Origin of the sequence: Kingella denitrificans ATCC 33394 (assembly GCF_000190695.1) — a bacterium.
In the GTDB taxonomy this organism is placed as follows: Bacteria; Pseudomonadota; Gammaproteobacteria; order Burkholderiales; family Neisseriaceae; genus Kingella_A; species Kingella_A denitrificans.
On the sequence record NZ_GL870929.1, the window covers coordinates 208,853 to 434,731 of the forward strand.

At 55.6% G+C, this 225,879-nt stretch carries 218 protein-coding genes, 4 tRNA genes and 2 pseudogenes (1 of these 224 running past the window's edge); 97 read left to right on the forward strand and 127 right to left on the reverse strand.

What is annotated here, in order from left to right; all coding sequences use genetic code 11:
- The first annotated feature begins 15 nt into the window (after positions 1–15).
- Positions 16–2,265 carry a TonB-dependent siderophore receptor gene (locus tag HMPREF9098_RS01010; RefSeq protein ID WP_040564139.1) on the forward strand — a complete coding sequence of 750 codons (2,250 nt, stop codon included), beginning with the start codon at positions 16–18 and terminating at the stop codon, positions 2,263–2,265.
- Positions 2,266–2,500: 235 nt separating this feature from the next.
- The gene (locus HMPREF9098_RS01015; protein WP_003781100.1) at positions 2,501–4,246 is read left to right on the forward strand and encodes an ABC transporter ATP-binding protein/permease; all 1,746 of its coding nucleotides are present in this window, start codon (positions 2,501–2,503) and stop codon (positions 4,244–4,246) included.
- A 92-nt stretch (positions 4,247–4,338) separates the two neighbouring features.
- On the opposite strand, the gene HMPREF9098_RS01020 is transcribed toward HMPREF9098_RS01015, so the two are convergent.
- The 6 genes from HMPREF9098_RS01020 to era form a co-directional block, all read right to left on the reverse strand.
- Positions 4,339–6,006, reverse strand: coding sequence for an electron transfer flavoprotein-ubiquinone oxidoreductase (locus HMPREF9098_RS01020; RefSeq protein ID WP_040564140.1), 1,668 nt, complete (start codon positions 6,004–6,006; stop codon positions 4,339–4,341).
- A 150-nt stretch (positions 6,007–6,156) separates the two neighbouring features.
- Positions 6,157–6,534 (reverse strand): SirB2 family protein, encoded by a 378-nt coding sequence (locus HMPREF9098_RS01025; protein WP_003781102.1) that lies wholly within the window; start codon positions 6,532–6,534, stop codon positions 6,157–6,159.
- Between the two features lie 36 nt (positions 6,535–6,570).
- Positions 6,571–7,776, reverse strand: coding sequence for an NAD(P)/FAD-dependent oxidoreductase (locus HMPREF9098_RS01030; protein ID WP_003781103.1), 1,206 nt, complete (start codon positions 7,774–7,776; stop codon positions 6,571–6,573).
- 133 nt (positions 7,777–7,909) lie between these two features.
- Complete coding sequence (gene mnmM / locus HMPREF9098_RS01035) at positions 7,910–8,509, reverse strand: tRNA 5-(aminomethyl)-2-thiouridylate-methyltransferase MnmM (protein WP_050781210.1); 600 nt, start codon at positions 8,507–8,509, stop codon at positions 7,910–7,912.
- Between the two features lie 74 nt (positions 8,510–8,583).
- A complete protein-coding gene (locus tag HMPREF9098_RS01040) occupies positions 8,584–8,901 on the reverse strand; it encodes a DUF4298 domain-containing protein (protein WP_003781105.1) in 318 nt (105 codons plus the stop codon).
- 2 nt (positions 8,902–8,903) lie between these two features.
- Positions 8,904–9,830 (reverse strand): GTPase Era, encoded by a 927-nt coding sequence (era, locus tag HMPREF9098_RS01045; RefSeq protein ID WP_003781106.1) that lies wholly within the window; start codon positions 9,828–9,830, stop codon positions 8,904–8,906.
- Between the two features lie 146 nt (positions 9,831–9,976).
- Between era and HMPREF9098_RS01050 the strand changes: the two genes are divergently transcribed.
- Positions 9,977–10,453 carry an FxsA family protein gene (locus HMPREF9098_RS01050; protein WP_040564141.1) on the forward strand — a complete coding sequence of 159 codons (477 nt, stop codon included), beginning with the start codon at positions 9,977–9,979 and terminating at the stop codon, positions 10,451–10,453.
- 240 nt (positions 10,454–10,693) lie between these two features.
- Here HMPREF9098_RS01050 and HMPREF9098_RS01055 read toward each other — a convergent pair whose 3' ends face one another.
- Both HMPREF9098_RS01055 and HMPREF9098_RS01060 read right to left on the reverse strand, forming a co-directional pair.
- The gene (locus tag HMPREF9098_RS01055; RefSeq protein ID WP_003781109.1) at positions 10,694–11,887 is read right to left on the reverse strand and encodes a hypothetical protein; all 1,194 of its coding nucleotides are present in this window, start codon (positions 11,885–11,887) and stop codon (positions 10,694–10,696) included.
- Positions 11,884–12,810 carry an ABC transporter ATP-binding protein gene (locus HMPREF9098_RS01060; RefSeq protein WP_040564142.1) on the reverse strand — a complete coding sequence of 309 codons (927 nt, stop codon included), beginning with the start codon at positions 12,808–12,810 and terminating at the stop codon, positions 11,884–11,886. Before HMPREF9098_RS01060 ends, HMPREF9098_RS01055 begins: the two co-directional genes overlap by 4 nt.
- 389 nt (positions 12,811–13,199) lie before the next feature.
- Between HMPREF9098_RS01060 and HMPREF9098_RS01065 the strand changes: the two genes are divergently transcribed.
- The 7 genes from HMPREF9098_RS01065 to HMPREF9098_RS11275 all read left to right on the forward strand — a co-directional run bounded on the left by HMPREF9098_RS01065 (position 13,200) and on the right by HMPREF9098_RS11275 (position 19,548).
- Entirely contained in the window at positions 13,200–17,042 is a 3,843-nt protein-coding gene (locus HMPREF9098_RS01065) for a DUF3683 domain-containing protein (RefSeq protein ID WP_003781115.1), read from the forward strand.
- A 130-nt stretch (positions 17,043–17,172) separates the two neighbouring features.
- Positions 17,173–17,505, forward strand: a complete 333-nt coding sequence (locus HMPREF9098_RS01070) for a hypothetical protein (RefSeq protein WP_003781119.1) — start codon at positions 17,173–17,175, stop codon at positions 17,503–17,505.
- 74 nt (positions 17,506–17,579) lie between these two features.
- Positions 17,580–17,816: a DUF1653 domain-containing protein gene (locus HMPREF9098_RS01075; protein WP_003781121.1), complete on the forward strand. Its 237-nt coding sequence runs from the start codon at positions 17,580–17,582 to the stop codon at positions 17,814–17,816.
- Positions 17,817–18,002: 186 nt separating this feature from the next.
- Entirely contained in the window at positions 18,003–18,410 is a 408-nt protein-coding gene (locus HMPREF9098_RS01080) for a hypothetical protein (protein WP_147285364.1), read from the forward strand.
- Between the two features lie 3 nt (positions 18,411–18,413).
- On the forward strand, positions 18,414–18,860 hold the full coding sequence (locus tag HMPREF9098_RS01085; protein WP_003781127.1) for a hypothetical protein: 447 nt from the start codon (positions 18,414–18,416) through the stop codon (positions 18,858–18,860).
- Between the two features lie 86 nt (positions 18,861–18,946).
- Entirely contained in the window at positions 18,947–19,126 is a 180-nt protein-coding gene (locus HMPREF9098_RS11600; protein WP_147285363.1) for a hypothetical protein, read from the forward strand.
- A 47-nt stretch (positions 19,127–19,173) separates the two neighbouring features.
- Positions 19,174–19,548 (forward strand): hypothetical protein, encoded by a 375-nt coding sequence (locus tag HMPREF9098_RS11275; protein ID WP_081457143.1) that lies wholly within the window; start codon positions 19,174–19,176, stop codon positions 19,546–19,548.
- 330 nt (positions 19,549–19,878) lie between these two features.
- On the opposite strand, the gene HMPREF9098_RS01100 is transcribed toward HMPREF9098_RS11275, so the two are convergent.
- Positions 19,879–19,954, reverse strand: a tRNA-Ile gene (locus HMPREF9098_RS01100).
- Positions 19,955–20,116: 162 nt separating this feature from the next.
- Here HMPREF9098_RS01100 and HMPREF9098_RS01105 point away from each other — a divergent pair.
- The 3 genes from HMPREF9098_RS01105 (at position 20,117) to HMPREF9098_RS01115 (ending at position 23,876) form a co-directional block, all read left to right on the forward strand.
- Positions 20,117–21,337, forward strand: a complete 1,221-nt coding sequence (locus HMPREF9098_RS01105) for an aspartate kinase (protein WP_040564144.1) — start codon at positions 20,117–20,119, stop codon at positions 21,335–21,337.
- A 107-nt stretch (positions 21,338–21,444) separates the two neighbouring features.
- Positions 21,445–23,430 carry a DNA topoisomerase IV subunit B gene (locus HMPREF9098_RS01110; protein WP_003781135.1) on the forward strand — a complete coding sequence of 662 codons (1,986 nt, stop codon included), beginning with the start codon at positions 21,445–21,447 and terminating at the stop codon, positions 23,428–23,430.
- A gap of 26 nt (positions 23,431–23,456) precedes the next feature.
- Complete coding sequence (locus tag HMPREF9098_RS01115; protein WP_003781137.1) at positions 23,457–23,876, forward strand: YqaA family protein; 420 nt, start codon at positions 23,457–23,459, stop codon at positions 23,874–23,876.
- 310 nt (positions 23,877–24,186) lie between these two features.
- Here the strand turns inward: HMPREF9098_RS01115 and trxB are convergent, their stop codons facing one another.
- Complete coding sequence (trxB, locus tag HMPREF9098_RS01120; protein ID WP_003781139.1) at positions 24,187–25,137, reverse strand: thioredoxin-disulfide reductase; 951 nt, start codon at positions 25,135–25,137, stop codon at positions 24,187–24,189.
- A gap of 207 nt (positions 25,138–25,344) precedes the next feature.
- On the opposite strand from trxB, the gene rpsF reads away from it, so the two are divergent.
- The 5 genes from rpsF to pip all read left to right on the forward strand — a co-directional run bounded on the left by rpsF (position 25,345) and on the right by pip (position 27,743).
- A complete protein-coding gene (gene rpsF, locus HMPREF9098_RS01125) occupies positions 25,345–25,719 on the forward strand; it encodes a 30S ribosomal protein S6 (RefSeq protein WP_040564145.1) in 375 nt (124 codons plus the stop codon).
- A gap of 3 nt (positions 25,720–25,722) precedes the next feature.
- Positions 25,723–26,019, forward strand: a complete 297-nt coding sequence (priB, locus tag HMPREF9098_RS01130; RefSeq protein WP_040564146.1) for a primosomal replication protein N — start codon at positions 25,723–25,725, stop codon at positions 26,017–26,019.
- A gap of 5 nt (positions 26,020–26,024) precedes the next feature.
- Positions 26,025–26,255 (forward strand): 30S ribosomal protein S18, encoded by a 231-nt coding sequence (gene rpsR, locus HMPREF9098_RS01135; RefSeq protein ID WP_002641495.1) that lies wholly within the window; start codon positions 26,025–26,027, stop codon positions 26,253–26,255.
- Between the two features lie 16 nt (positions 26,256–26,271).
- Positions 26,272–26,727, forward strand: coding sequence for a 50S ribosomal protein L9 (gene rplI, locus HMPREF9098_RS01140; RefSeq protein WP_003781142.1), 456 nt, complete (start codon positions 26,272–26,274; stop codon positions 26,725–26,727).
- A gap of 71 nt (positions 26,728–26,798) precedes the next feature.
- Positions 26,799–27,743, forward strand: coding sequence for a prolyl aminopeptidase (gene pip, locus HMPREF9098_RS01145; RefSeq protein ID WP_003781143.1), 945 nt, complete (start codon positions 26,799–26,801; stop codon positions 27,741–27,743).
- Positions 27,744–27,813: 70 nt separating this feature from the next.
- On the opposite strand, the gene HMPREF9098_RS01150 is transcribed toward pip, so the two are convergent.
- Positions 27,814–28,692, reverse strand: coding sequence for a c-type cytochrome (locus tag HMPREF9098_RS01150; RefSeq protein ID WP_003781146.1), 879 nt, complete (start codon positions 28,690–28,692; stop codon positions 27,814–27,816).
- Positions 28,693–28,921: 229 nt separating this feature from the next.
- On the opposite strand from HMPREF9098_RS01150, the gene HMPREF9098_RS01155 reads away from it, so the two are divergent.
- Positions 28,922–28,997: transfer RNA gene (locus HMPREF9098_RS01155), tRNA-Arg, on the forward strand.
- A gap of 229 nt (positions 28,998–29,226) precedes the next feature.
- On the opposite strand, the gene scpC is transcribed toward HMPREF9098_RS01155, so the two are convergent.
- Complete coding sequence (gene scpC / locus HMPREF9098_RS01160) at positions 29,227–30,747, reverse strand: succinyl-CoA:acetate CoA-transferase ScpC (protein WP_003781152.1); 1,521 nt, start codon at positions 30,745–30,747, stop codon at positions 29,227–29,229.
- A 329-nt stretch (positions 30,748–31,076) separates the two neighbouring features.
- On the opposite strand from scpC, the gene rep reads away from it, so the two are divergent.
- The 4 genes from rep (at position 31,077) to HMPREF9098_RS01180 (ending at position 34,991) form a co-directional block, all read left to right on the forward strand.
- On the forward strand, positions 31,077–33,074 hold the full coding sequence (gene rep / locus HMPREF9098_RS01165) for a DNA helicase Rep (RefSeq protein WP_040564147.1): 1,998 nt from the start codon (positions 31,077–31,079) through the stop codon (positions 33,072–33,074).
- A 3-nt stretch (positions 33,075–33,077) separates the two neighbouring features.
- Positions 33,078–33,803, forward strand: coding sequence for an AzlC family ABC transporter permease (locus HMPREF9098_RS01170; protein WP_003781159.1), 726 nt, complete (start codon positions 33,078–33,080; stop codon positions 33,801–33,803).
- Positions 33,796–34,104: an AzlD family protein gene (locus HMPREF9098_RS01175; RefSeq protein ID WP_003781161.1), complete on the forward strand. Its 309-nt coding sequence runs from the start codon at positions 33,796–33,798 to the stop codon at positions 34,102–34,104. Before HMPREF9098_RS01170 ends, HMPREF9098_RS01175 begins: the two co-directional genes overlap by 8 nt.
- Positions 34,105–34,217: 113 nt before the next feature.
- Complete coding sequence (locus HMPREF9098_RS01180; protein ID WP_003781164.1) at positions 34,218–34,991, forward strand: exodeoxyribonuclease III; 774 nt, start codon at positions 34,218–34,220, stop codon at positions 34,989–34,991.
- Positions 34,992–35,075: 84 nt separating this feature from the next.
- Here HMPREF9098_RS01180 and aceF read toward each other — a convergent pair whose 3' ends face one another.
- Positions 35,076–36,713: a dihydrolipoyllysine-residue acetyltransferase gene (aceF, locus tag HMPREF9098_RS01185; RefSeq protein WP_040564148.1), complete on the reverse strand. Its 1,638-nt coding sequence runs from the start codon at positions 36,711–36,713 to the stop codon at positions 35,076–35,078.
- Between the two features lie 84 nt (positions 36,714–36,797).
- Entirely contained in the window at positions 36,798–39,491 is a 2,694-nt protein-coding gene (gene aceE / locus HMPREF9098_RS01190; RefSeq protein ID WP_003781167.1) for a pyruvate dehydrogenase (acetyl-transferring), homodimeric type, read from the reverse strand.
- Positions 39,492–39,749: 258 nt separating this feature from the next.
- On the opposite strand from aceE, the gene HMPREF9098_RS01195 reads away from it, so the two are divergent.
- Positions 39,750–41,204, forward strand: coding sequence for a TrkH family potassium uptake protein (locus HMPREF9098_RS01195; RefSeq protein ID WP_040564149.1), 1,455 nt, complete (start codon positions 39,750–39,752; stop codon positions 41,202–41,204).
- Positions 41,205–41,286: 82 nt separating this feature from the next.
- Here the strand turns inward: HMPREF9098_RS01195 and HMPREF9098_RS01200 are convergent, their stop codons facing one another.
- Together HMPREF9098_RS01200 and HMPREF9098_RS11280 are read right to left on the reverse strand one after the other, a co-directional pair.
- Complete coding sequence (locus HMPREF9098_RS01200; protein WP_003781170.1) at positions 41,287–41,763, reverse strand: copper chaperone PCu(A)C; 477 nt, start codon at positions 41,761–41,763, stop codon at positions 41,287–41,289.
- A 182-nt stretch (positions 41,764–41,945) separates the two neighbouring features.
- The gene (locus HMPREF9098_RS11280; protein WP_003781171.1) at positions 41,946–42,830 is read right to left on the reverse strand and encodes a flavin prenyltransferase UbiX; all 885 of its coding nucleotides are present in this window, start codon (positions 42,828–42,830) and stop codon (positions 41,946–41,948) included.
- A gap of 207 nt (positions 42,831–43,037) precedes the next feature.
- Here HMPREF9098_RS11280 and HMPREF9098_RS01210 point away from each other — a divergent pair, with 207 nt between their 5' ends.
- Complete coding sequence (locus HMPREF9098_RS01210; protein ID WP_003781172.1) at positions 43,038–43,589, forward strand: YqgE/AlgH family protein; 552 nt, start codon at positions 43,038–43,040, stop codon at positions 43,587–43,589.
- Positions 43,582–44,061 carry a Holliday junction resolvase RuvX gene (ruvX, locus tag HMPREF9098_RS01215; RefSeq protein WP_003781173.1) on the forward strand — a complete coding sequence of 160 codons (480 nt, stop codon included), beginning with the start codon at positions 43,582–43,584 and terminating at the stop codon, positions 44,059–44,061. The genes HMPREF9098_RS01210 and ruvX overlap by 8 nt, the downstream gene beginning before the upstream one ends.
- Here ruvX and HMPREF9098_RS11115 read toward each other — a convergent pair.
- Positions 44,058–44,537: a type IV pilin protein gene (locus HMPREF9098_RS11115; protein ID WP_003781174.1), complete on the reverse strand. Its 480-nt coding sequence runs from the start codon at positions 44,535–44,537 to the stop codon at positions 44,058–44,060. The genes ruvX and HMPREF9098_RS11115 overlap by 4 nt on opposite strands.
- Positions 44,538–45,011: 474 nt before the next feature.
- Between HMPREF9098_RS11115 and ilvB the strand changes: the two genes are divergently transcribed.
- The 6 genes from ilvB to HMPREF9098_RS01250 all read left to right on the forward strand — a co-directional run bounded on the left by ilvB (position 45,012) and on the right by HMPREF9098_RS01250 (position 52,327).
- On the forward strand, positions 45,012–46,796 hold the full coding sequence (gene ilvB, locus HMPREF9098_RS01225) for a biosynthetic-type acetolactate synthase large subunit (protein WP_003781177.1): 1,785 nt from the start codon (positions 45,012–45,014) through the stop codon (positions 46,794–46,796).
- Positions 46,793–47,284, forward strand: a complete 492-nt coding sequence (gene ilvN, locus HMPREF9098_RS01230) for an acetolactate synthase small subunit (protein WP_003781178.1) — start codon at positions 46,793–46,795, stop codon at positions 47,282–47,284. Before ilvB ends, ilvN begins: the two co-directional genes overlap by 4 nt.
- A gap of 228 nt (positions 47,285–47,512) precedes the next feature.
- Positions 47,513–49,483: a transglutaminase TgpA family protein gene (locus tag HMPREF9098_RS01235; protein ID WP_050781260.1), complete on the forward strand. Its 1,971-nt coding sequence runs from the start codon at positions 47,513–47,515 to the stop codon at positions 49,481–49,483.
- 111 nt (positions 49,484–49,594) lie between these two features.
- Positions 49,595–50,455 (forward strand): phosphoribosylaminoimidazolesuccinocarboxamide synthase, encoded by an 861-nt coding sequence (locus tag HMPREF9098_RS01240; RefSeq protein WP_040564564.1) that lies wholly within the window; start codon positions 49,595–49,597, stop codon positions 50,453–50,455.
- A gap of 201 nt (positions 50,456–50,656) precedes the next feature.
- Positions 50,657–51,640 (forward strand): ribose-phosphate pyrophosphokinase, encoded by a 984-nt coding sequence (locus HMPREF9098_RS01245; RefSeq protein WP_198489565.1) that lies wholly within the window; start codon positions 50,657–50,659, stop codon positions 51,638–51,640.
- Between the two features lie 120 nt (positions 51,641–51,760).
- A complete protein-coding gene (locus tag HMPREF9098_RS01250; RefSeq protein ID WP_040564150.1) occupies positions 51,761–52,327 on the forward strand; it encodes a 50S ribosomal protein L25/general stress protein Ctc in 567 nt (188 codons plus the stop codon).
- Positions 52,328–52,541: 214 nt separating this feature from the next.
- Here HMPREF9098_RS01250 and HMPREF9098_RS01255 read toward each other — a convergent pair whose 3' ends face one another.
- The 8 genes from HMPREF9098_RS01255 to HMPREF9098_RS01290 all read right to left on the reverse strand — a co-directional run bounded on the left by HMPREF9098_RS01255 (position 52,542) and on the right by HMPREF9098_RS01290 (position 58,405).
- Positions 52,542–54,275, reverse strand: coding sequence for a flotillin family protein (locus tag HMPREF9098_RS01255; RefSeq protein WP_003781186.1), 1,734 nt, complete (start codon positions 54,273–54,275; stop codon positions 52,542–52,544).
- A 151-nt stretch (positions 54,276–54,426) separates the two neighbouring features.
- A complete protein-coding gene (locus HMPREF9098_RS01260) occupies positions 54,427–55,110 on the reverse strand; it encodes an OB-fold-containig protein (protein ID WP_003781187.1) in 684 nt (227 codons plus the stop codon).
- 59 nt (positions 55,111–55,169) lie between these two features.
- Entirely contained in the window at positions 55,170–55,676 is a 507-nt protein-coding gene (locus HMPREF9098_RS01265) for a tetratricopeptide repeat protein (RefSeq protein ID WP_003781188.1), read from the reverse strand.
- Positions 55,677–55,732: 56 nt separating this feature from the next.
- Positions 55,733–56,032 (reverse strand): hypothetical protein, encoded by a 300-nt coding sequence (locus HMPREF9098_RS01270; RefSeq protein WP_003781189.1) that lies wholly within the window; start codon positions 56,030–56,032, stop codon positions 55,733–55,735.
- Positions 56,033–56,104: 72 nt separating this feature from the next.
- Positions 56,105–56,494, reverse strand: a complete 390-nt coding sequence (locus tag HMPREF9098_RS01275) for a PM1805 family lipoprotein (protein WP_257004550.1) — start codon at positions 56,492–56,494, stop codon at positions 56,105–56,107.
- A 146-nt stretch (positions 56,495–56,640) separates the two neighbouring features.
- Positions 56,641–57,123 carry a PM1805 family lipoprotein gene (locus HMPREF9098_RS01280; RefSeq protein WP_003781191.1) on the reverse strand — a complete coding sequence of 161 codons (483 nt, stop codon included), beginning with the start codon at positions 57,121–57,123 and terminating at the stop codon, positions 56,641–56,643.
- Between the two features lie 46 nt (positions 57,124–57,169).
- The gene (locus HMPREF9098_RS01285) at positions 57,170–57,844 is read right to left on the reverse strand and encodes a PspA/IM30 family protein (protein WP_003781192.1); all 675 of its coding nucleotides are present in this window, start codon (positions 57,842–57,844) and stop codon (positions 57,170–57,172) included.
- A 60-nt stretch (positions 57,845–57,904) separates the two neighbouring features.
- On the reverse strand, positions 57,905–58,405 hold the full coding sequence (locus HMPREF9098_RS01290) for a hypothetical protein (RefSeq protein WP_003781194.1): 501 nt from the start codon (positions 58,403–58,405) through the stop codon (positions 57,905–57,907).
- A 282-nt stretch (positions 58,406–58,687) separates the two neighbouring features.
- On the opposite strand from HMPREF9098_RS01290, the gene rfbD reads away from it, so the two are divergent.
- The 7 genes from rfbD to HMPREF9098_RS01325 all read left to right on the forward strand — a co-directional run bounded on the left by rfbD (position 58,688) and on the right by HMPREF9098_RS01325 (position 66,611).
- The gene (gene rfbD / locus HMPREF9098_RS01295; RefSeq protein WP_040564151.1) at positions 58,688–59,551 is read left to right on the forward strand and encodes a dTDP-4-dehydrorhamnose reductase; all 864 of its coding nucleotides are present in this window, start codon (positions 58,688–58,690) and stop codon (positions 59,549–59,551) included.
- Between the two features lie 112 nt (positions 59,552–59,663).
- Positions 59,664–60,662 (forward strand): UDP-N-acetylglucosamine 4,6-dehydratase (inverting), encoded by a 999-nt coding sequence (gene pseB / locus HMPREF9098_RS01300; protein WP_003781200.1) that lies wholly within the window; start codon positions 59,664–59,666, stop codon positions 60,660–60,662.
- A 68-nt stretch (positions 60,663–60,730) separates the two neighbouring features.
- Positions 60,731–61,627, forward strand: a complete 897-nt coding sequence (locus HMPREF9098_RS01305) for a DUF5984 family protein (protein WP_040564152.1) — start codon at positions 60,731–60,733, stop codon at positions 61,625–61,627.
- 685 nt (positions 61,628–62,312) lie between these two features.
- The gene (locus HMPREF9098_RS01310) at positions 62,313–62,687 is read left to right on the forward strand and encodes a hypothetical protein (protein WP_003781204.1); all 375 of its coding nucleotides are present in this window, start codon (positions 62,313–62,315) and stop codon (positions 62,685–62,687) included.
- 275 nt (positions 62,688–62,962) lie between these two features.
- Positions 62,963–64,825: an NAD(P)-binding protein gene (locus HMPREF9098_RS01315; RefSeq protein WP_003781206.1), complete on the forward strand. Its 1,863-nt coding sequence runs from the start codon at positions 62,963–62,965 to the stop codon at positions 64,823–64,825.
- A gap of 165 nt (positions 64,826–64,990) precedes the next feature.
- Complete coding sequence (locus tag HMPREF9098_RS01320; RefSeq protein ID WP_003781211.1) at positions 64,991–65,737, forward strand: hypothetical protein; 747 nt, start codon at positions 64,991–64,993, stop codon at positions 65,735–65,737.
- 16 nt (positions 65,738–65,753) lie between these two features.
- Positions 65,754–66,611, forward strand: coding sequence for a DUF5984 family protein (locus HMPREF9098_RS01325; RefSeq protein ID WP_003781213.1), 858 nt, complete (start codon positions 65,754–65,756; stop codon positions 66,609–66,611).
- A gap of 85 nt (positions 66,612–66,696) precedes the next feature.
- On the opposite strand, the gene HMPREF9098_RS01330 is transcribed toward HMPREF9098_RS01325, so the two are convergent.
- The 6 genes from HMPREF9098_RS01330 to HMPREF9098_RS01360 all read right to left on the reverse strand — a co-directional run bounded on the left by HMPREF9098_RS01330 (position 66,697) and on the right by HMPREF9098_RS01360 (position 72,308).
- Positions 66,697–66,772 (reverse strand) — tRNA-Lys (locus tag HMPREF9098_RS01330).
- 46 nt (positions 66,773–66,818) lie between these two features.
- Positions 66,819–67,397: a hypothetical protein gene (locus HMPREF9098_RS01335; RefSeq protein ID WP_147285362.1), complete on the reverse strand. Its 579-nt coding sequence runs from the start codon at positions 67,395–67,397 to the stop codon at positions 66,819–66,821.
- Between the two features lie 18 nt (positions 67,398–67,415).
- A complete protein-coding gene (locus HMPREF9098_RS01340; protein WP_003781217.1) occupies positions 67,416–68,057 on the reverse strand; it encodes a BON domain-containing protein in 642 nt (213 codons plus the stop codon).
- Positions 68,058–68,240: 183 nt separating this feature from the next.
- Complete coding sequence (dinG, locus tag HMPREF9098_RS01350; protein ID WP_040564154.1) at positions 68,241–70,379, reverse strand: ATP-dependent DNA helicase DinG; 2,139 nt, start codon at positions 70,377–70,379, stop codon at positions 68,241–68,243.
- Positions 70,380–70,486: 107 nt separating this feature from the next.
- Positions 70,487–70,978: a transcription elongation factor GreB gene (greB, locus tag HMPREF9098_RS01355; protein WP_003781223.1), complete on the reverse strand. Its 492-nt coding sequence runs from the start codon at positions 70,976–70,978 to the stop codon at positions 70,487–70,489.
- A gap of 181 nt (positions 70,979–71,159) precedes the next feature.
- Complete coding sequence (locus HMPREF9098_RS01360; protein ID WP_050781261.1) at positions 71,160–72,308, reverse strand: M14 family metallopeptidase; 1,149 nt, start codon at positions 72,306–72,308, stop codon at positions 71,160–71,162.
- A 192-nt stretch (positions 72,309–72,500) separates the two neighbouring features.
- On the opposite strand from HMPREF9098_RS01360, the gene efeU reads away from it, so the two are divergent.
- The 5 genes from efeU (at position 72,501) to HMPREF9098_RS01380 (ending at position 76,931) form a co-directional block, all read left to right on the forward strand.
- Entirely contained in the window at positions 72,501–73,349 is an 849-nt protein-coding gene (efeU, locus tag HMPREF9098_RS01365) for an iron uptake transporter permease EfeU (protein WP_003781228.1), read from the forward strand.
- A gap of 26 nt (positions 73,350–73,375) precedes the next feature.
- Positions 73,376–74,569: an iron uptake system protein EfeO gene (efeO, locus tag HMPREF9098_RS01370; protein WP_003781229.1), complete on the forward strand. Its 1,194-nt coding sequence runs from the start codon at positions 73,376–73,378 to the stop codon at positions 74,567–74,569.
- A 109-nt stretch (positions 74,570–74,678) separates the two neighbouring features.
- The gene (gene efeB / locus HMPREF9098_RS01375) at positions 74,679–75,971 is read left to right on the forward strand and encodes an iron uptake transporter deferrochelatase/peroxidase subunit (RefSeq protein ID WP_003781230.1); all 1,293 of its coding nucleotides are present in this window, start codon (positions 74,679–74,681) and stop codon (positions 75,969–75,971) included.
- Positions 75,972–76,281: 310 nt separating this feature from the next.
- Positions 76,282–76,548 (forward strand): hypothetical protein, encoded by a 267-nt coding sequence (locus tag HMPREF9098_RS11605; protein WP_147285407.1) that lies wholly within the window; start codon positions 76,282–76,284, stop codon positions 76,546–76,548.
- A gap of 89 nt (positions 76,549–76,637) precedes the next feature.
- Positions 76,638–76,931 carry a hypothetical protein gene (locus HMPREF9098_RS01380; protein ID WP_003781232.1) on the forward strand — a complete coding sequence of 98 codons (294 nt, stop codon included), beginning with the start codon at positions 76,638–76,640 and terminating at the stop codon, positions 76,929–76,931.
- Between the two features lie 211 nt (positions 76,932–77,142).
- Here the strand turns inward: HMPREF9098_RS01380 and yccS are convergent, their stop codons facing one another.
- From yccS to HMPREF9098_RS01435, 11 genes are all read right to left on the reverse strand, one after another.
- Positions 77,143–79,317, reverse strand: coding sequence for a YccS family putative transporter (gene yccS / locus HMPREF9098_RS01385; RefSeq protein WP_040564155.1), 2,175 nt, complete (start codon positions 79,315–79,317; stop codon positions 77,143–77,145).
- Positions 79,318–79,339: 22 nt separating this feature from the next.
- Positions 79,340–80,104 (reverse strand): hydroxyacylglutathione hydrolase, encoded by a 765-nt coding sequence (gloB, locus tag HMPREF9098_RS01390; protein WP_003781234.1) that lies wholly within the window; start codon positions 80,102–80,104, stop codon positions 79,340–79,342.
- Positions 80,101–80,637: an NUDIX hydrolase gene (locus HMPREF9098_RS01395; protein WP_003781236.1), complete on the reverse strand. Its 537-nt coding sequence runs from the start codon at positions 80,635–80,637 to the stop codon at positions 80,101–80,103. The genes gloB and HMPREF9098_RS01395 overlap by 4 nt, the downstream gene beginning before the upstream one ends.
- An 18-nt stretch (positions 80,638–80,655) precedes the next feature.
- Positions 80,656–81,555 carry a tRNA glutamyl-Q(34) synthetase GluQRS gene (gluQRS, locus tag HMPREF9098_RS01400; RefSeq protein ID WP_003781238.1) on the reverse strand — a complete coding sequence of 300 codons (900 nt, stop codon included), beginning with the start codon at positions 81,553–81,555 and terminating at the stop codon, positions 80,656–80,658.
- Positions 81,552–82,892, reverse strand: coding sequence for a phosphate regulon sensor histidine kinase PhoR (gene phoR, locus HMPREF9098_RS01405; protein WP_003781240.1), 1,341 nt, complete (start codon positions 82,890–82,892; stop codon positions 81,552–81,554). The genes gluQRS and phoR overlap by 4 nt, the downstream gene beginning before the upstream one ends.
- Before the next feature lie 11 nt (positions 82,893–82,903).
- The gene (locus HMPREF9098_RS01410) at positions 82,904–83,593 is read right to left on the reverse strand and encodes a winged helix-turn-helix domain-containing protein (protein WP_003781242.1); all 690 of its coding nucleotides are present in this window, start codon (positions 83,591–83,593) and stop codon (positions 82,904–82,906) included.
- Complete coding sequence (locus HMPREF9098_RS01415; protein ID WP_172460041.1) at positions 83,586–84,458, reverse strand: lipid A biosynthesis lauroyl acyltransferase; 873 nt, start codon at positions 84,456–84,458, stop codon at positions 83,586–83,588. Before HMPREF9098_RS01415 ends, HMPREF9098_RS01410 begins: the two co-directional genes overlap by 8 nt.
- Before the next feature lie 7 nt (positions 84,459–84,465).
- Positions 84,466–84,984: a hypothetical protein gene (locus HMPREF9098_RS01420; protein WP_003781245.1), complete on the reverse strand. Its 519-nt coding sequence runs from the start codon at positions 84,982–84,984 to the stop codon at positions 84,466–84,468.
- A gap of 8 nt (positions 84,985–84,992) precedes the next feature.
- Entirely contained in the window at positions 84,993–85,778 is a 786-nt protein-coding gene (trpC, locus tag HMPREF9098_RS01425) for an indole-3-glycerol phosphate synthase TrpC (RefSeq protein ID WP_003781247.1), read from the reverse strand.
- A 72-nt stretch (positions 85,779–85,850) separates the two neighbouring features.
- Positions 85,851–86,897: a lysozyme inhibitor LprI family protein gene (locus HMPREF9098_RS01430; protein ID WP_003781250.1), complete on the reverse strand. Its 1,047-nt coding sequence runs from the start codon at positions 86,895–86,897 to the stop codon at positions 85,851–85,853.
- Positions 86,898–86,981: 84 nt separating this feature from the next.
- Entirely contained in the window at positions 86,982–87,887 is a 906-nt protein-coding gene (locus HMPREF9098_RS01435; protein WP_003781252.1) for a LysO family transporter, read from the reverse strand.
- A gap of 172 nt (positions 87,888–88,059) precedes the next feature.
- On the opposite strand from HMPREF9098_RS01435, the gene pyrG reads away from it, so the two are divergent.
- A complete protein-coding gene (pyrG, locus tag HMPREF9098_RS01440) occupies positions 88,060–89,685 on the forward strand; it encodes a CTP synthase (protein WP_040564156.1) in 1,626 nt (541 codons plus the stop codon).
- A 131-nt stretch (positions 89,686–89,816) separates the two neighbouring features.
- Here the strand turns inward: pyrG and HMPREF9098_RS01445 are convergent, their stop codons facing one another.
- The 18 genes and pseudogenes from HMPREF9098_RS01445 to HMPREF9098_RS01530 form a co-directional block, all read right to left on the reverse strand.
- Positions 89,817–91,247, reverse strand: coding sequence for a DHA2 family efflux MFS transporter permease subunit (locus HMPREF9098_RS01445; RefSeq protein WP_003781256.1), 1,431 nt, complete (start codon positions 91,245–91,247; stop codon positions 89,817–89,819).
- Positions 91,248–91,358: 111 nt separating this feature from the next.
- A complete protein-coding gene (locus HMPREF9098_RS12170; RefSeq protein WP_003781259.1) occupies positions 91,359–91,826 on the reverse strand; it encodes a hypothetical protein in 468 nt (155 codons plus the stop codon).
- A 259-nt stretch (positions 91,827–92,085) separates the two neighbouring features.
- Positions 92,086–92,337, reverse strand: a complete 252-nt coding sequence (locus HMPREF9098_RS01455) for a hypothetical protein (protein ID WP_147285406.1) — start codon at positions 92,335–92,337, stop codon at positions 92,086–92,088.
- 57 nt (positions 92,338–92,394) lie between these two features.
- The gene (locus HMPREF9098_RS12065) at positions 92,395–92,685 is read right to left on the reverse strand and encodes a hypothetical protein (protein ID WP_003781267.1); all 291 of its coding nucleotides are present in this window, start codon (positions 92,683–92,685) and stop codon (positions 92,395–92,397) included.
- Positions 92,686–92,733: 48 nt separating this feature from the next.
- Positions 92,734–93,459, reverse strand: a complete 726-nt coding sequence (locus tag HMPREF9098_RS01465) for a hypothetical protein (protein WP_003781269.1) — start codon at positions 93,457–93,459, stop codon at positions 92,734–92,736.
- 54 nt (positions 93,460–93,513) lie between these two features.
- Positions 93,514–94,872 (reverse strand): PFL family protein, encoded by a 1,359-nt coding sequence (locus HMPREF9098_RS01470; RefSeq protein ID WP_003781271.1) that lies wholly within the window; start codon positions 94,870–94,872, stop codon positions 93,514–93,516.
- 65 nt (positions 94,873–94,937) lie between these two features.
- Entirely contained in the window at positions 94,938–95,645 is a 708-nt protein-coding gene (locus HMPREF9098_RS01475; RefSeq protein ID WP_003781273.1) for a hypothetical protein, read from the reverse strand.
- 49 nt (positions 95,646–95,694) lie between these two features.
- Positions 95,695–96,687: an ADP-ribosylglycohydrolase family protein gene (locus HMPREF9098_RS01480; RefSeq protein WP_003781275.1), complete on the reverse strand. Its 993-nt coding sequence runs from the start codon at positions 96,685–96,687 to the stop codon at positions 95,695–95,697.
- Between the two features lie 15 nt (positions 96,688–96,702).
- The gene (locus HMPREF9098_RS01485) at positions 96,703–97,221 is read right to left on the reverse strand and encodes a hypothetical protein (RefSeq protein WP_003781276.1); all 519 of its coding nucleotides are present in this window, start codon (positions 97,219–97,221) and stop codon (positions 96,703–96,705) included.
- Between the two features lie 52 nt (positions 97,222–97,273).
- On the reverse strand, positions 97,274–98,095 hold the full coding sequence (locus HMPREF9098_RS01490) for an NMB0938 family lipoprotein (RefSeq protein WP_040564157.1): 822 nt from the start codon (positions 98,093–98,095) through the stop codon (positions 97,274–97,276).
- 68 nt (positions 98,096–98,163) lie between these two features.
- Positions 98,164–98,436 (reverse strand): ACT domain-containing protein, encoded by a 273-nt coding sequence (locus tag HMPREF9098_RS01495; protein ID WP_003781279.1) that lies wholly within the window; start codon positions 98,434–98,436, stop codon positions 98,164–98,166.
- Between the two features lie 66 nt (positions 98,437–98,502).
- A complete protein-coding gene (hemW, locus tag HMPREF9098_RS01500; protein ID WP_003781281.1) occupies positions 98,503–99,720 on the reverse strand; it encodes a radical SAM family heme chaperone HemW in 1,218 nt (405 codons plus the stop codon).
- A complete protein-coding gene (locus HMPREF9098_RS01505) occupies positions 99,717–100,253 on the reverse strand; it encodes a DNA-3-methyladenine glycosylase I (protein WP_003781282.1) in 537 nt (178 codons plus the stop codon). The genes hemW and HMPREF9098_RS01505 overlap by 4 nt, the downstream gene beginning before the upstream one ends.
- The gene (locus HMPREF9098_RS01510) at positions 100,250–101,065 is read right to left on the reverse strand and encodes an RNA methyltransferase (RefSeq protein WP_003781284.1); all 816 of its coding nucleotides are present in this window, start codon (positions 101,063–101,065) and stop codon (positions 100,250–100,252) included. The genes HMPREF9098_RS01505 and HMPREF9098_RS01510 overlap by 4 nt, the downstream gene beginning before the upstream one ends.
- Before the next feature lie 108 nt (positions 101,066–101,173).
- Complete coding sequence (locus tag HMPREF9098_RS01515; RefSeq protein WP_003781286.1) at positions 101,174–102,112, reverse strand: RsiV family protein; 939 nt, start codon at positions 102,110–102,112, stop codon at positions 101,174–101,176.
- Between the two features lie 119 nt (positions 102,113–102,231).
- Positions 102,232–102,369 (reverse strand): annotated as a pseudogene (locus tag HMPREF9098_RS01520) (TolC family protein); the annotation flags it as partial.
- A gap of 180 nt (positions 102,370–102,549) precedes the next feature.
- The gene (locus tag HMPREF9098_RS01525; protein WP_003781289.1) at positions 102,550–104,202 is read right to left on the reverse strand and encodes a phosphoethanolamine transferase; all 1,653 of its coding nucleotides are present in this window, start codon (positions 104,200–104,202) and stop codon (positions 102,550–102,552) included.
- Between the two features lie 126 nt (positions 104,203–104,328).
- Complete coding sequence (locus tag HMPREF9098_RS01530) at positions 104,329–105,336, reverse strand: adenosine deaminase (RefSeq protein WP_040564158.1); 1,008 nt, start codon at positions 105,334–105,336, stop codon at positions 104,329–104,331.
- Between the two features lie 185 nt (positions 105,337–105,521).
- Here HMPREF9098_RS01530 and HMPREF9098_RS01535 point away from each other — a divergent pair, with 185 nt between their 5' ends.
- On the forward strand, positions 105,522–106,079 hold the full coding sequence (locus tag HMPREF9098_RS01535; protein ID WP_003781291.1) for a CAP domain-containing protein: 558 nt from the start codon (positions 105,522–105,524) through the stop codon (positions 106,077–106,079).
- Positions 106,080–106,222: 143 nt separating this feature from the next.
- Here the strand turns inward: HMPREF9098_RS01535 and HMPREF9098_RS01540 are convergent, their stop codons facing one another.
- The 18 genes from HMPREF9098_RS01540 to HMPREF9098_RS01630 all read right to left on the reverse strand — a co-directional run bounded on the left by HMPREF9098_RS01540 (position 106,223) and on the right by HMPREF9098_RS01630 (position 125,151).
- Positions 106,223–107,632 carry a leucyl aminopeptidase gene (locus HMPREF9098_RS01540; protein ID WP_040564159.1) on the reverse strand — a complete coding sequence of 470 codons (1,410 nt, stop codon included), beginning with the start codon at positions 107,630–107,632 and terminating at the stop codon, positions 106,223–106,225.
- A gap of 101 nt (positions 107,633–107,733) precedes the next feature.
- A complete protein-coding gene (locus HMPREF9098_RS01545) occupies positions 107,734–108,492 on the reverse strand; it encodes an iron ABC transporter ATP-binding protein (protein ID WP_003781295.1) in 759 nt (252 codons plus the stop codon).
- 35 nt (positions 108,493–108,527) lie between these two features.
- Complete coding sequence (locus tag HMPREF9098_RS01550) at positions 108,528–108,986, reverse strand: hypothetical protein (RefSeq protein ID WP_003781296.1); 459 nt, start codon at positions 108,984–108,986, stop codon at positions 108,528–108,530.
- Between the two features lie 60 nt (positions 108,987–109,046).
- Positions 109,047–109,874, reverse strand: a complete 828-nt coding sequence (locus HMPREF9098_RS01555; protein ID WP_003781298.1) for a DUF1963 domain-containing protein — start codon at positions 109,872–109,874, stop codon at positions 109,047–109,049.
- A 370-nt stretch (positions 109,875–110,244) separates the two neighbouring features.
- Positions 110,245–111,198 carry an iron chelate uptake ABC transporter family permease subunit gene (locus HMPREF9098_RS01565; RefSeq protein ID WP_003781302.1) on the reverse strand — a complete coding sequence of 318 codons (954 nt, stop codon included), beginning with the start codon at positions 111,196–111,198 and terminating at the stop codon, positions 110,245–110,247.
- Between the two features lie 175 nt (positions 111,199–111,373).
- Entirely contained in the window at positions 111,374–111,760 is a 387-nt protein-coding gene (locus HMPREF9098_RS01570; protein WP_003781303.1) for an MAPEG family protein, read from the reverse strand.
- A gap of 324 nt (positions 111,761–112,084) precedes the next feature.
- Entirely contained in the window at positions 112,085–112,693 is a 609-nt protein-coding gene (locus HMPREF9098_RS01575; RefSeq protein ID WP_003781304.1) for a nitroreductase family protein, read from the reverse strand.
- Positions 112,694–112,827: 134 nt separating this feature from the next.
- A complete protein-coding gene (locus HMPREF9098_RS01580) occupies positions 112,828–113,790 on the reverse strand; it encodes an ABC transporter permease (RefSeq protein WP_003781307.1) in 963 nt (320 codons plus the stop codon).
- A 77-nt stretch (positions 113,791–113,867) separates the two neighbouring features.
- Complete coding sequence (locus HMPREF9098_RS01585) at positions 113,868–114,812, reverse strand: hypothetical protein (RefSeq protein WP_003781308.1); 945 nt, start codon at positions 114,810–114,812, stop codon at positions 113,868–113,870.
- A gap of 178 nt (positions 114,813–114,990) precedes the next feature.
- Entirely contained in the window at positions 114,991–115,650 is a 660-nt protein-coding gene (locus HMPREF9098_RS01590) for a hypothetical protein (RefSeq protein ID WP_003781309.1), read from the reverse strand.
- Positions 115,651–115,785: 135 nt separating this feature from the next.
- Entirely contained in the window at positions 115,786–116,790 is a 1,005-nt protein-coding gene (locus HMPREF9098_RS01595) for a siderophore ABC transporter substrate-binding protein (RefSeq protein ID WP_003781310.1), read from the reverse strand.
- A gap of 39 nt (positions 116,791–116,829) precedes the next feature.
- Entirely contained in the window at positions 116,830–117,768 is a 939-nt protein-coding gene (locus HMPREF9098_RS01600; protein ID WP_003781311.1) for an alpha/beta hydrolase, read from the reverse strand.
- 5 nt (positions 117,769–117,773) lie between these two features.
- Positions 117,774–119,951 (reverse strand): FepA family TonB-dependent siderophore receptor, encoded by a 2,178-nt coding sequence (locus tag HMPREF9098_RS01605; RefSeq protein ID WP_003781312.1) that lies wholly within the window; start codon positions 119,949–119,951, stop codon positions 117,774–117,776.
- 46 nt (positions 119,952–119,997) lie between these two features.
- The gene (locus HMPREF9098_RS01610; protein ID WP_040564161.1) at positions 119,998–122,082 is read right to left on the reverse strand and encodes a TonB-dependent siderophore receptor; all 2,085 of its coding nucleotides are present in this window, start codon (positions 122,080–122,082) and stop codon (positions 119,998–120,000) included.
- A 275-nt stretch (positions 122,083–122,357) separates the two neighbouring features.
- Positions 122,358–123,128: a sulfite exporter TauE/SafE family protein gene (locus HMPREF9098_RS01615; RefSeq protein WP_040564581.1), complete on the reverse strand. Its 771-nt coding sequence runs from the start codon at positions 123,126–123,128 to the stop codon at positions 122,358–122,360.
- 57 nt (positions 123,129–123,185) lie between these two features.
- Positions 123,186–123,872: a hypothetical protein gene (locus HMPREF9098_RS01620; protein WP_003781318.1), complete on the reverse strand. Its 687-nt coding sequence runs from the start codon at positions 123,870–123,872 to the stop codon at positions 123,186–123,188.
- 206 nt (positions 123,873–124,078) lie between these two features.
- Positions 124,079–124,774, reverse strand: a complete 696-nt coding sequence (locus tag HMPREF9098_RS01625; protein ID WP_003781320.1) for a histidine phosphatase family protein — start codon at positions 124,772–124,774, stop codon at positions 124,079–124,081.
- Complete coding sequence (locus HMPREF9098_RS01630) at positions 124,771–125,151, reverse strand: winged helix-turn-helix transcriptional regulator (RefSeq protein ID WP_003781322.1); 381 nt, start codon at positions 125,149–125,151, stop codon at positions 124,771–124,773. The genes HMPREF9098_RS01625 and HMPREF9098_RS01630 overlap by 4 nt, the downstream gene beginning before the upstream one ends.
- 86 nt (positions 125,152–125,237) lie before the next feature.
- On the opposite strand from HMPREF9098_RS01630, the gene HMPREF9098_RS01635 reads away from it, so the two are divergent.
- Positions 125,238–125,789 carry an NAD(P)H-dependent oxidoreductase gene (locus HMPREF9098_RS01635; protein ID WP_003781324.1) on the forward strand — a complete coding sequence of 184 codons (552 nt, stop codon included), beginning with the start codon at positions 125,238–125,240 and terminating at the stop codon, positions 125,787–125,789.
- 102 nt (positions 125,790–125,891) lie between these two features.
- On the opposite strand, the gene HMPREF9098_RS01640 is transcribed toward HMPREF9098_RS01635, so the two are convergent.
- From HMPREF9098_RS01640 to HMPREF9098_RS01665, 6 genes are all read right to left on the reverse strand, one after another.
- A complete protein-coding gene (locus HMPREF9098_RS01640; protein WP_040564162.1) occupies positions 125,892–126,206 on the reverse strand; it encodes a hypothetical protein in 315 nt (104 codons plus the stop codon).
- A 177-nt stretch (positions 126,207–126,383) separates the two neighbouring features.
- The gene (locus tag HMPREF9098_RS01645) at positions 126,384–127,085 is read right to left on the reverse strand and encodes a hypothetical protein (protein WP_003781329.1); all 702 of its coding nucleotides are present in this window, start codon (positions 127,083–127,085) and stop codon (positions 126,384–126,386) included.
- A 270-nt stretch (positions 127,086–127,355) separates the two neighbouring features.
- The gene (locus HMPREF9098_RS01650; protein ID WP_003781331.1) at positions 127,356–127,808 is read right to left on the reverse strand and encodes a hypothetical protein; all 453 of its coding nucleotides are present in this window, start codon (positions 127,806–127,808) and stop codon (positions 127,356–127,358) included.
- 95 nt (positions 127,809–127,903) lie between these two features.
- On the reverse strand, positions 127,904–130,306 hold the full coding sequence (gene gyrB / locus HMPREF9098_RS01655) for a DNA topoisomerase (ATP-hydrolyzing) subunit B (RefSeq protein ID WP_003781332.1): 2,403 nt from the start codon (positions 130,304–130,306) through the stop codon (positions 127,904–127,906).
- 70 nt (positions 130,307–130,376) lie between these two features.
- Positions 130,377–130,742, reverse strand: coding sequence for a hypothetical protein (locus tag HMPREF9098_RS01660; RefSeq protein ID WP_040564163.1), 366 nt, complete (start codon positions 130,740–130,742; stop codon positions 130,377–130,379).
- A 170-nt stretch (positions 130,743–130,912) separates the two neighbouring features.
- Positions 130,913–131,341, reverse strand: a complete 429-nt coding sequence (locus HMPREF9098_RS01665; protein WP_040564164.1) for a hypothetical protein — start codon at positions 131,339–131,341, stop codon at positions 130,913–130,915.
- 310 nt (positions 131,342–131,651) lie between these two features.
- Between HMPREF9098_RS01665 and trpD the strand changes: the two genes are divergently transcribed.
- Complete coding sequence (gene trpD / locus HMPREF9098_RS01670) at positions 131,652–132,677, forward strand: anthranilate phosphoribosyltransferase (protein ID WP_040564588.1); 1,026 nt, start codon at positions 131,652–131,654, stop codon at positions 132,675–132,677.
- Between the two features lie 76 nt (positions 132,678–132,753).
- Here trpD and HMPREF9098_RS01675 read toward each other — a convergent pair whose 3' ends face one another.
- The 6 genes and pseudogenes from HMPREF9098_RS01675 to HMPREF9098_RS01700 all read right to left on the reverse strand — a co-directional run bounded on the left by HMPREF9098_RS01675 (position 132,754) and on the right by HMPREF9098_RS01700 (position 137,889).
- Positions 132,754–133,620, reverse strand: a complete 867-nt coding sequence (locus tag HMPREF9098_RS01675) for a ParB/RepB/Spo0J family partition protein (protein WP_040564165.1) — start codon at positions 133,618–133,620, stop codon at positions 132,754–132,756.
- A 16-nt stretch (positions 133,621–133,636) separates the two neighbouring features.
- Positions 133,637–134,491 (reverse strand): RnfABCDGE type electron transport complex subunit B, encoded by an 855-nt coding sequence (locus HMPREF9098_RS01680; protein ID WP_003781344.1) that lies wholly within the window; start codon positions 134,489–134,491, stop codon positions 133,637–133,639.
- Positions 134,492–134,518: 27 nt separating this feature from the next.
- On the reverse strand, positions 134,519–135,622 hold the full coding sequence (locus HMPREF9098_RS01685; protein ID WP_003781346.1) for an anhydro-N-acetylmuramic acid kinase: 1,104 nt from the start codon (positions 135,620–135,622) through the stop codon (positions 134,519–134,521).
- Positions 135,623–135,685: 63 nt separating this feature from the next.
- Positions 135,686–136,303 (reverse strand): annotated as a pseudogene (tehB, locus tag HMPREF9098_RS01690) (tellurite resistance methyltransferase TehB); the annotation flags it as partial.
- Between the two features lie 48 nt (positions 136,304–136,351).
- Positions 136,352–136,738 (reverse strand): deaminase RidA, encoded by a 387-nt coding sequence (ridA, locus tag HMPREF9098_RS01695; protein ID WP_040564167.1) that lies wholly within the window; start codon positions 136,736–136,738, stop codon positions 136,352–136,354.
- A 125-nt stretch (positions 136,739–136,863) separates the two neighbouring features.
- The gene (locus HMPREF9098_RS01700) at positions 136,864–137,889 is read right to left on the reverse strand and encodes a quinone-dependent dihydroorotate dehydrogenase (RefSeq protein ID WP_040564590.1); all 1,026 of its coding nucleotides are present in this window, start codon (positions 137,887–137,889) and stop codon (positions 136,864–136,866) included.
- A gap of 172 nt (positions 137,890–138,061) precedes the next feature.
- Here HMPREF9098_RS01700 and glnD point away from each other — a divergent pair, with 172 nt between their 5' ends.
- The 13 genes from glnD to nrdA all read left to right on the forward strand — a co-directional run bounded on the left by glnD (position 138,062) and on the right by nrdA (position 150,615).
- Positions 138,062–140,596, forward strand: coding sequence for a [protein-PII] uridylyltransferase (gene glnD, locus HMPREF9098_RS01705; RefSeq protein ID WP_040564168.1), 2,535 nt, complete (start codon positions 138,062–138,064; stop codon positions 140,594–140,596).
- 32 nt (positions 140,597–140,628) lie between these two features.
- Positions 140,629–141,693 (forward strand): uroporphyrinogen decarboxylase, encoded by a 1,065-nt coding sequence (gene hemE, locus HMPREF9098_RS01710; protein ID WP_003781355.1) that lies wholly within the window; start codon positions 140,629–140,631, stop codon positions 141,691–141,693.
- A gap of 75 nt (positions 141,694–141,768) precedes the next feature.
- Positions 141,769–142,056: a hypothetical protein gene (locus HMPREF9098_RS01715; RefSeq protein WP_003781357.1), complete on the forward strand. Its 288-nt coding sequence runs from the start codon at positions 141,769–141,771 to the stop codon at positions 142,054–142,056.
- A gap of 22 nt (positions 142,057–142,078) precedes the next feature.
- Positions 142,079–142,318, forward strand: a complete 240-nt coding sequence (locus HMPREF9098_RS01720; RefSeq protein ID WP_003781358.1) for a sulfurtransferase TusA family protein — start codon at positions 142,079–142,081, stop codon at positions 142,316–142,318.
- A gap of 19 nt (positions 142,319–142,337) precedes the next feature.
- The gene (pyrC, locus tag HMPREF9098_RS01725; RefSeq protein ID WP_003781360.1) at positions 142,338–143,384 is read left to right on the forward strand and encodes a dihydroorotase; all 1,047 of its coding nucleotides are present in this window, start codon (positions 142,338–142,340) and stop codon (positions 143,382–143,384) included.
- 68 nt (positions 143,385–143,452) lie between these two features.
- Complete coding sequence (locus tag HMPREF9098_RS01730) at positions 143,453–143,695, forward strand: Fis family transcriptional regulator (protein WP_040564169.1); 243 nt, start codon at positions 143,453–143,455, stop codon at positions 143,693–143,695.
- 151 nt (positions 143,696–143,846) lie between these two features.
- Positions 143,847–145,427, forward strand: coding sequence for a bifunctional phosphoribosylaminoimidazolecarboxamide formyltransferase/IMP cyclohydrolase (purH, locus tag HMPREF9098_RS01735; protein WP_040564170.1), 1,581 nt, complete (start codon positions 143,847–143,849; stop codon positions 145,425–145,427).
- Positions 145,428–145,675: 248 nt separating this feature from the next.
- A complete protein-coding gene (gene pagP, locus HMPREF9098_RS01740; RefSeq protein WP_003781368.1) occupies positions 145,676–146,341 on the forward strand; it encodes a lipid IV(A) palmitoyltransferase PagP in 666 nt (221 codons plus the stop codon).
- 72 nt (positions 146,342–146,413) lie between these two features.
- On the forward strand, positions 146,414–147,013 hold the full coding sequence (locus HMPREF9098_RS01745; RefSeq protein WP_003781370.1) for a hypothetical protein: 600 nt from the start codon (positions 146,414–146,416) through the stop codon (positions 147,011–147,013).
- Positions 147,013–147,696, forward strand: a complete 684-nt coding sequence (locus tag HMPREF9098_RS01750) for a M48 family metallopeptidase (protein WP_003781372.1) — start codon at positions 147,013–147,015, stop codon at positions 147,694–147,696. Before HMPREF9098_RS01745 ends, HMPREF9098_RS01750 begins: the two co-directional genes overlap by 1 nt.
- A 2-nt stretch (positions 147,697–147,698) precedes the next feature.
- Positions 147,699–147,935 (forward strand): RNA-binding S4 domain-containing protein, encoded by a 237-nt coding sequence (locus tag HMPREF9098_RS01755; protein ID WP_003781373.1) that lies wholly within the window; start codon positions 147,699–147,701, stop codon positions 147,933–147,935.
- Entirely contained in the window at positions 147,913–148,080 is a 168-nt protein-coding gene (locus HMPREF9098_RS11290) for an oxidoreductase-like domain-containing protein (protein ID WP_003781376.1), read from the forward strand. Before HMPREF9098_RS01755 ends, HMPREF9098_RS11290 begins: the two co-directional genes overlap by 23 nt.
- A 258-nt stretch (positions 148,081–148,338) precedes the next feature.
- Positions 148,339–150,615, forward strand: a complete 2,277-nt coding sequence (nrdA, locus tag HMPREF9098_RS01760; RefSeq protein WP_003781378.1) for a class 1a ribonucleoside-diphosphate reductase subunit alpha — start codon at positions 148,339–148,341, stop codon at positions 150,613–150,615.
- Positions 150,616–150,698: 83 nt separating this feature from the next.
- Here the strand turns inward: nrdA and HMPREF9098_RS01765 are convergent, their stop codons facing one another.
- The 8 genes from HMPREF9098_RS01765 to panB form a co-directional block, all read right to left on the reverse strand.
- Positions 150,699–151,238 (reverse strand): hypothetical protein, encoded by a 540-nt coding sequence (locus HMPREF9098_RS01765; protein WP_003781379.1) that lies wholly within the window; start codon positions 151,236–151,238, stop codon positions 150,699–150,701.
- Positions 151,239–151,248: 10 nt separating this feature from the next.
- A complete protein-coding gene (locus tag HMPREF9098_RS01770) occupies positions 151,249–153,183 on the reverse strand; it encodes an ABC-F family ATP-binding cassette domain-containing protein (protein ID WP_040564593.1) in 1,935 nt (644 codons plus the stop codon).
- Between the two features lie 68 nt (positions 153,184–153,251).
- Complete coding sequence (hfq, locus tag HMPREF9098_RS01775; protein WP_003781382.1) at positions 153,252–153,551, reverse strand: RNA chaperone Hfq; 300 nt, start codon at positions 153,549–153,551, stop codon at positions 153,252–153,254.
- A 156-nt stretch (positions 153,552–153,707) separates the two neighbouring features.
- A complete protein-coding gene (locus HMPREF9098_RS11295) occupies positions 153,708–156,131 on the reverse strand; it encodes a FimV/HubP family polar landmark protein (protein ID WP_003781384.1) in 2,424 nt (807 codons plus the stop codon).
- A 240-nt stretch (positions 156,132–156,371) separates the two neighbouring features.
- Positions 156,372–157,715: an NCS2 family permease gene (locus tag HMPREF9098_RS01785; protein ID WP_003781386.1), complete on the reverse strand. Its 1,344-nt coding sequence runs from the start codon at positions 157,713–157,715 to the stop codon at positions 156,372–156,374.
- 226 nt (positions 157,716–157,941) lie between these two features.
- The gene (locus HMPREF9098_RS01790) at positions 157,942–158,550 is read right to left on the reverse strand and encodes an FmdE family protein (protein WP_003781388.1); all 609 of its coding nucleotides are present in this window, start codon (positions 158,548–158,550) and stop codon (positions 157,942–157,944) included.
- 78 nt (positions 158,551–158,628) lie between these two features.
- On the reverse strand, positions 158,629–159,375 hold the full coding sequence (gene rlmB, locus HMPREF9098_RS01795; RefSeq protein WP_003781389.1) for a 23S rRNA (guanosine(2251)-2'-O)-methyltransferase RlmB: 747 nt from the start codon (positions 159,373–159,375) through the stop codon (positions 158,629–158,631).
- Positions 159,376–159,401: 26 nt separating this feature from the next.
- Positions 159,402–160,193 (reverse strand): 3-methyl-2-oxobutanoate hydroxymethyltransferase, encoded by a 792-nt coding sequence (gene panB / locus HMPREF9098_RS01800; protein WP_003781390.1) that lies wholly within the window; start codon positions 160,191–160,193, stop codon positions 159,402–159,404.
- 127 nt (positions 160,194–160,320) lie between these two features.
- On the opposite strand from panB, the gene HMPREF9098_RS11610 reads away from it, so the two are divergent.
- On the forward strand, positions 160,321–160,464 hold the full coding sequence (locus HMPREF9098_RS11610; RefSeq protein WP_155803267.1) for a hypothetical protein: 144 nt from the start codon (positions 160,321–160,323) through the stop codon (positions 160,462–160,464).
- Between the two features lie 9 nt (positions 160,465–160,473).
- Here HMPREF9098_RS11610 and HMPREF9098_RS01805 read toward each other — a convergent pair whose 3' ends face one another.
- A complete protein-coding gene (locus tag HMPREF9098_RS01805; protein ID WP_003781395.1) occupies positions 160,474–161,328 on the reverse strand; it encodes a DUF4198 domain-containing protein in 855 nt (284 codons plus the stop codon).
- Between the two features lie 195 nt (positions 161,329–161,523).
- On the opposite strand from HMPREF9098_RS01805, the gene HMPREF9098_RS01810 reads away from it, so the two are divergent.
- Positions 161,524–163,956, forward strand: coding sequence for a DNA translocase FtsK (locus HMPREF9098_RS01810; protein ID WP_115324925.1), 2,433 nt, complete (start codon positions 161,524–161,526; stop codon positions 163,954–163,956).
- An 87-nt stretch (positions 163,957–164,043) separates the two neighbouring features.
- On the opposite strand, the gene HMPREF9098_RS01815 is transcribed toward HMPREF9098_RS01810, so the two are convergent.
- From HMPREF9098_RS01815 to mutL, 8 genes are all read right to left on the reverse strand, one after another.
- Positions 164,044–165,558, reverse strand: coding sequence for a polyamine aminopropyltransferase (locus tag HMPREF9098_RS01815; protein ID WP_003781400.1), 1,515 nt, complete (start codon positions 165,556–165,558; stop codon positions 164,044–164,046).
- 76 nt (positions 165,559–165,634) lie between these two features.
- A complete protein-coding gene (ilvC, locus tag HMPREF9098_RS01820) occupies positions 165,635–166,648 on the reverse strand; it encodes a ketol-acid reductoisomerase (RefSeq protein WP_040564171.1) in 1,014 nt (337 codons plus the stop codon).
- Positions 166,649–166,813: 165 nt separating this feature from the next.
- Positions 166,814–167,491 carry a ribulose-phosphate 3-epimerase gene (gene rpe, locus HMPREF9098_RS01825; RefSeq protein WP_003781402.1) on the reverse strand — a complete coding sequence of 226 codons (678 nt, stop codon included), beginning with the start codon at positions 167,489–167,491 and terminating at the stop codon, positions 166,814–166,816.
- 21 nt (positions 167,492–167,512) lie between these two features.
- The gene (gene tsaB, locus HMPREF9098_RS01830) at positions 167,513–168,205 is read right to left on the reverse strand and encodes a tRNA (adenosine(37)-N6)-threonylcarbamoyltransferase complex dimerization subunit type 1 TsaB (protein ID WP_003781403.1); all 693 of its coding nucleotides are present in this window, start codon (positions 168,203–168,205) and stop codon (positions 167,513–167,515) included.
- Positions 168,206–168,207: 2 nt separating this feature from the next.
- Positions 168,208–168,774 (reverse strand): CNP1-like family protein, encoded by a 567-nt coding sequence (locus HMPREF9098_RS01835; protein ID WP_003781404.1) that lies wholly within the window; start codon positions 168,772–168,774, stop codon positions 168,208–168,210.
- A gap of 95 nt (positions 168,775–168,869) precedes the next feature.
- A complete protein-coding gene (gene adk / locus HMPREF9098_RS01840; protein ID WP_003781405.1) occupies positions 168,870–169,517 on the reverse strand; it encodes an adenylate kinase in 648 nt (215 codons plus the stop codon).
- 111 nt (positions 169,518–169,628) lie between these two features.
- A complete protein-coding gene (locus HMPREF9098_RS01845; protein ID WP_003781408.1) occupies positions 169,629–170,597 on the reverse strand; it encodes a KpsF/GutQ family sugar-phosphate isomerase in 969 nt (322 codons plus the stop codon).
- Between the two features lie 146 nt (positions 170,598–170,743).
- The gene (gene mutL / locus HMPREF9098_RS01850; RefSeq protein ID WP_003781410.1) at positions 170,744–172,615 is read right to left on the reverse strand and encodes a DNA mismatch repair endonuclease MutL; all 1,872 of its coding nucleotides are present in this window, start codon (positions 172,613–172,615) and stop codon (positions 170,744–170,746) included.
- A 236-nt stretch (positions 172,616–172,851) separates the two neighbouring features.
- On the opposite strand from mutL, the gene pyrB reads away from it, so the two are divergent.
- From pyrB to trpS, 7 genes are all read left to right on the forward strand, one after another.
- Complete coding sequence (pyrB, locus tag HMPREF9098_RS01855; RefSeq protein WP_003781424.1) at positions 172,852–173,772, forward strand: aspartate carbamoyltransferase; 921 nt, start codon at positions 172,852–172,854, stop codon at positions 173,770–173,772.
- Positions 173,773–173,825: 53 nt separating this feature from the next.
- A complete protein-coding gene (locus tag HMPREF9098_RS12055) occupies positions 173,826–175,157 on the forward strand; it encodes a LamG domain-containing protein (protein WP_003781426.1) in 1,332 nt (443 codons plus the stop codon).
- 63 nt (positions 175,158–175,220) lie between these two features.
- The gene (locus tag HMPREF9098_RS01865) at positions 175,221–175,748 is read left to right on the forward strand and encodes a hypothetical protein (protein ID WP_003781429.1); all 528 of its coding nucleotides are present in this window, start codon (positions 175,221–175,223) and stop codon (positions 175,746–175,748) included.
- A 60-nt stretch (positions 175,749–175,808) separates the two neighbouring features.
- Positions 175,809–176,267, forward strand: coding sequence for an aspartate carbamoyltransferase regulatory subunit (gene pyrI / locus HMPREF9098_RS01870; RefSeq protein WP_003781430.1), 459 nt, complete (start codon positions 175,809–175,811; stop codon positions 176,265–176,267).
- Positions 176,268–176,369: 102 nt separating this feature from the next.
- A complete protein-coding gene (hslO, locus tag HMPREF9098_RS01875; RefSeq protein WP_040564172.1) occupies positions 176,370–177,263 on the forward strand; it encodes an Hsp33 family molecular chaperone HslO in 894 nt (297 codons plus the stop codon).
- A 378-nt stretch (positions 177,264–177,641) separates the two neighbouring features.
- Positions 177,642–179,096, forward strand: coding sequence for a peptide MFS transporter (locus tag HMPREF9098_RS01880; protein ID WP_003781434.1), 1,455 nt, complete (start codon positions 177,642–177,644; stop codon positions 179,094–179,096).
- An 11-nt stretch (positions 179,097–179,107) separates the two neighbouring features.
- Positions 179,108–180,121: a tryptophan--tRNA ligase gene (trpS, locus tag HMPREF9098_RS01885; RefSeq protein WP_003781437.1), complete on the forward strand. Its 1,014-nt coding sequence runs from the start codon at positions 179,108–179,110 to the stop codon at positions 180,119–180,121.
- Positions 180,122–180,518: 397 nt separating this feature from the next.
- Here the strand turns inward: trpS and HMPREF9098_RS01890 are convergent.
- A tRNA-Leu gene (locus HMPREF9098_RS01890) sits at positions 180,519–180,605 on the reverse strand.
- Positions 180,606–180,693: 88 nt separating this feature from the next.
- Between HMPREF9098_RS01890 and rnr the strand changes: the two genes are divergently transcribed.
- Positions 180,694–183,138, forward strand: a complete 2,445-nt coding sequence (gene rnr / locus HMPREF9098_RS01895; protein WP_003781445.1) for a ribonuclease R — start codon at positions 180,694–180,696, stop codon at positions 183,136–183,138.
- A 236-nt stretch (positions 183,139–183,374) separates the two neighbouring features.
- Here rnr and ccsB read toward each other — a convergent pair whose 3' ends face one another.
- The 7 genes from ccsB to minC form a co-directional block, all read right to left on the reverse strand.
- Positions 183,375–184,577 (reverse strand): c-type cytochrome biogenesis protein CcsB, encoded by a 1,203-nt coding sequence (gene ccsB, locus HMPREF9098_RS01900; protein ID WP_003781450.1) that lies wholly within the window; start codon positions 184,575–184,577, stop codon positions 183,375–183,377.
- A 19-nt stretch (positions 184,578–184,596) separates the two neighbouring features.
- Positions 184,597–186,630: a cytochrome c biogenesis protein ResB gene (locus HMPREF9098_RS01905; protein WP_050781217.1), complete on the reverse strand. Its 2,034-nt coding sequence runs from the start codon at positions 186,628–186,630 to the stop codon at positions 184,597–184,599.
- 51 nt (positions 186,631–186,681) lie between these two features.
- A complete protein-coding gene (locus HMPREF9098_RS01910; protein WP_003781453.1) occupies positions 186,682–187,158 on the reverse strand; it encodes a Fur family transcriptional regulator in 477 nt (158 codons plus the stop codon).
- A gap of 38 nt (positions 187,159–187,196) precedes the next feature.
- Complete coding sequence (locus HMPREF9098_RS01915; RefSeq protein WP_003781454.1) at positions 187,197–188,117, reverse strand: LysR substrate-binding domain-containing protein; 921 nt, start codon at positions 188,115–188,117, stop codon at positions 187,197–187,199.
- Positions 188,114–188,422: a cell division topological specificity factor MinE gene (gene minE / locus HMPREF9098_RS01920; RefSeq protein WP_003781455.1), complete on the reverse strand. Its 309-nt coding sequence runs from the start codon at positions 188,420–188,422 to the stop codon at positions 188,114–188,116. The genes HMPREF9098_RS01915 and minE overlap by 4 nt, the downstream gene beginning before the upstream one ends.
- On the reverse strand, positions 188,422–189,234 hold the full coding sequence (minD, locus tag HMPREF9098_RS01925) for a septum site-determining protein MinD (protein WP_040564173.1): 813 nt from the start codon (positions 189,232–189,234) through the stop codon (positions 188,422–188,424). The genes minE and minD overlap by 1 nt, the downstream gene beginning before the upstream one ends.
- Positions 189,235–189,338: 104 nt before the next feature.
- On the reverse strand, positions 189,339–190,196 hold the full coding sequence (gene minC / locus HMPREF9098_RS01930; protein WP_003781457.1) for a septum site-determining protein MinC: 858 nt from the start codon (positions 190,194–190,196) through the stop codon (positions 189,339–189,341).
- A 186-nt stretch (positions 190,197–190,382) separates the two neighbouring features.
- On the opposite strand from minC, the gene HMPREF9098_RS01935 reads away from it, so the two are divergent.
- Together HMPREF9098_RS01935 and dapC are read left to right on the forward strand one after the other, a co-directional pair.
- A complete protein-coding gene (locus tag HMPREF9098_RS01935; RefSeq protein WP_003781465.1) occupies positions 190,383–191,531 on the forward strand; it encodes an extracellular solute-binding protein in 1,149 nt (382 codons plus the stop codon).
- Positions 191,532–191,677: 146 nt separating this feature from the next.
- Complete coding sequence (gene dapC, locus HMPREF9098_RS01940; RefSeq protein WP_040564174.1) at positions 191,678–192,859, forward strand: succinyldiaminopimelate transaminase; 1,182 nt, start codon at positions 191,678–191,680, stop codon at positions 192,857–192,859.
- Here dapC and HMPREF9098_RS11615 read toward each other — a convergent pair.
- Entirely contained in the window at positions 192,837–193,097 is a 261-nt protein-coding gene (locus HMPREF9098_RS11615) for a hypothetical protein (protein WP_003781467.1), read from the reverse strand. The two genes, dapC and HMPREF9098_RS11615, sit on opposite strands and share 23 nt — an antisense overlap.
- 3 nt (positions 193,098–193,100) lie before the next feature.
- The gene (gene yjgA / locus HMPREF9098_RS01945; protein WP_040564175.1) at positions 193,101–193,625 is read right to left on the reverse strand and encodes a ribosome biogenesis factor YjgA; all 525 of its coding nucleotides are present in this window, start codon (positions 193,623–193,625) and stop codon (positions 193,101–193,103) included.
- Positions 193,626–193,749: 124 nt separating this feature from the next.
- On the opposite strand from yjgA, the gene pmbA reads away from it, so the two are divergent.
- From pmbA to HMPREF9098_RS01975, 6 genes are all read left to right on the forward strand, one after another.
- Entirely contained in the window at positions 193,750–195,099 is a 1,350-nt protein-coding gene (pmbA, locus tag HMPREF9098_RS01950) for a metalloprotease PmbA (protein WP_003781469.1), read from the forward strand.
- Entirely contained in the window at positions 195,096–195,434 is a 339-nt protein-coding gene (locus HMPREF9098_RS01955; RefSeq protein WP_003781470.1) for a hypothetical protein, read from the forward strand. The genes pmbA and HMPREF9098_RS01955 overlap by 4 nt, the downstream gene beginning before the upstream one ends.
- A gap of 95 nt (positions 195,435–195,529) precedes the next feature.
- A complete protein-coding gene (locus HMPREF9098_RS01960; RefSeq protein ID WP_040564177.1) occupies positions 195,530–197,059 on the forward strand; it encodes a helicase HerA-like domain-containing protein in 1,530 nt (509 codons plus the stop codon).
- Positions 197,060–197,117: 58 nt separating this feature from the next.
- A complete protein-coding gene (locus HMPREF9098_RS01965) occupies positions 197,118–197,615 on the forward strand; it encodes a hypothetical protein (RefSeq protein WP_003781472.1) in 498 nt (165 codons plus the stop codon).
- Entirely contained in the window at positions 197,593–197,913 is a 321-nt protein-coding gene (gene yfaE, locus HMPREF9098_RS01970) for a class I ribonucleotide reductase maintenance protein YfaE (protein ID WP_003781473.1), read from the forward strand. The genes HMPREF9098_RS01965 and yfaE overlap by 23 nt, the downstream gene beginning before the upstream one ends.
- A gap of 82 nt (positions 197,914–197,995) precedes the next feature.
- Positions 197,996–198,775 (forward strand): ferredoxin--NADP reductase, encoded by a 780-nt coding sequence (locus HMPREF9098_RS01975; RefSeq protein WP_040564179.1) that lies wholly within the window; start codon positions 197,996–197,998, stop codon positions 198,773–198,775.
- Positions 198,776–198,962: 187 nt separating this feature from the next.
- Here HMPREF9098_RS01975 and HMPREF9098_RS01980 read toward each other — a convergent pair whose 3' ends face one another.
- Complete coding sequence (locus HMPREF9098_RS01980) at positions 198,963–200,465, reverse strand: surface lipoprotein assembly modifier (protein ID WP_040564180.1); 1,503 nt, start codon at positions 200,463–200,465, stop codon at positions 198,963–198,965.
- Positions 200,466–200,643: 178 nt separating this feature from the next.
- On the opposite strand from HMPREF9098_RS01980, the gene HMPREF9098_RS01985 reads away from it, so the two are divergent.
- The 4 genes from HMPREF9098_RS01985 (at position 200,644) to HMPREF9098_RS02000 (ending at position 208,365) form a co-directional block, all read left to right on the forward strand.
- Positions 200,644–201,666: a HupA family protein gene (locus HMPREF9098_RS01985; protein WP_003781483.1), complete on the forward strand. Its 1,023-nt coding sequence runs from the start codon at positions 200,644–200,646 to the stop codon at positions 201,664–201,666.
- Between the two features lie 151 nt (positions 201,667–201,817).
- Entirely contained in the window at positions 201,818–204,232 is a 2,415-nt protein-coding gene (locus HMPREF9098_RS01990; protein WP_040564598.1) for a TonB-dependent hemoglobin/transferrin/lactoferrin family receptor, read from the forward strand.
- A gap of 185 nt (positions 204,233–204,417) precedes the next feature.
- Positions 204,418–206,820 (forward strand): transferrin-binding protein-like solute binding protein, encoded by a 2,403-nt coding sequence (locus HMPREF9098_RS11905; protein ID WP_003781489.1) that lies wholly within the window; start codon positions 204,418–204,420, stop codon positions 206,818–206,820.
- Between the two features lie 117 nt (positions 206,821–206,937).
- Positions 206,938–208,365, forward strand: coding sequence for a surface lipoprotein assembly modifier (locus HMPREF9098_RS02000; protein ID WP_003781490.1), 1,428 nt, complete (start codon positions 206,938–206,940; stop codon positions 208,363–208,365).
- A gap of 76 nt (positions 208,366–208,441) precedes the next feature.
- Here HMPREF9098_RS02000 and HMPREF9098_RS02005 read toward each other — a convergent pair whose 3' ends face one another.
- Positions 208,442–208,777, reverse strand: a complete 336-nt coding sequence (locus HMPREF9098_RS02005; protein WP_115324923.1) for a phosphate transporter — start codon at positions 208,775–208,777, stop codon at positions 208,442–208,444.
- Positions 208,778–209,068: 291 nt separating this feature from the next.
- On the opposite strand from HMPREF9098_RS02005, the gene queA reads away from it, so the two are divergent.
- The 5 genes from queA to HMPREF9098_RS02030 all read left to right on the forward strand — a co-directional run bounded on the left by queA (position 209,069) and on the right by HMPREF9098_RS02030 (position 213,783).
- On the forward strand, positions 209,069–210,091 hold the full coding sequence (gene queA / locus HMPREF9098_RS02010; RefSeq protein WP_003781492.1) for a tRNA preQ1(34) S-adenosylmethionine ribosyltransferase-isomerase QueA: 1,023 nt from the start codon (positions 209,069–209,071) through the stop codon (positions 210,089–210,091).
- 155 nt (positions 210,092–210,246) lie between these two features.
- Positions 210,247–210,585: a P-II family nitrogen regulator gene (locus HMPREF9098_RS02015; RefSeq protein WP_003781495.1), complete on the forward strand. Its 339-nt coding sequence runs from the start codon at positions 210,247–210,249 to the stop codon at positions 210,583–210,585.
- A 19-nt stretch (positions 210,586–210,604) separates the two neighbouring features.
- Positions 210,605–211,213, forward strand: coding sequence for a guanylate kinase (gene gmk, locus HMPREF9098_RS02020; protein ID WP_003781496.1), 609 nt, complete (start codon positions 210,605–210,607; stop codon positions 211,211–211,213).
- 104 nt (positions 211,214–211,317) lie between these two features.
- Positions 211,318–211,524, forward strand: coding sequence for a DNA-directed RNA polymerase subunit omega (gene rpoZ, locus HMPREF9098_RS02025; protein ID WP_003781499.1), 207 nt, complete (start codon positions 211,318–211,320; stop codon positions 211,522–211,524).
- 90 nt (positions 211,525–211,614) lie between these two features.
- Positions 211,615–213,783 carry a RelA/SpoT family protein gene (locus HMPREF9098_RS02030; RefSeq protein WP_040564182.1) on the forward strand — a complete coding sequence of 723 codons (2,169 nt, stop codon included), beginning with the start codon at positions 211,615–211,617 and terminating at the stop codon, positions 213,781–213,783.
- A 72-nt stretch (positions 213,784–213,855) separates the two neighbouring features.
- Here HMPREF9098_RS02030 and HMPREF9098_RS02035 read toward each other — a convergent pair whose 3' ends face one another.
- From HMPREF9098_RS02035 to HMPREF9098_RS02045, 3 genes are all read right to left on the reverse strand, one after another.
- Positions 213,856–214,461 (reverse strand): imm11 family protein, encoded by a 606-nt coding sequence (locus tag HMPREF9098_RS02035; RefSeq protein ID WP_003781501.1) that lies wholly within the window; start codon positions 214,459–214,461, stop codon positions 213,856–213,858.
- A gap of 136 nt (positions 214,462–214,597) precedes the next feature.
- Entirely contained in the window at positions 214,598–215,491 is an 894-nt protein-coding gene (asd, locus tag HMPREF9098_RS02040) for an archaetidylserine decarboxylase (RefSeq protein ID WP_003781503.1), read from the reverse strand.
- Between the two features lie 18 nt (positions 215,492–215,509).
- Positions 215,510–216,064, reverse strand: a complete 555-nt coding sequence (locus tag HMPREF9098_RS02045; RefSeq protein ID WP_003781504.1) for a tetratricopeptide repeat protein — start codon at positions 216,062–216,064, stop codon at positions 215,510–215,512.
- An 89-nt stretch (positions 216,065–216,153) separates the two neighbouring features.
- Between HMPREF9098_RS02045 and trmA the strand changes: the two genes are divergently transcribed.
- From trmA to HMPREF9098_RS02070, 5 genes are all read left to right on the forward strand, one after another.
- Complete coding sequence (gene trmA / locus HMPREF9098_RS02050; RefSeq protein ID WP_040564183.1) at positions 216,154–217,254, forward strand: tRNA (uridine(54)-C5)-methyltransferase TrmA; 1,101 nt, start codon at positions 216,154–216,156, stop codon at positions 217,252–217,254.
- 90 nt (positions 217,255–217,344) lie between these two features.
- The gene (locus HMPREF9098_RS02055; RefSeq protein WP_003781508.1) at positions 217,345–217,560 is read left to right on the forward strand and encodes a DUF4177 domain-containing protein; all 216 of its coding nucleotides are present in this window, start codon (positions 217,345–217,347) and stop codon (positions 217,558–217,560) included.
- Positions 217,553–217,777 carry a hypothetical protein gene (locus HMPREF9098_RS02060; RefSeq protein WP_003781511.1) on the forward strand — a complete coding sequence of 75 codons (225 nt, stop codon included), beginning with the start codon at positions 217,553–217,555 and terminating at the stop codon, positions 217,775–217,777. The genes HMPREF9098_RS02055 and HMPREF9098_RS02060 overlap by 8 nt, the downstream gene beginning before the upstream one ends.
- A 9-nt stretch (positions 217,778–217,786) precedes the next feature.
- Positions 217,787–218,416 carry a Smr/MutS family protein gene (locus HMPREF9098_RS02065; protein WP_003781513.1) on the forward strand — a complete coding sequence of 210 codons (630 nt, stop codon included), beginning with the start codon at positions 217,787–217,789 and terminating at the stop codon, positions 218,414–218,416.
- A 131-nt stretch (positions 218,417–218,547) separates the two neighbouring features.
- On the forward strand, positions 218,548–219,306 hold the full coding sequence (locus tag HMPREF9098_RS02070) for a class I SAM-dependent methyltransferase (protein ID WP_003781514.1): 759 nt from the start codon (positions 218,548–218,550) through the stop codon (positions 219,304–219,306).
- A gap of 108 nt (positions 219,307–219,414) precedes the next feature.
- Here HMPREF9098_RS02070 and HMPREF9098_RS02075 read toward each other — a convergent pair whose 3' ends face one another.
- The 5 genes from HMPREF9098_RS02075 to HMPREF9098_RS02095 all read right to left on the reverse strand — a co-directional run bounded on the left by HMPREF9098_RS02075 (position 219,415) and on the right by HMPREF9098_RS02095 (position 222,287).
- Positions 219,415–219,954: a hypothetical protein gene (locus HMPREF9098_RS02075; RefSeq protein ID WP_003781516.1), complete on the reverse strand. Its 540-nt coding sequence runs from the start codon at positions 219,952–219,954 to the stop codon at positions 219,415–219,417.
- A gap of 61 nt (positions 219,955–220,015) precedes the next feature.
- On the reverse strand, positions 220,016–220,528 hold the full coding sequence (locus HMPREF9098_RS02080) for a hypothetical protein (RefSeq protein ID WP_040564185.1): 513 nt from the start codon (positions 220,526–220,528) through the stop codon (positions 220,016–220,018).
- 71 nt (positions 220,529–220,599) lie between these two features.
- Entirely contained in the window at positions 220,600–221,106 is a 507-nt protein-coding gene (locus HMPREF9098_RS02085; protein WP_003781518.1) for a hypothetical protein, read from the reverse strand.
- Positions 221,087–221,296, reverse strand: coding sequence for a helix-turn-helix transcriptional regulator (locus tag HMPREF9098_RS02090; RefSeq protein WP_040564601.1), 210 nt, complete (start codon positions 221,294–221,296; stop codon positions 221,087–221,089). Before HMPREF9098_RS02090 ends, HMPREF9098_RS02085 begins: the two co-directional genes overlap by 20 nt.
- A 163-nt stretch (positions 221,297–221,459) precedes the next feature.
- Positions 221,460–222,287 carry an NUDIX domain-containing protein gene (locus tag HMPREF9098_RS02095; RefSeq protein ID WP_003781521.1) on the reverse strand — a complete coding sequence of 276 codons (828 nt, stop codon included), beginning with the start codon at positions 222,285–222,287 and terminating at the stop codon, positions 221,460–221,462.
- 203 nt (positions 222,288–222,490) lie between these two features.
- On the opposite strand from HMPREF9098_RS02095, the gene HMPREF9098_RS02100 reads away from it, so the two are divergent.
- The 4 genes from HMPREF9098_RS02100 to HMPREF9098_RS02115 all read left to right on the forward strand — a co-directional run.
- Positions 222,491–223,387: a recombination-associated protein RdgC gene (locus HMPREF9098_RS02100; RefSeq protein ID WP_040564604.1), complete on the forward strand. Its 897-nt coding sequence runs from the start codon at positions 222,491–222,493 to the stop codon at positions 223,385–223,387.
- 67 nt (positions 223,388–223,454) lie between these two features.
- Positions 223,455–224,294 (forward strand): hypothetical protein, encoded by an 840-nt coding sequence (locus HMPREF9098_RS02105; protein ID WP_003781524.1) that lies wholly within the window; start codon positions 223,455–223,457, stop codon positions 224,292–224,294.
- Positions 224,295–224,397: 103 nt separating this feature from the next.
- A complete protein-coding gene (locus tag HMPREF9098_RS02110; RefSeq protein ID WP_003781527.1) occupies positions 224,398–225,630 on the forward strand; it encodes a DUF711 family protein in 1,233 nt (410 codons plus the stop codon).
- Between the two features lie 178 nt (positions 225,631–225,808).
- Positions 225,809–225,879: the start of a hypothetical protein gene (locus HMPREF9098_RS02115; protein WP_155803269.1), read on the forward strand. Its footprint extends 346 nt past the window's final position; 71 of the gene's 417 nt are visible here — the first part of the coding sequence; its start codon is at positions 225,809–225,811; the stop codon falls past the right edge of the window.

Here is a 225,879-nt window from a genome sequence, read left to right on the forward strand (position 1 = left end):
CTCAAGGAGTACATGATGCCCCACATGAAAAAACCTGCATTCCGAATGTGCACGATGGTATTGATTTTGGCGGCCGTGCCGCAGGGCGCATGGGCGGACGACGGCGGTGATTCGCAGTCATTGCCAAATGTCAGCGTAACCGCGCCCAAGCGTTTGCGGGCGGACAAGTCTTATACGGTGGACGAAATGTCGTCCGCCGCGGGCATGAAACTTGCGCCCAAGGACACGCCGCAGTCGGTGAGCGTGGTTACGCGCAAGGCGATGGACGACAGGGGGCTGACTTCGCTGGAAGACGCGGTGAAGACGGCCACGGGCATCAATGTGTACCGCCAAGGCTATCAAACGCGTTACCAATCGCGCGGGTTCGATATTGCGCAGATTAGTGAAAACGGCGCACATTCCACCATCTGCACCATGTGCGGCAACAATCCGCACGACCAGCGCCAGCTAATGGACATGGCGTTGTATGACCGCGTTGAAATCGTGCGCGGTGCGACCGGTTTGATGAAGGGGCAGAGCGAACCGGGCGGCAGCATCAATGCCATCCTGAAAAAGCCGACCAGTACGCCGCAGACCACGTTTGACGTGCTGGCGGACCGCTGGGGCAGAATCCGCGGCTCGGCGGACGTATCGGGCATATTGAGCGCGGCACATCAGGTGCGCGGGCGTGCCGTGGCCGTGTTGGAACGCACCGAAGGTTTCAGGCAGCATGACAAGGGCTATAACGGCCTGCTGTATGGCGTGGTGGACAAATCTTTCGGCGAAGACGGGCAGACTAAAATCACCGCCGGCGCGTATATCCAGCGCACGAAAGACCAGCCTGCACTGTTCGGACTACCTGCCGCCGCGGATGGTTCGGATTTGCGCCTGCCGCGCAACCGCTATTTGGGCGCGGACTGGAACAAAACGTCTTACCGAAAATTCAGCGCATTTACCGAGCTGGAACACCGTTTCAACGACGATTGGAAGCTGTCCGCCACTGCTGTTTACACACAGAACAAATCGCACATCGAATACGGCTATGTGCCGTTCCGCAGCAATGTTTCCGCAGCGGGCACCGTGTCGGACGGCTGGCTGGGGCGCAGCGACCGCTACAACCACCAATGGACGTTCAAAGCCGATTTGGAAGGCAAATATCCGCTGTTCGGGCGCAAACACGAGCTTTATGTGGGGCTGAACCACAGCCGCGAACGCTTCAACAATTTGTGGCGCGGCAGCAGGCTGAACGGCACATACAATATTTTGTTGTGGAACGGCAGCGAACTGGCGCGCCCCGACGACTGGAACAACGGCACGATTAAAGAAATCCGCCAAACCACCGTTACCACAAAAACCGCCACCGCCGCCACCCGCTTCAACATCACCGACCGGCTGCACCTGCTCGGCGGCGTAGGTTACACCTATTGGAAGGAAAATCAATACCTGTCGTGGATGGGCACGCCGCACAGCGTCAGAAGGAAAGGGCGCGCCGTGCCTTATGGCGCGGTCACGTTCGATTTGACGCCGACCCAGTCGCTGTATGCCAGCTACACCAGCATTTTCAAATATACAGGCGAACGCTACGACATAGACGGCCAAGCCTTGAAACCCACACAGGGGCGCAGTTATGAACTGGGTTGGAAAGGCGCGTGGAACGGCGGCAAACTCAACAGCGAAGTGGTGCTGTTCCAAACCGACAAGGAAAACGAACCGATGGACACTTGGCTGGCGCGCAACCCCAACGGTAGCGTTGTGCCGTGGAACAGCCGTTCGTCCGGCGCAAAAGCCGTGTACGAACCCGTGCGCCTGCAAAGCCGCGGAATCGATTTGGAATTGTCGGGTAGCCTGAACGACAACTGGGAAGCCAGCGCGGGCTATACCTATAACCGCCGCAAATACACCGCCACCGCCGACCGCCGCGCCAATCCCGCCATCCGCGCCGGCATGGATTTCAGCCAGCACACGCCCAAGCACATGCTGCGGCTCTATACGTCTTACCGCCTGCCGTTTGACGGCCGCAAATGGACGCTGGGCGGCGGAGTTACCGTGCAGAGCAAATCTTCGCCGATTACCGTGGGCGGGCAAAAGCAGTATTTGGGTGGTTATGCCGTGTGGAACGCCTCGCTGCATTACCAATCGAACGACCGCCTGAAAATCGGCCTGCTCGTCAATAACCTGACCGACAAACGCTATTACGAAGGCTACGGAAACCGCGGCACCAACAAGGGCCATTTCTACGGCGAGCCGCGCAACGTGCTGTTCACGCTGCAATGGAAAATGAAATAGCCGTTATCCTATCGGATGGGCAAAAAGCAGCCTGCACACGGAAAACCTTATGTGCAGGCTGCTTTGGCACACCGTTCAGGCAGCCTGCACAATGGTATAGTGGATGAAAATGGCAATGATACGGCGGTGGCTCGCCGCCTTGCCTCATTTTTATTTTAATCCACTATAAATTCCCCCGCCGCGCCATCCTTGATGCGGATACCGCCGTATCCCAACTCCATCTTGTCAAAATCACATGAAAACCCTCAAATCCTTTTACCGCCTCGCCCGCCCGTTCTGGTTCGTCCGCAGCCAGTGGCGCGAGTGGCTCATCCTTGCCGCCGTGCTCGGCTTCACCTTTGCCATCATCCGCATCAGCGTGCTGATTGCCGAGTGGGACAAACGTTTTTATGACGCGCTGGCGGCGTTCAACGGCACGGCCATGCCCGCGCTGATTGCCGAATATTTGGGCTATATGGCGCTGATGGTCGGCTGCATCGTCTGCGGCGACTGGCTGCAAAAGAAGCTGATGTTCCGCTGGCGCAGCCACCTTACCGCCCAATTCGAGCAGCGCTGGCTGGCAGAAGGCAGCCATTACCGCCTGCAACTGGCCGCCGAACCCGACAATCCCGACCAGCGCATTGCCGAAGACATCTATCTGCTGGCCGACAAAAGCCTTTCCCTGTTCCGCCATTTCATCAACAACATCACCAAACTCGCGGCGTTTGTCGGCGTGCTGTGGGGGCTGTCGGGCGTGCAGCAGTTCACCCTGTTCGGGCAGCAGTTCACCGTGCGCGGCTATCTGGTGTGGGTGGCGCTGGGCTATTCCGCGCTGGCCACCGTGGCCGCCCACTTAGTCGGACGCAAACTCAAAAATCTGAACATCGAGCGGCAGCACCGCGAAGCGGATTACCGCGCCACCCTGCTGCGCGTGCGCGACCACGCCGAACAAATCGCCTTTTACCGTGGCGAGAACGCCGAAAGCCGCAGGCTGCGCACCCGTTTTTCCCGCATTAGCGATAACTGGCGGCGGCTGATTTCGCGCGAATTCAAGCAGGAAACCTTGTGGGCGGTGTATGTCCGCATCAGCATCTTCATCCCCATCGTCGCCACGCTGCCCATGTATCTGGCGCACACGCTCACGTTCGGCGACATGATGCAGACCCGCACCTCGTTTGCCCGCGTGCAGGACAGCTTCGGCTGGTTTACCGATGTGTACCGCCGCCTGATGGAGTGGGCCGCCACCGTGGAACGCCTGTCCGGCTTTCAGGCTGCCCTAGATGAAACTTTGGACGAAACGGAACGCACAAAGCAGCCTGCACCTGAAGAAACCGCGTTTTCAGGCAGCCTAGAAGAGCCCGAAGCCGCACAAAAGCAGCCTGCACCCGCCGGCAACCTTATCCGCGCCGAAGGCATCAGCGTCGCCACCGCGCAGGGGCGCATCCTGCTGCAAAACCTCGATTTCCAAGCCCAAGGCAGCGAATGGCTGCTGTTTGACGGGCGCAGCGGCATCGGCAAATCCACCCTCATGCGCGTGTTTGCAGGGCTTTGGCCGTATTACCAGGGGCGCTATATCCTCAACGCGCGCCGCAGCCTGTTCCTGCCGCAACGCCCCTACCTGCCGTATGCTAGCCTGCGCGAAAGCCTGTGCTATCCCAATCCGCCGCAGCCTGACGATGCCCAACTCGCCGCCGTGTTGGAACAGGTCGGACTACCCCTGCCCGCAGGCGGCTTGGACGGCAAATGCGAATGGGCAAGCCTGCTTTCGGGCGGCGAACAGCAGCGGCTCAGCATCGCCCGCGCCCTGTTGGCCCGCCCCGACGTGCTGTTTTTGGACGAGGCCACCAACCAGCTGGACGACGAAACCGCCGCCGCCCTGATGTCCCTGCTGCGCCGCGAGCTGCCAGATACCCTGTGCATCGCCGTCAGCCACCAGGCCGCCGTCAAAGCCCTGTTCACGCGCCGCCTGCCGCTGGATGAGGCGGTGCCGCAGGAAGATTGAAACAGCGGCACATCTTTATTGCCGACAAAAAACCAAAAGCAGCCTGCACCCCGAAATGGAAGTGCAGGCTGCTTTTGAATGGCGCGGACGGGTTACATGGCGCTGTAATTCGGCCCGCCGCCACCTTCGGGGCAGGTCCATGTGATGTTTTGCGCCGGGTCTTTAATGTCGCAGGTTTTGCAGTGCAGGCAGTTGGCCGCGTTGATTTGCAGGCGGGGCTTTCCGCCGCTTTGCTGCACGATTTCATACACGCCGGCAGGGCAGTAGCGCGTTTCGGGGCTGGCGTATTGCGCGTAATTCAGGTCAATCGCCAGCGCAGGGTCGCGCAGTTGCAGGTGTGCAGGCTGGTTTTCTTCGTGCGATACGCCCGCCAGAAACACGCTGCTCAAACGGTCGAACGTGATTTTGCCGTCGGGTTTCGGATACTCGATGGGCGTATATTCTTTGGCGGGATGCAGGCTGCCTGCGTCCGTGCCGTGGTGGGCAATCGTCCAAGGCATCCGCCCTTTGAACACGTATTGCTCCAAGCCGGTATACATCATGGCAGGAATCAGCCCCCATTTGAACGCGGGGCGGATGTTGCGGATGGCGTGTAATTCTTGATACAGCCAGCTTTGCTCGAACAGGCCTTGATAACGCGCCGCCGTTTTGCCGTGTGCAGGCTGCTTTTCGGTGTCGCTTTCCAGCAGGGGGAACACGGCTTCCGCTGCCAGCATGGCGGATTTCATGGCGGTGTGGCTGCCTTTGATGCGCGCCACGTTCAAAAAGCCCGCGCAGTCGCCCACCAGCACGCCGCCGGCAAACGCCAATTTCGGCAGGCATTGCAAGCCACCTTCCACCAATGCGCGCGCACCGTAAGCAATGCGGCGGCCGCCTTCCAGCATGGGGCGGATGGCAGGGTGCAGCTTCAAGCGTTGGAATTCTTCAAACGGCGACAGGTAAGGATTTTGGTAATCCAGCCCCACCACCAAACCCAGGGCGATTTGGTTGTCGTCCAGATGGTAAACAAAAGAGCCGCCGTAGGTTTTGCTGTCCAGCGGATAGCCCACGGTGTGAATCACCAGTCCGGGCTGGCATTGTTCGGGCGGCACTTCCCAGATTTCCTTGATGCCCAAGCCGTAGGTTTGTGGCTGTGCGGCCTTGTCCAGATGGAACCGTTCAATCACCTGCTTGGTCAATGAGCCGCGCGCGCCTTCGGCAAAAATGGTCTGCTGCGCCCAAAGCTCCATGCCGGGCTGGAAAGCGTCCGTCGGTTCGCCGTCTTTGCCCACGCCCATATTGCCGGTGGCCACGCCTTTCACGCTGCCGTCGGGGTGATACAGGATTTCGCTGGCGGCAAAGCCTGCATAAATTTCCACGCCCAAATTTTCCGCCTGTTCCGCCAGCCATTTGCAGAGCAGGCCCAGGCTGATGATGTAGTTGCCTTCGTTGTGGAAGCTGGGCGGCACAATCGGCATGCGGTAGGATTTCTGCCCGGTCAGGAACAGGATGCGGTCTTCGGTCACGCTGCGCGTCAGCGGCGCGCCCAATGCTTTCCAGTCGGGCAAGAGTTCGTTGAGCGCGCGCGGGTCGATGACGGCGCCCGATAAAATGTGCGCGCCCACTTCGCTGCCTTTTTCCAAAACGCAAACGCTGATTTCGCGCTGCTGCTGCGCGGCCAGTTGTTTCAGGCGGATGGCGGCCGACAATCCGGCAATGCCCGCGCCCACAATCACTACGTCAAACGCCATGCTGTCGCGTTCAAATTCGGTGGTGTTCATGATGTCCTTTTGCTTTGTTTTATTGGAGTGCAGGCTGCTTTGAAAGTGTCCCAAAGCAGCCTGCACGGTTATAAATGATTGGTTTGAATAATGTTCATACGGCAGATGAGAAATGCGATTTTAGCATTTTCCGCCAGCCGTGTCGCCCGCTTAAAGCGGTTTGAAGTAGGCCAGGTAGGCAATGCAGGCGATACAGGCAAGGCTCACGGCATACAGCGCGAACCATTGCACCGAGCGCGGGCGGCTGCGCAGGCAAATCACGCCCAATATAATATACACCAGCACCAAGCCCAGCTTCACCCCCAGCCATTTGCTTGCCCCGAACGGCTGCCAATGCCCGATTTGCATTAGCATCATGCCGGAAAATAGCAGCAGGGTGTCGTTGATGTGCGGCACAAAACGCAATGCGGAAGGCAGCGGCTTTTCAGGCTTCATCGTGCGCAGCCAAAAACGCAGGTTGAACAGGATAAAGGTCATTGTGATAAAAAATAGATGGCTATGCTTGATGCCGAGATACATGCTTTCCAAAGTGGTCTCCAAGAAGGTTTCGGACGGGGCGGTAGTTTAAATCAAACCGGCGTGAACGTCACGGATAAATGGATTTTCGGTATCCCAGGCATAGCCCGCAAAAACGGAGCACAGGGCTTCGCGCAGTTCGGGCGAGGGTTTGTTGCTGAACACCAGCTCTTGGAACGAGCCGTCATACCAGCTGTCGATGCAGTTGCGCAGCGTATTGACCCCGTATGCATGCGCTTCGGCATAATCTTTCTGCCAATCCACTTTTTCGCCGCGCAACTGGCGGGTAACGGCTTGGCAGGCGAGTTTGGACGAATAAATGGCGGTGGTCACGCCCGAAGAGAAAACGGGGTCCAAAAAACCGGCAGCATTGCCGAGCAGGGCGAAATTATCGCCATACATTTGCTTTACACCCGAATCGTAGCGAGAGAAGAACAGGAACGGGGCATCATTTTCCCACTGCGCGTTTTGCAGGATGCGTGCGAAAAACGGAATTTCCATCACAAATTTCTTCATGACTTTGGAGGCGGCGCGGTCGTCTTGGAAATAATGCGATTCGCCCACCACGCCCACCGAAGCGCGACCGTTGGCAAACGGAATCAGCCATGCCCAGATATCGGGGAATTCGGGGTGGATGGCGGTGGTGGATTTATAGCGGTCGTATAACGGGTCGGTGATATTGTCGTTGATATGGGTGCAATACACGTTGCGATGCGTCAGCCCCGTTTCGATTTCCCAGCCCAGCAGGCGCGGCAGCAGGCGGAAATAACCGCTGGCATCCAGCACGAAACGCGCATTCAGCCGGTATTCGGATTTGTCTTCGCGCTGAATGGTCAGCGATACAGGCATTTCGTTGGGGTTGAAATCCAACACCGATTGCCCGAAACGGATATCCGCCCCTTTTTTAATCACTTCTTCTGCAAGGATTTGGTCGAATTGGGCGCGGTCCACCTGCAAGGCAACGCTGCTGCGGTGTTTGTATTGGTAGCGGAAATCGAAATGCGTTTGGCGTTCGCCATAGGTAAAGACAACGCCGTTTTTGGGCTGGAAGCCTGCCATGGCCACGGGCGTGAGCAAATCGGCTTCCGACAGGATATCCATTGCAAAAGGCAGCAGGCTCTCGCCGATAACATAACGGGGAAAATGCTGTTTTTCGATAATGCAGACGCTGAAACCCTGCTGCAATAAAAGTGCTGCCGCCACGGTTCCTGAAGGGCCTGCGCCCACAATAACAACATCAAAGAAATCGCTCATAGTTGCCTTTTGAATAGATGGATATGGGTGTAGAAACAAAAAGAAAATAACTAAAATTTACGAGACTATACTATATCATGAAAAAGCATAAAGAAATTTACGCGAAACAAATATCTGCGCGGGTTTTAGGTGCTTATTCGTTAGATTTTCCGTCTATCTCCATTGTCTGTAAGGCAAATTTTTTTTCTACTGCCACGACGAACGGTGCGGCGTTCAAACGGTTGACGTGTCCGTAACGCAACACACTGAACCGGCGTGCCGGCAGCGCGGCAAAATAATCCAGCAGCGCGGCTTTTTCTGCCTTGCCGGCTTCGTGCCCGTGATACACCACTGCTATCAGCAAACCGTCCTTGTCCAACAAATTCAAAGCAGCCTGCACCGCCGCCACGCTGGTTTCGGGCAGGGTGGTGATGTTTTTGTCGCCGTGCGGTAGGTAGCCGAAGTTGAACACGGCGGCGCGCAAGGGTTGGCGGATGTATTGGGCGGCGTGCTGGTGTCCGTCCTGAATCAGGGTAACGCGCGGCAGCAGGCCGTGTTCCGCCAAACGCGCACGGGTGGCTTCAATGGCAGCGGCTTGAATGTCGAAGGCAAACACGCGGCCGGTTTCGCCCACGCATTGCGCCAGCAACAGGGTATCGTGCCCGTTGCCCGCCGTGCCGTCCATCACGCAGTCGCCTTCGCGGATGTGCACACGCAACAGGCTGTGGGCGAAGGGGATGATATCTGCCAGCATGTTCAACCTGCCTCTTGTTGTTTCAAAATATACGTTTCCGTCATCAACGCCTCCTGCCAAAAGCAGCATGCACGTTATCCTGCCGCTTCCAAAGCCGCCACGGATTGTTTCAAACGCGCCAGCAGCACGCGGCGGAAATCGGTGTATGCGTCCCAAACCGCGTCTTGGTTCATCACGCTCAAATTGCCGCCGGTGGTCAAATCGACAGGCGCGCCGTTTTCAATGGCATCGTGCAGTTCCAAAAACTCGTTTTGCGCGAACGCCGTCAGTTTGCCGACCAGCATTGCCGCCTGCTCGAAGCGTGCCAAATCGGCCTCCAATTCGGGCAGCAGCGCGCACCATTCGTCGTATGTTTCTTGCGCGGCATTTACACGCTGTTGCAGATGGCCCATGATTACAACCCCAGCTCGTTCAAAAAGCGCACGTCGTCCGCCCAGCCGGACTTCACTTTCACCCACACTTTCAAAAACACTTTGCAGTCAAAGAGTTTTTCCATGTCCAGCCGCGCTTCGGTGGAGATTTTTTTCAGTTTCTCGCCGCCGCGCCCAATCACAATCGGCTTCTGGTTTTCTTTGTCCACCAGCACGGCAATGTAAATATGGAACATGCCGTTTTCTTCTTTGAACTGTTCCACTTCCACGTTCATTGCATACGGCAGCTCTTCGCCCAAATAGCGGAACAGTTTTTCGCGCACGATTTCCATCGCCAGGAAGCGGCTGGATTTGTCGGTTACCATGTCTTCGGGATACATGGGCACGCTTTCGGGCAGAAAGGGCTTTAAGGTTTCCAGAAGGTTGGCAATCCGCAGGCCGTGCTTCGCGCTCACCACTTCCGCCGCCGCAAAATCAAATTCTTGGCGCACTTGGTCAATAAACGCATTCAGGGCGTGTTTGTCTTTTGCTTTGTCTTTGTCGATTTTATTGACCACCAGCACCACGGGGATTTTGTTCGGCAGCTGCTTCAACACCGTGCGGTCGGCTTCGGTAAAACGCATGGCTTCCACTACGAACGCCACTGCGTCCACGCCGCTCATCGCTTCGGTCACATTCAGGTTCAGGCGGTCATTGAGCGCGTTGCGGTGGTCGGTTTGAAAGCCGGGCGTGTCCACAAACACAAACTGCGCCGTGTCGTCCGTGTAAATGCCGGTGACTTTGTGCCGCGTGGTCTGCGCCTTTTTGCTGGTAATGCTGATTTTCTGCCCGATCAAATGGTTCATCAGCGTGGATTTGCCCACGTTCGGCCGGCCGACAATGGCAATGAAGCCGCAGCGGTATCCGTCTGCAGCCTGCTGTTCGTTGGCCAAAAATTCTGCTACGTTCATATGGCGCGTTCTTTCCGGTTGTTTGATAATGCGATTATACTGGTTTACGGTTTTTTACGCTTGCCTTCTGCGGACGGTGCTTGTTTTTGGGCGTATTCAGCCTTATTTTCGAAAAATCAGAGGAATGTGTTATCAAGGATGGGAAAATGCAGTTGATTGGGATTTTTTTGCTGGCGGGCGCGGTGCTGGAGGTTTTGTCGATTGTGCTGATGGTCAAGTGGATTGGCGGCATGCTGACTTTTGCGTTGATGGTGCTGAGTTTTATTTTGGGCTCGTATTTAATCGGCCGCAATGCCGGCGTGTCGAAGGTGATGCTGGCAGGTGCGCTGCTGCGCGGGCACGGGCGCATGTCGTTGTACCAAATGCTTTGGCCGGTGCGGATTCCGGTGGCGGGCGGCTTGCTGATGATTCCGGGGTTTTTGTCCAGCGTGTTGGCGTTGCTTTTGTTGCTGCCGTTGAAGGGTGGCAAGGCGCAGGAGCCGCAGGGCGCGTCGCCGTTTTTCACGCAGCGCCAAGCCGCGCGGGACGATGATGTGATTGAAGGGGAATTTGTGGTGCGCTCGGACGGCGGCAAGCGCCATCAGCATCAGGATTTGCTGAATCCGCCGCAGGACAAACCGTGATGTCGGGCGACCAATAAAAAGCAGCCTGCACTTTGAAAAAAGAGGTGCAGGCTGCTTTTTTGTGTGTCGAATGGGGAAACGAATCGGCGGCGGGCTGGGTTTGCATGCGGCATTTCATGTGTGCTGTTGTGTATGCGCGAATCATGCGTTTGATGGTTGGCTGGTTGGGCGGTTCATAAAAAGCAGCCTGCACCCGTAAAATGAAGGTGCAGGCTGCTTTTTTGCGGTTTGCCCGCCCGTTTACCGCATAAAAAATGCAATGTAATACAGTATATGCAGCAGGGCATTGGCGCACAGGGCAATGGTAATGCTGTTGAAGCGGAGCTGCTTGCTGCAGCAAACGGTCACCACGCACCACAAAACCAGCAGGTTCACCAACAGCGTTATGGCGAGGATTGTGCTGATCAGGCTGCTGAACACCAAGGCCAACGGCAGCAAAAATATCCATGACGGCAGATGGTTGAACGCGCGGCGGAAATCGCCTTGCGACAGGGCTTGCAGGCCGGTTTGGAAGGTGGACGGGCGATTGTCTTGGCAGAGGATGGACAACGCGGCGGTGGACGCGTAGGAAAAGGCCAGTTGCAGGCAGGTGAGCGGCCACGGCATGGCAAGCATCTGGCTGGCATAGGTGAAGGGGAGCAGCAGGCTGCACAGCAGGAAAATGTGTTTGGACGGGCGTAAATGCAAGCGTTGCGCCATGGCGGCATTCACGGCAATGCTCATCAGAATCGCCGGCCAAATGCTGGAAAATGCCGCTTCCACGACAGATGATGGCGTCATCATGAAATTGACAAAGCTGTTTGTGAAATCGGCAGAATCGAATTTCTCCCGAATATCACTGAGTGCGCCCAGCAAATGCGGCTGCATAATCGCGGCATTGATGATCAGCAGGACGATTTGGGTGCCGTTGCCCGACCATTGCTGCAAGCCGCGTTTGAATTGCAGGCTGTTGGTTAGAAACAGGCACAGCAGCGTCCAGACGGACAAAGGCAGCATGGCAAACGTCATCATGGTTATATCGTTTTTGGGCAAGGCGATCATGTAAGCGGCAATCAGGCACAGCCACGAGCAGGCAAACACCACCCAGCCCAGCACGGGGGCGGCAATCAGGCGCGAATAGGCCATTTGCCAAGGCGACAGGGACGACATACGCAACTGGTCGAACATATTGGACGAAATATCCCGTTTCAGGCTGCGGCTGATTAAAATCAGGCAGGCAAGAACCGAAAATGATAAACCGGAGACACCTAAGATAGCCAGATATTCCGCCAGATGAATACTGTCGATTCTCATGGCGGTGCCGGTTTTCATTAAGATAAACAGGCCGAAGACCAGGATGACGCTGGCGATCAGACCCCAGTTCAGGTTCAGCCACAACAGGCGTTGGAATTCGGCATTCACAAAGATTTTCGGAATTCGGACGGACGATTTCATTGGGCATTCTCCCGATGGATGTTCAAACTGTTTTGGTAATTTTCCAGCAATGTGGTGCGCACCACGGATACCGAGCTCAATGTCAGGCCTGCACGCACAATATCGGACAACAAGGCGGCGCGCATTTCATCGGAGTGGGGCAGGGTAACGGTGAACACGTCGCCTTGCTGCGAGGCAGCCTGCACATTCGGCAGCGACCGCAACCGTGCCAACGCGTCTTGCGGCGGCTGCAACAAATGGATTTTCAGCGTTTGTTCGTTTTGGTTTTCCGTGTGGATTGCCTGATGCGCCTTAATCCTGCCGCGCTGCATCACCAGCATGTGCGTACAATATTCGTCCAGCTCCGACAGAATGTGGCTGGACACCAGAATCGTCATGCCTTCCGATTTCAGGCGCAGCAGCAGTTGCGACAATTCGTACCGCGCTTCAGGGTCGAGCCCGCTGGCCGGTTCGTCCAGCAGCAGGAATTGAGGGCGGTGAATAATCACCTGCCCGATGCCGACACGCTGTTTCTGCCCGCGCGAAAGTGATTTGATGTGGTCGTATAGCTTGTGCTCCAATCCCAAAAGCTGCACGGTGTCCACTACCGCGCTTTCCAGTTCGTTATCAGGCACGCCGCGCGCTTTGGCGGCATAGGTCATATACTGAATCACGGTCAAATCGTCGGACAGGCCGAAGATGTCGGGCAGGTAGCCCAGTTGCGCGAAGCTGGCGCGCGGGTCTTCCAAAATCGGGCGGCCGTTGAGCAGAATCTCGCCGTCCGAAGGCACTTCCAATCCCGCCAAACAGCGCATCAGCGTGGATTTGCCCACGCCGTTCGGGCCAATCAGGCCGGTAATGCTGCCGCGCGTCAGATGAAGGTCGATGTCGTGCAGGACGTGCTGCCTGCCGTAATAAAAATTAAGCTGATGTACTTGAATCATGCCGTTCTCCGTGTAGTGGGGCAGGGGCATTGTAAAGGATTCGGCACGGCAGAGAAAGCGCAGGCGTGCAGGTGTTGCAGGTGGTTGACACAAATCGGCGGCTGATGGCAAAAGCAGCCTGCACCTTTATACAGAATTGAAAGTGCAGGCTGCTTTTGAACAGGGCAGTGGTTAGAATCGCCCGCCGTTATCCGAAACCGGCAAAGCAGCCTGCACGTGTTTATCGGTGCAGGCTGCTTTGTTTGCAGATAATTCAACTTTAACCGTTAAAATTTTCACGGCAGGAACAGCGAAAATACCCTAAAATAAACGCCATATTACTCAAAGGCCGGCCGCCTGCCGTGCGGATTGCGCCCAATATAAAACCAACGCAAAACACAGGAACGCCCATGACCGCCACCACCCACACGCCCACCCAACGCCTGCGCGAAATCCCATACAACTACACTTCCTATTCCGACCGCGAAATCGTCATCCGCCTTTTGGGCGGGGCGGCTTGGGAAACGCTGGAAACCCTGCGCGCGCAGCGCAAAACGGGGCGTTCGGCGCGGATGCTGTTTGAAGTGTTGGGCGACATTTGGGCAGTGGTGCGCAACCCGTATCTGACGGACGATTTGCTGGAACACGGCAAGCGCCGCGCCGCGCTGGTGGAGGCCATGCGCCACCGCCTGAACGAAATCAACAAACGCCGCGACGAAAACGCCGACGTGCTGCGGCTGGTGCAGGCTGCCGAAAGCGCGGTGAACCGTTTTGAAGACAGCTTTGCGGCCACCAAGCTCAAACGCAGCCAAATCTTGGCACGGCTCTCGAAAATCACCCAAAAACACAACATTATGTTTGACGGGCTGGCGCGCGTTACCCACGTGACCGATGCCACCGACTGGCGCGTGGAATATCCGTTCGTGGTGGTGAATCCCGACACGGAAGCCGAAATCGCGCCGCTGGTGCGCGCCTTAATCGAGCTGGATTTGACGATTATCCCGCGTGGCGGCGGCACGGGCTACACGGGCGGCGCGGTGCCGTTGGATGCGATGAGTGCCGTCATCAACACGGAAAAACTGGACCGGCACGGCGGCGTGCAGGCTGCTTCGCTGGCGGGGCTGGACGGCGAACACCCCGTCATCGTGTGCGGTGCGGGCGTGGTAACGCGGCGGGTGGAAGAAGCGGCACACGCGGCGGGGCTGGTGTTTGCCGTGGACCCCACTTCGGCGGACGCATCCTGCATTGGCGGCAACGTGGCGATGAACGCGGGCGGCAAAAAAGCCGTGCTGTGGGGCACGACGCTGGACAATCTGGCGTGGTGGAAAATGGTCAATCCGCAGGGCGAATGGATTAAGGTGGAGCGCGTGCGCCACAATTTCGGCAAAATCCACGACGAAGAAACCGCCGTGTTCCATGTCCACACGCTGCACGACGACGGCGAAACGGTGCTGAAAACCGAAACGCTGGAAATTGCAGGCTGCAAATTCCGCAAAGTCGGATTGGGCAAGGACGTTACCGACAAATTCTTGAGTGGCCTGCCCGGCGTGCAGAAAGAAGGCACGGACGGCATCATCACCAGTGCCGCGTTCGTGCTACACAAAATGCCCAAATACACGCGCACCGTGTGCCTGGAATTTTTCGGCACGGTGGCCAACGCCACGCCATCCATCGTGGAAATCCGCGATTTCATGCAGTCGCATGCATCGGTGAAACTGGCCGGCTTGGAGCATTTGGACTGGCGGTACGTCCGCGCCGTGGGCTATGCCACCAAGGCCGCCGGCAAAGGCCGCCCGAAAATGGTGCTGATTGCCGACGTGGTGTCGGACGACGAAGCACAGGTGCAGGCTGCTTCGGAGCACATCTGCGAACTGGCGCGCGCCCGCGACGGCGAAGGCTTTATTGCCGCATCGCCCGAACAGCGCAAAACCTTTTGGCTCGACCGCGCCCGCACCGCCGCCATCGCCAAGCACACCAACGCCTTCAAAATCAATGAAGACGTGGTGATTCCGCTGGAACGCTTGGGCGAATATTCGGACGGCATTGAGCGCATCAATATTGAGCTGTCGATTCAAAACAAACTCAAACTCTGTACCGCACTGGCGGACTATCTTTCAGGCAGCCTGCCGGTGGACAAAATGGACACCGACCTGCCTGCCGCCGAGCTTTTGGGGGAGCGCGCCAAACACGCGCTCGCCCATGTTGCCGCCGTGCAGGAGCGCTGGGAATGGCTGCTGAACAATTTGGACGCGCCGCTGACCGAATACCAAACACGATACGGCAAAACCGCCCATGCCGCCCCCGAAGCCGACCCGCAGCAGAGCTGCTTCATTGCCTTCCGCGATTTCAGGCTGCGCGTGTCCGTGAAGCAGGACGTGATGCAGCCGCTGGCGGAGATTTTTTCCGGTAAGGCGGACACCAAAATCATGGCGGGCTTGGGCAAAATCCACGCCCAAACCGTGCGCGGCCGCGTATTCGTCGCGCTGCACATGCACGCGGGCGACGGCAACGTTCACACCAACATCCCCGTGAATTCGGACGATTACGAAATGCTGCAAACCGCGCATCAGGCCGTGGCGCGGATTATGCGGATTGCCCGCAGCCTGAACGGCGTGATTTCGGGTGAACACGGCATCGGCATCACCAAATTGGAGTTTCTGACCGATGAAGAAATGCAGCCGTTTTGGGACTACAAAGCCAAAATCGACCCGCAAAGCCGTTTCAACCGCCACAAACTCATGCGCGGTGCCGATTTGCGCCATGCCTACACGCCGTCTTTCGAGCTGCTCGGCTTCGAAAGCCTGATTATGGAGCAGTCGCACTTGGGCAAAATTACCGAAGCCGTGAAAGACTGCCTGCGCTGCGGCAAATGCAAACCCGTGTGCAGCACCCACGTTCCGCGCGCCAACCTGCTGTATTCGCCGCGTAACAAGATTCTGGGCGTGGGGCTGCTGGCCGAAGCGTTTTTATACGAAGAACAAACGCGGCGCGGCGTATCGCTGAAACATTTTGACGAATTGGGCAGCATTGCCGAACACTGCACCGTGTGCCACCGCTGCGTGAAGCCGTGCCCCGTGAATATCGATTTCGGCGATGTGAGCGTGGACATCAACAATTTCCTGCGCGAAACGGGACACAAACGCTTCAACCCGATGGTGTCCGCCGGCATGGCATTTTTGAACGCCAAAAATCCCACGCTGGTCAAAACCCTGAGGGCAGGCGTGGTAACCGCAGGCTTTAAAGCGCAAACCATTGCCTATGATTTGGGCAGGCAGTTCCATATCGGCGCAGGCAGGCAGAAGCGCGCGCCCAAGGCCACCACGCAAAAACCGGCCATCAAAGAGCAGGTGATCCATTTCATCAACCGCCCCCTGCCGCGCAATGTGCCGCTGAAAACCGCGCGTTCGCTGCTGGGCTTGGACGGCGACGGCAGCACCGTGCCCATCATCCGTAATCCCGCATTGCCCGAAGATGCGGAAGCCGTGTTCTACTTCCCCGGCTGCGGCTCGGAAAAACTGTTTTCGCAAGTGGGGCTGGCCACACAGGCGATGCTGTACCACGCAGGCGTGCAGACCGTGCTGCCCCCAGGCTACCTTTGCTGCGGCTACCCGCAATCGGCCCACGGCGACCAGCCCAAAGCCGACAGCATGGTGACTGAAAACCGCGTGCTGTTCCACCGCATGGCCAATACTTTGAATTATCTAGATATTAAAACCGTGGTCGTGTCTTGCGGAACGTGTTACGACGCGCTGGCGGAATACCGTTTTGAAGACATATTCCCCGGCTGCCGCATTATCGATATTCACGAATATCTGCTGGAAAAAAACATTAAATTGCAAGGCGTTCAGGGGCAGCAGTATCTGTATCACAACCCGTGCCACACGCCCATCAAAACCATGGACGGTGCCAAATTGGCCAGCGAACTCATCGGCCAAAACGTGCCGTTGAGCGACCGCTGTTGCGGCGAAAGCGGTATGTTTGCCGTCAAACGCCCCGACATTGCCACGCAGGTGAAATTCCGCAAGCAGGAAGAAATCGAGAAAAACTTGGCGCAGCTGCCGCAGGGCGAACCCGTGAAAATGCTCACTTCCTGCCCCGCGTGCTTGCAAGGCTTGAGCCGTTATGCCGAAGACAACAACCTTCCGGCAGACTATATCGTGATTGAGATGGCCAAGCGTATTTTGGGCGAAAACTGGCTGGACGAATTCGTGGGCAAAGCGAAAAACGGCGGCATTGAGAAAGTGCTGCTGTGAAGCAAGTGCAGGCTGCTTTTGAAGGCGTGGGAGCAGTTTTCAGGCAGCCTGCAACACGTTTGCACGGAAGGACGCAGCATTGCCCGACCGAATCGGCGTGCGGGAAACAGAGTATTGAAGAGAGAATGCAATGAAACGGTTTTTTATCCGACAAATCCTGCCGCCCGTGCTGATTCAGTTAAGTATTATTGCCGTGCTGGCCTATTATGAAGGCAAAAATTTCGTCCCTTTCGTGGCGCCCGATGAATTCGGTGCCGATTTCTTGTCGGTATTCGTCTTAATCCCGACCGTGTTGCTGACATGGCTATGGCAGGCGGTGGCAGCGGTGTGTTACCTGATGCAGGCACCCAAACCGCGGGGCAAATCGGCGGTGTTGCTGATTGCCTGGCTGTTGGCTTACCCTGTCGTGCTGATGGCGGCCGTGATTTTGGCATGGTGGGTTTTCCTATCCTTGTTTCGTTAAATTTCAGAAAAGCAGCCTGCATATCAACCGTTGGCAGGGTGCAGGCTGCTTTCTTCCACCCATAAAGGAGCGTTATGACACACAATACCGACAATCCAACCATCGTGCGCGGCATTTACCGCCATTACAAAGGCAATCTGTACGAAGTGCTGGACATCGCCACCCATTCGGAAACCGAGCAGAAAATGGTCGTGTACCGCGCGTTATACGGCGAATTCGGGCTATGGGTGCGGCCGCTGGCCATGTTTGCCGAAAACGTGGCAACGGAAGAGTGCAGCCGCCCGCGCTTTTGTCTGGAAAAAGCATTTTAAGCGCAAAAAAGCAGCCTGCACTTGGATTTTCCCGTGTGCAGGCTGCTTTTGAATGTTTATGTATATGGTTCGGGGTGTATCGATTTGGCGAAACCCAATGCGGAATTTAAGGGAAAGATATTCAATCGCAAAATAGGATAATTTATGTGGTATGAGTTAAATTCACAAAACGATATTGATAACTTTATGAAAGAAACCGCCGGATTTCATGATTCCTGCATTGTGGAATTGAACTATAAAAGTGGAAACTTTGTAGAAGAAAGCGGGGCTATGTACTTGGCAACAGAACCTTATATGTACATTACTTTTCACAGCCAAATGGCAGAATTTCCTGCGTTTGAAATGGAATTGGGTATGCTGGACAGATTTTCGATGATTTTTGATTTGAAATATACATTGGAAATTTATGATGTCTTATTTGAAAAACGCGATGACGGTTTTTATTGGTACAGCAATGAAAATGGACGCTATCATATTGAAAACGGGCATGAAAACGTGAACTACTGGTTTCGCTGCCAAACCATCCGCTGGCGAGAAATCCCATTGACCAATCAATCTGATGGAAGCAGTACCAATGGCAAGAAAGGAAAATAACCTATGTTTATTGAATTTGGTATGCAATGCGGTTTTAAAACCGATAAACGGTTTGAACAATATCATACTTTATTAAATAAAATTTTTAATAGTGATAAAAATAAACCATGCATCCATTTTAAAACCCTGCATGAATTTTCTATTATGTTTAGAGTAGCAGGGGGAGAGATTGATTTTGATGGTGGAGAGGGGCCGGAATTTTTGAAAAAAGCACGTAATCGCCCCGTTTACACCATAGATTTGGTCATTTCCGAAAAAAAATGGCCTGAAAAAACCGAAACCGAACTGCGCGAATATGTCGCACAAGGCGTTCGGGACTGCTTTGCCTTGTTACGGGACAAAGCAGTTAAAGCCGGCGAAGTCAAAGATGTGGCAAAGCTGGATACCGATTTTGAACAAGGTATGGCACAGTTTTCTACCCTGCCTTTGCCGGAACTGCCAAAATATTGACCAAACAAGCGAAGCAAAAGCAGCCTGCACATAAATCAAAATGAAAGTGCAGGCTGCAATAACAATAGCGGAAAGTGTTAAGGATTGTGGAGTATATCGGTGGAAGCAGCGGGTTTTACTTACTTTATTTGGATGAAATGGGAAAAGAGCAAACGGATACTTTTCATGATAGGCTGGAACAGGTGTTTAATCAGGCGGATTTTGAATTTAATATCAAGAAAAGCAAGTGGGAAAAATTTGCGGAAAGTGGACAAGGAAGTGTGTAGGATGCTCTAATGACCGTATTTATTGATGATGTGGAGGCAATTCAATAATGATCAAACAGAGTGCTTTTCATCCTTATCCAAGTGAAATGCTGCCGACTGGGTTTATATATCCCGAACGTTATTTAAAATTGGCGCAATCTACCCGTAGCATTCAATATGATGAAGAATATATGTTTCCTTGGTGGTTTGTAGATTATGGTACGGAAGGTGCCATGTTGTCTTATGAATTGCGTCATTCACAAATTCCGAACCGTAATTTAATCCCCTTTGCTCAAAATGGCGCTTGGAAAGCTTATTTTGATGGCGATAGCAGGGTAGGCAATCCAAAGGTAATCGTAATAGACTTGGATAACTTGCCTTTTCATATGGTTATCAATCATTTTGATGATTGGCTTTTGCTGGCGGAACAGGATTATTGGTAATGCGTTTGCTATTGGCTCGTCTATGGATTTGTAAAAGGTAGATGTCGGTGACAAAAGCAGCCTGCACATGAATCAAAACGAAAGTGCAGGCTGCTTTTGGTTGTATCGATAGGTAAGCTGGCGGGTATTGGGATTTATCTCGCTGATTGTGTTGGAAGAAAAGTGGGTGGTTGGGAAAGCGTCAAGCCCGTGGCGCGGTATGCCCATCTGTCGTCCAAGCATTCATTGGAACATGCGAATATTTTGGACACAAATTGGACGCAGTTAAAAGAGAAGATAGGAAATACATAAAAGAAAACCGTCTAAACGTTTATTTAGACGGAGAAAATCTGGTGGGTCGGGTGGGTTTCGAACCCACGACCAAGGGATTATGAGTCCCCTGCTCTAACCCCTGAGCTACCAACCCCAACAAAAGACTGTGGATTATAGATAAGAACGCAGCATTCGTCAAACGCCTGCCAATCGGCACGGCAAAGGGCGCATTAAGTTGCCCACGCGCCAGCGGCGGATGTGCTATAATCCGCGCGTTTTATTGTTCAACGGTCTTACACTAACACAGGAAATCATCATGGCGTTGATTGTACAAAAATACGGCGGTACTTCGGTCGGTTCAGCAGAGCGTATTAAAAATGTGGCCAACCGCGTGGCCAAAGCACGCGCAGAAGGGCACGACGTGGTTGTCGTGGTGTCGGCAATGAGCGGCGAGACCAACCGCTTGGTGGCATTGGCACACGAAATGCAGGAATTCCCAGACCCGCGCGAATTGGACGTGGTGCTGGCAACGGGCGAGCAGGTGACCATCGGCCTTTTGGCAATGGCACTGAAAAATATCGGCGTGGATGCCAAAAGCTACACCGGCTGGCAGGTGGCGGTGAAAACCGACACGGCGCACACCAAAGCGCGGATTGAAGAAATCGACAACGATAAAATGATGGCCGATTTGAAAGCGGGCAAAGTGGTGATTGTGGCCGGTTTCCAAGGCGTTACCGCCAACGGCGACATTTCCACTTTGGGACGCGGCGGTTCCGATACGTCGGCGGTTGCGCTGGCGGCGGCTCTGAAAGCGGACGAATGCCAGATTTATACCGATGTGGACGGCGTGTACACGACCGACCCGCGCGTCGTGCCGGAAGCCAAACGCATGAACAGCATCACTTTTGAAGAAATGCTGGAATTGGCGAGCTTGGGCAGCAAGGTGCTGCAAATCCGTTCGGTGGAATTTGCCGGCAAATATAAAGTGCGTTTGCGCGTCTTAAGCAGCCTGCAAGAGGGCGGCGATGGAACTTTGATTACTTTTGAGGAAGATGGAAATATGGAAAAAGCGGTTGTTTCAGGAATTGCATTCGACAAAAACCAAGCGCGTATCAATGTGCGCGGCGTGCCGGACAAACCGGGCATTGCGTTCCAAATTTTGGGTGCGGTGGCCGATGCGAACGTTGATGTGGATATGATTATCCAAAACGTGGGCAGCGCGGGCACGACCGACTTTTCATTCACCGTGCCGCGCGGCGACTGCAAGCCGACTTTGGAACTGCTGAACAGCCTGAAAGACAGCTTGGGCGCGACCGAAGTGAGCGGCGACGATTCGGTGTGCAAAGTTTCCATCGTAGGCTTGGGCATGCGTTCGCACGTAGGCGTGGCATCGAAAATGTTCCGCGCATTGGCGGCGGAAAACATCAATATTCAGATGATTTCCACTTCCGAAATCAAAGTATCCGTGTTGATTGACGAAAAATACATGGAATTGGCAACGCGCGTGTTGCATAAAGAATTCGGTTTGGACAAATAAACCCTTGTTGCACCGCCAATACGAGTGCAGGCTGCTTTCCGTACGCAAAAAGCAGCCTGCACTGCTTTTTTGTTACAATCTGCCTTCTTTTTGATAATGTTTTAGCCATGAAGCCAGCCGCAGCTTATTCAGAATCCAGCATCCAAGTCCTTAAAGGCCTAGACCCGGTCAAAGAACGGCCGGGCATGTACACCCGAACCGACAGCCCCACCCATATCTGCCAGGAAGTCATCGACAACGCGGCAGACGAGGCATTGGGCGGTTTCGCCACGCGGATTGACGTGGAAATCCATGCGGACGGCTCGCTTTCCGTGCGCGACAACGGGCGCGGCATTCCCACCGGCCTGCACCCCGTGGAGCAGATTCCCGTGGTGGAACTCGTGTTTACGCAGCTTCATGCCGGCGGTAAGTTCGACAAAAAATCGGGCGGTGGCGCGTATGCCTTTTCGGGCGGCCTACACGGCGTGGGCGTGTCTGTGACCAACGCGCTCTCTTCTCGGCTGGAAGTAACCGTGAAGCGCGACGGGCAGGTTTCCCGCATCGTGTTTGCGGATGGTTATGTGGTCGAGCCGCTGGCGCAAATCGGCAAATGCGCCGTGCGCGACACCGGCACAGAAGTGCGCGTTTATCCGAACCCGAAATATTTTGAAAGCCCCACCTACAGCATTCCCGAACTGGAACGCCTGCTGCGCGCCAAAGCCGTGCTGCTGCAAGGCGTTACCGTGTCGCTCACGCGCCATGTCAAAGGGCAGCCTGCACATCCCGTTACCCAAACCTGGCATTATCCGCAAGGCCTGCAAAGCTATCTGGCGGATTTGCTGGAAAACGCGCAGGAAGCCGTGCCCGTGTTCGCCGCCGAAAACTATATTTCCGGCAGCCACGATGATTTCCGCGCGGGCGAAGGCGCAGCGTTTGCGCTCACTTGGCTGGAAGAGGGCAGCTGCGCCAATGAAAGCTATGTCAATCTGATTCCCACGCCCTTGGGCGGCACGCACGAAGCGGGCTTGAAGCAGGCTGCATTTAATGCAGTGAACAACTTCATCGCCCACCACAACCTGTTGCCGCGCGGCGTGAAAATCAACAGCGACGACGTGTTCTCCCGCGCCGCCTTCGTGCTCTCCGCCCGCGTGCTCGACCCGCAGTTCCAAGGGCAGACCAAAGACAAGCTCACCAACCGCGACGCGCTCAAACTCGTGTCCGCCGTGTGCAGCGACCCTTTGGAACTGTGGCTCAACCAAAATACCGAAATTGGCAAAAAAATTGCGGATTTGGCGATTAAGCAGGCGCAGGCGCGGATGCGTTCCGTAAAAAAAATCGAGAAGAAAAAAGGCAGCGGAGTGGCGGTGCTGCCCGGCAAACTGACCGACTGCGAAAGCGAAGACATCCGCGAAAACGAACTGTTCTTGGTGGAAGGCGACAGCGCGGGCGGCTCGGCCAAACTGGCGCGCGACAAGAGTTACCAGGCCATCCTGCCCCTGCGCGGCAAAGTGCTCAATAGCTTTGAAGTGCACCGCGACCAGCTTTTCGGCAATGCCGAAATCCACGATATTTCCGTCGCTATCGGCGTAGACCCGCACGGCGCAAACGACGATGTGGATTTGGGCGGCCTGCGCTACGGCAAAATCGCCATTCTGTCGGATGCGGACGTGGACGGCTCGCACATCCAAGTGCTGCTGCTCACGCTGTTTTACCGCCATTTCCCCAAACTCGTCGCCAACGGGCATATTTATGTCGCCCAGCCGCCGCTGTTCCGCGTCGATGTGAACGCGCAGGGCAAATCCAAGCCCGCCCGCAAGTTTTACGCGCTGGACGAAGCCGAACTCAACGCCATCCTCGAACGCCTGAAACAGGAAAACGTGCGTGAAACGGCGTATTCCATCAGCCGCTTCAAAGGCTTGGGCGAAATGAACCCCGACCAGCTCAAAGACACCACGCTGTATCCCGACACGCGCAGGCTGCTTCAAGTGCGCATTCCCGAACACATGGCGGGCGACACCGAAAACGTGTTCCTGAAACTGATGGGCAAAGGCGAAGCCGCCGCCCGCCGCGCGTGGATGGAAGCGGAAGGCGACAAGGCAGATTTGGATGTTTAGGCCGATACGGCGCAACGGCGGTTGAAATGGGCGACACCGTATCCTTATCCGCGCTCTTCGTTTCCGCCTTCACGTCCGCCACGCTGCTGCCCGGCACTTCCGATGCGGTTTTGGTGGCCGTGCTGTGGCGCAATCCCGCGTTGGCATGGCAGGCGCTGGCAGTGGCAACGCTGGGCAACAGTTTGGGCGGCATGCTCTCGTATGGGCTCGGCAGGCTGCTGCCCGAAAAAATCCGCCACCGCTTCTCCGAAAAAACCGTGCAATATTGCCGGCGTTGGGGCGCGCCCGTATTGCTGCTGTCGTGGCTGCCGCTGCTGGGCGACGCGCTGCCGTTTGCCGCCGGCTGGCTGCGTCTGAATTGGCGGCAAAGCCTGTGCTTTCTGATTCTGGGAAAATTTTTACGCTATCTGGCGCTGATGTGGATAACGCTGGCTGCGGCGGGTTGATGTGTTGCGCCCATAAAGTGCAGGCTGCTTTTGGAACTGAAAAAGCAGCCTGCACCTGTTTGCAGCCAGCATCAAAATAGGGCCATACTGAACGGGTGCATGGCGTTGCGCCGCCATACCCACGCTGCCGATGCTTGCCCGCAGCACTGGTTTCAGCCCATCAAAAAAGCAGCCTGCACGTTACAAATATAGCGGATTAAAATAAAAATGGTACAAGGCGAGCCAACGCCGTGGCATTGCGATTTTAATTCGCTATAAAAATGCAGGCTGCTTTTTCATCGTCCAAAAGCAGCCTGCACTCATTTTGTCGTTACCGTTCCAAACTATCCAGCCAGCGTTCCGCGTCCAAAGCCGCTTGGCAGCCGCTGGCCGCGCTGGTAATTGCTTGGCGGTACACATGGTCTTTCACGTCGCCGGCCGCCCACACGCCTTCAATATTGGTGGCGCCGACATTGCCGTCGTTGCCGCCGCGCGTCATCAAGTAGCCCGTGCTGTCCATATCCAGCTGGCCTTTGAACAGCGCCGTATTCGGTTGGTGGCCGATGGCGATAAACACGCCGCTCACCGCAATTTCCGACAACTGGCCGTCATTCGCGCGCAGGCGCACGCCCGTGACACCCGCGTCGTTGCCCAGAATTTCATCGACTTGCGCGTTGGTTTTCAGCACGATTTTGCCTTCTTCCACACGCTTCATCAGTTTTTCCACCATGATTTTTTCCGCGCGGAACGTGTCGCGGCGGTGAATCAGCGTAACCGTTTTGGCGATATTGGCCAGATACAGCGCTTCTTCCACCGCCGTATTGCCGCCGCCCACCACGGCCACATCCTGTCCCTTATAGAAAAAGCCGTCGCAAGTCGCGCATGCCGACACGCCGCGCCCCGCAAATTGCTCTTCGCTGGGCAGCCCCAAATATTTGGCCGACGCGCCCGTGGCGACAATCAGTGCATCGCAAGTGTATTCACCCATGTCGCCTTTGAGCGTGAACGGGCGGTTCTGCAAATCGGCCGTGTGGATTTGGTCGAACACGATTTCCGTGCCGAAACGTTCGGCGTGTTTCAGGAAATGTTCCATCAATTCAGGGCCCTGAACGCCGTCGGCGAAAGCAGGGTAATTGTCCACTTCGGTGGTGGTCATCAGCTGGCCGCCTTGCGCCATGCCGGTAATGATGACGGGGCGCAGATTCGCCCGTGCCGCATAAACCGCCGCGGAATAACCGGCAGGCCCGGAGCCCAAAATAATCAGAGAATGGTGCTGTGCCATAAAATATCCTTGTTAAATGCGAAAATCGAACACAAATTGTACCGACTTTGCCGTGCAGCGTAAAATGCAAAAGTGCAGGCTGCTTTTGACAGCGCAGAAAAACGCTTGCTTTTCAAGCGAAGATTGGTTAGAATGACGCGTTTTGCAACCTTGCTGTCCGCACCGCATGGCGGATGGCTGTTTTTAACCAACCGTAAGGGAGATAACATGCGTCATTACGAAATCGTGTTTATCGTGCATCCTGACCAAAGCGAGCAAGTGAACGCAATGGTGGAGCGCTACAAAACCATGATTACCGAAGCCGGTGGCAAAATCCACCGTTTGGAAGACTGGGGCCGCCGCCAGTTGGCTTACCCAATCAACAAAATCCACAAAGCGCACTATGTGCTGATGAACATTGAAGCAACACCTGCAACCGTTGAAGAATTGGAAACAGGCTTCCGCTTTAATGATGCGATTCTGCGCCACCTGACCATTCAGATGAAAGCAGCGGTTACCGAAGCATCACCAATGATGCGCGAGGAAAAATCCAAAAGCCTGATCGCAGGTGAAACCGCAAACGAAGATAGTGCCGAAGCATAATCATTGGAAAACCAATTTGTATTGACCGCCGTTTTGCATAAAGTTGGCACTGTCCGATACAGTCCGTCAGGCGTACCCATATTGGACGTTGTGTTGCAACACAGCAGCCGACAGCAGGAAAACGGAATTTGGCATCAGGTAAAATTTGAATTGCCTGCCAAAATTATTGGTCAAAATGCTCAAGCATGGCAGCAAAAAGCGGGTGAAACCGTTACAGTTCGCGGGTTTTTAACACAAAAAAGCATGCGACAGTTTTCCCCAATGCTGCACATTCAACATATTACAGAATATAAAGGTTAAACGACATGGCTCGTCAAACATTTAAACGCCGTAAATTCTGCCGCTTCACGGCAGAGAAAATCCAAGAAGTGGATTACAAACAAGTCGATTTGCTGAAAGATTTCATCACTGAAAACGGCAAAATCATCCCCGCTCGCATTACAGGCACCAAAGCGCATTACCAACGCCAACTGGCTGTTGCCGTGAAACGTGCGCGCTTTTTGGCATTGCTGCCTTATACTGACCAACACAAATAATTAGGAGTACAACATTATGCAAATTATCTTGTTGGAACGTGTTGCTGGTTTGGGCAACTTGGGCGATGTGGTTACTGTGAAAAACGGTTACGCACGCAATTTTCTGATTCCTACTGCGAAAGCAAAACGCGCAACTGAAGCTAACTTGAAAGAGTTTGAAGAGCGTCGCGCAGAATTGGAAGCGAAACAGGCCGCAGTATTGGCAGATGCGCAAGCACGCCAAGCCAAATTGGACGGTCAAACCATCACAATTTCGCAAAAAGCAGGTGTGGACGGCCGTTTGTTCGGTTCTGTTACCAATGCTGATATCGCAGATGCCATTAAAGCGAACGGTATCGAAGTGGTAAAAGCTAATGTGCGCTTGCCGGAAGGTCCGTTCAAAGCAGTTGGCGAATACACAGTTGAAGTGGCATTGCATGCTGATGCGGTTGCTACAATTACTGTTGTCGTTGCTGCTGCAGCGGCACAATAATGATGATATAAATATGCAGGCTGCCTGATGTTGATCGGGCGGCCTTTTTTGTGTTTGTGGGAGGAATATTCATGTATCAAATTCAAGAACCTTATCAATCCGGTCATTTGGCTGTTTCGCCAATCCATCAGATTTATTATGAAGTTTCAGGCAATCCGCAAGGCAAACCGGTGATTTTCCTGCACGGTGGCCCGGGAGGCGGTTGCAGTCCGCTGCATCGCGGTTTTTTCAATCCGGAGCGTTACCAAATCGTGTTGATTGACCAGCGCGGAGCAGGCCGCTCGTTGCCTTACGCGTGTATTGAGGAGAATACCACGTGGGATTTGGTGGATGATATCGAGCGTATTCGGGAATTTCTGGGGATTGAGCAATGGTTGGTATTTGGCGGCTCTTGGGGCAGTACTCTCGCATTGGCGTATGCGCAAACCTATCCTCATCGTGTGACTGAACTGATTTTGCGCGGCATTTTCTTGGGGCGGCAGCAGGAATACGACTGGATTTGCCGTTTTGGTGCGAATGCCGTTTTCCCCGAATATTGGCCCGAATTTCAAGATTTTGTTCCCGAAGGGCAGCGTCATGATTTGGTTGCTGCGTATCGCCATTTAATGCGACCGGACAATCCGAATCGGGAAGAAATGCTGGCTGCAGCATCGGCTTGGGCCAAGTGGGAGAGCCATATCATTCATTTGGCGCATAATCAGGAAGCAGTGGATGAATATAATGATGGCGAAGCGGCTTTGGCGATTGCGCGGATAGAAAATCATTATTTCACCCATCGTTGTTGGCTGGATAATGAGCGCGCGCTGCTGCAAAACATGGACAAAATACGCCATATTCCGACCATTATCGTGCAAGGCCGCTATGATATGTGTACGCCGGTGCAGGCTGCTTTTGATTTGAAGCAGGCATTCCCTGAAGCTGAGTTGCGGATTGTTCAGGCAGGGCATTCTGCATTTGAACCTGCCATTGCCCAAGCATTGCTGGATGCGACCGAGCAGTTTTCCGAATCGGCATAGTGCAGGCTGCTTTTAATAGACGAAAAAACAGCATCTTGATTATTTCAAGATGCTGTTTTGTTTGGTCGGACTAGCCGCCGGATTGTTGAACCATGTAGCGGACAACGTCTTTGATTTCATCGTCGCTCAAAGAAGAACCGCCTTTAGGTGGCATCACGCCGCCTTTCGGATTGGTCAGGCCTTCAATCGCGTGTTTGAACAGGGTTTCTTCGCCTTGTTTGATGCGCGGCGCCCAGTCTTCACGGTTGGTTACTTTGGGTGCGAACGGAATGGCGGCGGTGGCTCCGTGGCAGGCTGCACAAGATTTCTCAAACAGCTCTTTGCCGCGACCGTTTGCTGCTGCCGTATCTGCAGGTTTGCTGTCGCCACCCGCCGCAGAAGCACTTGCCGCAGTTCCTGAAGCGGCAGCAGCACCAGAAGCCGCTGCGCCAGAGGCAGCCGCAGCATTATTGCCGGCAGTGCCGGATTCGTCAAAATGGGCACCGGATTGGTTGGCCATATAGGCAACGGCGCGCGCCACTTCTTCATCAGTCAGAGTTTGGTCGCCGCCTTTGGCCGGCATCACGCCGCCATCTGCGCCGCTGAAACCTTTGACTGCGTGCTCAACCAGCACATTTACACCTTGTGCGATGCGCGCTGCCCATTGGTCATTGTGCGTGATTTTAGGTGCAAAGGCGATGGTGCTGTCGGCTGCGTGACATTGTACGCAGACTTTGTCGAAAACCTGTTTGCCGGTGCGTTGGCCGGGCTCGGTGCCGTCGCCTTCAACCAAGCGTCCGCTGGGCATAATGCGTGTTTCGGTGGCGCTGGACGTGTCGTCGGAAACATCGCTGTAATAGCCGCTGCCGGCCAGCTTAACCAGTAAAAACAATACGGCCAATACGATGACGACACCGCCGATAACGGTGGTCAAAGCAGAACCTTTTGTGTTCTTTTTAAATAATTTCATTGAGTTGCCTCGTCAGATTTGATAGTGGTGAGAAGAGGTGTATTGTCGCTTGTTAAAATATTCTAACAATAATTTGCGTGATTATACTGAATTTGCGTAGGCTTTCCAAGTTGATAAGTTTGGTTTGTATCAAATATTTGTGCCGTGCGGAATTCGCTTTTGCGGTGCAGGCTGCTTTTTTTAGTTTGCGAAAAGCCATTTTTGCTGTATGCTTACGCCTTTCGCACTTGTACCCGTAGCTCAGTTGGAAGAGTGTCGGTTTCCGAAGCCGAAGGTCGCTGGTTCGAACCCAGTCGGGTGCGCCAAGTTTTCTTTGATTGTCAATCGATTATCTGTGCGGTGATATTCATCTGGTGCAGATATTCCTAAAAACAGCCTGAAACGTGTTTGATACGTTTCGGGCTTTTTTGATGAATAAGGGTAAAACGATGTGCAGGCTGCTTTTAAACGGTCCGCACGGCATCGAAAAAGCAGTCTGCACTTCTTGATATGGAATGTGCAGGCTGCTTTTTCAGTGGGGTGATATTGGCGGGATTATTTCACTCGCATATCGCCGGTTTCCACGAAGCGTTGGTGCCAAGACAAGGCTTCGTTCAGCAAATGCGGCGTGTGCAGGCCGCCCGCTTTTTCTGCGCGGTCGAAATAGTCGTGCAGTTGGTCGCGGTAATCAGGGTGCGCGCAGTTGTCGATGATGAGGCGTGCGCGTTGGCGGGGCGATTTGCCGCGCAGGTCGGCCATGCCTTGCTCGGTAACGATGAACATCACGTCGTGTTCGGTGTGGTCGTGGTGCGATACCATCGGCACAATGCAGGAAATCGCGCCGTCTTTCGCCACGGAAGGCGATACGAAGAACGAGAAGAAGGCATTGCGCGTGAAGTCGCCCGAACCGCCGATGCCGTTCATCATTTTGGTGCCCATGATGTGCGTTGAATTCACGTTGCCGTACAGGTCGGCTTCAATCATGGCGTTCATGCCGATCACGCCCAAGCGGCGGATGACTTCGGGGCTGTTGGTAAACTCCATCGGCCGCAGCACAATTTTGTCGCGCAAAAAGTCGATGTTGTCGTTAAAGCGTTGCAGCGCGTCGGGGCTGAACGACAGGGCGGTGGCCGAAGCGCATTTCATTTTGCCGGCAATAATCAAATCCAGCATGCCGTCTTGCAGCACTTCCGTGTAGCCCAGCAAATCGTCGAACGGCGAATCCATCAGGCCGGCCAGCACGGCATTGGCCACGTTGCCCACGCCGGATTGCAGCGGCAGCAGGTTTTTCGGCAGGCGGCCGGCTTTTACTTCGTGGCTGAAGAAATCGATAATTTGCGCGGCAATGCGTTTGGACATTTCGTCCGGTTCGGCAAATTTGCTGTTGCGGTCGCCGGCATCCGTGAAGACGATGGCGACGATTTTGTCCAAATCGCAGTCGATATAAGGTACGCCGATGCGGTCGAACGGATGGAGGATGTTGATGGGTTTGCGGAACGGAGGCGTGCCGATGTCGGCTTGGACATCGTGCATGCCGTTCAGTTTGATATTTTGCGCCAGGTTGATTTCAATGATGATTTTTTGGGCAACTTTAACTGCTTCGTTGGCGTGTCCGATGCCCATTGCAGGAATGATTTTTCCGTCTTCTGTAATGGCGCTGGCTTCGATGATGGCGAAATCGAATTGGCCGTAAAAACCTTGGCGCATTTGTTGCTCGACATGCGACAGGTGCATATCCTGATAGGCGATGTTGCCGGCGTTGATGTTATTGCGCAGGGTGGGGTCGGATTGGAAGGGGCTGCGGAAGCGGATGGCGTTGGCGGCGGCCAATACGCCGTCGCATTCGGGCGCGGTGGAGGCACCGGTGATGACGCCGACGCTGAACGGCCGTCCGGCGGCGTGTTCAACTTTGGCTCTTTCAGCAATGGCGGTGGGCAGTGCTTTGGGGTAGCCTGCGCCGGTGAAGCCGGATACGGCCAATGTCATGCCGTCGCAGATGAATTCGGCCGCCTGTTCGGCGGTCATGATTTTACTGTGTAAACCTGCGTGCAAAATGCGTTCGGCAGCTTGTGTCATGGGTATTCTCCTGTTTGCAAATCGGGACGTTGGTGGGGGTGAACCTTCAAAGATTTTTGCGGTCGGGCTGTTATTCGGTATTGCGAAACCGACAAATTGCAATATAACGTAAAGAAATTTGTTTGTATAGATTTTTCACGGCGGTTAGCGGGGTGCAGGCTGCTTTTGGAACGGCGGCCGCATAAAATACGCCGATAAAACAAACGCCAAAACGGGCATGAGCATGCTTCGGATTTTTTGATAACGCCGATTGTGTTTGCTGAAGGATAATTTTGCTACAATTTGCGGCGCAAAAGCAGCCTGCACATCGTCAAGACACGGAAAAGATTATGAAACTGAATCCACCGCAGCAAGAGGCGGTCGAATATTTGGGCGGGCCGCTGTTTGTCCTTGCGGGGGCGGGCAGCGGCAAAACGCGTGTGATTATCGAAAAAATCGTCCACATGATTACGCGCTGCGGCTATAAGCCTTACCATATTGCCGCCATCACGTTCACCAACAAGGCCGCCAACGAAATGCAGGAGCGCATTGCCCACCGCCTGGGCAAGGAGCAGACGCGCGGGCTGACCATTTCCACCTTCCATTCGCTGGGCATGCGGATTTTGCGCGAAGATGCGCCATCGGTGGGCTATAAACGCAATTTTTCGGTGCTGGACGCTTCGGATAGCCAGAAAATCCTGACGGAGATTTTGGGCAGCTCGGGGCGAGAGCCAGTGTTTAAGGCGCAGCACCAGATTTCGTTGTGGAAAAACCGCTTGCAGACGCCGGAAGATGCCGTGCAGGCTGCTTCCGACGATTGGGAACGGCAAACCGCGCAGGTTTATGCTGCTTATCAGGAAACCCTGCTGCATTATCAAGCCGTGGATTTTGACGACTTAATCCGCCTGCCTGTGCTGCTGTTGCAGGAGCACAGCGACATCCGCCTGAAATGGCAGCAGCGGCTGCGTTACCTGCTGGTGGACGAATGCCAAGACACCAACGCCTGCCAATACGCGCTGCTGCGCTGTTTGGCCGGATTGGAAGGGCAGTTCACGGCGGTGGGCGACGACGACCAAAGCATTTATGCCTGGCGCGGCGCGAACATGGAAAACCTGCGCCGCCTGCAAGAGGATTATCCGCAGCTCAAAATGATTAAGCTGGAACAGAATTACCGTTCCACCGCGCGGATTTTGCGAATTGCCAACCAAATGATCACCAACAATCCGAAACTGTTCCCCAAAACCCTGTGGTCGCAGCTGGGGGAAGGCAATCCCGTGCGCATTGTGGTGTGCGACGACGAACAGCGCGAAGCGGAATATGTCGCCCAGCAGATTTACCAGCAAAAACGCATTCACGGCGCGAAATATGCCGATTTTGCCGTGCTCTACCGCAGCAACCACCAGGCGCGGATTTTCGAGCAGGCACTGCGCGCCGCCCATATCGCCTACACGATTTCGGGCGGGCAGAGTTTTTACGACAAAGCCGAAATCAAAGACGTACTGGCGTATATGCGCGTGCTGGCGAACCCGAACGACGACCCGGCCTTTTTGCGCGCGGCCACCACGCCCAAACGCGGCATCGGTGATACCACGCTGGGCAAATTGAACGATTATGCCAAGCAGCACGAATGCAGCCTGTTTGAGGCCGCAGGCAGCCTGCACGCGCTGACCGCATTGTCCGGCAAAAGCCGCGAATCGTTGCAGCAGTTTATGGCGCTGCTGCACGATTACGGCCGCCGCGCGCAGGAAGACGATGCGGGCGCGACGATTCAGGATTTGCTCAAAGACATCGATTACGAAAACCACCTGCTGGCCATGAGCGACAACAACAGCAAAATGGCGGAAAACCGCTGGCGCAACGTGCAGGAATTGTGCGACTGGCTGGCACGCAAAGGCGAAGAGGGCGAGCGCAGCTTGGTGGATTTGACGCAGACCATCGCGCTGATGACGCTCTTGGAAGGGCGCAACGGCGAGGAAATCGATGCAGTGAAACTGTCCACACTGCATGCGTCCAAAGGTTTGGAATATCCGTTTGTCTATTTGGTCGGTTGCGAGGAAGGCATCCTGCCGCACGCCGACAGCGTGGAAGAGGGCGGTTTGGAAGAAGAGCGGCGGTTGATGTATGTGGGGATTACGCGCGCCAAGCAGGAGCTGACGCTGACGTATTGCCGCAAACGCAAACGCATGGGCAACTGGCAATTCCCCGAACCGAGCCGTTTCATTGGCGAAATGCCGCAGCAGGAATTGGCCTTTTTCGGGCGAAAAGGCGACAACACGCGCGTGGGGCAGGAAGAGGGCTTGCAATATACGCAGAATTTGTTGGCCATGCTGCAAAAGAAAAAAACATGAAAGATGAAAATGCGACATTTTTTGACACATACCGAATTTAAGCGCGGCCTTCGGGAATCGCTGCCGATAATATTGGGAGCCGTGCCGTTTGCGTTGATTTTGGGCGCACAGGCGCGGCAGAAAGGCATGAGCGCTCTGGAAACGGTGATGATGGGGCTGAATTTCGCCGGCGGTTCGGAGTTTGCCGCCGTGAATTTGTGGACTTCGCCGCTGCCCGTGCTGCTGATTATCGCCACCACGGCCATGATTAACAGCCGCCATATCCTGATGGGGGCAGCCATGGCGCCGCTGCTGCGCCACCTGCCGTTGCGCAAAGTGCTGCCGGCCTTGTTCATGATGACGGATGAAAGCTGGGCGATGGGCATTGCCGACAGCCAAAAACACGCCCAAAAGCAGCCTGCACGTCTCAATTACGAATATTACATGGGCACGGCGGCATCGCTGTATGCCGTGTGGGTGTGCTTCGGCTTTTTGGGCGCATCGCTGGCACCCATGCTGGGCGATGTGGGACGCTTCGGATTTGGCATGGCGTTTCCGGCGGTGTTCCTGGTGCTGCTGCGCGGCATGTGGCGCGGTTGGTTTGCGGCGCGCCCGTGGCTGGTCAGCCTGTTGGCGGCAGCCTGCACTTATCTGGCGGCACCGAACACGGGCTGGTACGTTGTCGTCGGCTCGCTGGCAGGGCTGGTTTATGCCTATTTCGCCCCGGCCAAAGGAGCGGCGCATGATTAGTTGGGCATCTTTCCTCACGATTATCGGCATGCTCTGCGTTACCTACAGCACGCGCCTAATCGGCTATTTCGCCCTGCGCAACCGCACGTTAAGCCCGCGCGCCAAGCAGATGATGGAAGCCGCGCCGGGTTGCGTCCTCATTTCCGTGATTGCGCCGTATTTCGTATCGCACAAACCACACGAGCTGTTTGCTTTGGCGGTGGCGCTGCTGATGGCCGCCCGCTTTTCCATGCTGACGACGGTGCTGGCGGCAGTGGCGGCTTCGGGTATTGGCGGCTGGCTGTTGCAGTTGCTCGGATAAAGTGCAGGCTGCTTTCAAAACGATGAAAAAGCAGCCTGCACATTATCTTTTCTGCTTCGGGCCAAAAGCCATTACAATACCGTCCTTTTGATTTAACCCACAAAGGCAGCAACATGCGAATTATCTCGGCAAATGTGAACGGCATCCGTTCGGCCTATAAAAAAGGCTTTTTGGACTACATGGCGCAATCCGGCGCAGATATTGTCTGCGTGCAGGAATTGAAGGCGCAGGAAGCCGATTTGGCGGACGATATGAAAAACCCGCACGGCATGCATGGCGTGTGGCATTGCGCCCAAAAACGCGGTTACAGCGGCGTGGCCATTTACAGCAAACGCACGCCCGATGCGGTGCACATCGGATTGGGGCTGGAGCAATTCGATCAGGAAGGCCGCTTTGTCCGTGCTGATTTCGGCAATTTGAGTGTGATTTCGCTGTATCTGCCCAGCGGCACCAGCGCGGAAGAGCGCCAAGCCTACAAATACAAATTTTTGGATGCGTTTTACCCAATCTTGGCGGAGCTGAAAGCCAGCGGGCGCGACGTGGTGGTGTGCGGCGACTGGAACATCGCGCACCAGAATATCGATATCAAAAACTGGAAGGGCAATCAGAAAAATTCAGGCTTTTTGCCCGAAGAGCGCGCATGGATCGGCAAGGTCATCGGAGAACTCGGCTGGGTGGACGCTTGGCGGACGCTGTATCCCGAAGTGGCGGGCTATACATGGTGGAGCAACCGCGGCCAAGCGTATGCCAAAGATGTCGGTTGGCGGATTGATTACCAAATGGTAACGCCGCAGTTGGCACAGGCCATGCAGTCGGCGCATGTGTATAAAGACGTGAAATTCTCCGACCACGCACCGCTGGTGGTGGATTATGCGTATGATTTATAACTATTTTATTTGAATTCGGCACGTTAAAAAGCAGCCTGCACTCGTGAAAACAAAGTGCAGGCTGCTTTTATAATGCTCAGCGGATTACAAAGACACGCGGCGGAAGTCTTTGAGCAAGTTCGCCAAGAACACGGTGAAGCGCATACCAGCCGCGCCGTCAATCACGCGGTGGTCGAACGACAAGCTCAATGGGCACATCAAGCGTGGCTCAAACGCGCTGCCGTTCCAAACCGGTTTGATTTGCGATTTGCACACGCCCAAAATAGCCACTTCCGGTGCATTCACAATCGGCGTGAAGCCGGTGCCGCCAATGCCGCCCAAGCTGGAAATGGTGAAGCATGCGCCTTGCATTTCCTGCGGTTTCAATTTGCCTTCGCGTGCTTTTTTGCTCAACTCGGTCAATTCTTGGCTGATTTCTTTCAAGCCTTTTTTGTCCACGTCTTTAATCACAGGAACGACCAAACCGTTTGGCGTGTCTGCCGCAAAGCCGATGTTGTAGTATTTTTTCAATACCAGGTTGTCGCCGTCCAAAGACGCATTGAATTCGGGGAAGGCTTTCAGCGCGCTCACAGACGCTTTGATGATGAAGGCCAGCGGCGATACTTTCACGCCTGCTTTTTCCCATTCTTTGTTCAACACTTTGCGGAATTCTTCCAGCTCGGTCATGTCGGCATCTTCGTGCACGGTAACGTGCGGAATCACCACCCAGTTGCGCGACAGGTTTTGGCCGGAGATTTTTTTGATGCGCGACAGTTCTTTGACTTCGATTTCGCCGAACTTGCTGAAATCCACTTTCGGCCATGGCAGCAAGTCCAAGCCGCCGCCCAACGATGCGCCTGCGGAGGCAGAAGAAGCGGTTGCGCCGCCGTTTTGCATCACGCCTTTTACAAAAGATTTCACGTCTTCGGCCGTGATGCGGCCTTTTTGGCCGGAACCTTTCACCAAGCTCAAATCCACGCCCAGTTCACGCGCCAATTTGCGGGTGGACGGACCTGCGTGTGCCTTAGCGAAGCCTTCTTCGTTGATAGTGCCGTATGCTGCGGCCACACCGGAGGCAACAGGTGTTTGGGCAGTCGGTGCGGGTGCGGCAGGAGCAGCCTGCACAGGGGCAGGGGCAGGAGCGGCAGCTTGTGGTGCCGGAGCAGGAGCAGCCGCAGCGCCGGAACTGGCCACTTCAATAATCAGTGCGCCTTCGGACACTTTGTCGCCCACTTTGATGTGTACGGCGGTAACCGTACCGGCAGCGGTGCTGGGCACGTCCATTGTGGCTTTATCGGTTTCCAGAGTAATCAGTGTGTCGTCCACGGCCACGGTGTCGCCCACTTTCACTTCTACGGCAATCACATCAACATTTTCGTGGCCGCCAATATCGGGCACAACAACTTTTTCCACACCGCCCGCAGCAGCAGGAGCAGCCTGCACGGGTGCAGGAGCCGCAGCGGCAGAAGCCGTTTCCGCAGCAGGTGCAGTAGCAGCGGCAGCACCGGCCACTTCCACCAGCGCAATCACATCGCCTTCGGAAACTTTGCCGCCCACTTGTACTTTCACTTCTTTCACCACGCCGGCCGCATCTGCAGGTACGTCCATGGTGGCTTTATCGGTTTCCAAGGTAATCAGGGTGTCGTCCAGCGCGATGGTGTCGCCGGCTTTGACTTCCACGGCAATAATATCTACATTTTCGTGTCCGCCGATATCGGGGACTTTGATTTCAACTGTACTCATAGTAATCGGATTCTTTTTCTTTCTGTATTTTGGGAAGGTGCAGGCTGCTTTTTCAGCAGTACAAAGCAGCCTGCACATTGTGCATTAGCGTTTCCAGCTAGGGGCAACTTCGGTTTGAACGCCGTATTTCTCGATGGCTTTCTGTACCACGTCTTTGCCCACTTTGCCCTGTTTGGCCAAAGCATCCAGCGCGGCCACAGCCACATGGTAGCGGTCTACTTCGAAGAAGCTGCGCAGGTTGGCGCGGCTGTCGGAGCGGCCGAAACCGTCGGTGCCGAGTACCACATAGTCGCCGTTTTCTTTAGGAATGTAGGCGCGGATGCGGTCGGCAAAGCTGCGGATGTAGTCGGTAGCGGCGACAACCGGGCCGGCATGGCCTTGCAGCTGCTGGGTAACGAAAGGCAGTTTTTGCTCGGCAGCCGGATGCAGGCGGTTCCAACGGTCGGTTTCGATGGCTTCGCGGTGCAGCAGGTTGAATGAAGGGCAAGACCAAATGTCGGCTTCCACGCCGAAATCGTTTTTCAGCAAATCGGCAGCGTGGATCACTTCTTGCAGGATGGTGCCGGAGCCCATCAACTGAACGCGTTTGTCGCCTTTGCCGCCTTCGCGGAACAAGTACATGCCTTTGAGGATTTCCTGCTCAATGCCTTTGCGTTGGGGCATGGCTGGGTGGGCGTAGTTTTCGTTCATCAGGGTGATGTAGAAGAATACGTCCTCATTATTCATATACATGCGTTCCAAACCGTTGTGTACGATTACAGCCACTTCGTATTGGAAGGTGGGGTCGTAGCTGACGCAGTTCGGAATCAGGTCGGCTTGCAGCTGGCTATGGCCGTCTTCGTGTTGCAGGCCTTCGCCGTTCAGGGTAGTGCGGCCTGCGGTGCCGCCCAAAAGGAAGCCGCGTGCGTGCATATCGCCGGCAGCCCAAGCCAAATCGCCGACACGTTGGAAACCGAACATGGAGTAGTAAATGTAGAACGGAATCATTGCATAGCGGTTGTTGGCATAAGAGGTTGCCACGGCAATCCAGTCTGCCATTGCGCCGGGTTCGTTAATGCCTTCTTGCAGAATTTGACCGTCAACGGATTCTTTATAGAACATCAGTTGGTCTTTGTCTTGCGGGGTGTATTGCTGGCCTTTCGGGTTCCAAATGCCGTATTGGCGGAACATGCCTTCCATACCGAAGGTACGGCTTTCATCAGGAACAATCGGCACGATACGGCGACCGATTTGTTTGTCTTTCAACAATGCAGCCAAAATGCGTACGAAAGCCATGGTGGTGGAGAATTCGCGCTCGCCGCTGGATTGCAGCTGAGCATCGAAGGTTTCCAGAGCCGGAATCGGCAGGGCTTCATTGTTTGGATGGCGTGCAGGCAGGTAGCCGCCCAAAGCATTGCGGCGTTCGCGCAGGTATTGCATTTCCGGGCTGTCTTCGGCAAAGCGGAAGTAGGGCAGGTCACCACTGTCGATTTGCTCGTCGGTTACCTGAATACCGAAGCGGTCGCGGAATTGTTTGAGCGACTTCACGTCCATTTTTTTGGCTTGGTGGGCAACGTTTTGGCCCTCGCCGGACTGACCCATGCCATAACCTTTGATGGTTTTGGCCAAGATTACAGTTGGGCGGCCGTCGGCGTTGTTTACGGCTTCATAATAAGCAGCATAAACTTTGTGCGGGTCGTGACCGCCGCGGTTTAAGGCCCAGATTTCGTCGTCCGACATATCGGCCACGAGGGCTTTCAGTTCAGGTGTGTTGAAGAAGTGTTCGCGAACGTATGCACCGTCTTTGGATTTGAAAGTTTGGTAGTCGCCGTCCAAGCATTCTTCCATGCGTTGTTTCAGGGCGTTGTTGGTGTCGCGTGCCAAGAGGCCGTCCCAGCGGCTGCCCCAAATCACTTTCAACACATTCCAGCCTGCACCGCGGAAATTGCCTTCCAATTCTTGGATGATTTTGCCGTTACCGCGTACCGGACCGTCCAAACGCTGCAGGTTGCAGTTGATTACAAAGATTAGGTTGTCCAAGCCTTCGCGGGCAGCCAGCGCAATGGCGCCTTGGCTTTCCGGCTCGTCCATCTCGCCGTCGCCGCAGAAGCACCATACTTTGCGGCCTTTGGTTTTGGCCAGGCCACGAGATTCCAAGTATTTCAGGAAGCGCGCTTGGTAGATCGCCATCAGCGGGCCCAAGCCCATGGATACGGTAGGGAACTGCCAGAAATCAGGCAGCAGGTGAGGGTGCGGGTAAGACGGCAAGCCGTTGCCACCAACTTCTTGGCGGAAATTGTTCAGCTGGTCTTCGCTCAGGCGGCCTTCCACAAAGGCGCGTGCATAAACGCCGGGTGCGGAGTGACCTTGAATATAAATCAAGTCGCCTTCTTCGCCGGTAGCTTCATTTTTGGCGCGCCAGAAATGGTTGAAACCCACGTCATAGAGAGTAGCGGAAGATGCGAAAGAGGCAATGTGGCCGCCCAATTCCAAATCTTTTTTACCGGCGCGGATCACCATGGCGGCAGCATTCCAGCGGATGGCGGAACGGATGCGGTGTTCCAATTCGTGGTTGCCGGGCGATTTTTGCTCTTTACCTACGGGAATGGTGTTCAGATAAGCAGTCGTTGCGGCAAACGGCAGGTGCACGCCGCGGCGGCGGGTGTATTTCACCAAGTTTTCAAGGATGAAATGGGCACGCTCGGGGCCTTCGTTTTTCAATACCGAACTTAATGCGTCCAACCACTCTTGTGTTTCAATAGGGTCTGCATCATTAACAGAATTGTAGGTTTGGGACATAAGTCTTCCTTCTCTCATATGGGTTAAAAACAGCCGTCGCATTAAATGTGAAGCAGGCGACTCAAACAGCATAACAGCGGAATTGTAGCTACAAATACCGCGAATAGCAAATTTTGCCACGCTTTATCCCCGCCCGACGAATTGGGTTTGCGGTATGTTCGGGGAATGTGGCAAAATCCGCCCTTGACTTGATTGGTTTTGAAAGTGCAGGCTGCTTTTGACGAAGCGCATAAAGCAGCCTGCACTTTGTGCTGGATTATGCAGAAAATTATTCCCACCATCCATATTCTTTCCAAGCTGGGGCTGTTCTTTGCCTTCATGCTGTTTTTCCCCAGCGCGATGTCGTATGTGCACGATGACGGTGCTTTTTGGGTGTTCAGCAGTACGGGCGAGATTACGGTTTTGCTGTCGTCGCTGGTTTGGTTTCTGACGCGCAAATACAACCGTGAACTGCGCCCGCGCGACGGTTTCGCGCTGGTGACCATGCTGTGGCTCGGATTTGCCGCCATTGCTTCCATGCCGCTGTATTTTTATTTTGAAGAATTATCGTTTACCGATGCCTTTTTTGAGGCGATGAGCGGGCTGACCACCACGGGTGCAACGGTGATAAGGGGGCTGGACAATATCCCGCCCTCGCTGAATTTCTGGCGGCACATGCTCAACTGGCTGGGCGGCATGGGGATTATCGTGCTGGCCGTGGCCGTGTTGCCCATGCTGGGTGTGGGGGGCACGCAGCTTTTCAAAGCGGAAATCCCTGGCATAGAAAAAGACAACAAAATGGCACCGCGCATTTCGCAAACGGCCAAACGGCTGTGGCTGCTGTATTTGGTGGCGACGGGGCTGGTTTTTATCGCGCTGTACGAAGCCGGAATGACGTGGTTTGATGCGCTGTGCCACGCCATGTCCACCTTTTCGTTGGGCGGCTTTTCCACGCACGACGACAGTATCGCTTATTTTGATTCGCCTTTGATTGAATGGGTGATTATTTTGGCAACGATTGCTGGCGGCATCAATTTTGCCAACCATTTTGCCGCATTGCGCCAAAAAAGCCTGCGCCATTATTGGCAGGACGAAGAAGTCCGCATCATGCTGCTGCTGTTGGTCGGCAGTATTTGGGCGGCCAGCCTGTATCTGTATTTCAAAGGTTTTTATAGCTTGGACGACGCATTCCGTTATGTGAGCTTCAATTATGTGTCGATTGGTTTGGCCAGCGGTTTTTCCAATGCGGATTTCGGCGCGTGGCCGCTGATTGTGTCGCTGTGGATGTTTTTTCTGTCGAATATTTTGGCCAATACGGGTTCGATGGGCGGCGGTATCAAATTGGCGCGTGCCATTGCGTTGGCGAAATTCACGTTGCGCGAAACGATTCTGTTGCAACACCCGAATGCTGTGTTTACGGTGAAAGTGAACGGTCGCAGCCTGAACGAACGTTTGGCTATGGCGATTATGGCGTTTATTTTCGTTTATTTTATGACGGTGGTCGTGTTCACGTTTATGCTGATGATGGCGCAACTGGACTTTATGACGGCATTGACGGCGGTGGTTGCCTGCATTACCAATGCCGGGCCGGGTTTGGGTTCCGTGGGGCCGGCGCATAATTATGCGGAATTGTCCGCCGTGCAGAAATGGCTGCTGACCAGCGTTATGCTGTTGGGGCGCTTGGAAATTTTCACGGTGTTTATTCTGTTCACGCCGGGTTATTGGAAAAAATAAGCCGCAAAATAAAGTGCAGGCTGCTTTGAACGTGTCAAAAGCAGCCTGCACTTTGTTTGGCAACTGATATTACATACTAAAATTAGTGTTGGTGAGGTTGCGCACCGTGGTCGTGACCGCCGTGATTATGGGACATTTCACGCACGGTAACGGTAACGGTTTGCGGTTTGCCGTTTTGGAATTTCAGGGTTACTGGGAATTTGTCGCCCACGCGCAATGGTTTCGCCAAACCGAATACCATCACATGGTAACCGCCGCGTTTCAGCTCTTGGGTTTGGCCAGCTGGCAAAGGAATACCGCCTTGCACTTCGCGCATTTTCATCACGCCGTTTTCATTCACGTGCGTATGCAGCTCGGTGGTTTGCGCCACGTTTTTGTTAACGGAGGCACCAACCAATTTGTTGTCTTGTGCATCAGTGTTGGTCAAGCTCACAAAAATACCGCCTTGCGTCATGTTAGGCAGGGTAGGGTAAGCATAAGCCTCGCCAGCTTTGATACCTTCTGCAAATGCGGCTTGACACATCAGAACGGCTGCCATTACTGCGAATGTTTTTTTCATGATAACTTCCTTTGTATAGGTAAAGTAGAAAGAAAATGCAGTTTCCTGCGGTTTTGATTATAAACCAAACGGCGCTGCTTGCAAGCTGTCCGAGAGAATTAGGGCTTGCTTGTAGGCAATAGGCTCAAAAGCCAGGTGATAAAGCGCACCAGCAAAGCCACCAATTCATACAGCCCTTCCATTTATCCGCCCCATTGGGGCATGAGTTGGTGCGGCAGGCGCAGTTGGTCCAAAATGCGGGCGACGACAAAGTCCACCATATCGTCCACCGATTGCGGTTTGTTGTAGAAACCGGCGGCGGGCGGCAGAATGGTGCAGCCCAGTTGCGCCAGTTTCAATAAATTTTCCAAATGCAAAGCGGAAAGCGGTGCTTCGCGCGGCACCAGAATTAAGGGGCGGCGCTCTTTAATGGCGACATCGGCAGCGCGTTCGAGTAAGGTGTCTGCCGTGCCGTGCGCAATCGCGGCAATGCTGCCCATGCTGGCGGGGCAGACAATCATCGCATCTGCCGTGGCGTTGCCCGACGCGATGGGTGCAAACCATTCCTGGCTGCCGAAAACGTGCAGCTGTTCCGGTTTGCACTGGAATTTTTGGCACAAGGTTTCGCGGGCAGCCTGCGGCGATGAGGGCAGGGCGAAATCTAACTCCTGCTGCGCCACAACCTGTGCAGCCTGCGAATACACCAAATAAACGGTGTGCCCCATGCCCAGCAGCACTTCCAGCAGGCGCATGCCGTAAGGCATTCCCGATGCGCCCGTCCAGGCCAGGGTAATGGTGTGCAGGCCGCTTTTTTCATTGGATGCCGATGCAAAATTGGTTTTCGGTGTGCTGTGGTGCTCTTGGCTCAACCAGCCTTCGGGTTTGTTCATGCCGGCTTCCAATTTGCGCGCCATTGCATTACCGATGCCCATGGTTTGGCCGTTCGGTTTCTCTTTTTGCGCGTTAATCTGATAAAAATACACCGGTTTCTTATAGCCGCATAAATGGGCGAGTTTGCTGATGTTGCCCGCTTCTTTGATGAGCTGGCGGAAGTTGGCCAAACGAATGGCCTGTATTTCTTTTTTCATATTTTGCTTTCGTCAATGGTTGGGAATAATATTTGGAATATTAAAGGCTGATAATAACACATTACCGAATCATATCACAATGTTAATATGGCGGTTTATTGTTTTGCGGTGTAATGATATGGTGCGTTAATATTGGCTTCGGTCTTGTAAAATACGGCAAATGCGCCATATTGGGTACGTTAAGTTTGATTTTGGAAATGAGTAGCCATGAATTTAAGCCATCATTTTTTGCTTGCCATGCCTTCGCTGGACAACGATTCGGTTTTCCATCAAAGCGTGGTGTATCTTTGCGAACATGGCGAATCGGGCGCGCTGGGGCTGATTGTTAATAAGCCTTCGCCGGTGAATATGGAAATTGTGTTTGCGGCCATCGGTAAGCCGACGCCGGAGAAATTGCAGGGGCAGTTTGTGATGATGGGCGGCCCTGTCCAGCCGGAACGCGGTTTTGTGCTGCACACGCCGACGGGCGAATGGGAAAGCAGCCTGCACATCAATGATTCGCTGGCATTGACCACATCGCGCGATATTATTGACGGCTTGGCGAAGGATGAGGCGATTGACGCGGCGATTTTGACGATTGGCTGTTCGCAGTGGTCGGCCGGGCAGTTGGAACGCGAACTGGCGCAAAATGCTTGGCTGGTGGCGCCTGCGGACATGGGGATTTTGTTCGACACGCCGATTGAGGAACGCTATAACGCCGCGTTGGGCAAATTGGGCGTGGATGCGGCGCATTTGATGGGGGAGGGCGGCAATGCTTGAAATACCGAAGCAGGGGTGTTGCTTGGCGTTTGATTTCGGCAAGGTGCGCATTGGCGTGGCACAGGGCGAAAGCAGCCTGCACATTGCCCATCCGATATGTACGGTGTCCGGTGCGGGCAACGATGAAAAATTTGCCAAAATCGCCCAACTGATAAAAGAATGGCAGCCTGAATACCTGGTGGTGGGGCTGCCCACGCATATTGACGGCACGGAACACGAAATGACCCGTTTGGCGCGCCAATTCGGGCGCAGGCTGCACGGGCGGTTCGGCAAACCCGTTTATTGGGTAGACGAACGCCTGTCGTCCGTATATGCCGAAGAATTGCTGCGCGAAGCCGCCGTGTTCGGCAAAAAGCAAAAGCCCGTGCTCGACCAAGTGGCGGCACAGGCGATTTTGCATTATTTTTTTGATAACGGCGCTGCGGAATATTTCAACGGGCGCGAAGCAGCCTGCACTTCCCCCAATGCTTAACTTAACGGTCTGCAGCCGGTGTTGCTGTTTGTGGTAGATGGTTTCTTGGTTTGCGCTTCTTGAACGGCCGTATTCAAGCCGCTTTCCGAGCAGCGGGAGAAAGTGGCTGTGATGGAGTCGTAGTAAATATTCATCGGCACGCTGGCCAATACGCTGTCGCTGAAAACGCCGGATTTCGGTTTTGCGGTCAGATAGTAGCTGCTGTCGTTAATGTTGTGGAACTCCAAATCGTAATATTCGTTGGTAATGTCGTTGATGTTGGCGGTGCTGAACTGCGGTTTTTGCGCGTATTGGCGTTCCAGCGAATGAATGGCATCCAGCATGGAGGCGCGTGCGTTTTCAATGCGGGTGTTCTGCACATAAGTCGCAAAGCTCGGGTAAGCGATAATCGCCAAAATGGCCAAAAGAGCAATGCTGACCATTAGTTCTATAAGTGTGAAACCGCGTGCAGTCGTTTTTTTGGTAAATTGATTCATTTGTGTGGAGCCTGTACAAAATTTAGTGATATTGCCCATGCAAGCAATTTTAATGCTAACGTGGGCGGGCAGCTCGAATTATACGCGATTGGCGGCTGGGCGGCGAATAAAGTTGTCATTGGAATTCTCATTTTAATCAACGATGAATCAAAGTGCAGGCTGCTTTTTGCCCCTTCAAAAGCAGCCTGCACTTTATTATCGGATCGTCTCCCCAATCACCCTCGATTCATCATACATCAACAAATCATCACAAAATTTAACAAAATACTTGCCAGCCACTGCCTTTTTGCGCTATCTTTTCATTTCCTTTTTCCTTACACAAACCCAGCGTCAAATTCGACCTAACACGGTTTATTGTTATCACGTCCGTGCAATGCGCGTACCCTAAATCGCCGCTTGCATTGGCAGCATAACCATTGCATCGATAAAGTGGCCGTCTTATCTCGTTTTTCGCGCTCACGAAAAGAGGTTGTCATGCAAATTTCAGGCGCACAAATTCTCGTGCACAGTCTTAAAGCGGAAAACGTGGAATACGTTTTCGGTTATCCCGGCGGCGCAGTATTGGAAATCTACGACGCCATTTACCAACTTCATAAATTCGAACATATTTTGGCCCGCCACGAGCAGGCTGCCGTCCATGCGGCCGATGCGTATGCCCGCGTCAGCGGCAAAGTCGGCGTGGCGCTGGTCACTTCCGGCCCCGGTGCAACCAATGCGATTACCGGCATTGCCACGGCATATAGCGATTCGATTCCGCTGGTGGTGATTTCCGGACAGGTCGGCTCGCCGATGATTGGCAGCGACGCGTTCCAAGAAATTGATATGGTGGGTATTTCCCGTCCGTGCGTGAAGCACAATTTTTTGGTTACCAAAGTGGAAGATTTGGCGCCGACCATCAAAAAAGCCTTCCAAATCGCACGCACAGGCCGCCCGGGCCCCGTGGTGGTCGATATTGCTAAAGATGTGACACAAACCAATGCCAAATTCAGCTACCCGCAGGAAGACGTTTTCATCCGCTCTTACCAGCCTGTGGTGAACGGCCATGTGGGGCAAATCAAAAAAGCCGTGCAAATGCTGGCGGCGGCGAAACGTCCTTTGGTGTATTTCGGCGGCGGCGTAACGCTGGGCAATGCGTCCGAAGAACTGATTGAATTTGTGAAAACGCTGAACATTCCCTGCACCAGCACGCTGATGGGCTTGGGCGCGTTCCCGGCCGGCCGGCAGCAGTATTTGGGCATGCTCGGCATGCACGGCACATACGAAGCCAATCTGGCCATGCACAACGCCGATGTGATTGTCGCCGTTGGTGCGCGTTTTGACGACCGCGTGATTTCCGTTCCCGCCAAATTTGCCGAACAGCCGCGCAAAATCATCCATATCGATATCGACCCGTCCAGCATTGCCAAGCGCGTGAAAGTGGACGTGCCGATTGTGGGCGACGTGAAAAACGTTTTAAAAGAAATGCTGAATGTGTGGCAGAAACAAGAGTTGTCGTTTAATGCTGAGCAGTTGTCGAAATGGTGGAAAAACATTGAATATTGGCGCAGCAAAAACTGCCTGCAACTGCCCGAAACCGAAGACGACGAGCTGATTTTGCCGCAATACGTCATCCAAAAACTGGCGGAACTGACCAATAACGATGCAATTATCACGTCCGATGTGGGACAGCACCAAATGTTTGCCGCGCAGTATTATCCGTTCCAGCGGCCGCGCCAGTGGCTCAATTCGGGCGGTTTGGGCACGATGGGTGTCGGCCTGCCTTATGCGATGGGCGCGTATCTTGCCGACCCGAGCAAAGACGTTTGCTGTATCACAGGCGAAGGCTCGATACAGATGAACATTCAGGAATTGAGCACCTGCTTCCAGTATAAGCTGCCGGTGAAAATCATCTGCTTGAACAATGGCTATTTGGGCATGGTGCGCCAGTGGCAGGAGCTGTATTACAGCAACCGTGAATCGGAAACCTATTTCGATTCGCTGCCGGATTTTGTGAAATTGGCCGAATCGTACGGGCACGTCGGTATCCGCGTCACCAAGAAATCGGAAGTGGAAGGTGCGCTGCGCCAAGCCTTGGCGATGAAAGACCGTTTGGTGTTCTTGGATTTCGTTACCGACAAAAAACAAAACGTGTTCCCGATGGTGGGCAACGGCAAGGGATTGGACGAAATGGTTTTGCCCATGCATATGCGCGAAACCAAAGCCGATTCCGATGTGAATAATGTCAAAGACCGCCAATACGATACAAGGAGTGTGCCATGAGACGCATTTTGTCTGTTTTGATGGAAAACGAATCCGGCGCCATGAGCCGTGTCGTGGGCTTGTTTTCGGCGCGCGGCTACAATATCGACAGCCTGTCGGTTGCGCCGACCGAAGACGCCACTTTGTCGCGCATGACGATTGTGACTCATGCTTCGTCGGACGTGATTGAGCAAATTACCAAGCAGCTCAATAAGCTGGTGGAAGTGGTGAAGGTGGTGGATTTGAGCGAAAGCCGCTATGTCGAGCGGGAGCTGATGTTGGTCAAAGTCCGCGCTTTGGGCAAAGACCGCGACGAGTTGTTGCGCTTGACTGAGATTTACCGCGGCCAGGTCATTGATGTGAATGAAAAAAGCTATACCATCGAAGTAACCGGCACCACCGGCAAGCTGGATAGCTTTTTGGAAAATATCGCCAAAGGGACGATTTTGGAAACGGTGCGCACCGGCGCGGCAGGTATTGGCCGCGGTGAACGGATCCTGCGTATTTGACCCTGAATTCCCTGCCGATTGATGTGCAGGCTGCTTTTGAACACCGGAAAAAGCAGCCTGCACATTTTATAGTGGATTAAAATAAAAATGAGACAAGGCGGCGAGCCGCAAGGTGTACAGGTAGTACGTCAAGGCGAGCCAACACCGTATCATTGCAATTTTAATCCACTATATCGAAGGTTTATCCAAGCGCATTAGCATTTGATTGTTGTGTTGCAGGCCGTTGTTTTGTTGATTGCCCACCCCAGATTTTTGAACCAGCCCCCGCGTTTCGCCACCATGATGTTTGCCCTGGCATCTTTGGTGGCTGTGTCGTTGCCGTTGCTGTGGCAGCTGCCGATGGGGGTGAACATGATTTTCGGCGCGTTCATGCTGCTGCGTATCGCTTTGCTGTATAAAGGCGTTCGCAGCCTGAAAACGTGGCAGAACGGCGTGTTGCTGCTGGGCGTGTTTTTGTTGGTCATGCAGCAGCTCGGGACGATTTTCGGCTTGCAGGGCGGCGTGTCTTTCCTGTTGCTGCTGGCATTACTAAAAAGCTACGAAGGCCGCACCCGCCGCGATTGGCAAATCATGGTCGTGGTGATGATGTTTTTGCTGACCGGCGCCATTTTATTTGACGAAGGCCTGTTCACCGGCCTGTGGACGCTGCTCTGCCTGATTTTGATGGCGTGCACCTTGGCCTTGTGCAACGAAGTGGCCGGCCGAGACGCATTGCGGCACAGCCTGACGGCTTTCGGCCTGACCTTGCTGCCGATGGTAGTGCTATTTGTCGCCATGCCGCGCAGCAGTACGCCGTTCGGCGGTTTGCCGCAACATGCCGCCGAAGCCACCACGGGTATGTCCGACCGCATGAAGCCTGGCAGCATCGGCGAATTGGTGCTGAGCAACCAGCCGGTGTTCACGGCCACATTTGCCAACGGCGTTATGCCGCGCCCGCAGGATTTGTATTGGCGCGTGATGGTGTTGGGGCTGTATAACGGCAACGAATGGCAGGTGTTGCCCGATGCGCCCGATAATGCGCAGGCTGCATTGGACAAACAAGTCCGTTACGAAGTCCTGATGGAAGACGACAAAGGGCGGATTCCCGCGTTGGATTATGCCAATATGCCAGAATTGCGCGGTTTCGTGATTCAGGGCGGCAATGCCGTGCGCGTGCTCAGCCGCCAGGGCGTGCGCCGCTTCACACTCACTTCGTCTTTGAGCGACGAGCTGCCACACCAACTCACGCCGCAGGAAATCCGGTTTTACACGCTGCTGCCCCAAAATACCAATCTGAAAACACACACATTGGCCAAAGAGCTGTACCAGCAAAGCGGCGGCGATACGCTGGCCTTTGTGCAGGCTGCTTATCAATATTTCCAAAAACAAAAATTTACCTACACGCTCAAGCCGCCCGTGTTGGGCACGGAAAACGCCACCGACCGCTTTTTGTTTGAAAGCCGCCAGGGTTTTTGCGAACACTATGCCGATGCGTTCGTCACCCTGATGCGGGCGGCCGGCGTACCCGCACGCGTGGTGGTGGGCTATCAGGGCGGCGAATACGATGCGGATGACAATTTTTGGCAAATCCGCAGCAAAGATGCGCACGCATGGGCGGAAGTCTGGCTGGCTGACCGCCAAGTCTGGAAGCGCATCGACCCGACCGGCGCCGTGTCTGCCGCACGGATTGACAACGGCGTGGGCGGCGCATTGGCGGACGAAGTGGGCGAATTGGTGCAGAACACCGGCTTTTTCACCCAACTCACCGACCGCGGCCGTTTTTACTGGCAGCAATGGGTGGTGAATTACGACACCGACCGGCAGCAAAACCTGTTCGGTTGGCTGGGTTTGGGGCGCGTCCGCGTTGCCAGTGTTTTGGCGCTGCTGCTTTTGGGCGGTGCGCTGGCCGCCGTTCCCTTGTGGCTTTGGTGGCGGAAATCGAAGCGGCAGGCCGTCGTGTCGCCGATGGCGCAGGGCTTTTCGCTGCTCAAAAGCGCATTGCTGGGCGATGGCTTTACTGATTTACCGTCTGTTGCCCCGTTTGAATTGTGCCAATATTTGTCAGAAAACGGACAATTATCGCCGGATGTGGATGCGCTGCTTCGCGAATACGTCCGCCTGAATTACCGCCAAGCGCAAGTTTCCCGCCAAGAAGCGCTGCAATGGTACGCCAAAGCCAAGCGGCTGGCGCGCAAGTACAGCCGCCGAAAACCGCAGTAAACAAATCCACCGCCTGTTTTTTGGCATCAAAAAGCAGCCTGCACTTGAAAAGGCTGCTGCGCAGGCTGCTTTTTATCGACTCAACCGATTGTTTTATATGGAAGCATGATGATGAATACACTTTCTCTCAAAAAAATCTATTCGGGCAAGGTGCGCGATTTGTACGAAATCGACAGCAAAACCATGCTGATTGTCGCCACCGACCGATTGTCGGCATTTGATGTGATTTTGGACGAGCCCATTGTCGGGAAAGGCGAAATCTTGACGCAGATTTCCAATTTCTGGTTCGGCAAACTGGCGCACATCATGCCCAACCATTTTACGGGGCAAACCGTGTTCGACGTGCTGCCCGAAGCCGAAGCCCAAGCGGTTGCCCGCCGCGCGGTGGTGGCGAAACGGCTCACGCCTGTGAAAATCGAAGCGGTGGTGCGCGGCTATTTGAGCGGCAGCGGCTGGAAGGAATATCAAAAAAGCGGCACGGTCTGCAGCATCCAACTGCCGGCCGGCCTGCGCGAGGCGGAGCAACTGCCTGAAGTAATTTTCACGCCGTCCACCAAAGCCGAGGTGGGCGACCACGACGAAAATATTTCGTTTGAACGCTGTGCCGAGATAATTGGCAAAGAACGCGCCGAAGAAGTCCGCGCCAAAGCGATACAGCTTTATACCGAAGCGGCGGCATACGCCAAAACGCGCGGCATTATCATTGCTGATACCAAATTTGAATTCGGCCTGGACGAAAACGGCGTTTTAACCCTGATGGACGAAGTGCTCACGCCCGACAGCAGCCGCTTCTGGGCGGTGGAGAGCTACCAAGTCGGCACCAATCCGCCGTCGTTCGACAAACAGTTCGTGCGCGACTGGCTGGAGCAGAGCGGTTGGAACAAGCAGCCGCCCGCCCCCAAAGTGCCCGAAGACGTATTGGCCAAAACCGTGGCCAAATATCGTGAAGCCTTAAACGTATTGACGCGCTGAATGCAAAAGCAGCCTGCACTTCCATATCGGCAAAGTGCAGGCTGCTTTCGCCACAAAACCGTGTAAAATCCGCGCAGGCACTTTAACGCAAAATTACAATCGCGTATAATCCCGCCATCGCAAATAGGATTAACCCTCCAATATAAAGGGGCACCTATGTTCAACACTTTCAAAAAACCCCACAATCCGGCAGGTGAAGAAATGGCTTTCGACAGCTTAATGGTATTTACAGGTAACGCCAACCCTGAAATGGCGCATCGTGTTGCCAAGCATTTGGATAACAATTTGGGCAACGCATCGGTGAAAAAATTCTCCGACGGCGAAATTGCCATCGAATTACTGGAAAACGTGCGCGGCCGCGACGTGTTCATCCTCCAGTCCACTTGCGCGCCCACCAACGACAACCTGATGGAAATCCTCACCATGGCCGATGCCCTGAAACGCGCCTCCGCCGGACGGATTACCGCCGCCATTCCCTATTTCGGCTATGCGCGCCAAGACCGCCGTCCGCGTTCCGCCCGCGTACCGATTTCCGCCAAACTGGTGGCCAATATGCTCGAAGCCGCAGGCATTGACCGCGTATTGACGGTGGACTTGCACGCTGACCAAATCCAAGGCTTCTTCAACGTGCCCGTGGACAATATTTACGCCACGCCCATCCTGACCCACGACATCATGCAGCAACGCATCGACAACCTGATGGTGGTGAGCCCCGACATCGGCGGCGTGGTGCGCGCGCGCGCCGTGGCGAAAATGCTCAACGTGGATTTGGCGATTATCGACAAACGCCGCCCCAAAGCCAATGTGGCCGAAGTGATGAACATCATCGGCGACGTGCAAGGCAAAACCTGCCTACTGATTGACGACATGATCGACACGGCCAACACCTTATGCAAAGCCGCTTCTGCACTGAAAGAGCGCGGTGCGGAGCGCGTTTTGGCCTATGCCACGCACGCCGTGTTCTCAGGCGGCGCGGTGGAGCGCCTAAACGAATCGGACATCGACCAAGTGGTGATTACCGACACGATTCCGCTGTCGGATGCGGCCAAAAACAGCCCGCGCATCCGCCAAGTGTCCATTGCCGGTCTACTGGCGGAAACGATTAGACGTATTTCTAATGAAGAATCAGTGTCTTACTTGTTTAACGAAGATTTAATCCAACCCAACGCGTTATTTTTGTTGTAGAATACGCGGTTCGTGAATTTCAGGCCGTCTGACTACGGTTCGGATGGCCTGTCGTTTTGCCGCAGAGTTGGTCGCAGCTCGGCAGCGGCATATTTTTAACTTTAACATCAAGGAATGAACATGACTGTTATTCAAGCAACTCTCCGTTCTGCACAAGGTACTGGTGCGAGCCGCCGCCTGCGCAATGAAAACAAAGTGCCTGCCGTAGTGTACGGCTTGGGCGAAAGCAAAGCGATTGCCGTTGACCACAAAGAAATGTATTTCGCGCTGCAAAAAGAAGCGTTCTTCACGCAAGTGCTGAAATTGAGCATTGACGGCAAAGAGCAAGACGTGATTGTGCGTGATTATCAAATGCACCCTGTGAAACGCCAAGTAACACACATCGACTTCCAAGCGATTGATGTGAACCAACCTGTTCGCATGAAACTGCCTGTTCACATTGTAAATGCAGAAAAATCGCACGCGGTGAAACTGCAAAGCGGCCGCGTATCTTTGCTGATGACTGTGGTGGATGTTTTGGTGAATCCGAAAAATATTCCTGCCGCATTGGAACTGGACTGCGAAAAAGTGGTGGCGGGCGACATCCTGCACCTGTCCGACATTACTTATCCCGAAGGCGTGCAAAGCATTGCTTTGAAACGCAACAGCAATTTGGCTGTCGCTACGGTAACCGGTAAAAAACGTTAATCCGCGCGTTCGATAAAAGCAGCCTGCACCGGATGTTTTCGGGTGCAGGCTGCTTTTTTTGCATTTGAACGATGGGTAAATGGGCAAGGGTAGGGCGTTTCAATCTGTTTGCGCCGCATCGGTATTTATGCTAATCCGTCATAGAAAAGCAGCCTGCACTTCGTTTTCAGAAAGTGCAGGCTGCTTTTGGCACAAATGCCATCGGGCTATCGGTTTAATCTGCCGAACTGTTCGGATGGCTGTCTTTCACCGGTTGCACCAAGCCTTGCGTCAGGCCGTTGATGTCCGCGCCGTTCAGGCCGATTTCTTTGAGCAGGTTGTCCACCAGCGGCGCTTGGCTGCGGTAACGCAATGCGCTGTTCACCATTTGGTCGGCCAAATTACCTTGCGCTGCGGCTCCTTGTTCCGTGTGCAGGCTGCTTTGCGCGCTTTGTCCCACGCTGCTCAAACCATCGACGTGCAGGATTTTAATGCCGTCAATCTGCTCGATGGGGCGCACGCTTTCGCGGATGATTTCGGGCAGGTGGCGCAGCAGGGCCATGCGGATTTGCATTTCGATTTGTTCCGCGCTCAATACGTTGGCGGCTTCGTTCACCGCGCGAGAACCTTCGGCATCCACGCGGTATTGCTGCTCTTGCGCTTGTGCCAGCAGGATTTTCGCATCCGCCTCACCCTGTGCGTGCATACGGCTTTGCGCGGCTTCGGCTTCTGCGGCAATACGCAGGGCTTCGGCGCGGTCGATGGCGGCTTGTTTTTCGGCTTCGGCGGCCACGGTCAGCGCAATCGCTTCTTTTTGCGCGGCTTCCTGCGCGGCAATCAGTTCCACCGCTTTGGCACGTTCGGCGCGCTCGGTTTCGCGCACGGTAATCACGCTTTCTTCTTCGCGCACGGCGGCGGCGCGCGCTTTGTCAGCTTCGGCCTTGGCTTCGGATTCAGCACGGGATTTTTCCGCCACAGCAATCGCGCGGTCTTGTTCCGCCAATTCAATCGCTTTGCGGCGTTCCACTTCGGCCTGCTCCACCGCCTGCGCTTTGCGGATGTCTTCGTTTTTAATGTCGCGCTCGGCGGCAATGCGTTTCAAATCCACTTCGCGTTCGGCGGCAATTTTGGCTTCTTCGGCTTCGCGTTTTTTGGCGGCTTCCTGCTCGGCAATGCTGGCTTCTTGTTCGGCACGGCGCAGGGCGATTTCGCGCTCTTGGTCCAGCTTCGCATATTCTTCCTCGCGCAGGATTTGCAGGCGGCTGCGCTCGGTTTCCAGATTTTTGCTGCGGATGGCCAAATCGGTGTCCTGCTCGATGTCATTGCGTTTTTTGCGGCGCACTTCAATGGTTTCGGTCAAACGGGTCAGGCCTTCCGCGTCGAAGGCGTTTTGCGGGTTGAAGAATTCAAATGCCGTTTGGTCCAGGCCGGTCAGCGACACGGTTTCCAGCTCCAAGCCGTTTTTATACAAATCTTCGGATACGACTTGCTGCACTTTTTGCACGAAATCCACCCGTTTTTCATGCAGCTCTTCCATGGCCATTTCGGCGGCGACGGCACGCAGGCTGTCCACAAATTTGCCTTCCACCAATTCTTTCAACTGCGCGGGCGACATGGTTTTCATACCCAGCGTTTGCGCGGCGGTGGCGATGCTTTCGGAAGTGGGTTTCACGCGCACATAAAATTCGGCCGTCACGTCCACGCGCATGCGGTCGCGCGTAATCAGGGCTTGGTTGGCTTCGCGGCGCACTTCCAGCCGCAGCGTGTTCATGTTCACGGGGATGATTTCATGCAGCACGGGCAATACCAGCGCACCGCCGTTCATAATCACTTTTTCGCCGCCCCAGCCGGTGCGCACGAACGATACTTCTTTGCTGGCACGGCGGTACAGGCGCGTTAAAATCAGGCCGATGACAAACAGGGCGATGAGTGCAATGCCTGCCAAGATTAAAATTTCAACCAGTCCCATGGTTTTCCTTTCTGTTGAAAAAATAGAACAAAATCAAGTGCCGTTGAATGCGGCGGGGTCAGTCGGATTCGCGCTGTGCGAATGGTGGTGATTCTGAAGCAGCCTGCATCAACGGCATTGGCGCGATGGGGTGCAGGCTGCTTTTGGGGTGTTACGATTCGTCTTCCTGCAAATGGGGGTTGGAGTTGGCAATCATCAGGAAGCGGCCTTGCCGTTCTGCCACCAGCAGGACGTGGCTGCCCTGCGTCAGTATTGCGCCACCGTCTGCGCATGCCATGACATAATGCGTTTGCCCGAATGCGTCTTTCACGCGGACTTGCGCGGCGTGCTCTGCGTCGGCATTGCCCAGCACGATAATGCCTACGCGGCCGACCAAATCGGCGGAACGTTGCGCGCTGGTTTCGTCTTTGGGCAGCCAGCGGTATAAGCCGGCGGCCAGCACGCGTACCACGGGCAGCGACAGCAGCCAAACGCCGATGGCGGCGAGCCACATGGGCAGCGCATAACCCAAAATGCCGTACAAAGCAGCCTGCACCCCGTAGCCCAGCGTACCGAATACCGACAGGAACACCACCAGCCATATCAGCACGGGCAGCCTGCCCAAATACAGCCAGCTTAAAAAGCGCAGAAACGTGCCTGCGGAATCCAAGTCCATGGCCACATCGGGCGAATGTACATCGCCCAGTTCGCCCAGCGAGTCGGGCAGGAAGCTGTTGAGCCAGTCGCTGGACGCGCCTATCATCCACAAGGCGCATTCCACCAGGCCCAGCAGCAACATCATGGCCAGCGCGACGCCGAAAATCAGTGTTTCAGGGGTGTTGATGATTTGCCACATAGTTTGTCCTTGTTATCCGGTGCCCGTTGCCGGTCAAAATAAGGTTTTCATGCCTATCTTTATGATTGCCGGGCCAAATTTTCTTTACACATGCGCACATTGTCTTCTGCTTCGGGGCTGGGCAATTTTTTGGCGGCGGCTTCGAAATAGGCACAGGCGCGTTCCAAATCGTGCGGCACGGTTTTGCCTTCGGCATAGAGCACCGCCGCGTTGTTCATGGCTTTGGCGTTGCCTTGCTGTGCGGCGCGTTCGTACCACACCAAAGCCTGGGCTTCGATGCCGTTGCGGTGCAGAATCCGCCCCACGGCGTATTGTGCGTCGGCGTTGCCGTCTTGCGCCTGTTTCATCAGGGTGGGGTCGATTTTCGGCTGCTCGGGTTCGCGTTTGCCCAAAGCGGCGATATTCGGCAGGTCGATATCAATGCCGTCTTTCATCATTGCCAGCGTGCCTGCCAGCCCCAGCAAGATTACGCCGATGCCCAGCAGCCAATATAGCGCGGCGTTGGATGATTTTTGTTGGGATTGCTGCCAGCGTTCGGCGGGGGATTTGTAATCGTCCGTTTTCATTGCGTTTCCTTGAAGCAGCCTGCATTTTGGTGTGCAGGCTGCTTTTGTTGCGGGGATTAAGCATGGGCGAATAACGCAAAGCCAAGCCATGATGCGATTGCGGGCAATAAAATGATTTTCCAGGAGGCATCGTATCTTCCGACCAGCAGGATTTTGAGCAGGAATACGATAGAGTAAACGGCCGCCATCACTGTCCAAAACATCATTGCTATGCCCCAAAACTGCAAAGTATGCGTCATGGGTTTGGGCGACTTTGCCACCCATAAGTGCGATAGGACGATACTGACCCAACTGCCTGCCAAGATGGCGATGTATCTGAATTTTTCGGGCGTTGACAAATTGTTTCGGTCCATCATGAGTTATCCTCTTGAATGTGTGATTTTTATGGGTACATTCGGCGGATGAACAGTGCAGGCTGCTTTTTGCCGTTATTTATTATCCAGCTTGATGCCTTCGCGCCTTGCGGCGGCTATAAACTTATTTTGTCCTTGCAGGAACTGCTGCTGGCCTTCCAGTGCTAATCGGCTTGCCGCCTCCTGAGCCTGACTGTCTTTGGCCGGTGCCGCGATGGCTTGCTTGGCACCACGGACGAGTTTATCTATACCTTGCGAAAAATCGTCGCGGATGCTGCGGCCTTCGTCGGTTTTCAGCGACAGCGCGTTCAAACCGGCCGGTACTTTTTCGAAATATTGCGTCATCTCGCCCAAAGTGGCCTTAACTTCTGCTTCACTTTTTGCCTGCCGCAATCGCTGTTGATACTCTTGATTTTTTTCGGACGTGTAACCTGTTTCGACCAACACTTTGGCGATGGCCTGCAAATCAGATTTGGCAGGATTGCCGCAGGCAGCCAGCAGCATAACGCCGGCCAATACCAATACTGCATTACGGAACCATTGACGGATATTTTTCATGATATTTCTCACAATAACCAAATGTTTGAAAAGGTGCAGACTGCTTTTTGCCGTTATTTATTGTTCAGCTTGATGCCTTCGCGCCCTGCGGCGACCATGAATTTGTTCTGCCCTTGCAAAAGCTGCTGTTGTCCTTCCAGCGCCAGTTTTTGCGCTTCCATCATGGCGGCGGTGTCTTTCGGCGACAGGGTCAGTGCCTGCTTGGTGGCGCGGATGACTTTATCCATGCCTTGCGACAAATCGTCGCGGATACCGCGGCCTTCATCGGTTTTCATCGACAGCGCGTTCAAACCGGCGGGCACTTTTTCAAAGTATTGCAGCATTTCGCCCACAATCGCCTTGCTTTCGGCTTCGGATTTGGCTTGTTGCAAACGCAGTTGGTATTCCTGGTTTTTTTGCGGGCTGTAACCTGTGTCGACCATCACTTTGGCGATGGCCTGCAAATCGGCTTTGGCGGAATTGCCGCAGGCAGCCAGCAGCATAACGCCGGCCAGTACCAATACTGCGTTGCGGAACCATTGACGGATATTTTTCATAAATATTTCTCCAAATAAACAATTGTTTGAAAAGTGCAGGCTGCTTTCAAGGCTTGGCTTTCAAAGCCGCCAAACGCGCTGCAATCTGTGCTTCGCGCCCCAGGTCGGACAATTCCTGCAATGCCGCGGCCTGTGCCGCATCGGGTGAAGCAATGCCGATGCCACCTTGACGCTGCAAAACACGGTTGAATTGTACGCCGTTTTGTTCTGCTGCGCGTTCCAGTTGTGCCATTTTGTTGCTGTCCGCGCCACTACCCGAAGTTGCACCGCCAATGCTGGCTTGTGCGCGTTTCCAGTCGTCCAAAGCAGCCTGCATTTCGCGTTTTTTCGCCAACAGCGCCGCCACAAACGCATCCAGTTCGCGCTCTTGGCTGCTGCAATCGGCCAGGCTTTGCTCCAACACGGGCAGCCGTGCTTCAATGTCCAGTTGCTCGGCAATGCCGGCTTTCGCCAAGTCTTCGCGTCCCGCGTCCAAAGCGGTGGCAATCTGGTCGGCCAGTTGTTCGTGGCGGTTGTTTTCATCGGCCAGTTTTTTGGTCGCCAAATGTTTTTGCGCCAGCACTTTGCCCAATTCTGTGCGCACTTCGTCAATCGTGCGCTCCAATTCGCGGATGTTTTCTTGCATCACTGCTTCGGGCATGCAGTCTTCCGCTTTGTCCAACATGGCGTGAAAGCCGCCGCTGACCAAACGCGCCACGCGCCGTGCCAAAGATTCGCTCATAATTTGCTCCTTAATGGGTTGAATATTGAAATGAAAAAGCAGCCTGCACTTTCCAATGCGTTATTCGGGCTGCCGTGCCTGCTGCACAATCGCGGCCAGTTTCAGCGTGTTGTCCAAATGCTGCAAAACGCCGTCGTCGTATGCCGCGCCTTTGCCCACAATCGCCAGTTGCAGCACGGCATCCATCAGCCGCACAATCCGCCACAGATTTTTTTCTTCATATTCGCGTAGCTGCTGGATATCGGGCGATTCGGGCAAATCGGTGGCCAGCGTCGCCATCATGTCGGGCAGCAGTTCGAACAACCGCGTGAGAATGGCGGAATGCACGCCCAACTCTTTTTCCGCATGGAGGACGCGGTGTTTGGCCGGCTGAATCAAACGCTCCATTTCGTCCAGCGCAAACGAATAATCGCGCACGGTTTCATGCGACATCCGCGCCTGTTTGAGCAATTCGCGGATTTTTTCGGACGGCGTGCTCGCCCCTTCAATGGACAGTTGCGCAATGAAATCCGCTTCTTCTTGGTCGATACGCACGCTTAAAGGAATACGGTTTGCAGACATATTGAGTTACCTTTGAAATTATTTGTATGCAAATATACATAAAACGAATTCAATGCGCAATATTTTAAATGCAATAAATCTTTAATTAATTGTTTTATCTGTTTTAAATTTGCATACAAATGATGACGCTCTGTATGCATCGTCGGCAAAACCCGTTGTGCAGGCTGCAAATTTCCCACGCAAAACAGGGCGGCGCTGCTATAATTGGCCTCTTTTTATGGCGATTGCCCATACCGCCGTTTTGCGGATACGGGCAATGCCGACAGACACAGAGAGTACATTATGCGGATTTTATTGACAGGTGCGAACGGGCAGGTTGGCCGCTGTATCAAGCAGCAAAAGTCCGAGCATTGGGAAATGATTGCCGCCGATTCCAACACACTGGACATCACCAGTGCGGCGGCCGTGAACAATATGGTGCAGAATTTCGAGCCGGATGTAATTATTAACGCGGCGGGCTACACCAATTTGGAAGCGGCGGAATGCCATAAAGAACAAGTGTTTGCCGTGAATGCGGAAGGCCCGCGGATTTTGGCGGAAACGGCTGCGCGCGCAGGCATCCGCTTCATCCACATTTCCAGCGATTATGTGTTTGACGGGCAAAAGCGCATGCCGTACACCGAAAACGATTATGCCAACCCGCTTTCGACCTATGCCAAATCCAAACTGGCGGGCGAACTGCTGGCACTGTCGGCCAATCCGGACAGCATTATCGTGCGTTCTTCGTGGGTGTTTTCCGAATTCGACAACCACTGCAACAATTTTGTGAAGCGCGTGCTGTTGCAGGCTGCTTCGGGCGAAGTGAAAACGCTGTCCGACAAAATCGGCTGTCCGACTTATGCCGGCGATTTAGCGCGTATTATGGTGGATTTGGCGCAATGCCGCCAAGCACCGCGCGGCATTTACCATTACTGCGGCGACAAAGCCGTGAACCGCTTGGAATTTGCACAGGCGGTGGTCCGTGCCCTGCCGGACGGCGGCCATGTGGCCGTGCGCGAAGTGCCGGCCGCTGAAAATGCAGAACGCACGCCGCGTCCGCCGTATTCGGTTTTGTCGTGCGAAAAAATCCGCGCGCTGGGCTATGAAGCCTCCGATTGGCAAAGCGCGCTGAAACGCATCGTGCCCGAATTGGCGCGGCAGATTTAACCTTGACTGCGGCCGGCTCGGCTATCCGCTTTGGGTAGAAAGCAGCCTGCACTTGTGAAAACTGCAAAGTGCAGGCTGCTTTTTCGTATTGATTTTATTGACACAGACGATTATGTTAAACAACTCCACTATCCTCGTAACCGGCGGCACTGGCTCGTTCGGCAACACCTTCGTGCCCATGACCCTGGCCAAATACAATCCCAAAAAAATCATCATCTTCTCGCGCGACGAAATGAAACAGTGGGAAATGGCGAAAAAATTTCAGGGCGACAAACGCGTGCGCTTCTTCATCGGCGACGTGCGCGACAAAGACCGCCTGTACCGCGCGCTTGACGGCGTGGATTACGTCGTCCATGCCGCCGCCACCAAAATCGTCCCCACCGCCGAATACAACCCGTTCGAGTGCGTGAAAACCAACATCAACGGCGCAATGAACCTGATTGACGCCTGCATCGACAAAGGCGTGAAGCGCGTCGTCGCCCTGTCCACCGACAAAGCCAGCAGCCCCGTCAATTTATACGGCGCCACCAAGCTCGCCAGCGACAAACTCTTCGTGGCTGGTAACGCCTATTCCGGCGAACACGGCTGCCGCTTCGCCGTGGTGCGCTACGGCAACGTGATGGGCTCGCGCGGCTCGGTCATCCCGTTTTTCCTCACCCAGCGCGCACGCGGCACACTGCCGATTACCGACCCGCGCATGACCCGCTTCATGATTTCGCTGGAACAGGGCGTAGAGCTCGTGTGGCACGCATTTGACGACATGGTGGGCGGAGAAATTTATGTGAAAAAAATACCGTCCATGAACATTTGCGATTTGGCCGCCGCCGTTGCCCCCGAATGCGCGCAGGAAACTGTCGGCATCCGCCCCGGCGAAAAACTGCACGAGCAAATGATTGGCGCGGAAGACTCGTTCCACACCTACGAATACCCCGAACACTTCAAAATCCTGCCCGCCATCAACGGCTGGGACGAAACGCCCGAGCGCATCAAAAACGGCGTGAAAGTGCCCGAAGGCTTCGTGTATGCCAGCGACAACAACACAGAATGGATGACGCGCGAGGAATTGCAGGCGTGGATTGAGGCGAACAAAGAGAAAATCGGCGCGATTTGAGTGCTGTTATGAAGGTGCAGGCTGCTTTGAAATGGTTTTCAGGCAGCCTTAATAACGACGGAACACCCATGCCTTTATTCGATTTCACACTTAAAAATATTGAACAGGCCTTAGCGTTTAATGACGCCAGCCCGTACTGGTTTTGGCTTACAGACGGCAGCTACAACATTTGCATCAATGGCAAACGCCTGCTGTCCTATAATCCGGACTGCTTAACGGCAGAAGAACGTGCACAAGTCGAGCAACATGCCGCCGCAAACGGATTGCCCGCCCACGAACCCGACTATTACATCGTACGGCTGTATGAAGACCTGCTATCTGAAGCCTTGCCTTACACTTGGCACAATGTGGGCGAACTCGCCCATCAATGCTTACTCAATCCCACCGTTGATGATTTGGCAGGGGAAGCACGCTGGAACAGTGTGATCTTAGATGAAGATAATGACCTGTTAGCCAAGTGCCTGTTCCCAAATGGCTATTTGGGCAGCGGCTATATGCTTATGCCGGAATTTCGTGTGTGGCGTTATGCCGATGAAATTTATATTTATTGGAATGGCAACCGCACGAACGAGAATGGTATCCCGTTCTTTCAGCATACAGGCGAAGCCATTTTCGTGATCAGCTTTGATGGTTTTATACACGAAGTACGCGATTTCCATCGCCGCCTGATGGCCGCTATGGCAGAACGTATCCGCCAAATCCAAACAGATTTCCCTAACTTTTATCCTGTTGTACGCCCCATAGTCCATCAAGACGGCACACCGGCCGGAGAAACTGTTTATGACCTTGCCGGCCTGCTAGCCGAACACAAAGAACGCGAACAGGAGTTCAATCAGGCATTGCAGAAGAAATGGCCAATCCATCCGGATTTTGAGCAAGCCAATTTGCGTGCGGGTATCAACCTGCGCCAACTGCTGGCAGATCATCCCCATCCGATTGATATTATCCGTATCACAAGCTTTTAAATTATCTAGACTATTCAGGCTACCTGAAAGCACAGTTTCAACGCCGTTAAAAAAAGTGCAGGCTGCTTTTTAACGGCTTCAAAACCCTAAAAAAGCAGCCTGAAAATTAAAAAAGCACACCCGCCAATACCGTCCGAAACAAAGCACAACAGCATTAAAGGTGCAGGCTGCCTTTAATGTTCCCGCATCCATCTCCCCACTTTCGCGTTCGCGAAAAAAACAGTAGCCTATACTGCCCCAGCAACAATAGAATCATCGAATTCAACGACACAAAATACTAATACGACACCATAGGTAACCTTATCTACTGCGAACTACCCGACGGGGAAAGCTAACTGTTCGACTACGACACCGAAAACCAACTTGTCAGTATCAAGCTATACAAACCCGACGGCGAAGTACAGCAATGGCAATACGCCTATGACCCCTTCGGCGGAAGGCTCTTCAAAGAAAGGATAGACAGATGATAAAGGATGGGCGATTGCACATGTAGATTTTAAACCTCATCATGATTAAGTGACAGGACATGCCCATGTATTTAAGCAACCTGGCAAGCCAAGCAGCGGACATGGTGCTAGTAATTCTGACTCCGTATTACACCCTAATAACGTTCTAGCCGAATGGAAAAAACTTCCCTCTGATGTAATACCTCATACTCTCATAGGGTATAGATAGGAGTATTAATATGAACATTAATTCTATTTTTAATAATTTTAGTAATTTTGAGGATTCTATAATTAGAAATATTAAAATTGAATATGCCGAGGATGGAAGCAAGAATTTTTCTATTTTAGTTTATTCGCAATACATGTGGGAAAAATATAATAATTTATGGAAAGAAGTTGAAATTATTATTAAAGATGTGGTTACATACAGAGTACATGAACCGCTTCAAACAACCGCCCAAGTAATATCTAATGGAATACATGTAATTTTTTTTAATGAATTAATTTACTTAGAGTTTGGTGATTTTGCAGATCCACCGCAATCTTTTGAAGAAGCTATGTCCTCAAATACATTTGTAATAGGAAAATCAATTAGCTGCATAGTTAATGAGTAAAGTAGGTTGGGCTGATAAACCCAACGTTTTTCAGGTAGCACTTATCAGACTAATTGAAAAAAGTGCAGGCTGCTTTTTTTAGGCTTTGAAGCCGTTAAAAAACAGCCTATACATTAAAAAAGCACACCCGCCAAGACCGCCCAAAGCGCGGCAAAACAGTATTAAAGGCGCAGGCCGCCTTTAATGTTCCCGCTTTCGTTTCCCTATTTTCGCGTCCGCGAAAAACCAGCCTGCACCCCCTCCAACCCATTCATTCAACAAAAAGGAACCCCGCCATGTCCGAACTCACCCGCCGCCGATTTTTAGGCACCGCCGCCGCACTGGCCGGCACAACCGCTTTGGGCGGCTACCGCCTGATTTCCCCCGCGCGCGCCGCCGAGATTGCCGCCACCGCCACGCTGTATCCGCCGTCGCTCACCGGCCTGCGCGGCGACCACGACAGTTCCCGTGCCGCACCGCACAGCGTCGCCCTGCGCGGCCGCAAAATCACCATGCCCGAGCAGGCGCGCGAAAGCTACGATTTGGTGGTGGTCGGCTCCGGCATCAGCGGCCTGACCGCAGCCTATGCCTACCGCAAAGCGCGTCCGCAGGCCAAAATCATGATTGTGGACAATCATGATGATTTCGGCGGGCACGCTAAGCGCAACGAATTCACGGTGGACGGCAAAACGCTGATTACCTATGGCGGCAGCGAAAACCTAGATTCGCCCGAAGGCACGTTTTCGCCCAAAGTCAAACGGCTGGTGAAGGAAATCGGCATCGACTACAAAAAATTCGCACAGTATTTTCAGCGGGACTTGTACCGCAAAACATGGGGGCTGAAACAGGGCGTGTTCTTCGGTAAAGACACATTCGGCGAGGCCAAAGTCGTGGCGGGGCAGCCTGAAACGGGCAAAGCCTCCGCCCACGCCGTGATTGGGCAGTTCCCGCTGTCCGATGCGGAAAAGGCCGCGCTGACTGGGCTATACGTTTCGCCGCCCGATTACCTGAAAGGCAAAAGCCGCCGCCAACGCAGCGAATATGCCGCCACTACCAGCTATTACGACTTCCTGCGCGACACTGCCAAGCTGCCTGAAAAATGCCTGGCCTATCTGCAAAACATCAGCTCGGACTACTGGGGGCACGACATCCGTGCCGTGTCCGTGGCCGAAGCGTGGGCAAACGGCTATCCCGGCCTGCAAAACTGCAGGCTGCCTGCGGCAAAAAACGAGCATGACGAACCCTATATCTACCACTTCCCCGACGGCAACGCCTCCGTGGCACGCCTGCTGGTGCGCCGTCTGATACCTGATGCGTTGGACAGACGGCGGCTGCGTATGGACATGGAAAACATAGTGCTGGCCAAAACCGACTATGCCGCACTGGACAAACCCGACAGCCACATCAAAATCCGCCTGAACACCACCGCGCTGCTGCTGGAAAACCAGCCGGACGGCAGCGTGGCCGTGGCGCTGCAAGGCAAAAACGATAGCGACCTTTACCGCGTTTCCGCCCGCAAATGTATTTACGCAGGCCACGCCGCACTGGCGCAGCGCATCGTGCCGCAAATGCCGCAAACGCAGCAGGACGCCATGCGGACCAACGTGAAAGTGCCGATGGTCTATACCAAAGTTGCCCTGAAAAACGCCCGCGCGTTCCAGAAACTCGGCGTGTACCACATTTACGCACCGAACCAGCCTTATTGCGAACTTTGGCTGGACTATCCCGTGAAAATGGGCGGCTACACGCCCGCGCAAACGCCCGACGAGCCGATTGTGCTGCACTGTGTCCGCATCGCCACCGCACAAGACGGCAAAACCGCACGCGACAAATACCGTGCCGGACGGCAGGCGCTGGCGGCACAAGACGAAAACGCATTGCGCGGCGAAATTCTGACGCAGCTGCGCGAACTGTTTGCGCTGGCCGGCGAAAATGCGGACGACATCGTGGCCGACCTGACCATCAACCGCTGGGCGCACGGATACAGCTACGAACGGGTCGGTCTGTTCGACAGCGAAGCCGCCGAGCGCAGCACCACGCGCCAAATGCAGCGCGCCGTGGGCAACATCTTCATGGCCAACAGCGACGTGGCCTGGCAGCCGTATCTGCAACACGCCATGGAACAGGGGCTGCGCGCAGCGGAAGAGGCGTTGAAGTAAAAGAAAGATGTGCAGGCTGCCTTCTTCTCACATGCGTCCCGCATACGCAAGAGCACCGAATCCGATACCGACAATCCCAACTCTGTACCCATTCAATCCGCTTTAGGTGCAGGCTGCCTGAAATCTAAAAAGCAGCCTGCACCTTAATCCAACGAAAGAATACGCATGAAACCGAATCCACCGGCTGCACTGGTTGCCTGCCTGCAACGGCACAAAATCCCCGCCGGATACATTGCCGCCCTGCAAGGCTTCGTTCCTAGAGACGGCTTCCAATTTCACCCCGCTGATTCAGACTGGCAAAACAGCAAGGATTATTTTGACGAATGCCAGCCGCCGTTGCCCGTTGCCCCGCTGTTGCAGGATGGGGAAAGCAACGAATGGTTTGTGTACCTTACCGCACCTTTGGCGGGCATGGTCGGGCATTTTCAGCATGATGCCCCCGATTTAGTGCCCACCTTTGCTGATATACCGAACCTGATGGCCGCCGTGGCCGCACACCCCGAAGCGCAGGACGGCTACGACCTTTTGCACGTCAGCCGTGCCGGACAGTTTCCCGCTGTCGAACCGCCGTTGGATACCGCCGTGCGCCAAGCCGCCATGCGGCAGCTACAGGAACAGGCAGAGCAGGGCGATGATGAAGAAATCCGCCAACGGCTGCACCTTGCCTGGTTCAACCTTGTCGCCGAAAAAGAAGCCGTCCAATGGCTGCTGCCCTATTTGGACGATAGAGATATGTATGTGCAGGAACGCGCCATAGAACTGGTCGGCAGACACAACTGCCGCGCCGCCCGCGAAAAACTGCAAATGCTGCAAACTACCGCGCTCCCCAACGGGCAAACCGCCGCCAAGCGCGTGCTGGCAGAATGGCGCAAACAGAAATTGGGTGGCGGTAGTTCTTCCTCGCCTGCTTAAAAACTGAAAGAAAATCATGCCCCTATTCGACTTCACCCTCAGAAATACCACGCAGACCCTTGCTGCTAACAGCCCATGTTGGTATTGGCTGACGGACGGCAGCTACAACATTTGTATCAACGGCAAACGCCTGTTGTCCTACAATCCCGCAATCTCAACCGCAAACGAACGCGCGCAGTGGAAACAGCAGGCGGCGGCAGGCGGTCTGCACGCATACGAACCCGAATATTATGTCGTGCGCCTGTATGAAGACGTGCTGGCTGAAGCCCTGCCGTACACATGGAACAATGTAAGCGAAATGCAGCACCAATGTCTGCTCAATCCCACGGTTTACCGGATGGTTTCGGAAGAATGTGACGACAGGTTATTGTTTCACGAAGATAAAAGCCTTTACGACAAATGCCACCCATATTGCGGCCAATTCGGCAGCGGCTATATGATGCTGCCCGAATTCCGCCTGTGGCGTTATGCCGATGAAATCTATATTTATTGGAACGGCAACGGAAAAAACCCGCACGGAATATCTTGGTTTCAGCACACGGGCGAAGCCGTTTTCGTGATGGATGCCGGCGCATTCTTGCGTGAAGTGGAGGATTTTCACCACCGCCTGATGAACGCGATGGCAGAGCATATTGGCCAGGTTCAAGACTATTGCATCCGCCATCCCGATATACCCGCCGCCGTAATATTCGATTATGCCTTTGTGGCCGCCGACCACGAACGGCGCAGACAGAGTTTGGATAAGGCTTTACGGCGCAAACAGTCCGCCAATCCGGATTTTGAGCGGGATAACCTGAATGCGGGCATCCATCTGCGCCAACTGCTGGCAGAGTATCCGCATGCGGTGGAAATTGTCCGTGTCGTTGATTTTTGATGTGCGGATACGTCCTAGGTTTTATCAAACACAAAAAAGCAGCCTGCACTTTTAAGATGCAGGCTGCTTTTGCATGAACAAACTTTGGTGGGTCGTGAGCGATTCGAACGCTCGACCAACGGATTAAAAGTCCGCTGCTCTACCGACTGAGCTAACGACCCGAAAGCGCGCATTATAGGGCAATGCCAGAATAAATGCAAGCCTTATTTAAAACAAATAGTCGGTCGCGTCGTTCGATTCGCGGGCAGGGCGCTGGCGTTCGCGTCTTGGCGGGGTATTTTCCGGCTTCAAGGGGCGCTCGGCGGCTTGGTTGGTCGGTGCAATCACGCGTTCTTGGCGCGGCTGCGGGGAAAGATTGGTCGGTTTCAGCTCAACTGCCTGTGTTTCCGCCGGTTCGACAGGTTTTTCGGCAGTGGCGGCCGGTTTGCGCGGCGTATGGCGGCGCGGTGTGGTTTCCACGGGCTGCGGTGTTTCGTCCATTGTGGTTTGCGCTTCGGAAGCAGCCTGCACCACCCGTGCGGGCGGCATTTGCGCGGCCGGGGCGGAAGCGCCTTGTTGTGCGGTTTTGCCATTGGGCAGCATCAGTTCGGGGTTGGATGCGGCAGCATTTTGGTCGCGCTGGTAGCTGGCGGCGGTGGTTTCCGGCGTGCTGATGACCTGTTGGTACATCATATACATGAGGCCTGCCACGGCAAATGTGCCCAAGCACAGCAGGGTCATGAGAATGTTGCCGAAGGTGATTTTTCCCAAGGCGGCGGCTTTGAATCGGCGGTTTGCGTTTAACATGAACATTTCGGAATCGGTTTATTGGACGGTGGTTTGCACGGCAGGTTGCACTGGGGCAGGCTGCTGTGCCGGTTGGTAATCTTCAAACAGGGTAACGATTTGCTGCACGCCTGCGGTGGTGCGGACGCGCTCGACCACGGCGGCTTGCTGTTCGGGGGTCAGCATGCCCATCAGGTAGGTGATGTTGTTGAAGGTAACGACTTTGATATGCCCTGCATACACGCCCGGAACGTTAATCACGCGGCTGCGGACTTTGGAAGTAATCCAAGTGTCGCGGTTGATGTCGGATATAGTGCGTTGCACGGGCGATACGGTAATGTAGTTATACACGCGTTCTTGATTGGTTTCGGAGCGCGCGGCCTGTTCGGCAAGGGCTTTGTCGTTTTCGTTGTCGGCCTGGCCCACCAGCAGGATTTTGCGGTTGTAGCTGATGATGGAGAGCGTGGTGTTGGATTGCGGATTGGCTTGTTTAATCGCCGTCATCGCGTTATTTTTCACGCGCAGTTCCATGATTTGGTCGTCGGTTTGCGCGCCTGTGCTGCGGCGGTCAGCGATGGAGCTTGCCCCCACTGCGCCCAGCCCCAAAACACCCAATGCCATACAGCCGTTCAGCGCGGCGGTCGCCATGGATACCAGCAGGATTTTTTTGAAGTGCGTCATGGGAATTGTCTTTCTGTTGGGGGAAAAGCGGCATTTTATCGTGTTTTATGCCAATCCGAAAGCCTTGCGCGCCAAAAGCAGCCTGCACATGGCGGGGAAACAGATTTCCGTGTCAATGTGCAGGCTGCCTTTTTATTCTTCCGAAAGCAGCCTGCACGTTAAATTTCCGTGTGCAGGCTGCTTTCAGCCAATCCGTTTGAACGGCGGCAGCCCTGCCAGCAGCTGCTGCCCGTAGCGTTGCGTCTGAATGCGGTTGTCCAAAATCGTGATGCGGCCGTAATCCTGCTCGGTGCGGATTAAGCGCCCCACCGCCTGCACCAGCTTGATGGCGGCTTCCGGCACGGTAATCTCCATAAACGGATTGCCGCCGCGCTGCTTAATCCAGTTGCTCTGGGTTTTCTCGATGGGGTTGTCGGGCATGGAAAACGGCAGCTTGGCAATGATGACGTGCACGCAGGCATTGCCCGGCAAATCCAAGCCCTCGGCAAAGCTGTCCAGCCCGAAAATAATGCTCGGCCTGCCGGCGGCAATGGCATCGTGGTGCTGCTGCAACAGCCTGCTTTTCGACTGTTCGCCCTGAATCAGCAGCAGCGGCAGATAGGCTGCTGGCAGGCGCAGGGCGACTTCCTGCATTTGTTTGCGCGAACTGAACAGTACCAGCGTGCCAATCGGTTCGCTGTCGCTAATCAGGCGCGGCAGCCATTCGGCGATTTCCGCTGTGTGCGCGGCGCTGTCTTTCGGACTGGCGGACATGGGCGGCAGATAAAGCTCGCCCTGTGCGGTGAAATCGAACGGGCTTTGCAGTGCCAGCGTGCTGGTTTCCGGCAGCCAGTTCAACCCCGTTTGGCGCAACAGCAGGTTGAAATTGCCCAAACTTTGCAAGGTGGCGGAAGTGAGCACCACGCCTGCCGCACGCCGCCAAAAACGGTTGGCAAGCTGCTGCGCGCTGCTGATGGGGCTGGCGTGGAACTGCCAATCGGTTTTGTTGTCGGTCAGGCGGCGGCTGATCCATTTGGCCAGCGGCTCTTCCTGTTCGCTTTGGCGCGTGGTGGACATCAGCTGCCACAAATCGGCAATTTCTTCGCCGCGCCCCACAAACAAGCCGAAATCCGCAGCGGTACGGTCGATTTGCACGCTGTTTTGGTCTTTGTCGCGGCGGGCGGCGGAAAGGGCGTCGCGCAGGCTGTATAAATGCTTCAACAGACTTTGCGCGGAAATGTGGCAGTTGTGCACCAGCGCGGTCAGTTCTTCGGGAATTTCGCCGTTATCCCACAGCCAAACGCTTTCATGGGTACTGTCGGCTTCTTGGAAACTGGGTTCGTCCTGCAAATGGAACTGCCATTCGTTCATGCAGTCGAGCAGGGCGGCAGCGGCTTCGTCGGCTAAGTTGGCCAATTCTGCTTTGTCGCACAACATGGCGATTTTGGCGGTTTGTGCGGGCAGTTTTTCCAGCGTCCACATGGCTTGCAGCCACGAATGTTCCGCCGCCAGCTGGTTCAGGGCTTTTTTGGAAAGGTGGTGCGCTTCGTCAATGCAGTAGAAACTGTGTTCGGGCGGCGGCAGGATGACACCGCCGCCCATGCCGATATCGACCATCAGCAAATCGTGGTTGCACACCACCACGTCCACCGTGTCCAGCGTGTCGCGCGCAAGGAAGAACGGGCATTCGGGGCGGTTCGGGCAGGCGGATTTCAGGCAGCTGTGCGGGTCGTTGGCCACTTTTTTCCACAATGAATCGTCGATTTTTTCTTGCCATGTGTCGCGGTCGCCGTCGAATTGGCGGCGGGAAAAGCGGTCGGCCATCTGGTGCAGCGTGTCGAGTTCTTCTTTTTTCGGTTTGCTGTCCCACAACAGTGCAGGCTGCTCGAAACCCGTCAGGCTTTGCTGCGCGTGGGTTTGCGTGAGTTGGTAGAGTTTGTAGGGGCAAAGGTAGCGGCCGCGCCCTTTGGCAATGGCAAAGCTCAGCTCCAAGCCGCTTTTTTCCACCACGAACGGCAAATCGCGCCCCACCAGCTGCTCTTGCAGGGCAACGGTGGCGCTGGACACAATCAGCCGTTTGCCGCGCGTTTGCGCCATGATGCCGCCGGCCAGCAGGTACGCCAGGCTTTTGCCCACGCCGGTGGGACCTTCAATCACGACAATGCTTTCGCCTTCGCGCTTTGGGGCTTCTTCGCCTTCTTTTTGCGTTTTGGTGCGGGAAAAGGCATTGGCGATGGCGGCAATCATTTCGCGCTGCGCAGTGCGCGGGCGGAAGTTCGGCAGGTTTTCGGAAAGGGCGCGGTAATGGTCGCGGATGGCGTTTTTTTCGAGTTCGGTGAGCATGGCGGATGGGGTGCAGGCTGCTTTTGGGGAGGTTTGTATCTGCAAAAAGCAGCCTGCACGTTGGAAAAGGTAGAAACAGGTGGAATTTTTGCAGGATAAGGGTTGCGTTAATCGATGGCGGTGTATTCGACCGCGAGGATTTCAATCGTTTCCGTGCCTTCGGGCGTGTTCAGGCGGACGATGTCGCCGTCGCACGCTTTGATGAGGGCGCGTGCCAGCGGCGATTTCCACGAAATTTTGCCTTTTGCCGAATCGATTTCGTCTTCGCCGACAATGCGGACGACCTGTTCGCTGCCGTCGCCGCGTTCCAATGTGACCGTGGCGGCGAAGAAGACTTGGTCGGTGGCTTCGCGCGTTTCGGGATCGACCACGCAGGCGTTGGCCAGCCGCTGGGTCAGGAAGCGGATACGGCGGTCGATTTCGCGCATGCGGCGTTTGCCGTACAGATAATCGCCGTTTTCGCTGCGGTCGCCGTTGCCGGCGGCCCAGTTCACCACTTGCACGATTTCGGGGCGTTCTTTGTGGACGAGTTGGTAGAGTTCGTCTTGCAGGCGGCGGTGGCCGGCGGGGGTAAGGTAATTTTTCGGTGTGTCGGTCATGATGTGCCGTGAAATGTTTGAAAATATAGTGGATTAAAATAAAAATGAGACAAGGCGGCGAGCCGCAAGGCGTACAAGTCAACGCCGTATCATTGCGATTTTAATTCACTATACAAAATGGATGAAGTGCAGGCTGCTTTTCCTGCCGACTGAAAAGCAGCCTGCACTTTATGGTGCGGGGCTATGCCGCGGTTTTTTCGCGGTGCAGCGTGCGGCAGACGGAGAGCAGGGCGGTGAGCATGCTTTCGCCCAGCCGCAGCGAGCGCTGCCCGTTCCAGCCGAAATCGTCGTCGGGCAGGTTGTCGTTGTCTTTGAACGGCATTTCCAGTGTGTAGGCCAGGCAGCGGAAGGTGTTGCCGACATAGTTGGTGGCCAGCGACAAATCGGCCTGGCCGGGCGCGTCTTTCACATAACCGTGCGTGTCTTGGAAATCGGGCGATGCAGCCTGCAATGCGGCTTTGAACTGTGTTTCAAGCTGTGCGGTGCGTTCGCTGTAATGCGGCACGCCTTCGGTGCCGGCCACGAAAATATAGGGGATGGATTCGTCGCCGTGGATGTCGAGGAAGATGTCCACGCCGGTTTCGTGCATTTTTTCGCGCACGAAATAGACTTCGGGGCTGTGTTCTGGCGTGGGCGAGAGCCATTCGCGGTTCAGGTTCGCGCCGGCGGCATTGGTGCGCAGGTTGCCCAAAAACGCGCCGTCCGGATTCATGTTGGGCACGAGGTAAAACGTGGCTTTGTCCAGCAGGCTGCGCGCGGTCGGGTCTTGATAATCCAGCAGGCGCGACAAAAAGCCTTCCATAAACCATTCGGCCATGGTTTCGCCGGGGTGCTGGCGGGCGATGACCCAGATTTTTAAATCGCTGTCCACTTGGTTGCCGATGGTGAGCAGGTTGATGTCGCGCCCCTGCACGGTGCTGCCCAAATCGTCGATTTGGCACAGGCCGCTGCCTTGCGCTTCGCCCAGCAGGTTCAGGTGCTGTTCGTGCGAATAAGGCTCGAAATACGCGTAATAAATGCTGTTCGACAACGGCGTGTGTGTGATGACGAGTTCGCCGTTTTCATAATGCGTGGGCACGCGGAACCAGTTTTGGCGGTCGTATGAGGCGACGGCCTGATAGTTGTCCCAGCCTTCGGGATAGGCGGATTCGTGCGCGTCTTCAATGTGCATGCGGCAGGGCGTGTAGGCTGCACCTTGCAGGCGGAAGTAAAACCATTGTTTGAAATGCGAGGCGTTGTCGGGGTGCAGCGCCAGGCGGATGTGTTCGGGATTAGCCAAATCGCGCACGATAATCGAGCCGGCATCAAATTGGGTGGAGATTTTCATGATTCTGTGTCTCTGTTGGCGGAAATACGCGTGCGTATTATAAGCGAATTGGGCGGGTTTGGGTGCAGGCTGCTTTTGGGTGCGGGGCGGCACGGCAGCCTGCAATGCGTCATTCATAAATAAAAATAATTTGCGTTTTTTTACAGAGTAAAGGATAATTTAACCAATTATTCATTATGGATTTTGGACGTATTTATGTGGGTTGCATTGTTTATCACATTGCGCGAAGGCATTGAGGCGGCGCTGATTGTCGGCATCGTGGCCGGATTTTTGCGCCAATCGGGTTATTCTCATTTAATGCCGAAAGTGTGGCTGGGCGTGATTTTGGCCGCGCTGCTGTGCGTTGGCGCGGGTTATGCCATTCACCGCACCACCGGCGAAATTCCGCAGAAGCAGCAGGAATTCGTGGTCGGCGCATTGGGCTTGGTGGCCGTGGGCATGCTGACCTACATGATTTTATGGATGCAGAAAGCCGCCAAATCCATCAAAAGCAGCCTGCAACAGTCGGTGCAAAGCGCGCTGAACAAAGGCGGAGGGCAAGGCTGGGCGCTGGTGCTGATGGCGTTTCTGGCCGTTATCCGCGAAGGCTTGGAAACCGTGTTTTTCCTGATTGCCGTGTTCGAGCAAAGCCCGAATCCGCGCATGCCCATCGGTGCGGTGGCGGGTTTGGTGTTGGCCGTTATCATCGGTTTTTTGGTGTACCAAGGCGGCGTCCGTATCAATTTGGGGCGGTTTTTCCGCATCACCGGCATTTTCCTGATTTTTGTTGCCGCCGGTTTGTTTGCCGGAGCGTTCCGCGCATTGCACGAGGCAGGGGTTTGGAATTTGTGGCAGGTCAATCCGCTGGACTGGCAGTCTTCCATGCCGCTGGACTGGTCGGGCACGCTGCATGAAGACAGCCCTTTGGGCGTGCTGCTCGGCGGCTTCTTCGGCTACACAGACCACCCTGTCCTGTCGGATTTCATCCTGTATTTTGCCTATTTAATCCCCGTTTTGTTTTTATTCTTGCGCCAAGGCGGTAACAAGGCGCAAGCTTCCCGTTAATCATTCGATACAAAGGAAATCATTTCATGAAAACCATTGCATTAAGCACTATCGCCCTTTCAACATTGTTGGCGCTGACCGCCTGCCAGCCGCCCGCCGCAGACAAACCGGCCGCGCCTGAAGCATCGGCTTCCGGTGCGGCATCGGGTGCCGCCGCAGCATCGGGCGCGGCGGCAGGCGGAGCCGTGCAAATCGCCGTGAACGACAAAGCCTGCGAACCGATGGAACTGACCGTGCCGAGCGGACAAGTGGAATTCCAAATCCAAAACAACAGCACGCGCAAACTGGAATGGGAGATTTTGGACGGCGTGATGGTGGTGGACGAACGTGAAAACATCGCCCCCGGCCTGCGCGACAAAATGACGGTAACGCTGCTGCCGGGCGAATATGCCATGACCTGCGGCCTTTTGAACAACCCACACGGCAAACTGACCGTGACCGACAGCGGCTTTAAATCCGCAGGCGGCGAGGCGGATATGCTGAAACTGGCCGAGCCTTTGGCGGCATACAAAAAATACGTTCAGGCGGAAGCTGCGGAACTGGTTCGCAAAACCAACGAATTTGTGGCGGCAGTGAAAGCGGGTAAACAAGACGAGGCCAAAGCCATGTTCGCCGACGTGCGTTCGCATTACGAACGTATCGAGCCGATTGCCGAATTGTTTAACGAACTCGACCCGGCCATCGATGCGCGCGAAGACGATTTCAAAAACGGCCCGAAAGACGAACTGTTCACCGGCTTCCACCGCTTGGAATACGCGCTGTGGGTTGAAAAATCGGTGGACAATGTGGGTGCCGTTGCCGACCGTTTGAAAGCCGACGTGGAAAAACTGAAAGCGGAAATCGACGTGCTGAACTTCCCACCCAGCAAAGTGGTGGGCGGCGCGGCCGTGCTGGTTGAAGAAGTGGCCGGCAGCAAAATCAGCGGCGAGGAAGACCGCTACAGCCACACCGATTTGAGCGATTTCCAAGCGAATATGGACGGCGCACAGAAGATTGTCGATTTGTTCCGTCCGCTGATTGCCGAGAAAAACAAGGCGCTGCTGGACAAAATCGACACCAATATGAAGCAGGTGCATGAAGTGCTGGCGAAATACCGCGACGGCAAAGGCTTCCAAACCTACGACAAGCTGAGCGAAACCGACCGCAAAGCCTTGCAGGCGCCGATTAACGCGCTGGCGGAAGATTTGGCGAAACTGCGCGGCACATTGGGCTTGAACTGACGGTGAAAGCAGCCTGCACTCGGACGACACGGGTTTTCCGGAGTGCAGGCTGCTTTTCCTATTGCCCCGCCTGCACGGGACAACCCCATATCCAAATAAGGAGAACACAATGAGCCATTCCCACGAATCCATCAACACATCCCGCCGCCGCTTCATGCAGGCTGCCTCGTTATCAGGTGCGGCTGTTGCCGTCGGTGCGCTGACGGCTTGCGGTAAAACCGGGTTGCCCGACCAAAAGCAGCCTGCATCTGCCGATAGCGGCGCTTGCGGCGAAGGGCACAGCAGCAAAAGTTATCCGTGCTACGGTACCCATCAGGCTGGTATTGTCGAGCCGCACCAAAGCTTCGGCATCACCTGTGCTTTCGATTTGACCGCGCGCGACCGCTCGCAACTGGGCAACTATTTCCGCATATTGACCGAGCGCATCGAATTTCTCACGCAGGGCGGCGAACTGAAAGACGGCGACCGCAGCCTGCCGCCCGCCGGCAGCGGTATTTTGGGCAAAACCGTGCCGCCCGACGGGCTTACCGTTACCGTGTCCGTGGGCAGCAGCCTGTTCGACCAACGCTTCGGACTGGCAGCGCAGAAACCCAAACATTTGCAGGAAATGCGCGATTTCCCCAACGACAAATTGCAGGCTGCATGGTGTGACGGCGACGTCAGCATCCAATTTTGCGCCTTTTCGCCCGAAACCTGCCAAAACGCCCTGCGCGACATCATCAAGCACACCAGCGCATTTGCTGTGCCGCGCTGGAGCATTGACGGCTTTCTGCCCAAAACCGAACCCAATACCGCCGCGCGCAACCTGTTCGGCTTCCGCGACGGCACCGGCAATCCCGACGTTTCCGACCCCAAAATCGCCGACCAAGTTTTGTGGACGGGCGTGGCCGAAAACAGCCGCGACGAACCCGCGTGGACCAAAAACGGCAGCTACCAAGCCATCCGCCTGATTCGCCATTTTGTCGAATTTTGGGACAGGACGCCCCTGCAAGAACAGGAAGCCATCTTCGGGCGCGACAAATATTCCGGCGCGCCGCTGGGCATGAAGAACGAACATGACCAGCCCGATTACGCCAAAGACCCAGACGGCAAAGCCGTGCCCAAAGACAGCCACATGCGGCTGGCGAACCCGCGCGACGGCGAATTCATGAAAAAACACCTGCTGTACCGCCGCCCTTTCGATTATTCGCGGGGACTGGCCAAAAACGGGCAGTTGGACGTGGGGCTGGTGTTTATCTGCTATCAGGCCAATTTGACCGACGGCTTCATCTTCGTGCAAAACCTGCTGAATCTGGAACCGCTGGAAGAATACATCAGCCCCTTCGGCGGCGGTTATTTCTTCACGCTGCCGGGTGTGCAGAAAGGCGGTTTTCTGGCACAGGAGCTGCTGAATATCGCATAGCGTGAATAAAACATGGCCAAAAAGCAGCCTGCACTTGGTTTTTCAATGTGCAGGCTGCTTTTCTATTGGTTTATTGGATTGATTTAAAGAAGGTAATTTAAAATGAAGCGGCATGGTGGGCTGTCGTTTTTCACTCACTGATTGATGAAGTGTGTCCGAATACGGGGATATAATGGAAGGTAGGAAGGAACATAAAGGTATTCTTTTTTGTCTTAATCAAAAAGGCATGGGACTCAATATCAATTGCCACACAATATTGATTGGTATTTGAAGAATGGATATTTAAGAAAACTTGATTGGGAGATTTTGAATGACTAGATCTGAATTAATAGAGAAATTGAATCTTCTACAAATACCACAAAATTGTTACTCTTTTGATAATATTAAAATGGGAGAATGTTTTTCTGTGGTAAAGGAAAATGGAAGATGGGTAATTTATTATGCAGAACGTAATATTCCGGAAAAAATGAATAGTTTTGATTTGGAAACTGACGCTTATGATTATCTATTTAAAACCATATGTCATGGATACGATATTTCATCAAATCGGACAATACTTCAAAGGGTTGGCCGATAACAATGGCGACGGCCGAATGATTTGTTTTTGATGGATGGAACTAAATGTTCCAAAATTGGCCTTATCAATCCAGATAAAGGAATTTTTAAATGATAGACAATGCCTATTTTTGCCATTTGTTTCAAAGGGCATTATTGTTCAATATTCCAAAGGTTGTAGATTTAATTTCTTTTAAAATTGGCGAGAATAATTTAATTAAAATATTTATTTTTTCCAAAAGAAAGTTAAACGAGGAAGAGCAGGGTTATATTTTCAGTGCAATTTCAGAATTAGAAGGCGATTTTACTGAGGAAATCATCTTGGATTTAGGGTTTGTTGTGGTAGAAACAATACCGAGTGATTTGGCGCCATACGGGAGTGTTGTATTCGCTTTTGTTGAATAAATGGTGTTCGCACAATCGTTAATGTTGATAACGTATCCTATAGCTGAAAGCAGCCTGCACATACTCTTATAAGGTGCAGGCTGCTTTGAATGTGATAGAAGCCTATTCTTCTTTTATCGGGTTGGTATCGCATTTTGTGCATTCAGTGTGGGACATAACGGACTTACTTTTGCGCAGGTAACGTAGTAGTGGGCTCGGAAGTTTTGGCGCATCATGCCGTTGCTTCGGCTGTGGACGGATGCAGGGCCTGGTAACACGGTTGCAGCAAATCCGCCAGCATCACCAGCTGCTGCCACAATACTTGGCTTTGCGTATCGCAGTCTGCTTTTTGGCGCAGGTTTTCCAAGCGGCTTTGCAAATCTTTCCATTCGCGTTCGAATTCTTCTTCCTGCCACGAGGCGACGTGCTGCAATATCCGTGCAGCCTGCTCTGCGGCGGGGTAAAACTGCGCCAGAAATTCTTGCGCCTGCGGCGTGTCCTGTTGGATTTTGTTGCGGTATGCGCCCAGAGCGGAAATGTAGCTGATGATGGAATAGTTGATTTTCAGCAGCTGGAAGCCGTCGGCCAGGCGGCTGCCGTGTTTTTCCGGCTCGCCCGACATATCGGACAAGGTGCTGGACAGGGCGGCGGCTTTGTCGTGGCTGACGCGGCGCGCAACGCGGTATTGCACGTTGTCGCTGATGCCGTCGTGCAGTTCGTGCAGCACGGCGGTCAGGTAGCCCGCGTTACTGCTGATGGCGGCAGCTGCGGTTTTGTCCAGCGACAGGTATTTCCAGTCCGGCCACAGGAAATACACGGCGCAGCCTGCAATCAGGCAGCCGGAAAGCGTATCCAGCACGCGCGGAATGAAAAATCCGGTCACGTCCATACCCATGATGGAAAAGCCCATAATGGCCTGAATGGTAATGAAAAAAGTGGAAAAACTGTGTTTGTTGGTGCGGAACAGGAAAAACAGGGTAACGCTGACGGCGGCAATGGCCAGTTTGGTTTCCAGATTCAGGTTGAAGGTGGGCAGGGCGGAGCCGACCAGCACGCCGGCCACAGTGCCCAAAATGCGCTGAATCAGGCGTTTTTTGGTAGCGGAATAGTTGGGCTGGCAAACGAAGACGGCGGTGAGCAAAATCCAGTAGCCCAAGCTTAAATCGTTGTCCTGAATGTGTTCTTTGGCGATGAGCTCAATCAGCAGGCAGCAGCTGGAGGCAATCAGCGCCATGCGCACGGCGTGGCGGAACACGGGGGAGTGCAGGCTGCTTTGGCTTTTCATGCTGCGCCATGCGCCTTTGAAGCCGCCGCTTTCTGCCGACTGGATGCGCGTGTTGTCGTTGTTTTCCAAATTTTCCAGCGTGGGGTTGCCCAAGTGCGCAAGCTGCATGCTGACGTGGGTAATGTTGTCCAGCAGGCGCTGGATGCGGTAGGGCGCGATGCTGTGCTCGCTGCTGTGTTGCGCGTAATAGGCGAGCGATTGGTCGGCGGCTTGGGTGGCGCGTTCCAGCTTGGGCGGGATTCGGTATTCGGTATTTTTGCGCAGGCATTCTGCAAATTCGCGGCAGGCGCGGGCTTGCAGACGCAGCAGGCGGCGCAGGCGGAAAATCAGGTCGCTGTGCTTCATCTGCTCGGCAAAGGCTTGGTAATGCACGTGGCTGGAACTGATGCGTTCGTGAATGTCTTGTGCGGTGAAATAATAACGCAGCATTTTGGCGGTGCGCGGATGACGGTGCTGGCCGCGCATCCGGTAAAACAGGGCGCTACGGGTGTGGTTGAATGCTTCGATGACGCGTGTGTTGCTCATGGCCAGCGCGATTTGCCGCTCTTCCAGATGTTCGACTTCGTCGGGGTCGAAAAATTCGGCTTTGGCTTCCAGATAGGCGGCCAGCGCGGTGTAGGAATTGGCCATGCTGTCTTGCACGGGGCGGTGCGGAAAGAGGATGTGGGTGAGCAGTGCGGCGCCGCTATACAACAGCGTGCCGCACAGAATCAGCAGGCTGTTCATATACAGCGGCGCCTTCGGGTCGTGCGTGAGCGTGGTATAGACGGCAACGGCGAGTGTGCCGAAGGCGATGGTGCGAAAGCGCGTTCCGGCGGCGCCCAAAAAGGTAAACACGAAGGCGAGCAGCGTGAAGGTGAGCGTTATCCCGATCGGGTGCTGGAAGGTGAGCTGGACCGACAGCGAGGAGATGGTGAAGGCGATAATGGTGAAGCAGAGGTTTTTGAGTTTGCCGGTCAGCCCGTTGTCCAAATCCACCAGGCCGCCGGCGATAATGCCCAGAAATAGCGGCGAAAAATACGTGCTCCAGTGGTAGGCATACACAATGATGCAGGCAATGCTGCTGCTGAGCAAAACGGGAAGGCTGTTGATGAATTTGGTGTTAATCGGCGGCGTTTTCATGGTGCAGGCTGCTTTTGGTGTGTCAGGCAAAGGTGTTTTTCAATTCGCGCAGGGCAACGAACACGGCTTCATCGCTCGTCAATGCGCGGCCGCACAGGGCTTCGGCGCGTTGGCGGACTTGGGGCAGGTGTGCGCGCAAAAACGGGTTGATGCGTTTTTCGTGTGCCAAAGAAACGGGCAGGGTGGGGGTGCAGGCTGCTTTTTCGGCTGCGGCGGCAATATCGGGATTGTCCGGCTCAATGTATTGCGCGAAATGCAGGTTGGCGGCAGTGTATTCGTGCGCCGGATAAAGCAGCGTGTCGTCCGCCAGCGTTTGGATGCGCTGAAAACTTTGAAACAGCCATTCGGCGCGGCTGTGCGGGAAAATGCGGCCGCAGCCTGCGGAAAACAGCGTGTCGCCGCAAAAGAAATGGCTGCGGCGGCCGTCGTGCAGCAGATAGCAGAGGTGTTCGGCCGTGTGCCCCGCCGTGTGCCAGGCTTCGGCGCGGAAGCCCTGCCAATCCATCGGGCTGCCGTCTTGTACGATCTCATTGGCAAGGGCGATGTTGTCCGCACCAAACACGCGGCAGTCCGGATAATGCCGTTGGAGTTCGGCAATGCCGCCGATGTGGTCACCGTGCTGGTGGGTTACCCAAATCTGCGTGGGCGAAAGGTGGTGCGCGCGCAGATAGTCCAGCACGGGTTCTGCTTCGCCCGGGTCGATGAGCAATGCGTGTCGGCCGTGCCGCACCAGCCAGACGTAATTGTCGCTCAGCGCGGGGATGGCGGTGATATCCAGCGTGTTCATACGGACTCCATCAGCCAATATTGCAGCGCCAGCAGGGTTTTGGCATCGCAAATGTCGCCCGATTGGATGGCTTGGCGGACTTGGTCGCGCGTCCAAAGTTCGGTTTCGACAAATTCGTCTTGGTCGGGGTGCAGGCTGCTTGTGGGCGTGATGTTCACGGCGCGGTACAGGTGGAGGATTTCATCGCAGAAGCCGGGCGCTGAATAAAACGCGAAGATTTTTTCCATGCATTCGGCGGTGTAAGGCGTTTCTTCGCCCAGTTCGCGCAGGGCGCATTGCGCAGGGTCTTCGCCCGCGTCCAGTTTGCCGGCGGGGATTTCCAGCAGCGCGCGTCCTGCGGCGTGGCGCCATTGGCGTACCAGCACGACTTTGTCGTCGTCGGTCACGGCCAAAATGCAGGCTGCACCGGGGTGGCGCACTACGATGCGCGCGTGTTCGTTGCCGTTGGGCAGGCGGATTTGGTCGCGGTCGATGCGCAGGAAGCTGTTGTGTTCGATGGGGGTGGTGCTGATGAGGGTTTCGGTCAATTCCATAGTGTTTTCTCAGATGGGTTATTCGGTTTCGGTGCAGACGGCTTCGGGCGGCACGCGGTCAATCCGCCAGTATTGCGCCGCCCATGCCAGTAAGTCGCGCGGTTTGTCCACGTCGGGCGCATCGGGCAGCCCCAGATAATGCAGCACTTGGCGCAGCAGGGCTTCGCGGCGGTGCATATCCAGCGGTTCGGCACGGGTCTGCTTGCTCCATTTCTGCCCGTGGCGGTTGGTGAGCAGGGGCAGGTGGGCATAATGCGGCGTGGGCAGGTGCAGGCTGCTTTGCAGGTAAATTTGGCGCGGCGTGGAAACCAGTAAATCCTGCCCGCGCACGATGTGGGTGATGCCTTGTTCGCCGTCGTCCACCACCACGGCAAGCTGGTAGGCCCAAAAGCCATCGGCGCGCAATAGCACGAAATCGCCGATGTCCTGCGCCAGATTCTGCCCGTAAGTGCCCACAATCCGGTCGTGGAAGGCAACGGTTTCATCGGGCACGCGCATCCGCCATGCGGCGCGGTCGGCAAACGGCGAAAGTGCAGGCTGCTTTTTGCGGGCGCATGTTCCGTCGTACACAAACCCGTCTGCGCCTAAACGTGCGGCGGCGTGCCAATCTTTGCGGCTGCAAGTGCAGGGATAGGCCAATCCGCGCGCCACCAAGTCGTCCAATGCGGCGCGATACAGCGCGTGGCGGCGGCTTTGGTACACCACTTCGCCGTCCCATTCGAAACCGAACTGCTCCAATGTGTTCAGGATGTGGCCGGCCGCCCCGGGCATTTCGCGCGGCGGGTCGAGGTCTTCCATGCGCACCAGCCATCGGCCGCCGTGGGCGCGCGCATCGGCATACGAAGCGGCGGCGGTGAGCAGGGAGCCGATGTGCAGCAGGCCGGTGGGGCTGGGGGCGAAACGTCCGACATAATTCATGGCAAATCCGGGGCAATGGTGGGGATTTGGGCGGTAAATTGGCTGCCGCGGTGCAGGCTGCTTTCAATGTGCAGGCTGGCCTGATGGTTGGCCAATGCGTGTTTGGCGATGGCCAGCCCCAACCCTGTGCCGCCGTTTTCGCGGCTGCGGCCAGCATCGACACGGTAAAAGCGGTCGGTCAGATACGGCAGGTGTTCGGTGGCAATGCCTTTGCCTTCGTCACGCACGCTGAATTCGGCCAGCGGCATTTTGTAGGGGTTCGGATTGTCCACCTGCCGCAGGGTGATGTGGACGGCGCACGGCTCGGGATTGTGGCGCACCGCGTTAAACGCCAGATTGGACAATGCCTGATACAGCTCGCTTTCGCGCCCCGCCACCCAAATATCGGGCGCGATATCCGCCGCCACCGTGTGCCGTCCGGCGGACAAGTGCCGCGTGTCCTGCACGATTTGTTCGGCCATGCGGCTCAAGTTGCAGGCTGCTTTCGGCGCGTTTTGCTGCTGCGGGTCTTCCAATGTGGTCAGCGTCATCAAATCGTCCACTAAATGGCGCATCCGCGCGCAGTCGTGCTGCATTAGGCGGACGAACTGCTGCTGTTGTTCGGGCGGCAAGTTCGGGTGTTCGGCCAGCGTTTCCAGAAAGCCGTGAATCACGGTCAGCGGCGTGCGCAGTTCGTGCGATACATTGGCGACAAAAGCCGTGCGCGAGGCTTGTAGTTGCTCGGCGCGGCTGATGTCTTCGCTGATGATGAGTTCGGTGTTGCGCGTGAAGCCGATGCGGATGAGGCGCAGGTGGCGCAGCAGGCCGTTGTCCTGCCGCAGCGAAAAGCGCATTTCCTGCGGCGAACCGTCGGAAGCAGCCTGCAAAAAGGCGCGGCAGTCGGGGTGTTGGATGTGTTTGTGCAGTGGGCTGCCCAGCACGTGTTCGGGCGAAAAGGAAAAGTGTTGCGCCGCCAAATGGTTGAACCAGTCGATTTTCCCGTTTTTGTTTAACAGGACGATGCCTTCGGGCATGGATTCTGCGGCGGACTGAAAACGCTGCACGGTGCGGTGCAGGCGGCGGCGTTTGCGGTGGTGCAGGCGTTCGCGCTGGATAATGCGGTAAAACAGCCGCCCCCACAAATCATACGGCGGCGGTGCAGGCTGCTCTTGGTCGATGTTGCGTTCCAGCGTCCTGCCGAACTGCGCCATGCGGTAAAAATGGCACAGCAGCCACACAGTGCAGCCCAGCGCCCAAGCATACAACGCGCCCTGCGTGCCGCCCCAGGCGTATGCCGCGCAGCAAAACAGGATGTGGAGCAGGCCGAAGAGCGAAATGTGCAGGAACAGCGGCGACATGGCAACCTCGGTTACGGTGCGGGCGCGGAGAAACGGTAGCCGCTGCCGCGCACGGTTTGGATGTAGTCGGAAAGCCCTGCGGATTCCAGCAGGCGGCGCAAACGCCCGATTTGCGTGTCCACCGTGCGCTCTTCAACGCACGCATCTTCTCCCCACACATGGTCGAGCAGCTGGCGGCGGCTGAATACGCGTTCGGGGTGCGTCATCAAAAAGTGCAGCAATTTAAATTCGCTGCTACTGCATTCGATATTCGCCCCGTCCGCCGTGACGCGCTGGGTTTCCGGATTCAGTTGCAGCCTGCCGGCCGAACGCCACGCATTGCCCGACGGCGCACGCCGCAACCGCGCATGAATACGCGCCACCAGTTCACGCGGCGAAAAAGGCTTGGTCAGGTAATCGTCCGCGCCCTGTGCAAAGCCCAGTTCTTTGTCCGCATCTTCGCTGCGTGCGGTGAGCAGGATAATCGGCAGGGCGGCAGTGGCGGTTTGGCGGCGCAGTTCGGCAATCCACGACACGCCGTCGCAATCGGGCAGCATCCAGTCCAGCACCATCAAATCGGGCAGGCGGGCGCGCAGGATGTCGGAAGCAGCCTGCACGTTTTGCGCGCAGCACACGTCAAAGCCGGCTTCTTGCAGGTTGAATGCAATCAGCGTTTGAATCGGCAGTTCGTCTTCCACCACCAAAATCCGTGCTTTATCCATAAACCGGCGGTTCTCCTTCCGGCCGCGTTTTGAAGCGCTTGTGCAGCCAATAATATTGTGCAGGCTGCTCGCGGACGCGTTCGGCAATAAAATCGTTCATGCGCTGGGTATCGGCTGCCGCATCATCGCTGGGGAAATGTTGCCATTCGGGATAAAACCGCAGCACCACGCTGCCGTCTTTCTGGCGCGTGGGAATGGCGGGGATGACTTTGGCGCCCGTCATTTTGGCAATGCGCGACAAGCCCGTAATCGTGGCTGCCGGCACGCCCATAAAGTCGGCGAAAATCGAATCTTTCGCGCCGAAATCTTGGTCGGGCAGATACAGGAACGGGGCGGGCTGATGGCGGATTTGTTTGATAATCGCCCGCAAACCTTCGGTGCGCATCACCAGGAACACGTTGTTGTAACGATGCCGCCCGTGCAGCACCTGCGCGTCCAATGCCGCATTTTTCTGCCGCGAATACACGCTGATGAGCGGCACGTCCTGATTGAGCGCATACACCGCCGCTTCAAATGCGGTGAAATGCGGATACAGCAGAATGACTTTGTCGCCGCGGGCCAACGCATCGTCCAAAATATGCTTGTCCTGATAGCGGACGCGGCGGTGCAGGCTGCTTGCGCTGCCATACCAATAATGGCCGTATTCCAGCACCAGCAGGCACATGTGGTAGAAATGTTCGTGCAGGATGCGGCGCCGTTGTGCTTCCGTCAGCTCCGGAAAGCACAGTTGCAGGTTGCGCAGGCCGATTTTGCGGCGCGGCGCCACCAGCCAATAGCACAACCAGCCGAGTATGCGCGCCAAAAAGCGGATAACGCCGTGCGGCAGGCAGGCCAATAGGCGGAGAATCAAAAAAGCGAATTTCATCATAAGGTTATTGGCAGGAAAGATGGGGTGCCAACTGGTCGAAACTTTGGTTGAGGGCGATGCAGGCTGCTTGGTCGGGCTGCTGGCGCAGGGCTTCCAGACGCGCGTCCTGATTTTGACGGCGCAGCTCTTCGGCATCTTCGCCTTGCTGCGCGAAGCAGGCATCCACGCGGCGGTAATACCGTTCGCATTCGGCCGGCAGCGGCGGCAGTTTGGCGATTTCGGACGCGCTCAAAGGCGTATCCAGCGGCATGGGCACGGTGTGCGTGTGCGGGAATGCATTGCCGGGTGCGGGCAGCGGGTCGGGCGATGCGGCTTCGGACGCGCTGGTGTGCAGAATATCGGCCTGGCTGGCGGCATTGAGCACTTCGGCGGCAATGCGGTTGGCGGCGGCGCTGGCGGCAGGTGTGGAAGCCTGCGCCGGTTGGGAGGCCCGGTCAGAATCGGAAGAGGGCGAACAAGCCGCCAGAAGCAGGACAAAGCAGCCTGCACTTACCCGGCGGCAGAGATGGTAAATATCGTTCATGGTCAATGTCAGAACAGTTGGCGGACGGCGGCTTCAATATCGGGCGCGCGCATAAACGTCTCGCCAATCAAAAAGCTGTTCACACCGTGCTGCTGCATGAAGCGGATGTCGTCTTTGCCGGTAATGCCGCTTTCGGTAATCACCAGCGCATCGTCCGACAAATACGGCAGCAGGCGGATGGTTTGCTGCAAATCCACTTCGAACGTGCGCAAGTTGCGGTTGTTCACGCCGCGCAAAGGCGTGGCGAGCGGCGCGCAGCGTTCGGCTTCGGCTTCATCGTGCAGTTCCAGCAGAACCGCCATGCCCAAATCGTGCGCCACCTGTTCCAAATGGCGCAATTCTGCATCGTCCAGCGCGGCGGCAATCAGCAAAATCGCATCCGCACCCCAGGCGCGCGCCTGATAGATTTGGTATTCGTCCAGCATGAAATCTTTGCGCAACACGGGCAGCGACACGGCTTCCCGCGCTTGGCGCAGATAATCGGGCGAGCCTTGGAAATAAGGTTCGTCCGTCAGCACGGACAGGCAGGCCGCACCGGCGTTTTCATAGGCAACAGCATGGGCGGCGGGCTGGAAATCTGCGCGAATCAGGCCTTTGGAAGGGCTGGCTTTTTTGATTTCGGCAATGATGGCCGGCTGGTTTTGCACATGCTTGCGGCGCAGCGCGGCAACGAAATCGCGCACGGCAGGGGCTTGTCGCGCCAGCTTCTGCATGTGCGCCAAATCCACGGCGGCTTTTTGCGCGGCGATTTCTTCGCGCTTGGTGGCAAGGATTTTCCGGAGGATGTCGGTCATGGCGGGCTTTCTAAATGTGCAGGCTGCTTTTTGAATTCACGAAAGCAGCCTGCACCCAATAAAAACAACAAATTACTCGATACTGAAACCTTTCAGATACTGTACGCGCTCGCGTGTCAGGCGTGTGTCGCACTGCATCCGCAGATATTGGCTTTCCACCGCAGAATTACCTTTGGCGGCCGCGTTGCCGCACGATGTGGCTTTGCGGCGTTCCCAGTCGCGCTGCTCGTCCACCAAGTCTTGCTGGATGGTCGGGTCGATGTTGCGCCATGCGCTGCGGATTGAATCGTTCGCCTGATTGTGCGCGTCAATCGCAGCGTTCAAATCTTGGCGGCTGATGCGCGATTTACTGTTGCTGTTGTCGGGCGGTGTGAGTTTTTGCGGCGCGGCAGGCGGTGTGTCGCTGTCGCTGCTGTTTTCGTCTGTGTTTTCGCTGATGGTGGGCACTTCGACCGGCTCTGCCTTTGTCGCAGGTTCGGACGCGGCCTCGGGTTTGGGCGGATTCAGCACCAGTTTCAGTGCTTGGTCGCGCGACAAGGTTTTGCCGTCAATCTCCAATTTGCCTTTCACGAAAGCCGGCAGCAGCACGTCAGTCAGAATCTGCGCCACTTGGGACAAGGTTTGGCTGTTGCCGCTGATATTGTCGCCGTTGGCCGTGAAGTTGAACGGTATGGTCAGCGTTTCGCCGTTAAACTGGATATTGCTGCCGACCAGTTTTTGGGCAATGCTGTCGGCCGGTTTGCCGCTTTGCAGCAGCGGTGCGTAATGTTCGGCCTGCTCCAGCAGGGTTTTGGGGATGCTGATGCTGATTTTGGCTTGGCAGCCGGAAGATGTTGCGCCCGATTCGGTCAGGCTGATGCCGATTTGTTTGTCCAAATCCGCCAGTTTCTGCGCGTCGATGTATTCGCCGTTGCCGCTTCTCAAGGCTTGTTGCTGTGCCGTGGCAAGCGCTTGTTTGAATTGGGTTTGTATGGCGGTGGTGTAGGCCGGGTTTTGGCACGCAGCGGCATTGGCTGCGGAAGCGGCAGAGGCGGCTGCGTTGTCGTTTTTGTCGGAATGCGAGCAGGCGGCCAGCGCGAAGCTGCTGATAACGGCCAAAGAAACAAGAGTTTTTTTCATATTTAAGGTGTTTTGGGAACAGTCAAAGAGTGCTTATCATAGCAAAAACTCGGGCGCGGGTATAGCCGAATTTCTGCGCCGGCGTTATCGCCAAGACGAGAAAAACACCATGAGCAGCGGCGAGGCGATATTGGTGATGAAGCCGAAGCTGATGGCAATCGGGACGATGCGTATACCGCCCGAATGTTGGAGCACGGGCAGGGTGAAATCCATGCTGGTTGCCCCGCCCGCACCCACGGCGGCACTGGGCGAGCGGCGCATGAGCAGCGGAATGGTTACGAGGGCGAAAAATTCGCGGCACAAATCGTTCAGCAGGGCGATACTGCCCCAAGTGGCGCCATAGGCCTGCGTCATGACGATGCCGGAGAGCGAATACCAGCCGTAGCCCGATGCCATGGCCATGCCTTGCATTAAGGAAACGTCAGGCAGCAGCAGGGCGAAAAAGCAGCCTGCACACAGACAGGACAGGATGAACAGGACGGCAATCTGGATGCCGCGCGGATTGAGCAGGATTTGGCGCAGGGTAATGCCGTTGCTGCGCACTTGCAGACCCACCACCAGCATGAGCAGCATCAGCACGTATGTGCTCCATTGCGTGGGCGGCAAATAATGTTTGGGCAGCGCAATGCCGTATGCAATGCCCGCCGCCACAATCAGCAACTGCTTGAAGCTGCCGCTTGTGCCCGAAGTGGTGCAGGCTGCTTTTGGCAGTGCCAACGGAAAAGGCAGCCTGCGGTCGAACAGCATCAATACTGCAAGGTTGCAGGCCATGGTCAGCGCGAACAGCAGCAGGCTGTAGAACAGGATATCGTCCAGTTGCCCAACCAGGTTGTCCACTTGCGACAGCCCAATGCCGATGAGCCACAAAATGGCATACACCAAGCCGTCCAGCGCCTTATCCAGCAGGCGCAGGGCGGTTTTGGGCAGGCGTATGGCAAAGCCCAGCAGCATGGGCGATAAAATCATGGCGACGGAGAGCAGGTTTTCCATAGTCAATGCACGCAAGGCAAAGGGTAAAACCCCGATTCTGCCATACGGCGGCGCTTGGTTTCAAGCAGCCTGCACCGGCGCAAAGGGTGCAGGCTGCTTTTGTCGGTTTACACAGGTTTGCATTTGCCGCAAATTGCGTTAAAATCACGCATTCCATTTCAGGTAAATGATCATGACAAAATTTATTTTCGTAACCGGCGGCGTTGTCTCCTCACTTGGTAAAGGCATTGCCGCCGCTTCCATTGCCGCCATCCTCGAATCGCGCGGTCTGAACGTGACCATGCTCAAACTCGACCCGTATATCAACGTGGACCCCGGCACGATGAGCCCGTTCCAGCACGGCGAAGTGTTTGTGACCGACGACGGCGCGGAAACCGATTTGGATTTGGGCCACTACGAACGCTTCATTAACGCCACTATGACGCGCAAAAACAGTTTCAGCGCGGGGCAGGTATATGAAAACGTGATTGCCAAAGAGCGCCGCGGCGACTATCTGGGCGGCACGGTGCAGGTGATTCCGCACATCACCGACGAAATCAAACGCCGCATTCACGAAGGCGCGGCGGGTTACGACGTGGCGATTGTGGAAATCGGCGGCACGGTGGGCGACATCGAATCGCTGCCGTTTCTGGAAGCCATCCGCCAAATGCGTAGCCAGCTCGGCCGCACCAACACCCTGTTCGCCCATTTGAGCTATGTGCCCTACATTGCCGCGGCGGGCGAAATCAAAACCAAGCCCACGCAGCACACCGTGAAGGAAATGCTGAGCATCGGCCTGCAGCCCGATATTTTGATTTGCCGCATGGACCGCATCCTGCCGGAGGACGAACGCCGCAAAATCGCCCTGTTCTGCAACGTGGAAGAGCGCGCCATCGTGGGCAGCTATGATGTGGACAGCATTTACGAATGCCCCGAAATGCTGCACAACCAAGGCATCGACACGATTATCTGCGAGCAGCTGCAACTGAACGTGAAGCAGGCCGACTTAACCGAGTGGAAAAAAATCGTCCACGCGATTCAAAACCCCAAACACGTCGCCAGAATTGCGATGGTGGGCAAATATGTCGATTTGACCGAGTCTTACAAATCGCTCACCGAAGCGCTGAAACACGCGGGCATCCACACGCAGACCGATGTGCAGATTACCTATATCGACAGCGAAAACATTGAAAAAGACGGTGCAGGCTGCCTGAAAGACTTTGACGCGGTGCTGGTGCCCGGCGGCTTCGGTTCGCGCGGCGTGGAAGGCAAAATCAAGGCGGCGCAGTTTGCCCGCGAAAACGGCATTCCCTATTTGGGCATTTGCCTGGGCATGCAGATTGCGCTGATTGAATACGCGCGCCATGTGGCCGGGCTGGAAGGCGCGAATTCCACCGAGTTCGATTTGAAATCGCCGCACCCCGTGGTCGCCCTGATTGACGAATGGCAGACGGAAGACGGCAGCGTGGAAACGCGCGACGAAAATGCCGATTTGGGCGGCACCATGCGGCTGGGCGCGCAGGAAGTGGCGTTGAAACCCGGCAGCCTCGCCGCCAAAATCTACGGCGCAACGCAAATCCGCGAACGCCACCGCCACCGTTACGAAGTGAACAACCATTATGTGCCGCAGCTTGAAGCGGCCGGCCTAGTCATCGGTGGCGTGTCGTCAGGACGCGAGCGGCTGGTGGAAACGATTGAAATCCCGAACCATCCGTGGTTCTTCGCCTGCCAGTTCCATCCGGAATTCACGTCCAATCCGCGCAGAGGGCATAAATTGTTTGAAGCGTTTGTGAAAGCGGCGCTGGCGCATAAACAGTAATTCGGATATTGAAAAAGCAGCCTGCACTTTGTTTTTAGAGTGCAGGCTGCTTTGGTTCTGGGATAATCCATTTGATTTATAAGAATAAAAAACAGCCTGCACATTTGCCAACCGCGTGCAGGCTGCTTTTATCATTCTGCCGAATGCGCGCGCAGCTTTGTGGCAAAAAACACCATCAGCCCGCCCAGCAGCAGTGCGCTGCCCATCGCCAGATGGATGCCGTCCAGCATCGCCTGCTGCGGCGTGGCGGCGGAGGATAATTTTTCGCCGATTTGGGTGGTGCCGACAAAAAACGCCGCGCCCACCGCGCCCGCAATCGGGTTCAGCGTGGTGATGATGGCGGCACCGTGCGCATTCAGACGTTTGGGCAGCGCGTTCAGTCCGTGCGTTTCTCCGGTAATCGCGGCGGAGACGGACACCGCCATCAAAGCGAACATGGCCGATAACACGACGGTCTGCGTATCCGTTCGCAAGAATGCCCACAAAATAGCCAGCGCGCCCACCATAAGGCACGAAGCCGGCAGCACGACAAAACGCCCGCCTTTTTTATCCAGCAGCCTGCCGAAAAGCGGCGCAGCAATGGCTTGGGCAATGCTGGCCGGCATCAGAATCAGCCCCGTGACCGTGCCGGTGAGCAGCAGAACCTGCTGGGTGTACATGGGCATGAGCAGTTCCAAGCCCAAAAACAGGAACGAGGCGGCGGACAGAATCATCACGCTGTAACGGAATTGGGCGTATTGGAACGCGCGCAGGTTCAAAAGCGGCGTGGCGATGCGGAATTGGCGGCGGACAAACCAAGCGGTCAGCCCCAGCGATGCGGCAAGCAGGGCGGCGAATGCAGGCAGCGGCATCGTGGCGAAATTGCTGCACGCATACACCAGCATGCCCAGTCCGAGCACGGACAATACGGCCGACAAAATATCGATTTTCGGGCGCGTGACGGTGGTTAGGTTCACATTTAAGAATTTCATCACCAGCAGCATGGCGGCTAGCATGAATGGAATGGTGAGGCCGAACAGGAAACGCCAGTGGGTGTGGTCAATGATGATGCCCGACAGCGTGGGCCCCAGCGCAGGGGCGACGGTAAACATTATGGTAATCACGCCCATGGCCGTGCCGCGTTTTTGCGGCGGGTAAATCGCCATAACGCCGTTGAACAGCAGGGGGACGAAGAACGCGGCCGAAACCGCCTGCACCATGCGCCCCGCAATCAGCAGCGTAAACATGGGCGCAAACGCGCAAATCAACGAGCCCAGCAGGAAGGTGGCCTGCGTGAGCAGCAGCATTTTTTTGGTGGGCAGCCATTGAATCAGGTTGGCGGTGATGGGGGTGAACGCGCCCATCACCAGCAAAAAGCCCGTGGTCAGCCACTGCACGGTGGTTTTGTCCACACCGAAATCCTTCATGATGGGCGTGAGCGCGACATTGAGCAGCGTGTCGTTCAAATAGCCGAAAAACGCGCCGATAAACAGGGTGGCAATAATGGTTTTGGCGGGGAATTGCGGGTTGTCGGAGAAATATTCGTGTTGGGTGTCGGTGGGTTCGGTAGATGTGCTATGCATAATTATTACGATAAAACAATAATATACGTAATATTATAACGTGCAGGCTGCTTTTAGGTCAAACTCAAAAGCAGCCTGCACGTTTAATTCAAAAGGATAAGGCGGGCGGGTTTAATTGCCGTTGCGGCGTTGGCTGGCTGCCTTGCCGCTTGCTTCCACATTGCACACCACGTTAGCCGCCACTTTGGACACGCCGCGCAGACGGTTGAACGGCACGGGCGTGCCTTGGGTATTGGCTTGCGGATTGGCTTCGCGTACGGTTTTGTTGGCGCATTGCACGGTATAGAACTTGGTGGAACGATCGCCGTTGCGCAGATATTCGGCCAATGTTTTGCCCGGAACCACGGCAAATCCTGGCGCACCTCGGAATACGCTGACCACATGAATGGACGCGATTTTTCCTTCGCGCGCGCCGCCATCGATGAAGATATAGGCTTGGTCGGCATCTTCGGCAGGTGTGCCGTACAGCGAATAGCCGTCAATGCTTTCCAGCGATTGTAAATCGGCAAAGCTCGGGTCTTTGGCGAATGCCGCGGGTGCCAATACGGCCAATGCGAGCAGTAACAGGTTTTTTTTCATTACGTTTCCTTTAAGTTGGAATGCCGCTTATGAACGGCAGGGGTTGCACGGCAAACGCCGCATTGCGCATCAGCTTCGCTTCCGTTGGGGCATGGGTTTGCCTTACACAGGAAGCCGGCCGATTTGCGGTAATCTTCGCGCAGCAGGGCGCGGTTTGTTGGAAGCTGAACATGCCCGATGGCCGGTAGGTTTAAGGGACGTATCGTTTGATAGTGATTTCTACGCGGCGGCCTTTGCGCTGGAACGAGGTTGCGCGGGTTTATTCTACGATGGCAATGTCGGGCGACGGGAGTTTCACGGAAAGCTCGACCAGATAGGCTTCGCTTTTGCCATCGCTGTCGCCATCATACAGCCTTTTGCTGCGGTGAGGGAGGTTACAAGCAGCCTGCACATCGGCAAAATGCCAGATTTCAATTTTGTCATTGTACACGGCTTCCGAATGTGCGCCAAATCTCGGCGCGTGCGCCACCGCAGGCATTTCATGCGCCGAATTTAGGTTTAGGGATTGCACGGTTTTGGCCAGTTGGGTGGGTGCAGGCTGCTTTTCGGATATTGCCGTATTCCGTTTTCATTTCGTTTGGAACAGCCGGCCTGCAATTTGATTCACGGCATTTTGCAGCTTTGCCGCCTCATCCGCCGTCCAGTTTTCACTGCTGCTGATGTCCTGTCCATAAACAAAATCGCATTTGAAGCGGAAGGATTTTTGTACGGGCAGGAACACAAAGCAGAAAATATCGGCTTCGGGCGCGAAAACTTGTTCCTGCAGCACAAATTCAGGCGCATTCTGGAGCGCGGCGGCAAGGGCAAGGCAGCGTTCGGCATCGTCGCCCGCAAGTTTGCAATAAAACAGGTCGTGCATTTTTTACCCCGTACCGTGTAGGCTGCCTGAAAACATCGGGCGGCTTTTTTATGCCGTTTTTTGCGGCAGGCCCGATTGCAGGAAATCCGCCGTTTCGCGGTAAAACGCCAGCACGGCCTGCGCGTTTTGCCGTTCCGTTTCTTCGGCGCAGAGCTGTATGGCGGTTTCGTCTATCAGCGCGCGCAGGGGGCGGCGTTTGGTAGGGTTGCCCCTGTCCAGTACGAAATACAGGATGCCGCCGTCCTGCACCAGCCTGCGGCACGCATCGGCGATATGGCTGTTGAAAAACAGTTTTTGCAGCAGTTCGGTGCGTTGTTTGTCGTTTTGCGGCGGGCGGGCGGCTTTGGGCAGCAGCACGGTTTTGTTGCACACGGTGGACTGCGGTTGCGCCAGCGCGTATGCGGGCAGGTAAAACATCATCGACATGGCTTTCAGGATGTCGTCAAAATGTTCTTCGGCCTCTTCATCGCCCTGTTGCAGGCTGCCGGGCAGGAGGCAGGCGCGGAACACGCAGTACCATTCGCTTTGGCCTACGGGCAAATCCAGCCCCAAATCCAAATAGAAATGGCCGCGCCACCGCTCCACAAAACCCCACGCTGCGCGGTTGGCGCGCACGCGCGGCAGATGCAGGTAGGGATTGCGGCAAATCCGCAGGTAAAGGCGGATCAGGCAGGCAATGTTGCCGTAATAGGCGGGATTGAGCTTCGGGATGCGTTTGGTGCGGGCTGCTTTCTGCACTTGCGGGGAGAGGCGCGGCGGGCGTTTGGGTTTCATGATTTTGGTTTGGGTAGCGGTTGCAGGCCGTCTGAAAAAGCAGCCTGCACCCCGTCAGTTCTTCATCGACTGCACCGGCGCGGGAATCCTTCCGCCGCGGTTCACGAATACTTCGCAGCTTCCTTCCTTCACGGGCATAATCGGCGCGTAGCCCAAAAGGCCGCCGAAGTCCACGCTTTCGCCCACGCCTTTGCCGGTAACGGGGATGATGCGCACGGCGGTGGTTTTGCTGTTAATCATGCCGATGGCGGCTTCGTCGGCGATGATGCCGGCAATGGTGGCGGCGGACGTGTCGCCCGGCACGGCCACCATGTCCAGACCCACGGAGCACACGGCGGTCATAGCTTCCAGCTTGTCCAGCGTCAGGATGCCGCTTTCCGCCGCCGCAATCATGCCTTCGTCTTCCGACACGGGGATGAACGCGCCGCTCAGCCCGCCCACAGCGGAAGAAGCCATCATGCCACCTTTTTTCACCGCGTCGTTCAGCAGCGCGAGTGCGGCAGTGGTGCCGTGCGTGCCGCAGATGGTCAGGCCCATGGCTTCCAGAATGCGGGCAACGGAATCGCCGACGGCGGGCGTGGGCGCGAGCGACAAATCCAAAATGCCGAACGGGATGCCCAGTATTTTGGCCGCTTCCTGCCCGATGAGTTCGCCCACACGCGTGATTTTAAACGCGGTTTTCTTCACGATTTCGGCGATTTCGGTCAGGTTTCGGCTGTCGCAGTCTTTCAAGGCAGCCTGCACCACGCCGGGGCCGGACACGCCCACGTTGATAATCGCGTCCGCCTCGCCCGAGCCGTGGAACGCGCCCGCCATGAAGGGGTTGTCTTCCACCGCGTTGCAGAACACGACGATTTTGGCGCAGCCGAAGCCTTCGGGCGTGATGTCGGCGGTGCGTTTTATCGTGTCGGCGGCGAGTTTCACCGCGTCCATGTTGATGCCCGCGCGCGTGCTGCCGATGTTGATGGAGCTGCACACGATGTCGGTGGTTTTCATGGCTTCGGGAATGCTGTTAATCAGCACGCGGTCGGCGGGCGACATGCCCTTCTGCACCAGCGCGGAAAAGCCGCCGATAAACGATACGCCGATGGCTTTTGCCGCCTTGTCCAGCGTCTGCGCGATGGAAACGTAGCTATCCGCGCCCGTGGCCGCCGCGATTTGGGCGATGGGCGTTACGGAAATGCGCTGATTCACAATCGGCACGCCGTATTTGGCGGAAAGATGCTGCGCGGTGGCGACTAGGTCTTTGCCGATTCGGGTGATTTTGTTGTAGATGTTTTGGTTGAGCGTGTCGATGTTTGGCGAAATGCAGTCGTGCAGGTCGATGCCGATGGTGATGGTGCGCACGTCGAAATTTTGGTCGGACACCATGCGGATGGTTTCTAGGATTTCGTTGGAATGGATTTGGGACATTTTGGGGTTTCCTTGTCTATATATTTGTTGGTTGTCGGGGTGCAGGCTGCTTTGTATGCAGCGCCTTATTCAAATTCGCTAATGCTCCATTTGTCATTAGACGGTAAGTTGGTCAATAGTCCCAGCGGGATATAAAAATGGTAGTCTACCAAATAGTATCCGGTGGACACGAGCCAATTGGGGTTCTCGGCGTTCATACAGCGGATTTCCTTTGCCGTTCCCTGGATATTTTTGTGCAAGGTGCGGGCGGGGATTTCGCGCGCGATGGCGCACGAATACCGAACGTAGTTTTGGTTTTCGTCAGATTCGGGTTGAGCCATATCGTTTTGCTTGCCGCGTTCGCTTATGGTGGTCTTGGTACTGCTGCTATAGCCGAATTGAGTGCCTGCCGGTGCGGTCTGCCACAAGGTGTCTTGCGAATATCCTTTTAATTTACGGCGAAATACCCATTTGGGATCGGAATATTCGATATCCATATCCTCCCACAAACCCAAAAAGCCCAACGAAACGCGTTGGCTTTCTCCATCGTTCAGGCGGATAGAAAAAATATTGGGGGTGTCGGTGGGGCGGATAATCAGGGTCTTGCTTTGCTGGCTTTCCGGGGATCCGCCGAACAGGGTAATTTTGCCGACTGTCCGTTTGGGCGGCTCAATCTGATACGGCGCAACCAAACGGCGGAGGTTGTCGTCCAACTGCGGCATTGCGACATTATCCTGCGCCCACGAAAGCAACGCGGCGGAAAGCAGAATGATGGAAATGATGTGTTTTTTCATGGTTTACTTTCGTGGCACAGAATGTAAAAAATGTTTCAGGCAGCCTGCATCAATACGGCGGCAGCAAACGCCGGAATCCGTGCGCCAATATAACGGGCATCATCAGCAGATTGCGGGCGAAGGTTACCATGCCGCCGAAACGCCGCGCTTTTTGCGGTCGGCCGCTTTGGCAGGCTTCGTCTGCCTGTTTGGCCAAAGCGGCGAAGAAGTCTGGCGTGAGCAGGGGCTCGCACCATGTTCCCGATACGGCGGCAAACAGGTTTTTGCCGTACCGCACGCCGACAATGCCGCCGAAGATAGCCGCCGTGGTGTCGGTGTCGCCACCCTGTCGTATCAGGCTGTCCAAGCCTTCGGCCGGGCGGTCGCGGTAGGCCTGCCATGTTTGGAATACGGCAGGGACGGTGTGGTACATATAGCCTGTGATGCCACGTTTGGGGTCGGGGGCGTAGGTTTGCAGGCCGTCTGAAAATTCGTTGTCGCCGATTTGCTGCAATACGGCGGCGGTGATGGCTTTAGTTGTCCAGTCGGGATGGCGGGTTTCGTACCACGCGAGCAGGGCGACGGCAAGTGCGCCACGATAGGCTTTCGGGTCGGTATGGGTCAGTTCGGTGCTGATTTTGACCAGCCGACACAGTCCGTCCAAATCGTCGCACAGTACGCCCAACACGGATGCGCGCATGGCGGGGCCGTTGCCTGCCGAATATACACCCGTGCGCCCCAGCCCCAGCCACATTTTTAAACAGCTTCGCAGCGTTGCCAGACCGATTCCGGCGGGCAGGCGGGCAAACCACCATTTCAGACGGCCGCGTAGGCTGCGGCGGAAAATTTCCGGGTCGCCCGCGCCGTCTATCCATGCTTGGGCAGCCATCACGGCGTGTTCGGTGTCGTCCGAAACCATGCCGCCGTGCAGCAGGGGTATTAGGGCGTAGCGGCGAGGCACGAAGCGTTTGCCGATACGGCGTGGGGAAAGCCCTTCGTAGGGCAGCCCGTAGGCATCGCCCGCCGCCGTGCCGAGCAGGCTGCCTGAAAGCGGATGGGTCATAGAATTTCTCTCGTTTTACGGCTTATTTTGGTGTGCAGGCTGCTTTTCCCTGCTCAACCGCCGCCGCGATATCAGCCATCTGACAAGCACAAACACGGGAAATGACAGCAAAAACGCCAAAAATCCGTGCCCCACGCTCCATACTTTGAACGACACGGGAATCACTTTATTGTCGGCGGCGATTCGGTAGCGTGCGGTCATAAAAGCATTGGCATCCAATCGGTTGCTGGCGTAAAACAGCTCGAACGTGTCGGGCGGCAGGCGGGTCAGTTGCAGGTAGATGCCTTCGCGGTCGCGCAACACGGTGTCTTCGCGCACCAAGGTTTCGCTGCTTTTCCATCGGTTTAACTGGCGCGGTTCGATTTCGCCTTGCGCGTTGCGGACGGCCACGGCAAACAGCGAGCTGATTTCGTCGCCTTCGGCATACTGCTGCGCCGGGCGGTGGCGTATACCCCAGCCCAACGCCATAAAAATGGCCAACCATAGGGCAAAATTTAGGACAAGGCTAATCAGCCGTCGGCACAGGGGTATCATGGCGTAACTCCTTCTTTTCAGGCGGCCCAATTAAATTAAATGTGCAGGCTGCTTAAGGATGGCTGCCGCGCAGCACATCTCTTTGTTTTTCATAAACATGGATATAATCGATTTTGCCGGTGGCGCCGTCATAATGGATTTCGACAAACGGCAGGTCGGGGTCGTTGCGGCTGTTGTGGCGGTAGAAGCGGTTTTCGGCGGGAGCGCGTTCACCGTATTGGCGGAAAAATTCCGGCAAATCATCAATATGGTTGAATCCTTTTCCAAATCCGCCGTATTGCGCTTTATGCTCGCTGTTCGGGTTGATGGAAAAATAACGGCCTGCGCGCGGCTCTTTGTTTGTGCCGTCCGTGCGCCATGTGCCGCTGCCGATGCTGACGGTGCTTTGCGGGCGCATGTTCCGCATTTCGTTTTCAACACGCTTGGCCGTGGCGGCATCCAACGTGCGTTTGCCCGTCATGACCTTTTCCATTTCACGGCTCACCTTGTCCGTATAATCCGGGTCGTTCGGATTCAGTTCGGGGAACATAATGGCGTGGATATCAGGCACGGGATTGATTTGCCACGCTTGCTCCAATTCTTTCGGGCTGTATGCAAACAGGCAGGGGCTGTCCAGATTTTCCGTGATTTGGCGCATTAGGTCTTCCATATCGGCAGCGGGGCGGAGATTGGTGCATTTCCCATTTGGCGCAAAGGTTTGCACTTTGCGGTCGGGAAGGGCGATGGGTGCAGGCTGCTTTGTTGCGGTATCGTTTTTCGTCGAAGCCGACGGTGGCGATGCGGCAGCGCCGTTGCTTTCTTCGTGCGAGCAGCCAAGCAGAAGCAGCAACGCTGCGGACGATATACCGAGCATGCCCCATTCCATTATTTTCATACAATCCTTTTTTTTCAATACGTTCAAAGCAGCCTGCACTTTGAATACCCAGGTGCAGGCTGCTTTTTTCAGATTCGGTGCATCGCGTTAAAGATTTCTTCGTTCTGAATGCGGATTTCCAAAGCCAGGTTTTGGCTTTCTTTGGCGAACAGCTCGGCCAGTTCGGTAGGCGTTTTGGTGCATTTGGCGGTATCGACCAAAATAATCATAGTGAAAAATTCGCCCATCAGCTGCTGGCTGATGTTCAGGATATTGATTTGGTGTTCGGCCAAAATTTTGGATACGTCGAAGACGATGCCGACGCGGTCTTTGCCGATAACGGAGATAACGGATTGGGTCATTCGGTGTCCTTTCGGGCGGATAAAAACGGGGAATTATAGTTCAGCGGGCGCGAATCTGCCACTCATTCAGCGGCTGTTGCTTGGGATGATGCGGATTTCCCTGCCGCGCAAACCGACAGGCACGTCCAAAAACAGTTCCAGCAAATCGTTCAGGAAACGCCTGCCCAATTCGGTGGGGCGCAGCACGTTTGGGGCGTGGTCCAGCAGGCCTTTTTGCCGCGCTTTGGCCAGCACGGGCTCGATTTGGGCCAGGGAAATACCGGTGCGTTCGGCAAACAGCGCGGCCGGCACGCCGCCGGTCAGGCGCAGGGCGTTCATCATAAATTCAAACGGCAAATCGTTTGGGGCAACGGTTTTGTGGTCGATGGCAGCCTGCACGTTGCCCTGCATGGCGGCCAGATATGCTTCGGGATGGCGTTTGCGCACGGTGCGCTCAATGCGGTCGTGGTGCGAGATTTTACCGTGCGCGCCCGCGCCGATGCCGATGTAGTCGCCGAACTGCCAGTAATTCAAATTGTGCCGTGCGCGGCTTTCGGGCGTGCGGGCGAAGGCGCTGGTTTCATAGCGCTCGAATCCGGCGTGCTGCAAGGCGGAATGCACCGTGTCTTCAATATCTTGTGCGGTATCGTCTTCGGGCAGGCCTTTGGGTGGCGTGTGGCCGAAGGGCGTGTTCGGCTCCAAGGTAAGCTGGTAGGCGCTGATGTGCTGCACGCCGAACGACAAAGCAGCCTGCACATCGGCCAGCGCGTCTGCGGCATTTTGCTGCGGCAGGGCATACATCAAATCAATATTGACGCGCTCGAAAATGCGGCAGGCTTTTTCGATGGCGGTGCGGGCTTCGTCTGCCGAGTGGATGCGCCCCAGCGCGGCGAGCTTGCGGTCGTCGAAACTCTGCACGCCGATGGACAGGCGGTTGATGCCTGCGCTGCGGAAGCCTTGGAATTTGTCGTGGTCGAACGTGCCGGGATTGGCTTCCAGCGTGATTTCGGCTTCGGGGTTCAGTTTGACCAAGGCGCGGATGCCGCTGAGCAGCCGGTCGATGGCCGATACGGAAAACACGCTGGGCGTGCCGCCGCCGATAAATATGGTTTCGATGCCGCGCCCCCAAAAATGGGGCAGTTCGTGCTGCAAGTCGGTGAGCAGGGCTTGGACGTATGCGTCTTCGTCCAGCGTGGTTTTGATGGTGTGCGAATTAAAGTCGCAATACGGACATTTTTGCAGGCACCAGGGGATGTGGACGTATAAAGACAGCGGGGGCAGTGCGGTGAGCTGGGTCGGGTTCATGATGGGGAATGGCGGTGGGTGGCGTGCGGGCAGTCGGGGTCGTGGGCATTAGGCAGGTAGCCTGTGCTGAGCAGGAATTCGCCCACGATTTCGTTGCCCATGAATTTGAAATGCCGCTTGAACAGGGAAACCCATTCGCTGCGGCTGCGCGGGTGGTGCTGTTCCAGCCATTGGTGGAAGCTGCCGTATTGTTGTTGCAGCTGTAGGATTTGCCGTGCGTTGAAAATAGCAGCCTGCACTTTCAGGCGGTTGCGGATAATGCCGCTGTCGGCCAGCAGCCGCGCCACATCGTGTTCGCTAAATGCGGCCACGGCGGCAATGTTAAATCCTGCGTAGGCTTTGCGGAAGGCTTCGCGTTTGTGCAGCATCATGGTCCAGTTCAGCCCGGCCTGGTTGATTTCCAGCACCAGCCGTTCGAAGAGTGCGTTGTCGTCGGTTAAGGGGTGGCCGTATTCGCGTTCGTGATAGGCTTTGTTGGGGTTGTCCGTATCGTCGGGCAGGCTGTTGCACAGTTGGCAGTAGGTTTGACTCATTGGGGCGGATTTGTTTTTTGGGTTTTTTGCTGCACCATATTGAAGAAGCCGCGCAGGATGTCGATGTCTTCGGTGGTGGTGTCGGCGCGTGAAAACAGGGAATGCAGGCGGCGCACCATGCGCTCTTGGTTGCGCTTGCGGAAAAAGTCGAGCTGTTCCATGGCCTGTTCCATGTGCCGCACCATGCCGGCCACTTGGTCGGCGGTGGCCAGGTTGCGTTCGGGTATCAGGTAGCTCATGTCTTGGTGGGTTTGGCTGAACAGTTCGTAACACACCACTTGCACGGCCTGCGCCAGATTGAGCGAGAAATAATCGGGGTTGCCGGAAATGGTCATCAGGCGGTTGCAGTGCTGCACTTCGTCAATGCTCAGGCCGAAGGTTTCGTTGCCGAACACCAGCGCCACGCTTTGTCTGGCTTGGGCGGCTGCTAGCAGGCTGGGGGTGAGTTCGCGCGGGGTTTGCAGCGGCGAGGTGAGCTCGCGGCGGCGGCTGGTGAGGGCGCAGCTCAACACGGTGCCGGTCAATGCTTCGGGCAGGCTGCCCACAATCACGGCGTTTTCCAATACGTCGGCCGCACCGGAGGCGAGCGTGAAGCTTTCTTCGGGTAGGCAAAAATGTGCAGGCTGCTTTGGGTCGAACGCGGGCGGGTTCGGCGTCATCGGCGTTTGCATGAGGTTGGGCGCTACCAAATACAGGCGGCTCAACCCCATGGTTTTCATGGCGCGGGCGGCGGCACCGATATTGGCCGGATGGCTGGTGCGGCTCAATACGATGCGGATATTGGCAAGATAGGGCGGAACGGTCGAGATCATGATGTGTGCGTTAAAAAGGGAAGCGGTTATTATAGTGAAATTCGCGGCGAAAAGCAGCCTGCACCGTGTTTTTCAACGTGCAGGCTGCTTTTCGGGCTTGGGAACGCGTTAAGGCAGGTATTCCGGCCGCAAGATGCCTTTCAATTCGTCCGGTGTCACCGTCAGCTTCACCACGCCTGCGGCAAACGGGGCAATTTCGTACGGGCTGTAATGGAACGCCAGGCCGTCCGCCGTCAGTTCGAAGCTGTCGGTCAGTTCGGCTTTTTTGCTGAAGGTTTCTTTGTGTTGGCGAATCAGCGCAGCACCGTTGTTGCCGTCGTATTCCTGATTGTCGGCCAGAATAAATTCGTCATAACGCTTTTGCAGCAGCGCGTCCAAAGCCGCCAATTTGCCTTCTGCTACGATATCGGCGATGTTCAACACGCGGCGTTTTTTCAAATCTACCGTGACGTATGATTCGGCATAATTATTGTGCGCGCCGCCGCTGTAACTGTCGTGGATCAGGCGGAACGTGGCCAGCCGGCCGCGCTGGTATTGGAAGCTGAAGTCGGTGTTGTCGTACAGCTCGTTAATCGCCGATTTTTCTGCGGCATAGTCTTTCAGTTCGTTTGCCGATTCGGCCACATTGTGGTCGATGAGTTTTCGCAACGCGGCATCGGATTTCACTGCAGGCTGCCCTTCGGCGGAGAAATCTTCATATAACCGCTGTTTCAGCAGCACATCCAGCCATGCGATGCCGGTTTGGGGCAGGCGGATGTTGGATTTGGCGCAATAGGTCGGGTGGCCTTGCACGCATTGGGTTTTGTCGTACAGCACCACGCTGGCCGTGCCGACCACGGGAATGCCCGATGCTTGCGGCGCAGAAGCAGCCTGCACATCCGATGCGGCAACAGGCACGGAAGCAGCTGCCGATGTGCCGGCGGAAGAAGCTGAAGCAGGGGCAGAGGCTGCCTTGCCGGCAGGCGTGTCGGCGTATTGGCTGTTGCCCGACGGCTGGCAGGCGGAAAGCAAAACGGCAATGGCGGTGAGGACGGGTAATTTGTTCATGGCGGCAGGCCTTTCTGTTGAACGGGAATGATGGGCAGATTATAACAGCGGCGGTTGGAACGTGCAGGCTGCTTTTCGGACTTTGCAATCTTTTTGTTCAGTGCAGGATCTCTTTAATTTTATTCCGCAAATACCGTTTCCAAACCCAATCCGCTCTCTTTCACCAAGCGCAAATAAGCCAGCATGAATTTATACCGTGCTTGAGCTGGTTTCTGTTCTGCTTGGGCGACTTCCTGCCGGTTGCGAATGCCGTATTCAACCCAATCGGTTCTTTCTATACAAAATAAGTAATTCTTTGAGTATCCTATCTTCAGATATTTCATATTTTATAGGCGGCATATCTGATTGCCTTATTCGCCTATACAGAAATCCAAAGCACAAAAAATGCGCGAACCGAAATCCGCGCACGTTTAAATTACCCAAAAGCAGCCTGCACTTTATTTAGGCGATGAATTGGGTGTCCGGCATGCTGCCAAAACGTCCAACTGCGCCTGATAAGGCTTCACGCTGTCGTGGCGCACATCGGCCAAACTCAATGCAGTGTGGAAGAAATTGTCTTGCGAATAGGGCTGCCCTGCGTTTTTGCGGACACAGGCCATGTCCAGCGACGAATGTTTCAGCCATGCGGGCGAGAACCACATTATCATCGGGATGGACGTTTGCTCTTTCGGCGCAATGGCATACGGCGTTCCGTGCAGATAAATGCCGTTTTCACCCAAGCTTTCGCCGTGGTCGGACATATAGAGCAGCGAGCTGCGCCATTCCGGGTGTTGCTCCAGCCGTGCAATGAGCTGGTCGAGGAACTGGTCGACATACACAACGCCGTTGTCATAAGTATTGACCAACTGTTCGTTGCTGCAACGGTTGATTTCTTTTGTGTCGCACGTCGGCGTGAAGCGGCGTTCTTTGTCGGTATAGCGCTCAAAATAGGTCGGGCCGTGGTTGCCGATGGTGTGTAGCACAATCACCGTATCTTTCTTGATGTTTTGCAACAGCTTGTCCAATTCGGGCAGCATAATGTTGTCCAAACACTCGCCGTCGGTGCAGTATTCGGGCAGGTTCAGCTTCACCATATCCGCCACGCTGCTGATATTCTGGCACACGCCTTTGCAGTCGCTGTTGTTTTCCAGCCAGTGAATGTCCGCCCCGGCGGTTTGCAGGATGTCCAACAGGTTATCCTGCCGTTTGGCGCGGACTTCGTCATACGTTTCGCGTGTCAGGCTGGAGAACATGCAGGGCACGGAAAGCGCTGTGGCCGTGCCGCAACTTTGCACGTTCGGGAAATTCACCAAGGCATCGCCTTTAGCAATCCTTTCGGCCAGCTTGGGCGTGGTTTGGTGCGCGTAGCCGTTCAAGCCCCAGTTTTTCGCGCGCGTGGTTTCGCCCACCACCAAAATGGTCACGTTCGGTTCGGAAGCGGAATGCGCCAACTGCGCGCCTTGCCCCAGCGCCAGATACGGCATATTTTCACGGCGTATCTGTTTGATTTTACTGGCCACCGCGCCAATCGCATTGCTGGGCAGAATCATGTGTTTCAGGCTGTTGTGATTGCGGAAAAACGAAGCGTAATCCTGATAAAACAGCGCGGCAATCAACAAAATCACCAGCACGGAAACCAGCATGGAGGCAAGGCGGGACAGCAGTTCTTTCCACCATGTGCGGTACACGATTTTGGTGCGAAGATACAGAAATACCGGCACGATGCCGAGGAAAAACAGCCAGGCAATGTACGACGGGCTGAACATGCGCATGGTTTCAGCCGGCGTGGTCTGTAACACGTTGTCCAGCATGTCGCGGTTGAAATACACGTCAAAAAACAGGCTGTTATAGCTGATAGCCACGCCGATGAGCAGGATGAGCGGCATCAGGATTTTGTGCGCCAGCGGCAGCATCAGCAAATGAAACAGCAGGTTGCAGGCGCACAGCAGGAACAGCGGCACGGTATAAATAAAATAATCGTGAAAGGTGCCGATGGGCTGATAGAGCTGGAAGACTTTCAGGATAATCGGAAGATTGAGCACGAAGGCGAACAAAGCAGCCTGCAGGAACACCACCCGGTTGGCCGATGCTTGGAAGCGGGGTAACAACATATTTCACTATGCCAAAAAAGCGGCGATTATAGCACGCCGATTGCCTTTCTGTGGGGGATGAATATTGTTAAAAAGCAGCCTGCACGTTGTTTTTTAGAGTGCAGGCTGCTTTTGGTATGCGCGAATTTATTCCGCCGTTATTGCGTCAATGCGTTCGCACCATTTTTGTCGGGTTTCGTTGTCCAAAAACGCGGCTTGAAAACTGTTTTTGCAGAGCTGCGCGATTTCCGCCGTGCTCAAAGCGAACGTTTGCTGCAAGGCGGTAAAGTTGTCGTTCACATAGCCGCCGAAATAGGCCGGGTCGTCCGAATTGACGGTAACCAACACGCCGCGTTGCAGCAGGCGGTGCAGGTTGTGCTGCGCCAAATCGTCCACCACTTTCAGCTTCAAATTGCTCAACGGGCACACGGTGAGCGGCATTTGCTCGGCAATAATCCGCTGCATCAGCGCTTCGTCTTCTTCGGCGCGCACACCGTGGTCGATACGAGAAACATGCAGCAAATCAAGTGCTTCATGCACATAATCGGGCGAGCCTTCTTCGCCGGCATGGGCCACGGTCAAAAAGCCGTGTTTCCGCGCTTCGGCAAACACGCGCGCAAATTTAGACGGCGGATTGCCCACTTCGCTGGAATCCAGCCCCACACCGATGATGTGCTCGCGGAACGGCAATGCCTGCGCCAGCGTGGCAAAGGCTTCCTCTTCCGACAAATGGCGCAGGAAACACGTAATCAGCGCGGTGCTCATGCCCCATTCCTGCCGCGCCGTGTCGCAGGCACGCCGAATGCCGCCTATCACCGTGTCAAACGCCACGCCGCGCGCCGTGTGGGTTTGCGGGTCGAAGAAGATTTCGCTGTGCACCACGTTGTCTTCACGGCATTTTTGCAGATAGGCATAGGTCAAATCGAAAAAATCCTGCTCGTGCCGCAACACCGCCGCACCCGCATAATAAATATCCAAAAAAGATTGCAGGTTGTGAAATTGGTAGGCGGCGCGCACTTCTTCCACGCTTTGATAAGGAATGGCAATGTGATTGCGTTGCGCGATTTGAAACATCAGTTCGGGCTCGAACGTGCCTTCAATGTGCAGGTGAAGTTCGGCTTTGGGCAAACGGGAAACGGCTTGAATCGGGGTCATGGCGTATTGGCTAATTTTGTTAAGAAGGGTAAAATTAAAGGCGATTAATATGAAGAATGGGTAAGGGAAACGGGCGGCCTGCATGAAATATACCACAAAAAACCGCCCACCCGCCGCTTTATCCGAAGTGCAGGCTGCTTTGGGAGGCGGAATCCGGATAAAGCAACAATTTGGAAATCACCACCATGAAAATAAAAGAAAAATTGCCCTGCCTGCTGGCAGCATTCCTGTTGGGCGTGTGCGCGTGCGCGTCCGCCGGTGGGAAGGACGGGCTGACGGACGAAGAGCGCGATATGCTGGCCTTGATTAACGATGCGCGCGCACAAGAGCACTATTGCGGCGACGAATATATGCCCGCCGTGCCACCGCTGCATTGGAATGCCAAGTTGGCGCGGTCGGCGCAAAATCATGCAGCCGATATGGCGGAAAAACATTATTTCAGTCACAACGGTTTGGACGGGAAAACGCCAGCCGAAAGAGTGAAGGCGGCTGGATACACAGGCTGGGGTGGCTGGGAAAACATTTTTGTCGGCTATCGGGGCGAATCGGACGCGGCGTTGGCAATGGAAACCTGGATGAACAGCCCCGGGCATTGCAAAAACCTGATGAATCCGGAAATTACCGAAGTCGGCATGGCATCCGCGCTCAGCCACGCGCGCGACAACCCGAATTACTGGGTACAGAATTTCGGTATGGATTTACAGACGTTCCGCCGCGAAAAACCGGGCTATATTCTGCCGTGAGCCATTGAGCCGCCCGTGGCGGAATGAAGCGTAAGCAGACGGTTTGCATGGCGTATCGCCGCCATACCCACTCTTTGGCCGCTGTTCCAAAAAAGCAGCCTGCACTTTGAAAAACGAAGTGCAGGCTGCTTTTATGCATTGCATTACGCTGCTTGGTTGGCCAAATATTGCAGCAGCAGCGGAATCGGACGGCCGGTGGCACCTTTGTCTTTGCCGGATTTCCAGGCGGTGCCGGCAATGTCCAAATGTGCCCATTTGTAGTTTTGCGCGAAGTGGGCAAGGAAGGTGCCGGCGGTAATCGTGCCGGCGGGGCGGCCGCCGATGTTTTGCAGGTCGGCGAAATTGGATTTGAGCTGTTCTTTGTATTCGGGGAACAGCGGCAGTTGCCATGCTTTGTCGTTGCTTTCGCGTGAGGCGGCGAGCAGTGCATCCACCAAATCCTGGTCGTTGCCCATCAGGCCGCTAGTCAGGTGGCCCAATGCGATAATGCATGCGCCGGTGAGCGTGGCCACGTCAATCACGGCTTTGGGCTTGAAGTTTTGTTCCACATAAGTCAGCGCGTCGCACAGCACCAGGCGGCCTTCGGCATCGGTGTTCAGGTTTTCGATGGTGGTGCCGTTCATGGCGCGCACCACGTCGCCGGGTTTGGCCGCGCCCGCATCGGGCATGTTTTCGCAAGTGGCCACCACCACGGCCAGGTTAATCGGCAGCTTGGCTTTCACGGCGGCGATAAATGTGCCGATCACGGTGGCCGCGCCGCACATGTCGTATTTCATTTCGTCCATGCCTTCGCCGGGTTTCAGCGAAATGCCGCCGCTGTCGAACGTGAGCCCTTTGCCCACCAGTACGATGGGGTCGGCCGATTTGTCCGCCGCGCCGAAATATTGGAGTTCCAACAGTTTGGGTTCTTCCTTGCTGCCTTTGGCCACGCCCCAGAAGGAGGGCATGTTGTCGCGGATGTAGTCGCCGCCGAGGATTTTTGCGGCCGCGCCCAGTTGCTGCGCTTCTTTGGCGGCGGTTTCGGCCAGATAGGTCGGCGTGCAGACGTTGGAGCCGGTGTTGGCCAAATCTTTGCACAGGTTCATGCCGTATAACAAGGCTTCGGCGCGGTTTAAGGCAGCCTGCACGCTGCCGGCGTGTTCTGTATGCACAAAAGCAGCCTGTACCAACTTGGTGGGTTTCGCTTCGGATTTAAAGCGGTCGAAACGGTACACCGCTTCGCCCAAAGCGGCGGCCAAGGCGGCGGCCACGCGCGGTGCGTTTTCGGCGCAAAACGGATTCAAATCAACAGATAATGCAGACTGCTTCTGCGCCCATGCGGCTGCTTCTTTTGCCGCTTTTTGCAGTGTTTCCACAGACAAATCGTCCAAACGCAGCAGTGCAACATGGTGCAGGCTGCCTGCAACGGGCAATGCGGCGGCGGCAAACGATTGGCCGTCTTCCAACGATTGGAACAGCAGCTTGGCGGTTTCGTCTTTCAGTTGTGCGGCTTCGGTGCAGACAAATAATTGCGCGGCTTCGGCGTGCGCGGCGGTGGCGGTGGAAAACTGCATGGTGTGTCCTTTCAGAATAGGGTTCGGGGAAACGTGCGTATCATAACGCAAAACAGCGGGCGCGTCAGGCAGCAGGCGGTGTGCAGGCTGCTTTCTTGCGGCTAAAAATGATGCACAATCAGCTTTTTCCCTTTGTAATCCAGCACGTCCACATCCATATCGAACAGCGTCTTGATGTTTTGCGCCGTGAAGACTTCGTCTGGACTGCCGGCCAACTTCACTTCGCCGCGCTGCATGGCGACGACGTGGTCGGCATAGGCGGCGGCCATGTTGATGTCGTGCAGCACAACCACGGTGGTGCGGTTGTGGCGGTGCGTCAGTTCGCGCAAAAGTTGCATGAGCTGGCGGGCGTAATACATGTCCAGATTGTTGAGCGGCTCGTCCAGCAGCACGTATTCGGTGGACTGGCAGAACACCATGGCAATCAGGGCGCGCTGGCGTTGTCCGCCGGAAAGTTCGGTGAGGTAGCGGTGGGCGATGGGTTCGAGCTGGAATTGGACGACGGCCTGTTCCACAATGGCTTTGTCTTCGTCTTTCGGGCGGCCCTGATGGTAGGGGTAGCGGCCGAACATGAGCAGGTCGCGCACGGAGATGCGGCTGTGGATGCTGTTTTCCTGCGTGAGGATGGAGAGGATTTTGGCGGCTTCAGCGGTGGGAGTGGCGGCTAGGTCACGGCCGTTGTAGGCAATGCTGCCGGACTGGACGGGTTGCAGCCGCGCCATTAGCGAGAGCAGGGTGGATTTGCCCGCGCCGTTCGCACCGATGAGGGCGGTGATGCCGTTTTGGGGGATGTCGAGCGTGATGTTGTTGAGTATGGGATGGCCGTTGATTTGGTGGGAAATGTTTTGGATTTGTATCATGTTGTGCTTTCTTGGTTTTTTAGGGTGCAGGCTGCTTATGCGGCAAATTCGAAACGTACGTTTTCAAACAGGGCGAAGGCGTGCGGATTCAGCGCGTGCAGGGCGACTTCTACGGCGGGTTCGCGCAGTTGCGGCCAGTTGCCGCTCCACACGCAGGCCGCCTGCACTTTCGCGCCGTTTCGGACGAGGCGGCGGACAACGTCCAGCAGGTATAGTGTTTCGCGCTGTTCTTGTGCGGTTTCTTCCCCGTTTTTTTCAGGCTGCCTGAAACCGCCGTTGTCCCAAAACGGGTGGCTGCCGTCATAAGGGTCGCCGTAAAAGTCGAAGCAGCAGGCGCAGCCTTCCTTGTTGCCTGCCACGTCGTATACATACGGGTAGGGCAGGTTGGCGGCGCGGGTTTCATCAGGTTCTGCCAGCCGGAACAGCACGCCTTGGCCGTCGTGGCGGGTAAGGTCGGTCGGGCTGTCGGTGGCAAGGAGGACGGTGAAACACATGGGGATTCCTGTTTTGGCGGGATTTTCGGGGTGCAGGCTGCTTTATCGGGCTGCCCCGTTTCAATAAAAATCGTAATACAGTGCCCATTCGCCGTTGTCGGGATTGCGGGAGAACAGCAGGCTGCCGTTGTCTATCACATTGAAACAGGCTTTTTCATCGCTAGAAATCTGGAAGACAAACTCAAAATTGCCGTCGCCCATCAGCAGGCGGCCGCCTTGGTTGCGGCAAATGCCCGATTGGCAGAAGGAAGGATAACCGCCGAATTTGTGGCGGTAGTCGTGTTCATCCCCTATGTCGGTGTAGTAATCCAAATGATCCGCATCGTGGGATTCGCCATAATCGCCTTCCAAATCACAGATTTCGTCTTCCAAATCCGCATCCAGCCCGCCGCCGTCCCAAATGGGGAAATCCTGTTCCACCGGCACGGGTTTGAGCGGGAAGGGCTTGGGCGAACCGTCGGGCGCAGCGGGGTAGTCGTAACGGACGAGTTCGTCATCGGCGGTATATTCCCGAATCAACCAGCCCTTGCCCTGGCGCCCTACATATTCCCTAAATATCATATCCCCGCGTTTCACTTCCACTTTGTCCATCTCGGGAATTTCTTCCGCCATAAATACCGTCAGCCAGGTTACATGCCGTAACTGTTCGGGTACATGGGGCAAATCGGGCAGGTAGAACTGCGCTAGCGGATAGAGCGGTTTGCCGTCATTGTCCGTAACCGGTTTTTCCATCTCTTCCGGCTTGCACAAAAACACGCGGCCTATCCAGTTTTCGCGCTCGCTTTCTGTCGGCCGGAAGCCGCCGGTTTCAAACGCCGTGCAGGGGCGGGCGATTTTCTGCCGCAATTCTTGGATTTTTGCGCCGATGGTGGGATTTTTTTCAATCATTTTCTAATTATGTTCGTTAAAACAATGGGTCAGCTGCGTATTTTGCCAATGGCAGATCGGGGTGCAGGCTGCTTTTCGGGCTGTCTGAAATTTTGCTTGCGGCGCGGCTGGTTGCTGCGGATTCGGCAGTTGGCGGCAACGGGCGGATGCGGCGGATGTCGGCCGGAACCTTTGCAAAATACCGCCTTCGGCACATTTCTCCGCGCTGTGCTTCCCGAGTGCCGGAAAATATTTCCCCCGTTATCCACACCTTGCCGCGATGCCGCCGCTTCGGATTATGCCCGAATCCGGCTTTGGCCAAGGTTTCGGGCTGCCTGAAACCTTGTTTTGCAGGTGCAGGCTGCTTTTTCAGGCAGCCCGTCCGTTGCCGTCAAACCGCCCGCTTTTTCAGCACCAGCCACAAAAACACCAGCCCGCCGGCAAATTCCACCACCACGCTCAGCACGGCCTTCATGCCCAGCAGGTGTTCGAACACCGCCTGCCCGCCAATCAGCATGACGGCGGAAACGAGAAACACCATCGGCAGGCGCACGGCATGGTGCAGGCTGCCTGAAAAGTGGTTGGCCAGCGCGCAGACGAGCAGCCCGAAAAAGCTGACGATGCCGACCGTGGCGGTGGCGGTGGCGACCAAAAGCGCAATCCACGCCAAAATCCACAGCGTGTGGCGCGGGTAGCTGATGCCGAGGTTGGTCACCTGGTCGCGCCCGAGCAGGTGCACGTCCAGCCGGTGCCGTTCGCGCCACAGCACGGGCACGCTGACGAGGGCAATCGCGCCGCCGAAGCCGAGCAGCTTGGTATTGACGGTGTTGAAGCTGGCGAACATAGCAGTTTGGGCGACGGCGTATTCTTCGGGGTCGATCATGCGCTGCAACAGGGAGGACAGGCTGCGGAAGAGCACGCCGAATATCACGCCGATGAGAATCATGCGCGCCAAATCACGCCCGCCCTGCCGCAGCAGCAGGCTGAACAGCAGCAGCGAGCCGCCGAGCATGGCAGTCAGTTCCAGCGTGAATTTGCCGTATAGCGGGAGCTGGGTGTAGCCCGTGCTGCCGAGCGCGAACACGAGCAGGGTTTGCAGGAAGACATAAAGCGCGTCGAAGCCGAGCACGGACGGGGTGAGGATGGGGTTGTTGGTGAGCGTTTGGAACAGCAGGGTGGACACGCCCACGGAATAGGCAACGAGCAGCAGGGCGGCCAGTTTTGCGCCGCGCAGGGGGAGGATGTAGCCCCATTCGCCCTGCGGCGCGTTCCAGGTGAGGAACAGGGCGCAGGAGAGCAGGAGCAGGGCGGTGAGGGCGAGGAGGGTTTTGCGGTCTTGGGTCATGGGGTTGGTCGAATTTGGGTTTTGGTTTTTGTTGTGGATAGGGTTTCAGGTAGCCTTTGAGGGAGAGATAGACGGAAAATCCTGCTAACTACTCTGTCCTATTGGGGTGGCAATTCACAATGGTTTGAAGTATTTCGCCATCGCCAAGGTTGGAAGTATGAGAATTCGAGCAAACTTAACAAGCGGCGATAAACAGCGCAATGATACACATCAGGCAGCCGTACCAGATATTGGAGCGCAAGGTGGCCTTATCCTGTGCGTATGCCCAAATATAGGCGGTACGCAGCAGCAGGAACAGGGCGGACAGGATATTGATAGTGCTTTGTGCTGCTTCGCCTGTGACGTGGGCGATAATGACGGCGGCGGCATAAAGCGGCAGCATTTCGTAGCCGTTCTGTTCTGCGGCAAAAAGCCGTGCTGCTTTGCCGGATGCCTGCGATCTGTGGCTGCGGGGTTCGTGGTTGGCTTCGGCATCAAGCAGACGGGCGGATTTCTTGGCCAAGAGGGAACACAGACTGTTGATTAGGGCGAAGATGAGTATGCTGAAATATGCGAAGGTCATTGGGTTTTCCTGATTATTTTGGTTGCTTGGGCGGATATGTATGCCAGTTCTATCTGATTGCGAGAAGGGTTTATGGTTTCAGGCTGTTTTTTTAGGGAATGGGACAACAGCCCCAGCCATCGTTAGCATCATCTAACGGTCTTTGTGGAATATCCGGTTACAGTTTGCTGACTGCTCTCAGCTGTGAGATTCTGGTATGGTGCAGGCTGCTTTTCAGAAACTACGTTTCGACTACGCCGGAATCTCGTTTTTACCTCATAAAAACCGTTTTTTCAAAAATCCCGCTTTTAGGCAGACCGAGCCGCTGTTTAATTCAGTGAAATCTCACAGCCCGCAAATCCGCAGGCGCGGCTCGGTGGGGGCGTATTCGCGTTCGGCGGCGGGTGCGGCAATGCCGCCGAACACCATTTGGCTGCGCAGCCGCCAGTGGACGGGAACCTGCCACGTTTGGGCGACGGCTTCGTCAATCAGCGGGTTGTAATGCTGGATGTTCGCGCTGATTCGGGCGGCGGCGAAGGTGGTCCAAATCGCGTACTGCATCATGGCGAATTCTTTGTCGGCGGACACGGGGAAGGTGTCGGCGTAAAGCGGCATGCGCTGCTGCAAGTCTGAAACCACGTCCGTGTCCTGATAAAACAGAATGCTGCCTGCGGCGGCGCGGAAGGCGGCAAGTTTGGGCGCGGTCTGTTGGGCGAAAATTTCGGGCGGCGCGGCGTCTTGCAGCACGTCGGCGGCGATGTCCCACAGTTTTTCGTGTTCCGCACCGAACAGGACGAGCAGGCGGACGGAGTGGGAATTGAACGGCGATGGGCTGTATTTCAGCGCGTGGCGGACGATGGCGGCGATTTCTTCGGGCGGCAGGGGCAGGTTGCGGTCGAGCGCGTACACGGAACGGCGCGCTTCGGCGTTCTGCATAATGGTTTGGTGGTTCATCGGGTCTCCTTGGCGGATAACTGGCTACCTGAAAAGGCGCAGGCTGCTTTCGGGGCGGCGGCAATCCGTTTGTTGTTTGTTCTGCAAACGGGGGAAGGCTTGTCGGGCTGCCTGAAAAGCAGCCTGCACCTGCCCTAGCGTGCAGGCTGCCGCATCAGCAGCCCTAAAAACAGCACCGTCCCCAGCACGCCGAACACGGTGGATACGGGGATTTCAAACGGGAACACAATCACGCGGCCGACGATGTCGCACAGTAGCACCAAAGCCGCGCCCAGCAGTGCCACGGCGGGCAGGCCGGCACGGAGTTTGTCGCCCAGAAGCAGGCTGACGATGTTGGGCACTACCAGCCCGATAAACGGGATGTTGCCCACGGTCACCAGCACCAGCGAGGTAATCAGCGCCACCATCACCAGCCCCGCCCACAGCACGGTGCGGGGGTTGATGCCCAAGTTCACCGCCGCCGATTCGCCCAGCCCCACAATCGTGAGCTGGTCGGCAATGGCATAGGCGGTGGCAGCCAGTATGCCGGTGAGCCACAAGAGTTCGTATCGCCCCTGCAGCACGCCGGAAAAATCGCCGCTCTGCCAGAAGCTGATGAGCTGCATCATATCGGCTTCGTAGGCGATGAAGGTATAGACGGCTTCAATCACGCCGCCGTAAATAATGCCGACTAGCGGCACGAGCAGCTGCGCGGTGGGCGGCAGCCTGCGGACGAGCATCATAAACAGCAGCATGCCCAGCAGCGCGGCCACGGCGGCGACGGACATTTTTGCCAACAGCGGCGCGGCGGGCAGCAGCAGCGCCATCAGCAGCAGCGCCAAGGTCGCGCTCTGGCTTGCGCCCACCATGGAAGGTTCGACAAAGCGGTTTTTCAGCAGAATCTGCATAATCATGCCGGCCACGCCCATGGATGCGCCGGTGAGCACAATGGCAAACGTGCGCGGCAGGCGGCTGGTGATCATGACTTGGGTGCTGTCGTTCAGGCTGCCTGAAAAAAGCTTCGCCCAAGAGAATTCCGCCACGCCGACGGATAGGCTGACGGCGAACAGGACGAGGGTGAGGACGACGGTTATCAGGGTAAGAGGTTTGGCGGTCATGGGTCGGTGTGTTTGTGGGTGGGTTGTCGGGGGTGCAGGCTGCTTTTAGCGCATTCGGGCGGCCTGAAAATATTGGGCTATCCGTCATGGCTTGCCCAGTAAACGCCGTTTTCGGGCAGGGGCGGCAGCGGATAATTTTGCGGCGCAACTTCCAGGATTTCGCGCCCGTGTCCCTGCGCCGCCCAGCGGTTCAGCAAGTCTTGTACATCGTCCGGACAGCGGGCGGCAATACCGAAGCTGCGCTCGGGCTGCCACGATTCGGGCGCGGAGGGGCTGTGTTCGTGTTCGTGCGGCGTGTTGCCGTAACTGCAACGCAGGCAGATGAAGCGGATGCTGCGCGTCCAGTCTTCGGCGAAGGTGTCGGTGTCCAACGACAGTTCGGATAATGCGGCAGCGTCGGCTTCTTCGGGGCAGCGGACGAATACGGCGTAGGTATCGTGCGGCGACTGCTGCCAGCGTTCCAGCGCGTTGAAGACGGACACTTCGCCGCCGAGTCCGTCCGGACGCGTGCCGGTGGGCGCCCCGTCGTGCAGGACAATGTCGCCAAAACGGTAGCCGCTTTCGGGCAGGGGGACGTTGGTAATTCGGGCGCGGCAGGGGTCTATCCGCCGCGCGTACACGCATTCGCCGTCTTCCCATGCGTTGAGCCGCAGCACGGCCGTGCCGAAATTGGCGCAGATTTCTTCTTCGCCTTCGGGTATTCCGATGCCGCAGGCTGCCCATAAGCGGCGCGCGGCGGGCCAGTCGTGCAGGGCGGTGGCGGCAATGGCGGCGTTCCAATGGGCGGCTTCGTCGAATTCGGCGGAACGTTCGATGGCGCGTTGGTTGGCTCGGAGCGATGTTGCCCAATCCCTGCGGTATTTGGCGGCCAGCCCGAGCATATAGTGGTATGCGCCGTATTCAGGGCAGGCTTTGGCGAGTTTGGCAAACAGTTCGGCGGCGGTTTTCAGGTTGCCCGAATCAAAGGCCTGATAGGCTTGTTTGTAGCGTTTTTTGAGCTGTCGGCGGGTTGGGAAAGGCATGGGTTCGGTTTCTGCGGTTTTATCGGTATAGGTTTTCGGTTTATGGGTAAAAGAGCAATAAGCTGGGAACGGCTTGGGTGCAGGCTGCTTTTTGTGCTGTCAGGCAGCCTGCATCTTTGCCGCTTTTTGCAGAGCCCTCAAATTCGGCTTCGCAGAAACCCCGTTTTCAGGCGCGGCATCATTGCGAAGGCGGCGAACCCGCATATCCGTGCCGCAGCACATACAGCAAGTAAACGGTAAACAGCAAAGCCATCCAAAAAGACGGAATCAGCACGGGGTACAGCGCGGCGGCGGACGGGGAAACGGCCTTGATTATTCTGCCCAACAGCACGCCCGTCAGCGGGCCGAGCAGGGCAAAGGCGCGCGGGAACACGGTTTTTCCCGCCACCACGGCAAACAGCCATACGCTGACCGCCAGCACGCCCGCCAGAAACAGTGCACCGAAAATGTTTTTAAACGACTGGTATTGCGCCAGCAAAACGCCCACGGCTTCCCGTTCCGCACCCGATAGCGAGGCGTGATACGCGGCGGCACGGGCAAAATAAAAATAGCTGCTGTGCATATAAATGCACACGGTGCTGAACAAAAACACCAGCAGCAGGCACAGCCACGGCCGGCGCAGGCCTTTGTTGAGCACATACACGCCGCCCGACACCAAGGGGAAAAGGAACAGGGCAAACGTGGCCGCTTCCACACGCCACGGTGCGAGATGCGCCATATTCTGCCAGAAGCCGTCGTCGAACATGGTGCGGATGTCAATGGTCAAATCCGCCAGCCACACCAGCCAAATGGCGGCGATGGCGGCATAGGCGGCCAGTTTGGTGTTTTTCTCGGACATGGCGGTGCTCCGTTCGGGTGAAACAGAATCGGCAATGGATGGCGGATGAAATAGGCAGCGTGGACGGCTTCAAAACAGTCTTGCAGGCTGCCTGAACGCGAAATCAAAAGCAGCCTGCACTTTGTTTCCGGCCTGTTATTTCGCTTTGGCCAGCGCTTCCGTTACCTGTTTCAATGCAGTCTGCAACTGGCGTGCGCCGCCGGCGGCCAGATAGGTGCCGCTGTCCAGATACACCACCTGTCCTTTTTTCCACGCGGTGGTTTCGGCCACCAGCGGGTTGTTCAGCACGTCTTTGGCGGCCTGGCCTTCTTCGCCGATGGCCGCGCTGCGGTCAAGCACGAACAGCCAGTCGGGGTTTTTCTCTTTCAGGTATTCGAACGATACGGGCATGCCGTGCGAGCCTTCCTTCATCTGCGCGTCCACGGGCGTGATGCCGATGCCTTGGTGAATCCAGCCGCCCAGCCGCGAAGTGGGGCTTTGGGCGGAAAGTTTGCCCGCGTTCACGATAATCACCAAGCCCGTGCCTTTGCCCTGCGCGGCGGCTTTGGCGGCGGACAGTGCGGCGTCGATGTCGGCTTTCAGCTTGTCGGCTTCGGCCTGTTTGCCGAAGATTTGCGCGTAGGCGTCAATGCGCTCTTTCGCGCTGGCAATCAGGTTTTTGGTGTCCGCCGTCATTTCAATCGTGGGGGCGATTTCATTGAGCTGGTGGATGGCTTTGTTGGTGCGGCTGCCAGTAATGATGAGCTGCGGTTTGAAGGTGTTGAGCGCTTCGTAGTTCGGCTCGAACAGCGTGCCGACGTGCTGTGCTTTTTCCACGGCGGGTTTCAGGTAGCCCAGGTTGGTGTCGTCCACCGTCGCGCCCACGTTCACGCCCAATGCAGTGAGCGTGTCCAGCGCGCCAAAGTCGTACACGGCCACGCGCTCGGGATTTTTAGGCACGGGAAACTCGCCGCGCGCCGTCTGTACTTTGACCACTTCGCCTTGGATGTCGGTGTGCGGTTTCAGTGGCGTTTGGTCGGCCTGCGGTTTTTCGGCGGACGCGGCGGAGGCGGTTGCAGGCTGCTTTGCCTGTTCGCCGTTCGGGTTGCACGCGGTGAGCGCGGCCAGAATCAGCAGGACGGGGAGTTTGGTTTTTGTCATGAGATTTTCTTTCTTGATTAAAGTTGAAGGGATAAGGGTTTACGGTTCGGCGGCCAGCGCGAGGGCTGTCTGAAACGATAGTTTCATGATGCTGCCGTGCGTTTCGGCGGGGTATTCTTCGTAAACAGCGGACACATTGGGCAGCGCGTCCAAGCGGGAAGCAAGGCGGCGCAGGCGTTCGGGGTCGGGCGGCGGCATTTTGCCCTGCAATGCGCCGGGCAGCGCGCCGCCGCTTTTGTGCAGCCAGATTTTCCGCGTGCCGTGTCCGAGTCGGGCATCCAATCCGTCCGCATCGGGCAGGCCGCTGCCGTCGCGCAGCCACAGGGACGGGTCGGCGGCGACATAGCGGTTAAACGACTGCGGCGCGTGCAGGAAGGCATACAGCACAAACAGCCCGCCGTAGGAATGCCCCCACAACGTCTGCCGCTGCGTATCCAGCATCGGCGCGGCTTCGGCGGCCAGCGGGCGGATTTTGCCGGTGAGCAGCCTGAAAAAGCCCAACGCGCCGCCGTTGCAGAGCGCGGGGTCAATCGGGTCGTGCAGGCAGGTTTGGCCGGACACGGGTGGGGTGTAGTCCCACGCGCGTTGGGCGCGGTCGATGCGCAGGCTGCTGTCGGGCGCGACCAGCACGAGGACGACGGGATTTTTCCGCAAACGGGCAAAGGCCGCGTCGTCCAAAAACGCAACGGCGGCGTTGCCGTCCAAGGCGTACAGCACGGGGAAGCCGCCTTCGGGTGCAGGCTGCTGCGGTATGCCGATATAGACGCGGTAACGCCGTCTGCCGTCTTCGGAAAGCAGCCTGCGTGTTACAAAACGGTAGCCGCTGTCGGGTTTGTCCAGCGCGGACAAATCGGCCTGCTGAGGCTGGTTGCCGCGCGGTGCGGGTGCGGTAGGGGCAGCGTTGTCGGCCGATGCGCAGGCGGGCAGGCCGAACAGCAGGGTAAGGAACAGGGTTCGGATTAGGGGTGCAGGCTGCATTTTTATCAGAAGGAGACTTTCAGGCTGCCGTAAAACGCGCGGCCGTGTTCGTTGTAAACGTTCGCGCCCCTGCCGGAGCGGTAGATTTGTTTGTCAAACAGGTTGCTGATGCCCAAGCGCACATTGACGCGGCTGTTCCAGTTGTAGCCCGCGTTGATGCCCCACAGGCCGTAGCTGCCCAGTTGGGTGGAATCCAGCCCGTCTTCAACCGGCCGTTCGTGGCGGACGATGACCACGCCGCGCGGCTTGGTGCGGCCGTAGTGCGTGAAGGTCAGGTTGGCGTCCCATTTTTCGTTCGGCGTCCAGTTCAGGGTGCTGTTGAGCGTGTATTTCGGAATCAGCGACAACGGGTTGCCGTCCGCGTCTTCCGATTTCTGCATATAGGTGAAATTGTTGCTCCATTTCAGCGTGCGGTGCAGCGGAACGGTGATGTTGCCCTCGAAGCCGGACACGGTGGCGGTGGGGCTGTTTTCCCATTGCAGGACGTTGGTGTTGGGCGCGACGGTGCCGATGAGCGTGCGGCCGATGATAATTTTGTTGCGGTAGGCGTTGTGGAAATACGCCATGCTGGCCGACCAGCCGTCTTTCGCAAATTCAAAGCCCAGCTCTTTGTTGAGTGCGGTTTCGGGTTTCAGATTGGTGTTGCCTAAATAATAGCACGAGCCGGTGGTGGGGAAGCCGGGCACAATCGGGCAGCCTTTGCCGCGCGTGGCAATCAGGTAGCTCGGGTGCGTCTGGTACAGGCTGGGGGCTTTGTAGGCGCGCGCGATGCCGCCCTTGATGCGCCAGTTCGCGCCGATGCCCTGCTCGAAGTTCAGGCCGCCGCTCACGTTGCCGCCGGAAATGCTGCTGTGGTCGTAACGCAGGAAGGGAATCAGGTGGGTTTGCTCCCGCGCCGTCCAGTGGTCTTCGGCAAAGACCGCCCAGCGGTTTTCCGCCATGTGGCTGTCGTCCGTCCTGCGGCCGGGTATCGGGTTACCCGTGCCGCGCCCGGTGTAGCTCATGGTGTAAGGGTCGTCCAGCGAGCTGCGCCCCAGTTCCGCACCTGCGGTCAGGACATGGCTGCCCGCCGCGTTGAACGGAATGTGGAATTCGGTGCTCAGGCGCGTGTTTTTCAGGCGGCTGTCGGTGAATTGGTCGCTGCTGTAGCTGCCTTCGGGCCCACCCGCCATGTTGTCGGGGAAGCGGCTGTTTTTGGTTTCGTCATAACTGAGCCAGGTTTTGTTCTCACCCCAGCCGAAGGTGCCGTTGTAGGTCAGCGAATAGGCGCGGCGATACAGGCGCGAGGTTTCTTCCACGCCGTTACGCAGCAGTTGCGCCGTAATGCCGGTATTGTTGCTGTTGAGCGTGTCGCCGTTGTAAATATTGCCCTGACGGCTGAAACTGCCGTCCAGCGTTAGGCTGTGTTCGGGCGAAATGCTCCAGTGCAGCCTGCCTGCAATGTCGCGGTTGCGCACGCCTTCCACGCCTGCGGCCAAACCCCTGCCGTCCACACCGGCGTTGATGTCGTTGGCATCGGCTTCGGTTTTATTGATGTTGCCGTAGAGGCGGAAAGAAAGCCTGTCTTTGACAATCGGGCCGCTCAAAACGAATCCGATGCGCTGCGTTGCGCCTTCGCGGCTGTCTTGCGGCTGGTTGGTGTAGTAGGTGACCGAACCGCTGAAATCGTTGGTGATTTTTTTGGTAACGATATTGACCACGCCGCCCATTGCGCCCGAGCCGTAACGCGCCGCCGCCGGGCCGCGGATGACGCTGATGCTTTCCACCGCTTCCACGGGTACCCAGTTGCTGTCGCCGCGCGTGTTGCGTTCGCCGCGCATGCCCATGCGTTCCGCATTGCGCGAGGTAACGGGTTTGCCGTCAATCAGAATCAGCGTGTTTTCGGGGCCCATGCCGCGGATGTCGATTTGCCGCTTGTTGCCGCGCTGGCCGGTAGCGGCATTGCCGGTCAGGTTCACGCCAGGCATGGTGCGGATGAGCTCGGACAAATCGTTGGCGGCGGGGCGTTTTTCAATATCCGCGCGGTTGATGCGCGACACGCCAAGCTGCTGCTGCAATTTGCGTTCGGCGGTCACGTAAACGGTTTCCAGTTCTTCGGAAGAAGGCGCTGTGCCGTCTGCCTGAGCATGCAGGCTGCATAGCGCAAGGGGGATGAGCGATAGTTTGAATATTTTAGGCGGCATATCGATTTCCTAATTTCTGTGTGTGTTCAGGCAGCCTGCACTTCGTTTAGAACGTGTAGTTCATCGAGAAGCGGTATTGGCGGCCTTCGCCTGGGAATTGTCCGCGTTGGGCGTGGGGGTAATACAGCTTGTTCGTCAGATTGTCGATGCCGAAGTTCACGTTCATTTTGTCGTTACGCAGCGGTTTCCAGTTGAGCGAAACATCGGTCACGCCGTAGCCTGCTTTGCCAGTGGCCGGAGTGGGCACGATACCGCCGTTGACAACGAAATAGTTATCCGCCGCTTTCACACGTTCCACTTGGCGGTGCTGGATGCCGATTTCGAGATTGGGGTTCTCAAAGCGGTAGGCGAGCGATGCCGTCCATGTGCGGCCGATGGCAGATGCGTATTCGGGATTGGAGCTCAGGTTGTCGCCGTAAAAACGGGGTTTCGCATGCGCCACGCCCAAGCGTGCGGTGAAGCCGCCTTGACGGTAGCCCACCGACAATTCGTAGCCTCGGTTTTTAATGCGGCCGGCGTTGATGATTTCCTGATAGCAGTTCGCAGAAGGACCGGTGCTTGGGCAGATGTGGTTGTTGCGGCCGTTGCTCGTGCCCAGCGCGTTGCTGATGTTTTGCCAGAAATAGCTGCCTTCCACGTTAAATCCGTTGCGCTCGAAGTTGAAGCCGATTTCGGTATTGCGCGCGCGTTCGGCTTTGGTATGGTCGCCAATCGACACAATGCCCCGTGCGCCGTGCGACATGATGGCATCCTGCATGCGCGGACTGCGGGTGGCATAGTTATGCAGCGCGCGGAAGCTCAATTCCGGTGTGGCTTGGTAAATCACGTTCAAGCTCGGATTCACTGCGCCGCTGCTGCGTGTTTTGCCGTCCATCGCTTTGAAGCGGAAATGGTCGTAGCGCAGGCCGCCGGTCAAGGTGATTTTATCGCCGATATTGGCAATGGCTTCGGTATAAATGCCAATATCCTGTTTGGTTTGATAACCGATAGGCGCGCGCCATTGTTGGAACAGTTGGTTCGGACGGATTTTCTGATGGCGGTAGTTCAGGCCGTATTTCAACAAAATATTGTCGGTAATCTGGCTGTCCAAATTAATATTCGCGCCGGTGGTGATGATTTTGGTGTTGGTCGGACCCGTGTTGCGCGTTCCGCCGGCATAGCCGTTGCCTGAATCATCGGCAGACCAGCGGTTGTGCACCAAGCGGTACACATTGGCATTGGCCGATTGGACGAAGCCCAGATTTTTCCCCGTCCATTCCAAATTGGTGTTGTCCACGCTCATTTTGCGTGCCGCCGGTGCTTGACGCGCCAGAGTCAAACGTCCGCCGCCGGATTCCGGCAGGAATTCTTCGCGCACCAGACGGTCGCCTTTATGTTGTTGGTGCAAATGGCTCAATGTGATGCGGTGGTCGTCGAAAGTCGCGCCGATTTTGGCCAGATAGCTGGCTTTGTTCAATGCGCTGTACGGCACGGTTCTTGCGCCGTCCAACGGATTGCGGTAGCCGCTGCCGCCTTTGTAGGCATGGTCTTTGGTATAGCTTCCGGCCAACAGGTAATCAAACTGACCCGCTTTGCCAAACAGCGACAGGCCGAGGTTGTGGCCGTCATTGGTCGTGTAGCCGGCGTTCACTTTGGCACCGAAATTCGGATTGCTGCTGTTTTTCAACAAATCGGCGGCATCCAGTGTTTTGGCGATAATCGCGCCATTGGTCTGCCCGATACCGGCTGATGCGCTGCCCGCGCCTTTTTGCACAGCGACGATTTTCACCATGGACGGGTCGAGCATATGGCGGCCTTGGTGGTAGTGGATTTGGCTGTCTGTGTAGGCATTGTCCACTTTCACGTCGATCGAGTTTTGCCCCATGCCGCGGATATACAGGAACGAAGACGTGCCGTTACCGCCACCGAAGCTGATGGACGATTCCTGTTTCAGCACATCGCGCAGTTTGGTATTGGCCGTTTCGTCCATTTTACGGGCGGTGACACGGCGGGTGGTCGAATCGCCACGCACATAAACGCGCTGCAACTCTTGGGATTCCTGCGGCTGCGGCGCGTTTTCTGCATGTGCCATGGCGCTGGCCAATGAAAAAGCAATGATGCTCAATGCGAAACTGGGTTGTTTGATGTGCATAAAATCTCTCCAATAAACATAAATAAAAACGGTTATCATTGATAATTATTTCAGAAATTAACATTTGTTGTCTAGTGTAAAATCTCTTACTTTCATAAATATATAATTTTTATAAATATTTATGATGGCCGTTTTATCTGTTTATTGGGTTTGTAAAGTGCAGGCTGCTTTTTAAAGGCGCAAAAAAATGCGCGAACCGAAATCCGCGCACGTTTAAATGGCCCAAAAGCAGGCTGCACTTTGAATTTGCCGAAAGTGCAGGCTGCTTTTGGGCATCAGCGCCATAAATCCCAAGCGAATTTGCCGATGGTCAGGCACAGCAGCAGCATGAATCCGTAACGTAGGAATTTTGTTCCGCCGCGTATAGCCAAGCGCGCGCCGAGCACGCCGCCGCATAAATTCGCCAGTGCCAGCGGCACCGCCCATGCCCACACGACATGGTCTTGCGGGATGAAAAACGCCAGCGCGGCAAGGTTGGTGGTGGAATTGATGACTTTGGCGGATGCGTTTGCGGTCAGGAAATCGTAACCGTAAAAACGGACGAACACGAAGGCCAGCAGGCTGCCTGTGCCCGGCCCGAAGATGCCGTCGTAAAACCCGATGAGCGCGCCGAAAAGCAAGCCCCATAAGGTTTCACGGCGCGTCAACTTTTCGGTGCGCACCGCCTGCCCCAAGTCTTTTTTCAAAAAAGTATAAAGGCACATGGCCACCATGATGACCAACATCGCCGGTTTCATGTAATGCACGGGGAAATATGCCACGGCATTCGCGCCCAAATACGAAGCGGCAAATGCCAGAGCAGCGGCGGGCAGCAGCATTTTCCACGGCACGGGGATTCGGCGCAGATATTGCCCCGTTGCGGTCAGCGTGCCGCAGCAGGAAGCGAATTTGTTGATGCCCATCACCGAAGCCACAGGCGTGGAAGCGGGCAGCAGGTTGAACAGGCCGGGGATTTGCAGCAGCCCGCCGCCGCCCACCGCCGCGTCCATCAATCCGGCGGCAAAACCGATAAAGAGCAGATAATAAAAAAATGAATCGGACAACATGGTTTCCATTCCTCGTTAATCGGCCAATGCGGCGGGGGTGCAGGCTGCTTTTTGCGCTTATTCCAGCCAAGCCAAATATTGCGCCTGTGTCAAAACTTTCGGCGCGGCGTTTTTTTCTTCCAACAGCGGTGCGGTATAGAGCAAATCCGTGCCGCGCCACGCATAAAAATCGATTTCGCCGTCATAATCGTCCCAGAAATTCGGGATATATTCATAGAGCGCATCGGTCATGCGCGGCGGGGCGGACATGGGGTTGCTAAAATCTGCCAGCAGCAGGGCATAAGGCGCAGCCCAATAACAGCCGCCCACCGCCAGCATATCGTTGGCGGGATTGTAATGCGCTTCCGTCCAGATAAACGTTTCCGTTCCGTCCAGCGCGGCGCGCGGCAGATACTGCATGATTTCCCCTGTGGCAAAGTCCAGCACGCTGTATCCGTACAAATCCTGGCGGAACAATAAATAAGCCCTGCCGTTGCGGTGGGCGATGTATTGGTAAAACGCAGCGGAATCGTCCAGCGACTGCCATTGCGCCACCGTGCCGCCTTCCGAATCGCACAGCCGGCACAGGCTGCCGCTCAAATTACGCCCGTCCGCTTCGCCGGCGTAGCTGTCGATGTGCAGCGTATGTTGCGTGGGGAACGTGAGCACCTGCCGTCTGGTGCGGTTCTGCGGCGAAAACAGCGGCTGCGCGGCATGCTGGATGGCGCGGTATTCAGGGGATTGGGCAGCGTTGGTGCGGGGCATATTCGAGTTTTCCGTATGGATTGTTTAATCGTTAGATTTCAAGCAGCCTGCACTTCACCTGACACAAAACAGTCCGTAGCAACAAAAAGCGCAAGCGGGCAGGCTGCATGGCGTATCGCCGCCATACCCACTCTCAACCGCTGCCCGAACCGAAAGCAGCCTGCACTTTGAATGTGGCGAATGTGCAGGCTGCTTTGCGTGCGGCATCAAAATTCCGTAGCGTTTTCAGGCAGGCAGCGCAAGGATTCCGCCGCCGTTTCCGTGCCGTCCAGCCGCCACACGGATGCGTTGGCAACGTGCAGGCTGCTTTGGAAGGCGCGGAATGCCGCCATGTCCGCCCCCGTTTCGGCGTAGTTGCCCGAAAGCCACCATGCCAAAAGCGCAATCCAGATGCCGTGCCCGAATAGCAGGCTGCCGTGCGGCAATGACGGCCATGCGCGGTGCAGGAAGTCCGATACGCGGCCGTCAAATTCGGCAAAAGTGTCCGCACCGCCGCCTGCGCGGAAATGCGGGTCGGCGCGCTGCCAGTAGGCTTCCGCCAACGGTTTGCGGGCGGATGCGTCCAAGCCTTGTACGGCGGCGAAGGGTAGGTAGGAAAATTCGTTCAGGCAGGGCAGGATTTCGGGGCGGATGCCGTGTCGGGCGCAATAGGGCGCGGCAGTTTCGTGCGTGCGGCGCATGTTGGAAACGAAGACGCGGCGGTTTGCAGGCAGCCTGCACGCGAGTTCGGCGGCTTGTTGTGCGCCTTTGGCGGAGAGCGAGATTTCGCGGTCGGGCAGGCTGGTGCCGCCTGCATTGGCGGCGGATTGGGCGTGGCGGATAAGGTAGAGGGTTTTCATGTGGGCGGCTTCCTTGGGCTGTGCGGTTTCGGGGTGCAGGCTGCTTTTGGTTGCTGTCGTCAAACCGCGTCCGCCTGCACAAAGCTGCCGTGTTCCAAAACGGCGCGGTTGCCCCATTCCGTCAATGCCGCCAGCACCGGCAGAAAGCTGCGCCCGAAATCGGTCAGCCCATATTCTGTTTTCAGCGGCGGCCTGCTGCCGAACACTGTGCGCGCCAGCAATCCGTCCTGCTCCAACTGTTTCAATACACGGCTCAATACCGCTTCGGTAATGCCCGAAAGGCAGGCGTGCAGTTCGCCGAAGCGTTTTGCGCCGTTTTGCAGATGATACAGCACCACCGCCTTCCATTTTCCGCCCACCAAATCCATGGCCACGCTCAAAGGGCAGGGATAGGTTTTTCCGCCGAAACCGAAATAATCGCTGCGGCATTCTGTCTTCATTGTTCCACCTATTCAAAAGGATAGTTATTGATTCGGCCGCATGCGCCGCCTAAAATCGCCGTTTTATTGCCGATAAAGGAAAACGCATGGCACTCGTCATTCTTGCACACCCCGATTTCCAACATTCCGTTGCCAACCGCGCCGTGGTGAACTGCCTGCAAAACAGCGGTTTAAACATCGAAATCCGCGACATCGCCACCCTGTATCCCGATTACCGGATTGATGCCGCCGCCGAACAGCAGGCTCTGCTGCGCCACGAAACCGTCGTGTTCCAATATCCGCTGTATTGGTACAACATGCCCGCCATTTTAAAGCAATATTTCGACAACGTATTGACTTATGGCTTTGCCTACGGCACGGGTGGCGACCGCCTGAAAGGCAAAAATTTCGTGCCCAGTATCACCGTCGGCGCACCGGAACGGGATTACCGCGCGGACGGCGAAGCGCATTTCCGCGTGTTGGAATTGTGCAAACCTTTGGAGCAGACCGCGTATTACACCCAAATGCGCTATATCGACCCATTTTATTTTCACGGCACTTCTCCCGCGCTGTACGGCAGGGAGGAAATTGTGCGGCGAGCGGAGGAGAATACGGAACGGCTGGTGGCATTGCTGCTCAGTTTGGACAAACAGGCGTGATGATTCCACCGTTTGAAACCTGCAACCGAAAAAGCAGCCTGCACCCTGTTCGAGAGAAAGTGCAGGCTGCTTTTTCAGGCTGTCTGAATGAGGGGCGTAGCGCTAACCCGCCGCCAATATTCTTTCGCCGATGAGCGCGTCCAGCTCAAACCATGCGTCTTCCAGTTCCGCCACAATGCTTCGGTCTTGATGATTCGGGTCGTGCTTTAAATTGAGGTGCCAAATCCACACCAGTTTGGGGATTTCGTACAGCGAGGACGCCAGCCTTTTGTCGATGGTTTTCCGGCGGCGGGTGCGGGTTTCGATTTCCTGCAACAAGGCGATGAGTGCGGCGTATTCGGCGGCGTTGAAGGTCAGGTTCTGGCGGACATCGTCAATAAAGCGGTTGTTTTCCAAGCGGGTGATAAGGTTGTTCATATTTATTTCCATTCAGTACAGGCTGCCTGAAAACCTGTTCCCTCATTCCCGTCAATATAGTGGATTAAGATAAAAACGATACAAAGCTGCGGACCGCAAGGTGTACAGGCAGTTTGATGGCTTCAGGCTGCCCGAGATAATACGCAGGTGGCAAAGTTTCTATTTTGCCTGCCAGGATTAATCAATATCGGCGGCATCGTCATCGCCGTTGGAAGTAGGGCGGGCAGATGGAGGAAGTAGGTCGTAAAGCAGCAGTTCGTGCGGCACGGTGGTTTGGTCGCTGCCGGAAAAAACGAGCTGGTTGTCGCTGTAACCCTTTTCTATGCCAAAGGTGGCAACCAGTTTGCGGCCGGAGAGCTGCGGAATAATGTCGTTAAATGTAAATTCCACCGTGTTGCCTTGTTGGGTGGCAGATTTCAGGAATGGGAAGTGCTCCGTGGCCGGCAAAGATAATTTGATTTGACCGGGCTTGGCGGCATCGGCGCCATCTAGGTTTGTATGCTCATGGATATGGTAGAACAGCCTGGCCTGACGGCCTCTAATAATATAGTTGATGCAGGCTTGGTCGGCCGTGCTGAGAAGCTCGGCATAGACTGGGTCGTCCGTGTCTGCTCCTGCAGCCTGCAAATTGGCGCGAATGCCAAAACGGCAGCGTTCGGCGATATATTGGTCGCCGGGGTGGGCTTTATCGAATTCCTCTTGTCGCTGGGAGGATAATTCCACTCGGCGATAAAACTCCTTAAAACTGTATCCCGAACCGGATTGAGGGCTGGCATGGGCGGGGCGGTTGGCGCGAGGTCGATGATGCGGTGCGGCTTGAACGGTTAGGGGCGTAGCAGCCAGCAAAGAGGCCAGTAAAATAATATATCGGTATTGCATGATTTGTTCCTGAATTAAGTTAGGAAGAAGCTGCCTGAAAATATGGATGCCAATGTTTTTCAGTCAGCCCGGATAAAACGCTCATCCCGTCAAGTCTATCTTCCAAGAGTTTGCCGTAACGATACAAGGCTGGCCAACACCATAGCATGGCGGTTTTAATCTGCTATAAAAAGCAGCCTGCACCCCAAAAATCCGAGTGCAGGCTGCCATCGGCCCGAAATTTATCATTTCGGCAAACCGATGTGCGTGCCTGTGGTGCTGCTTTCTGCCTTATTTCTGCCCGCCGTTGTCGAAATCTTTGTAAAAATCCCAAGACTCCGAGAAATCTTCACGCGGAATGACCGACAAATCGGCACGGTACAGGCTGCGGGTGATTCGGCTGCACGCGACGGTCTTGAATTGCCTATCGTGTCGGCCGACCACATAGCTATGCAGAATCCCCGTGGGCAACGCAGCAGAGGGCGATTTGTGATCCGTGATTTGATACATATTGTCGGCGCGGTCTTTGTTTTGCACCAACAGGCTGATGGTCGCTGGAGTATGGCTTTGTATTGCCGATGCGGCGGCAGTATCCGACAATTTTTGACCGTTGCGGGAAAGCACCAGCCGGTTGCCGTTAAGGTTCAGTTCGTAGCGGTCTTTGCCTGCTTGGCAAGAAAACAGGGTTTCGGCGGCGGCCGTTTGGCAACACAGCAGGGCGATGCAGATAAGCAGGGATTTCATGGGGTTGTCCTTTTCAAAAACAGGAGGGAGACAATATGCAGGCAGCCTGCACCCCGAAAAATCCGAGTGCAGGCTGCCCTTATCACGCCCACGCGTTACGCATCGATATTCTGCGCCACAAGCGCGTTGGTTTCGATGAAGGCGCGGCGCGGTTCCACTTCGTCGCCCATCAGGGTGACAAAGGTTTCGTCTGCGGCAATCGCGTCTTCAATCCGCACTTTCAACAGGCGGCGCACGGCGGGGTCCATGGTGGTTTCCCAAAGCTGTTCGGGGTTCATCTCGCCCAAGCCTTTGTAGCGCTGGATGGTCATGCCTTTTTGCGCGGATTGCAGCAGGCTGTCCAAAGCTTCTTCAAACGTGGCGACGCGCTGCGGTTCGCCTTCGCCTTTGTAAAGCGCCGCACCGTCTTTGCCGATAAGGCCGCGCTGCTGTTCGGCGGTTTTCCGCAGCACTTGATAGGCTTTGCTGTCCACGAATTTCTGGTCGAGGTAGGACACCATCACGTTACCGTGCAGTTGGCGCGTGATTTTGACGAAGTGTCCGCCGTCGTGTCCAGCGACATATTCCAACGCGACTTCTTGGTTGTGCAGGCTGCCTGAAAGCGCGGCAACGGCGGCTTTGGCGTTCGCTTCGCTGTCCAGGCTAATCGGTTCGATATCAATCAGAGCGCGCAGCACGGCGGCATCAATCACGCGGCTTTCTTCGGCAATGGTGTTGCGCGCGTAAAGGAATTGTTTTGCCAGTTTCAGCAGTTCCGCGCCTTCAATGGTGCGGCTGCCTGAAACAATTTTGGCTTTGTCCACCGCCAGGCCGAGCAGAAATTCGTCTTTTTCCTGTTCGTCTTTCAGGTAGCGTTCCTGTTTGCCGGCTTTGGCTTTATACAGCGGCGGCTGGGCGATATAGATGTAGCCGCGTTCCACCAGTTCGGGCATTTGGCGGTAGAAGAAGGTGAGCAGCAAGGTGCGGATGTGCGCGCCGTCCACGTCGGCATCGGTCATGATGATGATGCGGTGGTAGCGCAGTTTTTCCAGATTGAACTCTTCCTTGCCGATGGACGTGCCCAGCGCGGTAATCAGCGTGGCGACTTCCTGACTGGCCAGCATGCGCTCGAAGCGGGCGCGCTCCACGTTCAAAATCTTGCCTTTCAGCGGCAGGATGGCTTGGAATTTGCGGTCGCGGCCTTGTTTGGCCGAGCCGCCGGCAGAATCGCCCTCCACCAGATAAAGTTCGGATAACGCAGGGTCTTTTTCTTGGCAGTCGGCCAGTTTGCCCGGCAGGCCCAAGCCGTCCATCACGCCTTTGCGGCGCGTGAGTTCGCGGGCTTTGCGGGCGGCTTCGCGGGCGCGGGCGGCTTCCACGATTTTGCCGCAGATGATTTTGGCATCTTGCGGATTTTCTTCCAAAAAGTCGTGCAGGGCTTGGCTCAACACTTCGTTCACCACCGGCGCGATTTCGCTGGAAACCAGCTTGTCTTTGGTTTGGGAAGAGAATTTCGGATCGGGCAGCTTCACGGACAGCACGCAGGTCAGGCCTTCGCGCATATCGTCGCCCGAAGTGTCGATTTTGGCTTTTTTGGCGATTTCGTTCGCTTCGATATATTGGTTAATCGTGCGCGTCATCGCGGCGCGCAGGGCGGTGAGGTGCGTGCCGCCGTCGCGTTGCGGAATATTGTTGGTGAAGCACTGCACGGATTCCTGATAGCTGTCGTTCCACTGCATGGCGCATTCCACGGTCATGCCGTCTTTTTCGCCGATGGTATAGAACACTTTTTCATGCAGCGGTTTTTTGCTGCCGGTGATGTAGTTCACAAAGCCGACCACGCCGCCCGATTCGGCAAAGTTTTCGTGCTTGCCGTCGCGTTTGTCGAACAGTTCGATTTTCACGCCGTTATTCAAGAACGACAATTCGCGGATGCGCTTGGCGAGCGTTTCAAATTTGTACTGCACCAGCCCGAAGGTGTCTTCGCTGGCGAGGAACTGCACGCGCGTGCCGTGTTTGTCGGGGCTGCATTCGCCCACCACTTTCAGCGGCTCGACCGTTTCGCCGCGTTTGAATTCGACGAAATGCTCTTTGCCTTCGCGCCAAATGGTGAGTTTCAGCCAGTCGGAAAGCGCGTTCACCACGCTCACGCCCACGCCGTGCAGGCCACCGGAGACTTTGTAGCTGTTGTTGTCGAATTTGCCGCCCGCGTGCAGGATGGTCATGATGACTTCGGCGGCGGAGCGGCCTTCTTTGGGGTGGATGCCGGTGGGGATGCCGCGCCCGTTGTCTTCGATGGTGATGGATTCATCGGCGTTGATGCACACGGTGATGTTGTCGCAATGGCCGGCCAGCGCTTCGTCAATCGCGTTGTCCAGCACTTCGAACACCATGTGGTGCAGGCCGGAGCCGTCTTGCGTGTCGCCGATGTACATGCCGGGGCGTTTGCGCACGGCCTCCAATCCTTCGAGGACTTGGATGCTGTCGGCGCCGTATTCTTGTTGAGTGGGTTCTGTCATGGTTGTTTTGCTGTGATGAGAATGAGTTGGGGACTATCTGAAAACTTGGTTTCAACGAAATTGCAACAGATTACTTGTCTATATTTGCCCAAGGTTGCCCTTGATACAGAATACAGTTTTGATCTTTCACGGTAACGGCGTTCAGATGCAGCAGGCAGTCGTATAGGCATTTGGCTTCGACTTGCGTTAAGCCGTCTGCCAGCTCTTCGCGCACGTCGATGCAAACGGGCGTGGACAACAGACGCCCCGTCAATTTTCTTGGCGGAGTATAGATTTTTTTGTCGGCGGCTAGTTTTAAGGCTGCCTGTAAGTCGTTCACAAAATGATGAAAAGATGCAACGATGATACGGCTGTTGCTGAATGTGCCGCGATGCTCCACCGCGATGCCGTTGTGTTCGATGGTGATTTGATTGGTGCGAATTTGCAAAGTAATCACGATGTTGTATGCTCCCTGCAACGGGCTGTATGGAAATATGGCGCGTTAGTGCGGCAATAAGTGTCGTCAATCATAAAAACGCCGAATTATACCATAAATTCAAGCCAGTCGATGGCGGCAAACAGGTGCAGGCTGCCTGCATGCCGAAAATCATCTATCGAGCTATACGTTCAGTATATTTCCACACTGGTGCTATTCGTTCCGTGCATTTCCACATAACCGTCGCGCAGGCGGAAGCGGTAAACAGATTCGCCGTCTTTTTCGCTAATCAGCACGGTAACTTGGTCGGGTGCGAGGGTGTACACGATTTCCCGCAAACCGTATTCGTATTCTATGTCCGTGGGCTTCACGGTTCTGCTGCGGGCAGGCAGCTTGGGCAGCAGGGCTTTGGGGCCGTCCACCTGCACCATCCAGTTGCGCCAATCCACATAAGCGGCATTGAGCGTGGTGTGCGGATAGCGGCAGACATGATGGCTATGCACGTTCCAACGGCTTCGGTATTCGGGTGGGGTGTATTCGCTGCACGTCGGTTCGGCTTGAGCGGATAGCGAGATGCCCAGCATCAACGCGGCAAGCGGCAGCAGGATTTTGGTACGCATATCATTTTCCTTGGCGGCTTTATCAGATGGTGCAGGCTGCCTGTTCTGATGCGGCTTCCACATCATCGCCCGCCAATCATAAAAACGTTGAATTTTACCATAAATTCAAATCAGCCGATGGCGGTGAACGAATAGGTGCAGGCTGCTTTCGAATAGTACCGACCATATCCACTGCAAAACACGAAAGCAGCCTGCACGCAGGTTGGGTGCGCGCTTTTATTCGACTATAATATCGGCCGATATGGGCAAGCCATGGCGCGCCAAAAGCAGCCTGCACTTTTTTATTGTTCAAAACACAAAAGGAATCATCATGATAACACCGCAACAAGCCCTCCTACGGCTGATTGACAACAACGAATTGTTCTACGATGAAATGCAGGATTTGATGCGCCAAATCATGCGCGGCGAAGTGCTGCCCGAACAGATTGCCGGCATTTTGGTCGGCCTGCGCATTAAAGTGGAAACCGTGTCGGAAATTGCCGCCGCCGCCAGCGTGATGCGCGAATTTGCCGTGAAAGTGCCCGTGGCGCCGCTGCCGCATTTGGTAGACATTGTCGGCACGGGCGGCGACGGTGCGAAAACCTTCAATATTTCCACCACGTCCATGTTTGTGGCGGCCGCCGCAGGGGCGCAGGTGGCGAAACACGGCGGGCGTTCCGTGTCCTCGTCCAGCGGCGCGGCCGATGTGTTGGAACAGCTGGGCGCGTCGCTGAATCCGTCGCCCGAAGCCATTGCGCGGCAAATTGCCGAATGCGGCGTCGGCTTTATGTTTGCCCAGCACCACCACACCGCCATGCGCCACGTCGCCCCTGTGCGCAAGGCATTGGGATTCCGCACGATTTTCAATATTTTGGGCCCGATGACTAATCCCGCCGGCGCGAAAAACCAACTGATTGGCGTGTTCCACCGCGATTTGTGCGGCATTTTGTCGCGCGTGTTGCAGCAGCTTGGTTCGGAGCACGCGCTGGTGGTGCACGGCAGCGACGGATTGGATGAAATCACGGTTACGGGCAGCACGCGCGTGGCCGAATTGCAGCACGGCGAAATCCGCGAATACGACATTTTCCCAGAAGATTTCGGCCTGCCGGTCTATGCCGATTTGAACGATTTGAAAGTGGACGATACGGCGCAGTCGATGGCGCTGATGAACGCGGTGCTGGAAAACCGTGCACCCGATGCCGCCCGTGACATTGTGCTGCTGAACGCGGCTGCCGGCCTCTATGCGGCCAATGTCTGCGGCAATTTGATCGAGGGCGTGGCACTGGCCAGAGAAGCGCTGCAAAGCGGCCGCGCCAAAGCCAAGCAAACACAATGGCTGGCGATGAACCCTGCGTGATTCCGATACAAAAAGCAGCCTGCACTTTGGAATACCATTTCCGAAAGTGCAGGCTGCTTTTTCATTTGCCGCGCGTTTATTCGTCCAATTCAATGTCCAGCCGCTTCATCAGCGCGGCGAACGTGTCGGCAGAATCAAAATGCAGCACGATTTTGCCTTTTTTGCGGTCGCGCGTTTTAATTTCCGCGCTCACGCCCAAAGCTTCGGTCAAAGTTTCCGCCAAGCGTGCGACATCCGGGTCGATTTTGGCGGTGGGCTTCACGTTTTTGCCTTGTTGCGTCAGCTGGCTGCGGCGTTCGGTTTCGCGCACCGACCAGCCGTTTTTCACCGCTTTTTGCGCCAAATCCAGCTGCTCGTTCACCGGCAGGTTGATGAGTGCGCGCGCGTGTCCCATTTCCAAATGGCGCTGGAACAGCAATTCCTGCACCGGCTCGGGCAGTTTCAGCAGGCGCAGGCTGTTGGAAATGGCACTGCGGCTGCGCCCCACGGCTTCGGCAACGGTTTCGTGGGTCAGTTCGAATTCATCAATCAAACGGCGCAGGCCTTGCGCTTCTTCAATCGGATTCAGGTTTTCGCGCTGGATGTTTTCAATCAGCCCCATCGCCATCACGGTTTTGTCGTTGGCCTGCTTCACCACGGCGGGCAATTCGGTCAGTCCGGCCAGTTGTGCCGCGCGCCAACGCCGCTCACCCGCGATGAGTTCGTAGCTGTCCAAGCCGTATTCGCGCACGATGACGGGCTGGATGATGCCTTGCGCTTTAATGGATTCCGCCAATTCGTACAGCGCTTCGTCCTGCATTTGCACGCGCGCCTGGTAGCGGCCGGTTTGGATTTTCTGAATCGGGATTTGGCGCAGCTGGTCGCCGCTGCCCACATCGACATGGCTGCTGCCCATCAGGGCGTCGAGCCCGCGTTTCAAGCCGGTTTTGTTTTTTGAAGTCATGTATTTCTCGTTGAATTTAAATGGATTTGGATTCATTTTGCGCTTCCTGCTCGGCTTTGTGGCGTTGCAGCCAGGCAATGGCGGCGGCTTTCTGTTCGCCGCTGCCGTGCTGGGCATCGTGCATATGGCGGCGATAGGTGGCTTTTTCCTGCGCCTGCCGCACTTGCTCGCGGCGGAATTCTTCGCGGTTGCTGGGCACGACGCGCTGGTTTTGCTGCGCTTGCGCGCGCGCCATGGCTTGGGCGATGAGCGCGGCAGGGTTCAAAGCAGCCTGCACGTTGGTTTTCTGTGCATCGGCTTTTTGCGTGTCGGCTTTAATTTGCGCGGCGCGTTCGGCCTGCTGTCGTTTGCGTTCGGCGGCTTCGCGCGCCTGCCGTGCCTGCCGGTTGTCATAGCGGGCTTTGGCGTGTGCGGCGGCGGCAAAACGCTCGCTGCTTCGGTCGTCCGCCAAATCATGAGCGGCGGGAAGGTGGGCGTGCGCGCTGGGCAGCAAATCGATGCAATCGACGGGGCAGGGCGGCACACAGAGGCCGCAGCCGGTGCATTCGTCTGCCAACACGGTGTGCATGAGCTTGGACGCGCCCATAATCGCATCGACCGGACAGGCGCGGATGCAGGCGGTGCAGCCGATGCAGACGGCTTCGTCAATGTACGCCACCACATTTTGGTGCGGCGGTGCGGCATGTTCGACCGGGCGGTGCAGCAGTCGGGATAAGTCGTGCAGCACTGCTTCGCCGCCGGGCTTGCACAGGTGGATGTCGGCGTGTTCTTCGGCAAGGGCTTGCGCATAGGGCAGGCAGCCTGCATAGCCGCATTCGCGGCATTGGGTTTGCGGCAGTAATCGGTTGATGTGGTCGGTCAGGGTCGGCATGGCGGTGGGTAGGATGGGTTACGCGGTTCAGGCAAAGCAGCCTGCACCTAAAATCAGCGGTCGGTTGGCGCCGGTGGCATGGTGCGGATTGCCCGGCATTTGCAGGCACCAGCACGCGGCAAGCCAGCCGAACGCGGCGGCCTCCACCCATTGCGGGTCGAGCTGCAATTCGGCGGTGCTGCGCCATTGCATGCCGTGCGGTGCGAGCTGTTGTTGCAGGCTGCCCATCAGGGTCGGATTGGCAATGCCGCCGCCGCACACATACACCATTTGCGCATCGGAAGCAGCCTGCACCAAGGCATCGGCAATGGTTTTGCTGCTGAATTCCACCAGCGTGCGCGCCACGTCGTGCGGCGATTCATTGCCCTGCAACTGCGCGAGCAGCCAGTCGAGCGAAAACAGTTCGCGACCGGTGGATTTGGGATACGGCCGGGCAAAATAAGGGTGGTGGCACCATTGCGCCAGCAAATCGGGCAACACTTGCCCCTGCGCGGCCAACCGCCCATCTTTATCGTAAGGCTGCGACCAAACGTGCTGCGTCCAAGCGTCCATCAGCATATTGCCCGCGCCGGTATCGAAGCCGAACGGTGGACGGTCGGGCGGCAGCACGCTGATATTGGCAATGCCGCCGATGTTCAGCACGGCAACGGTTTTTCCGGGCTGCGCGAACACAGCTTGGTGGAACGCTGGCACCAGCGGCGCACCTTGCCCGCCGGCGGCCAAATCGCGGCTGCGGAAATCGCCCACCGTGAAAATGCCCGTTTTCTCTGCCAACAGCGGCAGGTTGGCCAGTTGGATGCTGTATCCGTGTTCGGGGGCGTGGCGCACGGTTTGGCCGTGGCAGCCGACGGCGCGGATGTGTGCAGGCTGCATTTGCGTTTCGCGCAGCAGTTTTTGCACCACTTCGGCATATAGGCACGACAATTCCTGCGCCAGCATTTGGCTGCGGTGCAGTTCGTTTTGCCCCGCCGGCTGCAATGCCAGCAAACGCTGTTTCAAATCATCGGGATACGGCAGGAAGGCATGGGCTTCGGCGGCGTGCCAGCGGCTGCCGTGCATGGCGACGAGGACGGCGTCTACTCCGTCCATGCTGGTGCCGGACATCAGGCCGATATAATATTGCGGTTGCATAAAAACAAAAGAAGGGTTCGGGTGGGAGATGGGCGGCGCACGGCCGAAAAAGCAGCCTGCACCTTATGCCGCAGGCTTTTTCGCCAGCATGGTCACGAATTTGAGCTGGACAGGGTTGCCTGCCGCGTCGCGCGCGTGCATGGAGCCGATTTCTTCGCGGTAATCCAGCATTTCCCAGCCGGCGTAATAATCGCGCAATTCGTTTTCCTTAAAGGTGAACGAGAAGGGCATGTGGCAGGGGAAATCAGCGGTGTCCATGGCGGAGACGATGAGGTTGCAGCCGCCTGCTTCGGTGTGCGCTTGCATATCGGCAATGATGGCGGGGACGCGGTCGCGCTGCAAAAACATGAACACGACGGTGGCGACCATCAGGCCGTATTCGCCTTCGATGGCGGCTTGGTTCATGTCGTACACCTGCGTTTGCACGGGCAGGTTTTCGTGCGCCGCCAGTTGCGCCAGCTGCTGCACGCCGCCGGGATTGTAGTCCGCAGCGGTAACATCAAAGCCGTTCAGCGCCAGATACAGGGCGTTGCGTCCTTGTCCGCAGCCCAAATCCAATGCGCGGCAGGGGGCGATGCCGAATTTCTCCACGGCTTCGACAACGGCGGAATGTGTGGGGGTCATGCCGTATTTTTCGGCGAAATAATGGGATTTTTGTGTCATGAATTTCTTCTCGATACTCAATCAGGGCGCAGGAAAAAGCAGCCTGCACCCCGTTTAATCAAATACTTAATCAGCCAACACCATCACGGCTTCGGCTTCCACCAGCGCATCGCGGGGCAGGGCGGCCACACCCACGGCGGCACGGGCGGGGAACGGCTGGGCAAAATATTGGCCCATCACTTCGTTGAACACGGCGAAGTTGGACAAATCGGTCAGGTAGGCATTGATTTTCACGATGTCGTTCAAGCTGCCGCCTGCCGCTTCGCACACGGCTTTCAGGTTTTTGAAGACTTGGTGCGCCTGCTCGGCAAACTGGTCGGACACCAGCGCCATGGTTTTCGGGTCGAGCGGAATCTGGCCGCTCAGATACACCGTGTTGCCCGCGCGGACGGCTTGGCTGTATGCGCCGATGGCGGCAGGGGCGTTGTCGCTATGAATGATGTTTTTGCTCATGGGGTTATCCTTTCGGGACGTGGTGGGAAAAAGCAGCCTGCACCCTAGTTTGTTGCTCGGGGCAGGTTGCCGCGCTTGAAATAGTGAAGTGCAGGCTGCTTTCGAATGCCGCAGCCCGCGCGTAATCAGTGGTTCGATAAACCGGCGGCGCGGATATGCTGCAAACATTCCTCCACCAGCTTCGGCCCGCGGTACACCATGCCGCTGTACAACTGCACCGCCTGCGCGCCGAGCTGCATTTTCCGCACCGCGTCCGCACCGCTCAAAATGCCGCCCGCGCCGATAACGGGGATTTTGCCGTTCAGGGTTTCCGCCAGCGCCTGCAACACGCGGTTGCTCGGCTCGCGCACGGGCGCACCGCTCAATCCGCCGGCTTCCTGCGCCAAAGGGTGCGCGCCCAAAGACGATTTGTCGATGGTCGTGTTGGTGGCGATGATGCCGTCAATCTGCGTTTGTTCCGCCACATGGGCAATATCGGCGATTTGCGCCTCGTCCAAATCCGGCGCGATTTTCACCGCCAGCGGCACATAGCGGCAGTGTTCCGTGTGCAGGCTGCTTTGACGGTTTTTCAGCGTTTCCAGCAGGCGGCTCAATTCGTCCCCGCCTTGCAGCGCGCGCAGGTTTTTGGTGTTCGGCGATGAAATGTTGATGGTGATATACGATGCGAACGGATAGGCCTTTTCCAGCCCGATTAAATAATCGTCCGCCGCGTTTTCCATCGGCGTATCGGCGTTTTTGCCGATGTTGATGCCCAGCACACCGCGGTATTTGGCGCGCTGCACGTTGGCAATCAGGCGGTCGATGCCGTCGTTGTTGAAGCCCATGCGGTTAATCACGGCAAAATGCTCCGGCACGCGGAACAGGCGCGGCTTCGGATTGCCGCTTTGCGGGCGCGGCGTGACCGTGCCGATTTCGATGAAGCCGAAACCCAAGGCCGCCAAGCCGTCGATATATTCGCCGTTTTTGTCCAAACCCGCCGCCAAACCCACGGGATTGGGCAGGTGCAGCCCCATCAGCGTGGTGGGCGACGTGCGCGGATTCACGTTCGGCAGCAGGCCGATGCGTTCGGCGCAGGCCAGGCTTTTCAGCGTCAGGCCGTGCGCGGTTTCGGGGGCTAATTTGAAAATCAACGGGCGGAACAAATCGTACATCATGAAAGGCAGCCTGCAAAAAAAGGCTTATTTTAAACGATATAGTGCGTTTGTGGCAGATAGTCGGGTAAAATTTCGGCTCGGCGCACGCTGCTGCCGCAATGCCGCCGCACAATGCAGGCTGCTTTTGCGTCCGCCCGCACTCCCCGAACCTTCCCGAAAGGACACGCCCATGACCCCGCTCGAAACCTTCCAATCGCAGAAATGGCAAGCCATCGAAGCCTATCAGGCGCAGCGCAATCCGCTGGCGTTTTTTCAGGCGCACACGCAGGCGGCGGACACTTGGATTGCTTCCGTGTGGGCGGCGCATTTTGCCGATGCCGGACTGTGCCTGCTGGCCATCGGCGGCTACGGGCGCGGCGAGCTTTACCCGTATTCCGATGTGGATTTGGCGATGGTGGCGGCAGACGAGCCGGATGCGGCGGTGCAGGAAAACATCGCCCGATTCGTGCAGGCGTTGTGGGACGGCGCACTGAAACCGGCGGTGAAGACAGGCAGCCTGCAACAGCTGCTGCAAGCGGCCGACGAAGATTTGACGGCGGACACGGCGTTTCTGGAAGCGCGTTTTCTCTGCGGCGACCGCGCATTGGCGGAACGGGCTGTGAATGCGCTGAATCTGCGGCGCGACACGGTGTCGTTCATGGACGGCAAGCTGCTGGAAATGCAGCAGCGGCACGACAAATATGCCGGCTTCCCGCTGGAACCGGACGTGAAAAACGGTGCAGGCTGCCTGCGCGACATCCACACCATGTTGTGGCTGGCACGGGCGCAGGGGCTGCACACGGATTTTTATGCGTTGGCGCGCGACAAAATCATCACTCGCATGGAAGCCGGCCTGCTCCGCAGCAGCCACCGCCGTCTGGCGCAAATCCGCATCGAATTGCATTTGGCGGCGGGGCGCGAAGAAAACCGCCTGATTTTCGATTTGCAGGGCACGCTGGCGGAAAACCGCGATTTGTGCCGCCCCGACAAACAAACCGGCATCGAGCATTTGATGCGCGATTTCTACCGCACCGCCAAAACGGTCATGCAGTTAAACGGCATCCTGATTCCCATGTTGCGCGAACGCGTGTCGCTGCCGTATCCGCGCATCGTGCACGATTTGGACGCGCATTATTTCCAAATCGGCAACAAAATCGCCGCCAAAGATTTGCTGCTGTTTCAAAAGCAGCCTGCACACCTGTTTATCCTGTTGCAAATGTGGCAGCAGCATTCGGACGTGAACGGCGTCGCCCCCAAAACCCTGCGCGCATGGTGGGCGGCGGCACGCAAAACGGACGGCGCGTTTTACCGCAACGAACGGCACCGCGCCCTGTTTTTGCAGTTTTTCAAAACGGGCAAAGGCCTGACCCACATCATGCGCTTTCTGAATTTGTACGGCCTGCTGGCGAAATATCTGCCGAACTGGTACAAAATCGTTGGCTTGCTGCAACACGACTTGTTCCACATTTACCCGGTCGATGACCACATCCTGACCGTGCTGGGCAATATGCGCCGTTTGGCAATGGAAGAACACAGCCACGAATTGCCGTTTGCCGCCACGCTGATGCACGATTTCCCGCAGCCGTACCTGCTGTATTTGGCCGCCCTGTTCCACGACATCGCCAAAGGCCGCAACGGCGACCACGCGCGGCTGGGCAGGGCGGATGCGCGGCAGTTTGCCGAAGACCACGCGCTGCCCGAAGCGGACGGCGAACTGGTCGAATGGCTGGTGGGCGAGCATCTGCTGATGGCGGCGACGGCGCAGAAAGAAGACATCCACGACCCCGACGTGGTGCGCCGCTTCGCCGAAAAAGTGCAAACGCCCGAACGGCTCGCCGCGCTCTACCTGCTCACCGTGGCCGATATCCGCGGCACCAATCCGAAGCTCTGGACGGCATGGAAAGCGCAACTGCTGCAAACGCTATACCGTTCCGCGCACGCCTATTTGGCAGGCAGCCTGCACACCGTGTTGCCCGAAAACCGCCAGCAAATTGCCCATAACGCACTGAAAGTGCAAGGCACGGACGACAAAACCATCCGCCGCTTGTTTGCCATGCTGGGCGAAGCGTATTTTGCGCGCTTCCCCGCCGAAACTGCCGCGTGGCAGCTCGGCATTTTGGTGCGCGATCCTGAAGCTGCCTGCTTCGACATCCGTCCGGGCGACGCGGAAGGCAGCCTGCAACTGTTTGTCTATATGCCCGACCGCGACCGCCTGTTCAGCGAATTGTGCGAACTCTTCGCCGCACTACGCCTGGACATTGCCACCGCGCGGATTTTCACCACCGAACACCAATACGCGCTCAACAGCTTCGTGCTGGGGCTGCCCGAACACAGTAACGACACCGACCGCAAACACGCCGAAAGCAGCCTGCACCGCGCCATGACCCAATTCATGGAAGGCTGCTGGCAAAGCAAAGCCCCGTCCGCCGCCAAACCCAGCCGCCGCGCCCGCTGGAACCCCATTGCGCCGCACATCGGCATTACCGAAACCGAAGGCGGGCAGTTCAGCATCGAAGTGGTGGCGGCGAACCGGCCGTATCTGCTGGCCGATTTGAGCCGCATTTTCAGCCGCCACCACATCCGCCTGCAATACGCCAAAATCAGCACGCTCATTGACCGTGCCGAAGACGTGTTTATCGTCCACGCGCCGCAGCTGCACGAAGCCGCCGCCCAACGCCTGCTGCGCCAAGATTTGCAAGCAGCCTGCACCGGACATCTGCTATAATCGCCGCGTTTGATTATTCGGAAAACCCCATCATGCCCCCATTGAAAAACGACACCTTTTTGCGCGCACTTTTGCGACAACCCGTTGAATACACGCCCATTTGGATGATGCGCCAAGCCGGACGCTACCTGCCCGAATACCGCGAAACCCGCGCCCGCGCCGGCGGCTTCATGGATTTGTGCAAAAACACCGAACTGGCCACCGAAGTAACCCTCCAGCCCATCGACCGCTACGATTTGGACGCCGCCATCCTGTTTTCCGATATCCTGACCGTGCCGGACGCCATGGGCTTGGGGCTGTATTTTGAAGCCGGCGAAGGCCCGAAATTCCAAAAACCCGTGCAAACCGAAGCCGATGTTGCCGCTCTGCGCGTGCCGGATATGAACGATTTGCGCTATGTGTTCGACGCCGTATCGTCCATCCGCAAAGCCTTGGACGGCCGCGTGCCGCTCATCGGCTTTTCCGGCAGCCCGTTCACATTGGCGTGCTATATGGTGGAAGGCGGTGGCAGCAAGGAGTTCCGCACCATCAAAACCATGATGTACAGCCGCCCCGATTTGCTGCACAAAATCCTGCACGTCAATGCCCAAGCCGTTACCCAATACCTGAACACGCAAATCGAGCAGGGCGCGCAGGCGGTGCAGATTTTCGATACTTGGGGCGGCGTGTTGAGCCATGCCGCGTTTCAGGAATTCAGTTTGGCGTATATCAAGCAGATTATCGGCGGGCTGATTCGCGAACACGACGGCCGCCGCGTGCCGGTGATTGTGTTTGCCAAAGGCGGCGGGCAATGGCTGGAGCTGATGGCCGAATGCGGTGCGGACGCACTGGGGCTGGACTGGACGACCGATATTGCCCAAGCCCGTGCCCGTGTGGGCGGCAAAGTGGCGCTGCAAGGCAATTTCGACCCGTTCGCGCTGTTCGGCACGCCCGGGCGCATTCGCGAAGAAGCCGCGCAGATTCTGGCCGGTTTCGGCAAAGGTTCGGGGCATGTGTTCAATTTGGGGCACGGCATCAACCAACACACCGACCCGGAACACGCCAAAGTGCTGATTGACGCGGTGCATGAATTGTCGCGCCCTTATCATTCGCAATAAAAAAGCAGCCTGCACCCTGAAGGCCGCGCCCCAATTAAAGTGCAGGCTGCTTTTGAATGCAGAAAATCTATTCAAATGAGTTATTTAGACTACGCCGTTTTATCCCTGCTGACGGGCATCATCTTCATTGCCTTCAGTGCGCTGTGGCAGATGTATGTCGTCCTAAGCGAAAGCTACACGCTCGACCGCTACAAAAACAGCCCGAAAATGCTGTGGATTGCCATGGCCGTTTTTTTCAGCTTCAGCCTGGCGCTGTATTATTTCTGCCCGAACGCCCGCAAAAAAGGCATCGTCTTCCTCATCACCGGCACGCTGGGCGTATTGGGCTACGGCTTGGGCATGTGGCTGAAAACCAAAGCATAAACACAACACGACAGGAAACACCATGAACACCGATTCCACCGAAGCCCAAACATTGGATTTGCGCGGACTGAAATGCCCGCTGCCCATATTGCGCACCAAAAAAGCATTGGCGCAGCTCGAATCCGGCAGCGTTCTGACCGTTTGGGCGACAGACCCCGGCGCGCCCGAAGACTTTGCCGCCTTCTGCAAACACACAGGACACACCCTGATGGAAAGCAGCCTGCACGACGAAGTGTTCACTTTGGTCATCCGACACAAATAAACAACCGGCGAGAAACACCATGCAAACCCTCACCATTATCCGACCCGACGATTTCCACCTGCACGTCCGCAGCGGCGACGCGTTGAAATCGGTTGTCCCCTTTACCGCGCGGCAAATGGGGCGCGCGCTCATCATGCCCAACCTGAAACCGCCCGTCTGCACCGTCGCCCAAGCGCTGGCCTACCGCGAAGAGATTCTGGCCGCCGTGCCTCCCGAACGCCAAGGCCGCTTCCAGCCGCTCATGAGCCTGTACCTCACCGACAAAACCACCGTTGAAACCGTGCGCGAAGCCAAAGCCGCCGGCATTGCCGCCTTCAAACTCTATCCGGCCGGCGCCACCACCAATTCCGACAGCGGCGTGACCGATTTGTTCAAGCTGCTGCCCGTGCTGGAAGCAATGGCCGACCAAGGCATCTTGTTTTTGGCGCACGGCGAAGTTACCGACCCCGAAATTGACATTTTCGACCGCGAAGCCGTGTTCATCGAACGGATAATGAAGCCCGTGCTGGAACAGATTCCGCATTTGAAAGTCGTGTTCGAGCATATCACCACCGCAGAAGCCGCGCGGCTGGTGTGTGAAGGCGGCGAACGTTTGGCCGCCACCGTAACGCCGCAGCATTTGATGTACAACCGCAACCACCTGCTGGTGGGCGGCGTGCGCCCGCATTTTTACTGCCTGCCCATCATCAAGCGCGAAACGCACCGCCAAGCGCTGATAGGCGCGGTGACCGGCGAACATGCGCACAAATTCTTTTTGGGCACGGACAGCGCGCCGCATCCGCAAACCGCCAAAGAAAACGCCTGCGGTTGCGCGGGCATGTTCAGCGCCGCCACCGCCATCGAACTTTACGCGCAGATTTTCGAGCGCGCCGGCGCATTGGACAAGCTGGAAGCCTTCGCCTCGAAAAATGGGGCGCGTTTTTACGGCCTGCCCGAAAACACGGACACCATCACCTTGGTCAAACAGCCGCAAACCGTGCCGCAGAGCTTCGCGTTCGGCGGGGGCAGGGTGGTGCCGATGTGCGCGGGCGAAGTGCTGGATTGGACGGTGCAGGCTGCCGTTTAAAATCCCGTGCAACATTGCCGCGAACACACTATAATACAAAATTTAACAAAACTTACCCGTCCCACGCCATGCCAAACAGCCACGATATTGCCGATTGCATTACCGAAAACCTGAACCAATATTTCCGTGACCTGAACGGCGAACCGCCTTCCAATGTGTACGATATGGTATTGTTTCAGGTGGAAAAACCGCTGCTGAAACGCGTGATGGACGAATGCAGCGGCAACCAGTGCCGGGCGGCGGAAGTGTTGGGCATGAACCGCAATACTTTGCGCAAAAAACTGGTGCAGCACGGCCTGCTCACCTCTTGAAATGCACGGGCGTATCTGTATTTTCGCGGCAAGCAAACGCGGCAAATGCAGGCACGCCCGAATTATTGCGCCGGCAACCGTGTGCAGGCTGCTTTGGGCGCATTCCCTCCCTCACCGATTTTTCACCGACCTTAAAAGGAACCTTCCGAATATGGCTCTTATCCAACGCGCTTTAATCAGCTTATCCGATAAAACGGGTGCCGTAGAATTTGCCCGCGCCCTGCACGAACTGGGTGTGGAAATCTTGTCCACCGGCGGCACGGCAAAATTATTGGCAGACGCGCAAATCCCCGTGATTGAAGTGGCCGACTACACCGGCTTTCCCGAAATGCTGGACGGCCGCGTGAAAACGCTGCATCCGAAAATCCACGGCGGGATTTTGGGGCGCCGCGATTTGGACGAGCACGTGGCCAAAATGCAGGAACACGGCATCGGCAATATCGATTTGGTGTGCGTGAACCTGTATCCGTTTGCCGCCACCATCGCCAAAGCAGCCTGCACATTGGAAGACGCGATTGAAAACATCGACATCGGCGGCCCCACCATGGTGCGTTCCGCCGCCAAAAACTGGAAACACGTCGCCATCGTCACCGACAATGCCGATTTCGATGCCGTTATCGGCGAATTGAAGCAGTCGGGTGGCCAATTGTCCGACAAAACCCGCTTCAACCTGGCGCGCAAAGCATTCAGCCACACCGCGCAATATGACGGCATGATTTCCAACTACCTGACCAGTGTGTCGGACGAAAAACTCTCCGGCGAACCGTGCGTGAACGAATTTCCCGAACAGTTCAACCAAAGCTGGGTGAAGGTGCAGGAAATGCGCTATGGCGAAAACCCGCACCAGCAGGCTGCTTTTTACCGCGACATTTACCCCGCCGCCGGCAGCCTTTCGGCCTACCGCCAGTTGCAGGGCAAAGAATTGTCCTACAACAACATTGCCGATTCCGATGCGGCTTGGGAAGCAGTGAAATCGTTTGAGCAGGCAGCCTGCGTGATTGTGAAACACGCCAATCCGTGCGGCGTGGCCGTGGCGGAAGACACCCTGACTGCCTACCGTCTGGCCTATGCCACCGACACCACCAGCGCGTTCGGCGGCATCATCGCCTTCAACCGAGAAGTGGACGGCGCAACGGCCAAGCAAATCACCGACAACCAATTCATGGAAGTGATTATGGCGCCTGCGTTCACGGCGGAAGCCTTGGAAGTGCTGGCGGCGAAGAAAAACGTGCGCGTGCTGGAAATCCCGCTGGTGCAGGGCGCAAACCGCTTTGAACTGAAACGCGTGGGCGGCGGCCTGCTGGTGCAAACGCCCGACATCCACCGCATTTCCCGCGCCGATTTGACCGTCGTGTCCCAACGCCAACCAACCGAACAGGAATGGAACGATTTGCTGTTTGTGTGGAATGTGGCGAAATTTGTAAAATCGAACGCCATCGTGTTCGGCAAAGGCGGCCAGACTTACGGCATCGGTGCAGGCCAAATGAGCCGCGTGGACAGCACCCGCATTGCCGCCCGCAAAGCGCAGGATGCCGGTTTCGATTTGAACGGCGCGTGTGCCGCTTCGGACGCCTTCTTCCCCTTCCGCGACGGTGTGGACGTGATTGCCGCGCAAGGCATTAAAGCCATCATCCACCCGGCTGGCTCGGTGCGCGACGCAGAAGTCTTCGCGGCGGCGGACGAACACGGCATCGCCATGGTGACCACCGGCATCCGCCATTTCCGCCATTGATATGTAAAGCTGCAAAAGGCCGTCTGAAAAGGCTGTTCCGCTTTTCAGACGTTCTGTTTTTTGTGCCTGAAACGGGAATGGCGCGCCGATTTGGCCGAAACGCCCGCAAAACCTTGTGCAGGCTGCTTTTGAAGCCGAAAAAGCAGCCTGCACCTTTCCCGGGCACCCCATCACAAACCCTATTGACTACTTAAACATGCAGGCTGCTTTCGGAGCAAATCCCAAAAGCAGCCTGCGGAGGCAAATACATGAAATTCAAAAATAAAATTATCAACCGCGCATTAACGGCGGCCGTATTGCTGGTCTTGCAGCCTGCCGCATGGGCGGAATCCGAAATGCCGGCCGAACCGAATATCGTCCAAGAAACCGAAAGTGCGACCGATGCGGTTCAAACCGACGCTGGCGGCAACACCGCCGAAACGCCGCCCGAAGCCGAACACAAAACCGGCTGGTGGCAAACCGTTAAAGACAACGTGCGCGAAACTTGGCGCAGCGAGCATTCCGAGCTGTATATCCCGCTGCGGACATGGCATAACCGCGCTATTTATTCGCGTGAAAAAATCAAAACGTTCAACGAAGCACCGTGGGGCATCGGCTGGGGCAAAGTGCGCGACACGCCGCACAACACCACACACAGCCTGGGCTTGATGGTGTTTGCCGATTCGCATAACGACCCCGAACCCTTCCTGGCTTATTCGTGGCAGCGGAACTGGTCGGTGAGCGAAAATCAGAAAGTCTCTTTGGGTGCGTTTGCCGGTTTCACCGCCCGCAGCGACTACCACTATGTCCCGATTCCCGTGGCATGGCCGTATGTGTCTTATTCGTATAAGAATTTGTCGATTCAGGGCATGTATTTCCCCGGCAGCAAAGGCAACGGCAATATTGCTTTTTTCTGGGCGAAATACCGCTTTTAAACATCATGCGCTTGATTTTTACGCACGCGCCCCCATTTTAAGCCCGTCATTAACCCGTAAAAATAACCGTTTATGAACACACGCACCATTCTCCTGCCGTTTACTGCCGCCTTGCTGCTGGCCGCCTGCGGACAACAAAACAGCCAGGACGCGAAAATTGCCGAAAACGCCAAGCAAATCGAAATCCTGCGCCAACAGGCCGAAATTCAAAAACTGCAAAACGAATTGAGCGCGCAGGCTGCTTCGGCGGAACAGGTCTATCAACTGACCGCCAGCGCCGTGGCCCAAACCATTCCCGCCGCCGCACAAGCCGCCGCGAAGGCCGGCGATATCGTGCAGGGCACCGACGGGCAGCAATATCTGTATGACGGCGATTCGGGTAACTGGCTACTTTACGGCGCCATCGGCGCAGCGGCCGGTTATTTGGCGGCCAATGCCATGAACAACCGCAACGCCGCCAAATATGCCCCCGTGCAAAAACCGACCGCCGCCGTGCAGCGCGTCCACCGCGATTACCGCGTGAAACATCCGTCCAATATCGCCTCGCCGCGCACGCAAATCCATCCGAACGCACCGATCAACCGCCCATCCGGCACACCGAATTACCGCAGCACCAACAAAGGCTACAGCAATATGCGCGGATTCGGCTTCGGCGGCCGCAGAAGACGCTGATGCACACGCTGGTTTATCCGCTGTCGGGCAACGCGGTCACGCTGCACATCAACCGCCGCGCCAAGAAAAACATTATCTTGCGCCCGCACGGCAAAAGCAGCCTGCACATCAGCATTCCCCCTTGGCTGTCGCAAAACCGTTTGCAACAATGGCTGCGTGCCAACGAACCGTTGCTCGCGCAAATGCTGGCAAAAGCAGCCTGCACACCGCCAATACCGCAAAATACGTTGCCCGAATGGATTTGGTGGCACGGACGGAAAACACCGCTCGTCATCCAAAGGGGCGCAACACAGATTCGGTACAACGAAAGCAGCCTGCACCTGCCGAATGCCACCGTCGCCCCATTGCAGCAATGGCTTTGGCAGCAGGCAGGGCAACACCTATTGCCCAAACTCGCCGCACACGCCCAAACATGGCAAAAGCAGCCTGCACGCATTGCCCTGACACGCGCCAAAACCTTTTGGGGCGTGTGCCGCCAGCGCACCGGCATCAGGCTAAACTGGCGGCTCATCGGTGCACCCGAAGCTGTGCAGGATTATGTCTGCCTGCACGAAATCGCCCACCTGACCCACGCCGACCACAGCCCGCAATTCTGGCAACTCGTACAACACTACTGCCCCGCCTACCCAACCGCCCAACATTGGCTCAAACAGCACGGCAGGGAACTTTTCACACTAGGATAACCATGCAGCACGCCCAAGTTTATTTGGAAGACCAAGAATACATCGCCCTGTGCGATTTGCTCAAACTCGCAGGACTGGCCGATACCGGCGGACAAGCCAAAGCCATCATCGCCGCTGGAGAGGTATTGCGCAACGGCATCGTGGAACCCCGAAAAACCGCCAAAATCCGCGCAGGCGAATGGATTGAATATGCAGGCTGCAAACTGGAGATTTACGATGGATACGACCCGGAAGCCTAATCTCACGCCGCCCACACCGCCCGAAGACTGGGAATGTTGCGGTAGCGAATGCGGCGATGCCTGCATTCACGAAATTTACCGCCGCGAAAAAGCCGAATACGATGCGCAGCAAAACGCAGCGCAAGAAAAAGTGTTGCAGGAATAAAACAATTAACTGCACAACCCTTGCCAGTATTTTTCCATCGGCATTTTAAACAGGCTGTTTCGCAAAATCCCCGCCGGGGCGCACAAAAAAATATCCAAAGATTATTCGGCGGGAAAACATACTGTTATCATGTATCAGAGCTTGTCAAGCTACTCAAAATATTCAAAAAAACGTATGATGAATAGTTGTTGATTTACCTACAAAACGCTTTTCCCAATTAAAAATATGCGTTTTGTTTTTTGTTTTGGAAGTAATGATATGAACACCAGCACACTGAAAGTAACCAAACGCGACGGCCGTTTAGAGCCCATCAATCTGGATAAAATCCACCGTGTACTCGATTGGGCGGCAGCAGGTTTGGACAATGTTTCAGTATCGCAAGTGGAACTGAAGTCCCACATCCAATTCTATAACGGCATCCGTACCGAAGACATTCACGAAACCATCATCAAATCGGCAGCCGACCTAATTTCTGAAGAAACCCCCGATTATCAATATCTGGCGGCCCGTTTAGCCATTTTCCACCTGCGCAAAATCGCGTATGGCGAATATCAGCCACCGCACCTGTTCGACCATGTCCGCCGCATGACCGAAATGGGCAAATACGACCGCCATATTCTGGAAGATTACAGCAAAGAAGAGTTTGACGAGCTAAACCAATATATCAACCACGAGCGTGATTTAAATTTCTCGTATGCCGCCGTCAAACAGCTGGAAGGCAAATACCTCGTCCAAAACCGCGTTACCAAACAAATCTACGAAAGCCCACAGTTTTTGTATATTTTGGTGGCGATGTGCCTGTTTGCCAAATATCCCAAGAATACACGGCTGGATTATGTGAAACGCTTTTACGACGCGGTTTCCCAGTTCAAAATCTCGCTACCGACACCGATTATGTCCGGTGTCCGCACGCCAACACGTCAGTTCAGTTCCTGCGTATTGATTGAATGCGACGACAGCTTGGACAGCATCAATGCCACCACGTCTTCTATCGTGAAATACGTTTCCCAGCGTGCCGGTATCGGCATCAATGCCGGCCGTATCCGCGGTTTGGGTAGCGAAATCCGTGGCGGCGAAGCACAGCACACAGGCTGCATTCCATTTTTCAAAATGTTTCAGGCGGCTGTGAAGTCATGCTCGCAAGGCGGCGTGCGCGGCGGTGCGGCCACATTGTTTTATCCGCTGTGGCATATTGAGGCGGAAAGCCTGCTGGTGCTGAAAAACAACCGCGGTGTGGAGGAAAACCGTGTCCGCCATTTGGATTACGGCGTGCAAATCAATAAGCTGATGTACACACGCTTGATTAAAAATCAAAACATTACGTTGTTTTCCCCCAATGAAGTGCCCGGATTGTACGAGGCCTTCTTTGCCGACCAAGATGAATTTGAACGCCTGTACACCCAATACGAGCAAGATGAAAGCATCCGCAAACGCACGCTGTCAGCGTCCGATTTGTTCTCAATTTTAATGCAGGAACGTGCCGGTACAGGCCGCGTTTATGTTCAAAATGTGGACCACTGCAACACGCATAGCCCGTTCGACCCGAAAGTGGCACCGGTGCGCCAATCTAATTTGTGTTTGGAAATCGCATTGCCGACCAAACCGCTGAACGACATCAATGACGAAAACGGCGAAATTGCGTTGTGTACCTTATCGGCCTTTAATTTAGGAGCGATTTCAGACTTAAACGAATTTGAGCCATTGGCGGATTTGGCGGTGCGCGCACTGGATGCGCTGCTAGATTATCAGGATTATCCGATTCCGGCGGCCTATAAAGCGACCATGAACCGCCGTACGCTGGGTATCGGCGTGATTAACTATGCGTATTATTTGGCGAAAAACGGGGTGAAATACAGCGATGGCAGCGCAATTAATTTGACGCACCGCACCTTTGAAGCCATGCAGTACCATCTGCTCAAAGCGTCCATGAATCTAGCCAAAGAATATGGTGCGTGCCCGCTGTTTAACGAAACAACGTATGCGCAAGGTATTTTGCCGATCGATACCTACAAAGCGGATTTGGATAAATTCTGCGACGAGCCTCTGCATTTGGATTGGGAAGGACTGCGCGCCGATATTGTGAAATATGGTTTGCGTAACAGCACCTTAACGGCGTTGATGCCCAGTGAAACCAGTTCACAAATCGCCAATGCCACCAACGGTATCGAGCCGCCGCGCGGTTTGGTGACGGTGAAGGCTTCCAAAGACGGTATTTTGAAGCAGGTGGTGCCTGAGTTCGAACGCCTGAAAGGGCAATATGAAACGCTGTGGCAGATGGGCGGCAATGACGGCTATCTGAAATTGGTCGGCATTATGCAGAAATTTACCGACCAAGCGATTTCCGCCAATACCAGCTACGACCCCAAACGCTTCGAGGGCGGGCGCGTGCCGATGAACCAAATGCTGAAAGACTTGCTGTCGGCTTATAAATATGGTGTGAAAACGCTGTATTACCACAATACGCGCGATGGTGCGGACGATGTGCAGCAAGACTTGCATGACGACAGTTGCGCCGGCGGTGCATGTAAAATTTAAAATTTGAAGTATCCATAATAAAGTGCAGGCTGCTTTTGAAGAACATTCAAAGCAGCCTGCACTTTTGTTTGGAGCAATCTGGATTACATACGGCTCAACTCGCGTTGTAACGCCTGAATATTTTGTTGGCGATCCAATACCGCGCTTTCTAATTGGCGTACGCGCGCCTGATGCGCCGCATCACCCTGACCATTGGCTGCGCGGCCGCTGACCAAAGCCTGTTGCGCTGCCGCCAATGCGTTTCGTTCGTTATTCAGTTCTTGTTCCAAAATCGTGCGGCGGCCGCTGGATCGTGCCGTACTCATGCGGGGCGCGGCAACGGCAGGCATGGCAGCCGCAGCGGGACGCGGAACAGAAGGCGCAGCCTGGTGGGCAACCGTTCTGGCGCGCGCAGGTGCGGCTACATTTGCGGCCGCAGTTGGTGCTGCCACGGCAGGCTGTTCGCGCGGTGCTGTTCTGGGTGCAGGCACGCTGGTGTAGCTGCCGATACGGTTGCCCAGGGAAGCTCGCGCACCGCCTCTGCTGGGGCTGGACGTATAGCAGCCCGGTCCACAGCTATAAACTTCGGCGGCAACGCTTTGTATCAAACCCAACATACCCATAATTAAAATTAATTTTTTCATACGATTCCTATCATTTTTCCTCAAGGAGACGTTGAAATTCTTCATCAATTTCCGAATTTACCGTTTCCAAATCTTCTTGCCATTGGAGCCAGTTTTCCTCCAATCCTGTTAATTTTACTTTGACTTCCGTCGCTTGCGCCAATATTTCTTGCAATTTCGCCTTATTTTCGGGCAAATAGGCGCATTCTTGCGACAGAAATTCATCACATTGCGCCTGCTGCGACTGCAATACCGCCATTTCCTTTTCGGCACGCTCGATTTTTTGCTGAATCGGCTTGCTGCGTTTCGCTTTTTCTTGGCGGATTTGTGCTTCTATGCGCTTCATATCTTTGCGCTTTTGCGATTGCGAGGACGCTGCGGGGGCGGCCGCCGCATTTTCTTGTGCCAAGCGATGGGCGCGATAGTCGTTTAAATCGCCATCGAACGTGTGCAGGCTGCCTGCATCAATCAGCAAAAACTGGTCAGTGGTGGCCTCAATCAAGCTGCGGTCATGCGACACCAAAATCATCGCGCCCTGAAAGCTTTGCAGGGCAACGGTGAGCGCGTGCCGCATATCCAGGTCCAAATGGTTGGTCGGTTCATCCAGCAGCAACAGATTCGGCTTCTGCCATACAAGCATGGCCAATGCCAACCTTGCCTTTTCACCACCCGAAAACGGAGCTATTTTTTGCGTGGCCATGTCACCCACAAAGTGAAAACCGCCCAAAAAATTACGGACGTCCTGTTCTTTTGCTTCGGGCGACAACTGCTGGATGTGCCACACAGAGCTTTGGTCATCGCGCAAAATATCGAGCTGGTGTTGCGCAAAATAGCCGATATTGAGTTTGTCGGAGCGGATAATTTGACCGGCGGCAGGTTGCAGGCTGCCTGCCAACGCCTTGATAAACGTGGACTTGCCCGAACCGTTCACGCCCAGCAAGCCGAAGCGCGCACCGTTTTCCAGCGACAAATTAATGTTTTTCAATACAATATGGTCGTCATACGCCAAAGAAACACCGTCCATGCGGAGCAAGGGATTGGGCAAATGTGCAGGCTGCTCGAACTCAAAGCTAAATTCGCTGTCCAAGTGCGCCGGCGCAATCATTTCCAGTTTGGCCAATGCCTTCATGCGGCTTTGCGCTTGCGTGGCCTTGGTTGCCTTGGCTTTGAACCGATCGATAAACGATTGCAAATGCTTGATTTTTTCTTGCTGCTTAGTGTAGGCCGACTGCTGGTTGGCCAACCTCTGGGCGCGTTCTTTCAAATAAAAATCGTAGTTGCCGCCATAAGTATTCAGTTTTTGCTGCGACAACTCAATCGTGTGCGTGGTGGCAGCGTTCAGGAAATCGCGGTCGTGCGAAATAATAATCTGCGTGCAAGGCAATGAAGCCAAATGGTTTTCCAACCACAAGACGGTTTCCAAATCCAAATGGTTGGTCGGCTCGTCCAGCAACAGTAAATCGGCGCGGCACATCAATGCCTGCGCCAAATTTAAGCGCATTCGCCAACCGCCGGAAAACGCTTTCACAGGCTTTGCGTGCTCTTCCTGCGAGAATCCCAGTCCGCTCAGCAACTTGGCGGCGCGGGCAGGGGCGGTATATGCATCAATTTCTTCCAACTGGGCATGATAATCTGCAATCAGTGCGCCATTATTTTCTACTTCGGCGCGTTGCAAAGCAGCCTGCAAGCGCTGCAAATCGGCATCGCCCTGTAGAACGTAATCCAGCGCAGAGATGTCCAGCGCGGGTGTTTCCTGCGACACGGCTGCGAGTTTCCAGTTTTTCGGTATGCTGATTTCACCGGAATCGTGCGTGATTTCATTTTTCAACAGTGCAAACAGGCTGGATTTTCCCGTACCGTTTTTGCCGATTAAACCGATACGTTGGCGTGGGGTGATGGTGGCCGAGGCCTGATTCAGCAGAACCTTTAAACCGCGCTGCAAGGTTAAATTCTTGATTTCAATCATGATATGTTGAGTAGATTTCATAGAAAAGCAGCCTGCAGGTGAATGTGCAGGCTGCTTTTGAAAAACAATTATTCTGCGCTGTCTGTAACAATCGTTTCGACTTGCTGCAAAGTTTGGCCGTGTGAAGCGGCAGGCTTGTTATCGTGTTGCAGGCTGACGGCACGGGCAGGCACAATGGTAGAAATGGCATGTTTGTACACCATTTGCGTCAGAGAAGTATTGCGCAGCAGCACGACATATTGGTCAAACGATTCAACTTGCCCTTGCAGTTTGATCCCATTAACCAGATAAATAGACACTGGCACATGCTCTTTGCGCAAAGCATTCAAAAATGGGTCTTGTAATAATTGTCCTTTAGTGATTGTCATTCGGCACTCCAAATTTTATTTTCATCGTTTATAGGGGTCTTACACGTGACGTAAAACATAAAGAATTGTATCTGTTTTGGCTGGATTTACCAAGCAGAATTTGTAAAAAGGCCGCTATAAAGATAGCGACCTTTACTTTATTGACGGAATCAGACCTTAACCGCCGAGTTCTGACAACAATTGTTGCGCTTGCTGCTGCAAATCACCGGTAGATTCTTCAACCAGTTCGCGCAATGTTTCACGGGCAGCTACGGCATCGTCAATTTCCAGATACATTTTCGCCAATTCCAATTTTGCTTCCAGTGGCGCCGTCATCCCGACAGCCTCGGAAACAAAACCGGCATCTTGAACGGCTGGCGTTTCAACGCTATTCAAATCGCTGACATCTTTCGCTGGCTCAACAGCGGGTGTATCAATAGTCAAGTCATCGGCAAAGAAATCTGCTTCCGTTGCAGGCGTGGCTGCTGAAACTTCTGGAGCTGCGGGCGCTTCGGCAATATCCAAATTGTCAAAGTCCATGTCCATTGCCAAATCTGCCGTATCAGCATGAGTTTCGCCCAAATCGGCAAATTGCGTTACCGAATGATCGACGCCGACATCCAGAGAAGCATCGCCGCTTGGTAGGTCAAATTCCAAAGCATCTTCATGCGCCACTTCCGGCAAATCAGTGGAGAAAGATTCTTCTGTTTGATCCAAAACGGAGAAATCCAACGGCTCTTCCACCGCAGCAGGGGTTTCAATCACATTATCTGCAAAATCGGCCGTAAAATCTTCTTCGGCAGGCGTATCCAAGTCGAATGTGCTCACACTTTCAGCCACTTCTACAGCAGGCTTAATATCCGTGTCGAAATCATCGAAACTTGTTTCTTCAACAACCGGTGCTTCTTCAACAGTTTCATTGCCACCAAATTGTTCGGACAGCCAATCCAAATCATCGCTGCTTTCTTCTTCAACAGTAGCAGGAGCAACCGGTGCAGGTTCAGCAACATGCACTTCCTCATCTACAACTGGAGCAATTGGCGCGGTTGTATCGGCGGCAAACAGGCTTTCATCAAAGAAATCGTCGTGCGCGGCACTGCTTGTTTGGGTCTCTTGGCTGTCTACCAACCATTCGTCATCCGCCACCGCATTCGGTTTGGTCACATCGATTTCAGGCTCGAAAGTATCTAACGAAAATTCATCGTTTGTTGTTTGAGAGTGAGCAGATGCCGATTTTGTGCTGCTATCTTCATAAGTATCATCTTCAGGCAACGTGAATTCTTCATTTACCCACATTTCTTGTGACGCACTGCCTTCAAATTCTTCTTCAGATTCTTCAAACTCGTCTTCTGACTCGTCGCGACCACTTTCATTAGGTTTTCTGCGACGGCTCAACGCATATGCCGCGCCACCCAATGCAAGGGCTGCAGCACCGCCAATTAAGCCCATCTGCATCAAGTCCATGCCTTCTTCTTCCACAGGAGCAGGAGGTGGTGTTTCAACAGCAGGAGGTGCGGGTGGAGGCGCAACTTCTTCAACAGCAGGAGCGGATGTTTCTGAAGCCGATGCGAAATCTGAAGCGGCAACCATTTCACCGGGCACATTAGAAGCAGCCTGCACTTCAGAAGCCGGTGCCACAACGGGAGTTTCTGGTTTCACAGGAACACTTGGCTCAACCGGCGCAGGTTCAGGTGTCTGATTGACAGGCGCCGCTTGTTGCTCTGTGGCATTGTTTACCGGTTTTGCCTGTGTTTCTACCGGAACAGTATTTGCTGGTGGAGGTGCTGGCGGTGTTTCAACTGTAGGTGCAGGCTGGTTGTTTTCAACTTGGTTTACCGTGTTTTCAACAGGGGCGCTGGGTCGTTGTGCTGCCAAACGATGAGCGGCGCGACGGCGTTCGGAACTCGTGTTGGCATACGCGTGCCATTGCGCGGCAGACGGAATATACAGGGTAACATTGCGATACATGCGCCCATGATGGAATGCACGAGGATTGGCGGCAATCAATGCACGGATGGCGCGTTGCACGCTCATACCGCGCGGACGGTAACGTGCTGCAATCGAAGAAACGCTCTCACCGTGTTGAACGCGATAATAACGTGGTCTAGGAGATGTTTTTTGCATAGCGGAGGTAGGATTGTGTGGTGCATCTGCTTCAATGGTATCTACCGTATCGACAGCAGTTGCAGCAGGTTTTTGTGCGATAGGTTTCAGCCGTGTTGCCGGAGCGCGGCGGGTGCGCTGAACAGCATCGGCAGGGCGGTAATGAGCAGGGTTCACCATAGCGGTGTATTGGCGCGTTTGGTTGCCCGCACTCACAACAAAATTCACAATGGGATCATTCACAACGGAATTGGAACGCAGGCGAATAACGGCATTACCATTGCCTTGCGGAACCACCGTCCCATGGATATTGCCGCCCGTAACATTCACGGAGCCGCTTTGCAAAACTGCTTGTGCTTCATTACCGGTGACCACGATGCTTGCAGAAAACGGCTCGCCCAAATTAGATTGCACATTCAAGCCGCCCAAACCTGCCACCGCGCTCATTGAAGTCATTAACGACAACGATGCAGAGATAATTTTACTTTTATTTTTCAAAATATTACACTCCTGTTTGCAAACTGCTTGCTATGGTTTGCAGCAAATTTGTTTGATTTTTAAATGTCATTGTCCGTTATGATAACGGTTTCGCGCGCATCTTGCCAAGAAAAACAAACATTTCTATTTTAAAAAATTACAAAAAACAACTTTGTCGCTTTTTTAATACATTGCATTTGGCAATACATGCTGCTTTTCCGGCGGCCTTAACGATCCACTGACGTGCAGGCTGCTTTTTGCTTACGCGCCCAAAAACCAAAACTTTGTCAACCAGCACACGGCCACAATCCACACCATGGGCGGTACGTCTTTAACACGTGCGCAAATCAGTTTAATCACGGCATAGCTGATGAAGCCCAGCGCAATACCGTCCGCAATCGAATAAGTGAACGGCATGAAGGCAATGGTCATGAACGCGGGAGCGGCTTCGGTCATGTCCTGCCAGTCGATTTCCAATGCGGAACGCATCATTTGCACGCCGATATAGAGCAGGGCGGGTGCGGTGGCAAATGCGGGCACGGCCTGTGCCAACGGGGAAAACCACAAACATGCCAGCATCAGCACGCCCACGGTAATGGCCGTCAAGCCTGTGCGTCCGCCGGCAGCGACACCTGAAGTGCTCTCGATATAAGGTGTGGTGGACGATGTACCCAAAGCCGCACCGGCCACAATCGCCGTACTGTCGGCAAACAGCGCTTTTTTCAGGCGCGGCAAATGACCGTTTTTATCCAGTAAACCCGCACGGTGCGATACGCCGACCAACGTACCCGTGCTGTCGAACAAATCGACCAAAAAGAAGACGAACACCACCGCCAGCATGCTGCCGTTGAACAAACCGTTGAAGTCCATCTGCATAAACGTGGGCGCAACGGAAGGCACGCTGGAAACGATGCCGTTAAACTGGGTCAGCCCCAAGGCGGCGGCAATGCCGGTAACGGTCAGAATGCCGATGATAATCGCACCGCGGATTTTGTAATAATCCAATGCCACGACAAGGAAAAAGCCGAACAGCGCCAAAAGCACGGGCATATTGGGGAGTTTCACGCCGTCTTTGATTTCATACAGATTATTCATTTTCAGCAGCGTGGCATCGCTGGCAACCACCAAACCGGAGCCTTTCAGGGCAATCAATGCCAAAAACAGGCCGATGCCGGCGGCAATCGCCATTTTCAAACTCATGGGCAGCGCATTAACCAGCATTTCGCGCACTTTGAAAAAGCTGAACAAGATGAAAATCACGCCCGACACGAACACGGCCGCCAGCGCAATCTGCCAGCTCACGCCCATGCCCTGCACCACGTTGAAGGTGAAATAGGCGTTCAAGCCCATGCCTGGGGCCAGCGCAATCGGGTAATTGGCAAACGCGCCCATGATGAAGCAGCCGATTGCCGATGAAATGCAGGTGGCGACAAACACCGCGCCGAAATCCATCCCCGTAATGGAGAGAATATTGGGATTGACGATGACGATGTAGCACATGGTCAGGAAGGTGGTGAAGCCGGCCATGATTTCCGTGCGGACAGACGTGCCGTTCTCGCTCAATTTAAAAAAACGATCCAAAAAAGAATGTTGTTGTGTTGCCATGATTTAAAAATAGGTAAAAAAATGAAGCGCGCATTATACTTTGATTCGCTGATTTTGGCAGTAGGAAACCTTCAAAAAGCAGCCTGCACGGCAATCCGTTTCCGCCATATCCTTATTTTTTGCACTTCACATTAAAAACAATGGATTATTCATGAATTATTTAATCCAAAAGCAGCCTGCACATTGGAAAATCCCTGTGCAGGCTGCTTTTTTAGCATTTCAATATTCAGCGGACAACCACCAATTCGGGATTGTCGCATTCGTCAATCAAAATGGTGTGGACACGTTGCTGCCAAAGTTCGCCGAATCGTGCCAGCTGCTCCGCTGTTGCCTGGCCGCTTACCGCCAGCGGCATGATTTCGCGCATTTCGGGAGCGAACGGTGCGATTTTGCCGTTGAACGACACGCGCACGCTTGCGCCCGTATCGCGGCGGCGCAGGCAGATTTCTTCTTCGATTTCCGCATCGTAGCTTAACAAATCGCGGCGGGAAAAGCGTCCGTTCGGGCCGACGCCGCCAAAACCGGTTTCCGGTGCCGCGCCGGTAATCAGCTGTGCAACAGACGCGGTCACGCCGACCGTGCCTTCGCTGCGGCCGCCGCGCATGGCCACTTCAATATTGCCGCGCTCGGGAATTTCGTTGGGATACAGCGCCTGCACGCCTTTGAGCACCATCAGATACGCGCCGGCCACCGTGGGGCAGGAGTGTCCGCACAGTTTCACAGCGTCTTCGTAGGCATAAGTGAGCAAGCCGTCCGGCGTCGCGCCCAGAAATTGCGCCAACGGGTCGCGCAGGGTGATTTTCGGTGCTTGGTCAAAAAAATCGGGCAATGTCATTTTTCTCTCCTTGTATAACGGTTTTTTCGTGGGAAACACTTTGCAGGCTGCTTTGGGTGCAGGCTGCTTTTTGATGGATTATTGCTGTGCCGTTATCCGCTGGCGGCGCGTTTCGGCCAACACCATGCCGGCAGAAACCGAAATATTCATACTTTCCACCGTGCCGAACATGGGGATGGAGACCAGCGCATCGCAATGTTCGCGGGTAAGGCGGCGCATGCCTTCGCCTTCGTTGCCCATCACCCACGCCACGCTTTCGGGAATATCATAATGGAACAAATCCGCATCGCCGCCCATATCCGTGCCAACCACCCAAATGCCGTATTCTTTCAACTCGCGCAAAGTCCGCGCCAAATTGGTCACTGTGATATACGGCACGGTTTCCGCCGCTCCGCAGGCTACTTTGCTCACGGTGGCGTTCAGCCCGGCGCTTTTGTCTTTCGGGGCGATGACGGCGTGTACGCCCATGGCATCCGCCGTCCGCAGGCACGCGCCCAAATTGTGCGGGTCGGTAATGCCGTCCAGCACCAGCAAAAACGCAGGTTCGCGCAGATTTTCCAGCACGTCTTCCAAATGAACGTGGTTTTTGGACGCATCAATAAAGCCGATAACGCCTTGGTGGCGCGCGCCTTTGCTCATGGCGTGCAGGCGGTCGGCATTGGCAAAATGCACGCGCACGCGTTCGGCAGCGGCTTTTTCCAAAACTTCGCGCGTGCGGGCATCGTTTTTGTTTTCCAGCACATACAGTTCTGTGATGGATTTCGGATTTTGCCACAGGCGCGCATTGATGGCGTGGAAGCCGTAAATTAAGCGTTGGTTCGACATGGTTGTGTTCTGCTGATGAAGGTGGGTTACGCATCAAAACCGTGTGCCGGTGTTGGGAAGGTTTTGTTTTTCACGGCCTGCACATAGCTTTCCACGGCCGCCTGAATCGATGTTTGCCCCTGCATGAAATTGTGGACGAATTTGGCGGTTTTGCCGGGGAAAATGCCCAGCATATCGTGCATGACCAATACTTGGCCGTCGGTATCGATGCCCGCGCCGATGCCGATGGTGGGGCAGGATACTTCTTCGGTAATGCGTTTGGCCAATGCGCTGGGCACGCATTCCATCAAAATAATGGACGCGCCTGCCGCTTCGTGCGCTTTCGCATCGGCCAGCACGGCTTGTGCCGCATCGCCGCGCCCTTGCACTTTATAGCCGCCGAACACGTTGACGTATTGCGGCGTTAAGCCGATGTGGGCGCAAACGGGAATGGCGCGTTCCTGCAAAAAGCGTGTGGTTTCCGCCATCACCGCGCCGCCTTCCAGCTTCACCATGTGCGCGCCCGCCGCCATCAGTTGGGCGGATGCGGCAAACGCCTGCTCGGGGCTTTGCTGGTACGCACCGAACGGCAAATCGGCCACAATCATGGCATTCGAATTGCCGCGCGCCACTGCCGCCGTGTGATAGCACATATCTTCCAAGCGCACGGGTAGGGTGGAGGATTGCCCTTGCACCGCCATGCCCAGCGAATCGCCAATCAGGAGGATATCGACGCCTGCGCGGTTCATCAGCGCGGAGAAGCTGGCATCGTAACAAGTCAGCATGGCAATTTTGTCGCCTGCGGCTTTCATATTGCGTAAGGTATTGATGGTAATCATGAACGGGGAATTTTTAAGATTCGTTAAAATTTAAGTATAACGCATATCGCGCGGGGGTATCAAACCTTAACATGCCCGCGAAGCCTTTCAAAAGCAGCCTGCACCTTGGGCAGAACACGGTTTGGAAGTGCAGGCTGCTTTTAAATTAGATATTCACTCCGAGCAATGGCAAGACCGTGTTGCCGACACATTCAAAGCAGCCTGCACATTCCGCGGCGAAAAAAATGCAGGCTGCTTTTCGGAAACCCCAAAAGCAGCCTGCACACGGTAATCAGTCAGATTAGTGATGGTGGTGGTGATGCGCGTGCGATTCGTCCACTGGTGCGCGTTTCGTGCCCACAGGGACAATCAGCGTAGAATACAGGGAAACGTGTTGGCAGACTTTTTGGTCGGCAAACGGCGCTTTGTGCACCACTTTCACTTTCCATTGGCCTTCCACCAGCGGCAGGAAGTTCACGCGGCCCTGCGCATCGGTTTTGGCGGAATAGCCGTTGATTTCGCGGTGGTCCATCATTGCATCCGTATCTTGGTTGATGACGGTATCCGCCGTAGCGACAACGGTGGCGCCCGCCAGCGGTTTGCCTTGATACAGCACTTGCAGCGGCAGCAGTTTGCCGGCGGCCACGGTGTTCGGATTGGCCAGCGGCACGATTTCCAGCTCTTGGCCTACCGGACGGGTGGCTGCGGCCAAATCAAAGCGGTCGCCCACCTGCACGATGCTTTTGCCGTACATTTGCGACTGTTCGCAATACGTTGCGTCCGGAACTTGTGTCATATTGTTTTGCGACCATTTGCCTTGCGCGTTTTTCACCCAAAAGGTCGGCTGGTAAGTGGCCGTTACGCGGTAAGTGCCCGCCTTCAACGGATTGCGTGTGGCGTATTGGTAATTTTCGCCGCCGCGCAGCACCATGGCCGTTGCACGGTTTTGGCTGTCGATGATTTCCATCGGTTTGAAAATCTGTACGCGGTCGGCAGCAATGGCTTCAGGGAGCGGATAAACGTGGCTGTAGCCCAAATCAGCTTCCAATACGTGGTCGGCCGGCTGTTGCGTCGGTGCAATCACCCAAACGTCGTGCGCGTGTGCCGCACCGCTCAAAAAAGCCAATGTGCAGGCTGCTTTCAATACAAGTTTCATGGAATTCTCCTAGCGATATTTAAAGTTTTGCAGATAATGTTACATAGTAACGCGCGCAGTATAACAAAAGCATTTACTCTATTCCAGCAGATTTCGCAAAACCAAGCCGAAATCCGATGTGTAATGCTATAATGCGCCTTTTTGCAAAAAATAGGCGGCGTGTTGCAGATGTACCGCCCGCACCAAAGTTTCACCATGAATATTCTTGACAAGCTATTGAATAAGAACACAACAAAATCCGGCAAACCTTCAACGGCCGGCACACGCAAAAAACGCACCCCCGCTTCTTCCAACGCCAAAAAGCAGCCTGCACGTCCGCAGGTGCAGGTTGCCGCATCGTCCAAATCCGTCAAAACCGCAAAAGACCAACCCGCCAAACAACGGCTTGCCGTGCCGGAAAAAGACCGCCAGTTGGTCGGCGACACGCTGTGGATGTGCCTTTTGGTGCTCTCGGCCTATGTCTGCATTTCCCTAATCAGCTTCCACATGAAAGACCCGTCATGGTCGCGCAACGTGCCGAACTTGGGGCAGACGCGCAATTTCGGCGGCCTGTTGGGCGCATGGCTGTCGGACGTGTTTTACTATTTGTTCGGCCTGTCCGCATGGTGGGGCATGGTGGCCGTGGGCGTTTGGCTGTACCGCCATTTCCGCCCGATACTCAATTCGGGCAGACCGCCGTACAACGCGGCCATCGGGCTGGCAGGGCTGGCAATTTTGCTGCTGTGCAGCCCCGTGCTGGAAGCCGCACTGTTTCCGAACTGGCTGCAAAACCGCCTGCCGCTGGACGCGGGCGGATTGGTCGGCTCGCTGATTGATTCGACCGTGCGCGCTTGGTTCGGCCACACGGTCGGCGTTGTGCTGCTGTTTGCCTTTGCCATGCTGGGGTTTTCGCTGTTGGTGCAAATTTCGTGGCTGGACTTTTTGGAGCGGCTGGGCAACCGTTTGGAACGCCTGTTCCGTTATTTCGTGCACGGCAAAAACAAAGAAATCACGCCAACCTTTTTCCCCGACAAACCCGAAGCCAACCCCATCGAGCAGATTGTGGCTATCCCCGTCGCCAAGAATGTGAGCAGCCGCAACAACCGCAAAATGGCGGTAACCGTGGCGCAACAGCAGCCTGCACGCAAAAACCCGTCGCAATCGGTCGAAATCAACGGCTACCGTTTGCCCGATTTGAGCCATCTGCGCGAAGCCGCGCCGCACAGCACCCCCATCGACCCCGACACATTGCGCGAAACCGGCCGGCGCATTGAAGCCAAATTGGCGGAATTCGGCATTGACGTGCAAGTGGTCAGCGCCATTGCCGGCCCAGTGATTACGCGCTACGAAATCGAACCGGCCAAAGGCGTGAAGGGCAGCCAAATCGTCAATTTATCCAAAGATTTGGCGCGCTCTTTGTCGGTGCAGTCCGTGCGCGTGGTGGAAACCATTATCGGCAAAACCACCATGGGCATCGAGCTGCCGAACGAACAGCGGCAGGAAGTTTTATTGCAGGAAATTTTCTCTTCCGACGTATTCAACGATGCGCCGTCCAAACTCACGGTGGCTTTGGGCAAAGACATTGCCGGCCTGCCGGTGGTGGGCGATTTGGCGAAAATGCCGCATTTACTGGTGGGCGGCATGACCGGCTCGGGCAAATCCGTGGGCGTGAATGCGATGATTTTGTCGATGCTGTATAAAGCCACGCCCGAAGAAGTCCGCTTCATCATGATTGACCCGAAAATGCTGGAACTGTCGATTTACGAAGGCATTGCACACCTGCTGTGCCCCGTGGTTACCGATATGCGCGAAGCGGGCAATGCGCTGAACTGGTGCGTGGCGGAAATGGAAAAACGCTACCGCCTGCTGGCGCGTGTCGGCGTGCGAACGCTGGCGGGCTATAACGAAAAAGTGCAGGCTGCTTTGGCGGAGGGCAAACCCATCCCTAACCCGTTCAGCCTGAATCCGGACGAACCCGAGCCTTTGACCAAGCTGCCGCAAATCGTGCTGGTGATTGACGAATTAGCCGATTTGATGATGACCGAGAAAAAATCGGTGGAAACGCAGATTGCCCGATTGGCGCAAAAAGCACGCGCCGCCGGCATCCACATGATTATCGCCACCCAGCGCCCAAGTGTGGACGTGATTACCGGCCTGATTAAGGCCAACGTACCGACCCGCATGGCGTTCACCGTACAAAGCCGCATCGACAGCCGCACGATTCTCGACCAAATGGGCGCGGAAGATTTGCTGAAATACGGCGATTTGCTGTTCCTGCAGCCGGGCAATGCCGAGCCGACCCGTCTGCAAGGCGCGTTCGTGAGCGATGACGAAGTGCACAATGTGGTGAATTTCATCAAATCACAGGCCGAGGCGAATTATATCAACGGCATTCTCACAGGCGAGGCGACGCAGGAAACGCAGAAATTTATCGAGCCGAACGGCGGCGGCAATGCGCAAGACGAGCTGTTCGACCAAGCGGTGCAGTTTGTCGTGTCCAGCCGCAAAACTTCGATTTCCGCCTTGCAGCGGCATTTGCGCATCGGCTACAACCGCGCCGCGAACTTGATGCAGGCTTTAGAGGAAGACGGCATCGTGTCGCCGCCGGACAGCCAGGGCGGCCGCCAGATTTTCTCGCGGCTGGAATAACGTGTTTGGCTATGGGTGATTAAAGTGCAGGCTGCTTTTGGAGCATCTTCAAAAGCAGCCTGCACTTTGAGTTTTTGGGGGAGGGCATCAACGCATCACATTGGCCCAATCCTGTTCGAAATACGCCACCAGTTTCTGATTGTTCAGATAATTTGCTTCCACGGGTCGGCGTGCCATATCGTTCGGGAAATCAAACATCTGCGCCAGAACGGGCGGTGTTAAAAACTGTGTCGGCACGTCAATCCGTGCAGGCTGCCTGAAATCGCCCGCCGTATCGGCCATCACGAAGCCCCATTCGCCGAAACTGGGCACATACACATGATACGGCGCGGTGCGCAGCCCTGCCGCTTCCAGCGTTGCCACCACCGACCAATAAGCATTGGGCGCAAAATAGGGCGAGGTGGACTGCACCACGATTTTTCCGCCCGGATTAAGGCGCTGCGCCACCATTCGGTACATCGGCACGGAATAAAGCTTGCCCAGCGCGAAATTGGATGGGTCGGGCAGGTCGATGATAATCACGTCAAAACGTTCGGCCTGATGTTGCAGCCATTGGGCGGCATCGTCGTTGATAATGCGGATTTTCGGGTGGTTCAACGCATTTTTGTTCAATGCGGTGAGCCGCGCGGAGGTTTGGAAGGTGTGCGTCATGTCCGGGTCCAAATCGACCAAGGTAAGCTGCTGAACTTCGGGATATTTCAGCACTTCGCGCGCCGCCAGCCCGTCGCCGCCGCCCAAAATCAGCACGCGTTTGCGGCTGGGCGACATCTGCATGGCGGGGATGACCAATGCTTCGTGGTAGCGGGCTTCATCACGCGAAGAAAACTGCAAATTACCGTTGATATACAGACGGATATCGTCTTTCCATTGGGTAACGACCAGCCGCTGGTAGGGCGAGTGGCTTTCGTACACGACCGGGTCGCCGAAATAGCGCTGTTCTGCTTGGAGTACCCAATAATTGGCATAAACAAAGGCCATCACCAATAGCATCAATACGATAAAGCAGCGGCCGGCCAGTGCTTTGTATCGGGCGATTTTCGCACGGAAAACGCGGGCGGTGATGTAAGCAATGGCGGCGTTCAGGATGCCGAACAGCAATGCTGAGCGCGCCATGCCCAATTTGGGTGCAAGCAGCAGCGGAAACAGCAGCGACACGGCCAGCGCGCCCATATAGTCAAACGTCAGCACGCGTGCCACAATTTCTTTGAATTCGTGTTCCTGCTGGTTCAAAAGCCGCATCACCAGCGGAATTTCCATGCCCACAATCGTGCCGACCAACAATACCAGCGCATAAAGCAGGGTGCGGAAGGGTGCAGCGGCAAATCCGAAGGCGACAAACAAAAACAACGCCGACAATCCGCCCGCCAGGCCGACCAAAAGCTCGATTTCCACAAAGCGCACCAGCACGTCTTCATCTTTAATATAACGCGTGAGGTGCGCGCCGATGCCCATAGAAAAAAGATACAGGCCGATGATGAACGAATACTGGAAAATGCTGTCGCCCAGAAGATAGCTGGCCAAAGCCGCCATAATCAGCTCGTATGCCAAGCCGCAACTGGCCACCATAAATACGGATAAAATCAGAATGCGCGATGGATTCATGCAAAACGCCTAACTTGTAAAAAGTGCAGGCTGCTTTTGGCAATCGTTCAAAAGCAGCCTGCACGTTCAGACCCGATTAGTTTTTCTCTTGGTCAACCAATTTGTTTTTGGCAATCCAAGGCATCATGCTGCGCAACTGCGCGCCGACTTTTTCGATTTGGTGGTCGGCCGTCAGGCGGCGGCGAGCGGTCATGCTCGCGTAATTCACAGCGCCTTCCTGAATGAACATTTTCGCGTATTCGCCGGTTTGGATGCGTTTGAGCGCATTGCGCATGGCTTCGCGTGATTTTTCGTTAATCACTTCCACGCCGGTCACGTATTCGCCGTATTCCGCATTGTTGGAAATAGAGTAGTTCATGTTGGCAATGCCGCCTTCGTAAATCAAATCCACGATGAGCTTCATTTCGTGCAGGCATTCAAAATACGCCATTTCAGGTGCATAGCCTGCTTCCACCAATGTTTCGAAACCGGTTTTAATCAGTTCCACCACGCCGCCGCACAATACGGCTTGTTCGCCGAACAGGTCGGTTTCGGTTTCTTCGCGGAAGTTGGTTTCAATCACGCCGCCTTTGGTGCCGCCGTTGGCCGCAGCATAAGACAGGGCGATGTCTTTGGCTTTGCCGGTATAGTCTTGATACACCGCAATCAGCGAAGGCACGCCGCCGCCTTTCAAAAATTCGCTGCGCACAGTGTGGCCGGGGCCTTTGGGCGCCACCATAATCACGTCTACATTTTTAGGCGGAACGATTTGGTTGTAATGAATATTGAAGCCGTGCGCGAATGCCAGAGCAGCACCTTCTTTCAAGTTCGGCGCGATTTCGTTTTTATACACGGCGGGTTGGTTTTCATCGGGCAGCAAAATCATGACAACGTCTGCTTTTTTGGTGGCATCGGCAACGCTCAATGTTTCAAAGCCGGCAGCTACCGCTTTGTTCCAAGACGCGCCCTGACGCAGACCAATCACCACATTCACGCCGGAATCTTTCAAGTTGGCCGCGTGGGCATGGCCTTGCGAACCATAACCGATGATGGCCACTGTTTTGCCTTTTACCAATGATAAATCAGCGTCTTTATCGTAATAAACCTGCATTGTTTTTCCTTTTGGAATGTTAATAGGGAGAAGATAAGTCGAACATTGCCAAACCATCATGCGTTTGTGTCAAACGGTTCTGTTTGGGGGTCAATATGGCTTTTGCCCACATTGAACAAATGCGTGGCTGGAAATTTTACACTATTTTGCACGGCTTTTGTAATTTTATGCAGCCTGCACCAATGCCTGCCGCATTTCGCGGATAACGGCGTCATAATCGCTCTGTCCGAAAATGGCGGAGCCTGCCACGAACGTGTCCGCGCCGGCTTGGGCGATTTCGGCGATATTGCCGGCTTTCACGCCGCCGTCGACTTCCAGCACAATCCGCCGCCCCGTTTGCGCTTGGTAATGGTCGAGCAGGCTGCGCACGCGGCGCAGTTTGTCCAGCGTGTGCGGGATAAAGCTTTGGCCGCCGAATCCGGGATTCACCGACATCAGCAGCACCATGTCCAGCTTGTCCAAAACGTGTTCCAGCACATGAACGGGCGTGGCGGGGTTCAGCACCAAACCGGCCTGTTTGCCCGCGTTTTTGATGAGTTGCAGGCTGCGGTCGATGTGGCGGCTGGCTTCGGGGTGGAAGCTGATAATGTCGGCGCCAGCTTCGATGAAGGCGCGAATCATGTCGTCCACCGGCTCTACCATCAAATGCACGTCAATCGGCACGGTGCTGACGGGGCGCAGGGCTTGGCAAATCATCGGCCCGAAGGTGAGGTTTGGGACGTAATGGTTGTCCATCACGTCGAAATGGATTAAATCGGCGCCTGCGTCAATCACTCGGCGGACTTCTTCGCCCAATCGGGTGAAGTCGGCGGACAGGATGCTGGGGGCTATGCGGTAGTTCATTTTCGGCTTTCGGAAGGGCAGTCAAAAAGCAGCCTGCACTTTTTTCGCCAGCTGTTCGGCGGCGGTGAGGGCAACTTTATTGCGGATATACAGCAGGTTGGCGTGTTCTGCGGCGGTGGCGGGATAGCGGCCGCTTTGTGCCAGCCGTAAGTAATCGGCGGCGGTGGGCATGAAGGGCTGTCCTGCAAAGGCAGGCGGCTGCTCCAGCGCGAACGCGTTGCCTGCACCGGCCACTTGTCGGCCTTGGCAGGATTCCGGCAGGGCGATTTCTTCGGCCTTGCCCACGCCGTATGCGCTCAAACGTTCGTGGCGGCGCGTATCGAACCACGCATAAAACACTTCGCCCATCCGCGCGTCGGTGGCGGCCAGCACGCATTCGCAGTCGGGTATTTGGTAGGCCACGGCATCCAAACAGGGAATGCCGACCAAGGGAATGCCGAACGGCACGGCCAAGCCTTGCGCCACACCGATGCCGATACGCAGGCCGGTAAACGCGCCTGCACCTTGCGCATACACAATCGCGCCCAAATCGGAAACGGTGCAGGCTGCTTCCGAAAGCAGGTTGCGGATGCCCGGCAGAATCAAATCGGACTGCCGATTGCCCGCTTCCGTGTGCATGCCGTGCCATTGCCCGTCCGCATGCAGCGCCAATGAAAGGAAGGCGGTCGAAGTGTCTATCGCCAACACGGGGCGGCTGAAATCAGGTGTCGTCATGCTTATTTGCTGTAATCGAATTGAATGGCGTGGCCGGATTGGCGGCGAAGGCGTTGGCGCAGCAATTCGTCGCTGGCGGCATGCCCGTCGATGCAGAAGGCTTCATACAGCACGCGGCGCACGGCGTTGCTGCCGTTGAGTTTGCCGCCAATCACTTCCCAGCGGCTGTTGCGCGGCGTAATCCAGCGGCGGTTGGCCAAATCGGCAAAGGCAAAGGTTTTCAGTTTCGAGCCTTCGCTGCCGAGCAGTTTCGCGCCGGTGATGCACAGCAGGCCTTCCGCGCTGACGTTCGGATAGCCGGAAGCCGAGCGGTTGTTCAGAATGTAACGGATGCTGCCGTCGGGCGCGTAATGAATGCTGTCGAGCAGGATTTGCGGCTTGCCGGAAAACGTGGGGCTGACATACAAATCAAACCAGCCTGCACCTTCCGTGTCGGGCAATTCGGGCAGCGGCAGGCTGCTTTCCTGAAATTCGGCATCGCTGTGGTCGGACACGCCCAGCCAGCCAGAATCGGCAAAGGCAAAAGAGGCGGATAAAAGCCCAGCACAGAATAAAGATAAATATTTCATAAACTTGCTTACTGATTTTTCAAATGAATAAAGCAGCCTGCACTTTTCCCGTTGCCGTGGAGTGCCGTTGGAAAGTGCAGGCTGCTTTTGAGGGGTTACGCTTTCAATGCGGCCAGAATTTCCGCTTTCACATCGTCCACGTTTTTGGTGCCGTCCACTTTGATATAGCGCGGCGCGTGTTCGCCGGTCAGACGGCTGTAAAAATCCACCAGCACTTCGGTTTGTTCGTGGTACACGGCCAGGCGTTTTTTCACGGTTTCTTCTTTGTCGTCGTCGCGTTGCACCAAATCTTCGCCTGTTTCATCGTCTTTGCCTTCGGTTTTGGGCGGATTGTATTTGACGTGGTAGGTGCGGCCGGAGGCAATATGCACGCGGCGGCCGCTCATGCGTTCCACAATCGCTTCGTCCGGCACGTCGATTTCCACCACGGCATCCAAATTCACGCCCGCTTCCACCATGGCTTCCGCCTGCGCCAGCGTGCGCGGGAAGCCGTCAAACAAGAAGCCGTTGGCGCAATCGGGCTGGGCAATACGTTCTTTCACCAAGCCGATGATGATGTCGTCGCGCACCAAGCCGCCCTGATCCATGATTTTTTTGGCTTCCAAACCCAATTCCGTGCCGGCTTTAATGGCGGCGCGCAGCATATCGCCGGTAGAAATTTGCGGGATATTGAATTCGCGCGTGATGAATTGCGCCTGTGTGCCTTTGCCCGCACCGGGTGCGCCCAACAATAAAACTTTCATGTCGTGTTCCTTCGGATAATGTGGAAATAATTGAAATAACGGCGAACCGTGCGGCAGCCGTGATGAGGAATGCCGCTATGGTAATACGTTTTGCGGCAATATAAAAGGGATTTACACAATCCGCGCTTTCAGCAAATCATACATATTCAGTGCGCCGACCAGCCGTCCGCCTTCGCACACGGGCAGGCCGTTGATGCGTTTTTCCTGCATCAGCTTCAAGGCTTCGCTCAATAATTTTTCGGGCGATATGGTGGCGGGATGGCGGGTCATTACTTCGCTCATCGGCAGGTCGGGCAGTTGCTCGTGTCGCTCGAACAGGCGGCGCAAATCGCCGTCGGTAAACACACCCGCTAAGCAGCCTGCACCGTCCGCCACCGCCACCATACCCAAGCCTTTGCCGCTCATTTGGATAATCGCTTCGCGCAGGCTGCTTTCGGGGCGGACCACCGGCAGCGCGTCGCCCGAATGCATCACATCGCCCACCGTCAAAAGCAGCCTGCGCCCCAAGCTGCCCGCCGGATGGCTCAATGCGAAATCTTCCGGCGTGAACTGGCGCGCGTTTAACAATGCAATCGCCAGCGCATCGCCCAAAGCCAGCACGGCCGTGGTGCTGGACGTCGGCGCAAGCCCCAAGGGGCAGGCTTCTTGCGACACGGCGGCGCGGATATGGATGTCCGCGTGTTTCGCCATGCTCGATTCGGGTTTGCCCGTGATGCAGATTAGCGTGATGTGGCGGCGTTTGAGCGCGGGCATAATCGCCAAGATTTCGTCGCTTTCGCCCGAATTGGAAATGGCCAGTACCACGTCGCCGTCCACAATCATGCCCAAATCGCCGTGCGCCGCTTCTGCCGGATGGACAAAAAAGGCCGGCGTGCCGGTGGAGGCCAGCGTGGCGGCGATTTTGCGCCCGATATGCCCGGATTTGCCCATGCCCGTCACAATCACGCGGCCGCGGCTTTGCAGCACCGCATCCACCGCGCGGGCAAACGCTCCGTCCAACTGCGCCGCCATTTCCAGCACCGACTGCGCTTCAATCTGCAAAACCTGTTTTGCCCAGTCCAAATAATGTGTTGCACCCATTCCGTTATCCTTTGTCTGTCTGTTTCCGCCGCACTCGCGTTCGCTGCCGGACGGTTTTCACGGCGTTGCGCCGCCGTGCCCACTTTCAGGCCGCCACGCCCCGCATTCTGCGCACGTTGCAAAAGCAGCCTGCACCCTGCCGTTCGTCATTGCCCGCGCAAAAACAGCGCGTCCAAATCCGCCAATGCCAAATGCACCCAAGTCGGACGGCCGTGGTTGCATTGGTTGCTGCGCGACGTGTTTTCCATATCGCGCAACAGGGCGTTCATTTCGGGCAGGGTGAGCTGCCGCCCCGCACGCACCGAACCGTGGCACGCCATGGTGGCGAATATCCGGTTTTCCATCGATTCCACGGTTTGCGAGCTGCCCACGCTGCCCAGTTCGCGCAACACGTTCTGCGCCAATGCCACGGCATCGGCCTTGCCCAGCATGGCCGGCACGGAACGCACGGCAATCTGCCCGTTGCCTTCGTCTGAAAGCAGCAGGCCGTATTCGCGCAGTGTTTCCCCGTGTTCAGCCAGCACGGCGCGTTCGGTATGGCTGGCGGCAAACACGGGCGGAATCAGCAGCATTTGCGTTTGCAGGCTGCCTTGCTGCCGCTGCGCCTTCATTTTTTCGTAATTCACGCGTTCGGCGGCGGCGTGCATATCGACCAAAATCAGGCCTTCCGCCGTCTGCGCCAAAATATAAATGCCCAGAAGCTGCGCCAACGCGAAGCCCAGCGGATATTCGGGCGGCTCGGCCGCTTCGGCTTCGGGTGCAGGCTGTTTCGGGGTGCAGGCTGCTTTTTCGATGGGGAAATCATCGTCGCGGCGGTAAAGTTCGGCATAGGTTTGCAGGGCGGCGCGGTTTTCTTTCAGCGACAAACTGCGCTGCTGCGGCGCGCGGTAGGCCGAGTAGGGGGCAGGGGCGGAAGGGGCTTCGCCGGAAGTGGGCATGGCTGCCGTTTCGGTGTGCAGGCTGCTTTGAACGTTCGGAAAACGCTGCTGCAAAATATCGCCCGCATTGCCCACGCTGCCGGTCATGTCCGCGCGCGTGCCTTCCAGCGCTTTGTCCAAGGTGTGAAACACCAGCCGGTGCACGGCCTGGCTGTCGCGGAAGCGGATTTCGGTTTTGGTCGGATGCACGTTCACGTCCACCATTTCGGGCGGCATTTCCAAAAATAAGGCGAATGCCGGCGTGATTTTGTGGTGCAGCACGTCGCGGTATGCCTGCTTCACGGCGTGCAGCACCACTTTGTCACGCACGAAACGCCGATTGACAAAGCAAAACTGCAATTCCGATTTGCCTTTGGCAAACGTGGGTTTGGAAACGAATCCGTGTACGCGCACCGCGCCTTCGCCGCTGTCCACCGGCAGGCTGGCGGACTGAAACTCCGCGCCCATCACCGCCGCCATGCGCTCTTCCAGGCTTTGAACGGGATAGCGGAACACGGTTTTGCCGTTGTGCGCCAGCGAAAAAGCAGCCTGCGGATTAGCCAGCGCCAAGCGTTCCAGCATGGCGGCGCAATGGGCGTATTCGGTGTTTTCGGATTTCAGGAATTTGCGCCGCGCGGGCGTGTTGAAAAAGAGTTCGCGCACTTCCACCGTGGTGCCTTCGGGGTGCGCCGCCGCATTGACCGCGCTCAAAACGCCGTCTTCGGCACGGATTTCGTGTGCGTGCGGCAAATCGGCGGTGCGGCTGGTCAGCGTCAGGCGCGACACGGAGGCGATACTGGCCAGCCCTTCGCCGCGAAAACCCATGCTGCGGACATGTTCCAAATCGTGCAACTGTTTGATTTTGCTGGTGGCGTGGCGAGAGAGTGCCAAGGGAAGGTCGTCGGCGTGGATGCCGTTGCCGTTGTCGGTCACGCGGATGAGTTTGATGCCACCACCCGCCAGTTCCACGCTGATATGCGTCGCCCCCGCGTCCAAGCTGTTTTCTACGATTTCTTTGAGCGCGGCGGCGGGGCGTTCCACTACTTCGCCGGCGGCGATTTGATTGACGAGATGGTCGGGCAGGGCATGAATACGGTGCATGGATAGGGATTCGGTCGGCAGAAAACGGCTTATTTTAAAGCGTTTTGCGCAGGCTGCAAACTGCTTGTCTGCATGGCGGGGAAAACCGTATAATGTCGGGCACTTGTCTGTTGATATGAGCGCGCTGCCGATAAAGATACACCGCCACAATGCCCGTTGCCTTGTTCCAAACGGGTTTTTTGTTGCCCGAAAGCAGCCTGCACCTCCCCCACCGTCCATCCTGCGAGAGTCCGATTATGCCGAACCCATTGTACCGTCAAAATATTTTATCCGTTTCCGATTTGAGCATCGAGCAGCTGCAATGCCTGCTGGACACCGCGCTGCGCCTGAAACGGCAGCCGCGCGGCGATTTGCTGGAAGGGCGGCTGATTGCGTCCTGCTTCTTCGAACCTTCCACCCGCACGCGCCTGTCGTTCGAAACCGCCGTGCAGCGGCTGGGTGGCAAGGTCATCGGTTTTGCCGACGGCGCGAACACCAGCGCGAAAAAAGGCGAAACGCTGGCCGATACCGCGCGAATTATCTCCAGCTATGCCGATGCGATTGTCCAACGCCACCCGAAAGACGGCGCAGCGCGCGTGTTGGCCGAATTTTCGCGCGTACCCGTGATTAACGCGGGCGACGGCACCAATCAGCACCCCAGCCAAACGCTGCTGGATTTGGTCACCATTTACGAAACGCAAGGCAGCCTGCACCATCTGAAAATCGCCATGTGCGGTGATTTGAAATACGGACGCACCGTGCATTCGCTGGCACAAGCCTTAAAACGGTTCGGCTGCGAATTTGCGTTCGTATCGCCGCCCAGCCTGGCCATGCCCGAATACATTACCGAAGAATTGGACGAGGCCGACGCAAAATGGCAGATACTGCCCAATTTGGAAAGTGCGGCGGAATGGGCCGACATCCTGTATATGACCCGCGTGCAGCGCGAACGCTTCGATGACGAGGAATTCGCCAAAATTCAAGGTAAATTCAACCTGCATGCCGCTACATTGGCCAACGCCAAACCCAACCTGCGCGTGCTGCACCCCCTGCCGCGCGTGGACGAAATTGCGCCCGACGTAGATGGCACGCCGTATGCTTATTACTTTGAGCAAGCACAAAACGGCGTATTTGCGCGCATGGCCATGCTTGCACTGGTGTTGAATGAAAATGTGTAGGGATTAAGTCTTCATTCAGCCTGAAAATCCATTTTGCAAGAAAGTTCAAAAGAATGTACGCGAGAAAATTATTGGTGGTGATGTGCTTGGCGGCACTCACTGCAGGCTGCAATGAAGACGAAAAATCAGGCCTCGGCACGGCAAAAGGCTTGGCCATGGCCAACTCAACCTCCGGCTCGTCTTCCAATAACAATAACTATGCGAAACTCGGCGGACGGGAATACGCTTCCGCACAAACGCCTGCGCCTACTCCGAGCCCTACACCTGCACCTGCACCCACGCCAAGTCCTGCACCTACTCCAACGCCGACGCCTAATCCGACACCGTCGCCAAGTCCCGTACCCACTCCTTCGCCGACACCGTCCCCAGCGCCTGCGCCAACACCGGCGCCCACACCCGCACCTTCCGCAAACGGTTGCGAGCACCCGACCGATGAATCCGGGCAATGGCGGAGCGCGAAATGCTATGAATTCAAGGAAGGGCGCGTGCCTGCCGATTGGGAAAGCAAAGAAATCCGCAATCATTTGCACAGCTATTTGTCCTACCTGCCGGGAAATGTCTCTTTTGTGGCCGGCGATTATGCCCAACTGACCACGCGCCGCCACTGCGTCGATAAAGTAGGCGACCCGTTAAACGACGGCAACGCCACTTCAGGTGTGTGCCAGGCAGGGAAAGTGACCCAGTATTCCAGCGGCCGGCTGGAAACCATCGGTATGGTAGATGCAAGCCGCCCGTTCCGCGCCGAAGTCCGCGCCAAAATGAATTGGAACAGGCTGCACGGCATGCGTACCGCGCTTTGGTTGAACAAGCATAAAAACGAAGATAGCATCCGCACCTGCAAAACCCCCGGCGGTGGCAGTGCGCCTTACGGTTCGCTGCTGATTCTGGAATGGTTCTCCGCCATGCCGGATTATGCCTTCCCCGCATCCAGCATCAGCTGCTATTACAGCACGGCGGGTCAAGAATGGCGCACCCGCGTATTCGTTCACCGTTTGGAAAACCGCATCCGCAACCGTTCCTCTTGGCTGACGCATGATTGGCATGTTTGGGCCATCGAATATGATGGCACCAGAATCCGTTATTACATGGACGGCAAACTGATTCCCGTGCACCATTACCGCGTGAACGATTCCAGCACGGTCGATGTAACCGACTACCGCAGTTTCACGCCGGACGGCACATACGTTTCCACCATGCCCGACGAGGACTACACCAAACTGCAAATCGATCCTGATTTGGTTAAACAAGTGCTCCGAAACGACAAATGGCATTTCGTTTTGAACGATTATGTGGAATGGGAAGACAATCTGGATCCGCCGTCCCTCAGCGAGCCTTTCCCGATGCAGACCACGCAGATTGACTATGTGCGGCTGTATTATAAATAACATCCCATGCAGGCTGCCCGAAAGCGATAGATTCGTGTATTATCGGGCAGCCTGAAATATTTCATGAGCACCATGCCCGATATGCCCGACCGCCTGAACAAAACCCTTTACACTCTCCTTTTTGCGGTGCTGCTGGTTGTCATCAGCCGGCAAATCGACCGATGGCTGGATACGGAAATTGTGTGGCGGATGCCCTTGCGGGCGGGATGCGCGCTATTGTTTGGCAGCATGCTGCTGTATCACGGCAAAACGTATCACCTAAAGCAGCCTGCACAAGGCTGGGAACGGACTGTTCATACCGCCAAACGCATTTTGTATTATGGTGCAGGCTGCTTTGCGTTGGCGCATATTGTCGGCGTTGTCAGCACTTATGCCGTGCCCGGCCGACCCGAACAGGCACGCCTGCTCCAACGCCCAATCATCCGCGAAACCGGCCAACCACGCTGCGAACAAGGCTATTGCCAATGGCAGGTGCGGCGCGACAACGGCAGCACGGCAATGATATGGCTGCCGGAACACCAACAAGAGGACGCTACGGTGCAAATATGGGTTTGGCAATCATGGCTGGCCGTGCGCATGGAAAGCGAATAAGGCGGACGGCACGGATTTTGCCGCCGTTGGAAACGAACGAAACACAACAGGGAGACTTGAATGAAAACGAAACAACTCAGCGTAGAAGCCATTGAGAACGGCACGGTGATTGACCATATTCCGGCAGGGCTGGGGCTGACGATTCTGCGCCAGTTCAAACTGCTGCATTACGGCAGCGCGGTCACGGTGGGCTTCAACCTGCCCAGCAAAACGCAAGGCAGCAAAGACATTATCAAAATCAAAGACGTATTCCTAACCGAGCAGGATGCGAACCGCCTTGCCCTGTTCGCGCCCGAAGCAGTGGTCAATACCATCCGTGATTTCCAAGTCACCGACAAACGCCGCTTGACGCTGCCGGACGAAATCTCCGAAGTGTTCCGCTGCCCGAATACCAACTGCGCCAGCCACAGCGAGCCGGTCGCCAGCCGCTTTTATGTGCGCCAGCAGGGCGGCAAAACCAAATTGAAATGCCATTATTGCGAAAAAACATTCCCCAGAGAATTCGTGGTGGAAGCATAATTTCAGGCAGAAATGAACGCGCAGGCTGCTTTTTCCCTTGAATAAAAGCAGCCTGCACCCATATTGGGCCGCATGACGACACATTCATTGAAGAGAACCCCCATGAACAACAATCAACGCACCCGTTTCCTTTTCGACCAAATGCCCGTCCGCGGACTGCACGTCCAAGTGGAAGAAGTTTGGCAACACATCCTCCGCCGCAAACATTATCCTGTCGCCATCCGCCGCGCATTGGGTGAACTCCTGGCCGCAGGCAGCCTGCTCTCGGGCAATCTGAAAACCGAAGGCACACTCATCATCCAAGTGCAGGGGCAGGGCGCGCTCAAAATGCTGGTGGTGGAAGCCACATCCGAAAACACCCTGCGCGCCACCGCACGCTGGGACGAAACCGCCCACATCGCCGATGATGCCGCATTGAGCGAACTTTTGGGCAATCAAGGCATTTTCGCCATCACCCTGCAACCGAAAGACGGCGAACCCTGGCAAGGCATCGTGCCGCTGGAAGGCGGCAGCATCGCCGATATGCTGATGCACTACATGGCGCATTCCGAGCAGCTGGAAACCCACATCGCCTTGGCGGCAGACGAAAAAACCGCCGCCGGCTTCCTGCTGCAACGCCTGCCCGAAGAACAGCCCGACCCCGAAGCGTGGCAGCATGTTACCACATTGGCACAAACGCTCACCGCCGACGAATTGCTGCATCTGGACGCGCAAAATGTGCTGTACCGCCTGTTCCACGAAACGCCGCCACGCGTGTTCGCGCCCGAAGCCTTGGAATTCGCCTGCACCTGCTCGCGCGGCAAAGTCAGCGACATGCTGCTGATGCTGGGCGGACAAGAAGTCGGCCAGGCCGTTGCCGAAGAAGGCAGCATCACGGTGGACTGCGATTTCTGCAACGAGCAATACACGTTTGACGAAACCGATGTGAACGCCCTGTTCGGCAGCGATATCGTCAGCGCCGTAAAAAACGAAAACAGCCGCCACACGGTACAATAACGCATAAAGCAGCCTGCACCGACATTGTTTAACGTGCAGGCTGCTTTTTCATATCGAAAATATTGCTGCAAATACGTCCATCTACAAACCCAAAAGCAGCCTGCACGTCCAATCCAACCGAATGCAGGCTGCTTTTTTGCAATAAAAAGGGCAGAGTAGGGCGTGCATCCACATTTGATTACCGCTATTTGTTTTCCTATCCATGCCCAAACACAAGGCGCATAAAACTGCCCATATTCCGTCAATAACTTTTTTCTCATTATCATCAAATAATTATGCAAACATTCTGCAAATTTTCCCTTCACAGTTTACAAATCAATAAATATTGTGTTAGATTTCGTTAAACATTTGCATAATTACGTTATTGGAGGAACCACTATGTCTGTGCAACAAAACGGCAAAACCTTTTTCGGCCACCCGTTCCAATTATCCAGCCTGTTCCACATCGAATTGTGGGAGCGCTTTTCGTTCTACGGCATGCAGGCCATCCTCCTGTTTTATCTATATTTTGCAGCCAGCAAAGGTGGCTTGGGCATCGATGAAGCAGAAGCCGGCGGCATTTCCGCCATTTACGGCGGCAGTATTTACCTGCTGACCTTGCTGGGCGGCTGGATTTCCGACCGCGTGCTGGGCGCAGAACGCACATTGTTCTATTCAGGCATCACGGTAATGGCCGGACACATCGCCTTGGCCATCTTCCCCGGTTTAGCAGGATTGATATCTGGCCTTGTGCTGGTGGCCTTGGGCAGTGGCGGCGTGAAAGCCTCTGCCAGCGCAATGGTCGGCTCGCTGTATGAACAAGACGACACTAAACATTTGCGCGATGCAGGCTTCTCCCTGTTCTATCTATCCATCAATATCGGCGCATTCTCCGGCCCGCTGCTGACCGGATACCTGCAAAACAGAATTGGTTTCCACTGGGGCTTCGGCGCAGCGGCTGTCGGCATGGCATTCGGTTTGGTACAATACGCACGCGGCCGCAAAAACCTGCCGCCCACCGCCGCCGTGAATCCGCTGAAACCCAACGAAAAAACATTTGTGTTGGCAGGTTTCATCGGTGCATTGGTGGTGTTGGCCATCGTATTTGCCACAGGATTGGTGAATTACGACAACTTTAAAAACGTTCTGTTCGGCTTCATATTGGTCGTTACCACCGTTTATTTTGCCCGCCTGTTCATTACCGGCAAACAACTGGGCGCCAAAACCAACTACATCATCGCTTATATTCCTTTGTTCATTGCAGCCTGCATTTTCTGGGCCGTTTGGTTTCAAGTATTTACCGCCGTCAGCATTTATTTTGAAAAATTCATGAGACTGAACCGCATGATTGACGGTTTCGAAGTCCCACCAGCATGGCTCGCTTCCGCACAAGGTCTGTGGGTCATCCTGCTGGCCAGCGGGATGGCTGCCATGTGGACCAAAATGGGCGACAAACAACCCAAAACACCGTTTAAATTTTCGCTGTCCCTGATTGTGGTGGGCTTGGCATACGGCGTATTCCTGCCTTATACCTACAGCAATACAATTATGTCGATGGTTGGCATGGTGTTCGTGCTGTTCCTGCTTACCGTTGCAGAATTGCTGATTTCACCCATTTCCCTGTCGCTGGCCACCAAAATTGCACCGACACAATTCAAAACCCAAATGGTTGCGCTCAACTTCCTCACCATCTCTGTCGGCATTACCGCAGGCGGCAAACTGTTCGGTGCATATTATGACGAACAAAACTTGTCCAAATTCTTCGAATTGATGACATATCTCGGCGTGGGTGCAGGCTGCATTTTGCTCTTGCTCGTACCCGTGTTGAATAAATTGCTAAAAGGTATTGATTAAGAAAGATATTCATGGCAAAAAAACGTATCCTCACCGGAGTCACCACCACAGGCATTCCTCACTTGGGCAACTATGTCGGCGCCATCCGGCCCGCCATCCAAGCCGCCGCAGCGGAAGACACCGAAAGCTATCTTTTCCTGGCCAATTATCACGGCATTATCAAATGCCATGACCCCGCCATGATTGACGACTCCACGCGCGCCGTTGCCGCCACTTGGCTGGCGTGCGGGCTGGATACCGAGCGCACCACGTTTTACCGCCAATCCGATATCCCCGAAATTCTGGAACTCAACTGGATATTGACCTGCATCACCGCAAAAGGCCTGATGAATCGTGCCCATGCTTACAAAGCCGCCGTGCAGGTCAATATCGATGCAGGGCTGGAAGACCAAGACCACCAAATCGAAATGGGGCTGTATAGTTACCCCATCTTGATGGCGGCCGACATCTTAATGTTTCAAGCCAATCAAGTCCCCGTTGGCCGAGATCAAATCCAACACGTTGAAATGGCACGCGATATTGCGCAACGCTTCAACCACCGCTTCGGCAAAAATTTGCTTACACTGCCAGAAGCCTTGATTGACGAAAATGTGCAGCTATTGGTCGGTCTGGACGGTCGGAAAATGTCCAAATCTTATGGCAATACCATTCCTTTGTTTCAAACGCCGAACCAACGTCAAAAAGCAGTCAATAAAATTGTGACCAATCTGAAAGAGCCCGGGGAACCTAAAGCCAAGGACGAAAGCCCGCTGTTTGAAATCTACCAAGCCTTTGCCACGCCCGAAGAAACGCAAGCATTTGAGCAAGCGCTTAACGAAGGCTTGGCTTGGGGTGAAGCCAAAAAATTGCTGTCTGCAAAAATTGGCGCAGAACTAGACAGCAAAACCGATGCTTACAATGACTTGATTGCGCACCCGCAGCGTATTGAAGAAATTCTGCAAGCCGGTGCGCACAAAGCGCGGGTAGAAGCACGTGAATTGCTGGCACAGGTAAAAGATGCTGTCGGCATTCATACGTTAAAATAAATAGCAAAGCAGGCCGCACCAATCAAATGGATGCAGCCTGCTTTTTATCTAGTTTAATAATTTAACATAATATTCATTATGCGAACTATAGATTTTAAATCAATTTTAAAATCTACCGTCAATGATGAAACGGACATACCTCACTAATTTTCTCTTAATCAATCGTTGCGCTACCAAATCACGAATGAAATAATTTGCTAATTTCAAATGTTTGTCAGGCTGCTTTTGAAACAACTCTGCCAAACAATCCATGCTGTAAATGTGATATCGAAAACAAAAGCAATTAAAATAATAGAAATAAAAATATGAACACACAATCAAGAAAATCAATTTGCCTAATACATACAATAGGTATAGATATGAAAAAACAGCCCTTTTTAAAGGACTGTTTAAAATTTGGTGCCCAGAAGAAGACTCGAACTTCCACGTCCTTACGGACACTAGTACCTGAAACTAGCGCGTCTACCAATTCCGCCATCTGGGCTTTGATTTTTACCATCATTTGCTGTAAAGTGTCGCAAATGAATTGAAAGAAGCTGCATTATATAGATACTATAAAAGGATTGTCAACCATGACGAAGAAAAAAAATATCAAATCTATGAATTTAAGAGAAAAAGATCCATATTTGAAACGCGAATATCAGAAATACGCCACTCCCCTGCCCAGCCGCGAGTGGATTATCGAGATTTTGGAACGTGCGGGTGTGCCGCAAAAAATCACTGCTCTGGCCGAGCAATTATCAATAACCGATGAAGAATTTGAATTTTTTGAACGCCGCCTGAAAGCAATGGCGCGCGATGGGCAAATTCTCATCAACCGCCGCAATTTGGTGTGCGTGGCAGAAAAATTGGACATCGTGAAGTGCCGCGTAGAAATGCAGAAAGACGGTTTTGGCTTTGCCGTGCCCTTAAAACCGACGGGTGAAAAGGATTTCGTGCTGTATGAGCGTCAATTATATGGCGTGATGAACGGCGATATTGTAACGGTTCGCCCGCTGGGGCTGGATCGACGCGGTCGGCGAGAAGGTCAAGTGCTGGATATTGTGGAACGCGGCCAATCCTCGCTGGTGGGGCGGTTTTATTTGGATCACGGCGTGGCGGTGTTGGAGCCGGAAGACAAACGGCTGCATCAGAACGTGATTCTGGAACCGGCCAGCGTGGCGCAGTTTCAGCCGGAGTCTGGCCAAGTGGTGGTGGCGGAAATTGAAAGTTATCCGGAAAACCACCGCCCTGCCGTGGCGAAAATCACAGAAATTTTGGGCGATTATGCCGATAGCGGCATGGAAATCGAAATTGCCCTGCGCAAACACAAGCTGCCGTATGAATTTAGTGCAGGCTGCCTGCAAGCGGCGGCAAAAATTCCCGATACCGTCCGTGCGGCTGACCGCAAAAAACGCGTGGATTTGCGCGATTTGCCTTTGGTGACCATTGACGGCGAAACTTCGCGCGATTTTGACGATGCCGTGTATGCGGAAAAAATCGGGCGCAATTACCGTTTAGTGGTGGCGATTGCAGACGTGAGCCATTATGTCCGCCCCGACGACGCCATCGACACGGATGCCAAAGAACGCGCCACCAGCGTATATTTCCCGCGCCGCGTCATCCCCATGCTGCCGGAAGCCTTGTCCAACGACATCTGCTCGCTGAATCCGAACGTGGAGCGGCTGTGCATGGTGTGCGATATGACGATTACTTATGCAGGCAACGTGAAATCGTACGAATTTTATCCGGCCGTGATGAAATCGCACGGGCGGCTGACATACAACCAAGTGTGGGATTGGCTGGAAAATTCGGTGGACAACGAATACAAAAGCAGCCTGCACACCCTGTACAAGCTCTTCCAAATTTTGCAGAAAAACCGCCGCAAGCGTGGCGCAATGGAATTTGAAACCGTTGAAACACAAATGATTTTTGACGACAACGGCAAAATCGAACGCATTGAAGAAGTGCACCGCAACGATGCGCACAAATTAATTGAAGAATGCATGCTGGCGGCCAATGTGTGTGCGGCAGATTTCCTGTTGCGCCACCAGCACAAAGCACTCTACCGCAACCACGCCGGCCCTACGCCTGAAAAACTGGCCGTCTTGCGCGAACAACTGGCACTGCTGGGGCTGCGTTTGGGGGGCGGCGACAAGCCCGAACCGAAACATTACGGCAAACTGGCGGAACAGATTGCCGAGCGCCCTGACCGTGAAGCCTTGCAATCCATGTTGCTGCGCTCCATGCAGCAGGCGGTGTATGAGGCGGAAAATGAAGGCCATTTCGGCTTGGCATACGACTATTACACGCATTTCACATCGCCCATCCGCCGTTATCCCGATTTGCTGGTGCACCGTGCGATTAAGGCAATTTTGGCGAATAAAACGTATAACGCGGGCAACTGGCAGGAGCTGGGCGCGCACTGTTCATATTGCGAACGGCGCGCGGACGAGGCCAGTCGCGACGTGGAGAACTGGCTGAAAACCTATTTCATGCGCGACAAAGTGGGCGAGATTTTCGGCGGCAAAGTTTCTCGGATTACCAATTTCGGCATTTTCATCACGCTGGATAACGTGCATATCGACGGCATGGTGCATGTGAGCGATTTGGGCGAGGATTATTTCCAATACCGCGAAGATTTGATGGCGATGGTGGGCGAACGCAGCGGCGTGCGCTTCAGCGTGGGCGACCGCGTGCAAGTGAAAGTGGCGCGTGCGGATTTGGATACCTGCCGCATCGACTTGGTGCTGGAAAGCGAACCGCCCAAAGCGAAGAAGCGTGGCAAAAAAGTGCAGGCTGCTTTGGTGCAGGAAGCAGAGCGTATGGCGCAAAAAGTGGTGGCCAAAGAAGCGCGCACGCAGAAAAAGGCACGCGCAGCAAAACCTGCCGCAAAAACGGCACGGCCGTCCGCCAAAAGCACCAAAGCGGCAAAAACCGCCAAACCCCGTTCGCAAAAACGCAAACAGTCCGCAGCGCAAGAAACCAAAGCGAAAGCCAAGCGCCGCGCCAAAGTGAAATGGGATTCGGCTGAATAAGCGCCAAAAAAGCAGCCTGCACTTCAGAAATCGATGTGCAGGCTGCTTTTATATGGGTAGATTAGCACTCTTCATTCGATGTATAGTGAATTAAAGTCGCAACGATACGGCGTTGGCTCGCCTTGATGTACTATTTGTACGCCTTGTCTCATTTTTATTTTAACCCACTATAAATCATACTGGAAAAGCAGCCTGCACCCCCATTCTCAAACGGGCGCAGGCTGCTTTTCTCTTGCTTAAAGGCTACCGTACGAATGCAGGCCGGTCAGGTATTTATTCACGCCCACAAAGGCAAACGCGGTAATGAACAGCCCGATGACCGCCCACCACGCCAGCACTTTGCCGCGCCAGCCCGCCACCAGCCGCATATGCAGCCACACCGCATAATTCAGCCACACGATAAACGCCCATGTTTCTTTCGGGTCCCAGCTCCAATAACGCCCCCATGCATCGGCCGCCCACAAAGCGCCCAAAATCGTGGCAATGGTGAAAAACAGGAAACCCACGGCAATCGCTTTATACATGGCTTCCTCAATCTGCGCCGCATCGGGGAAAAATTTATTGCCGTTCAGCGACAACAGTTCCGCCACGCCGAAAGCCGCCGCCATGCAGAAACCGCCGTAGCCGATAAAATTGGCCGGCACATGCAGCTTCATCCACCACGACTGCAACGCAGGAATCAGCGGCTGAATTTCACCCGCGCCGCTCTCAATGCTGTACCACACAGTAAACGCCACCAGGCCGCACATCAGGACATACACAAACACACCCAGTTTGTGCATGGAAAATTTCTTCTCGTAATACAGATACATCAGCCCCGTAATCACCATGAACAGGATGAACACCTCATACAGGTTGGACACGGGGATGTGGCCCGCATCGGGACGCAGCAGATAGCTTTCGTGCCAGCGCACCAGTAGGCCGACAAAACCCGCAAATGCCGCCGACCACGCCAAACCGCTGGCAATGGAAAACAGCGTATTGCGTTGAAATTTATTTTGTTTTTCCTGCCGCCAAGCCCATAAAGTGGCCAATAAATACAATGCAAACGCCAGCACAGTCAATGCAGCCTGCCACATGATGGCCGATTGGCTGCTCAACAAATATTTCAACAAAAACTTGCCTTTATCCCCGGCATTGGCAATATCGCCCTGATACAGCCCCACCGCCAGATAAGCCGCCAGCACGCCGCCGACAATAAACCAGCGCATCGGTTTGAAGAACCAGCCCAAACCGGTGGCAATCGCCGCGCTCGCCCACAGAATCACCATTTCATAAACATCCATGTGGTGTGGCAGTTTTAGTTGTGCCAAGGCGGCAATGCTGGCCATCAGCGCGGCAAAAAGCCAATCGACAATAGTGAGCGATTTGAGCCATGATTTTTCGCGCAAAAGCTCGTGCTGCGCCAAATCTTGGGGTTGAGAAGTCGGTTCAGTCATGCTGTTACCTTTATTTTTCTTATGAATCGGAGTGGTGTGCGTTATCGGCTGCTGCAAAATCCTGCGCTAACCGAGTGAAATCCGCCACATATTTCGGGAACTCGCGGTTTAAATCGCGTTCGCTGCGGCTGGACGACATGGCAAAGCGGACTGCGGCATGTCCGGACGGGAACAGCATCCACGCGCGTTTGTCGCGGACGTAAAACATGAACATCACGCCCAGCACCAAAAACAGCGAACCCAAATACACCAAAGTCGCGCCGGGCGATTTGGTCATTTGCAAGCCAGACATATTGACTTGTTTAAAATCTTCCAGTTGCAGCAGTACGGGCGACTGGAAGCGCGTTAAGCCCGTGTAACCGTCCAAACTGTTTAAAATGAAACGGTTGCGCGTTTCGCCTGCTTCAATATTGGGCAAACCCGCATCCTGCAAAGCCTCGTCCAAAGCGATATTCATGGTGCTGTACAGGATTTGGTACATGAATTCGCCCGTTTTCTGCTGGTCGGCAGGCGGCACGTTTTTCTGGATATGCTCGTTAATGGCGATATAGCCGCCTTCGGCAAACTGCTGCAACAGATTTTCCACGGCCAATTTGAACTGCGGGCGGATATGTTCGCCCACATTGGCAATGGCTTTTTCCACAATCTGCTGGCGTTTTGCAGGCTGCAATAACATCGCGCGGAATGCCATGAAACTGTCAAGTTTGCCGCGTGGGTCGGCGGGCAGCATCAGCCAGCGGAACGGTTCATTCATATCCGAACGCTCACCGGTGGCAAAAAACAGCGCGCCTTCACGCGGCAACGGCTGCATATAGCTGATATATTCGCGCGCCTGCCCTGCCTTGTCGCGTAGTTTATAGGTAATCGTAGGGCCGACATTTTGAAATTTCTTCTGGTTCACGGCACGGGCATCGGCGGACATGCTGGCCGTTGCATTCAAATCTTCCACGTTAAACACGCGCAATTCGCCAAATTCCAGCCGGTAATGTTCGCCGTTGCCGAAATCCAGTGGAAATTCGCGCTGCGAAACGGCCTTAATTTCAGCTGGCTTGCCCGCACCGCGCAAATCCCAGCTTTTCAAACGGATATCGGAACCGCCGTCGCCATAAGTGGACTGGTAAATGGTCACGCCGTTCACCGTCAGCGGATGATTGACGCGCAGGGTGGCGGCAATCTTTTCGCCGGTATATTTATCGGTAACCAGCACGTCGCTGGCAAAATCTTTGGGCATGCCCGTGTCGTAAAAATCGATATGAAATTTCTTCAATTCGATGGAAAACGGCAATTCTTGCAGCAGCAATCCTTTGTCTGCATTCAAAAATGTCCGGTCAATGGTTTGGCCTTCCACAATTTCGGCATTGCCGCGATAGGAAAGGTTTTTGTCGCTCAATGTGCTTTCGGGTTTGAAATCGCGGGCATAAACGCTGGTATTGTCGGGCACCAGTCTGCCGGTCAGCATGCCGATTTTGAGCAGAAGGTTGCTGTCAATCAGGCCGCCGATGCAAATCACAATCAGCGCCAAGTGGGCAAAAATATAGCCCCATTTGTTCATTGCGCCTTTTTTGGCGGCCACGATGACGCTGCCGTCTTCGCGCATTTCGGATTTGGTTTTAAACCCCTGTATCTGCAAATATTTCTCTACAATTTCCGGTGTGATGCCGCTGCCGTTTTCACGTGGCAATTCCGCCGTATGCTTCATGTGCGCCAATGATTTCGCCGTCGCATTCAGGCGGAACGATTTCATGTCGCGCAGGTATTGCGGGGTATTCCGCCAAACGCACAGCCCGGTGCTCAGCACCAGAAACAGCATGATGAGCACGAACCATGAAGAGGCGTAAACATCAAACAATCCTAAAAATTGGAAAATTTCCGCCCAGAAAGGGCCGAATTGGACCACATAATTTTGTGCAGGCTGGTTTTGCTGCACCACCGTGCCGATAATGGAGGCGATGGCCAAAATGGACAGCAACGCCACGGCAAAGCGCATGGAACTGATAAAAGCGAACCATGGGCGGCGGATAAAAGAAGTTTGGGACGATGGAGTGGGATTCATGATGGGCGGGATGGGCTGAAAAAGCAGCCTGCACTTTTACAATACGGCTATTCAGCCTTCTTTGCTGCGGCACTTGCGGCAAATTCCGGTTAATACAACATGGTCTTCATTCAGCGTGAACCCCGTTTTCTGCACGCCTTCGCGCAGGGCCAGCCATTCGGCGTTCAGGCTTTGTTCATCGACCGTGCCGCATTCCGTGCATACCAAAATAAAGCTGCTGTGGTGGTGGGCATGTTCGGCATGGCAATGGCCGGTGCATTCGTGGCGGGCATGGCTGCACAGCACATAGCCGTTCACGGCGGGGACTTTGTGCAGCACGCCCTGCTCCGCCCAGAAATCCAAAGCGCGATAAGCGGTGGGCGGCGCAACGACACTTTCGCTGTCCCGCTGCATTTGCGCCAGGACATTATAGGCCTTAATCACGCCGTCCAGCTGCAACACCATATCCAACACCTGCTCGCGCAGCGGCGTTACCTGTGCGCCGGTAGTGCGGCATTGATGCAAAATTTGTTCTTTAACAGGGTTCATATTTTCCGTTTCGCGTAAACAAAAAAGCAGCCTGCACTTTATTCATTGACAAACGACACGCCGGCCAGATTCGATGCCTTCACCGCGTCCGCAATGGCCGCCACAGCCTGCGGGCGGACGAAATTGCGGCGGTATGCCAGCACGATGCGGCGCGAAGGTGCAGGCTGCCTGAACGGCACGATGGAAAACAGCAAATGGTCGTTGTCGGTAATGCCGGTGGACGGCAGCACGCTGATACCCAATCCGCTGGCCACCATGTGGCGGATGGTGTTGAGTGAGCTTCCTTGCAGCGTATTGACCAATCCGGCAATTTTCTGCTTTGCCGCCAGCTCGGTACAAGAACCCAGCACTTGGTCGCGCATACAGTTGCCCTCGGTCAGCAGCAGCACGTTTTCTTCCGCCAAATCCGCGGTTGATACGGAATCCAGATCTTCAAACGGATGGCCTTTGGGCACAATCACGAAAAACGGCTCGTCATACAGGGCAATCGTTTCAATGCCTGCTTCGGCATAAGGTTCCGCCACCACCACCGCGTCCAATTCGCCGCGTTTGAGCAAATCGGTCAGCACGGCGGTATAGTTTTCTTCCAGGAACAGCGGCATTTTGGGCGCGACATGGCGCATCGACACAATCAGCCTGGGCAGAAGATACGGCGCAACCGTGAAAATTAAACCCAGCCTGAACGAACCTTCCAACTGGTTTTGCTCCGCATTGGCAAGGCGGCGGATGACTTCCGCCTCTTCCAAAACGCGCTGCGCCTGCGACACGATGGCCGCACCGGATTCCGTCATCAAAATTTCGCTGCTGCTGCGGTCGAACAGGGAAACGCCCAGCTCTTCCTCCAATTTTTTAATGGCGATGGACAAGGTGGGCTGGCTGACATGGCAACGCTGCGCCGCACGGCCGAAATGCTTTTCCTGTGCCACAGCGACAATGTAACGCAATTCGGTCAGCGTCATGGCTTATCCGTTTTCCCCGCTTCGGGTGCAGGCTGCCCTTTTTTGTTTTCGGGCAGGGTAATGTTCAATGCCAGCATATCCACACCGTCTTGTTTCTCGTGCGTGATATTGATGTCGTCCAATTCGATTTTAACATATTTGGACAACACTTCCAGCAATTCCTTCTGCAACGTGGGCAGATAATCGGGCGTGCTGTTGGCGGCATCGCGGTTGGCACGCTCCTGCGCGATGATGATTTGCAGGCGGTCGCGCGCCACGGCCGCCGTCTTCGGCTTGCGCCCCAATAATTTTTCAAGCAGCGACATTACTTACCTCCAAACAGTTTTTGGAAGAAGCCTTTTTTCTCCGCTTCCAAAAAGCGGATTTCGCGGTTTTCGCCCAAAAGGCGCGCCACCACGTCCTGATAAGCCTGCGCGGCAACCGCATCTTCCTGATGGATAACGGGTGCGCCCGCATTGGAAGCCTGCAATACGTTTTGCGATTCAGGAATCACGCCGATGAGCGGAATACGCAAAATGTCCTGAATATCCTGCACCGACAGCATTTCGCCTTTTTCCACACGCTCCGGCGAGTAACGTGTAATCAGCAGGTGTTCCTTCACGGTGCCGCCCTGCTCTGCTTTTTTGGATTTGCTTTGCAAAATGCCCAAAATGCGGTCGGAGTCGCGTACGGAAGACACTTCCGGGTTGGTGGTAACAATCGCTTCGTCCGCATAATACAGCGCCATCAATGCGCCGGTTTCGATGCCGGCCGGCGAATCGCACACGATAAATTCAAAGCCCATGGCATCCAAGCCGTTCAGCACGTTGCCCACGCCTTCTTTGCTCAGTGCGTCTTTATCGCGCGTTTGCGATGCGGGCAGGATAAACAGTTTGTCGCAATGTTTGTCTTTGATTAAGGCTTGGTTCAGCGTGGCCTCGCCTTGAATCACATTGACCAAATCGTACACCACGCGGCGTTCGCAGCCCATAATCAAGTCCAGATTGCGCAGGCCCACGTCAAAGTCGATGACGCAGGTTTTGTGGCCGCGCAATGCCAGGCCTGTGGAAATGCTGGCGGAAGTGGTGGTTTTGCCCACGCCGCCCTTGCCGGAGGTGACTACAATGATTTTTGCCATAAGGTGCTTCTTTCTTTGCGTTAAATGAAAACTTTCCATGTGCAGGCTGCTTTTTCAAACGGCGCGCCGCAAAAGCAGCCTGCACATCCTTTATATCAATAAAATTACTGGGCGTTAATCGCCGAAATGGCCAGCCGTTCGTCTTCCTGCAATTCGATTTTCACCGCATGCTTGTGCAGGTGCGGCGGCAGGTTTTGTTCGAAGACGCGGTAGATGCCGGCCACCGACACCAGTTCCGCCTGCATGGACTGCACGAAAATCCGCGCGGTTTTATCGCCCGACTCGCCCGCCAGCGCACGGCCACGCAACGGCGCATACACATGGATGTTGCCGTCCGCAATCACTTCCGCGCCTTCGCTGACCATGCCCATCACGATTAAATCCGCATTTTTGGCATATACCTGCTGCCCCGTGCGCACCGGGCTGTTGATGACCAGCGTGGGGCGCGGCGCATGGTCGTCCGCGACAGATGCAGGCTGCTTTTCTTCCTCTGCAGCCTGCCCGTTGTTTTCCGCGGCAGATTCTGCTTTTGTTTCGGCAACATTGTCCGTTGTATCAGCGGCGGCTTCTTTTACTTTTACGGAATCTTCCGCATGTTCCGCAGGCAGCTCGGTGCAGGCTGCTTTTTCATGTTCGTCAATTTCGGTTTCCGCCGCTTTTTTGTGTTCGTGCGACAAATAAAACAATCCGGCCGCGTGCACCTTGTCTGCCCAACGCTGTTCCGCGCCCCGCGCCGCAATCACGGCAATCCCCTGCCGCGCCAGCAGCGACACGATGGCCGACAAATCCGCATCGGCATCCGTCAAATCGTCCAAATCCAAAACAAACGGCAGCGCACCCAGCACTTGGTATTTGTCTTTTTTCTTGCGCAAAAACTGGGACAACTGTGCCAAATCCGCCGTGCGCAGGCGCAGGGACAACATCTCCAAGCGCGTGGATTTCACTTCAAAAGCTGCTTTCATGATGCGATTGTTTTATTAAATCAAATGAGCGATTTTACCCTGCCTGCACTATTTATTCAACCGAAGCCGCGCATATCCCGCCCGTTTCCGCACGGCAGGGCGTGTTTATTAGCTATTGATTTTTATGAAATCCGGCTTTACAATCCCGTTTCCCTCTTTAACCATCTTTAACGAGAAGATAATAGAATGAAGAAAACCCTGTTAAGCACCCTCGTGCTGGTGATTTTGGCAGCCTGCTCCCAACAAGCTGAAAACACATCCGCAAACAATGCGGCAAATCCTGCGGCATCCGGCGCAGCGGCGGGCAACCTGCCGCAAACCAGCGAGCTGAATATCTACAACTGGTCAAACTATGTGGACGAAAGTACCGTTGAAGACTTCAAAAAAGCCAACAACCTGGATTTGACCTACGATTTGTACGAAAACAACGAAACGCTTGAAGCCAAAATGCTCACCGGCAAATCCGGCTACGATTTGGGCGTTCCCGGCATCGCATTCCTGCCCCGCCAAATCAAAGCAGGTGCTTATCAGAAAATCAACCGCGACCTGATTCCGAACTACAAAAACATCGACCCCGCGCTGCTGAAACTGCTGGAACAGGCCGACCCGGGCAACCAATACGCCGTGCCGTACTTCTCCGGCGTGAACACGCTGGCGATTACCGCCAAAGGCAAAGAAATCCTGGGCGGAAAACTGCCTGAAAACGGCTGGGATTTGCTGTTCAAACCCGAATACACCAACAAACTGAAACAATGCGGCATCGCGCTGTGGGACACGCCCAGCGAAATGTTCCCGCTGGTGCTGAATTACTTGGGCAAAGACCCGCGCGGCACCAATCCGGCCGACATTGAAGCCGCAGCCGCCGTGTTGCAGGCCATCCGCCCCGACGTGAAACGTTTCAGCGCGTCTTACATTGACGAACTGGCACGCGGCGACATCTGCCTGGTAGCCGGTAACGGCGGCGACCTGAACATGGCGAAAGCGCGTTCGGAAGAAGTGAAAAACAACGTGGGCATTGACGTGCTGGCACCGAAAGGCATGGGCTTCTGGGTAGAATCTTGGGTGATTCCCGCCGATGCGAAAAACGTTGCCAACGCGCACAAATACATCAACTACACGTTAGACCCAGACGTGGCGGCCAAAAATGCTGCGGCGGTAACGTTTGCCCCCGCCAGCCTGCCGGCACGCGAAAAAATCGATCCGAAACTGGTGGCAACACGCTCGATTTTCCCGACTGCGGAAGATATGGCTGCCGGCTTCGTGATGCCGCAAATGTCGGACGAAGCGAAACGCCAAACCACGGCGCTGTGGCAAAAACTGAAAATGGGTAAATAATCCGTTCTCCGTTTCCTGCAAAAGCAGCCTGCACGTTCAGAAGTTGAAGTGCAGGCTGCTTTTTTATGTGCCGGATACGGTGGAAAAAGCAGCCTGCACCGGCAAGCCGTGCTAAAATCCTTTCTTTTATCCGACACATTTGCACCATGAATCCCCATCTGCAACAACTGCAACCTTATCCGTTCGCCCGACTGCGCGAAGCCGTGCAAGGCATTGTGCCGCCTGCACATTTGGCCGAAATCCCGCTGTATATCGGCGAACCGAAGCACCCTGCCCCGCGCGTTATCCGCGATGCGCTGCTGCAATCGCTGGACGAATTGTCCAAATATCCGCTCACACTCGGCCTGCCCGAACTGCGCCAAGCCTGCGCCGAATGGCTGAAACGCCGTTATGACGGGCTCACGCTCAATCCCGACAGCGAAATCCTGCCCGTGCTCGGCAGCCGCGAAGCCCTGTTTTCCTTTGTGCAAACCGTGTTGAACGAAGCGGAAGCGCCGGTGGTGGTCAGCCCCAACCCGTTCTATCAGATTTACGAAGGCGCAACGCTTCTGGGCGGCGGCAAAATCGTGTTCGCCAATACCGTCGCGCCGAATTTCCTGCCCGATTGGAACAGCGTTGCCGCGGAAGACTGGGCGCGGTGCAGGCTGCTTTTCGTCTGCTCGCCCGACAATCCGACCGGCAGCGTGCTGCAACAAAAAGACTGGGAACAACTCTTTGAATTACAAGACCAATACGGCTTCATCATCGCGTCCGACGAATGCTATTCGGAAATTTATTTTGACGGCAAAAAACCTTTGGGCTGCCTGCAGGCTGCTTTAGAATGTGGCCGCAGCTTCGACAAACTCGTCATGTTCACCAGCCTGTCCAAGCGCTCCAACGTGCCGGGCCTGCGTTCGGGTTTTGTGGCGGGCGATGCCAAGCTGCTGAAAGATTTCCTGCTTTACCGCACCTATCACGGCAGCGCCATGTCCCTGCCCGTGCAGCGCGCCAGCATTGCCGCGTGGAACGACGAAGCGCACGTTGTCGAAAACCGCGCGCTGTATCAGGCGAAGTTCGACCGCGTGCTGCCGATTCTGCGCCAAAAATTCGATGTGCGCCTGCCCGATGCTTCGTTTTACATCTGGCTGCGCATTCCCGACGGCGACGATTTGCGCTTCACGCAGGAACTCTACCGCGACACGGGTGTGCTGGTGCTGCCCGGCCGCTTTTTCGCGCGCGAAACGGCCAACGGCAATCCGGGCAAAGGCTTTGTGCGGATTGCGCTGGTGGACGAATTGGACAAATGCGTGGAAGCGGCGCAACGAATCATTGATTGGTATCGGGCATAAATCCGCCGGAAAAGTGCAGGCTGCCTGATTCGATTACCAACCCGAAAGCAGCCTGCACTGCACAACGCGGCGGTATCGGATACGCCATGCCGCGATGTTTCGTTAAAAAGCAAAAAGCAGCCTGCACCTCGGTTTTCCAAAGTGCAGGCTGCTTTTTTTGCCGCGTGGCGGCAACACAGATAGGTGCCGAATCCGAAAAATGCAGGCTGCTTCTTAATATTTCAAAAGCAGCCTGCACGTTTCATTCTTCCGAATCCTCAATATCCGGCGCATTGTTTTCCGCGTCCATCACCCATTTCACTTCCTGATACAGCGCGCGGAAATTTTTCGGCGGCTTGTTCTGTTCGGCTTCTTTGCGCGCATTGCGGATCAGCGTGCGCAGGCTGCCTGCATCCGCGTGGGGATATTGCGCCACAAACGCCGTGAGCGCGTCGTCGTCCGCCAGCAGGCGTTCGCGCATCTGCTCCACGCGCTGCAAAAATGCGTTGTGCGCGCGGTTTTCGCCTTTCAGCTTTGCCAAAAATGTGCGGATGGGTTCGGGATCGACATCGCGCATCAGGCGGCCGATATATTGCCGCTGGCGTTTCACCGCGCTGTTGGACGTGATTTTTTGATATTCTTTAATGGCTTCGTGCAAATCTTCCGGAAGCGCGATTTTCTTCAGCGTGGAAGCAGAAAGCCGGGTCAGCTCCATGCCCAAATCCTGCAATTCGTCCATCTGTTTTTTCTTGCGGGTTTTGCTGACCCATTCGTCTTGATTTTCCATATCGTGCACGCGTGATGACTGTCGGTAAAACCCGAATCATACCAAAATTTACATTAAATTTTAAGTTCCGCCGCCGCCAATCCGCCCAACGCGCCCGAAAAACGGCTACAATATCGCCCGATTCATGAAGGTGAAAAATATGTTTCAACATACAAGCACACAGTTTATCGATACCGCCCAATCCGTTTTGGCGCTGGCACGGCAAAAAGGCGCAGGTTCGGCCGAAGTGGATGTGAGCGAATCGCTGGGGCAGTCGGTGAGCGTCCGCTTGCAGGAAATCGAGCAAATCGAGCACCAGCAGGATAAATCGTTGGACATCACCGTATATTTCGGGCAGCGCAAAGGTCGCGCCAGCACGGCGGATTTGTCGCCGCAGGCACTGGAAGCAACCGTGCAGGCTGCCTGCGACATTGCGCGATACACCGCCGAAGACGAATACGCCGGTTTGGCGGATGCCGATTTGATGGCCAACACCGTGGGCGATTTGGACAAATACCACGAATGGAATTTGAGCAGCGAAGAAGCCGTTGCCCTTGCCAAGCAATGTGAACAGGCCGGTTTGGAAGCCGACGGCCGCATCGTCAATTCGGACGGCGCCAACCTCAGCATTTCGCATTACCAGTTTGTTTATGCCAACACACACGGCTTCTGCCAGCACCAAAAAGGCACGCGCCACAGCATTTCGTGCAGCCTCGTGGCAGACGGCGGCGACGGCATGGAACGCGATTACTGGTTTGACGTGGCCTGCCGTCCTCAGGATTTGGAAAGCGCGGAACACATCGGCCGCACCGCTTCGCAACGCGCCGTTCGGCGGCTGAATGCCCGCAGCCTGCCCACCGGCCAATACCCCGTCGTATTCGATACCACCATCGCGGGTAGCCTTATCGGGCATTTAATCGGCGGATTAAGCGGCCCGTCGCTGTACCGCCAGGCCAGCTTCCTGTGCGACAGCTTGGGCAAAACCATTTTGCCGACCCATTTGGATTTGCGCGAAGAACCGCACATTCCGCGCGGCTTGAACAGCAGCTATTTCGACGCCGAAGGCGTGGCCACCCGCGCACGTTCAGTAATAGAAAAAGGCGTGGTGCAGGGCTATTTCCTGAATAGCTACGCCGCCCGCAAGCTCGGCATGCAAAGCACGGCCAATGCCGGCGGTGCGCACCACCTGATTTTGACGCACACGCACGACACGCAGGCTGCCCTGCTCAAAGACATGGGTTCGGGCCTTTTGGTCACCGAACTGATGGGGCAAGGCGTGAATATCCTGACCGGCGATTATTCGCGCGGCGCGGCAGGTTTTTGGGTGGAAAACGGCGTCATCAGCCATCCGGTTTCCGGCATCACCATTGCGGACAACCTGCGCGATATGCTGTGCAATATTGCAGGCGTGGCCAACGATGTCCTGTACCGCAGCAGCCACCACATCGGTTCGATTTGGCTGGAAAAAATGACCGTTGCAGGAGAAGCATCATGAAAGCGACCGTTTGTTTGGGCATTGCGTTTGCCTTGTCCGCCGCGCCGGTTTGGGCGTGTTCGCAATTAGAGCCTGCCGCGGCGTTTATCTTCATCAACGACACCAACCGCGACCAGTTGCTGGATATGTACGAATGGCGCAACGCCAAAACGCCGAATCTGGAAGTGGCGTTCAACGTGGGCGATATGAACGAATTCCTCCGCCTGGACTACAACCGCGACCGCTATCTGCAAGCAGCGGAAATCGGCTTCGACAACGTGCGCTATATCCGTCCGCCCTGCGCCGATATGGAAGAACGCCGCTTCATGCACGGGTTCCGCCAGCGGGCGAATTGAACGGCACAGATAACAACGATACCGTATCACCAAGTGCAGGCTGCTTTGGAAACGTTCAAAAGCAGCCTGCACCCGCAACCGAAAGCAAACAAACAATGACACAATACCTGATTGCACACGACCATCAAAACCGCCCCATCGAACTCATCGCCAAAATGGCCAACCGCCACGGCCTCATCGCCGGCGCGACTGGCACGGGCAAAACCGTAACCCTGCGCAAACTCGCCGAAAGTTTCAGCCAGTCGGGCGTGCCCGTGTTCATGGCCGACGTGAAAGGCGATTTGTCCGGCATTTGCCGCGCCGGGCAGAACAGCGGCAAAGTCGCCGAACGGATGCAGCAGTACGGCCTGACCGACGACTACCTGCAAGGCTTTCCCGTGCGCTTTTGGGATGTGTACGGCAGCACCGGCATTCCCGTGCGCGTCAGTATTTCGGCAATGGGCTCCATGCTGCTGGCACGGCTGATGAACCTGAACGACACACAGGAAGGCGTGCTCAACCTCGTATTCAAAGTGGCGGACGACAACGGCTGGCATCTGATTGATTTGAAAGACCTCCGTTCGCTGCTGCAATATGTGTCCGACCACGCCAAAGAATACCGCGCCACCTACGGCAACGTGTCCGCCGCCAGCATCGGCGCCATCCAACGCCAACTGCTGCAACTGGAAAGCGAAGGCGCGGCGCAGTTTTTCGGCGAACCGGAATTGGATTTGCTCGACTGGATTCAAACGGAAAACGGGCAAGGCGTCATCAACATCCTGAACGCGGAAAAACTCATGCGTTCGCCGCGCCTGTATAGCGCGTTCATGCTCTGGTTTCTGGCGGAACTGTTTGAAAACCTGCCCGAAACCGGCGACCCGGACAAACCCAAATTCGTGCTGTTCTTTGACGAAGCGCATTTGATTTTCGACAATGCGAACAAAGTGTTAATCGAACAAGTCGAACAGGCGGTGCGGCTGATACGCTCCAAAGGCGTGGGCGTGTATTTCGTCACACAAAACCCGACCGACCTGCCCGACACGGTGCTGGGGCAACTGGGTAACCGCGTGCAACATGCCCTGCGCGCCTTCACCCCGCGCGACCAAAAAGCCGTGAAAGCCGCCGCCGACACATTCCGCAGCAATCCGGAATTGAACGTGGCCGAAGCGGTGGGCGAACTGGCCGTGGGTGAAGCGCTGGTGTCGTTCTTGGACGCACAGGGCATGCCGCAAATCGTGCAGCGCGCGTGGATTATGCCGCCGCAGTCGCAGCTTGCGCCTTTGACCGAATCCGAACGCAGTGCCGCGTTCCAAGCCGACAGCCTGTATCCGCACTACCGCGATGCTGTAGATTCGTTTTCCGCGTTTGAAGCCTTGCAGCAGCAGCCCGCAGGCAACGCCGAAGAAGTGCAGGCTGCCTCCGATGCAAATGGCAATGCGGAAGCCGCGAAAAAGCAGCCTGCACCGGCCGAAGAAAAACCCGGCCTGCTGGAAGGCTTTTTGGGCGGGCTTTCGGGCGGGCGCAAAAAATCGGGGCAAGGACTCGGCTATGATTTGGCCGACAGCGTGGGCAGCCAAATCAACCGCCAGGTGACCAATGCCATTACGCGCACCATCATGGGCGTGATTAAGAAAATGTGGAAATAACGCGCCGCCAAAGTGCAGGCTGCTTTTTGCAGATTCGATTTTCGATAAGGAAAATGCTATGAACAAAATCTCTCTCATTGCCGTTACCGCGGCAACCTTGGCATTGGGCGCATGCGCCAACGGCACGGGGCAAGGCGTGTCGCTCAATTTGGGTTTGGGCGGCTTAATCGGCTCGCACCTGGGCATCGGCACATCGGTCAATATCCCGTTGGGCGGCACGGCGCAGAAAAATCCTGGCGACGGCGAAAACCGCGGCGGTCTGCGCGTGATCGAACACCAAGTCATCACCTTCTTCGACGCGCAAGGCCAAACCACCAACAGCGCTGTGAAAAACGGCTACTACCGCGAACTGGTCGCCAAGCAAAACGACCAAACCTACGTGGTGCAGGATTTCTACGGCAACGGCAACAAGCGCACCGACCCGATGACGCTGGCCAAAGACCAACTGTTCGAATTCCGCGCCCATCCGCACAACGGCGCCTACACCGTGTACGCCATCAACGGCAACATCATGCAGCAACAGAACTTCCGCAATGGAAAACTCATCCCCAAATAAAAGCAGCCTGCACCCCTTCCGCATTCAAACGCAGGATATGGCGTTCGATTTATTGCCCGGCCAAAACCTGCTCGACGCACTCGAACAAACCGGGCACGACGTGTCCTACCAATGCCGCCACGGCTATTGCGGAAGCTGCCGCGTGGCCCTGCTTTCCGGCCGGGTGGATTATGCGGAACCGCCACTTGCCTTCCTGCACGAAGGCGAAATTCTGCCCTGCTGCTGCCGCGTCCGAAGCGACTTGGTGCTGAAATGCGGCAAAAAGAAAACATCGGGCGGCTCAAACGGGCAAGCATAAAGATTGTTCGGCAGATGGCTTTGCTTTACAATCGTGCCTTTATTCTAAACCAACGCAATTCATATTGAAGGAATCGGCAAATATGGCAGCATACAACACCCAGAAAGTCCTGTCGGTACACCACTGGACAGACGCTTACTTCTCATTCACCTGCACCCGCGACGAAAGCCTGCGCTTTGAAAACGGCCAGTTCGTCATGATCGGCCTGATGGTGGACGGCAAACCCCTGATGCGCGCATACAGCGTCGCCAGCCCAAACTGGGAAGAACATCTGGAATTTTTCAGCATCAAAGTGCAGGACGGCCCGCTCACCAGCCGCCTGCAGCATTTGAAAGTCGGCGACGACATCCTTATCAGCAAAAAACCCACCGGCACCCTGATTGCCAGCGACTTCAACGAAGGCGGCAAACACCTGTACCTGCTCTCCACCGGCACCGGTTTGGCACCGTTTTTGAGCGTTACGCGCGACCCAGACATTTACGAACAGTTTGAAAAAGTCATCCTCGTGCACGGCGTGCGCCACAAAGAAGACCTCGCCTATTACGACCATTTCACCAAAGATTTGCCCAACCACGAATTTCTGGGCGAAATGGTGCGCGAAAAACTGATTTACTACCCCGTCGTTTCCCGCGAGCCCTACATCCACCACGGCCGCCTGACCGACCTGCTCAAATCCGGCCAAATCTTCAAAGACATCGGCCTGCCACCGATGAATCCGAAAGACGACCGCGCCATGTTGTGCGGCAGCATGCCGATGAACCGCGACACCGCCGCCATATTAGACAGCTTCGGCTTGGTGGCATCGCCCAAAACCGGCGTGCGCGGCGATTATCTGATTGAACGCGCGTTTGTCGAACAGTAAACCGAATAATATAAACTGGTTGTTCAAAAAGCAGCCTGCACTACTTGGTCTTCCCCTTGTGCAGGCTGCTTTTCCTTTATCTTTTCATTCAAGCGAAAAAAGCCTTGCCCGTTCACGGCACAAAAGCAGCCTGCACTTTAAAAATCCGAGTGCAGGCTGCTTTTTCACCTTAAAAATCAATACACCGCTAAAACCGCTTTTCCCATTCCAGCCACACATTGCGCTGCCTGCGGTCGGCCCAATCGTGCGTGCTGTCGATGCGGTTCTCCTGCCAAACCAACTTCGGCACAGCGCCCCACACGCGCCATTTCGGATACGACAGCGCCACCGTCAGCGAACGTTCGTTGTTGCGCTGCGGCCGCCGCAAAAACGCCGTGTCCAATGCCGAACCGCGATAGCGCCGCTGCGTATATTGCCCGCGGACTTCCGTGTTCAGGTTGCCCAAAGCCGTCCATTGCGCCAGCCAGCCGGCCTGCACGCTGTGCCGCACATAGCCCGAAGAATTGGCGCGGCCGCCCACCATGTCGTTGTCCGGGTGCAGGCTGCCCCAGCCGTAGCCCGCGAACAAGAGATGCTGCGGGCGGATGCGGTACGACAGCGATGCAAACGCATTCCACACCATCCCGTTTTGATGACGCGCGCGTTCCGCCTCGCGGAAATCCTGCCGCATTCCTTCCAGCGATACGAAGCCTGTCCATTTCGGTGCGAGCTGCCGTTCAAAAGCAGCCTGCACCCCGACGGCATGCCCCAACATATACGGCAACACGCGCTTTTGTCGCGGCGCTTTGTCGGGGAACTGGCGGCTGCCTGAAAATTGCGCCTGATAAAACGGCAGAATTTCCAGCGATTGCCGCGCATCTTGGAAACGGTAGCCCAGCGATGCGCGTGCCAACGCATAATCATACGCGCTGCGTTGCGACAGGTAATACGTCGTCCCAGACGCATTCATGCGGAACAGCAGGTTGTGATGGCCGCGAATCGGCGTGTTCTTTTCGGCATACACGCGGTAGCGCAGCCCCCACGCATTTTCCTGCCGTTCGCGCACGCAGCCCAAAGGCGTGCAATAGGCCTGCGGCGCGTCATTGATGTTCTTGTCGTACGACAACTGCACGCCGCCCTGAACCTGCCATTGCGTATTTTGGCGGATTCCGTTGCGGTACAGGCGGATGTTTTCCGCCACCGTGTCGGGCAGTTCGGGCGTTTGCGCCGCTTGGGCAAACAAGGCTTCTGCCTCGCGCCATTGTCGGTCTTCCGCCAGCGTTGCCGCCGAGTCCAACTGCAAACGCACATCGTCCGGATATTGCCGCTGCACGGCCTGATAATGCGCCGTGGCGGTGGGATAATCTCCGCGCAACCGTGCCAGTTCGGCTTGCGCATGCTGCCGAAGTTTCGCGTCCTGCTGCTCTTGCGGCAACGTCAAATAGGTAGGCAGCAGCGCGCCGAGCAAAGGCTCGTGGCGCGCATCCACCGCCTGCCGCAGCATGGCCGCCAACAGTTCGGGGTGTTCGCGCAAATCCTGATTGCGCACCACAACAGGCGCAGCACCTTTCCGTTCAAGTGCAGGCTGCTTTTCACCCGCGCCGTCCGCCTCCAACGATTGCAGCCACGGTTGCTGTTGCAGCGATTCGCCGGCCTGTTCTGCGGCCGTTTGCGGCAAAGGTTCCGCCACCGCGCCCACCGAAATGCCCAATACCAATCCTGAAATAATTTTACGAATAGTTTTCACTTATTAAAATAATTTAAAAATAAATGTTCATTATAACGATTATTTGCAGTATAATCTTCCAGAAATCGATAATTGTTATTATTATTTGTTTCATTGTTGAATTTATTTGGTTTGCAAACCGCAACCACAGGAAAGATACGCCATGAACCTTCCATCATCCGCATTATCGTTGCTCGCGCTGGCCACATTGGCCGCCTGCGCCGGCGGCAGTGCCATCAACGAACCGCTGACCGCCGCACCGATTCCCGTTTTGAGGGCTGTCGATACGACATCGCCCAATATTGTGGCAGACACCAGCACCGACCGCGAACAGCGCACGTTCGCCACGCAGGGTGGCTCGGTCAAACCGTTCACTATCACCAAGCCCAGCCCCTATATTCCTGGCCTGATGCTGACCAATCAGGAAATCCTGTATCAGGCACCGGACGGCAAATATTACGATTTCGGCACATACAACACGCTGATTATGCCCTCTTCCAGCACTTCGGCGCGCGTCCTGCCCAACAGCCACCCCATGCAGCCGTTGGACAGCGGCGGCAAAATGATTGCCTGCTGCACCAACCAAACGTCCACCGGCATGAATGCGCTGCGCTTGAAAAGCATGCAATTCGGCGCATGGATGTCGCCCAGCAAAACCGTCAGCCTTTTTGCCGGCGGCACACCTGCACCGACAGACACACTGCAAGGCGTCGATACCGCCGGCCGCCCCACCGGCAAGGCAACGTATGAAGTCATCGGCCTGCGCGTGAAAAACGACCGCGCCGTCACTTCCAGCTACGAAACGCGTTATTCGCCGTACAACACCGGACAAGTCGTTACCGGCTCGTTCTTAACGGTGAACTTCAACACCGGCAAACTGGGCGGTACGATTGTCGGCAATTCGGAGTTCGGCGATTCGATTGAAATGCGCGATGTGAACGTGAACGGCAACCAGTTCAGCGGCACTGCCAGCTCCGGCGGGCATACCGGCCAAGTCAGCGGCGGATTGTTCGCCAAAGAAGAACGCTTTTACAGCGGCACGTTGGAGCATCCTTCCGGCGGCGAAATCGGCGGCACGGTGAACTTCGGCAGCAACAGCCCGCTGAATGCGTCTTTTGGCGGCACGCGGCGCGAATATAACGCGGCAGACACCAGCACGGATACCTCGCATTTGGTCAGCCCGTAAGTAAAAAGCAGCCTGCACGTTCCAAAGCAGCCTGCAACACAGTCGGCAAACACGGCACGCATACAATTTTATGGTGCCGTTTTATACCGTCTTTGCCCTCCAAAAAGCAGCCTGCACCTTAATTTTCCCATACTCATCAAATATATACAAAATGAACACATCTTTCAAACTCTGCATTCTGCCCATGCTCATTTCCGCAGCGTTTCCCACATGGGCCGCAGAACCCGACAAAGGCACAGAATTAGAAAATGTTAAAGTCATCGGCACGCGCCAACCGCCGCAAAAACTGGGCGAGCGCCGCACCACCCGCAGAATGATGGACGAACACATGGTGCAGGATATGCGCGACATGGTGCGTTACGACCCCGCGGTGACCGTTGTGGAAGGCGGACGCGGCAGCAGCAACGGCTTCACCATCCGCGGCGTGGACAAAGACCGCGTCGCCATCACCATTGACGGCCTGGCACAGGCGGAAAGCCGCTCTTCCGAAGGCTTCCAAGAACTGTTCGGCGCATACGGCAACTACAACGCCAACCGCAATGCCAACGAATTGGAAAACATTTCCGAAGTCACCATCCGCAAAGGCGCAGACTCGCTCACATCTGGCAGCGGTGCCTTGGGCGGCGCAGTGGCCTATCAAACCAAATCGCCGCGCGACGTGGTCGATGCCGACAAACCGTATTACTTCGCCGTGAAAGGCGGCCGCGCCAGCCGCGACAACAGCACCTTCGGCAGCGTGGATGCCGCAGGCTACCTGAAAGGCTTCGACGCGCGCTTCGTGTTCACCAAACGTTCCGGCCACGAAGTCAAAAACAAAAACGACGGTTCCGTGAAAGAATACCGCAACACGCGCCGAGAAGGCCTGTTCGACCCAAGCCGCGCCAACAACCACATTTCCGACTGGGGTTCCTACGGCAAAATGCGTGCGTTTGCCGACCCGCAGGAATACACCTCCAAATCCACCTTAATCAAACTGGGCTACCACTTCAACGAGCGGCATTATCTGAACTGGATGTATGAAGATTACCGCATGGACCGTGAAACCGAGGAATTGTCCAACCTCTTTGCTGCCGACTTCACCGGCAGCCCACTCACCACCCAGCGCAACCGCAACGACGTTTCCTACATCAAACGCACTGGCGTGCAATACGAACACACGGCCAACAGCGGATTGTGGGACAAACTGACGTTGAACTACAACCGCCAAAACATCCAGATGAGCACGATGACGTGGGATTTGCCCAACGATTTTGCCCAGCAGGGCATGAATGCGCAAGTGTATTACTCGCTGCGCCGCATTGTGCAAAGAACCCAGCAAATAGACGCGCGTGCCGAAAAAAGCATCGACCTCGGCCGCTGGAAATGGAATGTGAACTACGGTTTGGGTTGGAGCAAAGCCACCAACGAAAACGACAACTACACGCGCTGGGTACGCGCCTACAACACACGCGTGACCACGTCAGCGCTCAATGCGGAAGAGCTGTTTATGGAAGCGGAAAGCCGAAAACGGCATGTGTACTGGAACAACCAATTCCAACTGGGCGATTCGCTGCGCTTGGCCGTGGGTGCGCGCCACGACTGGATTCACAACCGCACGCTGCCCAGCGAAAAAGTCATCATGTCCATGCGGCAGGCAGGTTTGGAAAACGCATCGCCGAAATTCAGCGCCACCAGTTACAGCTTGGGTATCGACTGGAAATTCCTGCCCAACTGGACGGTGATGGCCAAATGGAGCACCGCCTTCCGCGCGCCCACCACCGACGAAATGTGGTTTAACTTCCCGCATCCCGACTTTACCGTGGAAGCAAACCCGAACCTGAAAGCCGAAACCGCCCGCAATCTGGAATTGGGCATTTCCGGCAAAGGCCGTTTGGGTAACATCATGCTGTCCGGCTTTAAAACCGATTACGACAACTTCATCGATTTTGCCTACATCGGCGTGAAACAAAGCAGCTACTACAATCCGGCCACCGGCGCGACCCAAGCCCGCGATTACCATGCGCCCACTTGGAAAAACGTGAACCGCGATGCCGCGCAAATCAAAGGTTTGGAATTGTCCGGCGAATGGAAGATGGACAGCATCGGCCTGCCCAAAGGCATGGTGACCACCTTCACCGCTAGCTACCTGAAAGGGCATTCCGTTCAGGAAACCGGCCGCAAAACACCGATTAACGCTCTCGCCCCGTTCAGCGCGGTGCTGGGTGTCGGCTATACGCGTCCAGGTGGCGACTGGGGCATTAAGGCCAATTTGAGCTACACCCAGCGCAAACGCCCCAGCGAAACCGTCCACAGCTACGAAGATTTGGACAACCCCTGGCCGTATGCCAAATACGGGCGCAATTACTATGTGCTCGATTTAATCGGCCATTACCGAATCGGCAAACACTTCACCATCCGCGCCGGCGTGTTTAACGTGCTCGACAAGCAATACTACACATGGGACAGCCTGCGCAGCATCCGCGAGTTCGGCATGGTGAACCGTATCGACAACAGCACGGGCGCGGGCATCCAACGCTTTTCCGCACCCGGCCGCAACTATATGCTGAACCTCGAAGCCAAATGGTAATGCCTCATGCAGGCTGCTTCCCGAATCCCCCTTCCAAAGCAGCCTGCACTTGAAACCCCAACGTGCAGGCTGCTTTTGCAGCCGGGCGGAATGTCCGTAACGTAACGCCATCATCATGAAAAGCAGCCTGCACCCACTGATTTGAAACCGATTTACCCCAAAACAACCACCCACAGGAGAAAACAATGAACACCGGAAACTTCACTTTAAAAGCCTTGGCCATTGCGTGCAGCCTGGCACTGACCGCTTGCGGCGGCGGTGGCGGCGGCGGACAACCGAGCACCCAGTCCCGCCCGACCGTGCCGTCCACACCAAGCGCCGCCAAAACTGCCGCAGATAACGCCATTGCCGATATCGCCGCCAAAGCACAAGCCGTGCAGGCTGCTTTGACGCGCAACCACGATACCGACAATGACGGCAAAATCTCTGCCACAGAAGCCGCCGCGGCCAACCAAGCCATCAACAATGCCAAAGCCGCATTGCAGGCTGCCATTGCCAATGCAGAAACCAAAGCCCAAGATGCCGCCTTGTCGCCTGCCGAAAAAACGCAGGCCACCGCCGCATTGACCACCGCGAAAAACAGCGCAAATGTCCGTAACGCGCAGGCTGCTTCCGCCAACGTGCAACCCACTCCGGCACCCGCACCGCAACCGCCTGCCCCACAACAACCGAGTGCCGCCAAAACTGCCGCAGATAACGCCATTGCCGATATCGCCACCAAAGCCCAAGCCGTGCAGGCTGCTTTGACACGCAACCACGATACCGACAATGACGGCAAAATCTCCGCCACAGAAGCCGCCGCGGCCAACCAAGCCATCAACAATGCCAAAGCCGCATTGCAGGCTGCCATCGCTGATGCAGAAACCAAAGCCCAAGATGCCGCCTTGTCGCCAGCCGAGAAAACACAGGCCGCCGCTGCATTGAACGCCGCGAAAAACAGCGCAAATATCCGTAACGCGCAGGCTGCTTCTGCCAACGTGCAGCCCACTCCGGCGCCTGCACCGCAACCACAGCCGCAACCGCCCCAACCAAGCGCAGCCACAGGCTTCGGCCAAGACAACAACGGCCGCATGAAACCCAATGCCGGCGGCGTTTCCGGCGGCGTGCTCAGTACCGATGCTATGCGCCAATCCGATGAAAGCTCATACGGCAGCATTCAAAACCCCGAAGGCCGCAGCAAAAACGAAGTGGTGCTGAACGGCGTGAAAATCGCCACCGCCACCACCGGCCAAAAACGCTACGAAACCGAAGAGTCCAATAACCAAACCGCAAAATCCATCCACAGTAGCGACATTCTGCCCGACGTGCGCTATGGCGCGGTGGTCGATACTTCTTCCGGCGTGATGGCCATCCGCCAAGGCCTGTTCGTGCAAGGCACGGCAGCAGGCGCGGACACAGTGGCCGTGAAAACCGGCACGGTGGAATACAACGGTACCGGCCTGCATTTCGGCAAACCGAGCAGCGACGCCACTGCCGGCCTGCCGTTCATGACCGCCGACCCGTCATGGGGTGTGAATGCGCCCAACACGGAGGATTTGTACACCAGCGGCCGCGCCACTAAAGTGAAAGCCAGCGTGAACTTCGACAATAAAACCATCGGTATCGACATCAGCGATCCGGGCAGCCGTACCCAAGGTCGTCCGAATGCGTCCGAACTGGCCGGCGCGCCCATTCATTTTGACGGCGTGATTCAAGGCAATTCGTTCACCAATGCGGCAGGACAAGAGAAAACCTTTGCCGGCGGCTTCTATGGTGCGGCGGCCGACCAGTTGGCCGGTATGTACCGCCTGAATGCGCAAAAAGCCAACGAATCGAGCGGTGTATTCGGTGCGCAGGCAAGCACAGGCAGCAATACCCCCGCCCCTGCACCCACTCCTTCACCTGCGCCAACCCCAACGCCGACTCCGCCAAGCAGCGGCGCAGTAACCGAATCGACTTATTATAAACTGCCTGAGCAGCAGCAACTGACCGATGCGAAACTGCCGATGGCCGAAACCAACCAAGCCATCAGCAAAGGCATCCAAACTTTGGTGGTGGACGGCATTTCTATCGCCCTGCCCGCCGCCAACCAAGGCTTCGAGAAAGGCATGAATTATTATGCATTCAACAATGCGGGCAATGTGATTGCGGGTGCGGCGCAGATTATGTCGGGTGGCAAAGACCAAGGCCTGCTGTTCGTGCAGGGCAACCTGACGCCGCAAGACCAAATCCCGACCGGCACGGCCAATTACAGCGGCAAAGTGTTGCACTTCCGCGAGCGCGTGGTGCGGCATGAAAACGGCAATTTGGTGAATGTCGATCCGGGCTATGTATTTACTCAAGGCAGCTTCACCGCGAAAGCCGATTTTGCCAACCGCAACCTGTCGGTAACGATTAATTCGGGCGACTACAACTATATGCGCACGAAAGTGTTCACCGCCAACATCAACGGTAATACGTTCTCCGGCACCGGATCCGACCGCAGCATTGAAGGCGGCTTCTATGGCGCGAATGCAGCCGCGATTGCCGGCAAATACCAATATTCGGACGGCAGCACCAGCAAATGGAGCGACAGCGGCTTCGGCGTGTTCAGCGGCAACAAGCAATAACGTTCCGCTCTATCCGCTGTGCTATAATCGCACCGTTTAATTGAGTACCCGAACCTGCTTGCCCCATCGCGGCAGGCAGGTTTTGTATTACCCGCAACCACCCCAAACCAACGCTTTATGAACATCCGCCCTATTTTCTGGCTGCTGCCCGCCCTATTCGCCGCACAAGTGCAGGCTGCCCCGTTGCCGCCCAAAGTGGAACAGTCGCTCACCGCACCGGAAGAACACTTCGACAAACAGCCGCCCGCAGACGTGCCCGCACCACCCCAACCGCCGCAACAAAGCGAATCCGGCAGTCTGACCATTTCATCGGAAGAACTGCAAAAGCAGCCTGCACTTTTGAAACAGGCGTTTTATTCGGCCATCGCCGCCAACAACACGCCCGCCGTGCGCCTGCTGCTGCCCTTGTACCGCCGCCTGCCCGACGGCAACGAAGAAGTGCCGATTGCACTGTCCGAAGCCATAATTGCGCGCGCAGACGGCCATTACGCCCAAGCCATCGAAAAATTCCGCTTTGCCTTGGACAAGCAGCCCGATATGCCCGTGGCGCAAATGTCGCTGGCGCAAACCCTGCACAGCGACTACCGCTACCCGTCCGCCGCCAAAGCATTTGAAGAAATCGCGCAGCGCACCGATTTGCCGCCCGAATTCCACCAAGTCGCCCAAACCTACCTGAACAGCATCAAAGCGCGGGAAGACTGGAAATTCCAAGTGAACGGCAATTACCTGGACGACAAAAACGTGGGCAACACGCCCGACCGCTACATCATCGGCGCATGGTCGCTCAATCCGCCCGAATCCGCACACGGCATCTCGTATTACGGCAGCGTGTCGCGCGAAAAATGGCTGGCCGACCACTTCACCCTGCGTTACGGCGCCGACCTATACGGCAAAACCTATTGGGACAACCACCGTTTCGACGATTTGGCCGTGCGCGTGAAAGCCGGATTCGGTTATCAGACAGGCCGTTCCGAAACCGTGGTGCAGCCCTATTTCGAGCGCCGCTGGTTCGGCAGCGACGGCTATTCGCGCGAGTTGGGCATTGGCATCGACTGGTCGTATTGGCTAACCGCGCGCAACCAGCTGATGCTTTCCGCCGCGCACGCCACACAGAATTATGACGACCGCCGCTATTTGGAAGGCCGCCTGCGCACCGCGTCCGCCACATGGTTGTTTGTGCCCAGCGGCACGCAGTATTGGACGCTCGGCACGGACTGGACGCGCAAAACCGCACAAGACGCCAGCGATGCCTACCGCCGCCAAGCCGTTCGTGTCGGCTGGACGCAGCAATGGCCGGCACAGTTCGGCACGTCGGTGAATCTGTCGTGGGCGAAACGCACCTACGACCGCCCGAATTTTCCGTTCAACTACATCCGCATCGACCACGAACGTTCCGCCGCTGTGTCGCTTTGGAACCGCAAAGTCCAATGGTGGGGCATCATGCCGCGCCTGGTGTGGCGTTGGCAGCAAACGCGCAGCAACCACCCGTTTTACGGCGATTACACCAAACGCGATGTGTTTATCCAGTTGAACAAGGCGTTTTAATCATATCATCAACGAAAAAAGCAGCCTGCACTTCAGTTTCCCAAAGTGTAGGCTGCTTTTTTGTGTGCAGCGGTGATTAAGCGAGCCAGCCTTTCACCATGGCCATGCCGGCTTCTGAAAACAGATAGCGCGACAAGCCGAAATACCCGATGGCGCCGCCCACGGAAATAATCAGATTGCTCGCCATACTGCCCGAAAAGCGGTTCACCAATTCGAAAATCACCACCAAATAAACATACAGCAAGCCCCAAATCGTCAGCAACTGACTGTCAAATTCGGGCATACCGCTCCATTCCATCAATGCCTTGGTGGCAATCGCAATAATAATGATGACCAACGACTCGCTCAAAGACTTCATATCGCGGTTGGCCGACCAAATGCCCCAAAAACCGACCGCAAAAGCAATCAACATATAAGGACCGGAACCCTGCCCGGCCACTGGAATCGAACCCATAACCATACTCCTAAACAATTAATTTCAATTCATCACACACGCCGCACGGAATGCTGCGGGCATCCGCGCACCGCTGCGGCAAAATCGCGTTATTGTATAGCGATTGCACCGATTAGGCTACACGTTCCGCGTTTTTGCGGCAATACGGCGCGCATGAATGGGAAATATGCCACACAACCGCCCGAAAGCAGCCTGCACTTTATCGGCCAAAACCGTCTATAATATCCGTTTTACTTTGCCGATACCGCCATGCACATTTCCGAATTCGATTTCCACCTGCCCGAACACCTGATTGCCCAAAACCCGCCCGCCGTGCGCGGCAGCAGCCGCCTGTTGGTGGCGCAACACAACCAGCCGATTGAAGACCGGCATTTTCCCGATTTGCCGAACTATATTGCAACGGGCGACGTGCTGGTGTTCAATAACACCAAAGTGATGAAGGCGCGGCTGTTCGGGCAGAAGGCCACGGGCGGCAAAATCGAAGCCTTGATTGAGCGCGTGCTGGACGAACACACCGCGCTGGCGCATATCCGCTCGTCCAAATCGCCAAAAGCCGGCACCGAGCTGATATTTGAAGGCAGCCTGCACGCCACCATGACCGAACGTGTCGGCGAACTGTTCAAGCTGCAATTCCACCACCGGCACAATGTTTATACGCTGCTGGAAGAATACGGCGCGCTGCCGCTGCCGCCCTACATCGTGCGCCCCGCCGACGACAACGACGACGCGCGCTACCAAACCGTGTATGCCAAATATCAGGGCGCCGTGGCTGCCCCCACCGCAGGGCTGCATTTCACCCACGAAATTTTGAGCGCATTGCAGCAAAAAGGTGTAGAATTTGCAGAGGTTACGCTGCATGTCGGCGCAGGCACGTTCCAGCCCGTGCGCGTGGACAATATTGCCGAACACAAAATGCACAGCGAATGGTTTGATGTGCCCGAAGCCACCGTTGCCAAAATCCAAGCCGCTAAAGCACGCGGCAACCGCGTTTGGTCGGTGGGCACCACATCGTTACGCGCCATCGAATCGGCAGCACGTTCAGGCAGCCTGCATGCCGGGCAGGGCGACACGGATATTTTCATCACGCCGGGCTACACGTTCCGCGTGATTGACGGCCTGATAACCAATTTCCACCTGCCCAAATCCACGCTGCTGATGCTGGTGTCCGCCTTTGCCGGCAGCGAACGTATCCGCGAAATTTACCGGCACGCCATCGAACAGGAATACCGCTTTTTCAGCTATGGCGACGCCATGTTGCTGCACCGTGCTTAAACCAGAAAGCAGCCTGCACTCAGAAATACCATTTAACATCAACATTAAAAAATATAATTCATAGCGTTGCCCCGTAAAATCTAACGTGCAGGCTGCTTTTCCCATCTTCGAAAGCAGCCTGCACATCACACCAACCCGACCAAAGGAGCCGTATCGTGAAAAAAATCGAAGCCATCATCAAGCCGTTCAAACTGGACGACGTGCGCGAAGCCTTAACCGAACTGGGCATCACAGGCATGACAGTGAGCGAAGTCAAAGGCTTCGGCCGCCAACGCGGACACACCGAAGTGTATCGCGGTGCGGAATATGCGGTGGATTTCCTGCCCAAAGTCAAAATCGAAGTGGTGCTGCCCGACGACCAAATCGAGCGCACCGTGGAAGCGATTATCGAAGCCGCGCGCTCCGGCAAAATCGGCGACGGCAAAATTTTCGTGCTGCCGGTGGAAGAAGTCATCCGCATCCGCACGGGCGAAACTGGCGAAACGGCCATTTAAACCATTTTAAGGAGCAGCCATGAGCAAAGGTAATATTTTTGTCATTTCCGCCGCTTCCGGCACCGGCAAAACCACGCTGGTATCGCGGTTGGTGCAGCAGCATCCAAACGTGCGCGTGTCCGTGTCGCACACCACGCGCCCGCCGCGCGCCGGTGAAGTGAACGGGCAGCATTATCATTTTGTCAGCGAAGAAGAATTTGTCCGCCTGGCGGGCGAAGGCGCGTTTTTGGAACACGCGCAGGTGTTCGGCAATTATTACGGCACGAGCTACGAAAGCGTGCAATCCATGTGCGAACAGGGCTATGACGTGATTTTGGAAATCGACGTGCAGGGCGCGCAGCAAGTCCGCAAAGCCCTGCCCGAAGCATTGAGCATTTTCATCCTGCCGCCCAGCCTGGCCGTGCTGGAACAGCGCCTGCGCCAACGCCAAACCGACAGCGAGGAAGTCATTGCCCGCCGTTTGAGCGAGGCGGTCGATGAAATCCAGCAGGCGCTGACGTTCGATTATGTGGTGAGCAACCGCAGCCTGCAACAGGCGGAAGAAGAGCTTTGGTGCATTTTCCAAGCCGCTCGCCTGCTGAAACGCAACCATGTCGCCAGCATTGAAAAAGTGTTGCAGAACACTTAAAATATCATTGCTTAACGTAAAAAAGAGATAAGGCTTCGCGCCGTCTCTTCCCGCTTTTAAGGTGCAGGCTGCTTTTGCCTGCTTTGGACAACTAAGGAAACATTATGGCCCGCATTACCGTGGAAGACTGCACTCCGCACATTCCCAACCATTTCGATTTGACCCTGGCCGCCGCACGCCGCGCACGCCAACTGGAAAACGGCACATCGCCCTTGGTGGACGATATTCGCCACGACAAACCCACCGTTACCGCATTGCGTGAAATTGCAGCCGGCCAAGTCGGCGTCGATATTTTGTCGCGTAACCGATAATCCGCTAAAGTGCAGGCTGCTTTTGAATCACCGTTCAAAGCAGCCTGCACTTTCCTATTTTCCAGCCCCATCCCGTTCAAAGAATCCGCCATGCCCGTCATTCCAGCTTCCCTGACTTACGACCCCATTACTGCACCTGCGCGCGAGCTTTTGTTCCGGCATGCCGCCTACCTCACCGATGAAGAAAGCCACCTGCTGGAAAAAGCCTGTGCCTACGCCTTCCGTGCGCACGACGGGCAGACGCGCAAAAGCGGCGAACCGTATATCACCCACCCCATCGCCGTGGCCACCGAATTGGCCAAATGGCACATGGACATTCAAACATTGTGCGCCGGGCTGATGCACGATGTGCTGGAAGACACGGACGTTTCCAAAAGCGAAATGGCGGAACAATTCGGCAACACCATCGCCGAAATGGTGGACGGACTCTCCAAACTGGAAAACCTGAAATACGACAACAAAGCCGAGCAGCAGGCCGAAAGTTTCCGCAAGCTGATTTTGGCTATGACCAAAGACGTGCGCGTCATCATTGTCAAGCTGGCCGACCGTCTGCACAATATGCGGACGCTGGGCGCGAAAAGCCAAAGCAGCCGCGTGCGCATCGCCACCGAAACATTGGAAGTATATGCCCCCATTGCCAACCGGCTCGGGCTGAACCATGTGTACCGCGAATTGCAGGATTTGGCGTTCAAAGCGCTGCATCCGCGCCGCTATGCCGTGTTGCAGCGCGCCATGACCGCGTTCAAAAAGAACCGCCACGATGTCATCGACCGCGTGTTGCGCGAAATCAGCCTGCGCCTGGTGGGGCACAATATTGAAGCGCAAGTGCGCGGCCGTGAAAAAAACTTATACAACATTCACCAGAAAATGTTGAGCAAGCATCTGAAATTTGAAGAAGTTTTGGATATTTACGGCTTCCGCGTGATTGTGAACAGCATTCCGGCCTGTTATGCCGCTTTGGGCGCGCTGCACAGCCTGTATCAGCCCAAACCCGGCAAATTCAAAGACTATATCGCCATTCCGAAATCCAACGGCTACAAATCATTGCACACCACACTCAACGGCCCGTACGGCCTACCGATTGAAGTGCAGATACGCACGCGCAAAATGCACGAAGTCGCCGAAGTGGGCGTAGCCAGCCATTGGGCTTATAAAGCGGGCGATTCCGTGGAAGACGAAACCACGCTGCGCACCAACCAATGGCTGCAAAATATTTTGGATTTGCAATCGCGCAGCGACAATGCGTTTGAATTTTTGGAACACGTCAAAGTCGATTTGTTCCCCAACGAAGCGTATATCGTTACGCCGAAAGGAAAAATCATCACTTTGCCGCGTGGCGCAAGCGCCATCGACTTTGCCTATGCCATCCACACCGACATCGGCAACCGCTGCATCGGCGCGAAAGTGAACCACATCCCCGTGCCGCTGCGCACCAAATTAAAAACGGGCGACACAGTAGAAATCATCACATCGCCCAACGGCAAGCCGAATCCGGCATGGCTGAATTTTGCCGTGTCCAGCCGCGCCCGCAGCGCCATCCGCAGTTATGTGAAAAACACCAGCCGCAACGATGCCATCGCCTTGGGCGAACGCTTGCTGGCCCAAGCCCTGGGCAGCCTGCTGCCGAAAGAAGTCGCCCAGTCGGACAAACTCAAAGACCAATACCTGCACCATCTGCAAAACAAAGACCAGACGCTGGAAGACGTGCTGTATAACGTGGGCATGGGGCTGACCCTGCCGGTGGCGGTGGCGATGGAGATTGCCGAGCTGGCGGGCAACCATTTGGACGGCGGCGAAGTGAAGCTCAACCCGATTCAGATTAACGGCAGCGAAACCGCGCGCGTGCATTTGGGCAAATGCTGCATGCCGGTGGCGGGCGATGCGGTGCGCGCCGTGATGGTGAAAGACCAAGGCCTGATTATCCACCGCGAAAACTGCCCCGTGCTGCTGAAATCCGAGCCGGAGCAACAACTGGACGCCGATTGGGCAAGCCTGCCGGCCGGCGTTGAAAAAATGTATGATGCGGCGGTGGTGGTCTCTTCGGCCGATGCCCACGCGCTGCTTGCTTCAATGGCGGCGGCCATTTCGGAAACCGGCGGCAATATCGCTTCGGTGGACACCTTGTCCAAATCGCAGGCCGGCACGGAAGGCTTTATCGAATTCCGTTTCAATTTGAACGTGCGCGACGCGGCGCATTTGCAGGCGATTATGGCCGCGCTGCACACCATTCCGCAAGTCCGCAAGGTTCAGCGGGTTTAGCCTGCGTCGGTAAAAATAAAAAAGCAGCCTGCACTTCATTTTCCAAAGTGCAGGCTGCTTTTTCATGTTCGGTTAGCTGATAAAGGGTTCGTCGTCATAAGAATATCGGACAAAGCCAAATCCCGTCAGACCCGCCTGCAGCACCCGCTGTTTGAATGCCTCGGTGGTATAAATTTCTGTATCGCTGTCGGGAAGCACGAACAATTCGTTATCTCCGATTTCTTCCTCGCGCATCACCCATTCGGTCACCGTGTCAAAATAACCTTTTTGTCCACGAGCAGTTTCTTCGAGTGCCTTAGAACCAATGGACTGCTCCCGATCCAAACAGTCAATCACGGTATGCACCACCACCATGTAATAAGGCTCTTCGGGTTTGTCTTCCAGCAGCACGGGATACAGGGTGGCGTGTTTGTCCCAAATATCGTGCAGCGCATCGGCTGCTTTTTGGCTGATCAGATGAATCCCTCCTGTAGAAACAGCATCGGCAATGATTCTGGGTTTGCGGATACGCCTGTCGCCAATGTACTGCACCAGCGTCGGGGTTTTCCATTGGGACAGCGGTGGCAGCGGTGTACCCAGTGCCGGACTATTCCATGCGATAGCACTCTCATCTTCTTCTGTTTTGCCAAGATAGCCGGCATATTTAAGATACGGTGCACTGGTCCATTGATGGATCATTTGAATTCCTTTTTTGATTAACGAGAACGTTTGTTAAGGGTGCGAACAGGTTGTCAAAAGCAGCCTGCACTCCGAATTTCAAAGTGCAGGCTGCTTTTTCATGTTGATTTTATGCGGATAAATTAACTCGGCTGCGTTATTTCACCGCCCAACCCAAGCATTCGCCCATTGTCGTTATCGCACCGGCCTGCAAGCGTTCGTGCAGGGAAACGCGGCCGGGGGCGAACAGGTTCACTACGGTGGAGCCGAGCTGGAATGCGCCCATTTCTTCGCCTTTGGCCAGGTGGACAGCGGTTTCGCCGTCGGCAGGATAATGCCACTCGCGCACGCCGTCTTGTCGCGGCGGATTGACCACGCCGTGCCACACGGTGCTCATGCTGGCGGTGATGGTGGCGCCGACCAGAATCTGCACCATCGGGCCGTATTCCGTGTCGAACACGCAAACCACGCGCTCGTTGCGGGCGAACAGGTTGGGAATGTGCTGCGCCAAAAACGGATTGACGGAAAACAGTTCGCCCGACACATAAATCATGCGGCGCAGCGTTCCGGCGCAGGGCATGTGCACGCGGTGGTAGTCGCGCGGCGAAAGATAGGTGGTCAGGAATGTGCCGTTGCGAAATTGTGCTGCCAATTCGGTATCGCCCGCCAACAAATCTTCCAGCGTGAACAAATGCCCTTTGGCCTGCAACAGGCGGTTGTCGTCAATCGTGCCGCTTTCGCTCACGCGGCCGTCTGCGGGCAGGCAGAGCGTGTTCTCGTCGGCGATGATGGGGCGTGCACCGTCTTTGAGCGTGCGCGTGAAAAATTCGTTGAAGGTGGCATAGTCGCCGGGTTTGGATTTTTGCGCTTCCTGCCAGTTCACGCGGTAATGCCGCGCAAAGCGGTCGATGATGAAATGGGTTACTTTGCCCCAGCGCCTTTGCGCCAACCAGCCTGCACATTGGGTCAGCAGCAGCTGCGGCAAAAGGTAATGCGCGGCGATTTTGATGCGTTCGGTAATGCTCGGTTTCGGATAAGGTTGCAAATTCATAAATCGTCCTGTGAATGGTTAAACGCCCATGTCGGCCAATTGCTTCAAAGCAGCCTGCGCCTGTTCGTCGCCCGACTGTGCGGCCTTTGTCCACCAGTATTTGGCATGGGCGTAACGCTGGCCGTTGGCATACATCACGCCCAAATTGAACTGCGCGCCCATGTGGTTTTGCAGGGCGGCGGCTTCAAACCAGTCGGCGGCTTCTTCGTCGTCCTTTGCCACGCCTTGGCCCAAATAATAAAGCTGGCCCAAGCTGAACTGCGCGTCGGCATCGCCCGCTTGTGCGGCTTTCGTCCACCATTGCGCCGCCTGTTCCGGCTGTTGCTGCTGAATCAGCAGATAGCCCAAATGCGCCTGCGCCGGCACGCTGCCACCTTGCGCCGCACGTTCGCACCATTGCTGCGCCTGCGCCAAATCGGCTTCCACGCCCTGACCCATTTCGTACATGATGGCGATATTGTGGCAGGCTTGCAGGTTGCCTTCTTCCGCCAGCTGGCGCCATTCGGCCAAGGCGGCGGCAAAATCGCCCTGTTCATAGGCCACCAGACCTGCGTCTTTTTCATTCGAACTCATTATTCCGTCTCCTGATGAAAATTCGTCATTTCGATTGGATTATACCCGATTTTCGCTATAATAAGCCCTTTTACCCACCGCAAACCGCCATGTCTTCCGCTGCATACAACACTCAACTGAACGCCAAAATCCAACGCCTGCACACATTGCTTGCCCCGTTCGGCGCACCCGAAATCGAAGTATTCGCGTCTGCCGAACAGGGTTACCGCATGCGCGCCGAATTCCGCATTTGGCACGAGGGCGGCGCCATGAACTATGCCATGTTCGAGCCGGGCAGCAAAGCGTCCAGCGCATCGCTCATCAAGCTGGCGCAGTTTCCGCCGGCGCACGAACGCATCAACGCGCTGATGCCGCGGCTGTTGGACGCTTTGTCGCAGCAGGACGTTTTTCGCCACCGCTTGTACCAATGCGAATTCCTATGCACCTTGAGCGGCGAAATGCTGGTAACGCTGATTTACCACAAACGCTTGGATGACGAATGGCAAAAAGCAGCCTGCACGTTGCAGGACGCGCTGGGCATTAGCATTATCGGGCGCAGCCGCGGGCAGAAAATCGTGTTGCGCGAAGACTACGTTACCGAAACGCTGACCGTCTGCGGGCAAACCTACCGATACCGCCAGCTGGAAGGCGGCTTCACACAGCCCAATGCCCGCGTTTGCGAGAAAATGCTTGAATGGGCGTGCGCCCAAGCCGAAAAAGCAGCCTGCACCCCGCCGCGCGACCTGCTGGAACTCTATTGCGGCAACGGCAACTTCACCCTGCCCCTGTCACGCCGTTTCCGCCGCGTGCTGGCCACGGAAGTTTCCAAAACCTCGGTGGCCGCCGCGCAATGGAACATTCAGGCCAACGGCACGGACAATATCGCCATTGCCCGCTTGTCCGCCGAAGAATTTACCGAAGCCTATACCGGCGCGCGCGATTTCCAGCGCCTGACCGCGCAGGGCATCCGCCTGTCGGATTACGATTTTTCCACCATCTTCATCGACCCGCCGCGTGCAGGCGTGGACAGCGAAACGCTGAAACTGGTGGCGCAGTTCGAATCGATTATCTATGTTTCGTGCAATCCGGACACGCTGGCCGACAACCTGCAAACGCTCACGCAAACGCACACCGTGCAGGCGGCCGCGCTGTTCGACCAATTCCCGTTCACGCCGCATATCGAAAGCGGCGTGCTGCTGGCGAAAAAATAAGTGCAGGCTGCCTGCATCCGCCCGAACTCCCGTTCGGCCAACCGATGCACACCGGCATTTTCCCATCCGCATCACCTTAAAGGAATCATCATGAAAGAATACAAAGCCGTTATTTACCAAGAAAACGCACTGTCCTCTCTCCTGTTCGGCACGGCAAAAATCGATCCCGTGCGGTTCAGCGCATTTCTGAATACCAATGCCAAACAAGGTTGGCGCGTGGTCACCATGGAAAAAGACGTGCGCCGCATGTTCCTGTTTTGGAAACGCGAGGCCTATGTGGTGATTTTGGAGCGAGAGGATGCGTAAACTGAAAACTGCCTGCCTGTGGATTTGTACGGGGCTTTTTTGTGCTTGGATACTGCTGTTCCTGTCGCAAATCTGGCTGCCATCTTGGGATGACGTGCTTTTCCTGAAAATCACGCTGACCATGGCGGGGCTGTTCCTAATCGCGTTTGCCGTGTTTATCGTGGCGGGGCAATTAACGGAAGACAAACAGCTGCGCGACAACGACTACATCAATTAAAGGCACCCCATGAATTTCCAAGACCAGCTCAAATCGCTGCACAAAGAAGCCAAAGCGCAGGCCAAACTGCGCGAAGAAGCCGCTGCCGAAGCCAAAGCCCGAAAAGCCGCCGAAGAAAGCGCGGAAACCAGCTTTGCCGAAGCCATGAAAGGCGTGCAGCCCATCAAGCCGCACAACCAATACATTCCGCCGCGCGACAAATCGCCCATCAAACCGCGCCCGAAACAGGCGGATGCCGAGCAGGACAACCTGTTTTTCGTCGGCGAAGGCAGCCTGCAACTGGAAATTCCCGCCACATTCAGCAAAAACGGCCAGGGCGCGAACGACATCAAACGCCTGCAAAGCGGTTATTACGAAGTGGTGGCTGATGTGGATTTGCACGGTTACACGCAGGAAGAGGCGCAGCAGGTGCTGAACGAATTCATTGAATTTGTGCAGAAACGCGGCGTGTGCGGCGAAATCGTGCACGGCAGCGGACTGGGTTCGCGCGGCTACACGCCCGTGCTCAAATCGCTGGTGCGCCGCTGGCTGATGGCACATCCCGACGTGCTGGCCTATTGCGAGCCGCACAAAAACAATGACGGCGCCGTGCGGATTTTGGTGAAGCGCCGCCGCGCTATCGACCCGTTTGCCGAATGAATACAGCGGATTATAGTGGATTAAAATAAAAATGAGACAAGGCGGTAACGAGCGCTGTGTACGGAAGTACATAAGGGCGTTGCCAACGCCGTATCATTGCGGTTTTCATCCGCGATAAAAGCAGCCTGCACATGAAGATTTATACCGACCACCCCCTGCCCGATTACCTGACCGCCCTCCTGCCCGCCGCCCCATTGTCCGAAAGGCCGGAAAGCGGTGTGTTCCTGTGTTTCGGCGAACACGGCCTGCAACTGGGCAAGGCGGGCGAAAAAGGCATGGTTTCGGTGGATTTTGACGGCAACGCGGCCACTTACCGGCGGCTGAAAGGCGGCGGCGAACTGATTGCCAAAGCGGTGAACCTGGGCGCACACCCGACCGTGTGGGACGCGACCGGCGGCTTGGGGCGCGACAGTTTCGTGCTGGCGGGCTTGGGTTTGCCGGTGCGCACCTTCGAACAAAATCCCGCCGTGTTCGCGCTGCTGTGCGACGGCTGGCAGCGCGCCATGCAGAATGCGGAAACGGCAGACATCGCCCGGCGCATGGTATTGACACACGCCGACGCGGTGCAGGCCATGCCCGATACCGCCGCCCGCTTCGGACGGCCCGACGTGGTGTATCTCGACCCGATGTATCCCGAACGCCAAAAATCGGCCGCCGTGAAAAAGGAAATGGCGTATTTTCATGAACTGGTGGGCCTGTCCGCCGCGCAGGACGACGAAGCCCTGCTGCACGCGGCACGCGAAACCGCCAAAAAACGCGTGGTGGTGAAGCGGCCGCGCTTGGGCGGATTTCTGGCGCAAAAGCAGCCTGCATATCAATACACGGGCAAATCCACGCGGTTTGACGTGTATCTGCCCTATGCGGCGGACGCGCAAGACGGCCAACCATAATCCCGTCCATTGCCCTGAATTGAAAAAGCAGCCTGCAACGGAAAACCGAAGTGCAGGCTGCTTTTTTCAAGGTGACGCACGCCGCAAAAGCAGCCTGCACCTGTTTCATCAATCTTCATCCTCCTCTGCGTCCTTATCTTCACGCGGAGGCTCGCGCAAGGCCTTTTTCACCTTCATGTCCGCACTGCAATAACAGCCGACCACCATAAACAAAAATATCAATCCCACAAAAAACAAAATTAACAGATTGGGGGATTCGGGACTTCTCCGTTTCATCATTACAAAAATCATGGCACAGATACCGCCTGAAAAAATTAAAGAATTTTTCAAAGCCCTCCGCAAGATACCTTTGGCCGTTTCCGGTGTGATTTTTTCGGATGAAGAAATGACCGTAGGCGACAAATCGTTGTATTCCGACCAACTGACTTTCGCCCAACCGCGTAACGGAATAACCAACAGAAACCACAGCCAAAGAGCCACCTCTCCGCCTTTCCAGCCCATGATCCAGCTGCCCAGCCCCACCAGTATCGAACCCCAATACAGATACGCATAGCACACCGCCATCCGCTCATACGTTTCCAGCCGTTCGCGCTCGTCCTGCCGCCCAAGCATGGAATCCACCATTTTACGGTTGAATTTGTTCATCATTTTTCTCCCAATACATTATCCAAATAGCTTTAATCTGCCAATGAAAAAGCAGCCTGCACGTTCAATCGTCCCTTTCGCCTTCATTCAGTTCGCGCAAGGTCTCTTTCACTTTTTTCACCGCACTGCCGTACATGGCAACGCCCACTACCACAAACACCAGCGCGCCGAAAAAGGCAATCGCGCCGTTGGGGGCTTCCGGTGCTTTGTTTTTAATGAACAGGGCAATCGGCACGGAAGTCGCAGCCGCCCAAGCCAATGACCGCCAACGCGCCTGTTTCAAAATACCGCGTGCCGTTTCGGGCGTGATTGCCCGTGGATTGGGAATGGTATCGTCTGACAAATCACGCGCTTTCCCCTTCGGCCAGCCGTGCACCAACAGAAATATCAGCAGCAACACGCTGCCTGCCCATTTGGCCGGTGCCCAATCCGCCAGCATTCCAACCAAATTCAACAATAGCGCAATCCAAAAAATATAAGCAGCACCAAGTGCCAGCCGCTCATAAGCCTCCAGCTGCTCACGCTCATCTTTCCGCCCCATCATGCCATCCAACAGATTCTGATGAAACTTCTTCATTTCCATCTCCAAAAATATTTTTTAAAATCAACATCTATAAAACCATCCGCCCGTTAAAAGCAGCCTGCACATCAATCTTCCTCTTCGTCTTCGCGCAATTCGCGCAACGTCTTTTTCACCCGCATGCACGCGCTGCTGTATGTGCCGCCAGCAATGGCCAAAAACAGCAATACCGCAAACGGCAGAATCAAAAGGAACGGCACATCCTTTGCATAGAGTTTGCCGGCAACAAACGCCATCACAGCAGCCATCAGGCCTAATAGCAATGCAGCCTTCCGTGCTTTTCTCAACACCTCTTTGGCCGTTTCCGGCGTTATCTTTTGGGGATACGGAATCACCTCGTCCGATATATCGTTGAGTTTTGCCCAACCGTACACCGGAATGCCCAATAAAAGAAAAAGCCAAACCGCATTTTGGCCGGCCTCCCAGCCAATCAGCCAGCTGCCCCAACACACCAGCAGCGAACCCCAAAACAGATACGCATAACACACCGCCATCCGCTCATACATTTCCAGCCGCTCGCGTTCGTCCTGCTTGCCAATCATGCCGTCCAACAATTTACGGTTGAATTTGTTCATCTTCCTCTTCCCAAAAAAGCGCGTTCAAATCCGTATCCAACGCTTTTGCCAAGCGGATACACAAAGACAGGGTCGGGTTATAATCTTGATTTTCAATCATATTCACCGTCTGCCGCGAAACTTCCACCAAATCTGCCAAAGCCTGCTGCGAAAGCTGCTTCTGCTTGCGGAACTGCCGAACTCTGTTCATAGCCTCAATAAAATGTCCGATATATCTGACATAAGTATGGCATTGCGCCGTTTTCATGTCAAATATATCGGACAAAATTGCTGCAAAAGCAGCCTGCACTTATAAATTTAGTGGATTGAGCGGATGAAAATAAAAATGAAGCAAGGCGGCAACGAGTGCCGTATCATTCTGATTTTAATTCACTCTCATCCAAACGCAGCACCGCCTGCGCCCCAAAAGCGCGCCATTGCCGTTCAAACGTTTCGCACAACGGTGCGGGCGCTGCCAACACCAAAGGCAGGCCGCATCCTTCTTGCAGCAGGGTGCAGGCTGCTTTTGCCTGTGCCGAATCCGCCATGCGCCAAATCACGCCGTCCGGGCCTTCTGCCGCCAAAGCAGCCTGCACCTGTGCTTCGCCATCCGCCAGCAGCCACACGCTGCCGTATTCCGCCAATGACGGCTCACCGCCCGCCGCCCATTCGTGCCACGCCAGCCACACATGGCCGCCGGGTTGCGCCGCATGCCGCGGCCGCAAACACCAGTCCGCACGTTCGCCGCAGCCGCGCACTTCCGTTGCCAAACCGCCCGTCCAATCCGTGGGGAACGACAATGCGCGCAGCAACGCGCCGTTGGCGGGCAGCATGGGCGACACGTCAAACCGCCCCACCGTCTGCCATGCCCAGCGCTGCCCCTCCTTCGCCTGCAATTCGCCGTGCCAATCGCCTGCCGCCACGCGGAAAAACCAAATGCGCACATGGGCGTGTTCGTAGGCATGGCGCTTGCACAGCCACGGCGTTGCCCGCGTAATTTCCACGCCCAGTTCCTCGCGCCATTCGCGCTGCAATGCCGCCAATGCCGTTTCGCCGTGTTCCAGCTTGCCACCGGCAAATTCCCAATAGCCCGCATAAGGCTTGCCTTCCGGCCGACTGGAGAGCAGGCACTGCCCCTGTGCGTTGAACACGATGCCTGCCGCCACGTCCACGGTCTTAATTTCGTTCTGCTCCTGCATCATTCGCCCTTCCTGATATGTTCGAAATGTTCATGGCCTTGCGCCGAACAATGTACGGGCGCATTGTAAAACAGCCACCCCGTCCGCGCCAACGCCAAAAGCAGCCTGCACGCCGTTTGCAGCAGGGTGCAGGCTGCTTTTTGAAGCCCTGCGCACGGCGGATTTGCTATAATGGCGCACTTTTATCCATTCAGGGCAACACTATCATGTGGTTCAAACAAATTACCTTTTACGTCCTCCCCAAATCTCCCGATTTCACGCCCGAAGCGCTGAACGAACGCCTGCAAGAACACGAATTCGCCCCCGTTACCGGCCTGGATTGGTTCAGCGAAGGCTTCGCGCCGCCGCACGGCTTTTCGCCCGAACTCGTCTTCCCTGCGCAGCACACATGGGCGGTGTCGCTGAAAAAATCCGAAAAAGTGCTGCCCGCCGCCGTGGTGCGCGATATTCTGGACGACAAAATCGCCCAAATCCAAGAAGCCGAAGCACGCCATGTCGGCCGCAAGGAAAAGCAGGAATTGAAAGAACAGATTACGGACGATTTGCTGCCGCGCGCGTTCACCAAAACCGGCCGCACGCACGCCGTTTGCGACACGCAGCACGGCTTTTTGCTGATTAACGGCGCAGGCAGCAAAGCCGAAAACCTGCTCACCAAACTGCGCGAAGCCTTGGGCGGACTGGAAGCGCGCCTGCCGCAGGCCAAACAGTCGCCCGGCAGCCTGATGACCGAATGGCTGCTGCGCGGCGCGTGCGACGGCGGCTTTGAATTGGACAATTCCTGCGAGCTGAAAGGCCAAGGCGATGCCGCGCCTGTGGTGAAAATCGCCAAACAGGATTTGACCGCGGACGAAGTGCGCCGCCATCTGGACAGCGGCAAAACGGTAACGCAGCTGGGTTTGGTGTGGCGCGAACAAATCGCCTTCGTGCTGACCGACGAATTCGCGCTCAAACGCATCCAGTATCTGGACGTGCTGCAGGAAGAAGCCGAACAGCAGGGCGACGACGCGGCCAGTTTGGCGTTTGCCTCGCAAATCCTGATGGCACAGAGCCTGTCGCTGATGATTGGCGAACTGGCACAGCATTTGGGCGGCTGGCAGGAGTAATCAGTGGGGTGCAGGCTGCTTTTTCAGGCAGCCTGCAACCGAAACCCGACTTTTTTTGGAGATAACGATGGACGATTTAACCATACGCAAAACCCGATTTTATGCAGGATTTTCATGGCTGGCGGAAGCGGCGCGCCTGTTTCTCAAAAGCCCGTTGATGTGGCTGCTGATGGCCATCGCACTGTGTTTCACGATTTTCGTTTTCTATGGTGTTTTTGCCTTGTCCGTCACGCTGCTGAACCCTTGGATTTCATATTACGCGGCGATAGGCTTGGGCTTGGCGGTATTGTGGATACTGTGTTTTCCGCTGTTCGGCGGGCTGCTGCTCTCGGCCGAAGCCTTGGATAAAGACAACCGTTTGCCGATACTCAATATTTATGCGGGATTCCGGTATAAATTCCTCGATTTGGCAGTTTTGTCGGTGTGCGCCTTATTGCTGCTGGCGCTATTTTCCCTGGTTTGGGCGGTGGCGATGAAAGCTGTCGCCATACTGCTGGTTGCCTATTTCGCCCCCATGCATCCCTTGCTCGGATATGTGATGTTGGAGGGATTGTCTCCGTGGCTTGCCGCAGTTAGCGTCGTTTTCCATCTCATTCCGTTTGCCGTGATTTGGTTTGCCCCCGCGCTGGTAGTGCTGAACGACAAAACACCGCTCGCCGCCATCCGCGGCAGCCTGCGCATTTTCTGGCGGAACTGGCTTTCGCTGCCGCTGCTGTGGCTGATGCTCGGACTGCCGATTATTTTTTTGGGTTGGAAATGGAAGCAGTTCGCCCGCCACATGCCCGATATGATGCTTACCTTTTTGGGCTGCTACATCGGGCTGCTACCGATATTGTCCGCCCTGCTGGTCTATGTCAGCCATCGCCATATCGTGCAAGCGCGGGAAGACGAAAAAGAATACAATTGATGCTTGCAGGCTGCCTGGAAAGAAATACCAAAGGCCATCCGCGCCCGCCAAAAGCAGCCTGCACCCCCCCTTTTTTTTCATCACACACCACAAGGAGACACTCATGACATCCAACCTGCAATCCACCGAACTCTGCCGCGTCCGCGCCATCACTGCTTTCACCGTCCTGCCGCGCGACACGGCGCAGTGGCACGGCATCCTCGCCGAAGCCAAAGCCCAATGCGACACGCTTGCCGCCGCCTGCCAAGCACAGGGCTACACGGTGCAGTCCGTCCGCATCGTCAGCAATCCCTTTGGCGAATATTTGGACACGGGCAGCCTGCACGCCGCCGCGCAGGGATTGGCCGAAATCCGCCGCATTTTGAACGAGCTGAACCAAAACGGCCTGCGGATACGCTTTGCCGTGGGCGAAGCGCGCACCGATGCCGAAATCGCCCTGCTGCCCGGGCTGATTGCCGAATACGGCGATTTGTGCAATGCCTGCGTGAACGTCCCCATAGACGAAAACGGTTTTCTGGACAACGATTTAATCCGGAAATCGGTTGCCGTGGTGCAGGAAATCGCCCGCATCACCCCGCGCGGCGAAGGCAATTTCAATTTCACCGTGAATTTCAACTGCGCTTCTTACATCCCTTATTTCCCTGCCGGTTATCACCGCGGCGAACGCGGCAACGCCATTGTGTTCGGCTTGGAAACACCCGATTTGCTCGCCGCCGCCCTGCGCGGGTTGGAAAAGCAGCCTGCACCCCATGCCGCGCAGATGCAGGCTGCTTTCACAGCCATGAAAAACGCGCTGCAATACCATATCGACCGCGTACAAAGCATCATCGCCGCCACACCGCTGGCAGAAGGCTGGACATACATCGGCATGGACACGTCCGCCGCGCCATCGAAAAACTGCACCTCCATGGCGGAACTTTACCGCCTGCTCGGCGTGCCGTATTTCGGCGCGAGCGGCACGGTGGAAGTCTCCGCCCTGCTCACGCGCGTGTTTAAAGCGCAGGAAAACGTACAGTTGCAAGGCTTCTCCGGCCTGATGCTGGCCGTCACCGAAGACGAAGGGTTGGCCGCCGCCACCCGCGCCGCACAATTCGACATCCGCGCCCTGCTGACGTACAGCAGCGTGTGCGGCATCGGGCTGGACACCGTGCCCATTCCGGGCGATACCGATGCGGAAAAAATCGCCGCCATCATGCGCGACACCGGCACGATGGCCTTCCGCCTGAACAAACCGCTCACCGTGCGGCTCTTCCCTGTGCCGGGTTTGGGCGCAGGCGATATCACACCGTTTGAAAGCGATGATTTGTGCAACTGCGCCGTGCTGGCCGTGCCTTAAACCATGCAGGCAGCCTGCACTTGCCCGTTGCCTGCGTAATGCCAAAGGCGGCGTGTTGTATCGGCGATGAATTTGCCCTGAAAACAAAGGCAGAGAACCGGCCCGCATGCTAAAATACGGCGAAAGCAGCCTGCACCCGTTGAAACACCGTTTCTCCCGCCCCAACCAAGGAAACATCATGAAAAAACTCTTTATCCTGCTGGCCCTTGCCGCACCGTTGGCCTATGCCGGTGAACTTTCCTGCAAAGA

What these genes read in the sequence shown, in the direction of transcription:
- HMPREF9098_RS01010 (WP_040564139.1), top strand. Translation starts at nt 16, where the DNA reads ATGCCCCACATGAAAAAACCTGCATTCCGAATGTGCACGATGGTATTG.
- HMPREF9098_RS01015 (WP_003781100.1), top strand. Translation starts at nt 2,501, where the DNA reads ATGAAAACCCTCAAATCCTTTTACCGCCTCGCCCGCCCGTTCTGGTTC.
- HMPREF9098_RS01020 (WP_040564140.1), bottom strand. Translation starts at nt 6,006, where the DNA reads ATGAACACCACCGAATTTGAACGCGACAGCATGGCGTTTGACGTAGTG.
- HMPREF9098_RS01030 (WP_003781103.1), bottom strand. Translation starts at nt 7,776, where the DNA reads ATGAGCGATTTCTTTGATGTTGTTATTGTGGGCGCAGGCCCTTCAGGA.
- mnmM (WP_050781210.1), bottom strand. Translation starts at nt 8,509, where the DNA reads ATGCTGGCAGATATCATCCCCTTCGCCCACAGCCTGTTGCGTGTGCAC.
- HMPREF9098_RS01040 (WP_003781105.1), bottom strand. Translation starts at nt 8,901, where the DNA reads ATGGGCCATCTGCAACAGCGTGTAAATGCCGCGCAAGAAACATACGAC.
- era (WP_003781106.1), bottom strand. Translation starts at nt 9,830, where the DNA reads ATGAACGTAGCAGAATTTTTGGCCAACGAACAGCAGGCTGCAGACGGA.
- HMPREF9098_RS01050 (WP_040564141.1), top strand. Translation starts at nt 9,977, where the DNA reads ATGCAGTTGATTGGGATTTTTTTGCTGGCGGGCGCGGTGCTGGAGGTT.
- HMPREF9098_RS01055 (WP_003781109.1), bottom strand. Translation starts at nt 11,887, where the DNA reads ATGAAATCGTCCGTCCGAATTCCGAAAATCTTTGTGAATGCCGAATTC.
- HMPREF9098_RS01060 (WP_040564142.1), bottom strand. Translation starts at nt 12,810, where the DNA reads ATGATTCAAGTACATCAGCTTAATTTTTATTACGGCAGGCAGCACGTC.
- HMPREF9098_RS01065 (WP_003781115.1), top strand. Translation starts at nt 13,200, where the DNA reads ATGACCGCCACCACCCACACGCCCACCCAACGCCTGCGCGAAATCCCA.
- HMPREF9098_RS01070 (WP_003781119.1), top strand. Translation starts at nt 17,173, where the DNA reads ATGAAACGGTTTTTTATCCGACAAATCCTGCCGCCCGTGCTGATTCAG.
- HMPREF9098_RS01075 (WP_003781121.1), top strand. Translation starts at nt 17,580, where the DNA reads ATGACACACAATACCGACAATCCAACCATCGTGCGCGGCATTTACCGC.
- HMPREF9098_RS01080 (WP_147285364.1), top strand. Translation starts at nt 18,003, where the DNA reads ATGAAAGAAACCGCCGGATTTCATGATTCCTGCATTGTGGAATTGAAC.
- HMPREF9098_RS01085 (WP_003781127.1), top strand. Translation starts at nt 18,414, where the DNA reads ATGTTTATTGAATTTGGTATGCAATGCGGTTTTAAAACCGATAAACGG.
- HMPREF9098_RS11275 (WP_081457143.1), top strand. Translation starts at nt 19,174, where the DNA reads ATGATCAAACAGAGTGCTTTTCATCCTTATCCAAGTGAAATGCTGCCG.
- HMPREF9098_RS01105 (WP_040564144.1), top strand. Translation starts at nt 20,117, where the DNA reads ATGGCGTTGATTGTACAAAAATACGGCGGTACTTCGGTCGGTTCAGCA.
- HMPREF9098_RS01110 (WP_003781135.1), top strand. Translation starts at nt 21,445, where the DNA reads ATGAAGCCAGCCGCAGCTTATTCAGAATCCAGCATCCAAGTCCTTAAA.
- HMPREF9098_RS01115 (WP_003781137.1), top strand. Translation starts at nt 23,457, where the DNA reads ATGGGCGACACCGTATCCTTATCCGCGCTCTTCGTTTCCGCCTTCACG.
- trxB (WP_003781139.1), bottom strand. Translation starts at nt 25,137, where the DNA reads ATGGCACAGCACCATTCTCTGATTATTTTGGGCTCCGGGCCTGCCGGT.
- rpsF (WP_040564145.1), top strand. Translation starts at nt 25,345, where the DNA reads ATGCGTCATTACGAAATCGTGTTTATCGTGCATCCTGACCAAAGCGAG.
- rpsR (WP_002641495.1), top strand. Translation starts at nt 26,025, where the DNA reads ATGGCTCGTCAAACATTTAAACGCCGTAAATTCTGCCGCTTCACGGCA.
- rplI (WP_003781142.1), top strand. Translation starts at nt 26,272, where the DNA reads ATGCAAATTATCTTGTTGGAACGTGTTGCTGGTTTGGGCAACTTGGGC.
- pip (WP_003781143.1), top strand. Translation starts at nt 26,799, where the DNA reads ATGTATCAAATTCAAGAACCTTATCAATCCGGTCATTTGGCTGTTTCG.
- HMPREF9098_RS01150 (WP_003781146.1), bottom strand. Translation starts at nt 28,692, where the DNA reads ATGAAATTATTTAAAAAGAACACAAAAGGTTCTGCTTTGACCACCGTT.
- scpC (WP_003781152.1), bottom strand. Translation starts at nt 30,747, where the DNA reads ATGACACAAGCTGCCGAACGCATTTTGCACGCAGGTTTACACAGTAAA.
- rep (WP_040564147.1), top strand. Translation starts at nt 31,077, where the DNA reads ATGAAACTGAATCCACCGCAGCAAGAGGCGGTCGAATATTTGGGCGGG.
- HMPREF9098_RS01170 (WP_003781159.1), top strand. Translation starts at nt 33,078, where the DNA reads ATGAAAATGCGACATTTTTTGACACATACCGAATTTAAGCGCGGCCTT.
- HMPREF9098_RS01175 (WP_003781161.1), top strand. Translation starts at nt 33,796, where the DNA reads ATGATTAGTTGGGCATCTTTCCTCACGATTATCGGCATGCTCTGCGTT.
- HMPREF9098_RS01180 (WP_003781164.1), top strand. Translation starts at nt 34,218, where the DNA reads ATGCGAATTATCTCGGCAAATGTGAACGGCATCCGTTCGGCCTATAAA.
- aceF (WP_040564148.1), bottom strand. Translation starts at nt 36,713, where the DNA reads ATGAGTACAGTTGAAATCAAAGTCCCCGATATCGGCGGACACGAAAAT.
- aceE (WP_003781167.1), bottom strand. Translation starts at nt 39,491, where the DNA reads ATGTCCCAAACCTACAATTCTGTTAATGATGCAGACCCTATTGAAACA.
- HMPREF9098_RS01195 (WP_040564149.1), top strand. Translation starts at nt 39,750, where the DNA reads ATGCAGAAAATTATTCCCACCATCCATATTCTTTCCAAGCTGGGGCTG.
- HMPREF9098_RS01200 (WP_003781170.1), bottom strand. Translation starts at nt 41,763, where the DNA reads ATGAAAAAAACATTCGCAGTAATGGCAGCCGTTCTGATGTGTCAAGCC.
- HMPREF9098_RS11280 (WP_003781171.1), bottom strand. Translation starts at nt 42,830, where the DNA reads ATGAAAAAAGAAATACAGGCCATTCGTTTGGCCAACTTCCGCCAGCTC.
- HMPREF9098_RS01210 (WP_003781172.1), top strand. Translation starts at nt 43,038, where the DNA reads ATGAATTTAAGCCATCATTTTTTGCTTGCCATGCCTTCGCTGGACAAC.
- ruvX (WP_003781173.1), top strand. Translation starts at nt 43,582, where the DNA reads ATGCTTGAAATACCGAAGCAGGGGTGTTGCTTGGCGTTTGATTTCGGC.
- HMPREF9098_RS11115 (WP_003781174.1), bottom strand. Translation starts at nt 44,537, where the DNA reads ATGAATCAATTTACCAAAAAAACGACTGCACGCGGTTTCACACTTATA.
- ilvB (WP_003781177.1), top strand. Translation starts at nt 45,012, where the DNA reads ATGCAAATTTCAGGCGCACAAATTCTCGTGCACAGTCTTAAAGCGGAA.
- ilvN (WP_003781178.1), top strand. Translation starts at nt 46,793, where the DNA reads ATGAGACGCATTTTGTCTGTTTTGATGGAAAACGAATCCGGCGCCATG.
- HMPREF9098_RS01240 (WP_040564564.1), top strand. Translation starts at nt 49,595, where the DNA reads ATGAATACACTTTCTCTCAAAAAAATCTATTCGGGCAAGGTGCGCGAT.
- HMPREF9098_RS01245 (WP_198489565.1), top strand. Translation starts at nt 50,657, where the DNA reads ATGGCTTTCGACAGCTTAATGGTATTTACAGGTAACGCCAACCCTGAA.
- HMPREF9098_RS01250 (WP_040564150.1), top strand. Translation starts at nt 51,761, where the DNA reads ATGACTGTTATTCAAGCAACTCTCCGTTCTGCACAAGGTACTGGTGCG.
- HMPREF9098_RS01255 (WP_003781186.1), bottom strand. Translation starts at nt 54,275, where the DNA reads ATGGGACTGGTTGAAATTTTAATCTTGGCAGGCATTGCACTCATCGCC.
- HMPREF9098_RS01260 (WP_003781187.1), bottom strand. Translation starts at nt 55,110, where the DNA reads ATGTGGCAAATCATCAACACCCCTGAAACACTGATTTTCGGCGTCGCG.
- HMPREF9098_RS01265 (WP_003781188.1), bottom strand. Translation starts at nt 55,676, where the DNA reads ATGAAAACGGACGATTACAAATCCCCCGCCGAACGCTGGCAGCAATCC.
- HMPREF9098_RS01270 (WP_003781189.1), bottom strand. Translation starts at nt 56,032, where the DNA reads ATGATGGACCGAAACAATTTGTCAACGCCCGAAAAATTCAGATACATC.
- HMPREF9098_RS01280 (WP_003781191.1), bottom strand. Translation starts at nt 57,123, where the DNA reads ATGAAAAATATCCGTCAATGGTTCCGCAACGCAGTATTGGTACTGGCC.
- HMPREF9098_RS01285 (WP_003781192.1), bottom strand. Translation starts at nt 57,844, where the DNA reads ATGAGCGAATCTTTGGCACGGCGCGTGGCGCGTTTGGTCAGCGGCGGC.
- HMPREF9098_RS01290 (WP_003781194.1), bottom strand. Translation starts at nt 58,405, where the DNA reads ATGTCTGCAAACCGTATTCCTTTAAGCGTGCGTATCGACCAAGAAGAA.
- rfbD (WP_040564151.1), top strand. Translation starts at nt 58,688, where the DNA reads ATGCGGATTTTATTGACAGGTGCGAACGGGCAGGTTGGCCGCTGTATC.
- pseB (WP_003781200.1), top strand. Translation starts at nt 59,664, where the DNA reads ATGTTAAACAACTCCACTATCCTCGTAACCGGCGGCACTGGCTCGTTC.
- HMPREF9098_RS01305 (WP_040564152.1), top strand. Translation starts at nt 60,731, where the DNA reads ATGCCTTTATTCGATTTCACACTTAAAAATATTGAACAGGCCTTAGCG.
- HMPREF9098_RS01310 (WP_003781204.1), top strand. Translation starts at nt 62,313, where the DNA reads ATGAACATTAATTCTATTTTTAATAATTTTAGTAATTTTGAGGATTCT.
- HMPREF9098_RS01315 (WP_003781206.1), top strand. Translation starts at nt 62,963, where the DNA reads ATGTCCGAACTCACCCGCCGCCGATTTTTAGGCACCGCCGCCGCACTG.
- HMPREF9098_RS01320 (WP_003781211.1), top strand. Translation starts at nt 64,991, where the DNA reads ATGAAACCGAATCCACCGGCTGCACTGGTTGCCTGCCTGCAACGGCAC.
- HMPREF9098_RS01325 (WP_003781213.1), top strand. Translation starts at nt 65,754, where the DNA reads ATGCCCCTATTCGACTTCACCCTCAGAAATACCACGCAGACCCTTGCT.
- HMPREF9098_RS01335 (WP_147285362.1), bottom strand. Translation starts at nt 67,397, where the DNA reads ATGTTAAACGCAAACCGCCGATTCAAAGCCGCCGCCTTGGGAAAAATC.
- HMPREF9098_RS01340 (WP_003781217.1), bottom strand. Translation starts at nt 68,057, where the DNA reads ATGACGCACTTCAAAAAAATCCTGCTGGTATCCATGGCGACCGCCGCG.
- dinG (WP_040564154.1), bottom strand. Translation starts at nt 70,379, where the DNA reads ATGCTCACCGAACTCGAAAAAAACGCCATCCGCGACCATTACCGCGCC.
- greB (WP_003781223.1), bottom strand. Translation starts at nt 70,978, where the DNA reads ATGACCGACACACCGAAAAATTACCTTACCCCCGCCGGCCACCGCCGC.
- efeU (WP_003781228.1), top strand. Translation starts at nt 72,501, where the DNA reads ATGTGGGTTGCATTGTTTATCACATTGCGCGAAGGCATTGAGGCGGCG.
- efeO (WP_003781229.1), top strand. Translation starts at nt 73,376, where the DNA reads ATGAAAACCATTGCATTAAGCACTATCGCCCTTTCAACATTGTTGGCG.
- efeB (WP_003781230.1), top strand. Translation starts at nt 74,679, where the DNA reads ATGAGCCATTCCCACGAATCCATCAACACATCCCGCCGCCGCTTCATG.
- HMPREF9098_RS11605 (WP_147285407.1), top strand. Translation starts at nt 76,282, where the DNA reads ATGACTAGATCTGAATTAATAGAGAAATTGAATCTTCTACAAATACCA.
- HMPREF9098_RS01380 (WP_003781232.1), top strand. Translation starts at nt 76,638, where the DNA reads ATGATAGACAATGCCTATTTTTGCCATTTGTTTCAAAGGGCATTATTG.
- yccS (WP_040564155.1), bottom strand. Translation starts at nt 79,317, where the DNA reads ATGAAAACGCCGCCGATTAACACCAAATTCATCAACAGCCTTCCCGTT.
- gloB (WP_003781234.1), bottom strand. Translation starts at nt 80,104, where the DNA reads ATGAACACGCTGGATATCACCGCCATCCCCGCGCTGAGCGACAATTAC.
- HMPREF9098_RS01395 (WP_003781236.1), bottom strand. Translation starts at nt 80,637, where the DNA reads ATGGAATTGACCGAAACCCTCATCAGCACCACCCCCATCGAACACAAC.
- gluQRS (WP_003781238.1), bottom strand. Translation starts at nt 81,555, where the DNA reads ATGAATTATGTCGGACGTTTCGCCCCCAGCCCCACCGGCCTGCTGCAC.
- phoR (WP_003781240.1), bottom strand. Translation starts at nt 82,892, where the DNA reads ATGTCGCCGCTGTTCCTGCACATTTCGCTCTTCGGCCTGCTCCACATC.
- HMPREF9098_RS01410 (WP_003781242.1), bottom strand. Translation starts at nt 83,593, where the DNA reads ATGGATAAAGCACGGATTTTGGTGGTGGAAGACGAACTGCCGATTCAA.
- HMPREF9098_RS01415 (WP_172460041.1), bottom strand. Translation starts at nt 84,458, where the DNA reads ATGAAATTCGCTTTTTTGATTCTCCGCCTATTGGCCTGCCTGCCGCAC.
- HMPREF9098_RS01420 (WP_003781245.1), bottom strand. Translation starts at nt 84,984, where the DNA reads ATGAACGATATTTACCATCTCTGCCGCCGGGTAAGTGCAGGCTGCTTT.
- trpC (WP_003781247.1), bottom strand. Translation starts at nt 85,778, where the DNA reads ATGACCGACATCCTCCGGAAAATCCTTGCCACCAAGCGCGAAGAAATC.
- HMPREF9098_RS01430 (WP_003781250.1), bottom strand. Translation starts at nt 86,897, where the DNA reads ATGAAAAAAACTCTTGTTTCTTTGGCCGTTATCAGCAGCTTCGCGCTG.
- HMPREF9098_RS01435 (WP_003781252.1), bottom strand. Translation starts at nt 87,887, where the DNA reads ATGGAAAACCTGCTCTCCGTCGCCATGATTTTATCGCCCATGCTGCTG.
- pyrG (WP_040564156.1), top strand. Translation starts at nt 88,060, where the DNA reads ATGACAAAATTTATTTTCGTAACCGGCGGCGTTGTCTCCTCACTTGGT.
- HMPREF9098_RS01445 (WP_003781256.1), bottom strand. Translation starts at nt 91,247, where the DNA reads ATGCATAGCACATCTACCGAACCCACCGACACCCAACACGAATATTTC.
- HMPREF9098_RS12170 (WP_003781259.1), bottom strand. Translation starts at nt 91,826, where the DNA reads ATGAAAAAAAACCTGTTACTGCTCGCATTGGCCGTATTGGCACCCGCG.
- HMPREF9098_RS12065 (WP_003781267.1), bottom strand. Translation starts at nt 92,685, where the DNA reads ATGCACGACCTGTTTTATTGCAAACTTGCGGGCGACGATGCCGAACGC.
- HMPREF9098_RS01465 (WP_003781269.1), bottom strand. Translation starts at nt 93,459, where the DNA reads ATGAAACCCAAACGCCCGCCGCGCCTCTCCCCGCAAGTGCAGAAAGCA.
- HMPREF9098_RS01470 (WP_003781271.1), bottom strand. Translation starts at nt 94,872, where the DNA reads ATGTCCCAAATCCATTCCAACGAAATCCTAGAAACCATCCGCATGGTG.
- HMPREF9098_RS01475 (WP_003781273.1), bottom strand. Translation starts at nt 95,645, where the DNA reads ATGAAAAAACACATCATTTCCATCATTCTGCTTTCCGCCGCGTTGCTT.
- HMPREF9098_RS01480 (WP_003781275.1), bottom strand. Translation starts at nt 96,687, where the DNA reads ATGACCCATCCGCTTTCAGGCAGCCTGCTCGGCACGGCGGCGGGCGAT.
- HMPREF9098_RS01485 (WP_003781276.1), bottom strand. Translation starts at nt 97,221, where the DNA reads ATGATACCCCTGTGCCGACGGCTGATTAGCCTTGTCCTAAATTTTGCC.
- HMPREF9098_RS01490 (WP_040564157.1), bottom strand. Translation starts at nt 98,095, where the DNA reads ATGAAAATAATGGAATGGGGCATGCTCGGTATATCGTCCGCAGCGTTG.
- HMPREF9098_RS01495 (WP_003781279.1), bottom strand. Translation starts at nt 98,436, where the DNA reads ATGACCCAATCCGTTATCTCCGTTATCGGCAAAGACCGCGTCGGCATC.
- hemW (WP_003781281.1), bottom strand. Translation starts at nt 99,720, where the DNA reads ATGAACCCGACCCAGCTCACCGCACTGCCCCCGCTGTCTTTATACGTC.
- HMPREF9098_RS01505 (WP_003781282.1), bottom strand. Translation starts at nt 100,253, where the DNA reads ATGAGTCAAACCTACTGCCAACTGTGCAACAGCCTGCCCGACGATACG.
- HMPREF9098_RS01510 (WP_003781284.1), bottom strand. Translation starts at nt 101,065, where the DNA reads ATGATCTCGACCGTTCCGCCCTATCTTGCCAATATCCGCATCGTATTG.
- HMPREF9098_RS01515 (WP_003781286.1), bottom strand. Translation starts at nt 102,112, where the DNA reads ATGAACAAATTACCCGTCCTCACCGCCATTGCCGTTTTGCTTTCCGCC.
- HMPREF9098_RS01525 (WP_003781289.1), bottom strand. Translation starts at nt 104,202, where the DNA reads ATGTTGTTACCCCGCTTCCAAGCATCGGCCAACCGGGTGGTGTTCCTG.
- HMPREF9098_RS01530 (WP_040564158.1), bottom strand. Translation starts at nt 105,336, where the DNA reads ATGACCCCGATTCAAGCCGTTTCCCGTTTGCCCAAAGCCGAACTTCAC.
- HMPREF9098_RS01535 (WP_003781291.1), top strand. Translation starts at nt 105,522, where the DNA reads ATGAAAATAAAAGAAAAATTGCCCTGCCTGCTGGCAGCATTCCTGTTG.
- HMPREF9098_RS01540 (WP_040564159.1), bottom strand. Translation starts at nt 107,632, where the DNA reads ATGCAGTTTTCCACCGCCACCGCCGCGCACGCCGAAGCCGCGCAATTA.
- HMPREF9098_RS01545 (WP_003781295.1), bottom strand. Translation starts at nt 108,492, where the DNA reads ATGATACAAATCCAAAACATTTCCCACCAAATCAACGGCCATCCCATA.
- HMPREF9098_RS01550 (WP_003781296.1), bottom strand. Translation starts at nt 108,986, where the DNA reads ATGTGTTTCACCGTCCTCCTTGCCACCGACAGCCCGACCGACCTTACC.
- HMPREF9098_RS01555 (WP_003781298.1), bottom strand. Translation starts at nt 109,874, where the DNA reads ATGATTGAAAAAAATCCCACCATCGGCGCAAAAATCCAAGAATTGCGG.
- HMPREF9098_RS01565 (WP_003781302.1), bottom strand. Translation starts at nt 111,198, where the DNA reads ATGACCCAAGACCGCAAAACCCTCCTCGCCCTCACCGCCCTGCTCCTG.
- HMPREF9098_RS01570 (WP_003781303.1), bottom strand. Translation starts at nt 111,760, where the DNA reads ATGACCTTCGCATATTTCAGCATACTCATCTTCGCCCTAATCAACAGT.
- HMPREF9098_RS01575 (WP_003781304.1), bottom strand. Translation starts at nt 112,693, where the DNA reads ATGAACCACCAAACCATTATGCAGAACGCCGAAGCGCGCCGTTCCGTG.
- HMPREF9098_RS01580 (WP_003781307.1), bottom strand. Translation starts at nt 113,790, where the DNA reads ATGACCGCCAAACCTCTTACCCTGATAACCGTCGTCCTCACCCTCGTC.
- HMPREF9098_RS01585 (WP_003781308.1), bottom strand. Translation starts at nt 114,812, where the DNA reads ATGCCTTTCCCAACCCGCCGACAGCTCAAAAAACGCTACAAACAAGCC.
- HMPREF9098_RS01590 (WP_003781309.1), bottom strand. Translation starts at nt 115,650, where the DNA reads ATGTCCGAGAAAAACACCAAACTGGCCGCCTATGCCGCCATCGCCGCC.
- HMPREF9098_RS01595 (WP_003781310.1), bottom strand. Translation starts at nt 116,790, where the DNA reads ATGACAAAAACCAAACTCCCCGTCCTGCTGATTCTGGCCGCGCTCACC.
- HMPREF9098_RS01600 (WP_003781311.1), bottom strand. Translation starts at nt 117,768, where the DNA reads ATGCAGCCTGCACCCCTAATCCGAACCCTGTTCCTTACCCTGCTGTTC.
- HMPREF9098_RS01605 (WP_003781312.1), bottom strand. Translation starts at nt 119,951, where the DNA reads ATGCCGCCTAAAATATTCAAACTATCGCTCATCCCCCTTGCGCTATGC.
- HMPREF9098_RS01610 (WP_040564161.1), bottom strand. Translation starts at nt 122,082, where the DNA reads ATGCACATCAAACAACCCAGTTTCGCATTGAGCATCATTGCTTTTTCA.
- HMPREF9098_RS01615 (WP_040564581.1), bottom strand. Translation starts at nt 123,128, where the DNA reads ATGTTGTCCGATTCATTTTTTTATTATCTGCTCTTTATCGGTTTTGCC.
- HMPREF9098_RS01620 (WP_003781318.1), bottom strand. Translation starts at nt 123,872, where the DNA reads ATGCCCCGCACCAACGCTGCCCAATCCCCTGAATACCGCGCCATCCAG.
- HMPREF9098_RS01630 (WP_003781322.1), bottom strand. Translation starts at nt 125,151, where the DNA reads ATGAAGACAGAATGCCGCAGCGATTATTTCGGTTTCGGCGGAAAAACC.
- HMPREF9098_RS01635 (WP_003781324.1), top strand. Translation starts at nt 125,238, where the DNA reads ATGGCACTCGTCATTCTTGCACACCCCGATTTCCAACATTCCGTTGCC.
- HMPREF9098_RS01640 (WP_040564162.1), bottom strand. Translation starts at nt 126,206, where the DNA reads ATGAACAACCTTATCACCCGCTTGGAAAACAACCGCTTTATTGACGAT.
- HMPREF9098_RS01645 (WP_003781329.1), bottom strand. Translation starts at nt 127,085, where the DNA reads ATGCAATACCGATATATTATTTTACTGGCCTCTTTGCTGGCTGCTACG.
- HMPREF9098_RS01650 (WP_003781331.1), bottom strand. Translation starts at nt 127,808, where the DNA reads ATGAAATCCCTGCTTATCTGCATCGCCCTGCTGTGTTGCCAAACGGCC.
- gyrB (WP_003781332.1), bottom strand. Translation starts at nt 130,306, where the DNA reads ATGACAGAACCCACTCAACAAGAATACGGCGCCGACAGCATCCAAGTC.
- HMPREF9098_RS01665 (WP_040564164.1), bottom strand. Translation starts at nt 131,341, where the DNA reads ATGCGTACCAAAATCCTGCTGCCGCTTGCCGCGTTGATGCTGGGCATC.
- trpD (WP_040564588.1), top strand. Translation starts at nt 131,652, where the DNA reads ATGATAACACCGCAACAAGCCCTCCTACGGCTGATTGACAACAACGAA.
- HMPREF9098_RS01675 (WP_040564165.1), bottom strand. Translation starts at nt 133,620, where the DNA reads ATGACTTCAAAAAACAAAACCGGCTTGAAACGCGGGCTCGACGCCCTG.
- HMPREF9098_RS01680 (WP_003781344.1), bottom strand. Translation starts at nt 134,491, where the DNA reads ATGCCGACCCTGACCGACCACATCAACCGATTACTGCCGCAAACCCAA.
- HMPREF9098_RS01685 (WP_003781346.1), bottom strand. Translation starts at nt 135,622, where the DNA reads ATGCAACCGCAATATTATATCGGCCTGATGTCCGGCACCAGCATGGAC.
- ridA (WP_040564167.1), bottom strand. Translation starts at nt 136,738, where the DNA reads ATGAGCAAAAACATCATTCATAGCGACAACGCCCCTGCCGCCATCGGC.
- HMPREF9098_RS01700 (WP_040564590.1), bottom strand. Translation starts at nt 137,889, where the DNA reads ATGTACGATTTGTTCCGCCCGTTGATTTTCAAATTAGCCCCCGAAACC.
- glnD (WP_040564168.1), top strand. Translation starts at nt 138,062, where the DNA reads ATGACCCCGCTCGAAACCTTCCAATCGCAGAAATGGCAAGCCATCGAA.
- hemE (WP_003781355.1), top strand. Translation starts at nt 140,629, where the DNA reads ATGCCCCCATTGAAAAACGACACCTTTTTGCGCGCACTTTTGCGACAA.
- HMPREF9098_RS01715 (WP_003781357.1), top strand. Translation starts at nt 141,769, where the DNA reads ATGAGTTATTTAGACTACGCCGTTTTATCCCTGCTGACGGGCATCATC.
- HMPREF9098_RS01720 (WP_003781358.1), top strand. Translation starts at nt 142,079, where the DNA reads ATGAACACCGATTCCACCGAAGCCCAAACATTGGATTTGCGCGGACTG.
- pyrC (WP_003781360.1), top strand. Translation starts at nt 142,338, where the DNA reads ATGCAAACCCTCACCATTATCCGACCCGACGATTTCCACCTGCACGTC.
- HMPREF9098_RS01730 (WP_040564169.1), top strand. Translation starts at nt 143,453, where the DNA reads ATGCCAAACAGCCACGATATTGCCGATTGCATTACCGAAAACCTGAAC.
- purH (WP_040564170.1), top strand. Translation starts at nt 143,847, where the DNA reads ATGGCTCTTATCCAACGCGCTTTAATCAGCTTATCCGATAAAACGGGT.
- pagP (WP_003781368.1), top strand. Translation starts at nt 145,676, where the DNA reads ATGAAATTCAAAAATAAAATTATCAACCGCGCATTAACGGCGGCCGTA.
- HMPREF9098_RS01745 (WP_003781370.1), top strand. Translation starts at nt 146,414, where the DNA reads ATGAACACACGCACCATTCTCCTGCCGTTTACTGCCGCCTTGCTGCTG.
- HMPREF9098_RS01750 (WP_003781372.1), top strand. Translation starts at nt 147,013, where the DNA reads ATGCACACGCTGGTTTATCCGCTGTCGGGCAACGCGGTCACGCTGCAC.
- HMPREF9098_RS01755 (WP_003781373.1), top strand. Translation starts at nt 147,699, where the DNA reads ATGCAGCACGCCCAAGTTTATTTGGAAGACCAAGAATACATCGCCCTG.
- HMPREF9098_RS11290 (WP_003781376.1), top strand. Translation starts at nt 147,913, where the DNA reads ATGGATACGACCCGGAAGCCTAATCTCACGCCGCCCACACCGCCCGAA.
- nrdA (WP_003781378.1), top strand. Translation starts at nt 148,339, where the DNA reads ATGAACACCAGCACACTGAAAGTAACCAAACGCGACGGCCGTTTAGAG.
- HMPREF9098_RS01765 (WP_003781379.1), bottom strand. Translation starts at nt 151,238, where the DNA reads ATGAAAAAATTAATTTTAATTATGGGTATGTTGGGTTTGATACAAAGC.
- HMPREF9098_RS01770 (WP_040564593.1), bottom strand. Translation starts at nt 153,183, where the DNA reads ATGATTGAAATCAAGAATTTAACCTTGCAGCGCGGTTTAAAGGTTCTG.
- hfq (WP_003781382.1), bottom strand. Translation starts at nt 153,551, where the DNA reads ATGACAATCACTAAAGGACAATTATTACAAGACCCATTTTTGAATGCT.
- HMPREF9098_RS01785 (WP_003781386.1), bottom strand. Translation starts at nt 157,715, where the DNA reads ATGGCAACACAACAACATTCTTTTTTGGATCGTTTTTTTAAATTGAGC.
- HMPREF9098_RS01790 (WP_003781388.1), bottom strand. Translation starts at nt 158,550, where the DNA reads ATGACATTGCCCGATTTTTTTGACCAAGCACCGAAAATCACCCTGCGC.
- rlmB (WP_003781389.1), bottom strand. Translation starts at nt 159,375, where the DNA reads ATGTCGAACCAACGCTTAATTTACGGCTTCCACGCCATCAATGCGCGC.
- panB (WP_003781390.1), bottom strand. Translation starts at nt 160,193, where the DNA reads ATGATTACCATCAATACCTTACGCAATATGAAAGCCGCAGGCGACAAA.
- HMPREF9098_RS01805 (WP_003781395.1), bottom strand. Translation starts at nt 161,328, where the DNA reads ATGAAACTTGTATTGAAAGCAGCCTGCACATTGGCTTTTTTGAGCGGT.
- HMPREF9098_RS01810 (WP_115324925.1), top strand. Translation starts at nt 161,524, where the DNA reads ATGAATATTCTTGACAAGCTATTGAATAAGAACACAACAAAATCCGGC.
- HMPREF9098_RS01815 (WP_003781400.1), bottom strand. Translation starts at nt 165,558, where the DNA reads ATGAATCCATCGCGCATTCTGATTTTATCCGTATTTATGGTGGCCAGT.
- ilvC (WP_040564171.1), bottom strand. Translation starts at nt 166,648, where the DNA reads ATGCAGGTTTATTACGATAAAGACGCTGATTTATCATTGGTAAAAGGC.
- rpe (WP_003781402.1), bottom strand. Translation starts at nt 167,491, where the DNA reads ATGAACTACCGCATAGCCCCCAGCATCCTGTCCGCCGACTTCACCCGA.
- tsaB (WP_003781403.1), bottom strand. Translation starts at nt 168,205, where the DNA reads ATGACGACACCTGATTTCAGCCGCCCCGTGTTGGCGATAGACACTTCG.
- HMPREF9098_RS01835 (WP_003781404.1), bottom strand. Translation starts at nt 168,774, where the DNA reads ATGAAATATTTATCTTTATTCTGTGCTGGGCTTTTATCCGCCTCTTTT.
- adk (WP_003781405.1), bottom strand. Translation starts at nt 169,517, where the DNA reads ATGAAAGTTTTATTGTTGGGCGCACCCGGTGCGGGCAAAGGCACACAG.
- HMPREF9098_RS01845 (WP_003781408.1), bottom strand. Translation starts at nt 170,597, where the DNA reads ATGGGTGCAACACATTATTTGGACTGGGCAAAACAGGTTTTGCAGATT.
- mutL (WP_003781410.1), bottom strand. Translation starts at nt 172,615, where the DNA reads ATGCACCGTATTCATGCCCTGCCCGACCATCTCGTCAATCAAATCGCC.
- pyrB (WP_003781424.1), top strand. Translation starts at nt 172,852, where the DNA reads ATGCCGAACCCATTGTACCGTCAAAATATTTTATCCGTTTCCGATTTG.
- HMPREF9098_RS12055 (WP_003781426.1), top strand. Translation starts at nt 173,826, where the DNA reads ATGTACGCGAGAAAATTATTGGTGGTGATGTGCTTGGCGGCACTCACT.
- HMPREF9098_RS01865 (WP_003781429.1), top strand. Translation starts at nt 175,221, where the DNA reads ATGAGCACCATGCCCGATATGCCCGACCGCCTGAACAAAACCCTTTAC.
- pyrI (WP_003781430.1), top strand. Translation starts at nt 175,809, where the DNA reads ATGAAAACGAAACAACTCAGCGTAGAAGCCATTGAGAACGGCACGGTG.
- hslO (WP_040564172.1), top strand. Translation starts at nt 176,370, where the DNA reads ATGAACAACAATCAACGCACCCGTTTCCTTTTCGACCAAATGCCCGTC.
- HMPREF9098_RS01880 (WP_003781434.1), top strand. Translation starts at nt 177,642, where the DNA reads ATGTCTGTGCAACAAAACGGCAAAACCTTTTTCGGCCACCCGTTCCAA.
- trpS (WP_003781437.1), top strand. Translation starts at nt 179,108, where the DNA reads ATGGCAAAAAAACGTATCCTCACCGGAGTCACCACCACAGGCATTCCT.
- rnr (WP_003781445.1), top strand. Translation starts at nt 180,694, where the DNA reads ATGACGAAGAAAAAAAATATCAAATCTATGAATTTAAGAGAAAAAGAT.
- ccsB (WP_003781450.1), bottom strand. Translation starts at nt 184,577, where the DNA reads ATGACTGAACCGACTTCTCAACCCCAAGATTTGGCGCAGCACGAGCTT.
- HMPREF9098_RS01905 (WP_050781217.1), bottom strand. Translation starts at nt 186,630, where the DNA reads ATGAATCCCACTCCATCGTCCCAAACTTCTTTTATCCGCCGCCCATGG.
- HMPREF9098_RS01910 (WP_003781453.1), bottom strand. Translation starts at nt 187,158, where the DNA reads ATGAACCCTGTTAAAGAACAAATTTTGCATCAATGCCGCACTACCGGC.
- HMPREF9098_RS01915 (WP_003781454.1), bottom strand. Translation starts at nt 188,117, where the DNA reads ATGACGCTGACCGAATTGCGTTACATTGTCGCTGTGGCACAGGAAAAG.
- minE (WP_003781455.1), bottom strand. Translation starts at nt 188,422, where the DNA reads ATGTCGCTGCTTGAAAAATTATTGGGGCGCAAGCCGAAGACGGCGGCC.
- minD (WP_040564173.1), bottom strand. Translation starts at nt 189,234, where the DNA reads ATGGCAAAAATCATTGTAGTCACCTCCGGCAAGGGCGGCGTGGGCAAA.
- minC (WP_003781457.1), bottom strand. Translation starts at nt 190,196, where the DNA reads ATGAAAGCAGCTTTTGAAGTGAAATCCACGCGCTTGGAGATGTTGTCC.
- HMPREF9098_RS01935 (WP_003781465.1), top strand. Translation starts at nt 190,383, where the DNA reads ATGAAGAAAACCCTGTTAAGCACCCTCGTGCTGGTGATTTTGGCAGCC.
- dapC (WP_040564174.1), top strand. Translation starts at nt 191,678, where the DNA reads ATGAATCCCCATCTGCAACAACTGCAACCTTATCCGTTCGCCCGACTG.
- yjgA (WP_040564175.1), bottom strand. Translation starts at nt 193,625, where the DNA reads ATGGAAAATCAAGACGAATGGGTCAGCAAAACCCGCAAGAAAAAACAG.
- pmbA (WP_003781469.1), top strand. Translation starts at nt 193,750, where the DNA reads ATGAAGGTGAAAAATATGTTTCAACATACAAGCACACAGTTTATCGAT.
- HMPREF9098_RS01955 (WP_003781470.1), top strand. Translation starts at nt 195,096, where the DNA reads ATGAAAGCGACCGTTTGTTTGGGCATTGCGTTTGCCTTGTCCGCCGCG.
- HMPREF9098_RS01960 (WP_040564177.1), top strand. Translation starts at nt 195,530, where the DNA reads ATGACACAATACCTGATTGCACACGACCATCAAAACCGCCCCATCGAA.
- HMPREF9098_RS01965 (WP_003781472.1), top strand. Translation starts at nt 197,118, where the DNA reads ATGAACAAAATCTCTCTCATTGCCGTTACCGCGGCAACCTTGGCATTG.
- yfaE (WP_003781473.1), top strand. Translation starts at nt 197,593, where the DNA reads ATGGAAAACTCATCCCCAAATAAAAGCAGCCTGCACCCCTTCCGCATT.
- HMPREF9098_RS01975 (WP_040564179.1), top strand. Translation starts at nt 197,996, where the DNA reads ATGGCAGCATACAACACCCAGAAAGTCCTGTCGGTACACCACTGGACA.
- HMPREF9098_RS01985 (WP_003781483.1), top strand. Translation starts at nt 200,644, where the DNA reads ATGAACCTTCCATCATCCGCATTATCGTTGCTCGCGCTGGCCACATTG.
- HMPREF9098_RS01990 (WP_040564598.1), top strand. Translation starts at nt 201,818, where the DNA reads ATGAACACATCTTTCAAACTCTGCATTCTGCCCATGCTCATTTCCGCA.
- HMPREF9098_RS11905 (WP_003781489.1), top strand. Translation starts at nt 204,418, where the DNA reads ATGAACACCGGAAACTTCACTTTAAAAGCCTTGGCCATTGCGTGCAGC.
- HMPREF9098_RS02000 (WP_003781490.1), top strand. Translation starts at nt 206,938, where the DNA reads ATGAACATCCGCCCTATTTTCTGGCTGCTGCCCGCCCTATTCGCCGCA.
- HMPREF9098_RS02005 (WP_115324923.1), bottom strand. Translation starts at nt 208,777, where the DNA reads ATGTTGATTGCTTTTGCGGTCGGTTTTTGGGGCATTTGGTCGGCCAAC.
- queA (WP_003781492.1), top strand. Translation starts at nt 209,069, where the DNA reads ATGCACATTTCCGAATTCGATTTCCACCTGCCCGAACACCTGATTGCC.
- gmk (WP_003781496.1), top strand. Translation starts at nt 210,605, where the DNA reads ATGAGCAAAGGTAATATTTTTGTCATTTCCGCCGCTTCCGGCACCGGC.
- rpoZ (WP_003781499.1), top strand. Translation starts at nt 211,318, where the DNA reads ATGGCCCGCATTACCGTGGAAGACTGCACTCCGCACATTCCCAACCAT.
- HMPREF9098_RS02030 (WP_040564182.1), top strand. Translation starts at nt 211,615, where the DNA reads ATGCCCGTCATTCCAGCTTCCCTGACTTACGACCCCATTACTGCACCT.
- HMPREF9098_RS02035 (WP_003781501.1), bottom strand. Translation starts at nt 214,461, where the DNA reads ATGATCCATCAATGGACCAGTGCACCGTATCTTAAATATGCCGGCTAT.
- asd (WP_003781503.1), bottom strand. Translation starts at nt 215,491, where the DNA reads ATGAATTTGCAACCTTATCCGAAACCGAGCATTACCGAACGCATCAAA.
- HMPREF9098_RS02045 (WP_003781504.1), bottom strand. Translation starts at nt 216,064, where the DNA reads ATGAGTTCGAATGAAAAAGACGCAGGTCTGGTGGCCTATGAACAGGGC.
- trmA (WP_040564183.1), top strand. Translation starts at nt 216,154, where the DNA reads ATGTCTTCCGCTGCATACAACACTCAACTGAACGCCAAAATCCAACGC.
- HMPREF9098_RS02055 (WP_003781508.1), top strand. Translation starts at nt 217,345, where the DNA reads ATGAAAGAATACAAAGCCGTTATTTACCAAGAAAACGCACTGTCCTCT.
- HMPREF9098_RS02060 (WP_003781511.1), top strand. Translation starts at nt 217,553, where the DNA reads ATGCGTAAACTGAAAACTGCCTGCCTGTGGATTTGTACGGGGCTTTTT.
- HMPREF9098_RS02065 (WP_003781513.1), top strand. Translation starts at nt 217,787, where the DNA reads ATGAATTTCCAAGACCAGCTCAAATCGCTGCACAAAGAAGCCAAAGCG.
- HMPREF9098_RS02070 (WP_003781514.1), top strand. Translation starts at nt 218,548, where the DNA reads ATGAAGATTTATACCGACCACCCCCTGCCCGATTACCTGACCGCCCTC.
- HMPREF9098_RS02075 (WP_003781516.1), bottom strand. Translation starts at nt 219,954, where the DNA reads ATGATGAACAAATTCAACCGTAAAATGGTGGATTCCATGCTTGGGCGG.
- HMPREF9098_RS02080 (WP_040564185.1), bottom strand. Translation starts at nt 220,528, where the DNA reads ATGAAGAAGTTTCATCAGAATCTGTTGGATGGCATGATGGGGCGGAAA.
- HMPREF9098_RS02085 (WP_003781518.1), bottom strand. Translation starts at nt 221,106, where the DNA reads ATGAACAAATTCAACCGTAAATTGTTGGACGGCATGATTGGCAAGCAG.
- HMPREF9098_RS02090 (WP_040564601.1), bottom strand. Translation starts at nt 221,296, where the DNA reads ATGAACAGAGTTCGGCAGTTCCGCAAGCAGAAGCAGCTTTCGCAGCAG.
- HMPREF9098_RS02095 (WP_003781521.1), bottom strand. Translation starts at nt 222,287, where the DNA reads ATGATGCAGGAGCAGAACGAAATTAAGACCGTGGACGTGGCGGCAGGC.
- HMPREF9098_RS02100 (WP_040564604.1), top strand. Translation starts at nt 222,491, where the DNA reads ATGTGGTTCAAACAAATTACCTTTTACGTCCTCCCCAAATCTCCCGAT.
- HMPREF9098_RS02105 (WP_003781524.1), top strand. Translation starts at nt 223,455, where the DNA reads ATGGACGATTTAACCATACGCAAAACCCGATTTTATGCAGGATTTTCA.
- HMPREF9098_RS02110 (WP_003781527.1), top strand. Translation starts at nt 224,398, where the DNA reads ATGACATCCAACCTGCAATCCACCGAACTCTGCCGCGTCCGCGCCATC.